The organism is Phycisphaerales bacterium AB-hyl4, from assembly GCA_041821185.1.
GTDB lineage: Bacteria > Planctomycetota > Phycisphaerae > Phycisphaerales > Phycisphaeraceae > Natronomicrosphaera > Natronomicrosphaera hydrolytica.
In genome coordinates this window covers 173,015-403,700 of record JBGUBD010000003.1, presented here as the reverse complement: position 1 = coordinate 403,700, position 230,686 = coordinate 173,015, and the positions used below count along the sequence as shown (strand labels likewise).

The 230,686-nt window shown below is 62.8% G+C and carries 187 protein-coding genes and 2 tRNA genes (2 of these 189 cut by a window edge); 93 read left to right on the top strand and 96 right to left on the bottom strand.

The features are described from left to right. The 4 genes from ACERK3_06305 to ACERK3_06290 form a co-directional block, all read right to left on the bottom strand. On the bottom strand, window positions 1-888 hold the 5' portion of the coding sequence (locus ACERK3_06305) for a beta-galactosidase trimerization domain-containing protein (protein MFA9477907.1). 165 nt of this gene lie to the left of the window's left edge; only the first 888 of its 1,053 coding nucleotides appear in the window; it begins with the start codon at window positions 886-888; its stop codon lies off the left edge, out of view. Window positions 889-917: 29 nt separating this feature from the next. Then, the gene (locus ACERK3_06300; protein MFA9477906.1) at window positions 918-1,427 is read right to left on the bottom strand and encodes a ferritin-like domain-containing protein; all 510 of its coding nucleotides are present in this window, start codon (window positions 1,425-1,427) and stop codon (window positions 918-920) included. 249 nt (window positions 1,428-1,676) lie between these two features. After that, entirely contained in the window at window positions 1,677-1,856 is a 180-nt protein-coding gene (locus tag ACERK3_06295; protein MFA9477905.1) for a DUF1328 domain-containing protein, read from the bottom strand. A gap of 261 nt (window positions 1,857-2,117) precedes the next feature. Then, window positions 2,118-2,708, bottom strand: a complete 591-nt coding sequence (locus tag ACERK3_06290; protein ID MFA9477904.1) for an exopolysaccharide biosynthesis protein — start codon at window positions 2,706-2,708, stop codon at window positions 2,118-2,120. Between the two features lie 330 nt (window positions 2,709-3,038). Here ACERK3_06290 and ligD point away from each other — a divergent pair, with 330 nt between their 5' ends. Beyond that, window positions 3,039-5,639 (top strand): DNA ligase D, encoded by a 2,601-nt coding sequence (ligD, locus tag ACERK3_06285; protein MFA9477903.1) that lies wholly within the window; start codon window positions 3,039-3,041, stop codon window positions 5,637-5,639. Window positions 5,640-5,662: 23 nt separating this feature from the next. Next, a complete protein-coding gene (locus tag ACERK3_06280) occupies window positions 5,663-6,529 on the top strand; it encodes a Ku protein (protein MFA9477902.1) in 867 nt (288 codons plus the stop codon). Window positions 6,530-6,547: 18 nt separating this feature from the next. Here ACERK3_06280 and ACERK3_06275 read toward each other — a convergent pair whose 3' ends face one another. From ACERK3_06275 to ACERK3_06265, 3 genes are all read right to left on the bottom strand, one after another. Then, window positions 6,548-6,961 (bottom strand): response regulator transcription factor, encoded by a 414-nt coding sequence (locus ACERK3_06275; protein MFA9477901.1) that lies wholly within the window; start codon window positions 6,959-6,961, stop codon window positions 6,548-6,550. Next, window positions 6,958-10,098 (bottom strand): PAS domain S-box protein, encoded by a 3,141-nt coding sequence (locus ACERK3_06270; GenBank protein MFA9477900.1) that lies wholly within the window; start codon window positions 10,096-10,098, stop codon window positions 6,958-6,960. Before ACERK3_06270 ends, ACERK3_06275 begins: the two co-directional genes overlap by 4 nt. Before the next feature lie 155 nt (window positions 10,099-10,253). Next, the gene (locus ACERK3_06265) at window positions 10,254-11,405 is read right to left on the bottom strand and encodes an acyl-CoA dehydrogenase family protein (GenBank protein ID MFA9477899.1); all 1,152 of its coding nucleotides are present in this window, start codon (window positions 11,403-11,405) and stop codon (window positions 10,254-10,256) included. A gap of 357 nt (window positions 11,406-11,762) precedes the next feature. On the opposite strand from ACERK3_06265, the gene ACERK3_06260 reads away from it, so the two are divergent. Then, the gene (locus ACERK3_06260) at window positions 11,763-12,578 is read left to right on the top strand and encodes a YgcG family protein (protein MFA9477898.1); all 816 of its coding nucleotides are present in this window, start codon (window positions 11,763-11,765) and stop codon (window positions 12,576-12,578) included. A gap of 123 nt (window positions 12,579-12,701) precedes the next feature. Here ACERK3_06260 and ACERK3_06255 read toward each other — a convergent pair whose 3' ends face one another. Continuing rightward, the gene (locus ACERK3_06255; GenBank protein MFA9477897.1) at window positions 12,702-13,409 is read right to left on the bottom strand and encodes a helix-turn-helix transcriptional regulator; all 708 of its coding nucleotides are present in this window, start codon (window positions 13,407-13,409) and stop codon (window positions 12,702-12,704) included. 100 nt (window positions 13,410-13,509) lie between these two features. Here ACERK3_06255 and ACERK3_06250 point away from each other — a divergent pair, with 100 nt between their 5' ends. Next, window positions 13,510-14,148: an NADPH-dependent FMN reductase gene (locus tag ACERK3_06250; protein ID MFA9477896.1), complete on the top strand. Its 639-nt coding sequence runs from the start codon at window positions 13,510-13,512 to the stop codon at window positions 14,146-14,148. A gap of 104 nt (window positions 14,149-14,252) precedes the next feature. After that, a complete protein-coding gene (locus tag ACERK3_06245) occupies window positions 14,253-15,104 on the top strand; it encodes an arylamine N-acetyltransferase (protein MFA9477895.1) in 852 nt (283 codons plus the stop codon). Between the two features lie 141 nt (window positions 15,105-15,245). Here ACERK3_06245 and ACERK3_06240 read toward each other — a convergent pair whose 3' ends face one another. The 3 genes from ACERK3_06240 to ACERK3_06230 all read right to left on the bottom strand — a co-directional run bounded on the left by ACERK3_06240 (window position 15,246) and on the right by ACERK3_06230 (window position 19,049). After that, entirely contained in the window at window positions 15,246-17,159 is a 1,914-nt protein-coding gene (locus tag ACERK3_06240; protein ID MFA9477894.1) for an ABC transporter permease, read from the bottom strand. Window positions 17,160-17,382: 223 nt separating this feature from the next. Next, window positions 17,383-18,021: a hypothetical protein gene (locus ACERK3_06235; GenBank protein MFA9477893.1), complete on the bottom strand. Its 639-nt coding sequence runs from the start codon at window positions 18,019-18,021 to the stop codon at window positions 17,383-17,385. Beyond that, window positions 18,018-19,049 (bottom strand): amidohydrolase family protein, encoded by a 1,032-nt coding sequence (locus ACERK3_06230; GenBank protein MFA9477892.1) that lies wholly within the window; start codon window positions 19,047-19,049, stop codon window positions 18,018-18,020. The genes ACERK3_06235 and ACERK3_06230 overlap by 4 nt, the downstream gene beginning before the upstream one ends. 459 nt (window positions 19,050-19,508) lie before the next feature. Here ACERK3_06230 and cimA point away from each other — a divergent pair, with 459 nt between their 5' ends. Then, on the top strand, window positions 19,509-21,167 hold the full coding sequence (gene cimA, locus ACERK3_06225) for a citramalate synthase (GenBank protein MFA9477891.1): 1,659 nt from the start codon (window positions 19,509-19,511) through the stop codon (window positions 21,165-21,167). 42 nt (window positions 21,168-21,209) lie between these two features. On the opposite strand, the gene ACERK3_06220 is transcribed toward cimA, so the two are convergent. From ACERK3_06220 to mdh, 4 genes are all read right to left on the bottom strand, one after another. Further along, entirely contained in the window at window positions 21,210-21,500 is a 291-nt protein-coding gene (locus ACERK3_06220; protein ID MFA9477890.1) for a Dabb family protein, read from the bottom strand. Window positions 21,501-21,556: 56 nt separating this feature from the next. Then, window positions 21,557-23,035 (bottom strand): D-glycero-beta-D-manno-heptose 1-phosphate adenylyltransferase, encoded by a 1,479-nt coding sequence (rfaE2, locus tag ACERK3_06215; protein MFA9477889.1) that lies wholly within the window; start codon window positions 23,033-23,035, stop codon window positions 21,557-21,559. A 20-nt stretch (window positions 23,036-23,055) separates the two neighbouring features. Continuing rightward, window positions 23,056-24,183, bottom strand: a complete 1,128-nt coding sequence (gene lpxK, locus ACERK3_06210) for a tetraacyldisaccharide 4'-kinase (protein ID MFA9477888.1) — start codon at window positions 24,181-24,183, stop codon at window positions 23,056-23,058. A 111-nt stretch (window positions 24,184-24,294) separates the two neighbouring features. Beyond that, window positions 24,295-25,248 (bottom strand): malate dehydrogenase, encoded by a 954-nt coding sequence (mdh, locus tag ACERK3_06205; protein ID MFA9477887.1) that lies wholly within the window; start codon window positions 25,246-25,248, stop codon window positions 24,295-24,297. A gap of 177 nt (window positions 25,249-25,425) precedes the next feature. Here mdh and ACERK3_06200 point away from each other — a divergent pair, with 177 nt between their 5' ends. The 8 genes from ACERK3_06200 (at window position 25,426) to ACERK3_06165 (ending at window position 30,355) form a co-directional block, all read left to right on the top strand. Then, complete coding sequence (locus ACERK3_06200) at window positions 25,426-25,725, top strand: DUF4190 domain-containing protein (protein MFA9477886.1); 300 nt, start codon at window positions 25,426-25,428, stop codon at window positions 25,723-25,725. Between the two features lie 29 nt (window positions 25,726-25,754). Further along, window positions 25,755-26,141 carry a bleomycin resistance family protein gene (locus ACERK3_06195; protein ID MFA9477885.1) on the top strand — a complete coding sequence of 129 codons (387 nt, stop codon included), beginning with the start codon at window positions 25,755-25,757 and terminating at the stop codon, window positions 26,139-26,141. Window positions 26,142-26,157: 16 nt separating this feature from the next. Beyond that, window positions 26,158-26,634 carry a 6,7-dimethyl-8-ribityllumazine synthase gene (gene ribH / locus ACERK3_06190; protein ID MFA9477884.1) on the top strand — a complete coding sequence of 159 codons (477 nt, stop codon included), beginning with the start codon at window positions 26,158-26,160 and terminating at the stop codon, window positions 26,632-26,634. A gap of 43 nt (window positions 26,635-26,677) precedes the next feature. Further along, window positions 26,678-27,160: a transcription antitermination factor NusB gene (gene nusB / locus ACERK3_06185; GenBank protein ID MFA9477883.1), complete on the top strand. Its 483-nt coding sequence runs from the start codon at window positions 26,678-26,680 to the stop codon at window positions 27,158-27,160. Between the two features lie 187 nt (window positions 27,161-27,347). After that, window positions 27,348-28,286, top strand: coding sequence for a signal recognition particle-docking protein FtsY (gene ftsY, locus ACERK3_06180; protein ID MFA9477882.1), 939 nt, complete (start codon window positions 27,348-27,350; stop codon window positions 28,284-28,286). A 149-nt stretch (window positions 28,287-28,435) separates the two neighbouring features. Then, complete coding sequence (locus ACERK3_06175) at window positions 28,436-29,272, top strand: Cof-type HAD-IIB family hydrolase (protein ID MFA9477881.1); 837 nt, start codon at window positions 28,436-28,438, stop codon at window positions 29,270-29,272. A gap of 152 nt (window positions 29,273-29,424) precedes the next feature. Continuing rightward, window positions 29,425-30,078 carry a bifunctional 4-hydroxy-2-oxoglutarate aldolase/2-dehydro-3-deoxy-phosphogluconate aldolase gene (locus tag ACERK3_06170; protein ID MFA9477880.1) on the top strand — a complete coding sequence of 218 codons (654 nt, stop codon included), beginning with the start codon at window positions 29,425-29,427 and terminating at the stop codon, window positions 30,076-30,078. Between the two features lie 94 nt (window positions 30,079-30,172). Further along, the gene (locus ACERK3_06165; GenBank protein ID MFA9477879.1) at window positions 30,173-30,355 is read left to right on the top strand and encodes an entericidin A/B family lipoprotein; all 183 of its coding nucleotides are present in this window, start codon (window positions 30,173-30,175) and stop codon (window positions 30,353-30,355) included. A 17-nt stretch (window positions 30,356-30,372) separates the two neighbouring features. Here the strand turns inward: ACERK3_06165 and ACERK3_06160 are convergent, their stop codons facing one another. The 19 genes from ACERK3_06160 to ACERK3_06070 all read right to left on the bottom strand — a co-directional run bounded on the left by ACERK3_06160 (window position 30,373) and on the right by ACERK3_06070 (window position 52,930). Beyond that, window positions 30,373-30,723, bottom strand: a complete 351-nt coding sequence (locus ACERK3_06160; GenBank protein ID MFA9477878.1) for an FmdB family zinc ribbon protein — start codon at window positions 30,721-30,723, stop codon at window positions 30,373-30,375. 135 nt (window positions 30,724-30,858) lie between these two features. Beyond that, on the bottom strand, window positions 30,859-31,449 hold the full coding sequence (locus ACERK3_06155; GenBank protein MFA9477877.1) for a nucleotide exchange factor GrpE: 591 nt from the start codon (window positions 31,447-31,449) through the stop codon (window positions 30,859-30,861). A 35-nt stretch (window positions 31,450-31,484) separates the two neighbouring features. Continuing rightward, a complete protein-coding gene (dnaJ, locus tag ACERK3_06150; GenBank protein ID MFA9477876.1) occupies window positions 31,485-32,639 on the bottom strand; it encodes a molecular chaperone DnaJ in 1,155 nt (384 codons plus the stop codon). A gap of 149 nt (window positions 32,640-32,788) precedes the next feature. Next, window positions 32,789-34,402, bottom strand: a complete 1,614-nt coding sequence (groL, locus tag ACERK3_06145) for a chaperonin GroEL (protein ID MFA9477875.1) — start codon at window positions 34,400-34,402, stop codon at window positions 32,789-32,791. Window positions 34,403-34,559: 157 nt separating this feature from the next. After that, window positions 34,560-34,874: a co-chaperone GroES gene (gene groES, locus ACERK3_06140; protein MFA9477874.1), complete on the bottom strand. Its 315-nt coding sequence runs from the start codon at window positions 34,872-34,874 to the stop codon at window positions 34,560-34,562. An 89-nt stretch (window positions 34,875-34,963) separates the two neighbouring features. Beyond that, window positions 34,964-36,667 (bottom strand): chaperonin GroEL, encoded by a 1,704-nt coding sequence (gene groL, locus ACERK3_06135; GenBank protein ID MFA9477873.1) that lies wholly within the window; start codon window positions 36,665-36,667, stop codon window positions 34,964-34,966. Window positions 36,668-36,983: 316 nt separating this feature from the next. Beyond that, entirely contained in the window at window positions 36,984-37,331 is a 348-nt protein-coding gene (locus ACERK3_06130) for an STAS domain-containing protein (protein ID MFA9477872.1), read from the bottom strand. A gap of 199 nt (window positions 37,332-37,530) precedes the next feature. Then, complete coding sequence (locus ACERK3_06125) at window positions 37,531-39,027, bottom strand: rhamnulokinase family protein (protein ID MFA9477871.1); 1,497 nt, start codon at window positions 39,025-39,027, stop codon at window positions 37,531-37,533. Window positions 39,028-39,082: 55 nt separating this feature from the next. After that, window positions 39,083-39,760, bottom strand: coding sequence for a CDP-diacylglycerol--glycerol-3-phosphate 3-phosphatidyltransferase (pgsA, locus tag ACERK3_06120; GenBank protein MFA9477870.1), 678 nt, complete (start codon window positions 39,758-39,760; stop codon window positions 39,083-39,085). Window positions 39,761-39,777: 17 nt separating this feature from the next. Next, entirely contained in the window at window positions 39,778-41,046 is a 1,269-nt protein-coding gene (locus ACERK3_06115; protein MFA9477869.1) for an NAD(P)/FAD-dependent oxidoreductase, read from the bottom strand. 526 nt (window positions 41,047-41,572) lie between these two features. Continuing rightward, the gene (locus tag ACERK3_06110) at window positions 41,573-42,094 is read right to left on the bottom strand and encodes a hypothetical protein (protein MFA9477868.1); all 522 of its coding nucleotides are present in this window, start codon (window positions 42,092-42,094) and stop codon (window positions 41,573-41,575) included. A gap of 112 nt (window positions 42,095-42,206) precedes the next feature. Beyond that, the gene (locus tag ACERK3_06105) at window positions 42,207-42,542 is read right to left on the bottom strand and encodes a hypothetical protein (GenBank protein ID MFA9477867.1); all 336 of its coding nucleotides are present in this window, start codon (window positions 42,540-42,542) and stop codon (window positions 42,207-42,209) included. A 63-nt stretch (window positions 42,543-42,605) separates the two neighbouring features. Next, a complete protein-coding gene (locus ACERK3_06100; protein ID MFA9477866.1) occupies window positions 42,606-42,869 on the bottom strand; it encodes a hypothetical protein in 264 nt (87 codons plus the stop codon). Between the two features lie 73 nt (window positions 42,870-42,942). Further along, window positions 42,943-44,529 carry a S1 RNA-binding domain-containing protein gene (locus ACERK3_06095; protein ID MFA9477865.1) on the bottom strand — a complete coding sequence of 529 codons (1,587 nt, stop codon included), beginning with the start codon at window positions 44,527-44,529 and terminating at the stop codon, window positions 42,943-42,945. A gap of 108 nt (window positions 44,530-44,637) precedes the next feature. Continuing rightward, window positions 44,638-45,372, bottom strand: a complete 735-nt coding sequence (locus ACERK3_06090; GenBank protein ID MFA9477864.1) for a hypothetical protein — start codon at window positions 45,370-45,372, stop codon at window positions 44,638-44,640. Window positions 45,373-45,493: 121 nt separating this feature from the next. Further along, window positions 45,494-46,132 (bottom strand): DNA-3-methyladenine glycosylase, encoded by a 639-nt coding sequence (locus ACERK3_06085; GenBank protein ID MFA9477863.1) that lies wholly within the window; start codon window positions 46,130-46,132, stop codon window positions 45,494-45,496. Window positions 46,133-46,182: 50 nt separating this feature from the next. Further along, window positions 46,183-46,632 (bottom strand): ribose 5-phosphate isomerase B, encoded by a 450-nt coding sequence (gene rpiB / locus ACERK3_06080; GenBank protein MFA9477862.1) that lies wholly within the window; start codon window positions 46,630-46,632, stop codon window positions 46,183-46,185. Between the two features lie 36 nt (window positions 46,633-46,668). Continuing rightward, window positions 46,669-49,962 (bottom strand): UvrD-helicase domain-containing protein, encoded by a 3,294-nt coding sequence (locus ACERK3_06075; protein MFA9477861.1) that lies wholly within the window; start codon window positions 49,960-49,962, stop codon window positions 46,669-46,671. A gap of 28 nt (window positions 49,963-49,990) precedes the next feature. After that, window positions 49,991-52,930 (bottom strand): PD-(D/E)XK nuclease family protein, encoded by a 2,940-nt coding sequence (locus ACERK3_06070; GenBank protein ID MFA9477860.1) that lies wholly within the window; start codon window positions 52,928-52,930, stop codon window positions 49,991-49,993. 186 nt (window positions 52,931-53,116) lie between these two features. On the opposite strand from ACERK3_06070, the gene ACERK3_06065 reads away from it, so the two are divergent. Next, on the top strand, window positions 53,117-53,542 hold the full coding sequence (locus tag ACERK3_06065) for a rhodanese-like domain-containing protein (protein MFA9477859.1): 426 nt from the start codon (window positions 53,117-53,119) through the stop codon (window positions 53,540-53,542). A gap of 26 nt (window positions 53,543-53,568) precedes the next feature. On the opposite strand, the gene ACERK3_06060 is transcribed toward ACERK3_06065, so the two are convergent. Next, a complete protein-coding gene (locus ACERK3_06060; protein ID MFA9477858.1) occupies window positions 53,569-57,990 on the bottom strand; it encodes a PQQ-binding-like beta-propeller repeat protein in 4,422 nt (1,473 codons plus the stop codon). Window positions 57,991-58,294: 304 nt separating this feature from the next. Here ACERK3_06060 and ACERK3_06055 point away from each other — a divergent pair, with 304 nt between their 5' ends. The 3 genes from ACERK3_06055 to glyA all read left to right on the top strand — a co-directional run bounded on the left by ACERK3_06055 (window position 58,295) and on the right by glyA (window position 61,829). After that, window positions 58,295-59,215 (top strand): carbohydrate kinase, encoded by a 921-nt coding sequence (locus ACERK3_06055; protein MFA9477857.1) that lies wholly within the window; start codon window positions 58,295-58,297, stop codon window positions 59,213-59,215. A gap of 149 nt (window positions 59,216-59,364) precedes the next feature. Then, window positions 59,365-60,438, top strand: a complete 1,074-nt coding sequence (locus tag ACERK3_06050) for an aspartate-semialdehyde dehydrogenase (protein ID MFA9477856.1) — start codon at window positions 59,365-59,367, stop codon at window positions 60,436-60,438. Between the two features lie 110 nt (window positions 60,439-60,548). Further along, the gene (gene glyA, locus ACERK3_06045; protein ID MFA9477855.1) at window positions 60,549-61,829 is read left to right on the top strand and encodes a serine hydroxymethyltransferase; all 1,281 of its coding nucleotides are present in this window, start codon (window positions 60,549-60,551) and stop codon (window positions 61,827-61,829) included. 115 nt (window positions 61,830-61,944) lie between these two features. On the opposite strand, the gene rsmG is transcribed toward glyA, so the two are convergent. From rsmG to ACERK3_06030, 3 genes are all read right to left on the bottom strand, one after another. Continuing rightward, window positions 61,945-62,667 carry a 16S rRNA (guanine(527)-N(7))-methyltransferase RsmG gene (rsmG, locus tag ACERK3_06040; protein ID MFA9477854.1) on the bottom strand — a complete coding sequence of 241 codons (723 nt, stop codon included), beginning with the start codon at window positions 62,665-62,667 and terminating at the stop codon, window positions 61,945-61,947. Window positions 62,668-62,742: 75 nt separating this feature from the next. Then, window positions 62,743-63,486, bottom strand: coding sequence for a site-2 protease family protein (locus tag ACERK3_06035; GenBank protein ID MFA9477853.1), 744 nt, complete (start codon window positions 63,484-63,486; stop codon window positions 62,743-62,745). Window positions 63,487-63,691: 205 nt separating this feature from the next. Then, window positions 63,692-64,411 (bottom strand): hypothetical protein, encoded by a 720-nt coding sequence (locus ACERK3_06030; protein ID MFA9477852.1) that lies wholly within the window; start codon window positions 64,409-64,411, stop codon window positions 63,692-63,694. A 402-nt stretch (window positions 64,412-64,813) separates the two neighbouring features. Between ACERK3_06030 and ACERK3_06025 the strand changes: the two genes are divergently transcribed. The 6 genes from ACERK3_06025 to ACERK3_06000 all read left to right on the top strand — a co-directional run bounded on the left by ACERK3_06025 (window position 64,814) and on the right by ACERK3_06000 (window position 73,824). Next, window positions 64,814-65,740 (top strand): helix-turn-helix domain-containing protein, encoded by a 927-nt coding sequence (locus ACERK3_06025; GenBank protein ID MFA9477851.1) that lies wholly within the window; start codon window positions 64,814-64,816, stop codon window positions 65,738-65,740. 184 nt (window positions 65,741-65,924) lie between these two features. Next, on the top strand, window positions 65,925-67,112 hold the full coding sequence (bamD, locus tag ACERK3_06020) for an outer membrane protein assembly factor BamD (GenBank protein ID MFA9477850.1): 1,188 nt from the start codon (window positions 65,925-65,927) through the stop codon (window positions 67,110-67,112). Continuing rightward, complete coding sequence (locus ACERK3_06015; GenBank protein ID MFA9477849.1) at window positions 67,109-67,606, top strand: LptE family protein; 498 nt, start codon at window positions 67,109-67,111, stop codon at window positions 67,604-67,606. The genes bamD and ACERK3_06015 overlap by 4 nt, the downstream gene beginning before the upstream one ends. A 281-nt stretch (window positions 67,607-67,887) precedes the next feature. Continuing rightward, window positions 67,888-69,987: an ATP-dependent zinc metalloprotease FtsH gene (gene ftsH, locus ACERK3_06010; GenBank protein MFA9477848.1), complete on the top strand. Its 2,100-nt coding sequence runs from the start codon at window positions 67,888-67,890 to the stop codon at window positions 69,985-69,987. Window positions 69,988-70,441: 454 nt separating this feature from the next. Continuing rightward, window positions 70,442-72,673, top strand: a complete 2,232-nt coding sequence (locus tag ACERK3_06005) for a Gfo/Idh/MocA family oxidoreductase (GenBank protein ID MFA9477847.1) — start codon at window positions 70,442-70,444, stop codon at window positions 72,671-72,673. Further along, window positions 72,670-73,824 carry a Gfo/Idh/MocA family protein gene (locus ACERK3_06000; GenBank protein MFA9477846.1) on the top strand — a complete coding sequence of 385 codons (1,155 nt, stop codon included), beginning with the start codon at window positions 72,670-72,672 and terminating at the stop codon, window positions 73,822-73,824. The genes ACERK3_06005 and ACERK3_06000 overlap by 4 nt, the downstream gene beginning before the upstream one ends. 10 nt (window positions 73,825-73,834) lie before the next feature. On the opposite strand, the gene tmk is transcribed toward ACERK3_06000, so the two are convergent. The 4 genes from tmk to hisI all read right to left on the bottom strand — a co-directional run bounded on the left by tmk (window position 73,835) and on the right by hisI (window position 77,340). Continuing rightward, a complete protein-coding gene (gene tmk, locus ACERK3_05995) occupies window positions 73,835-74,497 on the bottom strand; it encodes a dTMP kinase (GenBank protein ID MFA9477845.1) in 663 nt (220 codons plus the stop codon). A gap of 76 nt (window positions 74,498-74,573) precedes the next feature. Further along, on the bottom strand, window positions 74,574-75,368 hold the full coding sequence (locus ACERK3_05990) for a 3-ketoacyl-ACP reductase (protein MFA9477844.1): 795 nt from the start codon (window positions 75,366-75,368) through the stop codon (window positions 74,574-74,576). A gap of 108 nt (window positions 75,369-75,476) precedes the next feature. Then, entirely contained in the window at window positions 75,477-76,877 is a 1,401-nt protein-coding gene (locus tag ACERK3_05985; GenBank protein MFA9477843.1) for a glycosyl hydrolase, read from the bottom strand. Between the two features lie 58 nt (window positions 76,878-76,935). Next, window positions 76,936-77,340 carry a phosphoribosyl-AMP cyclohydrolase gene (hisI, locus tag ACERK3_05980; protein MFA9477842.1) on the bottom strand — a complete coding sequence of 135 codons (405 nt, stop codon included), beginning with the start codon at window positions 77,338-77,340 and terminating at the stop codon, window positions 76,936-76,938. Between the two features lie 236 nt (window positions 77,341-77,576). Here hisI and ACERK3_05975 point away from each other — a divergent pair, with 236 nt between their 5' ends. The 15 genes from ACERK3_05975 (at window position 77,577) to ACERK3_05905 (ending at window position 95,787) form a co-directional block, all read left to right on the top strand. Continuing rightward, a complete protein-coding gene (locus tag ACERK3_05975; protein ID MFA9477841.1) occupies window positions 77,577-78,008 on the top strand; it encodes a DUF1844 domain-containing protein in 432 nt (143 codons plus the stop codon). Between the two features lie 113 nt (window positions 78,009-78,121). Further along, complete coding sequence (locus tag ACERK3_05970; protein MFA9477840.1) at window positions 78,122-78,916, top strand: hypothetical protein; 795 nt, start codon at window positions 78,122-78,124, stop codon at window positions 78,914-78,916. A gap of 121 nt (window positions 78,917-79,037) precedes the next feature. Continuing rightward, window positions 79,038-79,355, top strand: coding sequence for a hypothetical protein (locus ACERK3_05965; GenBank protein MFA9477839.1), 318 nt, complete (start codon window positions 79,038-79,040; stop codon window positions 79,353-79,355). Between the two features lie 54 nt (window positions 79,356-79,409). Further along, window positions 79,410-81,407, top strand: a complete 1,998-nt coding sequence (gene sdhA / locus ACERK3_05960) for a succinate dehydrogenase flavoprotein subunit (GenBank protein MFA9477838.1) — start codon at window positions 79,410-79,412, stop codon at window positions 81,405-81,407. Window positions 81,408-81,473: 66 nt separating this feature from the next. Next, the gene (gene sdhB, locus ACERK3_05955) at window positions 81,474-82,265 is read left to right on the top strand and encodes a succinate dehydrogenase iron-sulfur subunit (protein MFA9477837.1); all 792 of its coding nucleotides are present in this window, start codon (window positions 81,474-81,476) and stop codon (window positions 82,263-82,265) included. 148 nt (window positions 82,266-82,413) lie between these two features. Next, on the top strand, window positions 82,414-83,517 hold the full coding sequence (locus ACERK3_05950; protein MFA9477836.1) for a M24 family metallopeptidase: 1,104 nt from the start codon (window positions 82,414-82,416) through the stop codon (window positions 83,515-83,517). A gap of 122 nt (window positions 83,518-83,639) precedes the next feature. Next, window positions 83,640-84,125, top strand: a complete 486-nt coding sequence (gene accB / locus ACERK3_05945) for an acetyl-CoA carboxylase biotin carboxyl carrier protein (GenBank protein ID MFA9477835.1) — start codon at window positions 83,640-83,642, stop codon at window positions 84,123-84,125. A gap of 130 nt (window positions 84,126-84,255) precedes the next feature. Then, a complete protein-coding gene (gene accC, locus ACERK3_05940; protein ID MFA9477834.1) occupies window positions 84,256-85,599 on the top strand; it encodes an acetyl-CoA carboxylase biotin carboxylase subunit in 1,344 nt (447 codons plus the stop codon). A 109-nt stretch (window positions 85,600-85,708) separates the two neighbouring features. After that, entirely contained in the window at window positions 85,709-86,479 is a 771-nt protein-coding gene (bioD, locus tag ACERK3_05935; protein MFA9477833.1) for a dethiobiotin synthase, read from the top strand. A gap of 258 nt (window positions 86,480-86,737) precedes the next feature. After that, window positions 86,738-88,156, top strand: a complete 1,419-nt coding sequence (gene tig, locus ACERK3_05930) for a trigger factor (protein ID MFA9477832.1) — start codon at window positions 86,738-86,740, stop codon at window positions 88,154-88,156. Between the two features lie 59 nt (window positions 88,157-88,215). Beyond that, window positions 88,216-88,668 carry a hypothetical protein gene (locus ACERK3_05925; protein MFA9477831.1) on the top strand — a complete coding sequence of 151 codons (453 nt, stop codon included), beginning with the start codon at window positions 88,216-88,218 and terminating at the stop codon, window positions 88,666-88,668. A gap of 248 nt (window positions 88,669-88,916) precedes the next feature. Continuing rightward, window positions 88,917-90,266: an ATP-dependent Clp protease ATP-binding subunit ClpX gene (gene clpX, locus ACERK3_05920; GenBank protein MFA9477830.1), complete on the top strand. Its 1,350-nt coding sequence runs from the start codon at window positions 88,917-88,919 to the stop codon at window positions 90,264-90,266. A gap of 302 nt (window positions 90,267-90,568) precedes the next feature. Next, window positions 90,569-92,809, top strand: a complete 2,241-nt coding sequence (locus ACERK3_05915; protein ID MFA9477829.1) for a S41 family peptidase — start codon at window positions 90,569-90,571, stop codon at window positions 92,807-92,809. Window positions 92,810-92,871: 62 nt separating this feature from the next. Then, window positions 92,872-93,972, top strand: coding sequence for a chorismate synthase (aroC, locus tag ACERK3_05910; GenBank protein ID MFA9477828.1), 1,101 nt, complete (start codon window positions 92,872-92,874; stop codon window positions 93,970-93,972). 246 nt (window positions 93,973-94,218) lie between these two features. Beyond that, window positions 94,219-95,787, top strand: a complete 1,569-nt coding sequence (locus ACERK3_05905) for a galactokinase (protein MFA9477827.1) — start codon at window positions 94,219-94,221, stop codon at window positions 95,785-95,787. Window positions 95,788-95,886: 99 nt separating this feature from the next. On the opposite strand, the gene ACERK3_05900 is transcribed toward ACERK3_05905, so the two are convergent. Continuing rightward, entirely contained in the window at window positions 95,887-97,101 is a 1,215-nt protein-coding gene (locus ACERK3_05900) for a Gfo/Idh/MocA family protein (protein ID MFA9477826.1), read from the bottom strand. A 14-nt stretch (window positions 97,102-97,115) separates the two neighbouring features. Beyond that, complete coding sequence (locus ACERK3_05895) at window positions 97,116-98,660, bottom strand: alkaline phosphatase (protein MFA9477825.1); 1,545 nt, start codon at window positions 98,658-98,660, stop codon at window positions 97,116-97,118. Window positions 98,661-99,302: 642 nt separating this feature from the next. Here ACERK3_05895 and ACERK3_05890 point away from each other — a divergent pair. The 6 genes from ACERK3_05890 (at window position 99,303) to ACERK3_05865 (ending at window position 108,229) form a co-directional block, all read left to right on the top strand. Next, window positions 99,303-100,613, top strand: coding sequence for a PEP-CTERM sorting domain-containing protein (locus ACERK3_05890; GenBank protein ID MFA9477824.1), 1,311 nt, complete (start codon window positions 99,303-99,305; stop codon window positions 100,611-100,613). A gap of 129 nt (window positions 100,614-100,742) precedes the next feature. Beyond that, complete coding sequence (locus ACERK3_05885; GenBank protein MFA9477823.1) at window positions 100,743-103,109, top strand: extracellular solute-binding protein; 2,367 nt, start codon at window positions 100,743-100,745, stop codon at window positions 103,107-103,109. A 32-nt stretch (window positions 103,110-103,141) separates the two neighbouring features. Then, complete coding sequence (locus tag ACERK3_05880; protein ID MFA9477822.1) at window positions 103,142-104,104, top strand: carbohydrate ABC transporter permease; 963 nt, start codon at window positions 103,142-103,144, stop codon at window positions 104,102-104,104. 460 nt (window positions 104,105-104,564) lie between these two features. Further along, entirely contained in the window at window positions 104,565-105,350 is a 786-nt protein-coding gene (locus ACERK3_05875) for a prepilin-type N-terminal cleavage/methylation domain-containing protein (GenBank protein MFA9477821.1), read from the top strand. A 97-nt stretch (window positions 105,351-105,447) separates the two neighbouring features. Continuing rightward, the gene (locus ACERK3_05870; protein ID MFA9477820.1) at window positions 105,448-106,977 is read left to right on the top strand and encodes a bifunctional UDP-sugar hydrolase/5'-nucleotidase; all 1,530 of its coding nucleotides are present in this window, start codon (window positions 105,448-105,450) and stop codon (window positions 106,975-106,977) included. A gap of 88 nt (window positions 106,978-107,065) precedes the next feature. Then, entirely contained in the window at window positions 107,066-108,229 is a 1,164-nt protein-coding gene (locus ACERK3_05865; GenBank protein MFA9477819.1) for an ROK family protein, read from the top strand. Between the two features lie 36 nt (window positions 108,230-108,265). Here the strand turns inward: ACERK3_05865 and ACERK3_05860 are convergent, their stop codons facing one another. Together ACERK3_05860 and ACERK3_05855 are read right to left on the bottom strand one after the other, a co-directional pair. Then, window positions 108,266-109,057 carry a glutamine amidotransferase gene (locus tag ACERK3_05860; GenBank protein MFA9477818.1) on the bottom strand — a complete coding sequence of 264 codons (792 nt, stop codon included), beginning with the start codon at window positions 109,055-109,057 and terminating at the stop codon, window positions 108,266-108,268. A gap of 5 nt (window positions 109,058-109,062) precedes the next feature. After that, window positions 109,063-111,222 (bottom strand): alpha-N-acetylglucosaminidase, encoded by a 2,160-nt coding sequence (locus tag ACERK3_05855; protein MFA9477817.1) that lies wholly within the window; start codon window positions 111,220-111,222, stop codon window positions 109,063-109,065. A gap of 86 nt (window positions 111,223-111,308) precedes the next feature. On the opposite strand from ACERK3_05855, the gene ACERK3_05850 reads away from it, so the two are divergent. Beyond that, a complete protein-coding gene (locus ACERK3_05850; GenBank protein ID MFA9477816.1) occupies window positions 111,309-112,181 on the top strand; it encodes an AraC family transcriptional regulator in 873 nt (290 codons plus the stop codon). Here the strand turns inward: ACERK3_05850 and ACERK3_05845 are convergent. Beyond that, window positions 112,072-112,989 carry a helix-turn-helix domain-containing protein gene (locus ACERK3_05845; protein MFA9477815.1) on the bottom strand — a complete coding sequence of 306 codons (918 nt, stop codon included), beginning with the start codon at window positions 112,987-112,989 and terminating at the stop codon, window positions 112,072-112,074. The two genes, ACERK3_05850 and ACERK3_05845, sit on opposite strands and share 110 nt — an antisense overlap. Window positions 112,990-113,146: 157 nt before the next feature. Between ACERK3_05845 and ACERK3_05840 the strand changes: the two genes are divergently transcribed. Next, on the top strand, window positions 113,147-113,998 hold the full coding sequence (locus tag ACERK3_05840) for a phytanoyl-CoA dioxygenase family protein (protein ID MFA9477814.1): 852 nt from the start codon (window positions 113,147-113,149) through the stop codon (window positions 113,996-113,998). 42 nt (window positions 113,999-114,040) lie between these two features. Here ACERK3_05840 and ACERK3_05835 read toward each other — a convergent pair whose 3' ends face one another. Together ACERK3_05835 and ACERK3_05830 are read right to left on the bottom strand one after the other, a co-directional pair. After that, on the bottom strand, window positions 114,041-114,520 hold the full coding sequence (locus ACERK3_05835) for a hypothetical protein (GenBank protein ID MFA9477813.1): 480 nt from the start codon (window positions 114,518-114,520) through the stop codon (window positions 114,041-114,043). 87 nt (window positions 114,521-114,607) lie between these two features. Continuing rightward, window positions 114,608-115,690: a tRNA dihydrouridine synthase gene (locus ACERK3_05830; GenBank protein ID MFA9477812.1), complete on the bottom strand. Its 1,083-nt coding sequence runs from the start codon at window positions 115,688-115,690 to the stop codon at window positions 114,608-114,610. Between the two features lie 105 nt (window positions 115,691-115,795). Here ACERK3_05830 and ACERK3_05825 point away from each other — a divergent pair, with 105 nt between their 5' ends. From ACERK3_05825 to ACERK3_05815, 3 genes are all read left to right on the top strand, one after another. Then, window positions 115,796-116,284: a hypothetical protein gene (locus ACERK3_05825; GenBank protein MFA9477811.1), complete on the top strand. Its 489-nt coding sequence runs from the start codon at window positions 115,796-115,798 to the stop codon at window positions 116,282-116,284. 43 nt (window positions 116,285-116,327) lie between these two features. Then, window positions 116,328-117,917: a glucose-6-phosphate isomerase gene (locus tag ACERK3_05820; GenBank protein ID MFA9477810.1), complete on the top strand. Its 1,590-nt coding sequence runs from the start codon at window positions 116,328-116,330 to the stop codon at window positions 117,915-117,917. Window positions 117,918-118,145: 228 nt separating this feature from the next. Beyond that, window positions 118,146-121,046 (top strand): M16 family metallopeptidase, encoded by a 2,901-nt coding sequence (locus tag ACERK3_05815; GenBank protein MFA9477809.1) that lies wholly within the window; start codon window positions 118,146-118,148, stop codon window positions 121,044-121,046. Window positions 121,047-121,093: 47 nt separating this feature from the next. Here ACERK3_05815 and ACERK3_05810 read toward each other — a convergent pair whose 3' ends face one another. Both ACERK3_05810 and ACERK3_05805 read right to left on the bottom strand, forming a co-directional pair. Next, window positions 121,094-121,939 (bottom strand): sugar phosphate isomerase/epimerase family protein, encoded by an 846-nt coding sequence (locus ACERK3_05810; GenBank protein MFA9477808.1) that lies wholly within the window; start codon window positions 121,937-121,939, stop codon window positions 121,094-121,096. A gap of 76 nt (window positions 121,940-122,015) precedes the next feature. Then, the gene (locus ACERK3_05805) at window positions 122,016-123,212 is read right to left on the bottom strand and encodes a Gfo/Idh/MocA family protein (GenBank protein MFA9477807.1); all 1,197 of its coding nucleotides are present in this window, start codon (window positions 123,210-123,212) and stop codon (window positions 122,016-122,018) included. 54 nt (window positions 123,213-123,266) lie between these two features. Here ACERK3_05805 and ACERK3_05800 point away from each other — a divergent pair, with 54 nt between their 5' ends. Next, window positions 123,267-124,058 (top strand): riboflavin synthase, encoded by a 792-nt coding sequence (locus ACERK3_05800; protein ID MFA9477806.1) that lies wholly within the window; start codon window positions 123,267-123,269, stop codon window positions 124,056-124,058. On the opposite strand, the gene ACERK3_05795 is transcribed toward ACERK3_05800, so the two are convergent. The 3 genes from ACERK3_05795 to gluQRS all read right to left on the bottom strand — a co-directional run bounded on the left by ACERK3_05795 (window position 124,015) and on the right by gluQRS (window position 126,965). Further along, a complete protein-coding gene (locus ACERK3_05795; protein ID MFA9477805.1) occupies window positions 124,015-125,331 on the bottom strand; it encodes a PP2C family protein-serine/threonine phosphatase in 1,317 nt (438 codons plus the stop codon). The genes ACERK3_05800 and ACERK3_05795 overlap by 44 nt on opposite strands. Before the next feature lie 75 nt (window positions 125,332-125,406). After that, window positions 125,407-125,961: a DUF192 domain-containing protein gene (locus ACERK3_05790; protein MFA9477804.1), complete on the bottom strand. Its 555-nt coding sequence runs from the start codon at window positions 125,959-125,961 to the stop codon at window positions 125,407-125,409. Window positions 125,962-125,984: 23 nt separating this feature from the next. Beyond that, complete coding sequence (gene gluQRS / locus ACERK3_05785) at window positions 125,985-126,965, bottom strand: tRNA glutamyl-Q(34) synthetase GluQRS (protein ID MFA9477803.1); 981 nt, start codon at window positions 126,963-126,965, stop codon at window positions 125,985-125,987. A gap of 84 nt (window positions 126,966-127,049) precedes the next feature. On the opposite strand from gluQRS, the gene purN reads away from it, so the two are divergent. The 4 genes from purN to ACERK3_05765 all read left to right on the top strand — a co-directional run bounded on the left by purN (window position 127,050) and on the right by ACERK3_05765 (window position 132,329). Then, entirely contained in the window at window positions 127,050-127,691 is a 642-nt protein-coding gene (gene purN, locus ACERK3_05780; GenBank protein MFA9477802.1) for a phosphoribosylglycinamide formyltransferase, read from the top strand. Window positions 127,692-127,743: 52 nt separating this feature from the next. Then, window positions 127,744-128,286, top strand: coding sequence for a DUF421 domain-containing protein (locus tag ACERK3_05775; protein ID MFA9477801.1), 543 nt, complete (start codon window positions 127,744-127,746; stop codon window positions 128,284-128,286). Window positions 128,287-128,566: 280 nt separating this feature from the next. After that, the gene (gene shc / locus ACERK3_05770) at window positions 128,567-130,576 is read left to right on the top strand and encodes a squalene--hopene cyclase (GenBank protein ID MFA9477800.1); all 2,010 of its coding nucleotides are present in this window, start codon (window positions 128,567-128,569) and stop codon (window positions 130,574-130,576) included. Between the two features lie 76 nt (window positions 130,577-130,652). Continuing rightward, complete coding sequence (locus tag ACERK3_05765) at window positions 130,653-132,329, top strand: ABC1 kinase family protein (protein MFA9477799.1); 1,677 nt, start codon at window positions 130,653-130,655, stop codon at window positions 132,327-132,329. A gap of 25 nt (window positions 132,330-132,354) precedes the next feature. Here the strand turns inward: ACERK3_05765 and ACERK3_05760 are convergent, their stop codons facing one another. Further along, on the bottom strand, window positions 132,355-132,651 hold the full coding sequence (locus ACERK3_05760) for a hypothetical protein (GenBank protein MFA9477798.1): 297 nt from the start codon (window positions 132,649-132,651) through the stop codon (window positions 132,355-132,357). Between the two features lie 134 nt (window positions 132,652-132,785). On the opposite strand from ACERK3_05760, the gene ACERK3_05755 reads away from it, so the two are divergent. Both ACERK3_05755 and ACERK3_05750 read left to right on the top strand, forming a co-directional pair. After that, the gene (locus ACERK3_05755; GenBank protein ID MFA9477797.1) at window positions 132,786-133,811 is read left to right on the top strand and encodes an isocitrate/isopropylmalate dehydrogenase family protein; all 1,026 of its coding nucleotides are present in this window, start codon (window positions 132,786-132,788) and stop codon (window positions 133,809-133,811) included. Between the two features lie 15 nt (window positions 133,812-133,826). Continuing rightward, complete coding sequence (locus ACERK3_05750) at window positions 133,827-134,726, top strand: alpha/beta hydrolase (protein MFA9477796.1); 900 nt, start codon at window positions 133,827-133,829, stop codon at window positions 134,724-134,726. Window positions 134,727-134,903: 177 nt separating this feature from the next. Here the strand turns inward: ACERK3_05750 and ACERK3_05745 are convergent, their stop codons facing one another. Both ACERK3_05745 and sppA read right to left on the bottom strand, forming a co-directional pair. Further along, window positions 134,904-135,455, bottom strand: coding sequence for a hypothetical protein (locus ACERK3_05745; protein MFA9477795.1), 552 nt, complete (start codon window positions 135,453-135,455; stop codon window positions 134,904-134,906). A gap of 204 nt (window positions 135,456-135,659) precedes the next feature. Continuing rightward, a complete protein-coding gene (sppA, locus tag ACERK3_05740) occupies window positions 135,660-136,811 on the bottom strand; it encodes a signal peptide peptidase SppA (protein MFA9477794.1) in 1,152 nt (383 codons plus the stop codon). Between the two features lie 183 nt (window positions 136,812-136,994). On the opposite strand from sppA, the gene ACERK3_05735 reads away from it, so the two are divergent. After that, on the top strand, window positions 136,995-138,500 hold the full coding sequence (locus ACERK3_05735) for a M48 family metallopeptidase (GenBank protein ID MFA9477793.1): 1,506 nt from the start codon (window positions 136,995-136,997) through the stop codon (window positions 138,498-138,500). Window positions 138,501-138,609: 109 nt separating this feature from the next. Further along, a complete protein-coding gene (gene dapF, locus ACERK3_05730) occupies window positions 138,610-139,473 on the top strand; it encodes a diaminopimelate epimerase (GenBank protein MFA9477792.1) in 864 nt (287 codons plus the stop codon). A gap of 19 nt (window positions 139,474-139,492) precedes the next feature. Here dapF and ACERK3_05725 read toward each other — a convergent pair whose 3' ends face one another. Then, window positions 139,493-140,548, bottom strand: coding sequence for a hypothetical protein (locus tag ACERK3_05725; GenBank protein MFA9477791.1), 1,056 nt, complete (start codon window positions 140,546-140,548; stop codon window positions 139,493-139,495). A 219-nt stretch (window positions 140,549-140,767) separates the two neighbouring features. Between ACERK3_05725 and ACERK3_05720 the strand changes: the two genes are divergently transcribed. Then, window positions 140,768-141,649, top strand: coding sequence for a CehA/McbA family metallohydrolase (locus ACERK3_05720; GenBank protein ID MFA9477790.1), 882 nt, complete (start codon window positions 140,768-140,770; stop codon window positions 141,647-141,649). A gap of 91 nt (window positions 141,650-141,740) precedes the next feature. Then, entirely contained in the window at window positions 141,741-142,682 is a 942-nt protein-coding gene (locus tag ACERK3_05715; protein MFA9477789.1) for an aldo/keto reductase, read from the top strand. 10 nt (window positions 142,683-142,692) lie between these two features. On the opposite strand, the gene ACERK3_05710 is transcribed toward ACERK3_05715, so the two are convergent. Further along, complete coding sequence (locus ACERK3_05710; GenBank protein MFA9477788.1) at window positions 142,693-143,844, bottom strand: aminopeptidase; 1,152 nt, start codon at window positions 143,842-143,844, stop codon at window positions 142,693-142,695. Window positions 143,845-144,018: 174 nt separating this feature from the next. Here ACERK3_05710 and ACERK3_05705 point away from each other — a divergent pair, with 174 nt between their 5' ends. Continuing rightward, window positions 144,019-145,149 carry a phosphotransferase family protein gene (locus ACERK3_05705; GenBank protein ID MFA9477787.1) on the top strand — a complete coding sequence of 377 codons (1,131 nt, stop codon included), beginning with the start codon at window positions 144,019-144,021 and terminating at the stop codon, window positions 145,147-145,149. Window positions 145,150-145,233: 84 nt separating this feature from the next. Here ACERK3_05705 and fliM read toward each other — a convergent pair whose 3' ends face one another. Beyond that, complete coding sequence (gene fliM, locus ACERK3_05700) at window positions 145,234-146,262, bottom strand: flagellar motor switch protein FliM (protein MFA9477786.1); 1,029 nt, start codon at window positions 146,260-146,262, stop codon at window positions 145,234-145,236. A gap of 156 nt (window positions 146,263-146,418) precedes the next feature. Between fliM and ACERK3_05695 the strand changes: the two genes are divergently transcribed. Then, window positions 146,419-148,368, top strand: coding sequence for a cytochrome c biogenesis protein CcdA (locus tag ACERK3_05695; GenBank protein MFA9477785.1), 1,950 nt, complete (start codon window positions 146,419-146,421; stop codon window positions 148,366-148,368). Between the two features lie 57 nt (window positions 148,369-148,425). Here ACERK3_05695 and ACERK3_05690 read toward each other — a convergent pair whose 3' ends face one another. Further along, on the bottom strand, window positions 148,426-149,394 hold the full coding sequence (locus ACERK3_05690; protein MFA9477784.1) for a sensor histidine kinase: 969 nt from the start codon (window positions 149,392-149,394) through the stop codon (window positions 148,426-148,428). A 159-nt stretch (window positions 149,395-149,553) separates the two neighbouring features. Here ACERK3_05690 and ACERK3_05685 point away from each other — a divergent pair, with 159 nt between their 5' ends. The 4 genes from ACERK3_05685 to ACERK3_05670 all read left to right on the top strand — a co-directional run bounded on the left by ACERK3_05685 (window position 149,554) and on the right by ACERK3_05670 (window position 153,310). Then, a complete protein-coding gene (locus ACERK3_05685; GenBank protein MFA9477783.1) occupies window positions 149,554-151,197 on the top strand; it encodes a PAS domain S-box protein in 1,644 nt (547 codons plus the stop codon). Between the two features lie 101 nt (window positions 151,198-151,298). Then, the gene (locus ACERK3_05680; protein MFA9477782.1) at window positions 151,299-152,246 is read left to right on the top strand and encodes a ring-cleaving dioxygenase; all 948 of its coding nucleotides are present in this window, start codon (window positions 151,299-151,301) and stop codon (window positions 152,244-152,246) included. A gap of 63 nt (window positions 152,247-152,309) precedes the next feature. Beyond that, the gene (locus ACERK3_05675) at window positions 152,310-152,966 is read left to right on the top strand and encodes an alpha/beta hydrolase (protein ID MFA9477781.1); all 657 of its coding nucleotides are present in this window, start codon (window positions 152,310-152,312) and stop codon (window positions 152,964-152,966) included. Then, window positions 152,963-153,310 (top strand): hypothetical protein, encoded by a 348-nt coding sequence (locus ACERK3_05670; protein ID MFA9477780.1) that lies wholly within the window; start codon window positions 152,963-152,965, stop codon window positions 153,308-153,310. The genes ACERK3_05675 and ACERK3_05670 overlap by 4 nt, the downstream gene beginning before the upstream one ends. A gap of 211 nt (window positions 153,311-153,521) precedes the next feature. Here the strand turns inward: ACERK3_05670 and ACERK3_05665 are convergent, their stop codons facing one another. After that, window positions 153,522-154,100 (bottom strand): hypothetical protein, encoded by a 579-nt coding sequence (locus ACERK3_05665; GenBank protein ID MFA9477779.1) that lies wholly within the window; start codon window positions 154,098-154,100, stop codon window positions 153,522-153,524. Here ACERK3_05665 and ACERK3_05660 point away from each other — a divergent pair. From ACERK3_05660 to ACERK3_05635, 6 genes are all read left to right on the top strand, one after another. Continuing rightward, complete coding sequence (locus ACERK3_05660; GenBank protein ID MFA9477778.1) at window positions 154,077-154,271, top strand: hypothetical protein; 195 nt, start codon at window positions 154,077-154,079, stop codon at window positions 154,269-154,271. The two genes, ACERK3_05665 and ACERK3_05660, sit on opposite strands and share 24 nt — an antisense overlap. Window positions 154,272-154,526: 255 nt before the next feature. Continuing rightward, window positions 154,527-155,057 (top strand): glycine cleavage system protein R, encoded by a 531-nt coding sequence (locus tag ACERK3_05655; GenBank protein MFA9477777.1) that lies wholly within the window; start codon window positions 154,527-154,529, stop codon window positions 155,055-155,057. A 105-nt stretch (window positions 155,058-155,162) separates the two neighbouring features. Then, window positions 155,163-157,403: a DUF2868 domain-containing protein gene (locus tag ACERK3_05650; GenBank protein ID MFA9477776.1), complete on the top strand. Its 2,241-nt coding sequence runs from the start codon at window positions 155,163-155,165 to the stop codon at window positions 157,401-157,403. After that, window positions 157,400-158,845 carry a GTPase/DUF3482 domain-containing protein gene (locus tag ACERK3_05645; protein MFA9477775.1) on the top strand — a complete coding sequence of 482 codons (1,446 nt, stop codon included), beginning with the start codon at window positions 157,400-157,402 and terminating at the stop codon, window positions 158,843-158,845. Before ACERK3_05650 ends, ACERK3_05645 begins: the two co-directional genes overlap by 4 nt. A 131-nt stretch (window positions 158,846-158,976) precedes the next feature. After that, entirely contained in the window at window positions 158,977-159,918 is a 942-nt protein-coding gene (locus ACERK3_05640) for a hypothetical protein (GenBank protein MFA9477774.1), read from the top strand. An 88-nt stretch (window positions 159,919-160,006) separates the two neighbouring features. Further along, window positions 160,007-160,079 (top strand) — tRNA-Ala (locus tag ACERK3_05635). 129 nt (window positions 160,080-160,208) lie between these two features. Here ACERK3_05635 and ACERK3_05630 read toward each other — a convergent pair. The 6 genes from ACERK3_05630 to ACERK3_05605 form a co-directional block, all read right to left on the bottom strand. After that, window positions 160,209-161,336, bottom strand: coding sequence for a M20/M25/M40 family metallo-hydrolase (locus tag ACERK3_05630; GenBank protein ID MFA9477773.1), 1,128 nt, complete (start codon window positions 161,334-161,336; stop codon window positions 160,209-160,211). Window positions 161,337-161,353: 17 nt separating this feature from the next. Next, window positions 161,354-162,496, bottom strand: a complete 1,143-nt coding sequence (locus ACERK3_05625) for a Gfo/Idh/MocA family protein (protein ID MFA9477772.1) — start codon at window positions 162,494-162,496, stop codon at window positions 161,354-161,356. Between the two features lie 105 nt (window positions 162,497-162,601). Then, on the bottom strand, window positions 162,602-164,953 hold the full coding sequence (locus ACERK3_05620; protein MFA9477771.1) for a glycoside hydrolase domain-containing protein: 2,352 nt from the start codon (window positions 164,951-164,953) through the stop codon (window positions 162,602-162,604). Next, window positions 164,953-167,190, bottom strand: a complete 2,238-nt coding sequence (locus tag ACERK3_05615; protein MFA9477770.1) for a hypothetical protein — start codon at window positions 167,188-167,190, stop codon at window positions 164,953-164,955. Before ACERK3_05615 ends, ACERK3_05620 begins: the two co-directional genes overlap by 1 nt. Window positions 167,191-167,344: 154 nt before the next feature. After that, entirely contained in the window at window positions 167,345-168,154 is an 810-nt protein-coding gene (locus ACERK3_05610; protein MFA9477769.1) for a DUF1559 domain-containing protein, read from the bottom strand. Between the two features lie 39 nt (window positions 168,155-168,193). Then, window positions 168,194-169,345, bottom strand: a complete 1,152-nt coding sequence (locus ACERK3_05605) for a LacI family DNA-binding transcriptional regulator (GenBank protein MFA9477768.1) — start codon at window positions 169,343-169,345, stop codon at window positions 168,194-168,196. A 325-nt stretch (window positions 169,346-169,670) separates the two neighbouring features. Between ACERK3_05605 and ACERK3_05600 the strand changes: the two genes are divergently transcribed. From ACERK3_05600 to ACERK3_05590, 3 genes are all read left to right on the top strand, one after another. Beyond that, complete coding sequence (locus tag ACERK3_05600; protein ID MFA9477767.1) at window positions 169,671-170,783, top strand: Gfo/Idh/MocA family protein; 1,113 nt, start codon at window positions 169,671-169,673, stop codon at window positions 170,781-170,783. 35 nt (window positions 170,784-170,818) lie between these two features. Beyond that, window positions 170,819-172,186 (top strand): neutral/alkaline non-lysosomal ceramidase N-terminal domain-containing protein, encoded by a 1,368-nt coding sequence (locus tag ACERK3_05595; protein MFA9477766.1) that lies wholly within the window; start codon window positions 170,819-170,821, stop codon window positions 172,184-172,186. Between the two features lie 68 nt (window positions 172,187-172,254). Next, window positions 172,255-172,881, top strand: coding sequence for a hypothetical protein (locus ACERK3_05590; protein MFA9477765.1), 627 nt, complete (start codon window positions 172,255-172,257; stop codon window positions 172,879-172,881). 123 nt (window positions 172,882-173,004) lie between these two features. Here ACERK3_05590 and ACERK3_05585 read toward each other — a convergent pair whose 3' ends face one another. Then, window positions 173,005-173,892, bottom strand: coding sequence for a LamG-like jellyroll fold domain-containing protein (locus tag ACERK3_05585; protein MFA9477764.1), 888 nt, complete (start codon window positions 173,890-173,892; stop codon window positions 173,005-173,007). 227 nt (window positions 173,893-174,119) lie between these two features. Between ACERK3_05585 and ACERK3_05580 the strand changes: the two genes are divergently transcribed. After that, window positions 174,120-175,265 (top strand): GNAT family N-acetyltransferase, encoded by a 1,146-nt coding sequence (locus ACERK3_05580; protein ID MFA9477763.1) that lies wholly within the window; start codon window positions 174,120-174,122, stop codon window positions 175,263-175,265. Between the two features lie 53 nt (window positions 175,266-175,318). Here ACERK3_05580 and ACERK3_05575 read toward each other — a convergent pair whose 3' ends face one another. The 9 genes from ACERK3_05575 to ACERK3_05535 form a co-directional block, all read right to left on the bottom strand. Continuing rightward, the gene (locus ACERK3_05575; GenBank protein ID MFA9477762.1) at window positions 175,319-176,911 is read right to left on the bottom strand and encodes a SulP family inorganic anion transporter; all 1,593 of its coding nucleotides are present in this window, start codon (window positions 176,909-176,911) and stop codon (window positions 175,319-175,321) included. A gap of 796 nt (window positions 176,912-177,707) precedes the next feature. Beyond that, a complete protein-coding gene (locus tag ACERK3_05570; GenBank protein ID MFA9477761.1) occupies window positions 177,708-179,201 on the bottom strand; it encodes a glycosyltransferase family 39 protein in 1,494 nt (497 codons plus the stop codon). Next, window positions 179,182-180,717, bottom strand: a complete 1,536-nt coding sequence (locus ACERK3_05565) for a lipopolysaccharide biosynthesis protein (GenBank protein MFA9477760.1) — start codon at window positions 180,715-180,717, stop codon at window positions 179,182-179,184. The genes ACERK3_05570 and ACERK3_05565 overlap by 20 nt, the downstream gene beginning before the upstream one ends. After that, window positions 180,714-181,952, bottom strand: a complete 1,239-nt coding sequence (locus ACERK3_05560; protein MFA9477759.1) for a glycosyltransferase family 4 protein — start codon at window positions 181,950-181,952, stop codon at window positions 180,714-180,716. The genes ACERK3_05565 and ACERK3_05560 overlap by 4 nt, the downstream gene beginning before the upstream one ends. Next, window positions 181,949-183,247 (bottom strand): phenylacetate--CoA ligase family protein, encoded by a 1,299-nt coding sequence (locus tag ACERK3_05555; protein ID MFA9477758.1) that lies wholly within the window; start codon window positions 183,245-183,247, stop codon window positions 181,949-181,951. The genes ACERK3_05560 and ACERK3_05555 overlap by 4 nt, the downstream gene beginning before the upstream one ends. After that, window positions 183,244-184,593, bottom strand: coding sequence for a polysaccharide pyruvyl transferase family protein (locus ACERK3_05550; GenBank protein MFA9477757.1), 1,350 nt, complete (start codon window positions 184,591-184,593; stop codon window positions 183,244-183,246). Before ACERK3_05550 ends, ACERK3_05555 begins: the two co-directional genes overlap by 4 nt. A gap of 185 nt (window positions 184,594-184,778) precedes the next feature. Beyond that, complete coding sequence (locus tag ACERK3_05545) at window positions 184,779-186,011, bottom strand: hypothetical protein (protein MFA9477756.1); 1,233 nt, start codon at window positions 186,009-186,011, stop codon at window positions 184,779-184,781. 517 nt (window positions 186,012-186,528) lie between these two features. Continuing rightward, window positions 186,529-188,130 carry a response regulator gene (locus ACERK3_05540; protein ID MFA9477755.1) on the bottom strand — a complete coding sequence of 534 codons (1,602 nt, stop codon included), beginning with the start codon at window positions 188,128-188,130 and terminating at the stop codon, window positions 186,529-186,531. Window positions 188,131-188,319: 189 nt separating this feature from the next. Continuing rightward, window positions 188,320-188,583 carry a hypothetical protein gene (locus ACERK3_05535; GenBank protein MFA9477754.1) on the bottom strand — a complete coding sequence of 88 codons (264 nt, stop codon included), beginning with the start codon at window positions 188,581-188,583 and terminating at the stop codon, window positions 188,320-188,322. Between the two features lie 349 nt (window positions 188,584-188,932). On the opposite strand from ACERK3_05535, the gene ACERK3_05530 reads away from it, so the two are divergent. From ACERK3_05530 to ACERK3_05515, 4 genes are all read left to right on the top strand, one after another. Next, window positions 188,933-192,388 (top strand): SIR2 family protein, encoded by a 3,456-nt coding sequence (locus tag ACERK3_05530; GenBank protein ID MFA9477753.1) that lies wholly within the window; start codon window positions 188,933-188,935, stop codon window positions 192,386-192,388. 86 nt (window positions 192,389-192,474) lie between these two features. Next, entirely contained in the window at window positions 192,475-193,572 is a 1,098-nt protein-coding gene (locus ACERK3_05525; GenBank protein MFA9477752.1) for a hypothetical protein, read from the top strand. 252 nt (window positions 193,573-193,824) lie between these two features. Next, a complete protein-coding gene (locus ACERK3_05520; GenBank protein MFA9477751.1) occupies window positions 193,825-195,072 on the top strand; it encodes a hypothetical protein in 1,248 nt (415 codons plus the stop codon). Then, a complete protein-coding gene (locus ACERK3_05515; GenBank protein MFA9477750.1) occupies window positions 195,069-196,823 on the top strand; it encodes a recombinase family protein in 1,755 nt (584 codons plus the stop codon). The genes ACERK3_05520 and ACERK3_05515 overlap by 4 nt, the downstream gene beginning before the upstream one ends. Before the next feature lie 218 nt (window positions 196,824-197,041). Here ACERK3_05515 and ACERK3_05510 read toward each other — a convergent pair whose 3' ends face one another. The 3 genes from ACERK3_05510 to ACERK3_05500 all read right to left on the bottom strand — a co-directional run bounded on the left by ACERK3_05510 (window position 197,042) and on the right by ACERK3_05500 (window position 198,292). Then, window positions 197,042-197,419 carry a hypothetical protein gene (locus tag ACERK3_05510; protein MFA9477749.1) on the bottom strand — a complete coding sequence of 126 codons (378 nt, stop codon included), beginning with the start codon at window positions 197,417-197,419 and terminating at the stop codon, window positions 197,042-197,044. 253 nt (window positions 197,420-197,672) lie between these two features. Continuing rightward, window positions 197,673-198,020 carry a hypothetical protein gene (locus ACERK3_05505; protein MFA9477748.1) on the bottom strand — a complete coding sequence of 116 codons (348 nt, stop codon included), beginning with the start codon at window positions 198,018-198,020 and terminating at the stop codon, window positions 197,673-197,675. Beyond that, entirely contained in the window at window positions 198,020-198,292 is a 273-nt protein-coding gene (locus ACERK3_05500) for a hypothetical protein (GenBank protein MFA9477747.1), read from the bottom strand. The genes ACERK3_05505 and ACERK3_05500 overlap by 1 nt, the downstream gene beginning before the upstream one ends. A gap of 303 nt (window positions 198,293-198,595) precedes the next feature. On the opposite strand from ACERK3_05500, the gene ACERK3_05495 reads away from it, so the two are divergent. The 3 genes from ACERK3_05495 (at window position 198,596) to ACERK3_05485 (ending at window position 201,094) form a co-directional block, all read left to right on the top strand. Continuing rightward, window positions 198,596-199,549 carry a hypothetical protein gene (locus ACERK3_05495; GenBank protein MFA9477746.1) on the top strand — a complete coding sequence of 318 codons (954 nt, stop codon included), beginning with the start codon at window positions 198,596-198,598 and terminating at the stop codon, window positions 199,547-199,549. A 191-nt stretch (window positions 199,550-199,740) separates the two neighbouring features. After that, window positions 199,741-200,898, top strand: a complete 1,158-nt coding sequence (locus ACERK3_05490; protein MFA9477745.1) for a plasmid replication initiation factor — start codon at window positions 199,741-199,743, stop codon at window positions 200,896-200,898. Beyond that, on the top strand, window positions 200,879-201,094 hold the full coding sequence (locus ACERK3_05485; GenBank protein MFA9477744.1) for a hypothetical protein: 216 nt from the start codon (window positions 200,879-200,881) through the stop codon (window positions 201,092-201,094). Before ACERK3_05490 ends, ACERK3_05485 begins: the two co-directional genes overlap by 20 nt. Window positions 201,095-201,195: 101 nt before the next feature. Here the strand turns inward: ACERK3_05485 and ACERK3_05480 are convergent, their stop codons facing one another. From ACERK3_05480 to ACERK3_05470, 3 genes are all read right to left on the bottom strand, one after another. Next, a complete protein-coding gene (locus ACERK3_05480; protein ID MFA9477743.1) occupies window positions 201,196-204,489 on the bottom strand; it encodes an NACHT domain-containing NTPase in 3,294 nt (1,097 codons plus the stop codon). A gap of 24 nt (window positions 204,490-204,513) precedes the next feature. After that, on the bottom strand, window positions 204,514-205,704 hold the full coding sequence (locus ACERK3_05475; protein ID MFA9477742.1) for a tyrosine-type recombinase/integrase: 1,191 nt from the start codon (window positions 205,702-205,704) through the stop codon (window positions 204,514-204,516). A 146-nt stretch (window positions 205,705-205,850) separates the two neighbouring features. Next, window positions 205,851-205,924: transfer RNA gene (locus ACERK3_05470), tRNA-Met, on the bottom strand. A gap of 498 nt (window positions 205,925-206,422) precedes the next feature. Here ACERK3_05470 and ACERK3_05465 point away from each other — a divergent pair. Further along, complete coding sequence (locus tag ACERK3_05465; GenBank protein ID MFA9477741.1) at window positions 206,423-207,139, top strand: prepilin-type N-terminal cleavage/methylation domain-containing protein; 717 nt, start codon at window positions 206,423-206,425, stop codon at window positions 207,137-207,139. A 59-nt stretch (window positions 207,140-207,198) separates the two neighbouring features. On the opposite strand, the gene ACERK3_05460 is transcribed toward ACERK3_05465, so the two are convergent. After that, the gene (locus ACERK3_05460; protein MFA9477740.1) at window positions 207,199-207,771 is read right to left on the bottom strand and encodes an NADH-quinone oxidoreductase subunit B; all 573 of its coding nucleotides are present in this window, start codon (window positions 207,769-207,771) and stop codon (window positions 207,199-207,201) included. Between the two features lie 178 nt (window positions 207,772-207,949). On the opposite strand from ACERK3_05460, the gene ACERK3_05455 reads away from it, so the two are divergent. Together ACERK3_05455 and ACERK3_05450 are read left to right on the top strand one after the other, a co-directional pair. Beyond that, window positions 207,950-208,318: a YbaB/EbfC family nucleoid-associated protein gene (locus ACERK3_05455; GenBank protein MFA9477739.1), complete on the top strand. Its 369-nt coding sequence runs from the start codon at window positions 207,950-207,952 to the stop codon at window positions 208,316-208,318. 159 nt (window positions 208,319-208,477) lie between these two features. Then, complete coding sequence (locus ACERK3_05450; protein ID MFA9477738.1) at window positions 208,478-208,915, top strand: VOC family protein; 438 nt, start codon at window positions 208,478-208,480, stop codon at window positions 208,913-208,915. A 76-nt stretch (window positions 208,916-208,991) separates the two neighbouring features. On the opposite strand, the gene ACERK3_05445 is transcribed toward ACERK3_05450, so the two are convergent. Together ACERK3_05445 and lptD are read right to left on the bottom strand one after the other, a co-directional pair. Next, the gene (locus tag ACERK3_05445; GenBank protein MFA9477737.1) at window positions 208,992-211,019 is read right to left on the bottom strand and encodes a hypothetical protein; all 2,028 of its coding nucleotides are present in this window, start codon (window positions 211,017-211,019) and stop codon (window positions 208,992-208,994) included. 133 nt (window positions 211,020-211,152) lie between these two features. Beyond that, entirely contained in the window at window positions 211,153-214,206 is a 3,054-nt protein-coding gene (gene lptD / locus ACERK3_05440) for an LPS assembly protein LptD (GenBank protein ID MFA9477736.1), read from the bottom strand. A gap of 225 nt (window positions 214,207-214,431) precedes the next feature. Here lptD and ACERK3_05435 point away from each other — a divergent pair, with 225 nt between their 5' ends. Continuing rightward, on the top strand, window positions 214,432-215,775 hold the full coding sequence (locus ACERK3_05435) for a Coenzyme F420 hydrogenase/dehydrogenase, beta subunit C-terminal domain (GenBank protein MFA9477735.1): 1,344 nt from the start codon (window positions 214,432-214,434) through the stop codon (window positions 215,773-215,775). 24 nt (window positions 215,776-215,799) lie between these two features. Here the strand turns inward: ACERK3_05435 and mutY are convergent, their stop codons facing one another. Beyond that, entirely contained in the window at window positions 215,800-216,915 is a 1,116-nt protein-coding gene (gene mutY / locus ACERK3_05430; GenBank protein MFA9477734.1) for an A/G-specific adenine glycosylase, read from the bottom strand. A 149-nt stretch (window positions 216,916-217,064) separates the two neighbouring features. Here mutY and ACERK3_05425 point away from each other — a divergent pair, with 149 nt between their 5' ends. After that, a complete protein-coding gene (locus ACERK3_05425) occupies window positions 217,065-217,439 on the top strand; it encodes a hypothetical protein (GenBank protein MFA9477733.1) in 375 nt (124 codons plus the stop codon). A 41-nt stretch (window positions 217,440-217,480) separates the two neighbouring features. On the opposite strand, the gene ACERK3_05420 is transcribed toward ACERK3_05425, so the two are convergent. Continuing rightward, on the bottom strand, window positions 217,481-219,055 hold the full coding sequence (locus ACERK3_05420; GenBank protein MFA9477732.1) for a glycosyltransferase family 39 protein: 1,575 nt from the start codon (window positions 219,053-219,055) through the stop codon (window positions 217,481-217,483). An 85-nt stretch (window positions 219,056-219,140) separates the two neighbouring features. Here ACERK3_05420 and ACERK3_05415 point away from each other — a divergent pair, with 85 nt between their 5' ends. Then, window positions 219,141-220,202 (top strand): alpha/beta hydrolase family protein, encoded by a 1,062-nt coding sequence (locus ACERK3_05415; protein MFA9477731.1) that lies wholly within the window; start codon window positions 219,141-219,143, stop codon window positions 220,200-220,202. A 30-nt stretch (window positions 220,203-220,232) separates the two neighbouring features. Here ACERK3_05415 and ACERK3_05410 read toward each other — a convergent pair whose 3' ends face one another. The 4 genes from ACERK3_05410 to ACERK3_05395 are packed head-to-tail and all read right to left on the bottom strand — an operon-like array spanning window position 220,233 to window position 224,433. After that, window positions 220,233-221,318 (bottom strand): ABC transporter ATP-binding protein, encoded by a 1,086-nt coding sequence (locus tag ACERK3_05410; GenBank protein MFA9477730.1) that lies wholly within the window; start codon window positions 221,316-221,318, stop codon window positions 220,233-220,235. Window positions 221,319-221,377: 59 nt separating this feature from the next. After that, window positions 221,378-222,178, bottom strand: coding sequence for a peptidoglycan editing factor PgeF (pgeF, locus tag ACERK3_05405; GenBank protein ID MFA9477729.1), 801 nt, complete (start codon window positions 222,176-222,178; stop codon window positions 221,378-221,380). A 58-nt stretch (window positions 222,179-222,236) separates the two neighbouring features. After that, complete coding sequence (locus ACERK3_05400; protein ID MFA9477728.1) at window positions 222,237-223,799, bottom strand: anti-sigma factor; 1,563 nt, start codon at window positions 223,797-223,799, stop codon at window positions 222,237-222,239. Next, window positions 223,792-224,433, bottom strand: coding sequence for an RNA polymerase sigma factor (locus tag ACERK3_05395; GenBank protein MFA9477727.1), 642 nt, complete (start codon window positions 224,431-224,433; stop codon window positions 223,792-223,794). Before ACERK3_05395 ends, ACERK3_05400 begins: the two co-directional genes overlap by 8 nt. A 224-nt stretch (window positions 224,434-224,657) precedes the next feature. Here ACERK3_05395 and purB point away from each other — a divergent pair, with 224 nt between their 5' ends. The 3 genes from purB (at window position 224,658) to ACERK3_05380 (ending at window position 228,744) form a co-directional block, all read left to right on the top strand. After that, window positions 224,658-226,109 carry an adenylosuccinate lyase gene (gene purB / locus ACERK3_05390; protein MFA9477726.1) on the top strand — a complete coding sequence of 484 codons (1,452 nt, stop codon included), beginning with the start codon at window positions 224,658-224,660 and terminating at the stop codon, window positions 226,107-226,109. Between the two features lie 64 nt (window positions 226,110-226,173). Next, a complete protein-coding gene (locus tag ACERK3_05385; GenBank protein MFA9477725.1) occupies window positions 226,174-226,959 on the top strand; it encodes a YggS family pyridoxal phosphate-dependent enzyme in 786 nt (261 codons plus the stop codon). Between the two features lie 240 nt (window positions 226,960-227,199). After that, complete coding sequence (locus tag ACERK3_05380; protein ID MFA9477724.1) at window positions 227,200-228,744, top strand: glycoside hydrolase family 130 protein; 1,545 nt, start codon at window positions 227,200-227,202, stop codon at window positions 228,742-228,744. A 37-nt stretch (window positions 228,745-228,781) separates the two neighbouring features. On the opposite strand, the gene ACERK3_05375 is transcribed toward ACERK3_05380, so the two are convergent. From ACERK3_05375 to mnmA, 3 genes are all read right to left on the bottom strand, one after another. Continuing rightward, window positions 228,782-230,017, bottom strand: coding sequence for a lysylphosphatidylglycerol synthase transmembrane domain-containing protein (locus tag ACERK3_05375; GenBank protein MFA9477723.1), 1,236 nt, complete (start codon window positions 230,015-230,017; stop codon window positions 228,782-228,784). Between the two features lie 73 nt (window positions 230,018-230,090). Further along, on the bottom strand, window positions 230,091-230,516 hold the full coding sequence (locus ACERK3_05370) for a universal stress protein (protein ID MFA9477722.1): 426 nt from the start codon (window positions 230,514-230,516) through the stop codon (window positions 230,091-230,093). Between the two features lie 87 nt (window positions 230,517-230,603). Further along, window positions 230,604-230,686, bottom strand: partial view of a tRNA 2-thiouridine(34) synthase MnmA gene (gene mnmA, locus ACERK3_05365; GenBank protein MFA9477721.1) — the end only. Its footprint extends 1,105 nt past the window's final position; only the last 83 of its 1,188 coding nucleotides appear in the window; its start codon lies off the right edge, out of view — the gene reads right to left on this strand; the stop codon is at window positions 230,604-230,606.

Here is a 230,686-nt window from a genome sequence, read left to right as displayed (position 1 = left end):
GATCGAACGCTCACCGCTGACGCGTCGCCGTACGAGAACGCCGCGATCTGCCTGATGCTCGGGCTCAACGCCCGCGCCGCGAAGCAGATCGTCGAGCACGTCCATCGCAGGGTCCTCCCATTGCCCCTTGGCTGAAAGCGACAGGTTCAACCCAAGTGTGTGCACCTCGCCAAGGCCGACACGATGACGCACGGCCGCGACCGCGTCGTTCGGCCACCACGCGATGGGCTCGCCATCTGTGACCGTCAGGTTCACCCGCCACACCGCCGCGTCAACCGTCTTGCCGCCGGCGAAGCGAACGCTCAGCGGCCGATCGTTCAGTGCAATGCGCTCCGCCTCCCGGCAGCCGAGTAGCTTCGCCAAATCGTGCATCGGCCGATCCGGTGCGACCCATGTCTTCTCGTCCCGACAGGCGAAGGGGTATTCGACGATCAACCGGCCGCCCGCCTGGACGTACTGGCTCAGCCGATCGGCTGTGGCTTTGTCCACGATCTCCATTGCGGGAATATGCACGACGGCTTGCTCTTTCAGGTCATCGTCAGGCGTGACGAAGTCTGTCGTATGGCCCAACGCCTGATAAAGAAAATGACTCATCCGCAAGGCCCGCTTGTACGGATACGCATCGGAGGATCGCGCTAATGGGAGGTGGCGTTCTTTCAGGGCGAGCATTTCAATACGGCCGACCAGGTCGCTTGGCCGACTATACATCAGCGCGACTTTTGCCTTGGGACGATGCGTGCCTGCAAGCTTGTGGCCGTGTTGTTTGAGCACACCGGCGATGTGGTCGCCAAAGGATCGAGGGCCGCTGCGGTCGGCGATCGCGTCGAAATCAGCGATAGAAATGAAAGCCCCGCCGTGGCGAAGCGCCGCGACGGGGACAAGGGGCAAGTACATCAGCTTGGTGCGATGAAGGCGAGTCAGGCCACATTGGCCTGGGGGTTGATCTCGCCCTCGGCCAGGCTTGTCAGCTTCTCGTCAGTCGTTCGTTCTTCATCCAGGGTTTGTTGCAGGACGTCGGCGATATCCCTACGGCCAAGCTGCTGGGCGAGCGTTCGCATCGTTCCGTAGGCCGCGATCTCATAGTGCTCGACCCGTTGAGCGGCGGCGATGAGTGCGGCGTCGCGCACCTTCGCGTCACCGTCGGCGGAGATCATGTCGTCGCCCTCGGCAATAAGACCCTTGATGGCGTGGCAGGTTTCGCGTTCCGGCTCTTGGTCGACCATTCGGAACACCTGTTCGAGCCGACTGATGTGGCCTTCAGTCTGGCGCTGGTGCTCCTGAAAACTCTGCTTCAGCACCGGGTTGGAGGCCGCTTCGGCCATATTATCCAACGCCGAAACCAGCCGTGTTTCCGCGTCGTACACATCCTTCAACTCATGCAGCATCAGGTCGTCCAGCGTATTGAACGTTTCACTCAATAAACCCATGATTCAATCTCCATCTAAGCGGTTGTCGTTCGGCGATGGCGTAAACATATCCACCGCCTTGTGCGCCTCCTCAGCGTGCGTTCAATTGTTTAAATGTTGGAGGACCGCCTTGCTTCGTCAGAAGCACACACCCCCCGTGTAGCCGAGTAGCAAGCTGTCTCGCTCCGTCTGTGAGCTTCGGTAGCTTGCGGAACGCCAGGCAATTGCTGCGTCGGCTTGCACTCGGTCATCCCAGACTTGCTTGGGTGATCAGACCCCTCGTGTGCCACCACGCTGCACCAGGCCGGCAATCAGCGACACAATCAAGAGGATGACAAAGATCGCGAATAACACCTGCGCGATCGTCGCCGCCGCTCCGGCGAACCCTCCGAAGCCGAAGACCGCTGCGATTATCGCGACGATGAAAAATACCAGTGCCCAATAAAGCATGACTCAAATTCCTTCCTCTGTTTTCTATCTCATGTTGGGCAGCAAACAGAAAATACTGCCCATATACATTGTGCCTTCATACATCACATTGGTGGGTGGTGGTTTGCCGTGGTCGGCCGTTCGCGACACCACCGTTCGCGTGTTCAATGAAGATTACGAGCGGGCAGGATGCGCCGTTTCATGCGCTTTTCGAAATCAGATCAAATAGGAATTAGCACCATAAGGCCGACCGGCAACAACCGTGTTTCAAGGTCCTGACTATCAGAACAAAACGGTGCTCGTAACAAACGCGGTCGCCACGCAAAACCCGGCGGCCAGCAGCGCAAGGAGCCCATCGTTGGCCAGCATCGACAGCCCGAAGGCGGTGATGGCCGCCCCCACGCCGGTGATCGCGAAGGGGACCGCCTCCAGCAGCGGGGCGGTGAGTGCAAGCAGCAGGCAGACCAGGGCGATGACGTACACTGCCGCCCCCTCCGCGAGCCAACGCAGACGCGGTTTGACCAGTCGGTCGACAAATCTCGCTACCGGCCGAAGCACCTTCAATGCCTTTTCATAACGCGACTGAGTAACGGATCGGCGGAGCAAAAACTGTGGTAACCAGAACTCCGAGCGACCCAGCAGAAACTGCCCCGTGATCAGCAGCACCATAATGCCCACCACCGTGGGCGCCCCGGGAATCCCGCTCACCGGCGACAACGCGATCAGCCCCGGAACCAGCAGTACCGGGCCAAAGGAGCGTCGCCCCACCGCATCGAGCACCTGCTCGACGCTGATGGTCTGTTCATCATCGTCCGCATCAGCTAGCTGCGCGAGCAGTTGCTCAAGGCTTTCGGCATCGCTGTGGTTGCTCATCCCGAGTCCTCGTCGGGCAAGGCGGGTTCAGTGTCACAAATCAGCGTTCTGCCGCAAGCCCCGATCCCGCGAGGCTGAGCGGACCCTGAGAAAGCGATCGCTGCCCACTCAACGTGGACGACGATTGCGAGGCGACGGCGGCTTTCTGCGCTGCCAGCAAAACCACCTCGTGCGTCACCTACGTAATTTTCTACGGCCACGACCAACGCCACGGTTTCATCGGCCGATGAATGCCACCGACGACCGCGGTGGAACCGACATCGGATGTGTTCGCGTCTGCGGGACTCAAGTACGTCGGCGTCGTGGTTTGCGGGGCATTGGTATTTCGCCATGACCAGACTGTCGACCTACCGCAGCAAGCGCAGAGCATCCATCACCTCTGAACCGGGCGTGGCGCCGGAACAACACGCGCGGGCCGACCTGTCATGGGGCCCCGACGGACGACGGTGGGTCGTTCAACATCACGACGCGTCACGCCTGCATTATGACCTGCGGCTGGAGCACGACGGCGTGCTGTTGAGTTGGGCCGTGCCAAAGGGCCCGCCGATGCACCCGGGGCGGAAGGCCTTGGCGGTGCACGTTGAAGATCATCCGCTCGATTACGCCGACTTTGAGGGCACGATTCCCGAAGGTCAATACGGCGGCGGCACGGTGCTGGTCTGGGACCGCGGTGGCTATGAACCGATTGGTGCGGATGACCTGGCCGAAATGTATCAGCGCGGCCGACTGAAGTTCCGGCTGCGTGGTGAAAAGCTGCGCGGCAGATTTACGTTGGTCAAAATGGCGGGGCCGCGCAGCGATGGTGGCAGGAACTGGCTTCTGGTCAAGGACCGCGACGAGCACATCCGGGCGGATGACGAACCGGACATCACCGAAGCCGAGCCCTTGAGCGTCAAGACCGGCCGATCGCTTGAACAGATCGCATCGGGCGAAGTTGCAGAGACCGCCGGTGTGACCGCGATCGAGCAAGACCCGCCGAAGCAAGCCGTGCGTGCGAAGATGCCAGAGAGCATTCCCCCCCAACTTGCAACGCTTGTTGACACCGCGCCAGTCGGCGAACAGTGGATCCATGAAATCAAGTTCGATGGCTACCGAGCGCTGATCTACCTTGCCGCCGGGCAGATGCGCCTGCTGACGCGCAATGGCAAGGACTGGACCGATCGGTTTCGCGCGATTGGCCAAGCGTTGGCGCATCTGCCTGCGCGCAACGCGATATTCGACGGGGAACTGGTGGCGTTTGAGCCCAGTGGCCGGACCAGCTTTCAGCAGTTGCAAAATGCGCTGCGCCATCGCTCGCACGTCACGTTCGTGGCCTTCGACTTGCTTTATCTGGACGGTTACGACTTGCGGGCGTGTCCGCAGATCGAGCGTAAGCAGCGGCTGCGCGAACTTATCGATGAGGGGGTTGGGTTGGACGATCCGACCATCCGTTACGTAGATCATCAGCCTGGCAGCGGTCGCGTATTTTTCAAGCATGCCTGTCATGCGGAACTCGAAGGCATTATCAGTAAGCGAGCGGATGCGCCCTACACCTCCGGCCGATCGCGTACATGGACAAAGACCAAATGCAGCAAGCGGCAGGAGTTTGTCGTCGTCGGCTGGACAAAGCCGAGCGGCTCGCGTCGTGGTTTCGGGTCGCTTTTACTGGCGTACCACGACGCCGATCACCTGTTGCAGTACTGCGGCCGAGTGGGCACGGGGTTCAACGCACAGTCGCTGAAGTCGATTCGCGAGCGACTCGATGGTCTCGCCCGAAAGAGCCCCGCCGTAGCGGACGCGCCCACGCGCGAGAGGCGTGAAGCTCGTTGGGTGACGCCGCAGCTTGTGGCCGAAGTTGCGTTCGCCGGCTGGACCGACGATGGGATGCTTCGCCATGCCGCGTTTCAAGGGTTGCGTGACGACAAGCCGGCCGATGCCGTCGTGCGTGAGGTGGAAAAGCCCGAGCCGGAGGTGACCGCGATGGCTGGTCAGAATGATAAAGCGGCGGGGAACAACCGGTCGGTGACATCGCCGGGCAGGGGCCCACAGCCGGTGGAAGTGGCCGGGGTTTCGTTGAGCAACGCGGACCGTGTGCTCTACCCCGAGCAGGGCGCGACCAAGGCCGACCTCGCCGCCCACTACGAGCGTGTCGCCGATCGCTTGCTGGCGTACATTGCGGATCGGCCATTGTCGGTGGTTCGGTGTCCGCGCGGGCGTGGCGCGCATTGCTTTTATCAGAAGCACATCAGCGAAGGGTTGCCCGCCGAGATTCAAAGCATTGACGTGGCCGAAGCGGGTGAGAAGAGCGAGCAATATCTTGCGGTGAGCAATCTGGCCGGCGTGATCGCATTGGTGCAGATCGGCGTGCTTGAGATCCACCCCTGGTCTAGCCGACGCGATCGGCTCGATCGGCCGGATCGTCTGATCTTCGATCTCGACCCCGGGCCCGAGGTCACGTGGGAGCAGGTGATCGACGCCGCCATGCTGGTGCGCGATTCACTTGAACAGATCGGTCTGCAAAGCTTCGTCCAAGCCACCGGAGGCAAGGGGCTGCATGTGATCGCACCCATCCGCCGCACGCTCGACTGGAGCAGCGTCAAGCAGTTGACCCATGCGATCGCGACGGCGATTGCTTCGGCACATCCGAAACGGTACGTGGCTGTAATGACGAAAGCGAAACGCAAGGGCCGTGTCTTTATCGACTACCTCCGCAACAGCCGAGGCGCGACGGCCGCGGCCCCCTATTCCACGCGAGCCCGCCACGGGGCGCCGGTGGTCACGCCGCTGCGATGGGACGAACTGGCCACGCTCGACGCGCCGGATCACTACACGCTGGCCAACCTGCCGCGGCGGCTGGCGCAACTCAAGCATGATCCCTGGGCCGAGCTGGACGACCTGCAACAGACGGTCAGCCGCAAGGTGCTGAACATGCTGGACATTGCTGCCGACTGACGCCGTTTATCAAGGAGTTTTGCATGCCTCGTTCCATCTGGTCCGGTTCCATCAGCTTCGGGATGGTGAACATCCCGGTCAAAGTGCTCACCGCTGTCCGTGACCACAGCATTCATCTGCACATGCTAAGCAAGGATGGATCGTGTCGACTCCGGCGCAAGCTCTACTGTCCGGACACCGGCGAAGAGTATGACTTCAAGGACACGGCCCGCGGTTACGAGGTGGCCCCTTCGCAGTACGTCATACTCAAGGACGAGGAACTCGATCAACTCAAGCCTGAAGGCGGCCGTACGATCGACATTTCGGATTTCGTCAACCTCGAAACGATTGATCCGATCTACTTCAATCGCAGTTATTACTTGACGCCGGCCGAGGGTGGGGGAAAGGCGTACAAGCTGCTGGTGGATGCGATGTCGAAGGCGGGCTCGCTCGCGATTGCGCAGATGGTGATGCGTCAGAAGCAGTACCTTGTGGCGATTCAGGTGGCCGACGAAGCGTTGATCATGCACACGATGCACTATGCTGACGAGGTGCAGGGAATGGACGAAATTGCCGACGACCTGCCGCGCGACATCAAGCCGACGAAGAAGGAAGTCGAAGCGGCCCAGCAGTTGATCGACACCATGACCGGCGAGTTTGACCCCGCGCAGTACCAGGACGATTACCAGCAACAGGTTCGCGAGTTGATTGAAAGCAAGGCGGAAGGTGAAGGCGTCAAAGAAGTCGCGGAAGATGCGGATGAAGAAATCCCGCCGACCTTTGATCTCATGGAAGCGCTGAAGCAGTCGGTGAAAGAAAAGAGCGGCAAAAAGAAGACCAGCAAGAAGCCCAGTAAAAAATCGAACAAGAAGTCCAAAAAGGCCAGCACACGTTCACGCAAATCTGCATGACCTGAATCACGCAGCGGGTCACATGGCACGGCGGATGGTCGCGACAAGCTGGTCGGCCGGGCCGCCTTTGCTCAGGTAATACTTCGCGCCGGCTCTACGGATCGCTTCCGCCATTTCCGCATCCTCATGCATCGACAACCCGATCACACTGATATGGGGCAGCTTCGATACGATTTGCCTGGTTGCTTCAATGCCGTTCAAACGTGGCATGCTGATGTCCATGATCACCACGTCGGGCGTGTGCTGCAGGGCTTGTTCGACCGCCTCTTGCCCGTCGTTGGCTTCGGCGACCACCTTGATGTCCGGTTCGTCTTCAAGCAGGCTCATCAATCCTTGGCGCATAATCTTGTGATCGTCTGCGAGCAGCACGCGTATAATCGCGGTACGGCCGGACAGGTACGATGAATCGACAGCGAAGCGTGCAGCGGTCATGGTGTTTCGACTTCCGTTGGTTGCAATGGCAGCAGTAGTGTGATTGTAGTCCCTTTCTCGGGCTGGCTGTCCACGGTCATTTTTCCATCCAGCAGTTCCACGCGTTCGCGGACGTTGAAAAGGCCGAAGCCGCTATCGTCATGATGCGATTCGAAGACGACATCCTGGTCGAAGCCTCGGCCGCGATCGGCCACCCGGATCTGAAGATACTTCTCGTCGGCACGATCCAGGTAAACCTCCGCCTGATGAACGCCGCTGTGCTTGGCCGCGTTAAACAACAGTTCCCGCACGGACTGGAATACCATAACCCGTAATTGCTCATCTGCAGGGCTGATCGACTCATTTATTTTCAGTTCGACATGCAGTTCATAATTGTCCCTCATCCAGCGTGCCAGCCACTTGATGGCATCGGCCAGTGTTCCCTCGTAGAGGATCCGCGGGCTTAATTCGGCGGTCAGGCTACGCGATGTTTCAATGGACTGCGCCAATAGATCTTCAACATGGCGAAGTGAATCGCGCAGCTTCGGCTCTTCAATCCGGCCGACGAGCATGCTGAGTTGCATCCGGCCCGCTGCCAGCAGTTGCTGAAGATTGTCGTGGAGTATTTCCGCCAACCGACGTCGTTCGCGCTGTTCGACCCGGCTTAATTCCGCGGCCATGGCGCGCAACTGCGACACGCGCCGCTCGACTTCCGCGGTCCGTTCGGCGACACGCTGCTCAAGGGTCTGATTAAGCCGCTGTAATTGCTGCTCAGCCTGCTTACGCTGGGTAATGTCAACCATGGCCGCCAGCGCGCCGCGAACCTGGCCATGCTCATCGTACAGCGGCGTGGCGTTGCCCAGAAGATGGCGAACCGTGCCATCATCAAAATGGACCTCGATTTCGTCTTCCGACACCGGCTCGCCACGCGCGGCGCGTTGCACAGGCAGTTGCTCGCCCGGCAACTCGACGCCACCTTTGCATACCCGGAAGTGTGCCGGCCGCTGCGGCGCGTCCGCCGTCTTGGAGAGGTTCGCATCGGGTGGCAGGCGCAGAAACTCATGGGCATAGCGGCTGCCGGTGATCCGCTTCCCCTCCGGATCATGGGCCACGAACACCACGGCCGGCACGGCGTCCATCAGCGCCTTGAACTCCTCGGCCCGCGCACGCTGCTGGCGTTCACTTTCGCGCAGCGCGTCTTCCGCTTTCTTACGCTCGGTCAGGTCCACGCCCTGCGTGAATATGCCCGTGATCGTGCCGTCCGCGTCACGTAATGGCTGATATACGAAATCCAGCCATCGCTGCTCTATCTCGCCAGATTCGCGTTGCAGAACGACACGCATATCCTGCCCAACGTAGGTTTCCCCTGTCTTATAAACGTGATCGAGAAGCTCGAAAAAGCCCTGTCCCGCGAGGTCGGGAAAGACGTCCCGCACCGCCCGCCCGATCAGTTCGCGCTTGCCAACGAGTTGCTGGTACCACTCGTTGGCCCGTTCGAAGACATGGTCCGGTCCATGCACAATGCACATGAACGAGGGCGCGTACTGAAAGATCTCCGCCAGTCGCTCCTGCTCGAGCTGAACCTCGCGAAACAGTCGCTCACCCTCTTGCTCGGCTCGCTTCTGCTGCGTAATGTCGGTGAAAAGCAGCGCGACCTTTCGTTCCTGTGGATCGCCAACACGAAAGGCATACACATTGAACCACCGGCCCATCGCTTCCGACCCCTGCGTAAAACGGGTCGCTTGCCCGGTGACAGCGACGCGGCCGTAAATCTCGATCCAATGCTCTTCCAGATTCGGGATGATCTCGCGCGCCGTTTTGCCCACGCCGTTGATAATCCCCGTGTGTTTCTCAAAGGCGGGATTGGCTTCCACAAAGCGATAATCGATCGGCTTATGCTGGTCATCAAAAAGCAATTCGAGGACGCAAAACGCTTCGTCAATCGATTCGAACAACTGGCGGTAGCGCTGCTCACTTTCTTTCAGCGCCCGCTGGGCTTGGCGCTGTCGGCTGATGTCGCGAAACACCAGCACGGTCCCGACAAGATGACCGTGGCTATCGCGGATCGGCGCACCGCTGTCGTCAATGGGGACCTCTCGCCCGTCTTTGCTCAGCAGGATGGTGTGGTTCGCCAGCCCGACGACTCGCCCTTCGCGGAGCACGCGCGTCACCGGGCTTTCAACTTCTTTTCGGTGCGTCTCGTTGACGATGCGGAACACCTGCCTGCTGTCGAGGCCGACCGCTTCTTTTAGCGACCATCCGGTGAGTTGTTCCGCGACGTTGTTCATCAAGGTGATGTGGCCATGTTCATCGGTGGCGATGATTGCGTCGCCGATGCTCATCACGGTGGCCTCGAACCAGCGTCGCTGCTGGCGGAGCGCCTCCTCGTGGTGGTCGCGCTGCCGCAGGGCCTGCTCGCGGGCGGTCACATCCTGGAGCAGCACGATCGCCCCGGCCCGCCCCGGTGCGACCTCCACCGCCATGGCCGAGAGTTCCAGAAACTGGGGTAGGCCCTTGATCAGCGAGCGATCGAATGTACGTCCGGTGATCAACGCGGAAGCGCGGACCGCTTCCTCGAGGTACTGCTGAACCTGCTCGCGCTCGGGGGAGGCAAACAGCCGCGCCAGCGGTTGGCCGAGCGAATGACGTTCCGACGCACCGAGCAACTGCTGGGCATGGCGGTTCCAGCCGTAAATGCCCCCTTGGTGATCCACCGTCACGACGCCGATCGGGGCCTGGTCCAGCAGGCGACTGAAGTGGTTGGCGATCTGCGGAGGCGCGATCGCCTTGCTGAGGCTCTGATTCATCACGGCGGCGGTCTGGGCGAATCGCTGGCGCCGTTGACGTCGCTCGGCCGCCTCGACCACCAGCTCGGCGACCGTGCCCGGCTGCTCGCCGTTCACACAGCGGACATCTTCACCCAGGAAAGGCGTGAACTGCAGCGCTTTTTGCAGGGCATTGATGGTCGAGCTTTCCGCCAGAATCACCACCGACAGGCTCCGGTCGAGCCGGTGCAGCCGCTGGGTCCACTGAAGCGGATTCTCAACCGGGGCGCCTACCACCACCGTCGCGATCTGCGCCGGGTCCGATTCGACCAGATCCCGCAGTGTGTGCGGATCCTCCAGCGTTGACACGTGCAGGGCCGTTTGTTGCTGCACGTGCTGCTCAATGTTCAGGGGAACCTGTAGCAAGACGATTCTGGACATATACGAGCAATCGGGAAGCAGGGCATCTGGCTACGACGTTACGCCGAAGGCGAGCCGCAGTTGAATATCATAGAACTTACCTGCGATCGTACGACCCGGTCGCAGAATTAATCGCTCAGCAGTGGCAGGTCGAGCAGGCTCCGTCCGACCCAGGTCCAGAGCAGATCCGTGGTGGGAGCCATCACATGCGCGGCCCGGGCGTCGCGAAGCAACTGACCCAGGCGGCTGTGTTCGCGGTAGGCGGTGCCCCCGCAGAGAGTCATGGCCTCGTTCGCCACATGCACGGCGCTTTGGCCGACTTCCGCTTTGGCCGACAGCATTGCCGGCAGCGCCTGCTCTTCGCCGGCATCACCGGCGGCGGCGGCATGGTAGGCCAGCCGACGGGTCCGCTCGACTTCACCCCATAGCTGCCCCAGCCGGTGCTGGAGCACGGGCTGGTCGGCTACGGTTCGCCCACTGTGGCTGTACTGGCGTTTGCGCATGTGCTGGCGAGCCTCCTCCAGGGCCGCCGAGGCGATGCCCAGGTATGTGCCCGTCATCGCCATCAGGAAGTAGGGAGCAATGACGTTAAAGACGTACCAGAGCTGCTCACCTTCCTCGCCGAGCAGATTCTCAGCAGGCAGCGATACATCGTTCAGGTCCATGGTGGTCGAGGCGTTGCCGCGCATCCCCAGCCCGTCCCAAGGCTGGCCCCAGACGACGCCGTCCGCGTCAGAAGGAACAACCACGCACGAGAACATGCCCGGCGGGGCATCTGCTTCAGCCGCGACCGCCGACAGGACGTAGGAGTCGCAGTGCCCGGCACCGGTGACAAACGCCTTGCGGCCGTGAACACGGTAGCCCTGTTCATGATGCTCAATCTGGGTTTCGGCAAGCCAGAGGTGTGAGCCCGTGCCTGGTTCGCTCAGCGCCAGGGTGGTCAGATGCTCACCACGGCAGATGGGCTCAAGGAGCTGGCTGTGCTGCTGGTCGGTGTGCTTGGCGGTGATGGCCGCTGTGCCGACGCAGTGCATCCCGAAACACAGCCCGGTGGAGGGGCAGGCTCGCCCGAGGATTTCGCAAACCTGGAGAAGGCCGAGCATCCCGTAGCCAAGCCCACCCGCCGAGACCGGGGCCACCAGCCCACCCAGCCCCGCAGCCTGAATCGCTCGCAGTCCCGGTTCCGGCCAAGCAGCCTCCTGATCGACCCGAGACGCGTCCGGCTCCACCACATCCCGAACGATAGATTGCGTCTGCTCGAGAATATCGATTTGTGCCACGCTCAACTGATTCATTTTAATCAGACCTGCCCGAGGATAGTAGGTAGGTTATCCGTCTCCGTGTCTTGCGAAAAAGGATACGCAAAGCATTATAGCTGCACAACATAGTGAGGTTGTCTCCTTTACGCCCGTAGCGGATCGCCGCCCCGTGCGTGGCTCGAAGGCTCGGCCCTCACTATGGTTGTACGACGCCAGGCAATATCTGGACGTACTGGCTACGGACCGCTATGAGCGCAACGGCGTGGCCTGGCTTGGGTGGGCCGCAGATCTGCGGCCTGTGGCGGTTGATTCTCAGTGAACGTGTATGGCAAATCCTGCTGGGCTTGGCCTGCAACGGATCGGGGGTATGCTGTGGCCATGCGCGACACACCATTCCATGCCGGGCTCGTGATGGTCTTTTTTCTGTCGTGCCTGCTGCCAGGCTTCGCATGGGGCCAGCAGGTGGGGCTGCAACTGGATCGGCCGAGCGAGCGCGAGTTCGTGGTCGATCATGCCGACCTGCTCTCGGCGGATGACGTGCAACGCATCCAGCAGGTCGCTGACACGCTGTTGACCGAGACGGCCATTCCGCTGTTCGTCGTCACCATCAACCGCAAGGCCGACCACGGCGGCGGCAACCTTCGCATCGGCGGCTTCGCCCACCTGCTCTACGACCAGTGGGGCATCGGCCACGAAGAGATCGACGGCCAGCCGTGGAATAAGGGCATCCTGCTGCTCGTCTCGCACGGCGACCGCTCAGCCCGCATCGAACTCGGCGGCGGGTTCGGCCGACAGTTCGACCAAGAGGCGCAACAGATCATGGACCAGCAGATCGTGCCATACTTCCAACGTGATGACTACCCCGGCGGCATCCTCGCCGGTGTCGAGGCGTTGGACCGCATGGCCCGCGGTGAAGGCGTGTCACAACTTGCCACACTCCAGGCTCAGGCCCAGTGGTGGCACGGCTTGGTCGTGATCGGTGTGATCGGCCTGTTCGTGTTTACCGCCGTTTCGCTGCACCGCTCGGGCCGACACGGCTGGGCGGCGGTGATGTGGATCGCCCTCGGCGGCATCCTGTTCATGCTGCTGCGCAATGCGGCACGAAACAGCGGCCGCGGCCGAGGTGGCGGCTTCGGCGGGGGTGGCTTTGGCGGCGGAAGTTCCGGCGGCGGCGGGGCGACGGGCCGATGGTAGGGCGTCGCGCTACGGTCCAACTACCGTCCGGTGCAGGTGACCAGCAATCTTGCAGCGAAGCAGGCAGTGTTGTGTGGCGATATCCAACGCACACCACCGCGACAAGCCCAGGCAGCACAGTCGTCACCGTTTGCCTTTCCCGGCCGAAAGACGCTTGTGATCAGTTGCTGACTCGCGAGGGTGTTCGCGGGTGATGCGGTACACGCATCGTCGGCCACCTTGAACAATATGCTCAGTTCTTGTGACCTGCACATCGCTGCCAAGAACCTCATCGAACAGTTCCAGTTCGTTACGGCACAGGCTGGTGCAGTTCTTCGCCACCGCACAGATCGGGCAATGTTTTTCGATCAACTCATAGTCGCCATCGTCCCGACGTTGAACCTCGGCCATGTATCCTTCGCGTGTGCGAATGGCAGCAAGCGCTCGTAACCGAGCGGGCAGGGTGTTCTTGTTCTTCATCTGCGCCAGATATGCCTGCTTCTGTTGTTGCTTTCGCACATCGAGAATTCTGTCCAACCCCTGGTTGCCGAACGCACGCTGCATGGAATCGACCAGATTCAGGGTCAGTTCCGCGTAGCCGGCCGGGAACAAGTCGTTCGCGGCTTCCGTCAACGTCCAGACCTGGGCAGGACGCCCCATCGGGCGAGGCTCTTCAGTGAAACGCACCAACCCCTGCTCGTGCAAGTCCTTCAGGTGCAGCCGTACAGCCATCGCGGTCAGCTCCAGCCGTTCGGAAAGGGTCGCCACATCCAATGCCCCTTCTTGCTTGAGCAAGCGTACAAGCGCCTGGCGGGTGCGGGTTTTCGCAGAATTGTCTCGGTTTGCAGCCATGATTACAAAGTAAATATTTTTCTTGACAAAGTCAATGGGCGCCGAGACACTTACATTCGATAGGTTTTACTTTCGGATGTTAAGAAAGGCAGCGGCCATCATGGCATCAAGCAAAACAGTAGGCAGGCAAGTCACGGTCGTTGCCATCGTCGGCAGTCTCCGACGTGGCAGCCACACCCGCATGGCCTTGGAGGTCGCTTTGCAGGGAGCTGCGGAAGCCGGCGCGCGAACCCAGTTGATCGATCTGAGGCAGTACCAACTCGCATTCGCCGACGGAGAGGCAGAGGAAGGCCAACAGCCAGAAGGTCTGCGTCGGCTACGCCGTGACGTCAGTCAGGCTGATGGCATCATCCTTGGCACGCCCGAATACCACGGCAGCTTTAGCGGCGTGCTCAAAAATACACTGGACCTGATGGGTTTCGATGAGCTGGAGAACAAAATGATCGGCCTCGTGGGTGTATCCGGCGGCGCGATGGGGGCGACGCAGGCACTGGCTGACCTTCGGCACGTGGCCCGTGCGTTGCACGCCTGGGTGGTCCCTCAGCAGGGGGCGGTGCCGCAGGCTTATCAAGCGTTTGATGAATCGGGCAGGCCGCTCGATCCTGCGATGGAGCAGCGACTCAAATCGGTGGGGCAGCAGGTGGTTCGATATGCCTCGCTGCATGTCGGCGAACGCCTTCAAGAGAGCGATCATGAAACGGCGTACGTGAGCGACCAGCCCCCCGCAATGCAGTCGTAGTAAAGTGCATGGGCAGGCGGTGGCGGTCGCATCAGGCAATCGTTCGTGAAGCGGCAGCGATAACGTCACAGCGACTCAAGTACACGATACAGGAGAACGAGCCGTTGGATCTCAACGCCTACATGGAACGGATCGGCCTCGAAGCGTCGATCGAGCCTACGCGTGAACTGCTGGTCGCCATGCACCGGGCGCATGTGATGTCGATCCCTTTCGAGAATATTGACGTCCTGGTGGGACGCACGCCCTCATTACATCTGAATGACATTTTCGGAAAACTCGTGCAACGCCGTCGTGGCGGCTACTGCTACGAACACAATCTGCTGTTGGCGGCGGCGCTCGAACGGGTCGGCTTTCAAGTCGAACGACTGCTTGCACGCGTGTACAAGTCCTCGGATGAAATCGCACCGCGGACGCACATGCTGTTACGCGTGACCCTCCCCGAATCGGATGATGAGCAGGTGTGGCTTGCCGATGCCGGGCTTGGCGTGCTGCGCCCTCTCGATCCACTCCCGTGGCGCGACGGAGCGGTTTCGCAACAGCACGGGTGGCGTTACAGGCTCGAGGTCGAAGCGAATGGGGTGTGGCGACTTCACCTGCATGAAGCGGAAGGCTGGCGTGAGCTCTATCGGTTCGCCTTGGAGACGCAGCACCCGGCCGACTACGAAATGTCCAACTATTACACAGCCACCCATCCAGGTTCGCCGTTTGTGAGTCGGCTGCTCGTCGCAAATGTGAGCCCGCAGCGGCGAATGCTGTTGCGCGACATGCAATTGACCGAATTCACCGATGCGGATCACAAGAAGACTTGGAGCATTCGCCCTGAGGGCTTGAACGTGTGCCTGGCGGAGTACTTCGGAATGACACTGTCCGACGTGGAACTGGATGCGCTTCGCAAGCAACTTGAAATGAAACAGTTGGCGACTGATCAAAAGTCTGAGGGAATACAGTCCGGATGAGTTGTGGCGATTACTTGAGCGTAACGAGACGCTGCGGGCTATGCCTGCCTCACAGCGGCACGCTGTCGATGATGCGACAGGCTCCCATACCCCGTGTCGAGCGCGAGCATCACGAAGTCGTCGCAGCCTCGGCCGACCGATTCAGCCCGTTCCGCTGAGCTTCCGGACCGTGTGATCGAACCCGCGCACCATCCCCATCAGCATCGCGTACACGATGCCGCTGTAGCCCACCGCCGCGATGCCTGCCGCCGCCGCCAGCCCCATGCGCGACATCCCCTCATTGCCCGCGAACCCCGCCACGTGTTCGTACGGGTTGATCACCATCATCACATTCGTCGCCGGGCTGAACGCATTGAGCACCGGCCCGACAAACGCCACGCTCGCCGCCGCCTGCACGCCGCACAAACCCAGCACCAGCGCGAGCACGCCCACAATCCCCACCGTCGGCACCACGGCCCCGAGCACGCCGCGTGCCTTGATCGACCAGCTCATCCCCGCCATCACGCACAACGCCACGAACGGCACGAGCATTGCCAGCAGCAGCAGCGGCGCCTCCGGCAACACCATTGGCGCCTGCGTCGTCACCCGTCCGCCGCCGGCCGTCACCCCCGAGTACGTCCACGTCGCCTGCTCCCAACCCATCGCCGGGCCCGCCAGCGAATACACCGCCACCATCGCCAGCGTCAGCACCGGCAAGGCAATCAGCAGCGACAGAAAACTCACCACCCCCCGCAACTTTCCCCAGATATAAAACCGCGGCGTGATCGGCGTCGTCAACATCAGATCCAGCGTGCCATCTTCCCGCTCCTTACTCACCGCGCCCGCGCTCATGTAGATCGCCACCATCGTCACCACCGCCACCTCCAGCAGCAGCAGCGTCAACAACGCCGCGTGGAACAGCTCATGCGCCGGCATCGGCCGACCGCCCGGCCCCGGCACGATCGGCAGCGCCTCAAAGTGATACGCTGCCAGCAGCCCCGCCCCCGCGCCCAACGCCAGCACCGCGAAACCCCACCGCGCCGCGATCCCCGACATCACCTTCCCGCGCGTGTTTGCCTCCCGCCACGCCACCGGGTTCTGCCATACGTCGCGCCCCGGCCGCCGCCGCTCGCCACCGCCTTCCGCCACCGGCAAACGCAGCTTCCGCTTCAGCCATCGCAACCACCTCGGCTCGCCCAGCCCCAGGCTCGGCAACTGCCGCAGCACCAGCGATGACACCACCATCAACACCGCGCTGCCCAGCAGACTCAGCACCGCAAACGCCGCGAACGGCCGACCGAGGTAAAACCGCAACAACCACGGCAGATCACCCGTCACCTCCGGCCCCGGCGCGCGGTAGTTCGCACTGTTCAGCGACGCTTCCAGCACGAGCAGCGGATGCAACGGCGTCAACCACGTGGTGCTGTCCGCCGCCGCCGCGACCCGCCGCAGCAGTACCACGTCCAGCGCATACGCCCCAATCAGGTACGCGCCGACCGCCACCACGAACATGAACACCGCCTTCCGCCCGCCCGCCCGCAGCACGGAGATCGTCACCGCCACCGCGCCCACGCTGATCGCGGTGAGCGCCGCCACGGCGAACGCGACAAACACCGACGCGATCGGCACACCGCCGAACACCAGCAGCACCGCGAACAACGGCAGCCCGCTCAGCAGCAACGCCAATATGAAAAACAGCCGACCCAGTAGCGACCCGAGCACGATCTGCAGGTTGCTCATCGGCGTTGTCAGCAGAATGTCGAAGGTCTGGCCTTGCTGCTCGCGTCCGATCGCCCCGGCCATGAACAGCGGCGCAAGCAGACACACAAGAATCACCTGCCCATACGCCACGATGCCGAACACCCACGTGCCCGACTTCGCCAGGTCCGTCAGGCTCACCTGCGGCTGCATGCCCCCGCCCGAAAGCAACCCCACCAGCACCAGCGCAATCAACGCCCCGAGGTACCCCATCCGCACCCACAGATGCTGTGCCCGACGCGACCCGCCCTGCACGATGCGCGCAATCATCGGATTGCCCGGCCCCAACGTCCAAACCCACCGGTAGATCGCATGCATCGCCAGATCATACCCGCCCACTACCGCCGCGGCATCACCGTTTGAACGCAGATGGACACAGCATGGCCGCCGATGTGAGTCGCCGACCCGTCACAACCGCGTCGCCACGCGCGCCGAATTTTATAAGGATTCCCCATCCAACTCGGGCTCTGTACGTGAAGCTGAAGCCCACGGCTTGAAGCCGTGGGTCTCCATCGCACCCGAGATTCACGTCCGCTCCGTATTACTCACCGAGCACAAGTCGCGGTCGGCCGAGGCGTTCGTGAATCAACGCATGAATCTGATCAAGCAGGCCAGACGTCGCCTCGGGATCGTGCGCGACAGTCATATCGCCCGACAGTCGGCTGGGGCCGATGCGGTCGTCAAAGCCGTCCGCCGCATCAGCGAGATGAGCCTTCGCGTCCAGCAGCCGAACACGCAACGTATCGCGTCCGAGTCGATCGCGGGGAAAGACAAACCCCGCAGCACTGTAGATGGCGACGGGCGATGCCTCGCCTTCGCCGAAGATGATGTAGTGCATCGTCGCATTCGTAGCGGAAGATTCCAACGGCGTCGCGCCGGCACGCGGCACCCAGTGCAGCCGAACGACCATCGCCTTCGTTGGCTGCTCGGCCGGGCCGCGCAGCAAAATCATCGTGGCGCTGGATTCATCATCCTGACGATACATGCCGCTGTCGAAACGCGCGTCGATACGCTCGCTGCGGTCGGCGACACTTCGCATCTGCACATTGCTGCGGGTCTGACTCGCGTTGCAGCCGACCATCAACATCGGCAGCGTCAACAGCATCAAGGCGAGCAGGGCTACATCAAGCCGCCGACGGGTGAGCGCCGAGGCAACGGTGGACGGACGACAAAAGATCACTTGCTTGCATCCTCCGCGACCGGCTGCTGGGCAGGCTCGGCCTTGCTGTCGCCCGCGTCGTCGGCCGGCGCGGTGTCGGGTGTCAGATCGGCGGCAGGATCGACGTCGGCCGCTCGCGCCTCGGCCTTGTCCAGCAGGGCCTGGCTTTGCTTGTCCGTCTCGATCTGACGATCTTCCGCCATCGGCGCCAGCGTCAGCCCCAGGCTCGTCAGCGCGTCCCGCTCCACGATCGACCGCAGCTGCTCGCGCGGGATGCTCGGCAGATGCGTCCCCTGCGTAAACGTGTTCACCGAATACATCGTGACGATCGCCTTCTCCGGCTGGCAGAACGGAAAATGGCTGCCAAAGAAAAGCTGATTCATCACACCCTGCTGATGCGCCAGCAGCAACGCGTTGTACAGCGGCCAGGGCTGGAGGATCAACTCGCCCACTTCCGCGAAAACAGTCGGATGCTTGCCCACGAGCGTCAATCCCTGGTCGACCCAGGGGTAGCCCAGCGAGCCGAGCAGGATCTTGAGGTTCGGGAAGCTGCGGGCGACTTCGTCGAGCAGGGCGGGCTGGCCGAACTCCATCCTCGCGTCGCGGGCCATCGCTGTGCTCGTGTCGAACATGACCGGCACGTTGCGTGCTTCGCAGGCTTCGTACAGCGGCATCGCCCGCGAGTCGGCAGGGTGGAAGCCCTGCGCCGCCGGCTTGAGCACCACGCCGCGCAGCCCCATGTCGATCGCCGTTTCCAGTTCGTACACCGGGCGCGGCTCCATCGGGTCGATCCCCGCGAAGCCGACGAGTCGATCGGGTGCTCGCTGAACGTATTCGGCGATGCGCTGGTTGGGGATCTCCGCCCCGATGAGCTTGCTCTTGAAGCCGAGCACAAAAGCGGCGGTGACCGGTGCGATCGCCAGTTCGTGAGCGTCCGCCGAGGCGGCAGGGCGATCCCACGGCTCACTACGGCGCTGGCGCAGGCGATCTGCCGCCGAGCCGAGCTGGTCCAGCGAGTCCCAGATGCGTGTATGGACGTCTATAATCATGGCTGTCAGGTCCGATTTTCGACCTCAGCGTAACGGGTCGGTTCGCCGACGCTCCCCCGCAGGGCCGGCGCAGTGTAAGCGTACCAGTTTAACCGGAAAAGACTCTCGCGTCGCATCGCTGCTGACCCGCGAGCCCTGCCCCCTTGTAGCCCACGGATTGAATCCGTGGGCTTCCGCCCTCATCCATCGAGCCCAAGTTCTGCACAACACCCCCTTGTGTCAAACCTGCAAAAATTGTCTTGCACCATGCCATATCGTCGATACAATGAGTGACTTATGAACCCCTGCCTCACCCAGACCGGCCTGATTCGAATTGCCATTATTGCTTCCTGCAAGCCATAGGCCGGGCCATCGTCTATCCGAAACACCACGACGAGCCCTGCCTGGCAGGGCTTTTTTTATGCACACACGACCGACACAATCCATACAACCCACATTAGCAAACCCGGAACGCCTGCCATGACTCACGCCAACAACGCCCGCCAGCCCGCACGCAACGATCGGCCACGCGTGGAAATCTACGACACCACCCTCCGCGACGGCACGCAAGGCCTCGGCGTCGCGCTCAGCCTCGTCGACAAGCTCAAGATCACACGCATGCTCGACGACATCGGCGTCGACTACATCGAAGGCGGCTATCCGCTGAGCAACCCCAAAGACGTCGCCTACTTCGAAGAGGCACAGAAGCTCAAGCTCAAGCACGCAAAGGTCTGCGCCTTCGGCATGACCCGCCGCAAGGGCATCTCGCCCGGCGACGACCCGGGCATGAAGGCCCTCGTCGAAGCGGCCACGCCGGTGATCACCATCGTCGGCAAAACGTGGGACCTCCACGTGGACGAAGTGCTCCGCGTCAGCCGGGATGAAAACCTCGCCATGATCCGCGAGTCGCTGGACTACTGCCGTAAGCACAACCCCGACGGCGACACGGTCCTCTACGACGCCGAGCACTTTTTCGACGGCTACAAGGCCAACCCCGCCTACGCGCTCGACACGCTCCGCGCCGCACTCGACGGCGGCGCCCAGCGCCTCGTGCTCTGTGACACCAACGGCGGCGCGCTGCCGGCGTGGATCACCCAGGCAGTACGCGAAATCCGCGACGCCCTCGGACAGGACACGCCCCTTGGCATCCACGTGCACAACGACGGCGGCCTCGCGGTCGCCAACACCCTCGCCGCGGTCGAAGTCGGCTGCGATCATGTGCAGGGCACGATCAACGGCATCGGCGAACGCTGCGGCAACGTCGACCTGCTCAGCGTCATCGCCAACCTCGAACTGAAGCTCGGCTACCAATGCATCGCCGAGGGAGCCGTCCAGCGGCTGACCGAAACCTCACGCGTCGTCTACGAACTGGCCAACCTCAACCTCGTGCACGGCCAGCCTTTCGTCGGCTCGGCGGCGTTCGCGCATAAGGGCGGCATGCACGTCCACGCCGTGCAACGCATCGCCCACAGCTACGAGCACATCGACCCCGCCAGCGTCGGCAACGAACGGCAGATCCTCGTCAGCGAACTCGCCGGCGCGAGCAACATCGCCGCGACCATCGGCGACAAGTTCGACCTTGCAGACAAACGCGACATCCAACGCAAGGTGCTCGAACGCGTCCAGGACCTCGAACATCAGGGCTATCAATTCGAAGCCGCCCGCGCCAGCTTCGAACTGCTCGTCCGCGAGGTGCTCGGCCAACGCCCCGACCTCTGGCAACTCGACCACTACCGCTGCGTCATCCTCAAACGCAACGGCGAAGTCACCAGCACGGAAGCCACCGTGAAACTCGAAATCGACGGCGAAACCGAACACCGCGTCGCGGAAGGCGACGGCCCGGTCAACGCCCTCGACGGCGCATTGCGCAAATGCCTCCGCCCACACCACCCACGCATCGACGACCTGCACCTGACCGACTACAAGGTCCGCGTGGTCAACCCCACTGCGGAGTCGGCGGCGAAGGTACGCGTCATGGCTGAGTTCACCATCCGTGGCGACGGCCCGACGGAAACATTCACCACCATCGGCGTCAACGAAAACATCGTCGACGCAAGCTGGCAGGCCCTTGCCGACGCGTTCGCATACCACCTGATCGAAATCCGAGAGGATGCGCAAGTTGCAGGCAGCGCAACATAAGTCGCACTGCCCTGGACGCTTGTTTGACGATTGCGTAAAGCCCTACGAATCGAAATCAAGCGCACGCAATTCCGCGTCCGCCTTCAACGGGCCCGCGACCGCGACGTGCTCCGGATGATCCGCGTACACCTTCAGCGCATCGCGCGACGTGAGCGTGACCAGCAGTCCGTGCGTAAACCCGCCGCTGCGGTCGGTGAAGTTTTCACCCACCGCGAGCTTTTCAATGCCGGGCACTTTCCCCTTCAGCGATCGCAAGCCGTCGAGGTGTTCCCGCTTGCGGGCCTCGCTTACGTCATCGTTGAATTTGATCCACACCATATGCTCAACAGCCATCACGATGCTCCTTCTCACGAGCCGACCCGGCCGCATCATCGGCCGGCCGCTCGTGGTTATCCTTTGACCTTCTCAATAATGTTCGTCGTGCTGCGCCCTTCAACCAGCGGCACGAGCACGACCTCGCCCCCATAGCTTTCGACCACTTCATGCCCGACCACCTGCTCGCGCGTGTAGTCCGCGCCCTTGACCAGCGCGTCTGGCCGAATCGTCTCGATCAGATCCATCGGCGTATCGTCATCAAACACGACGACATAGTCGACGCTTTCCAGCTCGCTGAGCACGAGCACGCGATCGTCGAGCTGATTCACCGGCCGCTGCGGGCCTTTCAGTCGGCGGATCGAGTCGTCACTGTTCACACCCACGATCAACAGGTCGCCGTGCCGGGCAGCATGGCGAAGGTACTGCACATGCCCCGCATGGAGAATATCGAAGCAGCCGTTGGTGAATGCAATGCGCTTACCCTGCTTGCGATGGGCCGCCAGCTCCGGCAGCAGATGTTCCAGTCGGCGAAGCTTGCCCGAAGCATGATCATTTTGAAGCAGGCTCAACAGCACTTCTTCAAGGGTGATCGGCACAACACCGAACTTCTCCACCTCCAGCCCGGCCGCGGTGTTCGCAAGCGCCACCGACTGCCGCCAATCCGCACCGTTCGCCCGCGCCGCGGCGAGCATCGCAAGCACCATGTCGCCCGCGCCTGTCACGTCGTACACCTGCCGCGCCACCGTCGGCACGAGCTGCGGCTGATCATCCGCCTCCAGCAGCAACGCCCCCGCCTTGTCCAGCGTCAGCACGATCGTATCCAACGCGCACTGCTGCTTGAGCGATCGCGCCATGGCGGTGAGCGCTTCGAGGTCATTGCCCACATCCTGTCGATGCGTCGCGCGCTCGGCCTCCGTGCGGTTGGGCGTGATGCATGTCGCACCGCGATATTTGCTGTAATCGTCGATCGCCGCCGGGTCCACCAGCACCGGCACGCCGCGCCGCTTCGCCCGCTCGATCAACCCCTGGCAGGCGGCTCGGCTGAGCACGCCCTTGTTGTAGTCTTCCAGGCAAAGCATGTCCGCGCCGACGAGCAGTTGGTCCGCCATGTCGAGCAGCTGCTTGATCGCCTCCTCGCTCATCGGCGACTTGTCTTCCGTATCCACGCGAAACATCTTCTGCGGATGCCGATGCTGCGCCAGCCCGACGAAGTTGTGTTTAACAGTGGTGGGGCGGTTGCTGTCGATCACCAGACCCTGCGTATCGCAGCCCGCCTCTTCAAGTGCCTCCCGCATCTCCAGGCCCGCCGCATCGTCGCCGACCACACTCAGCGTAGCCACGTCGCATTGCAGCGCCCGCAGGTCGAGGCAGACATTCGCCGCGCCGCCCGCCTTCGCCTCTTCGCGCACGATCGCCAGCACCGGCACCGGCGCGTCCGGCGAAAGCCGCTCGGCATTGCCATACGCATACCGGTCGAGCATGAAGTCGCCCGCCACCACGATGCGCTTCGGCTTCCACCGATCCAGCAGACTGATCAGTTCACGTGTCGCCAAAGTAGGCCTCATCATTCATATTAACCGCGATGCGAAACGGCTTGCGGCTCGAACATCTCCGTCAGCAGTGTATCGACCGCCGCGTCCCCGTCGAGAAACTGCATCGCCAGCACCGGCCGAAGCACCGGCATCGGCAGCCCATGCCCCGCCACCAGCGATCGCCACTTCACCCAGTCTTTCTCCGTCGTCACCACCGCCTCGGCTCCGCGAAGCTCCGCCTCCCGCAGCATGTCGGTCAACTCGTCATGCCGGTATGCATGATGATCGCCCAACGCCATCACCCCCGGATACGCCTCGCGCGATGTCGCCGACGTCGCCAGCGAACTCGCATGCTCCGCCAGTCGGCCAGCGAAACTCGCCGGGTTGCCGATGCCGCACACGCCCAGCACTTTCAACGACTGCAACCGTTCCACCGGCCACGGCACGTCGTCCGCATCCCGCAGAGACGTCCACCGATGCGCCGCGTGCGCCACCGCCGGCTTCCCCGTCAGCCGACGGATTCGCTCGTCCAGCACCGCCCGTTCGCCGTCGTCCACCTGGTCGGCTCGCGTGACGATGACCCCGTCGGCCCGTCGCAGGTTCTGCACCGGCTCGCGCAGCAAGCCGCGCGGCAGCAGATACCCATAGCCGAACGGGTTCGTCGCATCGACCAGCACCACGTCCCGATCACGCCCCGCACGTCGATGTTGAAAGCCATCGTCGAGCACGAAACAGTCTACTGCCGGGTCACGCACGATCGCCGACTTCGCTCCGCGCACCCGATCCGGGTCCGCGATCACCAGCGTCGTCGGCTTGTTGTCGCCATTGGCGGTCGCGATCGCGCCCAGCGTGTCCTGCAACTCCATCGTTTCATCATCGCCATACCCGCGCATCAGCACCGCCGGCCGATGCCCACTCGCGAGCAGGCGACGGACGAATTCAATCACCATCGGCGTCTTGCCCGTGCCGCCCGCGGTGATGTTGCCCACGCTCACCGTCGGTCGACCCAGCGGCGTCACACGCTTGAGCCCACGATTGAACGCCACGTTGCGCAACTGAACCGCAGCGCCGTACCCCGCCGCCGCCGCCGTCAGCCCCGGCCGCGCCAGTCGCCCGGCAACGCTGCGGTCCCGGCCGCTGAGAATGGCATGCAGACGTGGCGTATCCATCCATCATCCCAGTTAGACCAGTTAGCCGCGAAGCGCAGCGGAGCGTGCTTCGTGAATCAGAAAGTCCACGAAACGCGCTCCGCATACGCTTCGCGGCTAACGTTTTCCTCGTTACGCCAGTTCCGGGAACGTGTCGCGGACGACCTTGACCAGTTCCTTCACATGGCTGATCGACTCGTCCATCAGCTTCTTTTCGTCGCCGTCGAGGTCGATCTCGATGATCTTCTCAACGCCATCTTTGCCCAGCAGGGCGGGCACGCCGACGAAGTAGCCGCCCACGCCATACTCCTTGTCGCAATACGCGGCGGAGGGGATGATGCGCTTCTTGTCTTTGACGATGGCTTCGACCATCTGGATGACGCCGGAGGCGGGGGCGTAGTAGGCGCTGGTGCCCATGAGCTTGACGATTTCGCCGCCGCCGACCTTCGCGCGTTCGACGCAGGCGTTGATTTTCTCGTCGCTCATCAGTTGCTGCACCGGGATGCCGTGCACGCTGGTGTAGCGTGGCAGGGGGACCATGTCGTCGCCGTGGCCGCCAAGCAGCAGGGCTTGAATGTCTTCGACCGACACGCCGAGTTCCATGGCGATGAACGTGCGGTAGCGGGCGACGTCGAGCGCCCCCGCCTGGCCGACGATCTGGTTGGTCGGGAAGCCCGTGCTCTTCCACGCGGTGTAGACCATCGCGTCCAGCGGGTTGCTCACGACGATGACGATCGCCTTGGGCGCGTGCTGCTTGATGTTCTCGCTGACGCTGTTGACGATCTTCACGTTGGTCGCGATCAGGTCGTCTCGGCTCATGCCCGGCTTGCGTGGGATGCCAGCCGTCACGACCACCACGTCGCTGTCCGCGATGTCGGCGTAGTCGCTCGTCCCGGTGATGTTGCAGTCGAACCGCTCGATGGGCGAGCACTCAAGCAGGTCGAGCATCTTGCCCTTGACCACGTCTTCCTGCTGCGGGATGTCGAGCACGACGATATCGCCCAGCTCTTTGCTCGCGGCCCACAGTGCACAGCTCGCACCGACATTACCCCCGCCGATCACCGAAATCTTTGCTCGTCTTGGCATGATCCACCTTCTTGGTTTGGGACTCGAATATCACCCCCGCCGGCTTGAAACCCATCATAGGAAAAAGCGACAGCACTGCACAAAAACCGCAAGCCCACGGATTGAATCCGTGGGCTTCACCCCCATTGTGGTACATTGCCGCATGTCATCCGCCCATTCCCCGAGAGCCCACCAGCCATGAGCCAATTGCCCCCGCCCCCGCCACCTGTTGCTGCCGAAACCTCCGGCAAGGCCGTTGCCGCTCTGGTCTGCTCCATCGTCGGCTTCTTCACCTGCCCGATCATCCTGCATGTCCTGGGCATCATCCTCGGCAACATGGCATTGGGCGAAATCCGCCTTTCACACGGCCGACTCACCGGCGAAGGCGTCGCCCGCGCCGGCGTCATCATCGGCTGGATCGGCCTCGCCCTCGTCCTGCTGACGTTCTGCCTCATGATGACCGCCGCTTTCGCCTCGGTCTTGCTCGGCGGCCGGTAAATCAGCCCATCTTGGAAACGGAACGCCCCATGGTCGACTTTCAGTTCGTCACCCCAATCCTCCGCGTCCAAGACCTGTCCGCCAGCGTTGACTACTACGTCGACAAGCTCGGCTTCGAGAAAAAATGGACGTGGGGCGACCCCGCCACCTTCGGCTGTGTCGCACGCGGCGAGATCGAAATCTTCCTCTGCCAAGGCAGTCAGGGCCAGCCCGGCATGTGGATGTCGATCTTCGTCGATGATGTCGATACCCTGCACGCGCAGTACCAGGCCAGCGGCGCCATGATCCGTCAGGCCCCCATCAACTGCCCATGGGGCACGCGCGAGATGAACGTGGAAGACATCGACGGCCACCGTCTGCGCATGAGCGGCGAATCCACCGGCGAACCCGACGGCGTCCCATTGCGCGAAGATTGACGTTAGAATCCCCGCCGTGAGTGAAACCCAACCGAACAACCTGGAAGGCGAGCTGCTCGTCGGCGATGCAAAAATCGCCATCGTCACCGCCCGCTTCAACGAGTTTATCACCAAGGCCCTGCTCGACTCGGCGGTAAACCACTGGACCCGCCTCGGCGGATCGGCCGACCGGCTGACGACCGCATGGGTGCCCGGCAGCTTTGAGTTGCCCGTCGCCGCGAAGAAGCTGGCCGAGTCCGGTGAATACCAGGCCGTCATCTGCCTCGGCTGCGTGATCCGCGGCGAGACAGACCACTATGATCACGTCGTCGAGCAGACCGCCAAGGGCATCCGCGAAGTGGGCACGCAGACCGGCGTGCCTTGCATCTTCGGCGTGATCACCTGCGAAACGCTCGAACAGGCCATCCACCGCGCCGGCGCCAAACTGGGCAACCAGGGCGGCAAGGCCATGATGGCTGCGATCGAAATGGCCAACCTGCTCAAGAAAATCTAAACCCCCACAAAGCCCAGGCATAGCCATGCCTGGGCGTTAAACCATGAACAAACCCCGCGACATCCGACGACTTGCCATGCAGGTGCTCTACCAGATGGACGTCACCCGCGAGCACGACCGCGCCGCCCTCGCCGCGAGCATTGACGACGAGTACGACGCCGAACCCGTGCGAAACCACGGCCTGGACCTCGCGATTCAAGCCTGGGACAGCCACCGCGACGCCGACGCCGCCGTCAGCAGCCTCACCCCCGACTGGCCCACGCATCGTCAGCCCCCGGTCGACCGCGCGATCCTCCGCCTGGCTTACCATGAAATCGTGTCGGGCCACGCCCCCTACAAGGTCGCCATCAACGAAGCCGTCGAGCTGGCCAAGCACTACGCCAGCGAGTCCAGTCCGCCTTTCATCAACGGCGTCCTCGACAAGCTCGCCAAGCAGCTCGATAGCGAAGGCCGACTGCCCACGGTCAAACAACCCGACCCGCCCGAATCGCCCGACGCCTGGCTGAGCGACGCCGAGGACCGGTGAGGTCGTACCCAGAATCGCTAATTTCTAATTGCTGATTGCTAATTTGGGAACCCTCGCCGATGCTGTCCGCAATTAGCGATCAGCAATCAGCAATTAGAAATTCCGCCCGATCCGGCTTCCCCAACTAGAAACTCGAAACCAGGAACCAGAAACCACCCCACCCCTCAGTCCGCTACAATCCCCCACCATGGGCCTATTCAAAGCCACATTCGACAAACTCAAGGAAGGGTTGGCCAAGACACGCGCCAGCTCCACCGCGACGTTCCGCACCATCCTCTCCGGCAAGCCGTTGAGCAAAGAGCTCCTGCACGAGCTGGAGCGGGCCATGATCCAGGCGGACATCGGCATCCGCACCGCCATCGAAATCCGCAAGGACCTCGAAGCCGCCTGGGAGCGTGGCGAGATCATGCAGGGCGACGAAGCCCTCACCTTCCTCAAAGAGCAGATCCAGGCGTACTACCCGGAGATCGACCGCCGCATCCAGTTCGCCCAGTCGAGCAACGGCCAGAAGGTGCCCACCGTCATCCTCGTGGCCGGCATCAACGGCGCGGGCAAGACCACCAGCATCGCCAAGATCGCTAACAGCCTGCGCAGCGAGGGCAAGAGCGTCATGCTCGCGGCCTGCGACACGTTCCGCGCCGCCGCGGTCGAGCAACTCGAAATCTGGTCGCAACGGCTCGGCGTGGATGTCATCAAGGGCAAGCAGGGCGGCGACCCCGCAGCCGTCGCCTTCGATGCCGCCGAGGCCGCGCTCGCCCGCGGCGTCGATGTGCTGCTCGTCGACACCGCCGGCCGACTGCACACGCAAGAGCACCTGATGCGCCAGCTCACCAAAATCCGCAACGTACTCGGCAAGAAGATCGAGGGCGCACCGCACGAAGTCATCCTCGTCATCGACGCCACCACGGGGCAGAACGGCATCAACCAGGCCAAGATCTTCACCGAAGCCACCGACGTCACCGGCCTCTTCCTCGCCAAGCTCGACGGCACTGCCCGCGGCGGCATCGTCATCGCCATCCGCGAACAACTGAACATCCCCGTCAAATTCGTCGGCGTCGGCGAAACCCCCGACGATGTCGAAGCCTTCGAGCCCGACAAATTCGTCGAAGCCATGTTCACCGCCTGACCCACCATTCGCCCCCTTAGCCGCGAAGCGCCAGCGGAGCGCGCCCTCGCGTACCACGCCACGCCCGCACTTTTCAAGCTAAGCCTCGCAATCCCGTCGACCGATGATATAACTGACGCGGTGCCAAAGTCGTTTGCGAGGGCCCGACCATCGACCGTACAGCAACCGTCAACCCGCCCACAGCGATCCGCCTGATCGCCCTCGACCTCGACGGCACGCTGCTGCGCTCCGACAAACGCCTGAGCGTCCGGTGCGTGCGTGCCATTGCCGAGGCCACCGCGAAGGGGGTGCACGTCGTACTCGCTTCCGCCAGGCCGCCACGTACGGTGCGCGAGCTCTACCATCGCCTCAAGCTCGAAACCCTCCAGATCAACTACAACGGCGCGCTCGTACACGACGCGCTCCGCAAGCGAAATGTTCGGCATACGCCGATGTGCCACAAGCTCGCGACGAGCATCGTCCGCTACGCTCGCAAGCTCGATCCGCAGGTCGTCGTCAGCATCGAAATCCTCGACAAGTGGTACACCGACCGCGTCGACGACGAACTGAAAACCGAAACCGCCCGCCAGCAGGGCCCCGACTTCGTCGGCCCGCTCGAAGCCTTCCTCCACGTGCCCGTCACCAAACTCATGCTCCTCGCGCCGCCCGAGCGCCTCATGCCCGTCGGCGAAGCGATCCGCAAGAAGTTCGGCTCGCAGACCAGCCTGCTCATCAGCGACCGCCATCTGCTTCAGGTTGTGCACCCGGAGGTGGATAAGGCCGCGGCTGTGCGATGGGTGGCCGAGCAATATGGCATCGACGCGAGCGAAGTCATGGCCATCGGCGACGCTCCCAACGATCTGGGCATGCTTCGCGACGCAGGCCTCGGTGTCGCCGTCGGCAACGCCTGGCCCACCGTGCGCGAAGCGGCCGACGTCATCGTCAGCGAAAACGACAAAGACGGCGTCGCCGAGGCCATCCGCCGATTCGTCCTCGACAAATCGTGACAAGGTGAGACCACAAGCCGAGGACTGAAGATCGAGGACTCGATCAGGGCTTGGCTTCGTCAACCTGTAGTTATCCGTTTGCCATCCATCTCCGCCTGCACTACAAAGCATCTCGACCCGAATCACCCACGACACGAAAGGCGTGACACGCGATGAGCGAGCAGCAGCGGCAGGCGACGGTTCAGCGGATGGAGCAGGCAGGGCTGGTGGCGATCATTCGCGCGTCCAGCAATCAGGGACTGGTCGACACCTGCCGGGCATTGGTCGAAGGCGGCGTGACCGTGGCGGAGATCACCATGACCACGCCAGGCGCGTTGGAAGCGATCCGCACTGCCCGCCAGGAACTGGGCGACAGCTGTCTGATCGGCGTCGGCAGCGTGCTCGACAGTACCACGGTCGACCAGGCCGTCGAAGCGGGCGCGGAGTTTGTCGTCTCGCCCGTCTTCAAGCCTGAGGTCGTTCAGGCGTCGCACAAGCATGGCAAGCCCGTGCTCGCCGGGGCATTGACGCCGACGGAGATCCTCGCCGCGTTCGAGGCCGGCTCTGACCTGGTGAAGGTCTTCCCCGCCAACCACTTCGGCCCGCAGTATTTCAAAGACGTGCTTGCCCCCATGCCGCACCTGAAGCTCACGCCCACCGGCGGCGTAAACCTCAACACCGTAAACGACTGGTTCGCCGCCGGCGCACGATGCCTCGGCGTCGGCTCGGCGTTGGTGAAAAAAGACCTGATCGCCGCGCAGGACTGGGTCGGCCTGACCGACCTTGCCAGCCAGTTTGTCGACGCCGTCAAGGCCAGCCGACAGTGAACCGGATCGGCCGCAAGCAAGTATGATGACAGGTCACAGCCGATCGGCCGCGCTTCGTATTGTGCACGGCTCGTTCGCTTTGTGGAGTCATGCCATGATGCAAAAGCAGGGTTGCGATTGGACGCGGTGGTTCGCCGGGTGTTCAGCGGTCGCGGTGTTGGTCGCGATGACGACGCTGCCGCTCACGGGTTGTAACACCGTCGAAGGCTTCGGCAAAGACCTTGAAACCGCTGGTAAAGCAATCAGTGATCGCTCCGAGCGGGCGCGGTCCGAGTGACCTGCAACGCGGGCGTGTCACGCCTTGCTGCCGCTGTCCGCCTTGGCGGGACTGCTCTTAGCCGATGACTTCGCGCTGCTGTCGCTGCCTGATTTGCTTTCGCTCTTGTTCGACTTGCCGCTGTCGGCCGTGTCGCTTTTCTTGCCCGCTTCCTTGTCTGCCTTGGCGGCATCCTTGTAGCTCTTTGAGCGGTAGTCGGTTTCGTAGAAGCCCGAGCCTTTGAAGATGATGCCCGCGCCGGTGCCGATCAGCCGACGCACTTTCATCTTGCCGCATTCGGGGCATTTACGCACCGGTTTGGCGGTGATGGACTGGAACAACTCAAACTCATGCTCGCAAGCTTCGCAGCGGTAATCATACGTAGGCATAGTTAGAACTCCATTGGAAGATTAGCTGATGTGGCCAAGTGCACGACCGACATCCCGACGCACACGGACGATCAGCGATGTGCGGACCTTGTCTCTACATCACCAAATCGCCACATCACCAAATCACCAGATACATCACTCCGCCACGCCGACCTGGGCGGGACGGATGGTCTTTTCCTTGAGCGTATAGCCGGGCTGATATTGAGCAGTCACGTGGTCGGTCTCCACGCCTTCCACGGCTTGACGCATGAGCGCTTCGTGCCGATTGGGGTCGAAGGGCTCGCCTTTGCTCACGTCCATCCGTTCGACACCGAAGCGGTTGAGCGCCCGCATCAGCTCATCGCGCACCATGGTCATGCCAGCCATCAGGTCCTTGGCAGACGTTTTCTCCGGGTCGACTTCCAGCGCACGATCGAAGTGATCGAGCACTGTCACCAGCCCGCGGGCAAAGTCGAACAGTTGTTGTTCGCGGGCCGAGGCGATGTTCTGTTCGCTACGGCGGACGAAGTTCTGATAGTCGGCCGCGATGCGCTTCAGCCGATCTTCCAACTCATCACGCTCGCGCTCAATCGAACTGATCGCTTCCTTCAACTCGTTCTCGACAAGCTCCGCATCGGGCGTTTGCGAGTCTTCCGACTCGGCCGCCTCTTCAGGCGACGTGTCGCCGGGCGACGGCTGCGCTGCATCAGGCTGTTTGTCGTTGTCTTTTTTCTTGCGATTCATCATCGCTTGCCTTCCTTCTCGGCCGATCGTGGTCGAGGTCAACTGAGGTACGTCTTGATCTTGTCCCAGAAACTGCTGGATTCGGGCATGACGGCGCGGTCTTCCGTCTCGGCATACGCACGCAGCAACTCGCTCTGCTTTTCGCTCAGCTTTTTCGGCACTTCAATCAGCAGCACGACGACAAGCTCGCCGCGTTGACTGTTGCGCAGGTTCGGCAGGCCGTGGCCGCGAAGTCGAACAAGCTCGCCGTGCTGCGTGCCAGGCTTGATGGTGATTTCCTGCTCGCCTTCAAGTGTGGGCACGTTCACCTTCGCACCCAGCGCGGCTTGTGTAAAGCTGATGGGCATCTTGAGGATGAGATGGTCATCCTCGCGCGTGAACAGTTCGTGCTGGGCAACGCGGATCACCACGTGCAGATCGCCGCGCAAGCCCGGCGTGGCCGAGGCCGCACCGCCGGGGTCGGAGCCGGGTTCGCCTTCGCCGGGCACGCGAATGGCCTGGCCGTCGTGAATGCCCGGGGGAATCTTGACCGACAGCTTGCGATCGCGCGGCTGCCTGCCCGACCCCTTGCAGTCGGTGCACTTGTCGCGGACGACCTGCCCGGCGCCGTTGCAGGCGGGGCAGGTGGTGACCATGCGGAACATGCCGCCGAAGCCGGATTGGGCGACCTGCCCCGACCCGGCACACGTGACGCAGGTGACCGGCTTCGAGCCGGGCTTCACGCCCGAGCCTTCGCAGGTTTCGCATGCATCCTGGCGGGTGAATTCGACTTCGCGTTCAACGCCGGCATGAACTTCTTCGAGCGAGATTTCGACAAGCGTTTCCAGGTCATACCCGCGTCGAGCCCGATTGCGTCGCGCACCGCCGCGACCGCCCATGCCGCCGGCCGCGCCGCCGAAGATATCTTCGAACATCGAGAAGATGTCGCCGGCGTCCATGTGGCTGAAGTCGTGGGCGCTCGTGCCGCGCAGCCCGGCATGGCCGTAGCGGTCGTAGCGCTGACGCTTGTCCGCGTCGGCGAGAATTTCATACGCCTCGGCCGCTTCCTTGAACTTCGCCTCGGCCTCCGCATCGCCGGGGTTGCGGTCAGGGTGATACTTCATCGCGAGCTTGCGATACGCGCGCTTGATCTGGTCCGCGCTGGCGCTTCGCTCGATGCCGAGGATTTCGTAATAGTCTCGCGTCGTCGCCATGAAGTCGGGTCTCAAATTTCGGGGATCGGTGTCGCGTTTCAGGTTCGAGGCCAGAAACGCGAATCGCGAGCCCCGACCTCTTCGTGAAAGAAGCCCACGGATTGTCACCCGCGGGCTTCGAGGATGTTACCAGTGTCGGAACCCGTGGGTTACGAAACCGCGCCTTCAATGAGTTCTTCGTCGTCGTCGAACTCGGTGATGAGCACGTTGGTCGTAAGCATCAGGCCCGCGACGGACGCACCGTTCTGTAGTGCGGTGCGAGCGACAAGCGCCGGGTCGATGATGCCGAGCTTGACCAGGTCGCCGTATTCACCGGTCGCGGCGTTGTAGCCGTGGTTGCCCTTCTTGTTCTTGACTTCTTCGACGACGATGTAGCCATCGGCACCGCTATTGTCCACGATCTGGCGAAGCGGGGCTTCGAGCGCTGCTGCGACGATGTCGTAGCCGAGCTTTTCATCGCCCCGAGCCTTGCCGCGGGCCTTGTCGACCGCCTCGATCGCACGGATGAACGCCACGCCGCCGCCGGGCACGTAGCCTTCCTGCGCTGCGGCCTTGGTTGCGTGCAGGGCGTCGTCGACGCGATCCTTGCGTTCTTTCATGGCCGTCTCGGTCGCCGCGCCGACGTGCACGATCGCCACGCCGCCGGTGAGCTTGGCCAGGCGTTCCTGAAGCTTCTCGCGATCGTAGTCGCTGGTGGTCTTTTCAATCTGGGCACGGATCTGGTCAATCCGCTGATTGATTTCTTTCTTCTTGCCCGCGCCTTCGATGATCGTGGTCGAGTCCTTGTCGATCACAACCTTCTTGGCGGTGCCCAGCGCGTCAAGCTCGAGTGTTTCGAGGTTTTCGCCGAGGTCTTCACTGACGAACGTGCCGCCGGTGAGGGTGGCGATATCGCCGAGCATGGCCTTGCGTCGATCGCCGAAGCCCGGCGCCTTGACCGCGGCCACCTTGAGTACACCGCGCAGCCGGTTGACGACCAATGCCGCCAACGCTTCGTTCTCAACATCTTCCGCGATGATGAGCAACGGCTTCTGCGCCATCGCGACCTTATTCAGCAGCGGCAGGAGGTCGGGCAGGTTGCTGATCTTCTTCTCGTGGATGAGAATCAGCGCGTCTTCGAGCACCGCTTCCTGCGAGCCGGGGTCGGTCATGAAGTAGGGAGAGAGGTATCCCTTGTCGAACTGCATGCCTTCGACGTAATCGAGCGTCGTCTCGGCGGCCTGGCCTTCTTCGACCTCGACCACACCCTCGGCGCCGACCTTGTCGATGGCGCTGGCGATCAGCTCGCCGATCTCAACGTCGCTGTTAGCCGAGATGGTGGCGACCTTCTTCAGGTCTTCTTTGCCCTTGCACTTGGTGGCAAGCTGCTGGATCGCTTCGCCCGCGGCCTCGGCGGCGGCGGTGATACCACGCTGGATGGCCATCGCGTTGCCACCGGCGGTGACGTGCTTGAGGCCTTCAATGAAGATCGCCTCGGCGAGCACGGTCGCGGTGGTCGTGCCGTCGCCGGCCTTGTCGTTGGTCTTCTTTGCGACTTCGACGACCATCTTCGCGCCCATGTTCTGGAACGGCTCGTGGAGTTCGATCTCCTTGGCGACCGTCACGCCGTCCTTGGTCACGGTCGGCCCGCCGAACGACTTCTGCAACACCACGTTTCGGCCGGTCGGCCCCATGGTCACTTTCACAGCGCTGGCAAGCTGCTCCAACCCCTTGCGGAGTTGGACCGCTGCCTCGCTGCCGAACATCATCTGCTTATTTGCCATCGTTGTGGCTCCGTTTTGTACTTGTGTGCGATTCAGGAAAGCCGCGAATCGACGCGGTCTGCTGCCATGGCAAGGTGACAAGGTGGAGCGGTGACACGGTGATTGGGATTAGCCCCATTCACCTTGTCACCAAGTCACCGAGTCACCATGTCATGTTTCACTTCTCCACCACGCCGAGCAGTTCGCTCTCGCGGAGGACCATGACGGTTTCGCCGTCGAGTTCGATTTCCGTGCCGCCGTACTTACCGTAGAGGACGACGTCGCCCTTCTTGACGGAGACGGGCGTGCGCTTGCCTTCGTCGCTGAGCTTGCCGGGGCCGACGGCGACGACCGTGCCGGTCATCGGCTTTTCCTTGGCAGACTCGGGCAGGTAGATTCCGCCTGCGGTGCGGTCTTCGGCTTCCTGAGGCTTGACCACGACGCGATCGTCGAGGGGCTTGAGGTTCGTCTTGGTCTTGGTTGCGGTTGCCATTGTTGCTCTCCAGCGAATCGTTGTTTGTGTTAATGAAGGAATTACGGGTAAAGGCAGTGAACCTTAAGCTGCACTGCCTTGCGTTTGTTTTACATCATGCCGGGCATGCCCATGCCGCCCATTCCGCCCATGCCACCCATGCCGGGCATGCCGCCGCCCATGCCGCCCATACCACCCATCGGGTCGCCGCCACCGCCGCCGGCTTCTTCTTCGTTGTCAGGCGACTCGGTGATGATGCAGTCACAGGTCAGCAGCAGCGTCGCAACGCTCACGGCGTTCTGCAACGCGGTGCGGTCGACCTTCGCAGGCGTGATGATGCCACGCTCGACGAGGTCGGCGTATTCGAGCTTGAGCGCGTCGAAACCATTGCTGCCCTTGGCGACCTTCACCTTGGCGACGACGACGCTGCCGTGTTCGCCAGCGTTGTCAGCGATGGTGTGCAACGGCACTTCCACCGCACGCCGTACCGCTTCCACGCCAGCCTTCTCCGCGTCGCCGGTGGTCTTGACCTTGTCCAGTGCCGACTGGGCACGGAGGAAGCTCACGCCGCCGCCGGGTACGATGCCCTCTTCCAGCGCGGCTCGCGTTGCGTGCAGCGCGTCTTCCACGCGGGCCTTCTTCTCCTTCAACTCGGCTTCGCTTCCCGCGCCGACGTTGATCTGCGCCACGCCGCCGGCCAGCTTCGCCAGCCGTTCCTGCAACTTCTCGCGGTCGTAGTCGCTGGTGGTGTCTTCAATCTCACGGCGGATCTGCTCGATGCGAGCCTGAATCGCCTTGCTCTCGCCCGCGCCTTCAACGATCGTCGTGTTCTCGCTGTCGACGGTGACCTTCTTCGCCAGGCCGAGCTGGGCGAGTTCGACCTTGTCCAGTTCGACGCCGAGGTCCTTCATGATCGGGTCCGCGCCGGTGAGGATGGCGATGTCCTGAAGCATGGCCTTGCGGCGGTCGCCGTAGCCCGGGGCCTTGACCGCACAGACGTTGAGCACGCCGCGCAGCTTGTTGACCACCAGGGTCGCGAGCGCTTCGCCCTCAACGTCCTCAGCGATAATCAGCAACGGCTTCTTCGCTTCCTGCACCTTCTCCAGCAGCGGGACGAGCTTCTGGATCGAGCTGATCTTGTCTTCGTAGACCAGCACGAGGCAGCGTTCCAGATCGACGGTCATCTCGTCCTGGTCAGTGATGAAGTTCGGCGAGAGGTAGCCGCGATCGAACTGCATGCCCTCGACAACGTCGACGTAGGTGTCCAGGCCCTTGCCCTCTTCGACGGTGATGACGCCGTCCTTGCCCACGCGTTCGAAGGCGTCAGCCATGATCTTGCCGATCGCCAGGTCGTTGTTCGCACTGATGGCGGCGACGTTGGCGATGTCCTTCTTGGCATCGATGGGCTTGGCCTGCTTGCTGATGTTTTCCACGAGGGCTTCAACACCCTTTTTCATGCCGCGGACCAGCGCGTTGGCGTCGACGCCAGCGGTGATCTGCTTCAGGCCTTCGCGGAACAGGGCCTCGGCGAGCACGGTCGAGGTGGTCGTGCCGTCGCCGGCTTTGTCGGAAGTCTGGCTGGCAGCTTCCTTGACGAGCTGGGCGCCCATGTTCTCGTACTTGTCTGCCAGCTCGATCTCCTCCGCGACGGTCACGCCGTCCTTGGTGACGGTCGGCCCGCCCCAGCTCTTGTCGAGTACGGCACTGCGACCACGGGGGCCGAGCGTGCTCTTGACTGCGGAAGCGAGCTTTTCGACGCCTTGCATCAAGCGTGTGCGAGCCTCGGTTTCAAATGCCAGTTGTTTCACCGCCATGTCTGTCTGTCTCCAATTGCTATGGGGTGCATCGGGTTGGTCTTGTATCCTTGTGGCCGTTGCGGGTGACAACACCTGCAGCGACCGCCTCGGAACAATTATGCAACCGGGGTGCCGAACTTTGCGACAAGCGTGCTTTTGCGTAAAGCGATGAACAGAAAGGCATTAACGTTGCCCATGGAGCGGTGGGCGTGGATTTGGCGTCCGGGCTTGCTGTCAAGCTGGCAGGCGGGGGGTGATGGGGCTGACAGATCCGTCGGAAAGCTGGCGTGGGGACCGGATGGCTCGGACGCTACGGATTCAGCCGCAGGAAAGGCTAGAAACTCGCGGTCGCCTCTTTAACATCCTCGAAAATCGGAAACACCGTATCGAGGCGGGTGACCTTGAAAACGAAGGCGACGTTGTCCTGACAGTTCGCCAGGGCGATTCGGCCGCGAACGTGTTCCAGGTCCTGAAGGAACGAAACCATCGAGCCAAGGCAGGATGACGCCAGGAATGTCACTTCCGCAAGATCGAAGACGAAATAGTTTCCGTGGTGGCAGCGCACTCGCTCCTCGCATTCAGCGATCAGCTCCTGCATCTGCGTATGCGTCACCTCCGGGAGGCGAATCGTCACCGTCACCACGGCACCGGACTGGTCGAGTTCAATTCCGTCACACAGCATGGTCAATCTCCCTCGCCGAGCCGCGCGAATCAGACGGCGGCCGTCGGCTGAGGTGTTATCGACCCATGTTTTGGTGAGCTTCGCTGTTTGGCCATGCTGTTGGCAATGGAAATGCTTCCGCAGCTTGCCCGACCGCCACAACCGGCACAGTTGGTCGAGTCGATGCGTAAGTTGGCCGACTTTTATTAACCATTGGCGATCACTTGCCGAGCAGATCGGCGAAGCGGTGGGCCTGGCGGTTGAAACTGTCTGCGTTGCCGGGCTCGACGGTGAGCAATTCGGACGCGTTGCGGACGATGGTGCGCAAGTGAGCGAGGTCGCGGACATCGCCGTGGCCGATCGCCTGGGTGAGCGCGTTGCCGACGGCCGTGCCTTCATAGGGGCCGACGACGACGCGGCGGTCGATCGCGTCGGCGGTCATCTGGTTGAGCAGCGCGTTCTTGCCGCCGCCGCCGACGATATGCAGCACGTCCATCCGTTGGCCGAGCAGGTCTTCGAGCTTCGCCAGCGTGTGGCGGTAGGTCATCGCAAGGCTTTCGAGGCAGCAGCGCACGTATTGGCCGGGCGTTTCAGGCCTGGGCTGGCCGGTGGCGTCGGCGAAGGCGTCGATCTTGGCGCACATGTCCCCCGGTGTGGCGAACGGCGCGTGCCCGGGGTCAATGAGCGTGCGGAACGGGTCGGCAGCGTCGGCCTGCTGGGTGAGGGCGGGGTAGTCGTATTCCTCGCCGCGCCGGGCGTAGTCGGCGCGAACCTGCTGCACCAGCCAGAGGCCTGCGATGTTTTTCAACAGGCGGATCTTGTTTCCAACGCCACGCTCGTTGGTGAAGCCGGCCTCGCGCGAGGCGTCGGTGACAATCGGCTCATCGACCTCCGCGCCCATGAGCGACCACGTCCCGCTGGAGAGGTAAGCCCAGTTGGGTGTGGCGCTGACGTCGACGGGCACGGCCGCGACGGCGCTGGCCGTGTCGTGCGAGCCGGGCACGATGACGTCGATCGGCTCGACGTTCGCAGCCTCGGCGAGCTCGGCGCGCAGCTTGCCGATACATGAGCCGGCGGGCACGATGCGGCCGAGCATGTGCGTCGGCAGGTCGAGCCGCTGCAACAGATCGGTCGACCATTTCCCGGTGTGCGGGTCGACCATCTGTGTCGTCGAGGCGATGGTCGCTTCGTTGACCTGCTGGCCGCTGAAAAAGTAGTGCAGCAGGTCGGGCATGTTCAGCAGCCGGGTGGCGTGTTCGAGCGTGGCAGGCTCGGCGTCGCGCTGGGCGATGAGCTGAAACAGCGTGTTGAACGGGAGAAACTGGATGCCGGTGGCGTCGTAGATCGTTTTTTCGCCGAGCTTGTCGATGGCCTGCTGGAAGGCGAGCGGGTGGCGTTCGTCGCGGTAGGCATAAGGCAGGCCGAGCAGTTGCCCGCTTTTTCCGATGAGGCCGAAGTCGACGCCCCACGTGTCCACCCCGAGGCTGACGAGCGTGACGTTCTGCTCACGCGCCAGCTCGCCGGCGCGTGTGAGGCCCTGCATGAGGTCCGCCCAGAGTTGCAGCAGGTTCCAGTGATAGCCGGAGGGCAGACGTTGCGGCGTGTTGGCGAAGCGGTGTGCCTCGGTCAGCGAGATGTGCTCGCCGTCGAGCACCGCCAACATCGCTCGGCCGGACTCGGCACCGAGGTCGAACGCTACGTAACCTGTCTTGCTCATCGAATCTCACCTTATTGTTGCGTAGGGAGAGCGTCTGGGCGGTTGCGCTCCGCGGCTAATTGGAATTGGATGACCTGGTCATCACGCGCACGGCCTGCACGAAATAGGGGATGCCGCTGACCAGCGTGACGATCACCGTCAGGTAAACGAGGATGTCGCGCACCCAGCCCATCCAGCCGTGGCCCGCCAACTTGGGATCGAAAAAGACAATCAGCAGCACGACCGGCACGGTGACGGATTGCAACACCATCTTCAGCTTGCCGGACATGTTCGCCCCGAACTGGATGCCCTTGCCCTCGAGCTCGCCGCGCACACCGGTGACGAGCAACTCGCGTGCGAGAATGATCGCCACCATCCACGGGTAGACCCCGCTGACCATGACGAAGATCGCGCGATCGTCCACGGCGTCGGGCATGACGAATCGCGGGCCCGCGAGGTAGATGAACGCGCCGATGACGAGCACCTTGTCGCAGAACGGGTCCATGATTCGGCCGAACGTCGACTCGACCTGCCATTTACGCGCGAGGTAGCCGTCGAGGTAATCGGTCAGTGCCGCGACGATGAACACGACCATCGCAATCAGCAGAATCCAGTCCGGCGTGGAACTGGCATAGCGATACTGATTGAGGATGACGAAGAACAGCGCCGCGAGCACGAGGCGGAACAGCGTGAGTTGGTTGGGCAAGTGGCGTTGCATCGGCAGTCCTGCGTGCGGATCAGCGAACGTTGGCATCGTACCGAATTCGCCGGTTAGCCGCGAAGCGCCGCCGCTTCGCCGGCGAGTCGGCCGGTGCACCAGGCCCATTGGAAGTTGTAGCCGCCGATGCGGCCGTCGACGTTGAGGATCTCGCCGCAGAGGTGCAGCCCGTCGCAGCGTTTGCTCGCCATGGTTTTGAGGTCGACTTCGTCCAGCGGCACGCCGCCGGCGGTGACCTCGGCGAACAGGTAGCCGCGGTCGCGCTGCACCGGCAGCGGCAGGGCGGTCAGCGCGTGCACCAGGCGTCGGCGGTCTTCGCGCTTGAGGTGGCCGAGCGGCGTGCCGGGGTCGATGCCCGCACCGTGTCGCACGACCGCTTGCGCAAACCGCTCGGGCAGCCAGCAGCGCGGCACGCTGGTCACGGTCGCCTTCGGTCGGCGTTGTGCTTCTTCCTGCACGATGGCTTCGACGTCGACGAACTCAAGGTCGCCGGTGAGGTTGGCGGTGAGTTGCACGTTCGCGTCCGCGTTGTGCGCTGCGACCCAGTGTCGGCTGATGTCCATCGCCGCCGGGCCGGAGATGCCGAAGTGGGTGACGAGCATCGCGCCCGCCTGCTTGTGCATGGCCTTGCCGCTGGCCGCGGCGAGTGTGAGCGTGACGTCCGCGGCAATGCCGGACAACTCGGTCAGCCAGTAGCCCTTGGGCAGCATGAGTGGCACGAGCGCCGGCCAGGTGGGTGTGACCGTGTGGCCCAGCCGTTTGACCAGTTCATAGCCGAACCCGTCGCTGCCGGTCTTGGGCAGACTCTTGCCGCCGGTGGCGAGGATGACGCGCCTGGCGTGCAAGGCTTGCTCGTCGGAGCGGATGATGAAGCCGGGCGATTGCGGAGCACGGTCGATGGCGGTGACACGCCAACCGGTCCGCAGCTCGACCTTCGCGTCGGCCATGGCTTTGAGCAGTGCGTCGAGCACGGTGCGGGCCTGGTCGGTGGTGGGGAAGAGCTTGCCGGTGTCTTCGCGTTTGAGCCGGACGTTGAGCTGCTCGAAGAAGGCGACCGTCTGCTTGACGGTGAACGTCTTGAGAATGCGCTGCACCTGCTTCGCCGACGCGCCGAAGTAGTCGCGCGGGTAGACGACGTCATGGGTAACGTTGCATCGGCCGCCGCCAGCGACGAGGATTTTCGCGCCGAGCTTTGTTGCGCCGTCGAGCGCGACGATGCGCGTGCCTTTCGGTGATGATCGGCCGGCGAAGATCGCCGCCATCATCCCTGCCGCGCCGACGCCGACGATGGCGATGTCGTATTGGTCGTGGTGTGTGGTCACAGTCCGGTAGTGTAGGGCAGGGCTCGCCCTGCCGCGATGGGGGTGAAGCAATCAACGGTGCATCGTGCTCCGCGACCCACCCAAGGTCTGCCCCTGTTACACGCGTCCGAGAAAACCCCGCTTCCCACGCTGCCATCCGCATCACCGCGCCCGATGCCCCCCTTGCGCGTCGGCGCAAGCGTCTAAAACCCACTCATAAGCCACGAAAACCTACTCATAAGCTTCTAAGGCCTACTCATAAGCTTCTAAAATCTACTCATAAGCCTCTTACGCCTACGCGCAAGCGACGAAAGCCTGCTCATAAGCCTCTAAAACCTACTCATAAGCTTCTTGTGAGTACGCGCAAGGGACGAAAACCTGCTCGCAAGGCCCTTGCGCCTACGCGCAAGCGTCTAACGCGCCGGGTGTCGGGTGCCACTGGTGGCTTGTCCACCAGTGCGTTCGGGCGTTGGACGTTCATCGGCACTGGTGGCAAGCCACCAGTGGCACCCGGCACATATTTCGCAGGCAGGTCAGTGCGCCCCGTTTACATGCCGATCACCAGCCAGTACACGGTGATGCCGACGAGGTTGGAGAAGCCGTGAAGCGCGGTAATGAGGATGATGGCGGCTAGCGTGGTTTCGCGCGCGAAGCGGGCGTATCCGTAGGCGTAGATGAAGCCGGTGATGAAGGCAGGAAAGATGGCGATGGCGATAGGGTGGAGGGCGACCATGATGACTGCGGACACAACCATGAAGCTCCAGGGGCGGGTGATGTTGAAGCGATCACCGCGGAGCTTGCGCATCAGAGCGTACGGGAGCGTGCACTCGATAACCGTTTCAACAAATGGGCTGATGAAGACGCCGTAAACGAAAAAAAGGAACGGGTCCATGTCGGCGAAAGGGTCGGCGATATTAGGCGGGGCGAAGATTCGGTGGGCGATAATACTGCCGAGGACGACGAGCGGCCAGCGGACGGTGAAAAGGATGAGGAGGAAGAGGTGCCAAGGCAGCGCATCGAAACGGTCGAGCAGAGAGAGACGCTGCGGGGCCGGGTGAGTAGTGATCATGACCGTGGAGGTGATTGTATCTTGCCACGCTATTCAATTGAAATCGTTTCTGTGAGAGACCGGCTGGACGCTACGCCGCGTCCTTGAGCATCACCCGGCACCTGGTATCCAGCTACACAAACATGCTCACAATACCGAATGCCAGGCCTGCTACGAGCGATAAGTTGGTTAACAGCGGGCTGGTATCTTTCAATTGGTCGACTTCGCTGAAGTAATATCCGAAATGACAACTGAGCCCCAAAAGCAAATAAAAAAGTAAAGCAAATGATGTTGCTGGTTGACTATCGAGCATCGTGATGTGCGGTGCGGCATGGCCGAACATCGGCACCGTTCCAAAGACAGCCCAGTTCACCAACGGGAGGCCAATCAACAGCGCGGGCAGGACAACGCCACACCCATACTTGGATTTCCCCACCGGCGAGATCAGATATCGCTCTGAAATCTGCAACGTCGGTTCCCCTACCGTTATGTAAAGCCACCAGCGGCACCCGGCACGCCCTGCCCTACGGCGCTAATGCGCAGGTCGTTCGATCGTGTTTTTCCATATCCAGAAAGCAACCGGCGCAACTGGGAAAAGGAAGATGAACACGGCCGCCCAGATGGGCTTGTCATACGGCCCGGGGAAACGATGCGTCGGCGATGCCATCAGATCAAGGAACTGCACAAGCCAGAACGCCAGCCAGATCAAAGAAACGGCGGTAAGGCTCATACCGACGGTCGCCCCGGGCATGCCCAGCACGACCATCAGGAGCAATATCGCCAGCACGAGCGACAACGCAAGGCTTAGTCGCCGAACCGTGTTGAATGACTCTGAAGCCATCGCCTGCACCCGGAAAGTCGTTCACACCTCACAGCTTCAAATCGCCCAACCCCATGCCCATGCCGCCGCCGGAGCCCATGCCGCCCTTGAGGTCTTTGCGCGACTGCTTCTTTGCGGGCTTCTGGCTGTGCTTGGCGATCTCGGCGGCGCTCGCGCCCTCCGGCTCGGGCTTGTCGACCTGCTTGAGCGACAAGCGAATCTTGCGGTCGTCTTCGCTGATGTCGAGCACGCGGAATTGTTTTACGTCGCCGACCTTGAGCACGTCTTCGACCTTGCCGACGCGACGGTCGCTGAGTTCGGAGATGTGGACGAGGCCTTCGATGCCGGTTTCCAGCTCGACGAATGCGCCGAAGTCGGTCGTGCCGAGCACCTTGCCTTCGACGAGGCTGTTGGCGGCGAATTTACGCTCCGCGCCGACCCACGGGTCGCCGGTGGCTTGCTTGAGGCTGAGCGACATGCGCTTCTTGGCCGGGTCGACGCTGAGCACAGCGAGGCGGACGTTGTCGCCGGCTTTGACGACTTCCTCGGGATTGTGAATGCGCTTCCAGCTCATCTCCGATATCGGCAGCAGGGCTTCGATGCCCGGCTCGACCTCGACAAACGCGCCGAAGCTGGCGGTGCGGACGACCTTGCCTTCGACCTGGCCGCCGGTCTGGTAGCGGGTCTCGATGCCCTCCCACGGGTCGGGCTGCACCTGCTTGAGGCCGAGGCTGATGCGTTCTTTTTCCGCGTCGATCTTGAGGACTTTCACCGTCACGGCCTGGCCCGGCTGAACGACTTCGCTGGGCTTGTTGACGTGGGTGTAGCTGAGGTCGGAGACGTGGATGAGGCCGTCGACGCCGCCGATGTCGACGAACGCGCCGAAGTCGACGATGTTGGAAACCTTGCCTTCGATGGTCTGTCCGACTTCGAGCGTGGCGAGGGTCTTTTTCTTCTCGACTTCCTGTCGCTGCTGGAGCAGGTGTCGTCGGCTGAGCAGGACTTTTTTCGACTTGCGGTCGATTTCCTGCACGCTGGCTTCGAGCTTCTGGCCGACGAAGGCTTCGAGGTCGTCGACGTGGTGGAGGTCGATCTGGCTGGCGGGCATGAAGGCGCGGATGCCGCCGACCATTTCCAGTTCGAGGCCGCCTTTGTTGGTGGCGGTGACGCGGCCGTCAACGTGAGCGCCGCGCTGGAGCTGTTCCCATGTGGCGTGGCTGATGGCGCCTTCGCGGGAGAGGTAGATGAGGCCTTGCGCTTCGTCGGTGCGTTCGACGACGAAGTCCATGATCGAGCCGATGCGAGGCGGCCGATCGAACTGGACGAGTGGGACGATGCCCTGCATCTTGCCGGCGTCGCCCGCGAGGCCGACGAACACGTCTTCGCCACGAATGGCGACGATGCGGCCGCGTCGGATCTCGTGGTGAATCTCGGCAGGCTGACCGCCAGACGGGGCGGCGTCGCCGGCTGCTGCGGCGGGTTGATCGCCGGCGTCGCTGGGCGCGTCGGCGTTGTCCGCCTCGGCGAGCAGGTCGTCCATGCTCTGGTTGCCCAGGGCGGCGTCAATTTCGCGCTGCAATTCGTCGTCGAGTTGCGGCGTATTCTTTTCCGGTTGAGACGGATTCGATTCACTCATGACTTCGAGCACCAAACACGGTGTTCACGGCGATCCACAGGCCCCTAGGCACTATCCGCGCAAGCTTACCCGGCCGAGTACCGCGACGCCAGCACCGAAGGTGAAATCTCACGATTCGTCCCCCACCGGCGGGCGGCCACGCGGCAGGGCGGCGGGCGGCGGCTGGTCGGCCTGGAAGCGTTGCCAGGCGGCCTCGACCTCGTCTTCCGACATCGCCGGCCACGTCTCCGGCAGCGGCCGATCGAGCAGCGGCAGCACACGCTCACGCTCAGCCAGCGCGAATCGTAGGCCCGCCTCGTCCGCCGGGCTCGTCAACGCCACAGCCGCCATGCCATACTCCGCCGCGGCGGGCAGCGCCCGGTGACGCACGGCCTGGTCCGTGAGACTGTAGGGCACGCCCAGCAGCCGGACGGCCGTGTTGCCCGCCAGCCACTCGACACCGCGCGGATCGTCGCTGGCCAGGCCCAGGTGCGTCACGACGTTGCTCGTTCGCAGGTCGAACATCGTCTGGAGCAGGCCGCCGCTTTTCAGTTCGGTGACGTCGTCGACATGGAGCATCAGCGCGTCGAGGCGGTCGCGGCCGAGGGCTTGCATGCGGCTTTCAATGCTGCCGGGGAAGCGGCGGGCGAAGCTCGGCTCGGGCATGATGAGCATGACCGGCAGGTCCGCCAACTGCGGCGCGGCGGCAGCGAGCAGGGCATCGTCATCGTCCGGTGTGATCACGACAAGCGAGCGATGCGCGAGCACATAGTCGGCGTGGTCGGCGAGCATGCCAATACGCCAGGCACATGGGCCGACGACAAGGTCCGTCGGAGCGAGAGTGTGGGTGGGCCAGGGGGGCATTGGGGTTGGTTTCTAGTTTCTAGTTTCTAGTTTCGAGTTGGGGAACATCAGTCCGTCGACGTTCCAGGAGGCAGTTGCCGGGCCGAGCGTCAACTCGAAACTCGGAACTAAAAACTCGAAACTATGCTTTGCTGATGTTCGGGTTCCCTTTGACATAAAAACGCAGCGGCTTGTCCGCCCATTCGCCGGCGTAGGCGACGCCGACGCGGGTGGTGGTGACGATGCTGGAATCAGGATAGCGGCGATGGCGGACGCGTTCGAGGTGCAGGCGTGAATCTTTGGTGAGGTCGACGCCGTCGAGGTCGCGGGTGATGGCCAGGGCCTGGCATAGCTTGCCGGGGCCGGAGCAGAGGTCGGTGTCGCGGCGGGCGCGCGAGCGGGGAGTGGCGCGGCGGGCGTGCATGGCGTCGAGGCCTTCGGTGGGTTCGAGGGCACGGATGAGCACGGCGACGGGGTGGTCGGGCTTGCCTGCGACGACGTTGAAGCAGTGGTGCATGCCGTAGGTGAAGTAGACGTAGGCGTGGCCGGCGTCGCCCCACATGGACTCGTTGCGTGGCGTGCGTCGGCCGCGGGCGGTGTGAGCGGCAAGGTCGGGGATGCCGAGGTAGGCTTCGGTTTCGACGATCAAGCCAGCGAGTCGCGTGCCGTCGTCAAGGGTGCGGACGAGGCGTTGGCCGAGCAATGATTTGGCTAAGGCGACCGGCTCGCGGCGGAAGAAGGTGCGGGGGAGCTTGGGGATGTCGGAAGTGGCATCTGGCATGTGGGATGTTCAGCCGTTCGCGATTCAACATGCCACACGTCACATTGACCTCACCCTGCCGCTTCCATGGCTTTGATCTTTTCGAGTCGGCGGGCGTGGCGGTCTTCGCCGGTGAACTTGGCGTTGATGAAGGCGGTAACGAGGTCGACCGCGAGCGCTTCGCCGATGACGCGAGCGCCGAGGCAGATGACGTTCATGTCGTCATGTTCGACGCCCTGATGAGCGGAGTAGACGTCGTGGCAGACGCCGGCCCGGACGCCGGTGAGCTTGTTGGCGGCGACGCACGCGCCGATGCCCGAGCCGCAGAGGAGAATGCCGCGGTCGGCCTGGCCGTGTTGAATGGCCTGGCCGAGGTAGCGGGCGAAGTCGGGGTAATCGTCGGCCGCATCGTACTGATGTGCGCCGAGGTCGAGCACGGCGTGGCTCTGTTGCTTGATGAGGTCCATGATCGGTTGCTTGAGAGCGAACCCGCCGTGATCGCATGCTATTGCGATTTTCATTCTGCGTCCTCCTGTGGGCCGGGCATTATATGGTAGTTACGATTGCCCACAAAGGACGACTTCCCCTGACTCGACAAAAGCGAGCCGGGCGGACACATCCGCCACATTCAGCCGAAGCAATTTTGCAATCGCCCGGCGGTACGCCTCGACCTGCGGGCGATACACCTCCACACGCTCAGTCAACGCTTCGCCCGCGACGCGATCGGTCTTGAAATCGACCAGCAGGGCCTTCGTCGCCCGGCCGTCGGCATCACGCCAGACCACCACGCGGTCGAACTGGCCGCGCATCAGTCGGCCGTCTTCGACCATCGCAAACCGCTTCTCCCGCCACGGCGGATCGGTCGCCCCTTGCCGACTCAGCAACTCGCGCACGCTCGGCCGAGCCAACATCGCGCGAAATGCCTCCACCTGCTCGCTTAGCCAAGCCTCGCTCACGTCCGGCGTGACCTGTTGCGCCGTCGCCCGCAGCGTTGTCTCGTCCGGCATCGGCTCTTCGTCGACATAGCCGACGCGCTCGAACCAGGCGTGCATCAGCGTGCCGCGTAGCCGAGCCTGCCCCGCGTCTAGGTTGAGCAAGTCGCTGCCGCGCACGCGGCCGCCGTGCTCCAGCGATGATGGGCTCACCGTTACCCAACCTCGTCGTGAGGCTGCGGACGCTTTGGCCAATGCCCGCAAGCCGTCGCCTTCCAAGTCTGTTGATGAGCCTGAGGCGGGTTGCTCATCTGCGGGGTCCGCACGGGGCGTCGTTTCAACATCGCCCAGCCGCTGCGCCCACTTTGCATCGCCGCGTTCGTACAACACCTGTCCGCCGTTGTAATCATCGTCGGCCTCGGCGAGCGTATCACGCAGCATCGCAGCAAAGCTGAGCCCGATGCTTCTGGGTGATCCATCCTTCTTCGGCTCAAGCGGGCGGACCACCATGTGCAGCGCATGTCTCGCTCGCGTCATCGCGACGTACAGCTTGCACAAATCTTCCCGCCGTTGCTGCGCCCGCTGCTGTTCGTATGGCCCGACGAGCTGCGGCACCTGGTCGCGCAGCGCCTGGTTCGGATTGCGATATACCGCTTCGATCTCGTCCGTCGGCGTCGGCCGATCGACGAGCACTTCCCATCGGCTCGACAGCGAACGCTCCAACTCGGCAAGCACGACCGCGTCAAACTCAAGCCCCTTCGATTTGTTGATCGTCATCACGCGGATCGGCGCGGGCGTGGGCTCTTCGACGTTGGTCGCTTCGACATACGCGACGAACTGCGTCGGCCGCAGCGTTGCCAACGGCTCGTACTGCTCGGCCATGTCGACCAGTTGCATCAGCCGGGTGAGGCTTCGCTCGTTGCACGACGGGGCGAGCTGGCGGACCCATCGCGCGAGCGTGGCGGCGTAGCCGTCGTTCAGCAGCGATCGGCGGATGAGCATGGCGGTCTCTTCACACGCCGCGGCGCCGATCGACTTCAGCCCGACCACCGACCCCATGGGCGAGTTGACCACGTGAAACGCCGACGCCGAGTGGCCGGGGTGGTCCGCCAGCGTGAGCGTCGACAGCACGGCGTTCACCGCGGGGCAATCGGTCAACGGGTTGCCGCCTTCGCCGCTGACCGGCAGCGCGAGTTTGCGAAGCGCGTAGATCAGGCGATGCACCGCCTTGTTTGTGCTCACGAGCACCGCCACACTGCGGCCGGGCGCGGCGTCGTGTATCGCCTTGACCTGCTCGGCGATGAAAGTTTCGTGCGGCGCTTCGGCGGGCGGGCCGAGCGTGTCTTCGTCGTCAGGCGCGATGTCTTCGTCGACGTCGGCGGTGGAAAGGGCGGGGGTGGAGGTGATGAGTTGCACGTAGCCTGGCAGATTATGGTGATGGTCGGCGGGGCGGTGCTCGTCGTAGCCGAGGGTCCAGCGTTCGACGGCGGGCAGGTCGTCTTTGATCGCGGCGCAGTCGGCGAGATTGTTGAAAACGTGGTTGACCGTATCGAGCACGATGGGCGATGAACGCCAACTGACGCTAAGCGGCATGCTCGCGCCGGGGAAGTCGGCGTCGACAAGGTCGAACAGCTCCGCACAGCCGCCGCGCCAGCCGTAGATCGCCTGCTTGACATCGCCGACGCAGAAGAAGCTTCGGCCGGAGAGGTTCGGGTCGGGGCCGTTGTCGCGGATCTCGTGGGCGAACGGCGCGAGCACACGCCACTGGTCGAGGCTGGTGTCCTGAAACTCGTCGAGCAGCAAATGCGACACGCGTGCGTCGAGGCGGAAGTAGATTTCCATCAGCAGCTCGTCGCCGAGCAGCGGCAACTCACGCGCGAGCTTGTGCGTGAGATCGCTGAAAAGCACGACCTGCTGTCGGGCGCGCAAGCGGACGTAGTGCACATCGAAGTGGTGCAGCAGGTCGAACGTGGCCAGCGTCTGGTCGCGAAGCTGCTTGACCTGATTCGCCTTCGCGTGCTCGACCAGCGGCAGGTACGCCCCGGCCAGTGGCGGCGGCAACGGCTTCTTGTAGTAGTCCGCCTTTCCCGCGGCGACCACCTTCGAAAGCCCGGTATTAAGAAACACGTCCCACTGCTGAGCGAGCGCGGCGTCGCGACTCTTGCCATGCGCTGTCGCGAAACGCTTGTCGTCGGGCAGGTGCTCGGCAGCGTTCGCCAGGTCTTCGATCGCGGCGATGAGGTCGGTTCGTTCGAGCAGGCCGGGCGGAACGATGAGCTTGGCCCACGTCTCGCGATGCGGTGCCTGACGGTAAAGATCGTAGAGATTGGTGACGATGCCGTCGATGGCTTGCATCACCGGGCGGGCGGTGGTGTCGTGATGCAATCGGCGCAGCAGGTCGAGCAGGGCGTGCAGGTCGTCGTGGTCGGCGAGCATCGCTTCGATCGCTTCCAGACGCAGCTGTCGCGCGACCGGATGCGACTCGTCCATCAACTGCGGTTCGAGCGGCAGGTTCAACTCGAAGCGGAACGTGCTCGCGATGCGGTTGAAGAAGCTGTCGATGGTGGAGATGGCAAGCCGATTCAGCCGACGCACGAGCGTGGCGAGCAAGCTGCGGCAGTCGGCCTGGGTCAACTCGACGCCGAGGTCGCGCGCCAGGGCATCGCGTGCCTTGTCGTCGTCGGCGGCTTCGGCAAGTCGGCCGAGCACGCGCGCGAGAATTTCGCCCGCCGCCTTGCGGGTGAACGTCGTGGCGAGAATCGACTCCGGCTCTGCACCCGCGGCCAGCAGACGAAGGTAGCGCAGCGTGAGCTGATACGTCTTGCCCGCGCCGGCCGAGGCACGGATGAGCCGATGCGGGTCGAGCATGACATTGAGCGCGGGGCGGTGCTCGGCCGAGTTGTGTAACGTGTCGGTCATGCGTTCATCAATACAGGCAGTGCACTTTTTATGGCGCATTGCCTTGAGGGGTGCTCTGGTGAATGAGCGTGGCGCGGTCGATCGCGGCGTCGGCACATACGCCCGCGAATTCGTCGGCGAACGTCGGCGGTGATTCGGGGGGCCAGAAACGACGATCGCGCAACGCACGCACCACATGGTCGCGTGTCTCACGCGCGTCGGCTAGCGCCTGATCGTCCCACTCGGCGGTTTCCAGCTTCACGTCGGCAAGCTTTTTGGGCAGGTTGAAATAGCCCACGGCCACACTGCCCGCGATATCAACCGACGCGGCGAGGTCGAGGTAAAGCGGTAGTTGCAGATCGACCCACACCTTTTCGCCATCGACCGACTTGCGATGCGTCTGATCGGGGCGCTTGGCGGTGTCGGAAGTCTTGTAATCGATGATGCGATAGCCAAGGTCGGGGTGATGGTCGATGCGGTCGATGCGGCCGAGCAGGGTGAACGGCGTGTCATCGACTGAAAGTGTACGACTCAGCTCGGTCTCTGTTGCTTTGGGCACGATCCGCCAACCCTCGCTCGCGAGGCGGGCCTGTTGCTCGGCGAAGGCGGCAAGGCGTTCGCGTAGCTGTTCGACCTGCACGCGTACAGCCGGGCGTTGGTCGCGGCCGAACGTTCGGCGGACGCGGTCGTCGAGTTGCTCGTTGAGGTAGTCGATCAACGTCGGCGCGTGTTCGCAATCGGTCACGTCGCTTCGTCCGAATGCGGCGAGCACCTGATGGGCCAGTGTGCCGAACGCTGCGCCGTCGAGTTCGACCACACGATCATCGACGCCAGTGAGTTTGGCGATGTGTCGCAGGTAAAAGCGATACGGACAGCTAAGGTACGCGCGAAAGGCGGTGACGTGCAGCTTGTCGATCACCGGCACGTCCAACGGCGGGAATGGAATGAGAAACTGATCGCGTTCACCCGGGGAAAGCAGCATCGGCGAAGCAGCGCGGTCGGCCGAGCCATCGTCTTCATAAAACGCACGCACACGCTGCACCAGCGTCGCCTCGTCCGCATTGAGCAGCAGGCGACTTGGCGCGAGCGGCTCGCCTTCCATCGAACGTCGACATGCCAGCAGTGTGACGCTCGGCCGACTGTGCACGATCGCGTGCAGGCGGTAGAGATCGCGCGCGAGTCGGCGATCGCTGTCGGGCAGGCCGAGCGATCGCCGCATTGAGTCAGGCAAAAACGCATCGCCCGCGTGCGAAGCGGGCACGGCCCCTTCGTTCATTGATGTGAGCACGAGCATGGGCGCATCGTCGAGGGGCAGTTCGAGGTAGCCCATGAGTTCGACCGCCGCTGTGCCGCCGGGCTCGGGCAACCGCTGTGATGCGACGCGGCTGAGCGTGAGCGCGATCGCTTCGGATGCGGTGAGCGTGGGGATGAGTTTCGAGTTTGGAGTTTCGAGTTTCGAGTTGGAAGTGTCGGTGAAACTCGCCACATTATCCAAGTCTGCTTGTTCGCGCAGCGCCTGGGCGAGTGTTTCGAGGCAGCGGATGAGGGCTTCGTGGTGGCGATCGTGGCGTTGGAGGTTGAACGAGCCATACACCTTGCGTAACGCGTCGGCGATCGGCTCGCTCCATGCGGGCAGGGGGCGTTTCTCACGCGGGTGTACGGGAAGCAGTGCGTTGATCGCCTGCCAGACGGCGCGTAGCCGATCCTGCTTTTCAGCGCTGCCCAGCCAGTGGCCGTCGACGCGGCCCTGCAAATGCTCGGCGGCGTAGCGGTCGAGGAGGGTGAGCCAGTGATGAGTTTCAAGTTTCGGGTTTCGAGTTTCGAGTTGTTCACCTTCGGCGATGTCTTGCGAACTCGAAACTCGGAACTCGGAACTCGAAACTAGTTCGATCACTTGCCGTTCCACGTCCGGATGGCGCAGCAGCTCGGCGAGGTCATCGAAGCGACGTTGGCTGGCGAATCGGCCGAGCACGGCGAGGTAGGCGGCGGGGCGGGTCTGGTTCAGCGGTTTGCCGGCCGCGAAACGCGTGGGCACGTCGGCCAACTCGAGTGCCCGCCGAACGACGCCCGCCTGCTTTTCATCTCCGAGGCCGACTGTGATCTCATCGAGCTTGTATCGCCCGTCCGCGTGCTCGGCCAGCAGACGCACCACCTCGCGAGCCTGGTCGGTGGGGCGGTCGACGAAATGCAGCATTTCGTTGCGCAACGGCACGGGCTGCCGCTGCCAGTAGCTGCTGATCAGTACGCCTTGATGGTCAAACCCCGCGGCATGGTGGTCGGGGGCGTGCACGAGCGCGATGATGTTCGCATCAACCTGGTCGAGCATGTCCGTCGTGGGCTTGCCGAGGTCGGCCATGCCCAGCAGAATCAACTCGCCATCAAACGCACACCCCCCGCTGGCGATCGCGTCAAGCCGACTGGCATGACGGTCGGCGAGGCCCAACGCGTCAAGCGTGTCGAGATATGCCTGCTCCAACGCCGCCAGCGCCTGCCATCGCAGGTCGGCCTGTTCCGTCCGCTCGACTGCCTGACGTTCCAACTCGGCAGGCACGTCCGTGACGCGCAGCCCGCCGGTCGCCAACTGCTCGGCTAGCTGTTCCAGTTGCGTCGCCAACGACCACCACTGCGGCCAGTCGCTCGGCTCGGGCGGATGGGGCACGATCACACGCACCAGTTCGCGATCCGCTTCCCGCAACGCGGACACACGCGCGAGCGTGGCGTGCAGGCCATGCGCGATCGGTGTCGTCGGCGTATAAAAAAGCTCCGGCAACTCGCCCGGCGTTTTCACTTCGGGCAACACGAGTGCCTCACCCGCCGCACGCACGAGCAACTCATTCAGTCGACGCCCGGCCTCGGCGCTGGGCAATGCCAGCGTCAGCGACGAAAGGTCCCACATCCCGTCCGCCCCGGCAAAGCGTTCGCCAAGCCACGCCACCGCCGCAGGCAGCGCCGGCGTTTGCCAGTCGAGAAAATGGCGTTCGATCGGCATACCTGTCACCACTCCCAGCGGCCGGGTCGGCCTGCCACAGGTATAACCGATCCGCCCGCACCGGGCCAAGCATGCTCCGGCCACTCGCTGCCACCATGCTGTCAGCGGGCGGATCGCGTATGCTTGAGGGGTGTGGCCTTACTGATGTTGATCCACGATTCGGATGCAAAAAGCATGACTGGATATATGACTGATAAGTCGGCAACGGGACTGGTGCTGCTGATCGGGCTTTTGATGTTCGTCGGCTGTACGACGCGGACGACCAGCGACCGCGATCTGGTGCTGATCGAATACAACCGCGTGGTCGAGCTGCGAGAAGCGGCGGAAGAAAGTCGGCGTGGCAATCGACTGTTGATTGTCGATGTGCGTCGGCCGGAGCAGTTCGCCCAGGGGCATATTCCCGATGCGGTGAACATTCCGCTGGCGGAGCTTTCGCGCAACGATCCACGGCTGACGCGGGCGGATCACATCGTGGTGTACGGCCGTGACTGGGCCGACTCTCGCGGACCCGCAGGCGCAAAGCAACTCATTCAGGACGGCCACGGACAGGTGTACGACTTCCGCGGCGGGCTGGAATTGTGGCAGGAGCGCGGCGGCGAAGTCGTGCAGTGACGTGCTGCGTGTCGCGGTATCGGTTTTCACTCGTCTCGGTTCGATGATGCGTCGCTCGCACCGGGGATGATCAGCGTGCGGTCGTGCAGATCGAACACGAGGTGGTTGTCGAGCAACATGGCAGGGCCGGATTCGAGCCGAGCGGGCAGGGGCCCGAGCGGGCGGTCGTCGATCAGCCTGCCGGTCGTGCGTTCGAGGATGAACAGGCGATAGCGGGTGTCAACGTCGACGTCGTGATCGTTCAGGCCATGCGGCTCGCGGTCGATGTCGATGGCGTCGCCATCGCCGGGCCGGATGCGGATCATCAGGCGGTTGTCGAAGTTGCGGGCCATTTCACCATTGTCAGGCATCTCACGATGCAGAATGATGGCATGATCCCGGCTGTTGAGTTGGTGCACGAACTGCTTGCGTGACAGGCTCACCGCGTCACGCCACGCCACGCGGCCCTGTTCGGTGATCGCGAGCATGCTCGTCGGCGTCGACAGATGCCAGTTCGGCTCAACCGCGTCCGCGTGAATGCGTGACGCGCCTACGCCATCGGCCAAGCTGAGGCGATTGAGCAACTGCCCACTCGCGGCCTCGATGGTCAGCGCCATGCCGGCGTTGTCCAGCAGCAGCAGCAGGTGTTCGTCGGACCAGCCGCGATCGGTCAGCGGCGTTGAGCGTTCGCCGAGCGTCAGCCGCCAGGCGGCGTCGCCCGTGCCGAGTTGATACGCGGCGACCTGGTTGCTCGTGGCGACGGCGACGAGGTTGTCTGCCGTAAAGCCAACCCACTGCGGCGGGTCGTTGTCTTCCACTGCGGGGAAGTGCGGCTCGCCCGTGAGCATGTCCAGCACGATCAGCGTGCCGACCACCGCGTCCGTGCCCATGCCGGAAACGCCGGCGAGCACGACCGAGTCATGATTCGCATCAACAGCGGTCAGTTCGTCGATCGGCACGAGACGGGCCCATTGCACCTGCCCGGTCGCGCGGTCGAGGCCGACCACGCGCCCCTGCCCGTCGGCGAGCACAAGCGTCTGAGTGCCGACCAGCGGGGTCATGCCTTCGCCGTTATTGCCCAGATGGCGTCCGACTTCGACGCGGCCGCCCGGCCCCTGGCGGATCGGGCCGACTTCGATCATTTCAATGAACTCGCGCTGCTCGCGCGGGCGAGCGGCGTCGCGTTCGCGCGGATCGCCGGCTTCGCTGAGCATCTGGTCAACTTCGACCGGCTGCCACAACGTGTCCCCCGATTTGCTGTCCAGCGCCACCACTTTTCGCGAGTCTTCCAGCCACAGCAGCACCTGCTCCGTCGTCACGCTCAAGGCGGTCATCGGCTCATCGGATACGTCGCGCTCCCACGCCGACTCCAGCGTCGGCCCCACGTGCAGGCGAAGCACGCCACTATCCAACGTCAAGAGGCGGTCGGTCGCGTGTTCGTCCGCTCCGCTGCTCGCAGGCACTAGCGGCTTGCCCGCCAGCACGCGCGGCTGCTGCAACGGCAGCGCGAGCTTCGGCCGATCACCCGCCATGCCTTCCAACGACGAAAGCTCGCTGATCCATTGCGTGAGCGACGTCGGCTCACCGTCGCGCATCGGCTCAAGGTCCGGCTGAAGCTGACGCACCCGCTCCAGCCACGCCGCCGCCTGGCGCGGTCGATCGCGCTGCACAAACAGCTCGGCCAGTTCGCCGACAATCTCCGGCAGCAGTTGCGGCGCTTCCTCCATCGCATGGTCAAACGCGCGACGGAACTGCTGCGCCGCCATACCGAACGCATCGTCGGCCGCATACAGTCGCCCCGCCTCGCGCAGCGCCCGCGGCGCGGAACGGGCCAGCGGATACTGCCGTGCCAGCCGGGCCAGCGCCTCGGCCGACTCATCGCGGGCCAGCATGCGGTCCAGCTGACGCTCGGCTTGTGCATCAAACGTCGCATACACGTCGCGGCCTTCACGTTCCACCAACGCGACCAATCGACGCCTCGCCTCCAGCCCCGCCTGTCGCGCGACCTGCGGCTGCTCGTACAACTGGCTCGACAGTGTCTCGTCCAGCAGCACGGCTTGCAGGTGCTCCGCCGCCTGACGCGGCTGCTCTTTCGCCACATGATGCTCCGCCACCGCGAGGTGGTAGGCCACATCCTGCTTCGGGCCGGCGGTGGTCGTGGCCATGCGGTCAAACAGGTCGCCGCGCAGCGATAGTTCGCTGTCGCCGGTCAGTCTGACCAGGTCCAGCAGCTTGTCGAAGACGTCGGCCTGCTGTCGGCGGTGCTCGCTCGGCCGTTGACGCAGCGCCGGCCGCTGCAGCGCGTCCAATGCCGCATCTACGCCTTCAAGCACCACGCTCGACTGATTCGCCCGCAGCGCCAGGTGGGCCAACGCCAACCCCGCGCCCGCGTCCTCCGGCCGATCGCGCACCTGCTGACGCAGATGGTTCGCCGCCCGCCGCCAGTCGAGGTAGCTGCGCACCGACTCGTGCGCGGCGATCACAAGTTGGCCGTCGAACACGAGCACGTTGCCCGGCTCGTCGGTTTCAATGCGACGGGCCACTTCGCCATCCTCGCGGCGGAGCATGAGTATCTGATCGTTGGTCGGAATGAGGACATGGCGTTCGCTGATCGCCGCCCGGCCGGTGATCTCGGCTTGCCGGTCGCCTTCCAGCCGATGTCGCCACTTCGCTTCCAGCGTTTCGCCGTCGAACAGCACGACATCCCGACCAATCGCGAGCACGTCGCCGGCGATCGGCAACAGGTGATTCGCCCGAGCCCACGTCGGATCGCTTAGTTCCTGTCGGACCTCGCCTGTGTCGGGGTCGAAGACAAAGATCTTTCGACCTTCCATCGCGGGGCTGGGCACGATGAGGCCGCCCGCCATGCGGATGGGCTTGCCGAGCACTCGGTCGGATGTGCCGATTTCGCCGCGGAGCACGCCGCGTTCGATCATGCTGCGGTCGGGGGTGAACACGCGGGCCCATCGCAGCGTGCCGTGCCGGGTGTCGATGGCTGCGACGGTGCCGATATTGTCGCTGACGTAGATCGTGCTGCCGTAGGCCGACATCTCCGGCCGCGGGCCGGTGGCGTAGCGGCTGGTGGTTGCAGCGCTGGAAAGGTGGCGTCGCCAGCGCAGCGAGCCGTCACGCTGGTTGATCGCGACGAGGAACGTGTCCTGAAAGCCGGACGCCTGGCTGCGGCGGACCAGCGAAAACAGCGTGTCTTCGCCAGCGATGAGCGTGCCCTGGAAGTTGGAGCGTTCGAAGACTTCGTCAAGCTCGGCCGGCTCGATGAGCCAGCGTTTTTCGCCGGTGTCACGGTCCAGTGCAACCAGCGCGGTCGGCGAGGTATCACCCTGCCAGCGCGCGGGCCAAAACGAGCTGTGACCCATCACTGCGAAGGCGTATTGGCCGTGCAACACGACCGGCTGCGATTCCGCGCCGCCGCTGGCCATACGGCCGAACTGCGGGAAGCCGGCCTCCTGCATCTGGTCCGGCTCCCACTTGAACTCCCACGTCGTCCAGCCGGAGTTGCGGTCCAGCGCCCGGACCTGTCTGCCTTCGTTGATGTAAAGGTGGTTTTCGCCGGCGGTGGGCATGACAGGCGGGTGGTGATCTTCACCACGACCGCCGCCGCGCCCGCTTCGCCGACCGGGTTGCACGCCCGGCGGACGTCGATCGCCGCGGGCCTCCGAGGGGCTGGCCGTGAAGTCGACTTCCGTCTCCCACAGCGGTCGGCGAAGCAGCTCGGGCAGATCGCCCACGTCGACCATCACATGGTCGGGCTGCTCCAGTCGAAGCGGGGGGTGCAGTCGGTGAGCGAGCGCGTCGAGTTGGCTGACCGCGTCGTCTTCGCCGTCTTCGATCAGGATGTCGCGGTGTCGGTGCAGCCTATCGCGGTCCCGACCGAGCAGGCCCGCCACCGCCTGGAGGTAGTCGTAACGCTCGCGATGGTCGCCCAGGTCCGGATGATGTTCGAGCGTGTCCAGTACGCTCGCGGCGCTTCGGCCGTCCGCTCGTTCGAGGTACCAGCCCGACAGCAGCAGGCCCGCCTCAAGGCCCGGCCGAGTCATCGTGTACCGCCGCGCGACCCGCTCCATCGCCTCACCGTCGGGCCAGGGTTCTAACGCTTCGTCCAGCCGACGCTGCGCCCGGCCGCTGTATCGGCTGCGGTAGGCCTCGCGCAAACTGCGGTCATTCAGCAGCGCACGATGCACCTGAAGCAGGGCGTCCTCGTAGACGTCCTCGCCAGCTTCATCAATGCGCATCAGCTTGTGGGGGTATTCGTCGATGACGCGTTGCAGCCGCTCCGCAGCGTCCGCGAGGCGATCCTGCCGACGGAAGCTGCGTGCTTCGTCGAACAACTCCTGCGCTGCCGGCGAGTCTTCGATATAGACCGTCGGCCTATTCGCCTGACCTGCCGCCAGACCTCCTCCCCAGCCCCAGATTAACACCAGGACCAGGCACGTCCGGCTCAGTGTGCCCATGCTCATCTCCCGCCTATTCTAGGCCCGAATCCCGCCGCCGACACCCCTTTTTCCGCAAGCGGCCTTCATGCGACAACGCGGGGTTCCATTTAGCCGCGGGCCTTGGCCAGCGCGTTCGGCCCTGCGGGCCGAAGAAGGCGGTGCGAGCACCGCCGCTAAATGTCGCAAGTGCCGAAGCCGCGTGGTCGTATCAACTGTTCTGCAAACTCATGGAGCAACCCCACGAATCCGCCGGCTATTCCCGGCCATGTCCCAACGCAACCCGTTCGCACCGCTGGCTCGAAGTTTGCTAACCTGATTCACCATGACCCGCGAACGATTCACCATCGTCGGCATCGGCGAAGCCCTGTTCGACCTCTTCCCCGAGAGCCAACGCCTCGGCGGCGCTCCGCTGAACGTGGCCTTGCACGCCCATCAGCTGGCCCAGGTCCGTCAGGGCCGAGGCGTGCCCGTCAGTCGCGTCGGCCAGGATGAGCTTGGCCAACTGCTGATCGACCAGGTCAAAGAACGCGGCGTCACGACCGAGTTCATCCAGACCGACCCGGACAAGCCCACCGGCACGGTTTACGTCGATTTCGACGCCGACGGGCAGCCCACCTTTGATATCGTCCAGAACGTCGCGTGGGACGTACTATCCTTCGATTTCGACCTTGAAGACCTGGCTCGCACGTGTGCCGCGGTGGCCTTCGGCACCCTCGCCCAGCGGGACGCGCAGGCCCGCAACAGCATTTACCGCTTTCTCGACACCGCCCGGCAGGCGGTACGGCTGTTTGACGTCAACCTGCGACAGAACTTTTACGACGCGCGAATGCTCCGCCGCAGCTGCGAGCTGGCGACCGTGCTCAAGCTCAACGAGCATGAGCTGCCCGCCATTGCCCGCGAGATATACCTCGACGCGGCGGACGATGCGGACGCGATGGCGGCGGCGCTCATGAAGCAGTTCAAGTTTGACATGATCGTGCTCACCCGCGGCAAGCAGGGCACACGGCTGTACACGCCGCAGGGCACGGTCGATGGCGAGCCGGCGGAATACCCCGTGGCCGACGACGCCGACCCGGTGGGGGCCGGCGATTCCGTAGCCGCAGCGGTGCTGGTGGGGCGCGTGTTGCGGATGAACCCGCAGAAGATCGCGAACCTGGCGAACCATGTGGGCGCCTATGTCGCGGGTCAGCCCGGTGCGACGCCGACGCTGCCGGACGAGATATTGGCGATGGTCAAGGCGTAGCGTTTCAAGGTGTATACGAGGGTGGGGGGTATCCACGCCGACCAAGGCAGTGCAGCTTAAGCTGCACTGCCTGCCCCACCGACCCACCCAGCGCTGCTATACTGTTCCTTTTGCCCCCAGTTTCTCCAAGCATTCTGGAAACCGATACGATGACCTCCGCTCCCCATGCTGCTGACCAATCACGCTCCGCTGGCCGAACCAGCGCTCCGAACGTCGCCATCGTCGGCGTCACCGGCGCGGTAGGCCAGGAGTTCCTCCGCGTTCTCGAACAACGCAATTTCCCGATCGGCGAGTTGAAAATGCTTGCCTCGGCACGCAGCGCGGGCAAGAGCGTCGCCTTCCGCGACAAGACGTACACCATCGAGGAACTGACCGAAAAGAGCTTCAAGGGCGTCGACCTCGCGCTGTTCAGTGCCGGCGGTTCGATCAGCAAGAAGTACGCAGACGCCGCGGTCGCGGCCGGGGCGGTCGTGGTCGACAACTCGTCTGCGTTCCGCATGACGGAGGGCGTGCCGCTGGTTGTGCCGGAGGTCAACCCCGAAGCGATCGAGCAGGCGGGCATCAAGCTCGGCGAGAAGCCGGGCATCATCGCCAACCCCAACTGCTCGACGATCATCATGCTCGTGCCCGTCACGCCGCTGCACAAGGCGGCGAAGGCGAAGCGCATCATTGTGAGCACGTACCAGGCGGCGAGCGGCGCGGGCGCTGCCGCGATGGCGGAGCTTGAGCAGCAGAGCCGGGAAGTGCTCGAAGGCAAGCCCCCGACGATGGAGATCTTCCCGTTCCAGTATGCGTTCAACCTCTTCAGTCACAACTCCGACATGCAGCCGAACGGCTACAACCAGGAGGAGATGAAGATGGTGCACGAGACGCACAAGATCTGGAACGACGCGAAGGTGGGCGTGAATGCGACGTGCATTCGCGTGCCGGTGATGCGGGCACATGCCGAGAGCATCACGATTGAATTTGAGAACCCGATTGACGAAGCGACCGCTCGCGAAGTGCTGCGACAGTCGCCGGGCGTGTCGCTGATGGATGACCGTGAGAGCAATCGCTTTCCGACGCCGCTGGACGCGTCGGATCGGGATAACGTTTACGTCGGCCGAATCCGCACGGACCTGAGTGTGACGGACGGGCGCGGGTTGTCGCTGTTCGTATGTGGCGACCAGATTCGCAAGGGTGCGGCGCTGAATGCGGTGCAGATCGCGGAGCTGTTGCTTTGATGACGTTTCTGGCCGAGCGTCGACGATTGAGGTGGCCCGCCTTGTTATCTGCACTGCGACGACTACGATAGATGCTTCGATATGATTTGAATGTGAGGAGCCGATTACACATGCCTACCGATACTGAAACCCTTAATGTTGGCCCGAGCCCCGCGATTACCGACCAGGACCCCGATGTCTGGAAGGTGATTCGTGCCGAGCAGGAGCGCCAGGAATCCACGCTCGAACTGATTGCTTCAGAGAACCACACCAGCGCTGCCGTGATGGCCGCGATGGGCACGGTGCTGACCAACAAGTACGCCGAGGGCTACCCCGGCGCCCGCTACTACGGCGGATGCAAGTTTCACGACCAGATCGAAGACCTCGCCCGCGATCGTGCGAAGGAACTGTTCGGCTGCAAGTTCGTCAACGTGCAGCCGCACTCGGGCGCGAACGCCAACGTTGCCGCGTTTATGGCGTTGATGAGTCCGGGCGATACCGTGCTCAGCCTGCCGATCTCATCGGGCGGCCACCTCAGCCACGGGCTCAAGGTGAACTTCTCCGGCCACTTCTACAACGTGGTCGACTACCGCCTCGATCCCAAGACCGAAACCATCGACTACGACAACGTCCGCGAGCAGGCGATCAAGCATAAGCCGAAGGTCATCATCTGTGGCTACTCGGCTTACCCGCGCACGATCGACTTTGCGAAGTTCCGCGAGATCGCCGACGAAGTGGGCGCGTATCTCATGGCGGACATCGCCCACATCGCCGGCCTTGTCGCGGCGGGTGTGCATCCGTCGCCGTTCCCGCACGCCCACGTCGCCACCACGACCACACACAAGACCCTCCGCGGGCCGCGCGGCGGCATGGTGATGACCAACGACGAAGACCTTGCCAAGAAGATCGACCGTCGCGTATTCCCCGGTAGCCAGGGCGGGCCGTTGATGCACGTCATCGCGGCGAAGGCGGTCGCGTTCGGCGAAGCGCTCAAGCCCGGCTTCAAGGACTATGCCAAGCAGGTCATCGCCAACGCGGACGCGCTGGCCGAGGCACTCACCGAGGCCGGCTATCGGCTGGTGTCCGGCGGCACGGATAACCACCTGCTGCTGGTCGACCTGCAACCGCGGTCGAAAGACCTCACCGGCGCGGACGCCGAGAAGTGGCTGGAAGCGGCGGGCATCATCACGAATAAGAATGGCATTCCGAACGACCCGCGTCCGCCGAAGGTGACCAGCGGGTTGCGCCTCGGCACGCCGGCGGTGACGACGCGCGGCCTGAAGCGCGAGCACATGCAGCAGATCGCCGGCTGGATCGACCGCGTGCTCGTCTCCAATGGTGATGAGCAGATCACCAACGAAGTGCGCGGTGAAATTGTTGATCTGTGCAAGCAGTTCGCCATGCCACACTGAGCACGAGGTCGAAAGCGACGAAGGTGCAATCGAGTAATACTTGAAACTTAAAGCCCAGGGATGGCCATCCCTGGGCTTTGTTTTTGCGCGCGTAGGTCAAGGCGTATGAATGCGATTACAAGGGTTCATGCTTCGGCACGCCCGGTCGACGGGGGTACATGCCGGGTGTGGCGCGATCCTTGATGATGCTGGCGATCACCAGATCCTGCTTGAAATTGGGGGGGTAGGCTTCAAACACTTCCATGTCGCCTGCACCGAGGATGCCCAGGGCGTCGCCCGCGGCGGCGAGTTCCTGTTCGAGCTTCGGGCCTTTCATGGCGAGCACGCGGCCGCCGACTTTGACCAGCGGCAATGAATATTCGAGCACCTCGGTCATCGGGCCCACCGCGCGGCTGACGGCGATGTCGTATTGCTGACGATGCGCCGGGTCCTGTCCGAGCAGCTCGGCCCGCTGTTGGATGGCGCGGGTGTTGGTGAGGCCGAGCGCTTCGATGCATTCGTTGAGGAAGCGGACCTTCTTGCCGGTGGCTTCGAGGAGGGTGACGCGGAGGTCCGGGCGGGCGATGGCGAGCGGGATGCCGGGCAGGCCGCCGCCGGTGCCGATGTCGATGATGGTGGCGTCCTCGGCAACAGGCTCGAAGCCGGGCACGAGGGAGAGGCTGTCGATGATGAGCCGCCGCCAGGCCGCGTCGGGCTCGCGGACAGCGGTGAGGTTGATCCGCTGCGTCGTGTCGAGCAGGCGGTCGAGGTAGCGGGCGAGGGTGTCGAGTTGGCTCGGGTCGAGGGTGACGCCGAGCTGGCTCAGTTCATCGGTGACGAAGGCGGGGATGGCAGGCATGTTGGCGGGCTTTGCGGGAGGGTGTGAGGCTTCTCGATGGTGCGTTACGCGAACGCGATGATGAGGCGGGCGCGGTCACATGCGCATCGCGTCCTGTGCGGCGAGGGTCTTGGCCATGCGGATGCCATTGAGAGCCTCCATGCCGATGAACACAGCGAGGATGGTCAGCCAAATGCTTTCCCTGATGAAGAAGGCGTAGGATCCGCCGACAATCGCAAGGACGAAGCCGATGCTTGCGGCAATGTGCAGACTTCTTGCCCGACCGAGGCCGAACCAGAGGATGGCCTGAAGGGTCTGCCCGCCGTCAAGGGGATAAATCGGGAGCATGTTGAACACCAGCAGGAGGAAGTTCATCCATGTGACGATGGCCACGAAGCGTTCGAAAATGGTGAATTCGCGGAGGAGTTGTTGGGTAGCGGCAGCGTCGAACCAGGGGAATTCAAGCGGGTTGCCGACGAACGTGCCGAACAGCACCAGCGTTACCGGGACGAGCGCGACGTTTACCAGCGGGCCGGCGACAATGGTCCAGAGCATGGCGTCGGGGCGTTCGGGTGGGCGGACGAAGGCGATACCGCCCAGCGGCCAAAGGACGATGCGGTTGGCCTGCCCGCCGACGGACCGGCAGGCGAGGGCGTGGCCGAACTCGTGGAGGGTGACGATGGCGAACAGCGCCAGAAAGATGGCAACAGTGAGCACAGGGTCACCGAGAACGTTTAAGAACAGGACGACGGCAAGTAAGGCCCACCACGTCCAGTGGATGAACACATCAATGCCGAAGGCGCGGAACAGTCGTAGTGAGCCAGAGGTATCGGAAGTCATGGGGGGAGAGTATAGGCGAGTTGCGCGGTGACGTGGGAAGTTGAGGGGGTGGGGCGGGTGGCTTCTCTGGGGGAGTGAGCGGAGCGACTGAGGTCGCTCCGCCTTTTTGGGGCGGGTAAGAGCTAAAAGCAACCGGCCCGGCAGACGTCTGTTGGACGCTTGCCGGGCCGGTTGTGTTTGAGACGCTTTGGATGTCGGGTCAGATTCAGACGGCTTCGATCATGCGACGCCTGCGGAGGCGCTGACCGACGCCGAGCATGCCGAACAGGGCGAGGCCGCCCCATGCCGCGGCGGGCAAGGGGACGATGTTGGTGGTGACGAAGGCGTCACTCCAGTCGCTCTCGCCGTCCTGAATCGAGGTCACGTGGATGCCCAGCGAGAGATCGCCGAGGAAGTTGGCCTGCACATCGGCGAAGGTCTTGCCATCGGCGAGCTTGAGGTCAAAATAGGCCCATTCCCAAAAGTTGATGCCGTTGCTGGGGCCCGGGTTGTCTGCAGCCATGCCGAAGCTGACGTCGAAGCCGACGCTATTGCCGCCGGGCAGGTTGCTCAGGTTGCCGCCGGTGTCGGGGTTGCCGAAGTTGACACCCGAGGCGGCGTCATAGTGGCTGGCGGCGTTGAAGTCGCCGATCTCTGGAAGGAAGATGTTCTGGAGATCCTGAATGAAGATACGGGTGACGACCGCGTTGGTCAGGCCGGCGGTGACGTCGTTGTTATCGAGACGGAACCGGACGCGATCGCCCTGGTCCGACACGCTCAGCAGGAAGTTGTTCTCGGCGTTGATCGCGGCGTCGGCGTTGTCCGTGATGCGGCTGAAACTGAGCAGCAGTTCCGTCGCGGCGTCCGTTTCGTTCGCGTTAAACCCGATCATGCCTGCTGCAGCCACGGCGGCTACACCAAAACGGATAGCACTGGTCTTCATCATAACTTTCATCTCCATGTTTCTTTTCTGACCCCCCTAAGGGTCGTAGGTTGGTGCGAGCGGGATTGCGTACTTCAGTTTTCCGCGATTCCCATTGCGTAAGAATACCTCGGGTATTCCCCGGTGCAATAGGCATATCACATTCCTTATCAAAAATTATTACAGCATCTTGCGGTCTGGACGGGAGCACCCCGGGGGCGACATCGTACATCCGGCGGTTGCACCACAGTTTACATCGCGTTGCATCGTCGGCTGATGCTTTGAATGGCGACCTTCTGCCCTTATCCGCCCAATGCTTGCAGAAGGTTGCAGTTACCTGCCTTAACGCGCTGACTGTGTTTTGGCGGGGTGTGAGCGAGGTGAGATTGATAAACTGGCGGCGCTTCGACCTGACAGGAGCAGGGTATGGCGGCGTCGACATTGAGTCGTGGCGGGCGTGGCAGTGAGGCAGGCGAAGCGTCTGCGTCGCGGGGGGAGGCGGCGCTGCGCGATTTGTGTGGCAGGCTGTTTTACGAGCCGAGTCGGTTGGCGCAGACGTTGACGCATGCGATCACCGAACCGTTTCATATCGCCGGCCACGTTCACACGGACGTATTGCAACTAGACCTGCTGGTGGGTTGTGCGGGCGAGGCCTGGCTGGACGATTGTGCGGTGGGGCCGTTGGAGGGGTTGACGGCGTTGGTGGCGTATCCGGGGCAGCGGCATGGTTATCGGCTGGAGCCGGGGCCGCATGGGGGCGGCCGGGTGTATCACTTGAAGCTGACGCTGGAGCCGAGCGAGGCGGTGGTGCGCGAGCGACTGTTCGCCGGGCCGGTGACGGGGCTGGGCTCGAACGCGCCGCTGGTGGCGGCGTTCCGGGCGGTGACTCGGCTGGGGCTGGTGGCGCCGACGGGATCGTCGCCGTTGTTGCTGGTGCGGTTGGCGGAGTTGCTCTGTCTTTGGCCGAGCGATGCGACGGAGGCGGGGGCGTATGGCACGCCGTTGGACAGCGCGGATCAGCAGCAGCTTGACGATCGTTTGAGCGGGGCGTTTGAGTTGGTGGAGCAGCGGCTGAGCGATCCGCCGACGCTGGACGAGTTGGCGTCGGTGGCGCATCTTTCGCCACGGCATTTCGCCAGGCGGTTCCGGCAGCTGTGCGGGTGCACGCCACACGCGTATGTGACGGCGAGGCGGTTTGCGCTGGCGCGGCAGCTGCTGACGCAGGACCAGTTGAAGATCAGTCATGTCGCGGACGCGCTGGGCTTCGGCTCGGTGGCGACATTTTCGCGGTGGTTCACACAACACGCAGGCGTCAATCCGAGCCAGTATCGGCAGGACCCGACAGTGATGTAGATGGAATTTCTAATTGCTGATTTCTAATCGCTGATCGTATCGGCGTGGCTCCCCACAATCAGCAATCAGCGATTAGCATTTAGCGATTCCCACCGATCCGGGGGTTCCGCGCTTTGCCCATTATTGCGGCGAGCTTTATGATCTGAGGCTTGTTTGACTTCGCCTGGGCAGGATGCCGTGACGCATGAATATGACACAGACGCAACGCACGCAATGGCAGCAGGGTCGGCTTTTTGCTTGGGTCGGCTTATGGCTGGCGGCGGTGATGCTGGCTTCACCGACGGGGTGGGGACAGGATCGCTTCGAGTTGGGGGAAGAGGCCTGGGAACTGGAAGAGGCGGCGGACGCGGGCACGCCGGAGGGCCAGTTGCAGGCGGCGCGGCGGGCGTTGGCGGACGATCGGCCGGGCGAGGCCGAGCGGCTGGCGACCCAGTGGATTGATGCGCATCCGAATCATCCGCTGATGGTCGACGCGCGGATGGTGCGCGGCGACGCCCGCGTGGCGATGGGGCGGGAGTACCGGGCGCTGTTTGACTACGAGTATGTGATTCGCGTGTTCCCGGAGTCGCCTCAGTTTCACCGGGCGCTGGAGCGAGAGTTTGCGATCGCCAACCAGTTCACGCGCGGGCGTCGGCGGCATTTTCTGGGGATGCGCATCCTCACGGCGTACAGCGAAGGCGAGGAGCTGCTGATCCGCATCCAGGAGCGGACGCCCGGCAGCGCGTTGGGCGAGCGGGCGAGCCTGACGTTGGCGGACTATTACTACCGCGCGGGTGATAAGGGAGATGCGGCAGAGGCGTACGATCTGTTTCTGTTGAACTATCCGCAGAGCAACCGCCGGGAGCATGCGATGCGTCGGTTGATCATGGCGAACCTGGCGCGGGTGGCGGGGCCAGCGTTTGATCCGACGGGGCTGATCGAGGCGGGCGAACGGTTGCGGGTGTATCGGGAGGAATTCCCCAGTGGGGCCGAGCAACTCGGAGCGGATGCGCTGGAGATTCGCATCGAAGCGTCGCTGGCGAACAAGGATTTGCGGTCGGCCAGGTGGCATGAGCAGCGCGGCGAGCGGGTGAGCGCGGCGTATCTGTATCAGCGGGTGATGGCGGACTATCCACAGACGACCGCGGCGGTGGACGCTCAGCGGCGGCTTCAAGCATTGGACCTGCCTGTGAATCCGGGCCTGGCGGGGCGCGGGCGGCAGGCGGATGAGTCGGCGTCGGATCGGCCGGGCACGCAGGCCCCCCCGGACGCCCCGGAAACCCTTGAAGCCCCGGACATCGAAGCACCGGACACGACGCCGGAAGCGGCGGAGCCTCAGGTTCCGGAAGCTCCGGACGGGCTGGACGTGCCGGAGCAGGAGGGATTGCGATGATGCTGCGATGGGCGATGGCGGTGTGTTTGTGTGGTTTGCTCGTGGGCTGCGGCTACTCGCCGGAGGGCGTGTACGACGACCGGTATCGAACGGTGGCGGTGCCGATTTTCGAGAACCGCACGTTCTGGGAGCGGATGCAGTTTGATCTGACCGAAGCGGTGGTAAAGGAACTGGAGCAGCGTACGCCTTACACGGTGGCGCCTTCGGGCGTGGCGGACACGATTTTGCAGGGCTCGATCACGCGGGTGGAGCAGCGTCGGCTGTCGCGTCGGCAGGAAGGCGGCGTGCCGGATGAGATGGAGCTGACGATCACGGTCGATTTCGAGTGGATCGACCTGAGGTCGGGTGAGACGATCCGCGAGCGCCGGGGCTTCGAGGCGGTCGGGCGGTACGCTCCGACACGGCCTGCGGGCGAGCGATTTGAGTCGGGGCAACATGCTGCGGTGCAGCAGCTTGCCCGGGATATTGTCTCGACGATGCGTGCGGATTGGTAGTTCGGGAAAACCTACGGGCGACTCGCGTCGTACGGTAGGGTTGGAGCCGACTTCGCCGCGGGTGTTTTACCATCGACTAATCGGCCGCGGCACGGAGACAGCGTCGGCGCGGTGTGCTGGCAGATTTGTGCCACGGTGGGCCAATGCACACGCGCGACGCCGATTCTGCCGATGAAGCTACGGCCGTTCGGCAATGTGCCTAGAATGAGTATCGACCGGGATGGTCGCCCCCGCTCGGAGCGCTTCGGCTTTGCTCCGGGCAATGATTTAAGGACTGCTGGATGCCAGAACAGAAGGATCCAAACAACCAGGATCGCGATCAGAACGCTAACGGGCGGAACAAGCCGCGCCAGGGCGGGCCGGGCGGCTCGGGGCGTGGGCCCAACCAGCCGGGCAACGGTAATTTCATGTCTCGCGGCATTCTTGGATGGGTGCTGCTTGGCGGTTTGGCGATCGCGCTGCTGCTGTTGATGAGCAATCAGCAGAACCAGGCACAGCGGCTGACGCACAACGAGTTTTACAACCTTGCGGAGCGCCATCGCGATGAGGGTGGCGGCATTTTCAAGGAAGCGGTGGAGGTGCGCGACGACCGGATCGTGGCCGAGTTGACCGAGGCGGCGGCGGGGGAGTTGGATAGTCCGCCGAACAATCGGGTTTACACGACGATCAGCACGGACACGAAGGCGATGTTCGTGATGAACCTGCGCGAGCTGGGCGTGGACGTGGAGGAATCGCCGGGGGGCAATGCGCTGTGGTCTTTGATGATCATGTGGGGCCCGGTGCTGCTGATCATTCTGCTGATCTACTTTTTCGTGTTTCGATCGCTTCGCGGCGCGGGCGGTGGGCCTGGCGGGATGCTGGGCAACTTCTCGCGGTCGAAGCATAAGGTGATGAACAAGGAGCACTCGACGATCCGCCTGAATGATGTGGCGGGCATCGAGGAAGCCAAGGATGAAGTCAACGAGATCATCGAGTTTCTCAAGAACCCGAAGAAGTTTCAGCGGCTGGGCGGACGCGTGCCGCGCGGTGTGCTGCTGATCGGCTCGCCGGGCTGTGGCAAGACGCTGCTGGCCAAGGCGGTCGCGGGTGAGGCGGAAGTGCCGTTCTTCTCGATCTCGGGTTCGGACTTCGTGGAGATGTTTGTCGGCGTGGGCGCTTCGCGCGTGCGCGACCTGTTCAAGCAGGCGAAGGAGAGTTCGCCTTGCATTATCTTCCTTGACGAGATCGACGCGGTCGGCCGAAAGCGCGGCAGCGGCTTTTCCAGCGGCGGCCATGACGAGCGCGAGCAGACGCTGAACGCGATCCTCGTCGAGATGGACGGCTTCGACAGTTCGGATCAGATTATCGTCATGGCGGCGACGAACCGGGCAGACGTGCTGGACCCGGCGCTCACGCGGCCTGGCCGATTCGACCGTCAGATTCATGTGTCGCTGCCGGACATCAAGGGGCGGATGGAGATCCTCAAGGTTCACTCCAAGAAGATCAAGGTCAGCCCGGATGTGAACCTCGAACGGTTGGCGCGGGGGACGCCGATGTTCTCGGGTGCGGATCTGGCGGCGATCATCAACGAAGCGGCGATCATCGCGACGATGCAGGGTAAGGAATTCGTCGAGCAGGACGATCTTGAGGAAGCGCGTGACAAGGTCAAGTGGGGCCGGGCGCGCAAGAGCCACAAGATTGAAGAAGACGAGAAGAAGGTGATCGCGTACCACGAGGCGGGGCATGCGATCGTGATGTTTTACGACGACGACAGCGAGCCGTTGCACAAGGTGACGATCATTCCGCGTGGGCAGGCGTTGGGCACGACGTTCATGCTGCCGGAGAAGGATAAGCACATCATCTCGCGCAAGCAGTTGATTGCGCAGATGCGTGTGTGCTTCGGCGGTCGAATTGCGGAAGAAATGTGTACCGGCGATCAGTACAACGGCACGGCGGGCGACATCCGCCAGGCGTCGGCGATCGCGCGGGCGATGGTGACCGAGTACGGCATGAGCGAAAAGATGGGCTTCCTGCTCTACGGTGCTGACGAGAACCCCAGCGGTTATCCGGTTTCCGAGCGGAGCTACAGCGATGACACGGCCAGGATGATCGACGAGGAAGTCAAGAGCCTGATCGACGTGACGTACAGCGAAACCAAGCAGTTGCTCAAAGAGCATTATGACCAGCTTGATGCGCTGGCGAAGGCGCTTTTGAAGTACGAGACGCTGACGTACGACGAGGTGAGCAAGATCATGCGTGGCGAAACGCTGGACAAGGCGACCGTGAGCGACTTGCTGGAAGCAGAGCGTGAGAAGGCCAAGCCCGCCGAGGGTGGGACGATCCGCCCGGACAACGCGGGACTGGACAACGACACGCCGGGCGCGTGGCCGTCGCCGGCGTGAGTATGACGATGTGATGATGAAGAATTGTGACGCCCTGAGCAGGCCTGCGAGTTTTCACTCGTGGGCCTGTTTTTCATGGGTTGTTCGGGGCGACTGTCCTCGATTTGGCAGGGCGGGCAATCGTGATGGAACTTGGGCATGATACGGATGACCCATCAAACTCGGGCTCTGTTCTGTGTAGGAGGCTGACGCCCACGGATTCAATCCGTGGGCTTCGAGCGCACCCGTGATTCATGTCCGATCCGTATGAATTGCGAAAAAAGTTCAGGCCGTGGCACGCCGCGAGGTTGTCGGTAGAGATTTGTCAGGAATTGGTGTGATTTGATCGACTTGCAAGATTAATCGTGTTTCGGCTGCGGTACGGGGGTAGAATCTGCGGAAGCATCTCGTAGGGTGTTTCGCTGGTGATCGTGAGTGGGTGTTGCCGATTCGGGAGTGAGTAAGGATGAAGACCGTGACAACTGAGGCATCGGCCGACGCAGGCAAGGGGGCTCGGTGGGAGCCGTTTCCAGAGATCGACTTGAGGCAGTTGAGGGCGCTCACGGACGACACGGGCATTTTTCAGCACGCGCAATACGCCGTGCCGGATCCGCATCACGGCTACTGCATTGATGATAATGCCCGCGCCTTGATCGCCGGCCTGCTGCACGCCCAGCTTCGCGGGTATGACGAGCAGGTCGTCCCGATTCAGCGATATCTTTCATTCCTGGTCTACGCGTTCAACCCGGAGACGGGCAAGTTTCGCAATTTCATGGGGTACGATCGGCGGTGGCTTGAGCCGGTGGGCTCGCAGGACAGTCAGGGGCGGACGATCTGGGCGCTGGGGCTCGCGGCGCAGACGGCGCCGCTGGACACGTTGCGGGACCTGGCAAGCGACCTGTTTCGCCGGGCGCTTGGCAAGGTGGAAGAGCTTGCATTTCTGCGATCGAAGGCGTTCGCGGTGCTCGGGCTGGATGCGTACCTGCAACATGAAGCGAACGATCACGCGCAGCTGGTGCGCGATCGGTTTGCCAATGAGTTGTACGAAGCGTGGCGTGAGCATGCGGACGATGACTGGCCGTGGTGGGAAGACACGGTGACGTATGACAACGCGAAGCTGTCGCATGCGTTGCTGGTGGCCGGTCAGTCGATGGGGCGACCGGAGATGGTCGAGGCGGGGCTGAAGTCGCTGCGCTGGTTGCTGGATGTGCAGCGAGCGGCGGATGGGCATTTGAGCATCATCGGCAATCAGGGGTGGTTGAAGCGGGGGGCGGAGCGTGCGCCGTTCGATCAGCAGCCGTTGGAGGCGTATGCGCTGGTGGATGGTTGCCTGACCGCGGCGCAGGCGACGGGCGAACAGGATTGGGCGGACGAAGCATGGCGATGCTTTGAGTGGTTTCGCGGGCGTAATGACCTGAGTGTGTCGCTTTATCACGACCCGACCGGCGGATGTCAGGATGGGTTGGAGGCAGGCGGGCCGAACGCGAATCAGGGGGCGGAGTCGTCGCTGGCGTATCTGCTGAGCGTGCTGGAATTGCATCGGTTTCGCGAGCAACGGCGAGGGCGGATCGCGGTGGCAGGGCCGAAGACGCTGGGGTATGCGATCGTGGGGGTGAGCAAATTTGCTCGCTTCTGTCTGGACAACTACGGCGAGCTGGACGGCCTGAAGCCGGTGGCGGTGTGGAACCGGACAACGTCGAAGGCGAAGCAGCTTGCCGACGAACGCGGGCTCAAAGCGTACGACACGTTGGAGCAGATGTTTGATGATCCGAGCGTGCACGTGGTGCATATCGCGACGATTCCGTCGCTGCACGCGGAGCAGGCGATCGCAGCGCTACGGCGAGGCAAGCATGTGTTATGCGAGAAGCCGCTGGCGACGAATCTTGTCGATGCGCAGCAGATGATCCAGGCAGCGGCGGAGCGCGACCGCCAGCTTGGGGTGAACTTCATGATGCGCTACGGGCCGCTGGCGTTGCCGGTGCGCGAGCTGCTGAAGTCGGGTGTGCTCGGTTCGCCGATTCGGGGGGCGTTTACGAATCGGGCCGGCGACGCGGGGCTGCCGAAGGAGCACTGGTTCTGGGACGAGCAACAGAGCGGGGGCATCTTTATCGAGCATGGGGTGCACTTTTTCGACCTTGTCGGATGGTGGCTTGGGGATAGTGATGCGCAGGTGCAGCATGCGACGCGGTTGCGTCGGCCGAACGCGGACGTGATCGACCAGGTGACTTGCGAGGCGCGCTACGGCCAACAAACCACGGTGAGCTATTACCACGGCTTCCTTCAACCCACACCGCTGGACGAGCAGGACTTCCGCCTCGTCTGCGAGCGGGGGCAGCTGACCTTGCGCGGTTGGGTGGCCCATACGCTGGAGGTTGAGGCGCTGTTGGATGAATCGGGGCTGGAGCAGTTGAAGCAACTGCTGCCTGGCGCGGCGGTCACGCCGATCGAACGGCTGACGGGCGACGCCAGAGAGGGTAAGGCCCGGTGGCATGACTGGTCGGCGACGGGGGTGTATCGCGTGAACTGGCAGCCTGAAGGGGCGGATGGGCAACATCTATATGGCCAAGCCCTTCGTACTTTGATGAATGATCTGATCGATGCAATTCGTCAGCCGGGGCATCGGCCGCGCGTCAATGCGGCGGATGGTCGGGCCGCATTGGAAATGGCGGTGAACGCGGACCGCCATGCGAAAGGGATGGGATCATGATCGACGAGCAGGCGGCTGGGGGGAAGGCAATCGGCTACGGTTTGATCGGCGCGGGCAGTTTCGGGCAGTTCGCCTGCACCAAGTATCAAGAGCTTGACGCGGTTCGCCCGATTGCGTTGGCGGATGAGAACCGTGAGGCCGCAGACCGCGCCGCAGCATCGCTGGGAATCGAGGCGAGCGAGAGCGTCGACGCGCTGCTCGCTCGCGATGACATTGATCTGGTGCACATCGCGACGCCGCCTTTCACACATCGGGAACTGGTGACGCGGGCGCTGGAAGCGGGCAAGCATGTGCTGTGTGAGAAGCCGCTGGCGACGAGCCTGGCCGACGCGGAGATGATGATCGACCTGGCCGAGTCGAAAGGGCGCATTCTTTCGGTGAATCTCATCATGCGGTACGACCCGCTATGCGAGACGATGAAGCGGATCATCGAGTCGAAACTGCTTGGCGAGCCGGTGCACGGCTTTTTTGAGAATTACGCCAAGGATGAACCGTTGCCGCCGGAGCATTGGTTCTGGAAGCAGAACCTCAGCGGCGGGATTTTCATCGAGCATGGCGTGCACTTTTTCGACCTGTTCCAGTGGTGGCTTGGCGAGCCGGAGATCGTCGCGGCGCAGCAGATCAAACGGGGCGGTGCGGATTTGATCGAACAGGTGCAGGCGACGGCCCGCTATGGCGAAGGCGTGCTGGTGAACTTTTATCACGGCTTCACGCAGGCCACGCGTATGGATCGGCAGGAGATGCGGCTGGTGTTCGAGCGCGGGGCGATCAGCCTCGACGAATGGGTGCCGACGAGCATGACCATCGACTGCATCGCGACGCGCGACCAGGTCGACGCGATGGCCGCGATGCTGCCCGACTGTCAGATCGAAAACGTCGCCAGCTACACCGGCGAAGATCGAAAAGTCACCTCGCGACACAAGTCTTATGAAGTGGACGGCCACTACCGCCTCTACGGCACCACCGGCATGACCAAGGACGAGCTGTACGGCCACGTTTTACAGCAACTGCTGCTCGACCAGATCCAGGCGATCAACGACTCATCCCATCAGCGACGCGTCAGCGAGCGCAACGGCTACGGCTCGCTGCACGCGGCCGTCACGGCGGAACAGCTTTCCCGACACGCCGTGCCGATGTCGTCGGAGCGGTGATGTGGCGGTGCTACCACGCCGCGGCGCGTTCGCGCAGACCGGTGGTCAGGCGGTCGAAGACGATGTCAGGCTCGGCACGGGCGTCGATGACAAGATGATGCGACGGGTCGGCCTGGGCCTGGTCGAGATACCCCTGGCGAACTTTGCGGTGGTAGTCGGAGCCTTTCTGTTCCATGCGATCGAGCAGGGGGGATAGTCGACTGGCGGCAGTCTTCTCGTCAACGTCGAAGATGACGACGAGGTCGGGCCAGTGTTCGCCGAGCGCGACGTGGCCGACCTGGCGGATGGCGTCGATGGCCATGCCGCCTGCCGTGCCCTGATAGGCGAGGGTGGAGCTGATGAAGCGGTCGGCGAGGACGAGTTCGCCGCGCTGCCGGGCGGGGGCGATGCGCTCGCGGACGAGTTGGGCACGGCTGGCCATGAACAGGAGCATTTCGCAGTGCAGGTCCATCTGGCCGTGCTGATCGTCGCGGTATTCGAGCAGTAGTTTGCGGATGTGTTCGCCGACGGCCGTGCCGCCGGGCTCGCGGACGTGGCAGACTTGGATGCCTGCGGCCTCGACGTAATCGGTGAATCGGCGGAACTGGGTGGATTTACCGCTGCCGTCGGGGCCGTCGAAGACGACGAATCGGCCGCGCAGAGCGGGCAACCATGATGCGTTGGGGTCGGTCATGGGGGGAGAGTTTAACGTAACGTCAGCGATCGGGCAGTGCACCTTAAGGTGCACTGCCTTGGTCGGTCGGGATCGGTCAGAGGCGTTTCATGTGGAAGCCGCCGTCGACGTTGATGACTTCGCCGGTGGAGAAGGGCAGCAGGCCGGTGGCGATGGCGACCACGGCTTTGGCAATGTCGTCCGGCTTGCCCCAGCGGCGAATGGGGGTGATGCCGTCTTCGAGGATGAGCTTGTCGTACTTGGCTTTGACGCCGGAGGTCATGTCCGTGGCGATGATGCCGGGTCGGACTTCGTAGACGTTGATGCCGTGCGGGGCGAGGCGGTCGGCGAAGAGGCTGGTCATCATGCCGATGCCGGCCTTGGCGATGCAGTACTCGCCGCGGTTGATGCTTGCGGTGTAGGCGCTGATCGAGCCGATGTTGACGATGGCGGGGGGAGCTTCCGGGGGCTGGTCGGCTTCGCCTTGCTCGATCATGCGGTTGGCGACGAGTTGGGTGAGGAAGAACGGGCCTTTGAGGTTGACATCGAGCACCCAGTCCCAGCTTTCCTCGGCCATGTCCATGAGGTCGGCGCGCACCTTCGGCCCGACGCCGGCGTTGTTGACCAGCAGGTCGATGCGGCCGAAGCGGGCGATTGCTTCGTCGACGAGGCGTTTGCGGTCGTCGGATTGGCCGATGTCAGCCTGGACGATGAGCGCGTCGCCGCCGGCGGCTTTGACCGCGTCGGCGGCCTGCTGCGCGGCGTCGGCGTTCGAGTTGTAGTTGATGACGACGTTGTGGCCGGCGGCGCCGAGCGCCTCGGCGATGCCGCGGCCGATGCCCCGACTGCCGCCGGTGACGATCGCGGTGCGGTGGGTGGGGGTGTCATTCATGGGTGATCTCATTTCATCACAAGCCGGACTGGAGCGCTGCGCAAGTCCGGATGGGTTGAGTGGGTGGTGCAGTCCGGATGATCCGGACCTGAAGGTCCGGCGTGGGGGTCAGGCTTTGTCGAAGAAGACGGGGTAGGGGGCGTCGTTGGCCATGCGCTTGATGAGGTTGGCCAGTTCGAGCAGGTGATAGTCGCCCCACATGCTCGACTCGTCGCAGGCGACCTTGCGGCCGCGCGGGACGTTGTCCCAGCCGTTGGGCCAGTGGTAGATCGAGTGCAGCAGCATGCCCTGGTGGTTTTTCTTCGTCGACAGGTACGGCTCGTCGAAGAGCGTGCGGGCGACGCTCAGGCCGGCTTGCAGGTATCGCTTGCCCTTTGCCTTGCCGAGGTATTGGCCGAAGCGGATGAGGCCCTGCGCGGCGATGGCGCTGGCGGTCGCGTCGACGGGTTCGTGGTCGTTGTAGGGGTCGGCGGGGGCGTTGCGCCAGTCGCCGAGCTTGTGCAGGTTCGGTGCGCCGTCGTCCCAGTAGGTGATGCCGTCGGTGGTGGAGACGTCGTCGATGTAGTGATCGCAGACGTCGCGGGCGGCTTGTTCGTAGAGGGCGATGACGTCACCCTTCGCCAAGCCGGAGGCGGCTTTGATGTCGGCGGGCTTGAGGGTTTTGAGGAATTCGAGCTGTTCCGGGTAGCCACACACGGCCCACGAGAGGCCGCGGGTCCATGTGCTGAACGGCGAGTAGCCCTGTTGGGTAGAGCGGGCGCGGAATCGGCCGTCGTTGCGGTTGAACAGGCCTTCGTGGGCGGTGCGGCCGCGGACGTCGTAGGTGTGTTCGGAGTCGCCGTGGAAGACGATGTATTTGCTGGTGGTCAGTGCGTGTTGAATCGATCGGCCGAGCAGGTTGTGGCGGGTGTCCTGTTCGCCCATGAGTGCGTGGCCGAGTTGATGGGCGGCGCCGAGGATGCGGATGGTTCGCATCGTGTCGATGAACAGCGACTGCGGTCCGTTGAAGGAGTAGATGAAGCCGCCGCCGTCTTTAGGGCTGCCGGTGCGGGCGTCGATGGTTTCGGTCCATCGCGCGGCCTGGACAGCGCCGCTGGCTTTGATGGCCATTTCGTAGAAGTGGTTTTCCCACTCGTTGTGTTCGAATCGGCCTTCGTGCATGAGTCGGCGGAGGTTGCCGTAGGTTGAAAGGTTGTTGAACCCATGATCGTGCACGCCGATGTGCGTGACGTGAGGGGCCATGTCCTTGAGGGTGTGCTGTCGGCCGAGCTCGAGCAGCTCGCAGTCGTCGGTGGCGTCGAAGGTGAGGATGGCGCAGCCGTACTGGAAGCCCTGGGTCCACTCGGTCCAGCCGCGGGTGGTGTATTTGCCGTTGACGGTGAAGACGGGCGTGCCCTTGGAGGTGTCCCACGCGCGTTCGAGCAGGCGGACCTTGTCGGCAGCGATGCCGAAGACGCGGTCGATGGCGGGGCGGAGGTCGGCGGGCTTGAGCTGGGTGTCGATCTTCATGGGTGTCTCAGGTAACGCCCAGGCATGGCCATGCCTGGGCTTTGTCTTCGAAAGAGGGTTATTTGTGATAGACGGTGTTGGGGTCGAAGGTTTTTTCTTCGACGGTTTTGAGGTTGCCGTCGGCGTCGGCGCTGCGGTAGAAGCAGGTGTGATAGCCGACGTGGCAGGCGGGGCCGTGGGATTTACACTTAAGGACGACGACGTCCTGATCGCAGTCGACGCGTGCGTCGATGACTTCCTGAATGTGGCCGGACGATTCGCCCTTGACCCACATTTTGTTTCGCGAGCGTGAGAAGAAGGTTGCTTTGCGTGTTTGCAGGGTTTGCTTGAGTGCGGCGTCGTTCATCCAGCCCATCATGAGGATTTCGCCGGTGTCGATGTTCTGGACGATGGCGGGGACGAGGCCTTGCTCGTTGAACTTGATGTCGAGTGTGGTCGAGGTTTCGCGGGCGGTATCGCTCATGGCGTTGATCTCCATTTTGCTTGGCGCGGCGCGATTCGGCAGGGTTGGATTGTACCGGCAGTGGGCGAGCGTTCGCTTTGCCGAATGGGTCGCGCGGGTTGTCTGAAGTGGACAAACATATCGAGATTCGCGGGTTACCGCATCGCGTTCGCGTCGCGTGGGCAGAATTCCTATACTCATGGCTGCACCATTTGGACACACGCTGGAAGTACCGCAAACAGGTAAGGATTGCTCACATGGCCGAGGAAAAGGACGCTCCGAAGCTGCACATCGACGCCGACTGGAAAGCCCAGGCCCAGGCGGAGAAGCAGAAGCTTGCTGAGAAATCGAAAGCAAAGCAGCAGCAGCCTGAAGCGGGCGGGGCCGAAGCTGGTGGCGGTGCGCCGGGCGGAATGCCGCCTGCGAATTTCGAAACGCTGATGAGCACGATGGCGACGCAGGCGCTGTTTGCAATGGGTGCGATTGCCGACCCGCGCACCGGGCAGCGTTTTCAGAATCTGGACCTGGCCCGTCATCACATCGACATGCTCGGCGTGCTCGAAGAGAAGACCAAGGGCAACCTGAGCGAGGAAGAGTCCACCACGCTGGCGGGCACGGTTTACGAACTGCGTACGCGTTACGTGCAACTCGCTTCCGCGGCACGCACGGCCGGCGGCGAGGGTGAGTGACCGGCCCTTCGCCCGGCTGACCCCTACGAGGCGAGGTCGGCGTGATGTGGCGAAACAACTGACTCGGACTTGCGTCAATCGTCAGACAGCAGACGCGAAAGGAAACGCTTACCGTGGCTGAGTCCTCCTCAAGCTCCAACGAACTGGGCTTCATGGCCCGGCATCATTTTCTGCTCCGCAGACTCCACTCGCTCTCGGGCATCATCCCCGTGGGCGTGTTCGTCATCTTCCACCTGTTCACCAATGCGCAGCTCGCGACCGACACGTATCAGCATGAGGTTGACTGGCTGTACCGCACGGTGCCGGTGCTGCTGCTGGTGGAAATCTCGCTTTGGATCGCGATTGCGTTCCACGCCGGCCTGGGGCTGGTCTATACGTTCGTCGGCAGCAAGAACAACGTGAGCCATTACCGCTACGGCGGCAACTGGCGGTACTTCTTCCAGCGCGTGACGGGCATCATTGCCCTTGTGTTCATCTTCCTGCACGTCGCGACGATGCGATGGCATTGGGACATCTTCGGCTGGTACACGCCGTTCATGGTCGACTACACGCTGCCGGACGGCCAGCGCGTGCCGATGGCGACAGCCAGCGTCGCGGTTGCGCTGCAATCCATCCCGGTGGTGATCTTCTACCTCGTCGGCTCGTTGAGCGTGGTTTATCACTGGTCGAACGGCCTGTGGACCGCGGCGATCACATGGGGTATTACGCTCAGCGTCGCGGCGCAGCGGCGGTGGGGTGTGGTGTGTGCGGCGATGGGCATTACGCTGACGGTGTTCACGTTTGCAGCGCTGTATGGCGCGATGACGTATGAGCTGAACGAACAAGAGCGGATGGCGTATGAACTGTACCTGGCGGAAGGCCCGCCGGAGATTGATGAAGGTGAATATCCGTTGCCCCTTGATCCGTGATTGATTTTGAGAACCGGGTCGGCTCAGCAGGGTGGCGGCAGTGGTTGGGATTGATTGCGGCGAGGGATGTCACCGCCAGTTGGCGGGCCGCGAAGCAATAGAGGCGGGGACGGAACCCGATATGAAGCATCAGATCACGATTGTGATACTCGGCACGCTGCTGCTACTGGCAGCGGTGGTGCTGCCGTTCGCGGGGCTGGAGCGTTTCGCGGGCGACCACTGGCCGATGATCGCGGCGATGGCGCTGGCGGCGGTGGGGGCGGGTGGTCATGTGTACGTCTGGCGGCCGAGCGTGCTGGAGGATTATGCGAAGCTGGCTTCGCTGGCATTTTTTGTGCTCATGCTGCTGGGTGTGCTGGGGCTATTATCTGAGATGGATGCGAGCGCGGCCGGCCTTCAGGCGAGTGTGCCGATGCCGGGCTGGCTGGGTGGATATTGATATTGATCGCGTCAAGCAGGGCGCGCCCTGCCATGCAACTTTGAAGGCTGAATCATGGCTACAAAGCAACCGAGAGTGATCGTGGTCGGCGGCGGGCTGGCAGGGCTCGCCGCGTCCGTGCGGATTGCCGAGGCAGGCACGCCGGTCGACCTTTTCTCCATGGTGCCCGTGCGCCGCTCGCACAGCGTCTGCGCCCAGGGCGGCATCAACGCCACGAACGAGGTCGCCCGGCAACAGGGCTACTCCGAGTGGATGCACATGGACGAGACGCTCTATGGCGGCGACTTCCTCAACCATCAGCCGCCCGTCTATGACATGACCCACTGGGCGCCGCGGATCATCGACCTGCTCGACCGGGCCGGCGTGCCGTTTAACCGTACGTCGGAAGGTCGACGCGACCTGCGAAAGTTCGGCGGATCGTTGTTCAAGCGAACGCACTTCTCCGGCGCGACGACCGGCCAGCAACTGCTTTACGCGTTGGATGAACAGACACGTCGGCATGAAGCCGAGGGTCACGTCACGAAGTATGAGTTCTGGGAATTTCTCTGGCCCGTGCTTGACGACGACGGCGTCTGCCGCGGCATCATCGCGCAGGACATGCGGACGATGGAGATTCGCTCGTTCCGCGCGGATGCGGTGATCATGGCCACCGGTGGTTGCGGCGCGATCTTCGGCAAGAGCACGATGAGCGTCATCTGCACCGGCGCCGCGGCTGCGCGTTGCTATCGCGCCGGCGCGTGGCTGGGCAATCCGGAGATGATTCAGGTCCACCCGACCGCGATCCCCGGCGAAGATAAATGTCGCCTCATGTCCGAGTCCGCCCGCGGCGAAGGCGGCCGGGTGTGGGTGCCTCGTAAGCAGGGCGATGACCGCAAGCCTACCGACATCCCCGACGCCGAGCGTTGGTATTTCCTTGAGGAACGCTATCCGGCGTATGGCAACCTCGTACCGCGCGACATTGCGACACGCGAGATCTTCAACGTCTGCCAGGAAGGCTACGGCGTCGGCGGCGGCAACATGGTCTACCTCGACGTTTCGCACCTGCCCGACGAAACGAAGCATAAGCTCGACGGCATCCTCGAAATCTACGAAAAATTCGTCGGCGACAACCCGCGCAAAGTCCCGATGAAGATCTTCCCCGCTGTCCACTATTCCATGGGCGGCATGTACACCATCTACGCCACCGAAGAAAAGAAGCCCGTGGAAGGCGACGAAGGCCAGGCCATCGGCATGAAGTTCGGCGACCCGACCAACATGCAGACCAACATACCCGGCCTGTACGCGTTCGGTGAAGTCAATTACCAGTACCACGGCGCGACCCGCCTTGGCGCGAACGCGCTGCTGTCGTGCATCTTCGACGGCCTGTACTGCGGCCTGGGCACGCACAACCGTGTGACGAACATGGACAAGCCCGCAGCCGAGCTGCCCGACTCGCTTTACAACAAGTACATCGAGCAGGAGCAGGCCAAGGTCAAACATCTCAGCGAAGCGCAAGGCAAGCACAACCCGTACGAGCTTCACGAGCGCATGGGCAGCGAGATGACGGCCGCGTGTACCGTGGTCAAGACGGAAGAGCGGATGACCAAGGCGTACGGCGTGCTGCGTGAGATCAAGGAGCAGTACGAGGACATCCGCCTCTCCGACACGACAAGCTGGACGAACGCGAACCTCGGCTTCGCCCGGGCGCTGGGCGACATGATCCGCTACGCCGAGGCGACTTTGCTCGGCTCGATCGAGCGGAAGGAATCGCGCGGCAGCCACTATCGGCCGGACTATCCCGAACGGGATGATGCGAAATTTCACAAGACGTGCATCGCGAAGTATGACTCGGCCGGCGACAAGCCGATCATTGAGTGGGAGGACGTGCCCTGCCCGCTCGTGCCGCCGCGAGCCCGGACGTATGGCAAGGTCGAGGTGTCGGCTGAGAGTGCTGCCAGCAAGCAGGCCGATCTCGACAACAAGCCCGGCGGCGAAGGTTATAGCCAACGTCCAAGCGAGACGTCGCCGGTGTACGGCACGGAGACCAACGGCAAAGATGCGAGCGCATCCTGAAGCCAGCCCCGATTCAGCAGGCTAGAATCAAGACCACGATTCGCAACCTCAACCCCGTGAATACCCATGACCGCAGCCACAACCCCTACGCCCAGCAGCAAGCAGAAGACCTTCCGCGTTCGCATCAAGCGACAGGAAAGTCAAGGCACCGATCCGCATTGGCACACGTTTGACGTGCCCTATCGGCCGAACCTGAACATCATCTCGGTGTTGCAGGAGATCGCCGCTCGACCCGTGACCGCGGCGGGCGAGCAGGTGCGGCCGCCGGTGTGGGAAGCCAACTGCCTGGAAGAAGTCTGCGGCGCGTGCACGATGATCATCAACGGCCACGTCCGCCAGAGTTGCTCGACGCTGCTCGACGACGTGCTCGGCGATGACAACACGCTCACGCTTGAGCCGATGACCAAGTTCCCGGTCGTGCGCGATCTCGCGGTCGATCGGCAGCGCATGTTCAACGCGCTCAAGAAGATCAAGGCATGGGTGCCCATCGACGGCACGCACTCACTCGGGGCCGGCCCGATGGAGTCGCCCGAGCAGCAGGAGATGCGTTACGCCCTGTCGCGGTGCATGACGTGTGGCTGCTGCCTGGAAGCCTGCCCGCAGTACACGAAGGACAACGACTTTATTGGTCCGGCGGCCATCGGGCAGACGCTGCTGTTCAACCTGCACGAAACCGGCAAGAAGGCCGCGGGCGACCGACTGAATGTCATGATGGAGCCCGGCGGCATCACCGACTGCGGCAACGCGCAAAACTGCGTAAAGGTCTGCCCGAAGGAAGTGCCGCTGACCGAAGCAATCGCCCATGTCGGTCGGCAGACGACGGTGCACGCGGTGAAGAAGTTCTTTACGGGCAAGTGAGCCGTGGGTGATGGAAATATTGTGCTGAACATCGGGCGAAGCCCACAGCGTCACGCTGTGGGCTTCTTCATTTGGTGGATGAGAGTTTAATCAAAAGGCGTTTGCCCTTATCCTTTTCGGCATGCCCAGGAAACGATCCACGAAAAAGATGACTGCACCGGTGCATTTGCGTGACCGCGTCGCTGCGCTTCGCAAGCGATTGCGCGAAGGCGATGCCGACGCGTTGCTCGTCACCAACCCGCGCGACATTCGCTACCTCACCGGATTCGTCGGCGACGACTCGTGGGCGCTGATCCCACAGCGCGGCGGACAGGTGTACATCCTCAGCGATTTTCGCTTTGACGAGCAGATCCAGCGCGAAGCGCCGCACGCCAAGGCGATCATGCGGAAAAAGTCGCTGACAGATGAGCTTGCCAAGCTGTTGGATGACAGGAAGGTGGAACAAGTCGGGTTGCAGCCGAACTACGTGACGCTTGCGCATCGCAAGGCAATTGTGAAGAAGCTTGGCGCGAAGCGCGTTGTTGAGTTTGACGACGGGTTGCTCAAGCAGCGGGCGGTGAAGACGGCCGATGAAATCAAAATCATCCGCAAGGCGATCCGCATTCAGCAGGACGCGTTCAACGATCTGCTTGAGTCGGGCATGCTGGAAACGGATCGAGAGCAGGCGATCGCGGCGTACCTTGAGTATCGGATGCGGGCCGAGTACGGGGCGGATGGTTGCAGCTTTCCGACGATTGTTGCGGCGGATGCAAACGCGGCGCTGCCGCATGCCGTGCCGGGGAAGAAGCGGCCGCGACAGGGGAGCATTGTGCTCATCGACTGGGGCGCCCGTTACGATGGCTATTGTTCGGACCTGACGCGTGTGGTGGCGTTGGGGAAGATGAAGCCGAAGCTGCGTGAGATTTACCAGGTGGTGCTCGACGCGCAGCTTGCGGCGATTGATGCGATCGAGCCGGGCAGGGCGCTGAAGGATATCGACGCCGTGGCGCGGAAGGTGATCAGCGACGCGGGGTATGGCGAGCAGTTTGGCCATTCGCTTGGCCATGGCATTGGGTTGGACATTCACGAGCAGCCGACGCTTTCGCCGCGGAGCGAGGGCGTGCTGGAGGCGGGGCAGGTGGTGACGGTTGAGCCGGGCATTTACCTGCCTGGCGTGGGGGGGGTGCGGATTGAGGACGATGTGCTGGTGACGGGGCGTGGGGCGAAGGTGCTCAGCGATTTGCCCAAGCGTCTGGAATCGGCAATCATATAGTTTCTTGCTGCCACGTCGGCAGGGGGTGATGGGGGTGATGGTTTTGAGGCCGATCGCCTGCAGGGGCTGGTTGGCCGTCGACGTGGTGGATGGCACGTGACCAATATCGGATATGAAGCATTATGATCGACCTGAAGACGCTGAAACAGCTCGTCAAGTTGATGACGGACAACGACCTGACCGAGCTGGACATCGAAGGTGACCAGGACAAGGTTCGTTTACGTCGTCGTGGTGAAACGCCGGAGGTGCATTACGTTTCGCCAGCTGCCGCGGCACCTGGGCCGGCTGCGCCCGCACCTGTCGCGCCGGCGGCACCTGTCACGGCGGAGCCCGCACAGCCGGCCGCGACGGAAGGCACGGCCAGTGGCGGCGTGGCAATCAAGAGCCCGATGGTGGGCACGTTTTATTCAGCCGCCAGCCCGGACGCCAAGCCTTACGCGTCGGTGGGTGACAAGGTCAGCCCCGACACGGTGGTGTGCCTGATCGAAGCGATGAAGGTATTCAACGAGATCAAGGCTGAGGCCAGCGGCACGATCACACGCGTGCTCGTGGAGAACGGCCAGGCGGTCGAGTTTGACCAACCGTTGTTCGAAATCAAACCGGACTGAAACCAGCGCCCCGAGCGGATTGAAGCCGCAGATGAACGCGGATGAACGCAGAATAAGAGTCGCCGTTTTTCTGACCTGCGTTTACTGACGTTCATCCGCGGTTACTTTTTTGCTCCGTGATAGAAAAGCCATGTTTTCACGCATCCTCATAGCCAACCGTGGTGAGATCGCCGTGCGGATCATTCGTGCCGCGCGGGAGATGGGCATCGAGACGGTGGCGGTGTATTCTGCCGCCGACCGCGACTCGCGCCACGTCAAACTCGCCGACCGCGCGATCTGCATCGGGCCCGCGAAGGCCAGCGAAAGTTACCTGAACATCTCGCGCATCATCGCCGCCGCCGAGGTTGCCAACGTTGACGCGATTCACCCCGGCTACGGCTTCCTGGCGGAGAACGCGCACTTCGCCGAGGTCTGCCGTTCGTGCAACATCGAGTTCATCGGCCCCAGTGTCGAGTCGATGCAGACGCTCGGCGACAAGGTGCAGTGCAAGCAGCTCGCGATCAGAAGTAAGGTGCCCACGTCGCCCGGCTCGAAGGGGCGGATCGACGACGAGGACGAAGCGGTGAAGGTCGCTCACGAGATCGGCTTCCCGGTCATCATCAAGGCGTCGGCCGGCGGCGGCGGGCGGGGGATGCGCGTTGCTCATAACGACATGTCGCTACGGTCGGGGCTGAAGGCAGCAATGACCGAAGCAGAGGCCGCGTTCGGTGACGGCGGGGTCTATGTCGAAAAGTTTATCGAGAAGGCCCGCCACGTTGAGGTGCAGATCATCGGCGACCAGCACGGCAATGTCGTGCACCTTTGGGAACGCGACTGCACGATGCAACGGCGTAAGCAGAAGCTCATTGAGGAAGCGCCCTGCCCCGTGCTGAAGGAAGACGAACGCGAGCGTCTGTGCAAAGCGGCTACTCGATTGTGCAAGGCAGCGAATTACTACTCGGCCGGGACGGTCGAGTTTCTCATGGACGACAAGAAGAACTTCTACCTGATGGAAGTCAACACGCGCGTGCAGGTGGAACACCCGGTGACGGAGATGATCACCGGCGTGGACATCGTGCGGACGCAGATTCGCGTGGCGGCAGGTGAAAAGCTGCCATTCACGCAGAAGCAGATCAAGCGCAACGGCCACGCGATTGAAGTGCGCATCAACGCTGAAGACCCGGACAACGGCTTCCGCCCGAGCCCGGGTGTGCTCGAACGCTATGAGCCGCCGGGCGGCCTGGGTGTGCGATTGGACTCGCATTGTTACACCGGCTATCGCGTGCCGCCGAACTATGATTCGATGATCGCGAAGCTGATCGCGCACAAGCCCACGCGTGACGAGGCGATTGCAACGTTGAAGCGGGCGCTGGCTGAGTTTGAAATCTCGCCGATCAAGACAACCATTTCGCTGCACGCTGACTTGATGCGCAATGGCAGCTTTTTGAAGTCGGACATCGACATCAATTTTGTCGAACGGTTGCTTGAGCAGTGAGCGAGGTTGTGATTTAGCGGCGGATCGCGCTCCGCTTTGCTTCGCGGCTAACGGGGGCGTGGGGGGGCGTTATTGTTAGTTTGTGTGTATTCATGGGTGGGATGGCCGCATGATCGATCGCCTGCCGCGACTTACGACGCCGGGGTTGTTTGTCACCGGGACCGACACGGGGGTTGGCAAGACGGTGGTGACGTGTGCGATCGCTGCGGCGCTGCGCGAACAGCGGCCGGGGTGGCGTGTCGGGGTGTGCAAGCCGTTCAGCAGCGGGTGTCGGCGTGAGCGGGAAGGGCTTGTGCATGAAGATGCCGAAGCGCTCGCGCACTTCGCCGATTGTCGGCTGCCTTTGGACGTGATTAACCCCATCCGGTTTGCGCCGCCGTTGGCCCCTGCGGTGGCGGCGGAGCAAAAAGGCAAGAAGGTGGATTGGGCCTTGCTCGCGCGGGCGTTGCATACGTTGGACGATGCGAGTGACGCGCTGCTGGTCGAAGGCGTGGGCGGTCTGCTCGTGCCGTTGGACCCGGACAACCCGAAGTGTACGGTGCTGGAATTGATTTCAGCGCTGGGCCTGCCAACGGTGGTGGTGACGCGAGCGGGGCTGGGCACGTTGAATCACACGGCGATGACGGTTCGACTGCTGCGCGAAGCGGGTTGTGTGGTTGCTGGCCTGGTCATCAACGGCTATGACCCGGACGCGGTCGACGACGATCCGGCGATCACGACGAACCGCCGATGGCTGACGAAGATGACCGGCGCGCCGGTGCTGGCGGTGCTGCCGAAGGTGCGTGACGGTGAGGCGAACCCCTCGCGGGCACGGCTTGACGGGGGGCTGATCGAGGCGGCGGGCATGGCGGACTGGGTGGCGTTGATGAGCGGTCAATGACGTGCGATGAGTGGCGATTTGACCCGGGTGTTGAGGCTGCGGGGCGAAGAGCGCGGTGCGAGCACCGCGGCTAAATGTTTCAGGCGAATTGACGTACGTCGTCAAAGCGGGGATAATGTCGGGCTTCCTGTTGAGGTACCGGCGTTGCCGCGGGAGCGATGCCAGGCGTGGGTCAACAGGAAAGCCAACTTACACCTCCCACGCCCGCACCCTACACAACCAATCATCGACACGCTGATAAAGCAGGAGCCTTGCGCCATGGCCGACCAGGACCCGAAAAACGACCCCACCACCACCGAAGCCACCGAAGCCACCGAAGAACGTCCAGAGCAATCGGTCACGGTGGAGAACATCGGCCCGGCTCGCAAGAAGCTGGTGATCGAAGTGCCCGAAACGCGAATCAAGGAAAAGATCGAGAGCGCGTATGGCGACCTTGGTGATGAAGCGGTGCTGCCGGGCTTTCGTCGCGGGCGTGCGCCGCGTCGGCTGATCGAGCGCCGGTTCGGCGATTCGATTCGCGATGACGTGAAGGGGCAACTGCTCAGCGAAAGCTATACGCAGGCGTTGGAGGATGAAAAGATCGACGTGCTCGGCGAGCCGGAGATCAAAGACATTGAAGAGTTGAAGCTGCCCGAGTCGGGGCCGTTCAAGTTCGAGGTTGAAGTCGAGATCACGCCGGAGGTCAAGCTGCCGGCGTTGGACAAGCTCGAAGTGAAGAAGCGGTCGGCCGAGGTGACGGACGAAGACATCGACAAGGAAATCAACCGCTTCCGCGAGCGTTTCGGCGACATGAAGCCGATCGAAGGCGGCGAAGTGCAGTCGGACGACTTCCTCGCGTGCGAGGTGAAGGTGCTTGCGGGTGAGAACGCGGGCGACGATGCCGAAGTGATCGAGCATCAGGCGGAGGCGTATGTGCTGGTCGCCGGCGAGTCGCGCGAGTTCAAGGGCCACGTCGCGGGCATCGTGGTGGACGATCTGGGCAAACGACTGGCGGGCAAGAAGGTTGGCGATACCGATGAGATTTCGATGACCGGTCCGAAGGGTCACGAGAACGAGAAGATCAAGGATCAGCCGATCACGATCAAGCTGGTGATCAACCGGATTGAGCGTGTTGAGCCGGCGCCGGTGGAGAAGCTTGTCGAGCAGATGGGCGTCGAGTCGGAAGACGACATGAAGACGCGCATCCGCGAGATGCTTGAGGGCCGTCGCAAGCAGCAGCAGACGGACGACATGCACAAGCAGGTGGTTGATCAGCTTGTGGAGCAGGTTGAGATGGAACTGCCTGAGGACCTGACCAGCCGACAGACGGAGCGGGTGCTTAGCCGACGTCGGATGGAGTTGCTCTATCAGGGCAAGAGCGAGCAGGAAGCGGACCAGGAGATCGCCGAGCAGCGATCCGGTTCGGAAGATGAAGCGAAGCGTCAGCTCAAGCAGTTTTTCATCATCGACAAGGCGGCGAAGGACCTGGAGATCGAGGTCGCGGAGAACGAGGTCAACGGCCGAGTGGCGATGATGGCGATGCAGCAGGGCCGACGCCCCGAGAAGCTGCGGCAGGATATGGTTCAGCGTGGCGAGCTGGAGCAGATCTACATGCAGATCCGCGAGCAGAAGACGCTGGACAAGGTCATCGAGCAGGCGAAGGTCGTCGAAAGCGACGAGAAGGTCGAGTCGGCCTAACGTAGTGTGACGCCTCAGTGCTGTGTCGCGCGGATTTGTGATGCCGGTGGAGCGCCGTGATGAGCCAAGCTGTTGCGATCATCATGCTGCCGATGCCCCTGCTGGGGCAGGCGGACGGTGGCGGGCCCACGGGGCGGATCTTCTGGTCCGTGCTGACGCTGGCGGTGGCGGTGATCGTGCTCGTGTCGATCGCGCTGGTCATCCGGCGGTTTATGCTCAGCCGGGATGAGCCGACGCGAATGCCAGGGTTTACCCTGTCGGACATGCGTCGGTTGCATGCGGCTGGCGAGCTGTCGGACGAGGAATTTGAGCGCGTCCGCTCGGCGATGATCGGCCAGGCCCGCGGTGAAGGCAGCGGGCAGGTTGCCGCACCGCCGGGGCAAAAACCTCAAAGCGGGGCAATCCCACCACCCCCGCCTGCTGAGTCGGATTCGCGGGCGGAGGGGGAGACGGGAGAAAGCCCCCCGTTGCCGCCGGATTCCACCTCGCCGGATTCCGATAAGCCTGCCTGACGCAAACCCACTGAAAAAAGCAGGATGTAACCCGATTCGGGACTGACTTCAAGGGGGTTATTGCGTTATGATGGGCCTTGCGCCTCGCCGATGTCGGCAGGCAGAAAAACCCGCCAGCCGATCCCATCAAGGCAAGTGCCCAGATGGACGATCAAAGGGCTAACAGGCGGTGCGTAACCGTATTTATCTATTCGGCGACCTCCCCATGAGCCTCGTCGTGTCATCATTCAGGTATTTTGAGATTCCCCATGGCCAATAGTAAGAGTGGCGGACGATCAGGCGGCGGCAACGATAAGCAGACCCCTCAGGACACCGGCCCGAAGGCCAGCGGTTCGGAGGGGGGCGGCGGTTTCAAGGGCCGACGCATCACCACCTGCTCGTTCTGCGGCAAGACCTCGCGCGAAGTGGGCCCGATGGTCGAAGGCCCCAGCGATGTCTACATCTGTGCGAACTGCACCGATCTTTGCCAGAATATTTTTCGCCAGGAACGTCGACGTGTGAACGCCGGGCGGCCGGTGTTCGGGTCGATCCCCACGCCGCGGCAGCTCAAGGAGTTCCTCGACGCGTACGTGATCGGGCAGTTGAACGCGAAACGGTCGCTGTCGGTCGCGGTGCACAATCACTACAAGCGACTCAGCGCGACCGAAAAGGACAGCACCGTCGAGCTGGACAAATCCAATGTTCTGCTCATCGGCCCCACCGGCTCGGGTAAGACGTTGCTCGCCCGCACGCTCGCCCGCACGCTGAACGTGCCGTTCGCCATCGGCGACGCCACGACGCTCACCGAGGCCGGCTACGTGGGTGAAGACGTTGAGAACCTGCTGCTGAAGCTGCTCCAGGCCGCCGACTACGACCTCGAGCAGGCCCAGCGCGGCATCATCTACATCGACGAAATCGACAAGATCGGCAAGACCAGCCAGAACGTCAGCATCACCCGCGACGTGTCCGGCGAAGGTGTGCAGCAGGCGCTGTTGAAGATGCTTGAAGGCACGGTCGCGAACGTGCCCCCGCAGGGCGGCCGAAAGCATCCGGAGCAGCAGTACATCCAGGTGGACACGAGCAACATCCTGTTTATCTGTGCGGGTACGTTCGTGGGGCTTGAGGACATCGTCCGCAAGCGCCTCGGCCGAAAGGCGATCGGCTTCGCCCACGAGCAGGACGAAGACCCGGCGCAGCGGAACGCGTCGGTGATCTCGCAGGTCACGCCGGAGGACCTGACCGAGTACGGCATGATCCCCGAGCTGATCGGCCGACTGCCCGTGGCGACCGCTCTCGAGCCGTTGACGGTCGACTCGCTGGTGCAGATCCTCACCGAGCCGAAGAACGCGATCGTTCGGCAGTTTCAGCACTTTTTCTCGATGGAAGGCGCGGAGTTGGAATTTACCGACGCCGCTCTTCGCAAGCTTGCGAAGCAGGCCATCGGCCGCGAAACGGGCGCTCGTGCGCTCCGCAGCGTGATGGAAGAGCTGATGCTGGAGCTGATGTACGACCTGCCGGACCTGGACAACGCCGGCGCCCGATACGTCATCGACGCCGAGGCGGTGGACAAGGGCAAGTCGCTGGCCGAGCTGCGTGAGAAGAAGAAAGAGTCGGCGTAAACCCGATTCCAGCCTTGAAACCGCCTTGCCGCCATCGTTTGCCACGCCGCGAAGCGGCGGAGGTGGCCTGTGTGCTGCAATACAGCCGAGCCTGGGACCGTTAATCTTCAGGTCGTCCCCGGGTGGGGCTTCAATCGCGAGGCTTTCGTGCCTATAGTGGTATGCGTGCCGCTGTGGGTGGAGGCCCGGCGGTGGTGGATGGGGAGACGCTCACGCGCGTCGGCAGCCTTGCAGTGCAGGCTGGCCGGCAGAGGAGGGCCTGTCCCCGCTTTCTTTTTGTTGATCCACGGGATATGGCAACCATGATGCAACACACCTGGCGGACCCAAGGCACCCGGCTGGCGATGACCTTTGCGCTATGCCTCGTCACGGCGGTGGTGGCCCCCGGGCCGGTGCTGGCCAACGGTGCGAATACGGACGTGAGCAAGCTGTCCGATCTGGCCGAGGCGGGTCAGTTCAGCACGCTGCTCGATCGGTTGCAGACCGACTTTGCGGGGCTTGAGCACAACCAGCTCCAGAGCCTTATCGCCGATCTCGAACGCCACCGCGAGCATGAAGGTGTTCGCGTCAGCGAACGGCGGGAGGCGTTTGAAGACGCTTTCGCCCGCGCGAAAGACGCCTTCGCCGAGGGTGCAACAGAAGACGCCCTGATCGCCGCGATCGAAGCGCACGGCCTGGCAGACGACGCAGACGACTATCTCGCCCGCGATGAGGTGCGGGAGATCGTCGAGCATGCCGAACGGATGGCGCGTGCCGCGGAAGAGGAAGGCGACTGGGTCGAGGCGATGAGCGTCTATCGCCTGCTTGACCTGCTCTACGATGACCGGGCCACGTACCGCGATCCGCTCCGAATGGCCCGCAAGCATGTGCGCGTGCTTCAGGTGTATGCCCCGGACAAGCTGCGGGCTCAACATGAAGCTCGCTTGGAACGACGACGCGCTTCCCGCGAAGAGGCGGATCAGGACGGCGATGCGGATGAATTGCTTGAAGACGAAGCGGATCAGCTTCCGGACCTTGAGTCGGAATCGTGGGAAGATCGGCTGAAGGAAGTGGACGCGTCGATCCTGCAAACCACGCTACACCAGGCTTCCCGCCGTCACGTCAACAGTGAGGGCTACGTTCCGCTGATGATCGGTGCGGTGGATGCGCTGCTCGTGCTGATTAACACGGACGATCTGGCTGACACGTTCGCCGCGTTGAACGATGAGCAGAAGCGGGACCAGTTTCGTCGGGATCTCGAACGGCTTAGCGCCAGTCTGAAAGAGCCGAATAAGAAACTGAACTTCCTTGATGTCGACAGCATGATCGACCGGATCATGGTGATGAACGACCGGTCGTTGGAACTGCCCCGCTCGGTGCTGATTTATGAGATGACTGAGGGCGCGACTCAAACGCTGGACGAGTTTTCGTCGGTCGTTTGGCCGGAGGAGACTGAGCGTTTCAGCCGAAGCCTGCATGGCCGGTTTTACGGGGTTGGTATTCAGCTTTCGCGTCGCGACGGTCGGCTGGTGGTGGTCAGCCCGCTGGCGAACACCCCTGCGCAGCGGGCCGGCGTGAAGGCGGGCGATGTGATTGCCCAGGTGGATGGACGGGACGCGTCGCGATGGGATCTGGACCGAGCGGTGCGTGAGATCAGCGGCCCGGAGAATACGGAAGTGAAGCTCAGCCTCGAACGCGCAGGCGAGGCGGATCTGATCGAGCTGTCGATTCGACGAGCGGAGATCATCATCGAGTCGATCCGCGGTTGGCAGCATCAGGCCGACGGGTCTTGGGATTATCTCATCGATCCCGATAGCCGTATCGGTTACCTGCGACTGTCGCAGTTCATCCCGCAGACCGCGGACGATATGGACGCCGCGATCGCACAGATGGAGGCGGAAGGCCCGTTGAACGGATTGATTCTGGACATGCGTTTCAATCCCGGCGGGCTGCTGAACTCGGCGATCGACATTGCCGACCGCTTCGTGTCCAACGGCACGATTGTTTCGACAGTGAACGCGGACGGCCGACGCACGAGCGAAAGCCGAGCGAGGCGGCATGTGACCAGCATCAGCGACAGCATACCCGTGGTGGTGCTGATCAATCAGGGTTCGGCGAGCGCATCGGAGATTGTCGCCGGCGTGTTGCAGGACTACGGCCGGGCGACCATCGTCGGCACGCGCAGCTTCGGGAAAGGCTCGGTGCAGGACCCGTTCCGGCTGAATCGCGGCGAGGCCGTGCTCAAACTCACCACCCAGTATTACCAGTTGCCCAAGGGGCGAATCATCGACCGCCAGCCCGACGCGAAGACTTGGGGCATCGAGCCGGACCTGATCGTGTCGATGACCGATAGCCAGGTCAGCGAGTCGCTGGAGTTTCGACAGAAGGTCGACGTGCTGCGTGATGAAGAAGTCGAGGTGGCTAACGGGGAAGAGATACCGGCGGTGGCGTCGGAGATCCTCGCACGCGGGCTCGACCCGCAACTCGAAGCGGCGCTGCTCGTGCTCAAGACCCGACTGGTGAGCAAGGATATCGCGATCGCGCAGAAGGCCCAGCGGAATTGACCGAGAAGTAGGGCGGTCACTGCCCGAGCCGTATTTTGCGCGGCACGCTACAATACCGGTCTATGCCCGGTAACACCTTCGGCCAAATGTTCCGCATCACGACCGCTGGCGAAAGCCACGGCCCTGGTAATGTCGTCATCGTCGATGGCGTGCCGCCGGGGTTACCGTTATCGGTAGACGATCTGAAGCCCGACCTTGCCCGCAGGCGGCCGGGGCAGAGCAAGATCGTCACGCAACGCAACGAGGCCGACGAGCCGGAGATTCTCGCCGGCGTGTTCGAAGGCAAGACGACGGGCACGTCGATCGCCATTCTCATTCGCAACGCCGACCAGCGATCACGCGATTACGCTGACATCAAAGACAAGTACCGCCCCGGTCATGCGGACTATACATTCGATGCGAAGTATGGCTTTCGCGACTACCGAGGCGGCGGCCGCAGCAGCGCCCGCGAGACGACCGCTCGCGTGGCGGCGGGCGCGATCGCCAAGAAGTTGCTCGGCACCGTCGGCGTCAAAATCGTCGGCTATGTCAAACAGGTCGGCGAGCTGGTCGCGGACGTGCCCGAGCCCGCAGCGATCACGTTGGAGCAGGTGGAGTCGAACATTGTCCGCTGTCCCGATGCGAATGTGGCGGAGCGGATGATCGAGCTGATCGAGCGGTTGCGCAGCGAGCGTGACTCGATCGGCGGCGTGGCGGAACTGGTCGCCACGGGCGTGCCGGCCGGCTGGGGTGAGCCGGTCTTCGACAAGCTCAAAGCTGATCTGGGCAAGGCGATGTTCAGTCTGCCGGCGGTGCTCGGCGTTGAGTACGGCGCGGGCTTTGACGTTGCAACGCTGCGCGGCAGCGAGAACAACGACATCTTCGTGCCCGGTAACGGTGAGGTTCAAAGCCCAAATATTAAAACGAAGACGAACCGCCACGGCGGGATGCTCGGCGGGATCAGTTCCGGCATGCCGATCGTGCTGCGCTGTGCGATCAAGCCCACGAGCAGCCTGCCGCAGGATCAGCCGACGGTGACCCGGCAGGGTGAAGTGACGACCATTGCGACCAAGGGGCGACACGACCCCTGCCTGCTGCCGCGTTTCGTGCCGATGGGCGAAGCGATGGTGGCGATGGTGTTGGCCGACCACATGCTGCGGCAGCGTGCGATGTTGCCGGTGTGAGTGAGTTGGTGCGAGTTGTGTTGTGGCCGATGGGCGAGCAGGCAATCGCATTTGATGCCGTAAGGCTGTCGCCATGTAGGGCAGGGCTTGCCCTGCCATGGTTTCGTCCAAGCAGCGGCAGGGCAAGCCCTGCCCTACGAATTCAGTGCGTGAAGTGCTGATGTCTCGACAGAGGTGTTGAGGCCATGTCGCAGACGGGAGAGCAGGGTGAGCCGTCAATCGCGAAAAATCGCAGCATCAAGTGAAGTGGCCGCATTCCCCGAAGCGCCGGGGGGCACGTCGTCATCGGTGTTGACGATGCAGCCGACGCGTCGGCTGCTTGATGCCGCGGCGCAGGCGAACTTGTTCGAGTCCGGCCGACCTGTGCACGTCGCGCGAGCGCCGGGTCGCCTGGATGTGATGGGGGGCATTGCCGACTACAGCGGAGCGGTGGTGTGCGAACTGCCGTTGGCGGTGGCAGCGGCGACGGCGGTGCAGTTGCGCTATGACGACCAGGTGGTTTGCCGCAGCGCGCAGGCGCAGCGCGAAGTGCGGCTACCGGTAGAGCGATTGCTCGACCCTGATCCGTTGGCGGTTCGTCGAGCGTGCGACGACGCCGACGGATGGGCGCGCTACCCGCTTGGCTGTGTGTGGTGGCTGCTCCAGCAACAGGCCCGGACCCAAGACCGGGCGATCGGGCAGTTGCGGCATGGCGTCACACTTGCGATCGACAGCGATGTACCTTTGGGCGGCGGGGTTGCGAGCAGCGCTGCCATCGAGGTGGCGAGCATGACCGCGATGCTGTCGGTGCTCGGCGCGACGTTGACGCCGATGGACCTTGCAGCAGGGTGTCAGGCGGTGGAGAACCATGTGGTTGGTGCGCCGTGCGGCATCATGGATCAGGCGACCGCTGTGCTCGGCCAGGCCGACGCGTTGTTCGTACTGCTTTGTCAGCCGGACGAATCGGGACGTCCGGCGCGGGTGATCGACACGGCGTTGCCCGTGCCGACGGGCTATACCTTTGTCGGCGTGCACAGCGGCGTGACGCATGACGTCAAGGGCGATTCGTATGTCGACACGCGCGTCGCCGCGTTCATCGCACAGAAGCTGCTCAGTCAACTCGATCCGGATGAAGACCATACACGCGGTTACCTGGCCAACGTTGATCCGGAGCGCTTCATCAGCACATGGCGGGCGGAGTTGCCCGAAACGATGCTCGGCGAGGTGTTCCTTAAGCGACACGGGGCAACGAACGACACAGTCACAGCGGTGTCGCCGGAGAAAATGTATCACGTGCGAGCGGCGGCAACGCATCATGTGCTGGAGGCGGAGCGAGGGCGGCAGTTCATCGACCTGGTGCGGCGATGCGGCGGCGAGCAGCCGACCTATGATCAGGCTGTAACGTCGAGACACGTGAACGCGGCATCGCCTGGCATCGTTGGACTGTTGAAGCAATGGCTAAGTGGTGCAACGTCGGCAGCAACATCGTCGGCGAGTGAGCAGCCATGTGATACCGAGACGTTGATGACCCGGGCAGGTGAACTGATGTATGCCAGTCACGCGAGCTATGGTGAATACGCTCGGCTTGGGCATTCGATGACCGATCGTCTTGTAGAGATGGCGCGGGCGATCGGCCCGGCTGGCGGCGTATACGGCGCGAGAATTACCGGCGCTGGCGATGGGGGCACGGCGGTGATGCTCGTGCGCGAGACGGATGACGTGCTCGCGAAGATCGACGAACTGCGACAGCAGTACACACGCGAAACGAATCAACCCACATCGCTGTTTCGCGGCAGCGGACCGGGAGCCGTGGCGACAGGGACGGCGCGGGTGTGACCGTGCGTACGCCATGTTTAGCCCTCGCGGCCACGCGGAGGCGTTTCCGGGGCCGCCGTAGGCGGCGGGGCTAAACGCTACATTTGAGCTGACTCCGCTCTATCGCTGTGCATGGCGCGGGCTGGTCGCAGCGGGGGGATGTGCGAGTTGTTCGTGCACGCGCTTTCGACCCATCGCCATCTGTTTCCAATGCGGATGAAGGTCGATCAAGGTGCGTTCGTGCATGGCTTGATCGATTGACAAGCAGGTGATGGCGGAGGTCACGGCGTCTTCCATGTCGGTCGCGGGTGGGGTTTGCTCGAGCATACAGTTGGCGAGTTCTTCGCCGAGCACGACATCGCTTACGGCGTGGCCGCCGTTCGTTCCCGTACCATGCTGCTCAACGGTGTGGCCGAGGCCGTGGCGACGCAGTTCGATCGAACCCGTGAGCACGTTGGCCCGCAGACTGCCCTTCGTGCCGCAGATGTAGGTGCGTCGCTCAGCAAGGTCGCTGTGGATGTTGGTGTGGAACGTAGCACGGACGTTATTCTCGAACTCGATGATGGCGACCTGATGGTCAACGATATCATGGTTGCCGCTGAATGGATTGGCAGGGTTATGTAGCGGTCGGCTGAGATAGACCGACGCCTGCTCGTCATTCGTGCCCATGTGCTCGAGGAAAGGCTCGTTTTCCGGACGAAAGACCGTGTTGCCGCCAAACGATGCGACGCGGCGTGCACGGCTTTGCACGATCCAGTTGAGCACATCAATATCGTGACAGCATTTCTCCAACATGTGACCACCACTGTCCATGGTCGAGCGACGCCAGTCGGCCATGATGAAGCCACCATGATCGAGTGGCAACGTTTCGTTGGCTTCAATACTGACGATCTCACCGATTGCACCATTGCGGATAAGATCCACAACACGGCGGTAGTGGGGCGAATAACGCAGGGTGAAGCCGATGACAAACATTGCACTCGTCCGCTGCTGGGCGGTGTAGATATTCAGACAATCGTCGATCGTCGTGGCTATCGGCTTTTCAGCGAACACATGGCAGCCTGTTCCAAGTGCAGCCAGAATGTGGTCGTGATGCTGAATGTTCCACGAGCCGACGAACACCCATTGCACGTTCGGGTCCTGAACGAGTTGATGGTAGTCGTCGTAGACGGTGAGTTCGTCGGCGAACGCTTCGCGAAGCGCCTCGACGCTGTCCGGCCGTGGATCACAGCCGGCGACGACGCGCAACTCGGGATGACCTTGGAGGGTGTGGCGAAGCACGGTGCGAATCCGGGCACCACATCCGATTACACCGATACCTATATGACGGGGCACTGCGATTTCTCCGGTTACGTCGATAGTTCACTGAAGATTTTGGTTCGCCGTGGCGCGAACGACAGAGATTGACGCCACGGTTCGTTCGGCGAACGACTGGGGTTCTGGTAATCGATTTCAAACAGGTCCATGATCTGTCGAAAGTCATCCGTGTTCGGCCGAAGGCCGGCGAAACGCTCGGAGCCGGGTCCGTAGGCCGAGCAGATCACATGGTCCGCGGTGTGGGTGTGCCCGGTGAAGTGAATGCCGGTGTGATTGCCCACGATCTGTCCAAGCACGCCGCCTGGGTGTGTCATTTGTTGATTGATCGCTTCCGGACGCTCACCGGTCGCGATCGTGTTCGCGAGGCTTTGTGCATGCTCGGTGGACACGTCCATATCGATATACGTTTTGACAACGTCCGCAACGAGATCGGCGTCGGGATCGCCTTCGCCTGCCTCATCGTGGATGCGCTGCACAATGGTGTTGAATGAGCCGGTCACATTGGCGAGTCGAGCGAAGTGCTCGTTGCTGTCGATGTAGCCCGAGCCCCAACCGTTCAGGGCGGGGTTCGCCGTGCCATGGTCTGAAGTGATGATGACGAGTGTGTCGTCGCGCTGGCGGGCAAAGTTCAGTGCGACACCGATCGCATCGTCGAAAGCGAGCTGATCCCAGAACATTGCGCCGGCGTCGTTCCCGTGGGCCGCATGATCAACGCGTCCGCCCTCGATCTGAACAAGGAAGCCGTCGGCATGTGCGTTGAGAATCTGGATGGCCTTGGCTGTCATTTCCGCGAGCGTGGGGATATTGGCGATGTCTTCAGCGGATTGCGCCTGGTCGAGTGTGTAGGGGAGGAAGTTGTCGGCGAAAAGGCCGAGTACACGTTTCGGCCGTTCGTCGCTGAGGAGTTGGTCGCGGTGACTCCAGAAGCTGTAGCCGCTTTGTTTGTAATTGTTCAGCAGATCGCGTTTGTCTTCGCGCTGTTTGGGATCGAACTGTGCGAGGCCGCCGCCGAGGAGCACGTCGACCACGTCACGGTACTGCGGAGCGATCTCGTCCTCATGCGTGCGTCGGGTTTCGATGGCGGCGAAGCCGGCGGGCGTGGCGTGGGTAACCCGCGTCGTTGTAACGAGGCCAACTTTTCGACCGCTCTGCTTCACGAGTTCTACGATAGGTGTGAGTTTCGTGCCATCGGGCAGCATGTTGACTGCTCCGTTGGCCACGTGTGAACCAGAGCCCCATGCGGAGGCCGCCGCGGCAGAGTCGGTGACCAGCGAGTTGAGGGAGAACGTCTGTTCGAGGCCATGCACAGCCTCGATATCCGTCATGAGCGCGGTCCAATGGGATTGCTGATCGCTGCCGCGAACGATTCGGGCAAAGCTGTCAGTGAGGGTGGGCACGCTCATACTCATGCCATCGCTGACCATGAAGATGATGTTGCGCGGTCGTCGACGTCGGCGCGAGCTCGCGGCATGCACCGTGTTGTGATTGATTCCGATGGTCGCGCTACCGCAAAACGCTGCTGTTGTGGCAGTAGCGAGCTTCAATGCTTCGCGACGAGATAGCTGGGAGGCCGCCATATCCAGAACCTTTCACCGCTTAAAGATCGGTCAGCTTGTTCGTGGCGGCAACAACCCTGAAACGCGTCGACCACCTGGTGCACAACGTCCTGCCGAACACTCCATATATTAACGAATCGTTAATTAAGTTCAATAGAAATCCCGAATCAACCCCAGCGGGCTGCGTCGGATCGAAAATGCTTGAATCGCCCACAGTTTACTGACGACCAGTCAGAAATTAATCCCGCCGAACCCCTAATTTTATGTGGCCATAAGAGATTTTATATAAGTAATTTACGAAGCACCCTTGTCTCCGGAGGAAAAATTTCACTTTGGTAAAGTCTTGAGTTACATCCCCGCCATGCTATATTGCCAATTGAAGGCGATCTATCATTTATTTCATGTTCTGTTAGTAAATGACTGTTTTTCTCGCCGGCCTGCTTGGTTGCTTTTGGATTCGACGTAAGGCGAAGGTTCTGAAGGTGTGAAGTACAAGTCTGACGTCTCTCTTCGCTGCTTAACAAATCATGTCCAGGCGTCGCGTCGTCGTCTGAAACTCGGAGTTGAGTGAGGGCCTGTGGTTTCTAACGAAGAGGAAAGGATTGGAACATGCCAAGCGTAAGGCAAAGCGGAACCGATGAACGTCGTGTCGAGGGGGTGTCCGTGAGGCGATCCTCATGGTTGGCCGTACTGGGCGGACTGGTGCTGGCAGGCGGAGGCGTCCCAGCCGTCGCACAGAACATTGAAGAGCAAGCAACGCTTGCTGCAGAGGACCCGGCGGGGCCGGACTGGTTCGGTTTCAGCACGGGGCTGTGGGGTGACTCGGCCATCGTTGGCGCGTTTCGTTACCCCAACGTCGCTGGTAACCCCGATGCCGTGGCGGGGGCGGCGTATGTCTTCGGCCGTGATGCAAATGGCGTATGGTCGCAGGCCGGGGAATTGACCGCTTCTGATATGACCGGTGGCAACGAGTTCGGTGGGTCGGTGGATATATATGGCAACACCGCCATCGTCGGGGCTCTGCGAGCCGACGGTGCGGCTGGCGGGCAGTCCGGCCAGGCGTACATCTTTCAAAACAACGGCGGGATATGGAGTGAAACGCAGATCCTCGCCCCTGCGAACGTGGCTCAGGGCGACCAGTTCGGCAGTTCCGTTGCAATCCAAGGTGACCGTGCGGTGATTGGCGCTCGTTTGACCAACGCCGGCGACGAGACGAATTCCGGTGCTGCGTATGTTTACGAATATGATGAAGTGAGCAGCCAGTGGGTTGAGCAGGCCATGCTCGCTCCGGCCGAGCATGCCGCCAACTCGTGGCTGGGCATGAAGAGTGCGCTGGATGGCGACGTCGCCCTGGTAGGCACAAACCGGTGGGGCGGGTCGGGTAGCAACGGTAAGGTTTTCGCCTTCCATTACGAGGATGGTGATTGGACGGAAGCGGGCGAACTTGCTCCGAATAACCCGCAAGCCAACGAATCGTTCGGCCACGACATGGCGATCAGCGGCGACACGGCCGTCGTCGGAGCGTTCCGTCATGGCACGGAGGATGACGGCGACTTTGAGCGCGGTTCGGTCTACGTGTTTGATCGCGACGGGAACGAGTGGTCAGAAACCGCACAACTGTTCGCCTCTGACTGGGAGGTGGGAGGCCACTTCGCATACTCCGTTGATATCCACGGCGACATCATCAGCGTCGGCGCGAAACGCACGGACGCCGCCGGCACGAATTCGGGTGCGATTTATCTGTTCCAGCGCGACTCGGCAGGAGACTGGAATGAACTTGCCAAGGTCGTGCCTGACGACCTGGTCGCAAATGATCGGTTGGGGACCGCGATTTCTGTGCATGGCGACACGGTGTTGACGGGCGCTTTCCGTGCCGAGAAGGCTTACGTGCACCTTGTTCCCGAGCCGACTTCGCTCGCGCTGCTCTCATTGGGCGCGTTTGGCGTCATGATGCGACGGCGGACGACGGCGTAGTGGGTAGAATTGTTTCTTGCGTTGGCTGGCCTGACCGCCGGCCAACGCCTTCACGCGGCCGGAGCCGGGCAGACGTTGCGTTGCGTGCCATGGCGTAGCTGGCGAGTGGTCGGGCGATGGTGTTTGTTCATGCGAATTTTGCAGGCATGTCGATACGGGCTCGGTGTTTTAGCGGTTTTGATCACCGTGTGGGCGTTCGTCCACGTGGGCGTACGCACTGCACGGGACTGGGGGCTGACCGAACCGGCGGGCACGGTTGTGCTCACCGTGCTTCACTACAGCGGTTCGGAAGAAGCTGAGGTGTTGCGTCGACTGCTGGACCGTTTTGAGGCGGAGCATCCGCACATTCGCATCCGGCCAATCAGTGCGCCGGACTATTACACGAAACTCCAGACGATGTTCGCCGGCGATGCTCCGCCGGACGTGTTCTACCTGAACTACAACTACCTTCCGCAATTCGCTGAGCACGAGTTGCTGCTGCCGATTGATGATTTTGTCGAGCGTGAACGCAATCGGCCGGGTGGGGAATGGGTCGATGATTTCTATCCGCAGTTGCTCGATGCGTTTCGCTATGACGGCCATCAGATCGGTACGGGGCCGTTGTTTGGCCTGCCAAAGGACTTTTCGACGACGGTGATGTATGTCAACCTCGATTTGTTCGAGCGTGCCGGCCTGCCTGTGCCGTACGACGGATGGACGTGGGACGAATACGAACAGGCGATGCAGCAGATCGCAGAACTGTCCACGCCTGGCGATCGGATCTACGGCGGCGTGCTCGTCACAGCGGGCTTGCTGCGAAACATCGTGTGGAGCTATGGCGGCGAATTTTTCGGTACGGACGACGAAGGTCGCATCGACTTCCACGACCTGCGGCTGCATGAGCCTGGGGTTCAAAGTGCGTTGGAGATGGTTCGCCGAACGCGATTCGAGCAGCGGAGCGTGTTCAATGCGACGGGGGTGGCGCAGGATGGCGGGGAGTTGTTTTACTCCGGTCGCGTAGGAGCAATCGGCCCGCTCGGCCGATGGATGACGCCGCGATATCGTGCGATTAGTAGTTTCGATTGGGACGTCGTGCCGATGCCCCATGAGACATCGGAGGCGTCCATTATTTTCACCGTGGCGTGGGTGGCCGCGGCGCAGACGGAACATCCTGAAGAAGCGTTTGAGTTCATTCGTTATCTCAGCGGCCCGGAAGGGCAGGCGTTGAACGCGGAGTTGGGGTTGGCGATTCCGGCGTTGCAATCGCTGGCGGAGAGCGATGCGTTTCTGGATGACGGGCAGCAGCCGAGCAATACGGCTGCGTTTCTGGACGCGCTGTCGCACGGTCGGCTGATGCAGAATCCGCCGCAGCGTCAGTTCGAGCAAATTCTCGAAAGCCGAATGAGTGAATCGCTTCAACTCGGACGGACAACGCCCGCACAGGCAGCGGCAGCGGTGGCGGAGCGGTGGGATCGCGAACTCGCATCGCCCTTGCGTCAGCGCGATCACCCGTTGATGCCTTGGACCACGCTGGGTTGGGTGTTTGGCGTCGCGGGCGTGGTTGGGGCGGTGCTGGTCGTGGGTTATCTGTATCGCACGCGGCCGACCTCGATCGCGTGGCGTGAAGAGCGGGCGGGCTACATGTTCGTCATGCCCTGGATCGCAGGATTCGTACTGCTGACTGTGGGGCCGGTGCTCGTTGCAGCGATGTTGTCGTTCACGCAGTGGAGCGCGCTTGCGCCGCTGGAGACGGCGCGCTTTGTGGGGCTGGACAATTTTCGACACATGGTTGGGTTTGATGGCACGTTTGTCACGTCGGTGTGGGTGACGCTGTACTTCACGTTTCTGGTCGTTCCCGTAGGCCAGGTGCTTGCGCTGGCGGTGGCGTTGTTGATGCACCAGAACGTACCGGGGATAGCGGTGTTTCGAACGATTTATTTCGTGCCGTCGGTTGTGACAGGTGTGGCGTTGGCGACGCTGTGGTTGTGGATATTCAATACGGAATATGGGCTGCTTAACAACCTGCTATCACCCGCGCTGGGAGTGGTCGGCTTGCGACCGCCGGACTGGTTCGGGGTGGACGCGGAGGTGTGGGCCGTGCCCGCGTTCGTGCTGATGAGCCTCTGGGGGGTCGGCGGTGCGATGATTATCTACCTTGCGGGACTGAAGAGCATTCCGATGTCGCTGTATGAGGCGGCGCGGGTGGATGGCGCGTCGCCGATTCGGCAGTTCTTTGCGGTGACGCTGCCGATGCTTTCGCCGCTGATCTTTTTCAACCTGGTGATGGGGTTGATCGGCTCGTTCCAGGTGTTTACGCATGCGTACGTGATGACCGGCGGCGGGCCTGGGGATGCGACACGTTTTTACGTGCTCAACCTATATCAGCAAGCGTTTGAACTGCACAACATGGGGTATGCCAGTGCACTGGCGTGGGTGCTGTTTATTTTCCTTGGGGGGTTGACGATGGCGTTGTTTTACTGGTCTCGGCGGTGGGTCTATTACGAAAGCATGCGTTAGCCGACGTGGCCGCGTTGTAACGTGAAAAGACAATGAACAGCACGACACAGACACCTCCGCATCCGCCTGGACAGACGGGGCCGACCGCCGCGCCGCCGAGCGCCGTGGTCGGTCTGGGGCCTGCGCCGCCGTCGCGTCCATCGCCTGAACGAAATCGATGGAAATTGTCGAGTAAAGGGCGGCACCGGCTGCTGGTTTACAGCCTGCTGGTGATGGGCAGTCTGCTGATGCTCGCACCGTTCTTCTGGATGGTCAGCAACAGTCTGAAGACTGAAGCGGAGGCGATGCAGGCGCCGCCTGCACTGCTTCCTGAGCAGCCGCGTTGGGAGAACTACCCCAGCGCGATGCGGAAGATGAATTTCGCCAACGCGGCGGCGAACACGATCGTCGTGACGTTCTGCTGCATTGTCGGGCAGGTGATTTCGTCGAGCCTGGTAGGGTTCGGCTTTGCGCGGTTTCGTTTTCGCGGCAGGGGGCCGCTATTTGCGGTCATGATGGCAACGATGCTTCTGCCGCCGCAGGTGACCATGATTCCGCTGTTCCTGCTGTTTCGAATGGCGGGGTTGATTGACACGTTGCTGCCGTTGATTATCCCGGCGATGCTGGGGCAACCGTTTTTCATTTTCATGTTCCGTCAGTTCTTTGCGCAGATTCCCGAGGGCCTGCTCGAAGCGGCGCGGATCGATGGTGCGTCGCATTGGACGATCTATTGGCGGATCATGCTGCCGCTGTCGCAGCCGGTGATCGCCATCGTGGCGATTTACACGTTCATGCAGACATGGAACGACTTCCTCAGCCCATTGATCTACCTCAACTCGCCTGAGAAGGAGACGCTTGCGCTCGCGCTGAATAGCTTCAACAGCGAATACGGCGTGCGCAATGCGAACGAATTGATGGCGGCGAGTTTTCTGACCATGCTGCCATGTTTGGCAATTTTCTTCGCAGCGCAGCGCTATTTCGTTCAGAGCGTTACCGGGACGGGATTGAAGGAATGACGGAAAGATTTGTTGTCAAGAATACGTTAATACGGCCACACACGAACTCGCCGCGAGTTTAAATCCATCATTATCAGGTTCCGAAACGACGATATCATCGACAGTAAACCATTAACCAACAAGTCTATACGTCGTTACCGCGGGTTCGCGGCCATGAGTAAGAGGTCGCCCTCCAAATAATTCACGTCCAGTGAAAAATTAGTCGTTTTTCTCTTGATCCAATCTGCGGCGTGCGGTAATTTGAAAGGAAGTTGTAGCGTGCTCTGTTTCAGGTGCGAGTTCGAATGCCTGGATCTTCAACAAAATCCGCCGAACAGCCTTTCGACGCATGGTGTCACCAACGGCAAGATCAATGAACAAGTGCCTACATCAGGATGGATATGGCCGGGGAAGGCGTCATCTTTCTGACTACGTTCGCCTATTGTGGCGGATCGGACCTCTGGCGAAATGGAATATCACAATGACACGAGAAACGAATGCAACGATCGCTCGAACAAGCCATGCGGGCTTCACGCTCATCGAGCTTTTAGTCGTCATTAGCATTATTGCTCTTCTTATATCAATTTTGCTGCCGGCATTGGGGGCGGCTCGCGGTACGGCTCGTGCGGTTCAGTGCATGAGTACCGTTCGACAAATTGGCATCGCGAACGCGATCTACGCGACCGACCATGATGGTTACCAGATTCCCGTACGCTCACCCAATAACACGAATCCAAACTGGCGATCCGGGGTCGGTTACACTTATTACACGTACTTTAACATTCCCTCGGTACGCGAATCGCTTGGAATGTCCTCTCCGCCGAGCGGCTGGGAAAGCGAAGTTGGTGCGTGGCAGCGTAACTGGACATTGCATTGCCCTGATGCCCACGCTGCGATTCAGTTGAACAACGCGATCAACTTCATGTACGCCATGAATAGCGATTCGCTCCCCGGTGTGGGATGGAACGGGTGGCGTATTCACCACGAAGGTGAAATCAGGAGTCCTTCACGTCGTTTGCAATTGACTGAGGCGAACGAGTTTTTCACAGTCTATAGCGCCGTTCATGTCAACCCGGTTGATGGGTGGGACGTCTACGGTGACCAGACGCGTTCCCAGGCGGGGGGGGCGCTGTACCAGCGATACCCGCACCAGCGTGGCGCAAACATTCTGTTCTTCGACGGTCATGCAGAACGGCAGTCCGGCGAAGAGATATGGGGCGACGGCGACAATTACGCTCTTTACGATGTGCGCGGATTGCAGGATTGATGCGGTGATATTCTGACGATGGTAATCATTTGATCAAGGTGAGACATCCATGGTATTGACACAGCGATTCACAACGGCGGGCCTTATGCTTTGCTTGATGCTTCTCGGGACTGGACCGGTTGTGGCGGACCAGGATCACGATGATTCGGAACAGGTGGTGCTCACCATCCTCCACGTCTGCGATCTGCATGGGCGAATCTATTTCCCGGACGAACCGCAGGGACTAGCAAAGCTTGGCACGCTCGTACACGAGGTGCGGGAACAGATGCCGTACACGTTGCTGACCGATGGCGGTGATGTGATCAACGGCTCGCCGGAGCAGTACATGTTCGGCGGACTGCCTATTGCGGACGCGATGAATGCGCTGGAGTTCGATATCACCGTATTAGGCAATCATGAATTCGACTTCGGGCAGGAAACGCTGAAACGGTTTATAGACCAACTTGAATTCCCCATGCTCGGCACGAACTTCGTCGACGAAGAAACCGGCGAAGCGTGGTACGACATGGAAGACGTGGTCTGGTTTGAGCGGGGCGGTGTGAAGATCGCGGCGTTTGGGCTCAATACGCATTTCACTGCGGTCTATCAGTATCCACGCACGCTTGAGGGCATTGAGATTCTCGAACATGTCGAGACGGCTCGGAAGATGGTGGAGAAGCTGCGCGACGAGGCGGACGTGGTACTGCTGGTCAGTCACATGGGGCATCGGTTTGATCAGGAGATCGCGGAGGCGGTGTCCGGGATCGATGCGATTCTGGGAGGGCATACGCATCGGACGATTCAGGAGCCCTGGTATGTGAATGACACGTTGATTCTGCATCCCGGGCCGCATGCGTTTCATCTTGGCCGAGTGGACATGCTGGTGAAGCCGGGTGAGGGTGTCGTGTCGATCAACGGTCGAGACGAGCAGTGGTGGGGCCATGGCGGTGTGGACAAGCCGACGGGCTGGGAGGATTACAGCTTTCCCGACCATCAGTTGATTGCCGTAACGGAAGACACCGCGGACGACCCGGCGGTTGTGGCGGCGTATGAGACTTACGTTGAACGGGCCCGGCCGACGCTGGACGAAGCGTTGACGACGGCGACATCGCCAATCACTGGCGAAGGTGCGCCGGATCGGGAGACGCCGCTTGGCAACCTGCTGGCGGACGCGGTACGGGCGTGGGCGGATGCGGATGTGGGGCTGTTCCATTCGACGCAGTTCCGGGCGGCGGGGCTGGAGGCTGGGCCGGTGCTGACGCGCGATCTGTATCGGATCATGGGTGCTTATACCCGGCAGCATATGATCGTCGTACGAACGCCTGGGCGAAACCTGCGGACGATGGTGGAGCAGGCATTCGATGGCGAGTCGTTTCCGCTGCATCTGTCGGGCATGGAGGTGCATGATGACGACATACGCGTGGGAGGCACGGCGTTGGACGATGGGCAGATGTATACCGTTGTCGCGGCGGCACACGTGATCCAGGATTACGTCCTGGACAAGGAAGGTGTCGAAATTGTCGATGATGATCCAGAGAATCCGGTGGTACGTGATGCGGCGATCGAGTTTCTTCGCGGCCACGCACCGTTGACGGGCGAGCTGCAGCCGCGCGTGCAGATGGAAGCGTACCTTTCGTCGGCCGACTGATGGGTCGGAGGGGGATGGATCACCCCTTTGCACGAGGTTGCAGACGGGTTGATGGTGTTATGATGAAGGTATGTCAACAGGAGATCCCATGGCGACGTTGCCCGGCCCGCTTGAAAGCCGATTGTTGCGTTTATTGTATTGCGACGGTCCGCTGAGCCGATGGGAGCTGCACGAGCAGGTCGGCGTTCGGCCGAGCACGGTGAGCGCGACGGTGTCGGCGTTGATCGACCGCGGGATGCTGAAGCAGAACGAGTCGAAGCCGGCGTACGGCCGAGGTCGGCCGCCTGTGCCGGTCGAGATCAACGATTCTGGATGGGGCGTGCTCGGGCTGGCGATCGAGCCCGGAAGGGTGAGTGTGGGGTATCTGACGCCCTACGGCCGAGTGCTCGGGCGAACGCTGTCGCGCAAGGTCAGTCGATCGGAAGCGGTGGTGACCGACGCGAAGGATCTTCTTGAACGTGCCATGACCGACCAGGTCAGCGCGGTGGGCGTGAGCCTGCCTGGGCTGATGGATCCGGTGCAACATAAGCTGGTGCTCAGTGCGGCGGCGCCGGGGCAGTTGATGGTCGACCTGGACCCGATCTACCAGGCGGCGAACGGGTGTCCGGTGATTCTGGAAAATGACATGCACGCGATCGCGGCGCAGCGGTTGCTCACCGGTTCGTCATCGGCAGAGGAAGACTCGCTGCTGGTGAGCGTGCGCGATGGCGCGATCGGCGCAGCGATGCTTGTGGATGGCAAGCCGAACCGCGGCTGTGTGACGGGTGGCAATGAACTGGGCCATATGCGCTTCGACGTGAAGACCGACCGCTGCCACTGTCGGCGGGAGGGTTGCCTGGCGTGCATTTTCAGCACGCGCTTCATGCGATCGCGCGATGAAAAAGACGCGGCGGCCGACAGCACGCTTACCGATCGGCTTGCGACATTTGACGGGCATGACCCGACTGTGGCCATGATTCTCGATTACCTCGCGATGGCGTTGGGGAATGCGATCAACCTGATTCGGCCGAGCCGTGTGATTCTGATCGGTGAGATGTTGCAGCCGCGCTTGGCGCAGAGTTACCTGGCGCAGCGCGTGCGCAGGGAGATGCTGCCGGGCCTGGTTGGTCGTGTGCATCTGGATATTTCGTCCAGCCCGGCACCGAGCCCGGTGGAGGCGGCAGGGTGGCTGGCGTTGGCAGCGACGTATTACGAGGAATGGCGGCAGAATATCTACCTGCCGCCCGAAGCACAGCCGGCGAAGCGGACGTAGAGCGTTGATGGTGGGTTGCATTTGTATCCATGCCTTTCACCCGGTTTCGCCGAGCGTCCAGGCGAGGGCGTTTTCCCAGAAGCGCGGATACTGCTCCCAGAACACGAAGTTGCAGCCCCAGTGCGGCGCTGGGTCGGAGGTGTAGGCGAGCACGCGGCCGCGATCGACCTTGCCGACGGCGAGCATGATGTCGCCGGTTTCGCGCCAGCGGGCGATGATGTCGCAACCTTCGCGCGGCTGGACGCGGTTGTAGCCGAGGATCGGCGGCAGCGTTGCGAGGTCGATGCCCTTGAGGATCGGGTGGTCGGGTTGCTCGGCGACGGCGGTGAAGCCTTCCGTGCTTTCGACGAGGTCTTCGTGTTCGAGGCAGGTGACGGGCAGAACTTCGTGCAGTCGTGTACGGCCCCAGCCGCCTTTGCCCATTTCACCGTTGAAGCTCAGCCAACCGCCGAGGAACATCATGCCCTTGCCGCGGCGGATGGCTTCGGTGGTGAGGCGAACGCGATCGGGAAAGGTGAGCACCTGCTTGCCGAAGCGTTCACGCTGGAAGAAGGAAGGATCAAGCTGGAAGTTCTTGGCTTCAACGTCGGAAAAGATGATCACGTCATGCGATTCAAGTACATCTTCGTATCCGCCGGGTGGAAGGCGGTAGAAGTCCCATGTGGGGACACTGGCGACGTCGTGCTGGTCGGCGTTAGCGAGGGCGTCTTTGAGCCACTGGCCGTAGTTGATCAGATCCGTGCCTTTCCACGCGTAGTTGAAAGGTGTCTCCGCATAGATCGGGCCCATCTGGATGGCCCAGTCGCCGATGTAGTAGACCTTTGCCAACGGTGTTACTCCTTTGTGCCCGCGAAGGCGCTGTGGGCTGGTTGTAGAAACGTCTGATGAATTTCGCGCACGACAGCCAGCGGATCGCCGACCGGATCGGCAGGAGGGGTGTGGTTTTGCTGCAGCCAGGCGTTGTCCCACTCGGCGAGTTGCTCGGCGAGCCGGGCGAGGTCGAGTGGCTGGTTGGCGTCACACGCGCGGCGGGCGGCGTCGATGTATCGCTTCCATCGCTCGGCATAGAACGGCTGAAACAGCCCGGCCCATGGCTTGCACGCGTAGTCGGTGAGGATCGGCCCGCCCCATGTCGTCACCTGCTGCCGGGCGTTGTGCGCCAGTGCGTCGCGCTCGGCGGATGTGTCGCCCCATTGCTGAGCCGAGGCGATCCATCGGCCAAGCAGCAGCGTCGGCTGCGTGGCGGCCAGTCGCTCGGCCGCGGCGATCAACGCGAGCACCGCTTCGCCTTGCTGCTGTACACCGGCGGCGTCGCTTGCCGACAGTCGGTCGCGCAGTCGGGCCACCTGCTCGTCGCCGACGCGCATCAAGGCGCGCAGCGTGATGCGAACCAGGTCGTGCCGATAAAGTGCTTCGTCGCCCACCGCCGGCGCGGCAGCGAGCAGATGCGACACGGCGGCGATCAGATCGGCCGGGTCGTACCAATCATCAAGCGGTCGCGCACCGACCAGGTCCGGCCGAGTGCAGAGGGCGGGGTAAGGCGTGGTCTCCAGCGATCGCGGCGCGGCGTAAACCGTCTTGCGAAGCAGTTGCCACGCGGCGACGGCGTCGGAGTGTGGCTGGCCGTAGCGGCGATGAGCCCAGTTGGTCAGCCACTGCGAGAGATCGGTTGGCTCGGCCTCCCACGTGCCGTCCATGAAAAGGTCGGCGATGACGGCGTTTTCCTCGATCGCTTCCCAGACGATGCCCATGCCGGCAAGCTCGCCGCGGACGGGGTCTTGCTTTGCATCGTGGAAGCGTTGAACGAGGCTGTCCATGCGGCCGTAGGCGATGCTGCCGCCCCGGCCGCCGAAGTTGTCCACCGCGCACCAGAGCCATCGCTTGCCGTGAAACGCGTCGAACGTTCGCCACAACTCGGTGACGTCGCAGTACAGGTCCAGCAGCAGCAGGTGATCGCGCGGGATGCCGGCGAGAAAGCCTTGCACCTGTTCCGGGCCCCAGTGTTCTTTCATGTAAGAGAACGGCCAGGTCTGGAGCACCCACTGAGCATCCGCGTCCACCTCGGTCATGCTTTGCAACATGCCCCGAGCAAGCTCGCTCAATGCAGTGGGGTCGGAAGTGGTTGGGGCGGTTTCGATGAACGGGTCAGCAGCGTAAAGGTGATCCGTGCCGAACTGATTGACGAGGTTGGCAAGGAATGTTCGCTGAATGTCGTGAAACATGGGGTCGGCGGCGTCAAGAAACCAAGTGCCCTCGAAGCCGGCCCAGGGTTGCAATTGTGTGATGTTCGCATCGGCGCGGATGTGGCGGAGCGCTTCGGGGACGTGGCCGGCAAAGGCGGGGAGCACGGGGGTCATGCCATAGTCGCGCATGCGCGTGAGGATCTTCGTTGCCAGTTTCGCTTGCCGATCGATCCACCGCCTGGGCAAGGGGCCAGCGTGCGTGTCGATGCAGCCCATCCGGTGAAACGGCAGATAGCCGGGCCCGGTCCAGTAGCGAGCCAGGTCTGTTTCGCTCACGCCGAACGCTCGCCACGTTTCCTGCCAGACGCTTTCCTGCCCCACGGCCATCAGCGGCGCGTTGATACCCTGCAACGCCATCCAATCGATCTCACGCTCCCATCGCGGCCAGTCCCACCACGCGGTCGAGTAGGCAAACGTGACCTGGTTGAGATAATGGCGGTAGGGCAGCGCCGTTTCGCCTCGCCGCACGCCCGGCCGAGGCGTGCGCGGCGGCAGGGTCAGCCGATCGCCTTCCCATGTCAGGCAGGCGTCGGCCGATTCACGCAGATAATCGAAGAGCCCGCGGGCCTGGTCCACACCCGTTCGGCCGCGGATGACGATATCGTTTGCCGCCGGCTCCCATTCGAACGCATGGGCACCGACCTCGGTCGACGATTCGAATCGCACGTTCGCGGCATAATCACCCAGCAGGCGCCGCGTCAGGGCGAGCAGCGACAGGGGGGCATCGGCGGTCGGGTTGGGTTGGCTCATGGCAGAGAAGACGCTTGCGAGCAGTCGCGGGTTCAATGAAAGTGGTGTCTATTGTGATGCGAACCGTAGCCGACGGGAATAGCAGTTTGTCACGAACAGTGCGCAATTTGAGTCATGAGGATGATGCGGTTGACCCGATGCCGGCCGTGGGCGCATCGCCCGTGCGACAGGTGTTGCTGTGTCGTGAGATGACACGCACGGAGGCGGGCGAACAGACGGTGGCGTCGAGCCTGCCGGGGCATCTTTTGCAATTAACGCTCGTCGGCTCGGCGGTGCACGACGTTGCAGGCAGGCGATACACGCTGGGGCCGGGCGATCTGATCTGGTTTCACGAGGATGAATCGGTACATGTCGAGGTGGTGTCGGCGCCGTGGACGTTTTTGACGTTGAACGTCATCGCGCCTTCACTCGCGCCGCCAGCGTTCGAGCGGCGCGTGCGGCGGACATCGCGGTCGCTACGTGAGCAGTTCCGCGCGGTGCACACGGCTTGGCAGGATCGCTCGCTCGGCGAAGCGCAGCGATCACTGCGCGTGCACGGCCGCGTGCTGTCATTGCTCGCCGAGCTTGCCGAACCTGCCGAACTGGTGACGGCAGAGGCGGATGACGCCGCGTGGTGGTGGGAAATCGAAACGCGCTGTCGGAAGGACCTTTCGCAGCCGATGAGTCTGTCGGTGATGCAGGCGATGACGCGGCGCAGCCGAGCGACCATCACCCGCGCCTGTCGTCGTGCGACTGGCCTGCCGCCGATGCGACGGATTCGGCAGATCCGCATGAGCATGGCGCGCGGCCTGCTGCGGCATTCGACGTTGCAGGTCACACAGATTGCCGATCGGCTGGGGTATCCGCGGATCAACGAGTTTTCACGGGACTACCGCAAGCACTTTGGCTGCTCGCCGCGTCACGAGCGGGAGCGGGCTGAGCAAAACGCTGCCGAAACCCGCGCGGCGGCATCGCCTTGAGTCGACGAAACACGCGGTTGAAGTTCGCAAGATTGCCAAACCCCACCTCGAAGCAGATGCGCGACACCGGCCAGTCGGTTTCGATCAGCAGGCGACAGGCCTGGCCGACGCGCAGTTCGTGTACGTACTCGACAAACCCGCGGCCGGTCACGCGTCGGAAGAATCGACTGAACGCGGCCGGCGTCATGCCCACCCGCGCCGCGACGTCCGCCTGTTGCAGCGGCTGGTCGACGTGATTGAGGATGTGTTCGAGCATGCGCTGGGCGCGGGCGTCGTGCGATCGCGAATGTTGAAGATAGCCATCGCTTACAAGTTGGCGGGCTTTGTCATCGTCCGCCAGTCGTTGCAGGATGGCGAGCAACTCAAGCAACTGGTCCGTGGCTGGCAGATCGACCAGCGCCTCGATGCGCGGACGCAACGCAGCCACCCGCTCAGGGTCGAACACCACGCCCGACCGCGCCGCTTGAAGCAGCGACGACACCGCGCGAAATTCCGGGCAGTGATCAATGAAACTGACCACCCAGTCGTCATCGAACGTGATGACCACCGCTTCATGCACCGCATCCGGTCCGGCCGGCGCGGAGGACGCCCAGGTGTGCGGCAGGTGCGGGCCAAGCAGGACCAGTTCGCCCGGCTGATACTCTTCAATCGCATCGCCGACGAATCGCCGACCGTGGCTTTCGCCGATCCACGTCAGCTCATATTCGCGGTGGTGATGCCAGTCGAAATCGAAGCGGCTATCGACCCGGCGAAAACAGTAGAGCGTCTGCTCGGGCGACCGCGGCAGAAGCGTAAGCGTCGGCTGCATGACGGAAATTGTACATGATTAATCCACGAATACATAAAAATGATCAAAATCGTATGAGTATCGGGGCAATTGTGGCGTGGCGGCGGATCGTGCATCAACAGAAGATGACTCGCGTTGTCAGGAAACCAACCCGCCGCCAGCACCAGGAGCACTTACCATGGCCAGTTCATCGCAACCAACCGCCCCAGCCGGCCTCGATCTGATCGACCAGCCTTACAGCGTCACGCCGGAGCAGCTCAAGCAGTTCCGCGAAGACGGCTTCATCAAGCTCAAGGACGTGTTCGACCAAGCCGTGCTCAACCACTACGGCGACGTAATCACCCGACTCACGCTCGATCACAACCCCAACAAAGACACGCCGCTGGAGAAACGCAGCACCTACGGCAAGGCGTTCATCCAGGTCGGCCACCTCTGGCATAAAGATGCGGACGCGAAGGCGTTCACCTTCAGTCAGCGCATCGCCCGCATCGCAGCCGAACTGCTGGGCACGCGCGGCGTTCGGCTGTACCACGACCAGTCGCTCTACAAAGAGCCCGGGGGTGGATTCACGCCATGGCATGTCGATCAACAGTATTGGCCGATGGCGTCCGCCCGCAGCGTCACCGCGTGGATTCCGCTTCAGCCGGTGCCCACCGAGATGGGTCCGCTGTGTTTCGGCAAGGGCAGCCACCTGAAAAACATCGGCCGAGACCTCGCCATCAGCGACGAAAGCGAACAGCGCATCCGCGACGCCATCCGTCAGGAAGGGCTCATCGAGGTTTATGAGCCTTATGACCTCGGCGAGGTGAGTTTTCACTATGGCTGGACATTGCACCGCGCCGGGCCGAACACAACGGAACAGCCGCGCAAGGTGCACACCGTGATCTACATGGACCAGGACATGCTGCTCGCCGAGCCGAAGAACGACAACCAGCGGGGTAACTGGCAGGCGCTTACCTCCGACGTCAAAGTCGGCGAGGTGATGGCTGGCAAGAACCATCCCGTGATCTGGAGCCTTGATGACGCGTGAGTTCCAGAGGCGAGCCCGGGTGACCAGTGAGTGCCCGGCTGGTCAGTGAGTGATAATGCCCTGCCAGGCGCGTGTGCGTTCGACGGACCAGCCGACGAAGGGCGTGCGTGTGAGGTAGACGGTGACGGTCTGTCGACCTTCCGTTCCGCGCGGCCGAATGACGTCGACCTCGGCGCTCGTGCCGCGGATACGGATCTGATCGACCTCAATAACCGAAGCCGGCGAACCTTCGAGGTCGGTCAGCGCGTAGACGCCTTCGCCCAGGTCCGACGCCACCGCCGCGGTGAACAGCGGCTCCGTGCCTTCGGGCAGGATGATGCCGATCGGCGACTCGAGCGGCCGATCGCGCAGCACGACCCGGATCGCCTGCACCTGAATGTCGCGCACGTTCGAGCTGTTGGGGTCATGGCTGGCGACATCGCCCGCCTGTGCCGGGATGTTGACATAGGTCTGGGCGCAGCCGGTGAGGACGAGCGTTGTCGTCAGTCCCAGCAGTACGCATAGCCACGCGGATCGCATCATGGCTGGATTTCCTGTTGCAGGTTCAAGTCGGGTCCGAACAAGCCGCGATTGTAGCGAGGATCGCGGTTTCCCGCCGGGCCTGGCGGTTCACGTCGCGCCGAGCGGTTCGTTGCAGCTTGCATGCTCCGCCTCGTCCGGCCGAGCGAGGGCGACATCGACACCCGGTCCGTCGCCGGCGTAATGGCGCGCGAGCACCGCCTCCCAGTCGGCGAGGCTTTTGACGGTGATGAACGCCTGCCGTACCGCCTCGCCGTCGGGGTGATGCCGTGAGAACTTGATGCCGAACTTGCGCATCATCATGCCCGCCTTCTTTTCGCCGTGCAGCGATAGTGACAGCTCGAAATGTTCCCGCAGCACGCCGCGCTGCTGGGCGAGCGTGGGCGAGCGTCGGCCGCCTTCAGCGTCGCCGCGCTGCAGGGCCCGGGCCTGCTCGAAGATCCACGGGTTGCCGATGCACCCGCGGGCGACGCTCACCAGGTCGACGCCCGTTTCATCGATCATGCGGAAGATATCCGCTGCCGACCAGATGTCGCCCGACCCGCCGATGAGCAGGGGGGCGTCGCCGCCCTCGGGCTTGTATCGCTGCACCAAATCGCGAAGAAAGGCCCACCGCGATGGGCCGAGGTATTTCTGCTCGACCGTTCGGCCGTGCACGATCGCGCCGGCGTAGCCCAGCTCGATCACCGCTTCGAAAATGCGGTGAAAATGTCGCTCGGCCTCGACGCTGTCATCGCTGCCGCGCCGCAGCTTCACCGTGCATGGCCGATCGTCGCCCACCGCCTGCCGCACGGCGTCGAGAATGGCGATCGCCTCGTCGGGCACTTGCATCAGGTGTCCGCCGCGCGCCTTTTTCTTGATCTTCTTCACCGGGCAGGCGAGGTTGATGTCGATTACGTCGTAGCCGAGCTGGACGAGGATCTTCGCCCCCATCGCGATCTCGGTCGGGTGTGAGCCCATGAGCTGGCCGGCGATCGGGTGGTCGGCGTTGTTCAGTTGCGCTGCCGCGAGCCCCTTGCCGCCGGCGATGAGAAACTGATCGAGCATCGCCTCGGTGACGCAATAGGGGCAGCCGTGCCGCCGGGCGACCAGCCGCATCGCCGCGTCGGAATAGCCCGCCAGGCCCGCCTGGAAAAAGGGTGCGTCGAGTTGTACGTTGCCGATTGTGGGCATAAGGGGTCATTATACCGCCCCACGAGGGCCTGCGCGTTTGCTTCACAACGCCAAGCTCGCCATGATGGAGGCTTTGATTCGCACGATTGGCCACGGAAAAGCCGCATGTTTTTAAAACGGATTGTCGCACAAGCCCACCCTCGGCCCGTTCTCAGCGCCGCGCTGCTGGCGGTCGGCCTGCTGCTGGCAGGTTGCAGCACCAGTACCTTCGTCGACGACGAGCGAGCGCAGAACCTCGCGACGCTGGCGTACCCGGATCAGGCCGAGCACGCCGACGACCTGGATATCCTCGTGCAGCGGCGGGGCGGCCGAATCCAGATCATCAACCGCAGCCCCGAGGTGCTCGAAGACATGCAGCTCTGGGTCAACCGCCAATATGTCCGCGAGATCAGCCGCATCGACATCGGCGTGGACAACAGCTTCAGCCTCCGACATTTCATCAACCGCTACCAGGAAGCGTTCCCGACCGCCGGCCTGCTGTCGCCCGACCGCACCGAGCCGGTCACCTCGGCCGAGCTTTACGACCCCGAAACCAGCCAGCGTTACCGATTGACCGTCATGCCCCCGCGCCGCGATCAACTCGGCCAACGCTGATGACCGCAACACAACATGCCTCACGACTCGCAGGAGCACACCCTTGGATCACGACCCCGCTGAACTTTGGCGCCGCTACCAGAAACATCAGACACGCTCCCGAAGCGTTGGCATCAATCTCGATGTTTCCCGCATGAACTTCAGCCCGCGGTACTGGTCGAAGATGGAGCCCGCCATCCAGCAGGCCTACGAAGCCATGCAGCAGCTCGAGGCCGGCGCGATCGCCAACCCCGACGAAAAACGCATGGTCGGCCACTACTGGCTACGCACCCCCGAACTCGCGCCGGACAAGAAAATCGCCACGCAAATTCGCGAGACCAATGACCGCCTCGTCCGCTTCGCCCGCGAGGTGCACGACAAGGTCATCACCCCGCCACGCTCCGCCCGCTTCACCGACGTGATGCTTGTCGGCATTGGCGGCTCGGCCCTGGGCCCGCAACTCGTCGCCGATGCCCTGGGCACGAAGCGCGATAAGATGCGCGTCCACTTCCTCGACAACACCGACCCGGACGGCATCCGCCGACTGCTCGAATCCATCCAGACCCGGCTGAAGTCCACCTTGGTGCTCGTCGTTTCCAAGTCAGGCTCGACCCCTGAAACCCGTAACGGCATGCTCGAAGTCCGCGCTGCTTTCGAAGGGCAGGACCTCCAGTTCGCGCCGCAGGCGGTCGCCATCACCGGCGAGGATTCGAAGCTCGACAAGCAGGCGAAGAAGGAAAAGTGGCTCGAACGTTTTCCCATGTGGGACTGGGTCGGCGGCCGCACGAGCGTGACCTCCGCAGTGGGCCTGCTGCCCGCCGCGTTGCAGGGCCTCGACGTCAAAGGCCTGCTCGACGGCGCTGCCGAGATGGACCGCCTCACCCGCGGCACCAACACGAAGCGCAACCCCGCGGCTCGCATGGCCCTGATGTGGTATCACGCGACCAACGGCAAGGGGGCCAAGGACCTGGTCATCCTCCCCTATAAAGACCGCCTCCTGCTGCTGTCGCGCTACCTTCAGCAGCTCATCATGGAAAGCCTGGGCAAGGAGACTGACCTCGACGGCAACACTGTCCACCAGGGGCTCAGTGTCTACGGCAACAAGGGGTCCACTGACCAGCACGCCTTCGTCCAGCAACTCCGTGAAGGCCTGAACAACTTCTTCGCCACCTTCGTCATCGTTCAGCAGGACGTCCCACGCCCCGGCACGCAGCCGATGCTTGAAGTCGATCCTGACATCAGCAGCGGCGACTACCTGCTGGGCTTCTGGCAGGGGACACGGCAGGCGCTCTATGAAAACGGCCGAGAGTCGATGACGCTCGCACTGGACAAGCTCGACGCGAAGTCGCTCGGGGCGCTGATCGCGCTGTATGAGCGAGCAGTCGGGTTCTATGCGTCACTGGTGAACATCAACGCCTACCACCAGCCCGGCGTCGAAGCGGGCAAGAAGGCCGCCGCCTCCGTGCTGGAGCTTCAGAAGAAGATGATCGCCTATCTGAAAAAGCATCCGGACGACACGTTCTCCCCGGAAGATCTGGCTGCCGGTTTAAAGCAGCCGGAGCACGTCGAGACGCTGTTCCACCTGCTCGAACACCTCGCCGCCAACAAACGCCACGTCGCCCGCCATCGCAATCGGTTCGCCTATCTGTCCTGAGGCCGAGGATTGTTTCGAATTGCTGATTTCTAATCGCTGATTGCTGATTTGTGGCCCACGCCGATGCAATCAGCGATTAGAAATCAGCAATTAGAAATTCCACGCTCGCGGGCTCGCTCAGGGCTCGGCTTAGGTGCTCCTGGCATGATTTGGCGGCGAACACTTAACCTCTGGCAGGGGTACAGGTAGAGTATTCATACGATTTGATCGTCTGAGAAAGGACGCCCCATGCTCACCAATGCCCGCCGAGCCCTTCGCTCGCTTTTCACCGTCGGCCTGGCCGTCGGCCTGGCCGGACCCGCCCTCGCCGACGAGAACGACTCACCGGAGCCCACCGTATTGCAACAGCGCGACGACCGACTCATCGTTGAACTGCCCAACCGCATGATCGCCATTGCCCAGGAGATCCCCACCGCCCCGGTGGTGTCGGCCCAGATCTGGGTCAAAACCGGCTCGATCTACGAGCAGGAGTTCGTCGGCGCCGGCATCAGCCATTACCTCGAACACATGCTCTCCGGCGGAACGACCAGCACGCGCAGCGAAGCCGAGTCCAATGCCATCCTCGGCCGCATGGGCGCCCGCACCAACGCCGCCACCGGCCTGGACAACGTCCGCTACTTCATCAACACCACCAGCGAACACACCGCCGAGGCCGTCGACCTGCTCAGCGACTGGATCCGCAACGGCGCGGTCGAGCAGAGCGAGGTCGATCGCGAGCATGACGTCATTCTGCAAGAGTTTTCCATGGGCGAAGGCGACCCCGGCCGCATCCTCTGGCGGCTCACGCAGCAGGCCCGCTACACCGCGCACCCGGCCCGCCACCCGACGATCGGCTACATCGACGAGTTCAAGCAGATCGACCGCGATGAGCTTTACGAGTTTTATCAGCGGATGTACCCGCCGAACAACCTTGTCATGGTCGTCGCGGGGGACATCGACAAGGACGCTGTGATCCAGCAGATCGCCGAGTTCTGGAGCGACGCCGAGCCGCGCGAGCTGCCGGAGTTGAGCTTCCCCGTCGAGCCGGAGCTGGAAGAGCCACGCGAGTTGACTGGCCGGGCCGACATCAGCCGACCGCGCATCCGTCTCGCCTGGCCGGGCACTCGGCTGGGCGGCGATTACGATTACGCGCTCGACGTGCTCGGCACGATCCTCGGCCAGGGTGAAACCAGCCGACTCGTACGCAAGGTGCGCGACGACGAGCGCATGGTCAACAGCATCAGCGCCTACAACCTCAGCTTCGATTGGGGCGAAGGGTTTTTCGGTATCGACGCGGAGATTGCCGACTTCGACCTTGACGGCCGAATCATCGACATCGAAACGGGCGAGCCGATGTCGCCCGATGAGCTTCCGGCGAATGCGCACGAGGAATCACGCGCAGGCTTCGTTCAGTATGTCGTGCTCGGCGAGGTGCAGCGCATCACGGAAGATGGCGTCACCGACGCCGAGCTTGCCCGCGCCAAGCGGCGAATCATGGCACAGGTGGCCAGTGCAAACCAGACGGCTGAAGGCGTGGCGTCGCGCCTCGCTCGCGATGTGATCGGCACGGGTGATCCGGACTACCTTCAGCGGTACGCCGACGCGATCCAAGAGCTGACGCCGGAAGACATTCAGCAGGCAGCGATGCTTTATCTTTCGCCCGATCGCCTCGTCACCGTTCGTCTATTGCCTTATGACGACGAGCACGGCCCGACGCCGCTCGCCCGCCCAAGCGACGAACAGGACCTCGACGCGTTCGAGCAGGAGTCGATTGACCTCGACAACGCCCGCACCGTCGAGCGGATGCGCGAAGCGCTTGCCGATCGTGAACATGAAGCGACGCCGGTGGAGGTCGAACCGCTGGTGCAACATGAACTGGACAACGGCATTCGCCTGCTGGTGCAGCGGTCGACGGTCGTGCCGGCCGTGTCGATGCAGGTGTTCTGGAAGGGCGGTCTGCTTGGTGAAACGCCCGGCCGAGAGGGCGTCGCCAATGCGATGGCGCAAATGCTCATGCGTGGCACGCAGCAGCGCGGTGCACAGGCGCTTGCCAATGCGATTGAAAGCCTCGGCGCTTCGATGACCACACAGACGGGCAACAACACGACCTACGCGCAGGCGTCATCGCTCAGCGAAGACTGGTCAACGGTGATGAACCTGTTGGCCGAAGTGCTGCTCAAGCCGGCGTTCGATGAGGATGAATGGGACCGCCTCCGTCCGCGATTGCTGGCGAGCATCGCTCGTGAGGCCGACTCGTGGTACGGCGAGCTGAACAAGCACTTCCGCCAGGCGTACTACGGTAACCACCCATGGTCGCAAAGCCCGCTCGGTCGGCGGGACGTTGTGGAGCAGTTGACCGTGGACGATCTGCGCGAGTTCCACGCATCGCAGCTCGGCGGTAGTGAGATGGTCGTGTCTGTGGTGGGCGATGTCGACCCCGAAGAAGTGCGGGAGAAGGTGGAAGAGCTATTCGGCTCGCTGCCTGCCGAAGCGCCGCAGCCGTTCGAAGCCGCGCCCGCGACGACGCCCAGCGAAGCGCTTATGCAGGTGGAGACGCGCAAGCGTGTCGCGGCGGTGAAGATCGGCATGGGGCCCGCCGTCGATCGCGCGAGCGAGGACTACGCCGCGATGCTCGTGCTCTCACGGTTGATGAGCCAGTTCCCCGGCGGATGGCTAAACCAGACGCTGCGTGGCGACGGGCCGGGCTTGGCGTACGCACAGTGGGCCAGGCTCGTCACCGGCATCGAGCCGGGCTACTTTGAGATCACCTTCAACAGTTCGCCTGATCTCGTGCCCGAAGCGCTGCGCCGATCGTTGGCTGTCATCGAACGAGCCAAGCATGGTGAGATCGGCGACGACGAACTCGCCCGCGCTCGAGCCGGCGTCCTCACCGGCGAGTTCTTCGGTAAACAGAGCAACTCAGACAGGGCCATGAGCGCCGCGCTCGACGAGCTCTATGGCGTGCACGACCCGGAAGGCGAACGCTTCCGCGCCGCGATCGAAGCGATCGACGCCGAGGAGATCCATCGTGTGGCGCAGAAATATCTGATCAACCCCGTCACGCTGCTGCTGACACATGAGCGCATCGACGAAGACGCGCTAAATGGCGCTCCAGTGGAGTCCGTGGAGTCAGATGTATCGGATGAGTGATCGTCATGAAGCCCACACCGTCACGGCGTGGGCTTCGGGCGTTTCAGTCAGGTGCATTCGTGGTATGCGCGCACGATACGGTCGACGTACTGTGTTTGATCGCTTGCCCAGTGTTCTTCGGAGAAGACTTCAACCTCGTTGAAGCCGGCGAAGCCTGCGTCTTCCACCCAGCCGCGGATGGTGCGGATGTCGATGCAGCCTTCGCCCATCAGCCCGCGGTCGGTCAGCAGGTGTCGGGTATTGACCCGCCAGTCGCAGACGTGAAAGCCGAAGAGCGTACCTTGTTGGCCGGCGAGTTCGATCTCGGCCTTGAGGTCCGGATCCCACCAGACGTGGTACACATCCACTGCGATGCCCAGGTGCGGATGCTGCAACTGCTCGCAGACCTGCCGGGCCTCGGCCATGCGGTTGATGCAGCTCTTGTCCGCCGCGTACATCGGATGCAACGGCTCGATGGCCAGCTTCACCCCACGCGCCTCGGCGTGCGGCAACACAGCCTCGATGCCTTCCGCCACCTGCTGCCGTGCGTCTTCCAGCGGCATGCCCGGCACGGCCCCGACCACCAGCACGACCATCTCCGCGCCGATCGTCGCCGCTTCGTCGATGCACTTGCGATTGTCATCCAACGCCGCCTGTCGTTTGGCAGGCTCGGCCGCGGGGAAAAAGCCGCCACGCACCAGCGCGGGCACTTGCATGCCCGCATCGCGAAGCCTCGACGCGGCTTCATCCGGCGCGACGCCGCCCTCGCTCGGCGTGATGACGTTCCGCCAGACGCTGATGCCGCGAACGCCTGCTTTCGTGTAGCCGTCGATGCACTGGCGCAGCGACCATGGCTTGTTGGTGAACGTGTGGATCGCACAGCGCGACAGATCGGTCAAATCACTTGCGGGCATGGTGTGGGCTCCATGAATGTAAAGCCCACGGATGGCCATCCGTGGGCTTTGTGCATGCTGGTGTCGCTTCGTTGCCTTACACGCCTGCGGGCGCGTTGGCACCTTTCAGCGCTGGCACGTCCACCCACGTCTTGTCCTGCCAGCTCTTCATGCCAAGCTCGGCAAGCTGCACGCCGCGAGCGCCTTCGCGAAGCGTCCAGCGGAACGGCTCGTCCAGCGCGACGTGCCGCATGAACAGCTCCCACTGAATCTTGAACGCGTTGTCGTACTCGGCGGTGTTGGGCACTTGCTGCCAGTTCTCGAAGAACTTGATCGGCTGCTGAATGTCAGGGTTCCACACCGGCTTGGGCGTCTCCGCCATGTGCTGCACCCAGCACTCGCGCAAACCCGCCACGGCCGAGCCGTGCGTGCCGTCGACCTGGATGGTCAGCAGGTCGTCGCGACGTACACGGGTGACCCATGAACTGTTGAACTGGGCGATCACGCCGTTCTCCAACTGGAAGATCGCGTAGGCGGAGTCGTCGGCGGTGGCCTTGTAGGTCGTGCCGTCTTCGCGAACGCGTTCGGGAATGTCCGTGCTGCCGAGGGCGACCAGCGATTTCACCGGCGCGAAGACGTTGGAGAGCACATATTCCCAGTGGCAGAACATGTCGATCATCATGCCGCCGCCGTCTTCCTCGCGGTAGTTCCAAGAGGGGCGTTGCGCGGGCTGGTCTTCGACTTCGCCGGTGAAAACCCAGTAGCCGAACTCGCCTCGGACGGAAAGAATCTTGCCGAAGAAACCTTGCTGCTGGAGGGCTTTGAGCTTCCGCAAGCCGGGGAGCCAGAGCTTGTCCTGCACGACGCCGTTCTTGATGCCGGCGTCTTCGCAAAGCTGCGCGAGGCGAAGCGCTTCGTCGGTCGTCACGGCGGTCGGCTTTTCGCAATAGATCGACTTGCCGGCTTCGACCGCCATTTCAATAAAGCGCGCCCGCTGCAGCGTGCCCGAAGCGTCGAAGAAAATCGGGTACTGCTCGTCCTTCACCGCACCGGCGACGTCGGTCGAATACTTCAACGGCTTGCCGATCGCGTCCGGGCCGTGCTTTTCCGCCAGCGCCTTGAGCTTGTTGGCATTGCGGCCGGTGAGGATCGGGTCGGGCATGAGCGTCAGCTCGTCCGAGACCTTGACGCCGCCTTGCTTGATGATGGCCAGGATCGAGCGGATCAGGTGCTGGTTCGTGCCCATGCGCCCGGTCACGCCGTTGAGGATGATGCCAAGCTTGCGGATTTCCATTTGAACACCTCGTGGGTCGGTGGTGGGGATTGTCAACGACAAGCAAGGTAAGCGATGAAGGAGATTTTGTCGTTAGTCGAAGCGGACAAAGACCTTTGCGGATCAGGACACCGCGAACCTCTGCCGATCGCTCGATTCGTTGCTACACTGGCTCGCATGTTCACCGGCATCGTACAAAGCAAGGTTTCCGTCGTGCATTTCGACCGCAACGACTTCGGCGGTCGGCTGGTCGTGTCCCGCGCCGAGTGGACGCCAATCGGCGGGTACGAGCCTACGTTGGGCGATTCGATCTGTCTTGCGGGGGTCTGTCTCACCGTGGTGGAAGCGACCGCGGCGGCGCTGTCGTTCGACGTGATCGCCGAGACGCTGCGCTGCACCACCCTGGGCGAACTGAAGCCAGGCGACGCGATCAATCTCGAGCCGGCGCTGCTGCCGAGTCAGCCGTTGGGCGGGCATTTTCTGCAAGGCCACGTCGACGGCGTCGGCACGGTGCGCAATGTGCATAAGGCAGACGACGAATGGCGCATCACCATCGAACCGCCAACCGTGATGATGGACTACGTCGCGCCGAAGGGATCGATCGCTATCGACGGCGTCAGCCTCACCGTTGCAAGCGTGTCGACGTCAACCTTTGATGTGGCGTTGATTCCGACCACGCTCGAGTTGACCACGCTCGCGCAACTCGAGTCGGGCATGCGCGTGAATCTGGAAAGCGACATGCTTGCGCGGACCGTGATCCACACGCTCAAACGATGGCAGGGCAGTCATGTTCAATCTGAAGATGGTAAGCGTGGCGAACCGGTTACGTGGTCGCTGTTGCGTGAGGCCGGCTTCGTGACTGGCTGACGCTGTTGCTCACCGCGCATTCGCCTTCGGCCGCGGCCAACTCGTGCACGTGCAGCGACATCAATGTCAGGTCATCTCGCTGGTTCAGCGAGCCGGCTTGCCTGTCCAGCTTACGAGCGAGCAAGTCCATCGCTTCATCGATCGTGCCGTGTCGCATCTGCTCGAATTCGCGGGTGTACTGCATGTTCGCCGCCGACTTCGCGGGCCCCTCGGTTTTCACCAGCTCTTCGCCGGGGAATGCCATTTCGAAACCGTCGCTGTAAAGCAGCAGCCGATCGCCTGGATCAAGCTGCACAGTGACCTGCTCGAACGGCTCGTCTTCGAACACGCCAAGCAGCGGGCCTTCGGGGTCGATGGTTTCCGTCCCGCCGGCGGCGCGAAGGAGTAATGGGTATGGGTGGCCGCCACGGGCGATGGTCGCTGTATGCGTTCGGTTGTCGATCACGCCGTAGCAGGCGGTGGTGAAGCGGATCTGGCCACGGTTGTGCTGGAGCAGATCGCGGTTGAGCTGCGTCATAGTTTCGCTTGGCTCGACCAGCCGATAGCCTGCGGGCAGATTCGGGTCGATGACCTTGGTGTGCAGCGACCGTTTGATGAACATCGTCAGCAGTGCCGCCGGCACGCCGTGACCCACCGCGTCGGCGACGAAAAAGCCCATGTGATGTTCGTCGAGGCGCATCACGTCGTAGATGTCGCCGCTGACGTAGCTCGCCGGCCGCCAGAGCACGCGAAATTCCATGCCCGCCACATCGGGCAACTTACTCGGCATAAACTCGCGTTGAAGCTGGGCCGCGAGGCGTAGCTCCTCATCCAGCTTGTCAATCTCGCCACTGAGACCGCCCTGGGTCTGGCGCAGCAGCCGAACCTCGGCTTGTAGTTCGTGCAGTACAGGCGACTGGCTCCACAACGATCGCAGCATCACGCCGGCGATAGTCGGGTCTGTGCCAACGGGGCAGACGACGACGCCCGTGTCGTGGATCGTGCCGGTCGGCCGTGTGTCTCCCTCGCGGGTCAGCAGCATCGGGGTGCGACGGTCTTGAATTTCACAGACCAGTTCATACACCTCGCTGTCCCGGGCCTGCCCCAGCATGCACCAGACCACGGCCGCATCATTCAGCAGCGCGGGCTCGGCGAGCACGTGTGTCAGTTTCTGCACGCAGACCCGCGGCCGATCCGCCGCCGGCCAGGTCTCCAGTGCAATTTGCGTATTCAACGCCGCTTCGTCGAGCGGCGCGTCGTCGTCGTTGATCACCAGCAGGGGGTGTAAGCTCATGATGTCGACCTGCATTGGCACGCCAACGCCTGCCCGATCGCGAGCACGTACAGCGGCCTTATCTGCATCATCGACTCATTCGGCGCGAGCCTTAAGCTCTTCTACAGGCAACTCGATCCGCTGGCCCCGCCGCAGACCCAGTTCCTCGATCATCCCCCCACGCAGCTCCACCGCAAACTGGGCAGGCTCGCCGCTGTGATACGGCGTCAACAGCCAGTCCGCTCGGCCGTACGGCTCCACCTGCATCGCATGCGTCCGCACAATTCGGCCCAGACCGTCCAGATAGACCAAGTCAATCGGCACCAGGCAGTCCCGCATCACAAACGTCAACCGCCTCGGCTCGGGAAACACGAACAACATCCCGCCGTCCTCGGCGATGTATTCCCGATCCGACAGTCCACGATGCCGCGACGCGTCATCCAACGCCAGTTCCAACTCAAACACCTGCCCGGCAATTTCCACCGTCTGCGTCGGCAGCCCGGTTTGAGGCGCAAGCTCATCACTGCCCGCCGACGAGCAGCCGACAAGCGCAATCACGGCCAGCAGCATCAGCAGGGCGGCGAAAGGGCGGCGCCGGCCGTGCAGTCCGTCGGCCGTGTATAGACATGCTTCTCGCGTGCAGCGTTTCATTGATGAGTCCCTTGGCCGATCGATCACACAGCTCCATCTCTAAGCCATGCATCATCCGCTTTTGTAAACGTCACCGCCTCGCGCGGCAGACGCTCCATTTTAAAGCGTTCCGCAAACGTACGCGCCGACATCGGCTCATACTCGCCTTCGCCAACACCCGACCACTTCGCAATCAGGCCCACCACCCGGTCGGCCGACACGCCCAGCTCGCGGTACGTCGCCACCCGCGTGTCGCCGTGCCGCTTGGCCAACCGCCGCCCGTCCTCGCCAATGACCAACGGCACATGCCACCAGCAGGGCGGTGGCCCCAGTTCCAGCATCCGCCAGAGCAAGATCTGCCTCGCCGTGGCGTCAAGCAGATCATCGCCGCGCACCACATCGGTCACACCCTGCCGCGCGTCGTCAACCACCACCGCCAATTGATACGCAGGCAGTCCCTGCTTGCTCGCCACAACGAAATCGCCCACCTGCTGCTGAACGTTCACCCGCCATTCGCCGTGCACCTGGTCGACAAACGCCACCTCTTCGTCCGGCACGCGCAACCGCCAGGCGGTTGTCTGCGCCGCGTCTCCAAACTCAAAACTCGAAACACCAGACTCGGAACTTCCCGATGTTCGGCATGTCCCCGGATATCGCAACTCGTGATCATCCGCATGCGGCGCTGACTGGGCCTGCTCGATCTCCCGTCGCGTGCACTGGCAGGGGTACAACAGCCCCTTGTCGTTGAGCGATTCCATCGCCGCGCCGTACACGTCCACTTCCTGCCGCTGCCACACCGGGCCCTCGTCCCAGTCCAATCCGAGCCATTGCAGCACATCGATCGCCTGCTCATCCGCCGCGGTTTTCACCCTCGGCCCATCGAGGTCCTCGATCCGCAGCACCACCCGCCAGCCGCGCTGCCGCGCGATCGCCCAGTTGATGAGAAACGTCCGCGCGTTACCCAGGTGCAGCGCCCCCGTCGGCGACGGCGCTAATCGTGTTGTCCGCCTTTCAGCCATGCCCATCACGCAGTATCGTACTCACTCAAGCCCAACAGCAGCGAAGCGGCCTGCCCGGATCGCTCCACCCGCCGCCAACGAGCCCGCCATATGAACCCGACCATCCGCCACGACACCATCCGCCTTGCCGTGCTCATCTCCGGCGGCGGCACGACCATGCAGAACCTCGCCGACCTCATCAACGTCGGCCAGCTCAACGCCCGTATTTCGGTCGTCATCAGCTCAAACGACAAAGCCAAAGGCCTCGAACGCGCCAACAACCTCAAGCTGCCATCCTTCGTCGTCCCACGCAAAGGCTACGACAGTCCCGAAGAGTTCTCGGACCATGTGTTCAGTCTCATCCGCGACGCCAAAGCCGACCTCGTCTGCCTCGCAGGCTTCCTCAGCCTCCTCCACATCCCCGACGACTACCAGCATCGCGTCATCAACATCCACCCGGCGTTGCTCCCGGCCTTCGGCGGCCAGGGCATGTATGGACAACACGTCCACCAGGCCGTGCTCGACACCGGCTGCAAAGTCACGGGTTGCACCGTCCACTTCGCCGACAACGAATATGACCGCGGGCCCATCCTCATCCAACGCACCTGCCCGGTGGAGGATGACGATACCCCAGAAACCCTCGCCGGCCGCGTCGCCGAGCAGGAAAAGCTCGCCTACCCCGAAGCGATCCGCCTCATCGCAGAGGGCCGCGTCACCATCGAAGGCCGACGCACGCGTATCGCACCGGCATAACCCCAAGGCAGCGAGGCTTCAGCCTCGCCGCGCGCACACCTAAAATCGCCGCATGACCGATCATAACCTGCTGATGACCGCTGGTAGCTGGGTATTTGTTGACTGGGGCAACGTCATCCGCGTGGTCGCGATCGGCGTCCCGGCCTACGCGGCGCTGATCCTGCTGTTGCGCGTCTCTGGAAATCGAACGCTCTCAAAGATGAACGCTTTTGACCTGGTGATCACCGTCGCGTTCGGCTCGACACTGGCAAGCCTGCTGCTGTCCCCAACCGCGACGCTCGCCCAAGGTGTCACCGCGTTCAGCTTCCTCATCGCCGCCCAGTTCGTCATCACCTGGCTTTCATGCCGCTGGCAGCCGTTGCAGCGGCTGATCAAGGCGTCGCCGACGATGCTGTACACGCAAGGCGAGTTTCGGGAGGTGGCCATGCAACGCGAGCGTGTGACCCGCGTCGAGATCGAAGCCGCCGCGAGACAAGCCGGCCACGCCCATCTGGACACCGTCGGAGCGGTCATTCTGGAGACCGACGGCAGCATTTCCGTGCTCCCCACATCGAACCGGGCCGACGGAGACTCACTGACCAGCGGCCTGAAGTGAGCCGGGACGACAGGACCTAAAGTCCGATAATATATGTTATGTATAACTCAACCTTCTCCGGCCTGGCTTGGGCCTGATTCTCATAAAAGTCGCTGAAGTCGTCTCGGGATCGCTATTGAGCAGGCTTAAAACCCGATATAGCGGTTGCGTCGTACATCAGTTGCCTCACGTCACCGGTTCCGCATAGGCTGTGCGGGTTGTCAACGCCGGGCCGAGAGATGACGACTCGGCCCGGTGGTTTACGAGGTAGTTTTACGGACATTGGTGGGAGCCGGAAAGCATGATCAAGGACGACATCACAACCAACGGACAATATGCCACCGCCGAGGCTTCAGGCGATCGCGGTGGTCTGACCGCCGTCAGCTCGCTTACCGAGTCGGCCCAAGCCACGCTTACCCGAGCCGTGGACTGGATGTTCGCTCAGCAGCACGACGACGGCCACTGGTGCGCCGAGCTCGAAGGCGACTCCATCCTCCAGAGCGAATACATCCTCTACAAGTGGATCCTCGGCCACGAGGACGACGATCGTATTCCGAAGATCGCCGCCTACCTCCGCCGACAGCAGCAAGCAGACGGCACATGGGCCCAATACCCCAGGCCCGGCGGCCCCAGCCCGATGGACATCTCCGCCACCGTCAAGGGCTATTTTGTGCTCAAACTCATGGGCGATGACCCCGACGCCGAGCACATGCGCAAGGCTCGCGAGGCCATTCTCGCCGCCGGCGGCGCGGAGCGGGTCAACAGCTTCACCAAGTTCTACCTCGCGTGTCTCGGTCAGATTGAGTGGTCGGCTCAGCCGAGCATCCCGCCGGAGATCGTGTTCCTGCCGAAGTGGTTTTACTTCCACATCGACAAACTCGCCTCGTGGACACGGACGATGATCCTGCCGCTGTCCATCGTGACGACCTATCGGCCGACGCGACGCTTAGAGTCCGATAAATCTATCAACGAGCTTTACGTCAACCCGAAAAACCGCCGACGCACGGTCATCACGCAGGACCGCCCGCACCCGTTCTGGTCGCGGTTTTTCCTCGGCGTTGACCGCGGGCTCAAGGTGGTGCATAAGCTCGGGCTGACGCCTTGGCGTAAACGGGCGATCAAGTGGATCGAAGACTGGCTGCAACGCCATCTGATGAAGTCCGACGGCATCGGCGCGATCTTCCCGCCGATGGTCTACATCCAGGTCGCCTTCCGCTGCCTCGGCTACCCGGACGATCACCCGATCCTCGTCAAGGCTCGCAAGGATCTTGACGATTTCATGATTCACGACACCGAGACGGACGAGATCCGCATTCAGCCATGCTTCTCGCCGGTGTGGGACACGGGCATCGCGTCGTTTGCATTGACCGAAGCGGGCCTCGACCGCGACCACCCCGGCATGGCCCGGGCAGCGAAGTGGCTGGTGAGCAAGGAATGCCGCTTCGAAGGCGACTGGAAAGCCAACGTCACGCAGGACGTCGAGCCGGCCGGCTGGTTCTTCGAGTACAACAACTACTTCTATCCCGACGTCGACGACACGGCCATGGTTTCCATGGCGCTGAAGCGCATCGGCACGGAGGACGGCATCGAAGCGGGCAAGCGCGGCGTGGCGTGGAACCTCGTCATGCAGAACGACGACGGCGGCTGGGCAGCGTTCGATCGCGGCGCACAGAATCGGCCGATCCTCGACCAGGTTCCGTTCGCCGACCACAACGCCATGCAGGACCCTTCCTGCCCGGACATCACCGGCAGGGTGTTCGAATCGCTCGGCTGGCACGGCTACACCGCCAAGGATGCAATCGTGCAGCGCGGCATCGAACACATTCGCGCCCATCAGCAATACGACGGCTGCTGGTTCGGACGATGGGGCGTCAACTACATCTACGGCACGTTCGAAGTGCTCTGCGGCCTGCACAGCATCCACACCGACATGAGCCAGGACTGGATTCAAAAGGGCGGACAGTGGCTGCGCGATCACCAGAACGAAGACGGCTCGTTCGGCGAATCGCCCGACACGTACGAAGACCCGTCCTTGCGCGGGCAAGGCCCCCCCACCGCCAGCCAGACCGCATGGGGCGTCATGGGCATGATGGCGGTCTACGGCCACGAAGATGAGGCCGTGCAACGCGGCATCCGCTGGCTCTGCGAAACGCAGATCGAAGAAGGCACGTGGGACGAACCGTGGTTCACCGGCACGGGTTTCCCGCGTGTGTTCTACCTGCGGTACCACTATTACCGCCACTACTTCCCGCTGATGGCGATCGGCCGCTGGCTGCGACTGCGTGGCGAGTTGCCCGAGTTGACCGCATGAACCGGGCAGCTGCCTTCGGGCGGCGCGTCATCAATTCAGCGATCCGGCCACGGTCCCATCCCGTACAATGGGCGTGATGTTCTTATCCCTATTAAAGTCGGAACAGGTCGGCCGATACAAAGACATTGCCTGGGTGCTGTTCAAGCACGGCGGGCGTGAGCTGGCCGACCGCTTCGGCTTCGGCGAAGTCGTCGATGACGAATGGACCGACGGCGACCAGAAAGCCAACGCCGAAGAGTTGGCCGACGACCTTGAAAAGCTCGGCCCGACGTTCGTGAAGTTCGGGCAGGTGCTCTCCAGCCGGGCGGACCTGCTGCCGATGACCTACCTCAAGGCGCTGTCACGGCTACAGGACGAGGTCGAGCCGTTCGCCTATGACGAGGTTGAGCGGATCATGGTCGAGGAGTTCGGCGCGACGCCGAGCGAGCTCTACGCGACGTTTGATGTCAAACCCATGGCGGCGGCATCGTTGGGCCAAGCCCATCGCGCGACGCTCGCCGACGGGCAGCGTGTGGTGGTGAAGGTGCTGCGGCCGGGCATTCGCGAGCGTGTGCAGGCCGACCTTGATGCACTGCACCAGATTGCTCGCTGGATTGACGAGCACAGCGAGTTCGGGCGGCGGTATCATTTTCTCGCAACCATCCGCCAGTTTCGCCGAAGCCTGATGCGCGAGCTTGACTACACGCGTGAGGCAGACAACCTGCGCACGCTCAGTCGTAACCTCGAAAGCTTTGAGCGCATCGTCGTGCCCGCGCCGATTGACGAGCTATGCTCCGATCGCGTGCTGACGATGCAGCACATGGACGGCAGCAAGATCACTGACATCACGCCCGAGCAGCGCACGCATGTCGACGGCATGAAGCTGATCGATGAGCTGTTTCATGCGTACCTCAAACAAGTGTTGCTGGATGGTTTTTTTCATGCTGACCCGCACCCGGGCAACGTGCTGCTGACGCGTGAGGGGCGCGTGGCGATTATCGATCTTGGAATGGTCGGACATCTGGATGAGTCATTGCAGGAGAATCTGCTGAACCTGCTGATGGCGATCAGTGAAGGGCGCAGCGACGACGCGGCCGACCTTGCAATGAGCGTCGGCGACAGCTCCGAAGTGTTCGACCCGAAGGCGTTCCGTGCGGGCATGCGCGAAGTGCTCAGCGAGCATCGCGAACAAAGCGTTGGTGAAATGGAGACCGGCCACCTGTTGATGGACGTCTGCCGTGTTGCAGGCGGCACGGGTCTGCGCATCCCCGCGCCGATTCTGCTACTTGGCAAGGCGCTGATGAACCTGGACCAGATCGGCCGGACGCTCGCGCCGGATTTCGACCCGAACGAAGCGCTCCGCCGACATACCGTGTCGATCGTGCGAACGCGGACGATGCGCGGCCTTCGGCCGGGTCAGTTGTTTACCAACCTGATGGAGATGAAACACTTCACCGCCGGCCTGCCGCGCCGCGTCGATCGGCTGCTCGACACCCTTGCCGACAACGACCTGCGCTTCAAGATTGATGCGATCGATGAAGACCAGTTGATCGCGGGGATTCAGAAGATCGCCAACCGTGTCACTGCCGGGCTTGTGCTCGCGGCGCTGATCGTCGGCGCTGCGATGATGATGAGCGTCGAAACCGATTTCACGATCTTCGGCTACCCGGGCCTGGCTGTGCTGTGCTTCTTCGGCGCCGCGATCGGCGGTGTGATTCTGCTGATCGACGTGCTCTGGATGGACACCGGCCGAAATAAACGAGGCAGACGATGATACGACGACCAGTGACCGTGGCCAGTTAAAGCTGAGCGATCTCCATCGCGCGGCGAAGCGTCGCTCGCGTGATCGCCATCATGACCTCCGGTGGAAAGTCTCGTTCCGGATTTTCCAGATATTCCTGTGGCAGCAGGTTGCGTACCAACTCGCCAAGCTCCTGCTCGATCGCTTTGCGGCGATGCTCGGCCATGTCGCCATCATCGCCTTGCGGGATCGGGTCCGTCAGATCGTACGCCAGCATCAGCGTCGTGATCTGCCATTCGTAGTAGCCTTGTAGCGGGTTGGCTTCGTCGCCCTGCGGTGATGATTGGTCGGTCATGTATTGAATCCTCGTGAGGCATTTCGCCGAATGTGTGGGCGCGTGGGCTGAGTCAGATTTCCCCGCGACTCATTTTCACAAATTGCCCAGCATAGCAAAGCTGCGTTCCTGCGCCGCGGCTCTATACTGGGGGCATGAATAAGACGCATACAGCCGTACTGATTCCCGGCGACGGCATCGGCCCGGAAGTGACCGAAGCCGTGCTGAAGGTGCTCAAAGCCGTCGAGGCGCCGGTTGAGTTTCACCCCCACCTGGCTGGGCTGACCGCGATGGAAAAGCATGGCGACGTGCTGCCGGAGTCGACACTCGATGCGATCCGCGAAGACAAGCTTGCGCTGAAGGGCCCTTGCACGACGCCGGTGGGCAAGGGGTTCACTTCGGTGAACGTGCAGCTTCGGCAGAAGTTGGACCTTTACGCGGCGGTTCGCCCCGTGCGTTCGCTGCCCGGCGTGCCGACGCGATTCGAAAACGTCGACCTCGTCATCTTTCGTGAGAACACCGAGGGGCTTTACGCGGGGGTGGAGAACGACATCGTGCCCGGCGTGGTGACGTCGATGAAGATCGTCACGGAAAAGGCGAGCACGCGCATCGCTCGCCGAGCGTTTGAGTATGTGCAGAAGCGCGGCCGACGAAGAGTGACCGCCTTCCACAAAGCCAACATCATGAAAAAGAGTGACGGCCTGTTTCTCCGCTGTGCGCAGGACGTGCACGACGCGGAGTTTCCGGATGTCGAATATGACACGTTCATCATCGACGCCGGCTGCATGCGGCTGGTGCAGGACCCGACCAACTTTGATGTGCTGCTGATGGAAAACTTCTACGGCGACATCGTCAGCGACCTCGCCGCGGGGCTCGTCGGTGGTCTTGGTGTCGTGCCGGGCGCGAACATCGGCGAAGACACTGCCATCTTCGAAGCGGTGCACGGCTCAGCGCCGGACATCGCGGGCAAGGGCATCGCCAACCCGCTCGCCCTGCTCATGTCGGCCGTGATGATGCTGAATCATGTGCACGCCACCCAAGACGACGAGGCGTGCAAGACAGCCGCCAGCCGCATCAAGCAGGCGTACAACCAGGCGCTTGCCGATGGCGAAAAAACCGGCGACATCGGCGGCAAACTCGGCACGATGGGCTTCGCCGACGCGGTCATCGCCCGGCTGTAGTTGAAAGGGCACGCCATGCCTCGACAAGTCGACTGGCAACTCGCCGGCTCGGATGATCAGCCGATCTACGGCACGGCTCACCTGCCCGACAATGACGCGGTCGGCGTGCTGCTGATCGCGCATGGGTTCAAGGGTTACAAAGACTACGGCCTGTTTCCATACCTCGCTCGCGCGGCCGCGGAGCAGGGGCTGATTGCGCATCGCTTTAATTTCAGCCACAGCGGGATGACGCGCAACGTCGACACGTTTGAACGGCCGGAGCTGTTCGAGCGCGACACGTTCAGCCGACAGGTTGAGGACTTATGGACCGTTGCGGCCGCGGCCGATGCGGGCGAGATCGCCGGTGCGTCCGCCGATCGGACGCTGCCGCAGGTGTGGTTCGGCCACAGCCGCGGCGGTGTGACCGCGCTGTGCGCCAGCGGCCAGCTTGCTGCGCAAGGCGGCGCGGAGTTGGCGCTTGCCGTGCCGATGCCGGTGGGTGTGGTGTCGGCGGCGGCTCCGGATCGTGCGAATCATCTGCAGCCGGAGCAGGATGCAATGTTGCGCCGGGCGGGCAAGGTCGCGTCACCCTCCGGCCGAACGGGACAGCTGCTGATGGTGGGGCGTGACTGGCTGACGGATATTGAAACGCAGGGCGAGGCCCTCGACCCGCAGGCGATGGCGGGCCAGGGCAATTGGCCGGTGTTGATCGTGCACGGCAGCGCGGACGAAATCGTCCCGGTCGAGTCGGCGCAATCGCTTACTTCGGCCGCGGGCGAGCGTGGGCAGTTGGAGATCATTCAAGACGCCTCGCACACCTTCAACAGCCCCAACCCCCTGCCGCTCGACGAAACGCCGCCTGCCGCGGCTAAGCGACTTGTCGCGTTGACCTGCGAGTTTGCAGTCCGCTGCTGCAAACGCTCGGCGAGGCCTTAACAGATCATGCCGTTCGTTGGCTTCGGTCTTAGCTTGCGCGCAAATAAAAACGCCACTGGCATGCGATGAAGCTCGGCGGAGCGTTGCGTGCAAGGCTTGTCGCCAAACACATACGCGTCCGAGGTTCCCGCATGCCAGTGGCGTTTCATTACACCACAGGGTTTGCGTCTGGCCGACTTACGGCCGACAGATCGAGGGCGTGTCGCCACGGTCGCAGCGATCACCAAATCGGCTCATCAGCCGATAGCCGGCTTCAGAGTTGATCGAGACCCACTCCGTTCGCTCGGGGGAGCGGACGAGTTGGCCCATTTCGATCACTTCGTAATAGCGCATTTCGTCTTCGGGACTCGACTCGGTCATATCCCGTTGCAAGGCTTGGCGCGCTTCATCGGTATAGCGTTCGTAGTAGGCCACGAAAACGCCGTCGCTGGCCAGGTCTTCGACCGATCGGCCCTGGAGTCGCGAGGGGCAGTCGCCGCAGGAGTACATGTGAATTCGCACACCGTTGTACTCACCCTCGTTGTCTGAGGGGGCCTGGATCGGCGGGTGCTCATTGTTCTTGCCGACGAACAGTTCGCCGGTGTTCAGGTCGACAAAGTAAATATCGATCGGCCCGGGTCGGGTCGGCGTGTTGTTCCAGATGATGAACGCCAAGGCGAAGCAGAGCACGAGCACCGCCACGATGGTCACGACAGCAGAGTTGTTGTTAAGCCATTCTCGAACGTTCATAATTCGTGATCCTTTTGATCGGTATGAGGCCGTGAATACACCCGGCGACGAATGAGGCCAGAACACGCTGACTGGCACGCGCCAAAGCTGCCCTATGAGGGCGTATAGGCTGGCATCATCTTACTCGATACACACGAGTTACACAAAATCCGCCAACATTTTTCGCCCCGGAGCCGACGGCCACGCTCGGCGGTCGCCGGCCGTTTACCGTTGCGAGCTCTGGTACATCGCCCGCGGCGCGGCCATCTCCATCACCCAAGCCCGCAGTTGCTCGGGCGAAAGGTCGCGAAGCTGCCGAACCTGCTGCATGGCGTCCAGTTCGGTCGAGCCGCTGGCGGCCAGCAGGCTCATCAGACCGAACCCCCTCGGCTGGCGAATAATCGTCACCCGCGGCTCCACACCCTCCGGCAGGTCCGCTTGCTCGCGGGCCAGCGCCAGCGCGTCTTCCATGTAGCCGATCTGGTCGACCAGTTTAAGGTCGTACGCCTGCTGTGCGGAAAACACCTCGCCGGTGGCGAGCTCGCGAATCGCGGCCTCGTCCAGCACATGTGACCGGCCTTCGTGAACCACGTGCACAAACCGCTCCCATGCCGGCTCGAGCCGAGTAACGCGAAGGATTTCCCGCTCCTCGTCCGTCCACGGGCGGATGGGTAGCAACTGGTCTTTGTTGGTTGAAAACTCCGAGGTGACGATTTCGGGCGTCACGCCGATCTTGTCCAGCAGTTCGTTGACGGTGAAGCCCATCACGATCACGCCGATGCTGCCGGTAATCGTGGTCGGCTCGGCGACAATCGCGTCCGCCGGCGCTGCGATGTAATAGCCTCCGCTCGCCGCCACGGACCCGAAGCTGGCGACCACCGGCACGTTGGTTTTCTCTTTGAATCGTGTGATTTCATGCCAAACCCGGTCCGACGCCGCCACTGTTCCGCCGGGGCAGTCGATGCGCAGCACCACGGCCGCGGGCGGGTCATCCTCCAGCAGACGCAGCGCCCGACGGACGAACGCGTGCGTGCTGTCCGTGACCATCTCTTCAATCGGCAGCACGACAATGCGGTGCGAGCGGTCGCCGTCTTCGTAAGCCGACTCCCTTGGCCCGCCGCCCGTATAGGCCGCGACGATGATGCCCAGGTAAATATTCACACCAATCGACAGCAGCAGCACCGTCGTCAGCAACGACGCCCCAAGCTTGCCCCACATACCACGCTGTTGCGGCGCGGCAGGCATCATCGCCACCGGTGCATAGCCCTGCGGCGGCGGCGGGGGTGGCTGGTTCGCGCCACGCGGGTCAACCGGCCCGCGGCCGACCGGGCCGCTGCCTGATTCTTCCGATGGCTGATTCGACGGGTTCTCTGACATCAAAAACTCCTGCAAGGTTTACCGCACAGCACGCCTACGATACCACACCAACGCCTTCAACCCACCTGGCCCCTGCCGCCCTCGGCCGACAAGTTCATCGCGCCAACGACACCATCGGCACAACCGGCGTAAACTCCCTGTAAAATCCAACACTTACCCTCAGCGAACCATTCCCACTTACGTATGCAGATCCTACTGATCGTCCTGATCCTCGCCTTGTTCCTCCACGACGCCTTCCCCGTGATGGCCGTCGATGCGCCGCGTCTGGCCGGCCTGGCGCTGCTGACGGTGGTTACGCTGCCCAAGCTCGCCCTGTTCGTCGGCTACTGGCTGCTTTGCCGACACATGCTCGGCAAGCTCGGCAAGCCGGGGGCGCAGCGGGCAATGGTCCGCCTCGACCGCTGGGGCAGCCTCTACCGCCTCGCGGCCGTCGGGCTGTACGGGCTTGATCTGTACTTGGGCCTGCTGATCGCCGTGCGCGGGCTCATCGGTGACCTGATCCTGCTCGACGAGTTGGTCGTGCTGTTGCCGACGCTGGCGCTGCTCATCGCCGCGTGGTGGGCGTACTACCCCATCGAACGGCGAATCCGCGAGTCGTCGCTGATCGGCCGACTCGACGCGGGCATGCCCATCTATCCCGTCTGGACGCGGAGCCAGTTCGTGCTCGCACAGGTTCGGCATCACATGGCCCTGGTGCTCGTGCCGCTGCTGCTGATCCTCACCTGGACGCAGACCGTCGAACGCTTCACCCCCCCCGACTGGCAACTGGTTGGCCGTGACCCCACGCCCCTGCTGGTCTTCTTTGGTGCGGGGTGCATCTTCCTGCTTGCTCCGCTGATCATCCGCCATGTCTGGGACACCGTGCCCCTGCCGGCGGGCGAGCTCCGCGATCGCCTGCAAGCCATGTGCAGGCAACATCGCGTGGGCGTACGCGAGCTGCTGCTCTGGCGAACGTTCGGCGGCATGATCAACGCAGCCGTGATGGGCGTTTTCGCCCCTGTTCGCTACATCCTGCTCACCGATGCATTGCTCGAAATGGTCCGCCGGGAGCAGGTCGAGGCGGTGATGGCGCACGAACTTGCCCACGTGCGTCGGCATCACATGTTCTGGCTGATCGCCATTGCACTGGGCATGCTGGGCCTCTTTCAGCTCGGCTTCGGCCTGATGTTCTTCACTCTCGCCGAAACGCTCCCCACGGGCGACGAAACAACCGGCCCGCAACTGGTCATGGCCGGCTGGACGTTCGGCCTGCTCGACATCCTGCGCACCGAAGAGGGCGTCGTCGGCGCAACCCTGCTCGCGACTGGCCTGTGCTGGTACCTCGGCTTCGGCTGGGTTTCGCGCCGCATCGAACGTCAGGCCGACACGTTCGCCGTGCAACATCTCGCCGGCAATCGGGCCGAGCCAGCCCGCGACGCCGACGGCCGTGTCATTGTCGACCACGAGTCCGCCGAGACAATGGTCGGCGCGCTTCAGCAGGTCGCGCTGCTCAACCATGTCCCCATCCACAAGAAAAGCTGGCGGCACGGCTCGATCGGCTGGCGACAGGACTATCTCCGCAGCATCGTCGGCCAACCCGTCGACCGCCTGAGCATTGACCGCCAGATGTTCTGGATCAACCTCACCGCCGCCACCGCCCTGCTCGTAGTCATCACCCTCTACATCCTCGCCACCGCCCTGCTCCCGTAACCAACCCATAAAGCCCACGGATGTAGCGCAGCGAATCCGTGGGGTCACCGCGCCGACCTTCCGTTATAATCCCTCCCCAACCGCACTCGCACCCACGCAGAGCACCCCCATGCGCTTCATCAAGATGCACGGCCTTGGCAATGACTACGTCTACGTCAACGGCTACGAACACACCATCGCCGATCCCGCCGACCTCGCGCCGCGCATCGCCGACCGACACTTCGGCGTCGGCGGCGACGGCCTCATCCTTGCCCTGCCGCCCGAGCCCGGCGTTGAGGCCGACGTTCGCATGCGTATGTTCAACGCCGACGGCTCCGAAGCCGAGATGTGCGGCAACGGCGTCCGCTGTGTCTGCAAGCTCGCCCACGACTACGGCATCACCGCCGCCAACCCCATGCGCGTTCAGACCGGCAACGGCGTGCTCAGCCTCGAATACACCACAAACGCGGACGGCAAGGTCGATCAGGTTACTGTCGACATGGGCGCCCCCATCCTCGAACCCGCCCACGTCCCCGTCGCCCCCGACAAGCTCACGCCGACCGATCAGCCACAAACCTTCCGCCTCTCCATCGCGCAGAGCAACGAGTTGCTCACCACCACCTTCGTCTCCATGGGCAACCCCCATGCGATGATCTACGTGCCCGATGTTCATGCCATCGACCTGACCCGCCTCGGCCCGCTGCTCGAACGACACCCGGCCTTTCCAAACCGCATGAACATCCACTTCGTCCAGCTCCACGCCCGCAACGAAGTCACCATGCGAACATGGGAACGCGGCAGCGGCATCACACTCGCCTGCGGTACGGGCGCGAGTGCTGTCTGCGTCGCAGGTGTGCTCACCGATCGCAACGACCGCACCATCACCGCCCACCTGCCCGGCGGCGATCTCACGCTCGAATGGCGCGAAAGCAACAATCACGTATACATGACCGGCCCCGCCACCGAAGTGTTCATCGGTGACTGGCCCGACTGACAGAATCGCAACTCAAACCTTACCGCCCCAGGTTCCCCTTCTCCGGCGAGACGCGCATCATCGTCGGCAACAGATAATTCGCGCCCCGATAGCGCTGCACCTGTCCCGAGACGACGAACAACACCTGCTCGCCACGCTGCTGCACGATTCGCTCCATCGACTCCATCAACCGGCAAGGCTGCAGTATCATCGGCGACTCCGGCGACTCACGCCCATCCGCCTCAAACGTAAACAACACATGCCCTCCGTCCCGCGCGCGCGTCACGCGACCGCGACGCTGCACCAGCATGCTGCCCTCATCCCGCAACGTCTCGCCTGCCGCCTCGCCTGACCCCGGCGCACTGCCCGCCACCACGGCCGCACGATCGCGTGGCCGATCCGTCGTCGCCTGCTCACGAGGCGTTGACGGCGCTGCCTGTCGTTGCTCCAGCAACGCTCGCAACATCGGGTCCTCATCCTCATCCACCGCCTCGGCCTGCTCCGCCGACTCGTCACCCTCATCCGTCGACTGCGCCTCCGCACTCACACGCGGCCGTGCCTGTGTCAGCAACAGGTAGTTCACGCCACGATATGCGTGTATACGGCCGGACACTTCGAACCACGCGTCGCCCCCCTGCTCCTGCATGTACGTTTCGATCATCTCCAGCCGACCCGACGGCAGCACCAGCATCGGTGGCAAGGCGTCCGCCTCCGCTTCTTCATCCTCCCGCACCGTCGGCTGAAAGATCCACAAGCTCCCGTCGTCCGGCCGAAGCACTCGACCTGGTTGGTTCACCAGAAAATCACCCTCGCGACGCGCACGCGGCACCGCCTCCCCCGGCGGCAGCCCGACCACCGCCGGGTCCACATCCACACGCGGCCCTGTCCCGCCTATCGTTGGCCCGCGAAACGGCTCCACCGCAGGCGACTCTCGGTCGCGCAGCAGGTCCAGCCCGTCGCGCGGCATGTTGCTCACACCCGACTCGTTCGCCCCGATCGTCGACTCGTCCGCAGGCGCGTCGGCCTCGTCCGCCAGCAGGCCCGCACCACTCAACGCCACGCAAAGCGGCAATGTCAGCAAAACTTTCAAATCCATCAATGCACTCCCGTGCTTCAGATTCAGACCCGGTCAAACCACATCAATCACCTGATCCTATCATCGGTCCATCGCCAAAGCGCGATCGCCTTTTCTCACGGCTCGGCTGTCGCCGGCAACCGCCGCGATTCGAACTTCCCCACCGTTTGTGTAACAATCGCCTCAAAATCGCGCGATTGATCACCCCATTCCCCTCTGCCCTTGAGGTACACCTTTTCGATGAGCGAATACCACAGCCCATACACGCCTTCCGACCACTGGCTACGCGGCAACGTGCACGCCCACACCACCTGCGGCCGATTCATGGACATCAGCGAGAGCGGCCGCATGTACGCCCGCCTCGGCTATGACTTCCTCGCCGTCACCGACCACAACAAGACCTGCACCCCCGCCCAGGCAGGCGGCTGGCAGCAGGCGGCCGGCCTCGTCGTCGTGCCCGGCGAGGAAAACGGCGGCACGGATCACATGATCGAACTCGGCGTCCACGACGTCACCCCCACGCCCGGCGACGACTACACCCAGCGCGCCGCCGCCCTTCGCGACGCCGGCGGCTTCGTCATCGCCTGCCATCCGCAGGAATACCCACACGGCGACGACAACGTCCGCAAGGCCGCCGACGTGCTCCATGCCATCGAAATCTACAACGGCCTGCGCGAACTGCGCGGCACGGACGAAACGCGCAACGTCGCCCTCTGGGACGAACTGCTGACCCAAGGCAAACGCCTCTTCGCCGTCGCCACCGACGACTTCCACTGCCAGTACACCTCGCCCGGTCACGGCTGGGTCAACGTGCAGACACCAGCCGACCACGCGGGCGAAGTCACATGGGAGACGATCGTCGAGCAACTCAAGCAGGGCGCGTTCTATGCCAGCACCGGCCCCGGCTTCGATAAGATTCACCTCAGCAACGGCCAACTCCACGTCAAAGTCGACGCGCGGACCAAACACATCCGCGTCATCGGCCCCGGCAGCGAAACGCTTACGCAGACCGACGACGGCGAGTTGACATGGTCAACGCCCAAAGGCCTGCCCTTTTTCCGCGTCGAAGCGCATCGCGGCATCAAGCGTGCATGGAGTCAGCCGTTCTTTGCTGAGAAATGATGCGATTCGACACCGCGCTTGTCACAGCGGCTGGCCCGCCCTACGAATGAAGAGTCACTGAACAGCTAACTCGTCAACCGGAGCATGCAACATGAAGTATCGCACCCTCGGCTCAACCAACCTCCGTGTCTCCGTCGTCGGCGTCGGTACGTGGCAGTACGGCGGCGAGTGGGGCATGACCTTCACGCAGCCCGATGTGGACGCCATCTTCGACGCCGCACGCGAAGCCGGCATCAACCTCATCGACACCGCTGAATGCTACGGCGACCACCTCTCCGAATCGCTCACCGGCAACGCCATCGCTCGCGACCGCGACAAGTGGGTGCTCGCGACCAAGTTCGGCCACAAGTTCCACGAGCCGTTCAAACGCTCCGAACCCCGCTCGCCTGACGACGTCCGCCAACAGCTTGAAGCATCGCTGAAAGCCATGAAAACCGACTATGTCGATCTCTACCAGTATCACTCGTGGGGCGACGACAAGTTCTTCGACGACGATGTGCTCGCCGTACTGAACGACGCGAAAGCTGCGGGCAAGATTCGTCACATCGGCAACAGCATCGGCTCGAACCGCAACGCGAAGCAGGTCGAAGCCTCGCAGCGAATGGGCATCGAACTCATCCAAGTCGTCTACAACCGTCTCGATCGTGCCCCCGAGGAGGCGGGCGTGTTCGACCTCTGCCGCGAACAGAACCTCGGCGTGCTCGCACGCGTGCCGTTGGCGTCCGGCTACCTGTCGGGCAAGTACACCACCGCAAGTGAGTTTCCGGAAAACGATGTGCGCAGCCGATGGCATAAGCCCGAGGATCGCGCGGCGAAGCTCACAGAGGTGCAGCGCATCGCTGAGGAAGAGTTGCCCGCCGGCGTACCCATGGCGCAGTGGGCGCTCGCGTGGTGTCTGAAGCACCCGGCCGTGACGTGTGTCATTCCCGGCTGTAAAAACCCCGAGCAGGTGCACGGCAACGCCGCCGCTGCCGACCTCGACCTCGTCAGCGACGACCACCCGCAGGCCGCGACCGCCGGGCGGGCGGATTAGGATTCAGAGGTTACGCCTCGTTGCCCGGCCACTCGGGGAAGACGAACTTGCCGTCTTTGTGAATGACCTCGCCATCGACGGTGATCGTGCCGCCGCCGGCGGGGGTTCGTAAATCGCATACCATGTCCCAGTGCAGGCCGGAGCTGTTGCTGTTGCCGGTTTCCGGATAGCCCGCGCCGACGGCGGCGTGGAACGTGCCGCCGATCTTTTCGTCGAACAGGGTGTTCTTGGAATATTCGGTGATTGAATAGTTCGTGCCGATGGCGATTTCGCCGAGGTAGCGAGCGCCTTCGTCCTGGTCGAGCATCTGCTGGAGGAAGTCGAGGCCCTTCTCGGCTTTGGCGTCGACGACCTTGCCCTTTTCGAAGGTGAGTTCAACGCCGTGCACCTCGCGGCCGCCGTGCACTGCGGGGAACGAATAGCGGACGATGCCGTTGACCCCGCCGTCGGCTGCCTTGAGGTTCGGGCCGGTGAACACTTCGCCGTCGGGGAAGTTTTCGTGGCCGCAGCAGTTGATCCATGTCATGCCTTCGACGTTGACGGTGAGGTCCGTGCCGTTGTCGGCTTTGAAGTGCAGCTCTTTCTTTCCGGTGAGGTAGTCGACTACCTTCTGCTGCCGGGCTTCGATTTTCCGCCACGCCGCCACGGGATCGTCGGCGTCCAGCAGGCCGGCCTTGAAGACGAAATCTTCATATTGTCGCAAGCTCATCTCCGCGTCCTGAGCCGAGGCGAGCGTGGGGTAGAGCGTGCCGCACCACTTGAGTTCGCCTTTGGCGGCACGGTTCATGAATGTTTCCATGATCGGCTTGCGAGCGGCGGAGGCGAGACGTTGCCGCTGCGGATCGACGCGCGACATGCTCTTGGTGTTTGTCTCCGCCCAGAGGCCGATGCTCACGTCGACGGTTTCGATTTCATGCTTTGCCAGTGGGCTGACATATTGAAGCTGCTCATCGCTGGCGTGTTCGTAGAAGATGTCGGTGAGGCTTTCGGGTGCGAGTTTCAGGTGCACGTTACCGCCTGCTTTGATGATGGCTTCGTAGAGCGCTTCGATCAACGGCGTGGCGATCGGCTCGCCGCTGAGTCGAACGAGTTGGCCCGGCTTGACGCCGGTGGAATATTCCACAATCACACGGGCAAGCTGGTCGAGGCGGGGGTCGCGCATAGGGGCTTCTTTCGGAAAGTCGCTTCTCGTCAGTGTTTGAAAACGGGCGTACACGGCCGCCCGCCGGGGCCCCATGGTACGCGCCGTGGCAAATCGGGCAAAAGGGCTTGCCTCCGGGCCGTTCGAGCCTTACCGTGATAAAGAGACTGGGGTCCGTCGCCAAGGACGACACGGATGAATGCCGACTCCTCGCTGGATGGCACCGTGGCAGGGCAGACGGGCTCGGTGGATGTAGAAGCCAGTGGCCTGGGTTACGCAGCAGGCCGCATCACATCCGCCGGGCCAATCGCGAACGGCAACGGCGACGTTGCCACGCCCCTGCCGAGCAATGAAAGTCTGGCCCATCAGCCGGCCGCGCTGCCGCATTCCGATCACGATCAAAGCAAACAAAGTCTGTTGGGCACGAGCCTCGCGCCCGTGCTGCTGCACGTCTGCCAGGGCCGACTTACCGACTTGCACTGGTTCCGCACCGACTGGCAACGCGGCGGAGCGGTCACCGGCTACGCCACTTACGCTGACGACGACGGCCAGCCACACGACGTGGTGGTCAAGATGCCCGTTCCGCCATGTGAACGACACTGGTTAGCCCATCTGGGCGAGGTCGGCGAAGTTGCGCCGCGCGTCTTCGCACACGGCGAGATGCTCGGCGGATACGACCTGGCCTGGGTGGTGATGGAGCGTCTGACCCACGGACCGCTGGGGCCGCAGTGGAACGGCCGAGAGTTTGATCTGCTCGCCGAGGCTGCCGGGCGGTTTTACGCCGCATCCCGCAATGTGCCGTTGGCAGGCGACCCGATGCTGCGCGATTGGGACGCGGTCTACGAACGGGCGCGCAAGGCGGTGCGTGATTCGCATGTGCCCCAGGCTCAGCGCTGGCGGACCGTGCTTAAAAAAGCTCACCGCAAGCTCAACGGCTGGCTGAAACAGTGGCACGATCGCCCCATCGAAGACTGGTGTCACGGCGACCTGCACCTGGGCAACGCCATGACCCGCGACCCCGCGCCCGACGGCCCCGCCCTGCTGTTCGACTTTGCCCATACACGCGTCGGCCACTGGGTCGAAGACGCGGTTTACTTCGAGCACCTGTTCTGGGCGAGGCGCGACCGGCTCAACGGTCGCAAGGTCTGCCGACTGATCGCCCAGCAGCGAAAGCAACACGGCCTGCCCGTCGGCAGCGACTGGCCCGCCCTCGCGCAGATCAAGCGAAACCTGCTGGCCATCAGCGCACCAGCCCAACTCGTCCACCACGGCGATCCGCTCCATCTCCATGCGGCGTTGGACGTGCTTGAAGCGTCAGCCGCATGATGCTGATCCCACGTCAGCACACAATGCATAAAGCCCACGGTGTAACACCGCGACGCCTCATTGAGGTCGGGGCTTAAAGAAAAGCTACACGCGATCTTTGGGGTTGATCGGCCTTCGAACCTTGAAGGCCCGGTTGCCTTTGAACTGGCCGAGGTTGCCGATGAACTTGCGGCGGTCGCCTACCGTCAGTGTCAACGGCGCGGACGCGGGCTTGTCGGTGAGGACCACGTCGCCGACCTGAAGGTTCATCAGGTCGCGCAGCTTGATGGTCGTGTCCGCCAGCACGCCGGTGACCGGCAGGCGGGCGGCGTCGAGTCGGCGGGCGACCCGCTGCCGCAGGGCCGTGTCGCCGCGGTTGCGCTTGTAGGCCGCCCACGTCTGGCTGGACAGCTTCTCCATCACCGGCTCGATGACGTTGTACGGAATGCAGAGGTTCATCGTGCCCGCTCGGCCGCCCATCTTCAGCTCGAAGCCCACCAGCACCACCACCTCGTTCGGCGGCACGATCTGCACCAGGACCGGGTTGCTCTCCGTGTCATCCAGCTCGAAGTTCACGGGCATGACGTTTTCCCACGCCTCGGCCAACGCCCGCTTGGCGCGATCGATGATCTTGCTCACCAGCCGCAGTTCGATCGCCGTCAGCGGTCGCTGCGGGATGAACAGGTCCGCGTTCGAGCCGCCCAGCAGCCGATCGACCACCGGGTAGATGATCAACGGCGAGATCTCAAGGCACATGTTGCCTTCCAAGGGCTCACATGTCAGCAGGTTGAAACAGGTGGGGTTGGGAAGCGAGTGTGTGAACTCGGAAAAGGTCATCTGCTCGATGCTGGAGACTTTCACCTCCATGATCGTCCGCAGAAAGCCCGACAGCGCGACGCTGAAGTTTCGGCTGAACCCTTCGTGCAGGTTGTGCAGCGCCCGCATCTGGTCTTTCGAGACGCGCTCGGGGCGTTTGAAGTCGTAGGCGCGGACCTCGACGTCTTCCTGGCCCGGCCGACGGTTGCGGGAAAAGACCTGCCCCGCCCCGGCGCCTGCGCCATCGCCCTCCATCTCGCCGCTGTCGACAGCGGCGAGTAAGGCGTCTACTTCATTCTGATCCAGCACTTCAGACATCGGCTGAAATTTTCCTCCAGGGTCGCTCGTTCGTATTATCGGGCAACCTGCGTCCATGACTCCAAAACGCCTGTGAAACGCGTTCACAGCAATGCGAGGCCACTTTCGGGCGATTTCGCCGCACAAGAACCACGCCGACACCGTACAGCGAGACATATGCCAACGATGCACCGAACCGCCCTGCTGCTGCTGAGCCTGCTTTTTTTGACGTTTGCCGTCGACGGCCACGCCTTCGCGCAGGGGCTGAGCAATTCCAGCTCCCGTGTCGATGTTCGCGTCGCCCCCGAGCGTGACGCCGTCGTCGCTGGCAGCGATCTGCCCGTGGCGGTGACGTTCGACCATGACGAGCATTGGCACATCCACACGCACGCGCCGGTCGTGCCCACCGAGCTTGGCAGCGCGGATATGTACATCGCCACCGCCATCGAGGTCGATGTGCCCGAGGGCAGCCCGCTCACGCCGCATCCGCAGTTCATTCAGTGGCCCGACCCGGTGACGATCGAGGTCGCCTTCGGCGTCAGGCCGGTCGATTACGACGTCTACGAAGGTGAAGCCGTGGCGTTCCTGCCGGTGACCGTCGCCAGCGACGCCGAGCCGGGCGAGTACAGCTTTGACGTGCTCGCGACCTACCAGGCCTGCGACGACAACTCCTGCCTGATGCCCGTCCGTGGCGAGCGACATACCGTCACCGTCCGTGTCGTCTCTGCGGAAGAGGCTGCGACGCTAGGCTCGGGAGAAGCCGCCGACGGCGAGGCTGCCGCCGCGGTGTTCGCCGGCTTCGACGTCGGCGTCTGGGAGCGCATCCGCAGCGGCGACGTGCCCGTCGAGGTGGTCGCCTTCGACCTGTTCGGCCTCGCGTTCGCGCTGGACATCAACACCGTCACCGGCCTGCTGCTGATCGTGCTCATGGCCGGCGTCGGCGGCTTCCTGCTCAACCTTACACCCTGCGTGCTGCCCGTGATCCCGATCAAGATCATGGGCCTGTCGCAGATGGCCGGCTCGCGCGGCCGCTGCCTCGCGCTCGGCGCGACCATGGCCGCGGGCATCATCAGCTTCTGGCTGGCCATCGGCATCGCCGTCGCCAGCGTCTCCGGCTTCCTCGCGACCAACCAGCTCTTCCAGTATCCGCTTTTCACCATCGGCGTCGGTGCGTTTATCGCGATCATGGCCATCGGCATGTGCGGCCTGTTCACGGTCCGCCTGCCGCGCTTCGTTTACATGATCGAGCCGCGGCACGACTCGTTCCACGGCTCGTACGTCTTCGGCATCATGGCGGCGGTGCTCTCCACCCCTTGCACCGCGCCATTCATGGGAGCCGCCGCGGCGGGCGCGGTCACTCAACGGCCTGACATGGCGTTGATCGTCTTCCTCGCCATCGGCGCGGGCATGGCGATGCCCTACCTCGTGCTCGCGGCGTTTCCAAAACTGGTGGAGAAGATGCCCCGCACCGGGCCAGCCAGCGAACTGATCAAGCAGGTGATGGGCATGCTCATGCTCGCCGCCGCGGCATATTTCATCGGCACGGGCATCACCGGCCTGTTCGTTGTCGAGGGCGAACCGCCGAGCAACGCCTACTGGTGGGTCGTTGGCGGGCTGGGCGTCGCGGCGGGCGCGTGGTTGGCGTGGCGGACGTTTCGCATCACGCCATCGCTCGGCAGGCGCGTCGCGTTCGCCGGGCTGGGCCTGGCGTTCATCCTCGCGGGCAGTCATATTGCATGGCACTTCACACGCCCCGGCCCGATCGAGTGGGTCTACTACACCCCCGATCGCTTCGAGCAGGCGCTTGAGCGTGGCGATGTGGTCATGATGGAATTCACCGCCAACTGGTGCTTGAACTGCAAGGCGCTCGAAGAGGCCGTGCTCTACACCGACCGCGTGACCGAAGCGCTCCGTCAGCCCGGCGTGGTGGCGATGAAGGTCGACCTGACCGGCAATAATGAGTCAGGCAACGCAAAGCTCGCGTCGGTCAATCGCATCACCATCCCGCTGTTGATCGTCTTTTCACCCGACGGCAGCGAAGTTTTCAAGGGCGATTTTTATACCGTCGACCAGGTGCTCGGCGCAATTGAAGAGGCAAAGGCAGCCTCGGCCGTTGCGCAGCGCTGAACCACATCGCGCCACGTTAAACTTCTAAACTTCGCCCGTCGCGACGAGGCAAGGTTGTCAGCTTGCCGACGCCTCATCCAGCGCCGCCGGTAATGCGATGGTGAAGTCCGTGCCCTGGCCGACGGCGGCATGCACATCAATGTGGCCGCCATGCTCTTCAATGATGCGACGTGTCGTTGGCAGGCCCAGCCCCGTGCCGCCGCGCTTGGTGGAGAAGTAAGGCTGAAACACCTTGGCCGCGACGTCTTCGCTCATGCCGGGGCCGGTGTCGGTGATGTGGATGTGTATCTCATCGTGATCCAGCGGCCGTCGGCGTTCGGTGCGGACGATCAACTCACTCGCCCCGCCATGCGGCTTGCCCTTCTCGCGTGCTTCGGCCATGGCCTGCAGCCCATTGATCAGCAGGTTGAGCAATGCCTGCTTCAGTAAGGAGGGGTCCGCCATCGCGATCGCAGGCTGAGCCATCAACTGCGTGCGCAGGTTTACCTGGCCGGCACGAGCTTGGGGCTCGAAAAAGTCGGTCAGCTCGTCAATGAGCGCGTTCAGATCAGTTGCTTCGAGGTCCAACTCCACGCGGCCGGCAAAGCGGAGGAAGTCTTCGAGAATCTCGCGCAGTCGCTGCGTCTCTCGCCCCAGCGCGCCGAAGCGGCGCTGCACCCGCCCGAATTTTTCTTCCGACGACGCCCCGGTCGGCACCTGCTCGGCGATGTCGTTGAGGTCTTCCTGAAGCAGTTGGATATTGAGCCCGATGGTCGACAGCGGGTTTTTGATCTCGTGAGCCAACCCGCCGGTGAGCGTGCCCAGTTCGGCGAGTCGCTCGGCGGCGCGGGCGCGCTGCTCCAGCCGACGGACCCGCCTGGCGGTGCGTCGACTCCAGACGATCGCCAGCGGCAGCGCCAGCAGCGCCCCGAGCCCAAGTCCGATCATCAATGCCGCCAGCGGTTCCATGGGCGATGAGAATAGCCGCCTCGGCCGCGTCCAGCCAACGCCCGCCCGCGCCGCCGCCGCTGATCCTGGCAACCGCATACACACAAACCCAGCCGATTTGGCCCATTCATCCGACCTGTCAGACCGATCGCTGTGGCGTACCGGCAAGCGTTCGTTTGATTGTGCGATTAGAATCGAGATGGAACCTGACCAATATCGGTTCTACCATCGGCTATACGTACAAACGGACAAAACCCCATGCCCCGCCCTGATTTCGGCGACAACCCGGCTGAAGCCTTTCGGCAGAGCGAACAACGCCTCCGCCTGATCCTCGATAGCGCCCTCGATTTCGCTATTTTCACCACCGACCTCGACGGCCAAATCACCAGTTGGAACAACGGGGCCGAGCGACTGCTTGGCTATTCGGAAGAGGAAGCGATCGGACTGTCGGCCGACGTCATTTTTACGAGAGAAGATGTCAAAAATCGGATATCCGACCGCGAGCGGAAAAGTGCCCTCACCACCGGCCGCGGCGAAGACGAACGTTGGCACGCGCGGAAAGATGGTTCGTGCTTCTGGTCCAACGGTCTGATGATGCCCTTGAAAAACGATGCGGGCGAGGCGATCGGCTTCCTCAAAATTCTCCGCGATCAAACCCAGGCCAAGCAGTCTCAGGAACAACTGGAAACCCACGCACGGCAGCAGCGTGCCGTGGCGGAACTGGGGCAGCAAGCCCTGCAAACCATCCCTCTGTTCAAGCTCATTCAAGAGGCAGCCAAACTGATCAGTCGCACGCTTGAAACGCCGCTGGTCGACGTGCTGCGATGGAAAGAAGAGGAAAACGTCTTTCAACTGGTGGTAGGCGTCGGCTGGCCGGAACAACTGATCGGGCACGCGACCGTCGAGGGCGGTAAAGATACGCTCGCAGGCTACACGTTGGCCACCCGCGGCCCTGTGATCGTGGAAAACCTGCCGGAAGAGAATCGCTTTAAAGATTCCACACTACTCAGCGAGCAAGGTGCTGTCAGCGGCGTAAGCGTGATCGTGGCGGGCGAATACTCGCACACCTTCGGCGTCCTGAGCGCTCACGCCACAAGCCGCCGGGAATTCACCCGCGACGATGTCAATTTCCTCCAGGCGATCGCCAACATCCTCGGCGGTGCCATACAACGCCAGGCCGTGGAGGACCAACTCAATGATCTCAACGAAACACTGGAGCAGCGCGTCGTTCGGCGGACGCAGCAGATCCGTGCCCTGGCGTTCCAACTCACACGAGCCGAGGAACAGGAACGCCGACGCCTCGCCCAAGTGCTCCACGACCACCTCCAACAACTGCTCGTCGCCTCGCGATTTCAACTCGCCAGTGCGCAGAATCTGACCGACGATCCACAACTGACGCAGACCCTCAGGCGTGCCAACGACTTGCTTGGCCAGGCCGTCGATGCCTCGCGTTCGTTGACCGTTGAACTCAGCCCGCCCGTGCTGCACGACGAAGGATTGGTCGCCGCCCTTCGTTGGCTTGGCCAATGGATGCATCAGATGCATGGCCTGACGGTTGAAGTCGACACCGACGGTATCGCCGAACCCACGGAAGAAAGTGTTCGCATATTCATCTTTCAGGCCGTACGTGAACTGCTTCTGAATGCCGTCAAACACGCTGACGTGAAGGAGGCTCACGTTCGCATGACTCAGCCCAATCCTGATCAGTTGCACACCATTGTTGAAGATCAGGGCAAGGGCTTCGACCCGGATTCCCTTAAGGAGCCATCGGCTGGCCGCGCGGGGTACGGGCTGCTGAGCATTCGCGAGCGTCTGCATTTGATCGGCGGCCGAATGCATCTTGACACAAAGCCCGACCGCGGAACAAAGATCATTCTCGACGTCCCTCTGCGACCGACGTAGACGCCGGCGCATCCAACCACGATGGCTCCTGTTAGCTGTGATCAAATTAGCGGCTGCGTCGACATAGCAAGAGCGTTTCGCGAAATGCAACGGAGGGAATTATGCAGTTAGCCGGCATCCATCACCTCACCGCCATCACGGCCGACGCCCCGGGCAACCTCGCGTTTTATACGCAGACGCTCGGCATGCGGCTGGTCAAGAAAACAGTCAACCAGGACGACGTTTCCGCCTACCACCTGTTCTATGCCGACGGCAAAGGCAGTCCCGGTACGGATCTGACATTCTTCGACTGGCCCGCCGCGCCCGAACGGCGCGGTACGCGAAGCATCGTCCGCACCGGCCTGCGTGTCGCCGACGAAGCCAGCCTGACATGGTGGGCCAAGCGACTCACCGACCACGGCATCGCCGTCAGCGACATTGTCAAGCGCGACAACCGGTCCACACTCGACTTTGAAGACCCCGAGGGGCAACGCATCAGTCTCGTCGTTGATGACGGTGTCGGCGAAGCCCACCCCTGGCAGGACAGCCCCGTGGCCGTCGAACATCAGGTGCGCGGGCTTGGCCCGATTGTCATCAGCGTGCCCGACCTTGAGCCGACCAGCCGTGTGCTCACCGGCCTGATGGAGATGCGGCAGGCACGCCAATACACACACGCCGAAGCGACCGGCCCGACCACCTACGTCTACGAGATGGGTGACGCCGGCCCCGCGGCCGAGTTGCACGTTCGCGTCGAGCCCGACCTGCCACGCGCTCGCTACGGTGCAGGCGGCGTTCATCATGTTGCCTTCCGCACGCCGACATTCGACGATTATGAAAAGTGGGCCGAGCGCCTCGCGTCCTCCGGCATCAACGCCAGCGGCCCGGTCGACCGCTTCTATTTCCGCAGCCTTTACTTCCGCGAGCCTGGCGGCATCCTTTTCGAGATCGCCACGGACGGGCCAGGCTTCGCCGTCGACGAGTCCGCCGACACGCTCGGCCAGTCGCTCGCGCTGCCCCCGTTCCTCGAACCACAACGCCAACAAATCGAGGCCAATCTCAAGCCGCTCTGACCCAGCGCACCGCGCCTCACCAGCACAACCCGAAACCAGTAACCAGCAACCAGAAACCAAACGATGCACCCCCACGCCGACCAGCCCATGCTCACCGCCGGCCCGTCGCCGGAAAATGCCGACGCCACACTCGTTCTCGTCCACGGCCGCGGCGCTGATGCGCAGAGCATCCTCGCTTTGCATCGCACGCTCGATCTATCCAACCTCGCCGGCCTCGCGCCGCAGGCCGCCAATCACACCTGGTACCCCAACCCCTTCCTGGCGGAGATCGAAACCAACCAGCCTTACCTCGACTCGGCGTTGAAACGCCTGGCCGAAATCGTCGACGATCTGCTTAGCCGTGGCGTCCCCAGCCATCGCATCGCCCTGCTCGGCTTCTCGCAAGGCGCTTGCCTGACCAGTGAGTTCATCGCAAGGCACCCACGTCGCTACGGCGCGGTCATGGCGTTGACCGGCGGACTCATCGGCCCGCCCGGAACATCGCGCGATTACGCCGGCTCACTCGAAAGCACGCCCGTGTTCCTCGGCTGCAACGATCCTGACGCGCACATTCCTTTCGAACGTGTCCGCGAAACGGAGGCCGTGCTTTCGCGCATGGGCGCGGTTGTCGAAGTCCGCCGGTATCCGGGCCTGCCGCATACGGTCAACGATGACGAGTTGCGCGTCTGCCGTGCGATGTTGGAAAAGGTGCTCGCAGGCGATGAGGAAGCGACATCATGAAAGTCACTCGCGTCTACGCCGACGACCAAGGCGAATCGCATTTCGAGGAGACCGATATTCCACTGAACGACGCGGGCGAGATCGGCCGACTCTCCGAACCGATGCCCGCCAAGGCGATCATCTTTCGTGAGAACGAGCCCGGCTATGACTACGACTGGCACAACGCGCCGCGCCGACAGTACATCGTGCTGCTCGATGGCGTGATCGAAATTGAAGTCTCAACCGGCGAACGTCGTACGTTCCGTGGCGGCGACATACTGCTCGTCGAGGACACGGTCGGCAAAGGTCATCGCACACGTCACGTCGAGCCGAACAAGCGTCGGTCGCTGTTCATCGCGATCTAAACGCGCCTCCATACCAATGCGTGCGACGGGCAGGATCAGTGAGCTACGGCAACCCCGGGTTTTCCTGATGCACGTCAGCTTATCCACCAAAACCGGGATTTTTTCAAGATTTGGAAAGACAGCCTAGCTTCCCACTCGTAATTCTTAGTGCATGCAGACGGAAAATCGGCCGATCCGGAAATGACCCGCTTTGAACCACGCTCTGAATGAATCAGAGCATTTTATGACCCTCCTCAACGAGGGAGAGAAGAGAGGACGCACCATGCGACCAGGATTTTTGAAGACAGCGACCGCAGGCCTTGCTATTGGATGCCTCACGATGGGCGCCGCCGCACAGTTTGGCGAGCAGCAAGAGCAAACCGAACAGGACCAGCAGCAAGCTGGTGAACAGCACCAGGAGCAGCAGCAGCTCGGCCAGGACGGTGAACGCGCCGGTGGTGAGTTGCGTATCGGCACGGTCGATCTGATGGCTGTTCTCGAAGCTCACAAGGACAAGAAAGACCGAGACGATCGGGAAGCCCGCGAGGGTCAACTCGGCGAAGGTCAGGACCAGCAGGCCCGTGACGGTCAACTCGGCCAAGACCAGGACCGGGACCAGCAGGCTCGCGACGGTCAGCAGGAAGATGGCGACCTTCAGCAGCCCGCACAGGCGGGACAGGATCCATTCCGCCAGGATGGCGAACGTGAAGACTCCGGCATTGATCAGGAAACGCTCGATGAGATCCGTGAAATGGCCCGCGAGGTCGCCGGTGAAGAAGGCGTTGACATGATCGTACTGGAAGTGCTCCATGACGAGGACGGCAGCTTCGAAACCATTGACCTCACCGACCGCGTTGTTCAGCGAATTGAACAGGGCGACGACCAGGAAGAAGACGCGCTGATGGGCGGCTTCGGCCAGGATGAGGACACGGAAGAAGACGCGGACGCCGAGCAGGACAACGGTGAAGGCGCTGTGTGGTAAATCCAACCACACGATCACACCGTGATCGTTTAAAAACACAAAAGCCCCGCCGATTCGCTCGGCGGGGCTTTTTTTATTGGCCCATTTCGACGCACACCTGCGTTGGCTTAAGCATCATTCCATCGTATGCAGACCGCTCCACCGAAACGCGGGGCGTCCATGTGTCAGTGGCATCAAGCGAACTGGCGGGCCCTCACTAACCCCGATTCCGGGTAGAATGGTGAGGCTGAACCCTGTATTGCCGAGGAAATGCTGATGTATGACTCTTTCGTACTGACAGTTGTAGGCCCGGATCGCCGGGGCCTGGTTGAATCGCTTTCGGAAACCATTGCCGCCGAGCATGGCAACTGGGTGGAGAGCCGAATGGCGACGGTTGGCGGCCAGTTCGCTGGGCTCGTCTGGCTGACCGTGCCGACGGAGCACGCCGCCTCGCTGGAAAAGGCGTTGCAGGGGCTTGCGAACGATCGGCTGCATATCGTCGTTCAGCGGGCCGAGCGTTCGACGCCGCAGCCCGCTCGCACGCTCAGGCTGGAATTCGTAGGCCACGACCGCCCGGGCATCGTCCGCGACCTCGCCCGCGAGCTTAGCCGACGAAACATCAACGTCGAAGAACTCACCAGCGATTCATACAGCGCTCCGATGACCGGCGAGCTGCTGTTCAAAGCCAACGTGGAGCTTGGCGTTCCCGACGACGCGAACATGAACGAACTGTATCAGGCACTCGAAGAACTTCGCGAGCACCTCCACCTCGACCTGACCTATGACGAGCCACAGTCGGCCACCTGATCGTTCGCGGATGGTCACATATGCAAGTCGCCGCCTTTGACGCGTGAGCCGGCGGCACGTCGCTTGATCGTGTCCCCGGTCGATGTTGCGTATAGGATTGTGGCTATGTCGGCCGAAGCGCATCACGACAAGGCGACACAGTTGCGGTTCAACGACCGGATGCTGGCGGAAGCGGTGCAGGCGTATGAGGCCTCGGCTGGCCCGTTGCTCGGCGCGCCCTCCGCGGAAGCGGCGGCACGCGAGGCGGGCGGCGGGCTGGAGCAACGTGTCGTAAAACGTGCGGCTGCGCTGCCGGTGGCGAAGCCGTTGCGCAATGCGCTGGCACGGATGCGACAGGTTGGCGGGTGGGCGGTGACGGTGGCGATCGTCGTGTGGGCGCTGCTGGGGGCCGGGGCGGCGCGAGGGGCGTTGGAGATCGGCCCCGCCGGTCAGGCCGGGGAAGCGGTGAATGTGTTTGGTGTACTGGCAGTGCTGCTGGGGTTGCAGACGTTGCTGTTGCTGGTGTGGGTGTTGGCGATGCTGGTCTGGCCTGGCGGCGCGGGGCAGGGCTCGCTGGGGGCGAAAGTGGTTGCGGCGGGTCAGTGGGTGACGGGGCGATTGCATCAAGGCGATGAAGCGATGGCGGCGATCGACGCGACGGGCACAGCCGTGACGCGCAGTCGCCTGGGTGTGTGGCTGTTCGGCGGGATCAGCCACGCGATGTGGCTTTCGTTCAACGTGGGCTGTCTGTTGATGTTGGCCGGCATGCTGAGCGTGCGAGCGTACGTGTTCGCGTGGGAGACGACAATCCTCACGCCCGAGGCGTACGTCTGGATGACGGGTGTACTCGGCGCGGCTCCGACATGGTTGGGCTTAACCGTGCCCACGGCCGAGCAGGTACTCGCAACGCAGGCCAGCGACGCCGCGACGCTCGACCGCGATGCGCTCGTCGCAGCACGCGACGCATGGGCGGGCCTGCTGCTTGGTGCGGTGCTTGCGTACGGGCTCGCTCCGCGGCTGCTGCTGCTGCTCATGTGCGGCCTGTTCGCGTGGCGTGCACAGCGACGCTATCGCCTGGATATGGATGAGCCTTATTATCAGCGACTGCGCGATCGGCTGATGCCAAGCGTGCAGGCGTTGGGTGTGATTGACCCGGCCGAAGCGGATAGCGAGCCAGCGACGGCAGCGGACGCATTGCCCGCGCATGAGCCGACGACGCGCGCGGTCGGGCCGCCGGCGATTGTTGCGGTGGAGGTGCGGTCAAATGAGGGGCCCTGGCCACCGACGGTAGACGGCGTGGCGTGGCGGGACCTCGGCTTTGTCGATGATCGCACGACGCGGCAGCAGGTGATTGATGAGCTGACGCAAAGCGATACCGAGCCGACGGCGCTGGTGATCGTGTGCGAACTCGCCGCGACACCCGACCGGGGCACGCAACGCTACCTGCAAGCGCTGCGACAAGCGGTCACACGCTCGCCCGTGCTGCTGTTGACCGGTGGGCAGGCGGTGCGTGACCGCGGCGGCGCGGAGATGGTCGAACGCCGACTCATGCAATGGCGCGAGCTGGCCCGGCAGATCGGTATGGACGATCAGCACGTGCTCGACCTCGACCTCGATCATGCGACAGACACGAGCCTGCATCGGCTTGCCGCCCTGCTGCCGGATGTTGAAGCGACCGCCTCGCCGCACGCGCCCGCCGCTCGGCAACTCGAGGCGGCATTCGACGTGATTGTGACGCATTGCAACCAATGGTCCGCGCCGCCGGATGCGTCGGCTCGTATGAAGTTGCATCACGACATCGCCGCGACATATCGCAAAAACAGCGACCCGCGCACGTGGCGTAAACTGCTCGACCTGCCGAGCGACCTGCGTGAGCAATCGCCCGCTGACTGGCAGACGAAGGTGCGCGACAGCGCTGAGCGGGCGGTATCGCTATTGCCGCCAAGCCTGCGATTGCGCCCACGTTGGCTCGCAGCGGGTGCGGCGTCGGGGGCGTTAGGCTGCGTGGCGGCGGCGACGTTGCTTTCACCGTTCGTGATTGCGGCCTTGCCGAGTTGGTCGTTGATCGGCGCGGCGATCGCAGGCGCAATGCAGCCGCGAGCTTCCGACAAAAGCCGCCACGCCACCGACGCCGATAATATGCTGCAAAGTGAGGATTTCACCGAAGCCGTCGATGCCGCGGCCATGTTCGCCATGCTGCTTGAGTTGCAAGGCCGAGGCGAAGCGACCATCTCGCGCGTGCTTGATCGTGTGCTTGCCGATGTAGACGACGCGCGTCGCCTTGCCTCGGCTGACGACGTGCGAAGCTGGCTTGAGACGCTGCGTCATCGCTTTGACATGGCCCTCGCCGCGGAGGTACGGCCATGAGCCCCAACTTCCCTGCCGCCGCGCCACTCAAAGTTGCCGTCGTCGGCCACACCAACACGGGCAAAACCTCGCTTCTGCGCACGCTCACCCGCGACACCACGTTCGGCGAGGTCTCCGACAGCCCCGCCACCACGCGTGACGTTCGCGGGGCGGCCCTCACCGTCGAAGGCCAACCGATCGCCGAGCTTTATGACACGCCAGGACTGGAAGACCCGATCGCACTGCTCGAACGCCTCGAACAACTGCGCGGCGGCGAGCGCGCGATCGGCCACGATCTCGTGCAACGCTTCCTCGCCCACGACGATGCCCGTCGTGTGTTCGCGCAGGAAGCCAAAGCCATCCGCCAGGTCATGGCCAGCGACGTCGCGCTCTACGTGATCGACGCCCGCGAGTCTGTGCTGGGCAAGTACCGCGACGAGGTGGCCATCCTCACCTACTGCGCCCGGCCGATCGTGCCGGTGCTCAATTTCATCGCCTCGCCAACCGCCCGCGCCACCGAGTGGCGTGATGAGCTTGCCAGGCTCAACCTGCACGCCGTGGCCGAGTTCGACACGCTTGAGCTTGGTGAGATGAGTGAGCAGCGTCTCTTTGAGAAGATGCGTACCTTGCTCGACAGTCATCGCGAGCAGATCGACGCGATCATCGCCGACCGTCATCGGATGCGCGATGCACTGATCGCCAATGCTGCGAACACGATCGCCGAGTTGCTCATCGACGCGGCCGCGTATGTTGTCCGCACGCCTGTTGATGATGAAGCGAAACTCGCCGCGGCGATCGACACGCTTCAGCAACGCATCCGCGAGCGCGAGCAGCGCACCGTCGATCAGTTGCTCGAAGACTTCCGCTTTCGAAGCGACGACTACCTGCCCACGGATCTGCCGTTCAAGGATGGGCAATGGCAGTTTGACTTGTTCAACCCGGAAACGCAGCGGCGCTTCGGCGTACGCACCGGCGGCGGCGCTGCGACCGGCGCGGCTGTGGGCCTCATCGCCGACATCGCCTCCGCCGGCCTCACGCTCGGCACGGGCACGGTGCTCGGGGCTGCCATCGGCGGCATCGTCGGCTCAGGCGCCGCCGAGGGCCGACGCCTGCTCAACCGCATCCGTGGCTACCGCGAACTCTGCTGCGACGACGCCACGCTCATCACCCTCACCCTGCGCCAACTTAACCTCGTCCGCACCCTGCTCCGTCGCGGCCACGCCAGTCTCACGCCCGTTCGACTCGATACATACGACGCTCGTCCCGGCAAGCCCGCCGCTCCGCCACGACTGCCCAGCCCACTTCGCCGAGCCCGTGCTCAGCCGAATTGGTCCCATATCGGCAGTTCAAAGCATGCCAGGCCTGGCGGCACGGACCGCCGCCGCGCTGCCGTGAGTGAATTGAGTCAACTGCTCAGTGAGAAGCTGCGCATTCCCGCTGATCGTCCGATCAACCTTTTATGAATCTTGCTCGCAACAGAATTTCATTGACAGGCAAGCTGCCATCGCTACGATCAAATCAATTGGTCCAGCCCCAAGCAATTGGGGACTTTGGATGATCGGGGCAATATGTGTCAAATTTCCAGGGGGTGTCAATGTCGACGCGGCCGTATTTCTGTCCGCTGGATGACGTGATGGATCGCAAGCAGTCCGCTTTCACGCTCGTCGAGGTTCTTGTGCTGATTGCAGCGGTTGCTTTGCTGCTGGCGATGATTCTGCCCACGCTTGCAAACCTTCGACAGAACATGCACAGCACCGCCTGTGCCGCCAATCTTCGGCAGGTCACTCTCGCCGGCCTCACCTTCCTCGGCGATCACAACAACCACGTCCAGCCCGCCTCCGCTCATCACTGGGCACAGGCCTACGACACCAGCCAGCGCCGCTGGAGCTACGACCGCGACGGCCAACTCAACGACTGGGCCAGCGCCCTCCTGCCCTACCTCGGCGAAATCGCCGGCGAAACCTTCCGCTCCAGCCCGAGTCAGGCTCGCCCCGATTTCTACTGCCCACGCGATGCCACCCTTCAGCAAGCCAACCCGGGCCACGCCTTGCTGCATGGCGAATCGTTCGGCCGACCGCTCAGCCGCGTTTCCTTCGGTGTCAACTACGACCTCGCAGGCCTGCTTCGCAACCCCGACAACCCCGACGCTGGCGGCGCGTTCGAGTACCCGCCCCTCTCCACCACGATCCGCGTCCACGGCAACGAGCACCAGACGCCCCTGGAAACCAACCTCGTCGGCGTCAGCCGCCCCGCCCTGACCATGCTCTACGCCGAGGCCGGCACAGCCAAAAGCCAGTCCGCCGACGCTCTCCCCCCTCTACGACGCAATAATGCCCTCTATTACACCACCGCCACTGGCGGCACCCCCGCCCGCGGCAGCCTCGCCGACGTCGACAACCATCCCAGTCGCATCGGCGATCGCATCCCCCTCGACCGCCATCGCCAGTCGATCAATATCGCTTTCGTCGACGGCCGAGTCGAAACGGTCGCCCGCACCGACTTCGACCGCGTCCGTATCAGCCCGCACGATCCCTGAGCCCACGCCAGCCTGATTTGCCACCGGTTTGCCCACAACGATCGATATGCTTATACTTACCCGCCGATCCCCTGATAAAGGGTCTCGCGGGGCTGTAGCTCAGTTGGGAGAGCGCTTGCATGGCATGCAAGAGGTCGAGAGTTCGAATCTCTTCAGCTCCATTTTCATAAAACCGTAAACCACTTAAACAAGTGTTTTACGGTTTTTATTTGCGCAGAACCCCACTCCCGGACCGCAACCGACACCCCACGGGCACACCCCACCATGTTCAGGGGCGAGTGGGAACATCATCACATCGCTTCGCATTGGCAGTTCAGCAGGCGGTCGACCAGACGGGTGAGCTTCTGCCAGCCCTGCGCCAACGATGCCACTTCGATGTATTCCTCGCGGCTGTGATAGCCCGCCCCGCGCACGATGCCGGTGCACAGCGACGGAACGCCCTGGTGGATAAACCAGTTGGCGTTGGTGCTCAGGGGGCGCTCCGTCAGCGGCAAGTCAAGTTCGCGGTGTGTTTCCTGCAAGGCGGCCAGCAGTGCATGCGTCTCAGGCAGCGCGCCTGCGGGACGGAAGCCGACCGGCTCGACCCGAACACTGTAAGCCGACGCAGGGGCGGCCGTGTGAAGCGATCGCAGCACCGCCTCCTTCGCCTCCGCCAACAGTGCCGGGTCGATGCTGCGTAAGTCCAGCGACACCTCCGCCGTCGCAGCGAGCGTGGTAATGCGGTCGCCCCCGCGCAGGATGCCGACGTTGTAGCTCAGCCGATTCCGTGACCACGGTGCAACCTTTTCAAGGTCGGCGATCCATCGGCAAGCAGCGTGGATCGCGGTGGGATCGCCGAAGTCGTTCCAGCTATGGCCGCCTCGACAGCCGATCGTCACCTGCATGCGATCGCTGCCGACGCACACCCGGCTGACCTCCTCCAGGCCGAGGTCCAACACAAGTGCCGCCGTCGGCCGATCGCGCCAGACTTGCGACAAATGCTTGACGCCCCGCAGATCGCCTTGGCCCTCTTCGCCAACGGAGAAGCTCAGAAGGACAGGTCTCGGCAGCGCGACCAGGCCGCTCCCCACTTGCGCTGCCCAGCACATCAACAAGGCACACGCCGCGGTGTTGTCCATGATGCCCGGGGCGCACCAGCGAGTCGCGGTCTTGGTCAGCGGCGGCCGTTCGTCGTCAAAGACCGTGTCCGTGTGCGCGTCGATCAGCAACGGCCGACCTTCCTCAGGCCCGAGTCTGACGGTCACGTTGTGGACCTCATCGATCTCAACGTTGCCAACGCCTTGCTCGCGTAGCCAGCGAGCGATCCAGGCCGCCCGGACCGCTTCCCCGCCCGTCGGCGCGCCGACCTGCACGATTGCTGCGAGCAGTTCACGCGCCTGGGCGATCACGTCGGCAGCGGTGGAAGGAAGGTCGGTCATCTCGCTTCCGTATCAAGTCAGTCCGTCGCGGGCGGTTCGGCCAGCGCTACGGTCGGCACCTGTTCGAACTCGTCGGGCGACAGCGCAGCGCCATGGTCCGTAAAGTCAACCGTCACCGTCTGCCCTGTTTCCGAGCTCTGGTACGCTGCGTCGGTGAGTCGCTGTACGAACGACGCTTGCCGCAACGGCTTGGGCGAACCGTCGTTCCGCTGGATGGCCAGCGCGAAGGCATCCAGCGTTCCCTGGTGCGGCATGAAGCCATCCTCTTCGCCCGACCAGATCACGTCCGAGGTCACGCCCTGGTTGCCGGGGTCGCGGCGATAGAAAACGACCTGCTTCTCATTACCCGGCGTCATCTCAAGAACCAACGTGCCGTTCTCGCCGATGATCTCCCACGCCTTGCTTGGCGGCGTCGCGAGCAGCTCGGCCCGCTCGAACGAGATCACCACTTCGTCCGCACAACGGACGAACATCAGCAGGTGTGTTTCCGCGTCCGAGCTTGGGTCGGCATAGTCGGCAAACGGTCCGCCGATCGGCCACATCTGCGCCATCACGGTCTGTGGCGTCACGCTCCAGTTCAGCACCGACAGCATGTAGTGCAGGTCGTAGCAGCCCCAGTTCGCCATGATCCCGCCGCCATTGAGATCCCGCCGAAGTCGCCACACCGGTGGTTGAGCCGGCGGTGGTTTCATAGGCGATGTCACGCCACGCACCCGAACCAGCCGCAGCTTGCCCAGCGCACCGCTGGCGACATGCCGCGCGGCGGCTCGCGCCGAAGGCGTAAACTCATAGCGGTTCTGGCAGCACATGACGACCTGCCCGTTCTGCGCCGCCATGATCTGCTGTACCTCGTCATCGTTCAGCGCGGCCGGCTTCTCGATCAGCACATGCTTGCCCGCTTGAAGGGCCGCCAACGCCAACCGCCTTCGCAGGTTCGCCGGCAGCGCCAGGACGACACCATCGACATCAGGGTCGGCAAAGAGCTTCTGCGCATCGCCGTAGACCTTCGCAACGCCATGCTTATCAGCCAGTGCCTGCGCCGATGCTTCGTTTACGTCGGCAACGGCGACCGCGTCGGCGTAAGCAGACTGTACAGAGGAACGAACGTGGAATGAACCGATGACGCCGCAGCCGACGACGCCGATACGAGACTTATTCATGAGAATCACTCCGGGTAATACGGGGGGCGCTTACCCGGTTAAGGATAACCGATTGCAGGTAGAGGGTGGCTCCCCACATGTCGACCATGGCCGACAACGGCAGCGTTACCAACGCACCTCAAGCATGCGGAAATCGCGTGGCAGCAGGTCGATTTCGAAATTTTGCAGATCCTGGCCGAACTGCTCTTTCGAGAAAACGTCATGAACTGTGGGCTCGCCTGTCGACTGCGTCGGCGGATCGATGCTCACTTGCGCGCGTTGCATTTCGCCGCTCCAGTTAAAGAGGATCAGCAGCGCGTGCTCATCGTCGTAATGCATGATGAACCGAACGTCCGACTGCTCGACATGAACCAGCGCATCGTCTTCCCAGTAATAGCTGACCTGCATCTCGTCCAGCGGGTAGGTGGCCCGTTTCGTGAGGATGTGGCTGATCAGGTCGCCGTGATAGGTCAACGGCCTGTACGCATCGAGGTGCGAGTCATGAATGAGCATCAGGCCCACCATGTCGCGTGCGGAAGCGACGGCGGGTGAGGTGATGGGCATACTGCGAAGCTGCGCGCGGGTCAGTTGTGGCAGGAAGTCGCCGGTGAAGCCGAAGGGCTTGCCCATATGTTGCACCTGCATCACGGCCTCATCGAGAAACTCGCTGTAAAACTCCCGGCCGAGGATGCTGCGTTCGTGGTCGGGGATGGTGTACTTCTCGCCTTCCCAGAAGATCTCGGCGAAAGAGATCGCGGGAATGATCAGTTGATGCGAGGAATGCCACATCACCAGCGGTGCCGTGCCGTTGCCTTCCACGAAGGCGAAATAAAGCCGTTTTGCGGCATCGCGCATGCCAAACACGTTGCCCTGCCCCATCCATTCGCCGTCATAGTTGACGTAGCCGCAGCCGTGGTCGGGGTTGGCACAGTAGTAAAGCTGCTGGTCGAGGTAGATGGCCGCCTTGCCCGTTTGCTCCACGAGTTCCTTGAGCTTCCACGTGTAGTAGTCAGCGAAGGAGGAAGTCTCGTTGTAACAGAAGCGTTCGGGGTAAGTGCTCGGCCGCCACTCCTGACCGTACCACTCGCCCTCGGCGGTGTGGCGGTCAAGCGCAAGAACTTCTTCCACGCTTCGGCCGCCGGGATCGCCTGCCTCATGCCGTCGCAACGCTTCCTCGTGACGTTGCTGGGCGTCGCTGACCGATCCCTCGAACGTGCGCACCTGGTTCCACTGGTCTTTCCAGAAAAGCACCTCGCGATGGATCATGCCCGGATGATCCACCACACCATACGGCGTCTTGTAAAAGCGGTGCGGCCCGAAGTATTCGAGCGACGACGTCGTCAACAGCTCACGGCCCTGCGCCCGCACGGCCTCCACGTCCTCGCGTGCCTTCTCCGGATAGGTTTCATGGAACGGATAGTAATACCCATCACCCCAACGCCATCGCATCTCGACCGGCCCATCGAAGTCCGGCAACATCCAGCCCACGCGCGAACGGAAGTCGTCCCGCCGCGGACGCATCGGCGTCGCCTGCAACCCGAAGACCAGTTCCAACGGCTCGTCCAACGTAAACGACCGGTCTGCGAACTTCACCCGCAGCAAGCGCGCCCCATCGCGCTCCGGTTCAAGCACCTGGATTTCATCCTCGCCCGAGATCGGCCAGCCGTGCATCCCGTCGGCAAACCACGACAGCCCCGCCGTCTGATCGCCGAACCACAAAATCTCGCGGAACGCATCCAGCTGCCACGTTTCCTCCGGCACCCAACCCGAGTCGGAAATCGGCGGCGCCGCGGCTCCGCGTCGCTGCTCCTCGGGAATCGGCAACACGTGCCGCGAGCCGGTCATGTGAAACAACTGCGCCCGCTCGGCCGAAATCGGCAACTCCAGATGCAGGCTCTCCACCGTCGGCGAACCGTCGGCCGACAGCGCCACCTCCACCTTGCCCATCCCGTCAAACTCGTAACCAACCTTCACCTCGAGCGTGAACGGGCCGGACTGCGAAACCGCCGTCGCCTGCACCAGTCCCTCGTGCACCTTTTCAATCGTGACCTCGGCCTCGCGAAATTCATGTTCCTGTCCGTCCGAGCGCAGCACGAACCGCGGCTCGCCCGCCAGCAGTTCCAGAGCCTGGCTGGTCATCTGCACCGGCAAGACCGAATCGCTGTAGCGATACACCTTGCCCCAGCTTTCGATCGCCTGACCGTCCACGACCATCGGCGTCCACGGCGGCGGAGCGTAGTCCATCCGCACCACCGGTTGGCCGAACCACTCCTGGCTGGCTTCGCGCACTTCGCGCAGCTCCGCTTCCGTCCACTTGCGCTGATAAACCTGCTCAGCCTCGGCCGACGTGGCCTCGTCGGAGGCGTGCAGCGGCAACCCACCGCCCGCCGTCACCGTTACCGCCACCCCCCATGCCAGCATGCTCATCGATCGCCTGCGCATCTGCATCTGCTGTGTCCTTTCGCCGTGATCCATCATCAGCGGCCTTCGACGGCCGGGAATTTCACACTGTGGTAGTAGATGAATAGGTGTCCGTCCCGCACGAACAGCGCGACGCGGCCGTCGTCCTGTCCTTCGAGGTCCAAGGTCAACTCGGCCCGCTCCGGCTCGCCCGGTCCCACCGAGACAACGGTCTCCACGGTCTCGCGAGGCAGGCGGTCATGTGCGCCAAACAGTTGCATGCCGACGATCAGGTCTTGAACGTTCTCACCGCCGACGATCTCGATCTCAAGCTTCGCCGAGCCTTCATCGAACCGAAGGTGCATCGGCCGGACAGCCGGGGCCCCTTCCCGGAAACGGATATTGCCCAGGTTCGGCTCGACCTCGATATGCGACCACGTCGCGCCCGCATTGGGATTTTCAACATTCAGCCCCCACATGTCCGCCGGGCTCGGGGTGGGAAAGTCCAGGTCATCAAACGCCGCGGCAAGCTCGCCTTGCCAGCCTTGCCCGTCCGTCGATGCATACCAGTCCCACACCGCTTGCCATTGCTCGTCGCGCGTCGGCAGCACCTTCAGTTGCGTCTTATGGCCCGCCGGGTCGCCCACCAGTTGGGTCGCCCGCCGCGGGTCCTCACCACTGACGAACGGCGGCGAGAGCGTCATCACCATCGCTTCGCGTTCCCACATTGGCTGATCGCCCGCGTCGTCGCTCACCGACTCGCCAGCCGGTGTCACCAGCGCCAGATACACGCGCTCGTCGTCGTAGCCGATGTAACCCACCAACTCTTCCGTCACCACGCCGTCGCGGCCGATGTTGCTGAAGCCAATAAGCCGGGCCGCGTTCGCCCATTCCGCTTCGTCCACCTGCCCGTCGATCGACGGCGGCTGTCTCAGATACGGCACGGTGACCAGATTCCGCATGATCCGCGGTTCATTAAGAAACAACGTGATGTAGCGATCGCGCAACTCGCTCGCCTCCATCGGCGTGCCCGCTTCGGCCGCCACCGCCGCGAACGTCGTGCCCGGCTGACCATGCAGTTCCAGACGCGACAACGCCCCCGAGACCGCAGCGGTCTCCACTCGGCGGGCCGGAAAACCGTCCACCGTCATCGAAATACGTCCGCCCGACACCGCGACATGCACGTGATGCCACGGCACGCTTCGACGAATCAGTCCGCGCACCCCCGTGCCGCCGCCGCCTTCATACCAGTCGCCGTGGTCCCATGCGTATGTGGGGTAGGCCTGCACCGCCTGACCGTCGCGTTCCAGTTGCAGTTCGCTGCGGTTCGCCGGCTTGCGGAGCACGAACAAATCGTCGCCGATCTGAAACCGGGCGAGGGTCACCTCGTCACCCAGCACCGGATTCCAACTCACAGGATTGAACCAGAACTCCGCATGATGGTGATCCGACAGGCCTGGCGTTTCCCACGCGATCGAGCCGGCCTCAAGCAGCACGGCCTGCTCGCCTTCGATTCGGCCGTCCGCCATCCGCGCCCGCGCCCCCTCGGAAAGCTCTGCGTCCGCCGCCATCTCCAGCACCGACAGGTCCACCGCCGGCTCACGGGCCGCCGCCGGAACCACGCGAACCGTCACATCGTCAATCGAGACATCCATCGTCGTCATCGACGCCCGCTCGACCGCCCACCGCGACAGCGAACTGACGTCGGCAAAGAACGGCGTCGGCGGGGCTTCGCCCCGCTGGCCCGCATCATCACGGTCAAGATTCGTCACCCTTGCCCATGTCGTCTGCGTCTTCGGGTCGGCGGTGAGCACCACCTGGTACCAATCACCCGCCACCGGCCGATCGATGATGCGATGGCTCTGCTTCCGCTCACCACCCGGCTCCTCCGCCGAGCCGAGCAGGATCAAGCCGCTGGGCCCGAAGCGAAACCGCGTCGCAGCGCCGCCCGTACCGCGAAGCACGACGTTGTGCATCCCCACGTCGCCGTCCAGTTCGTTGAGCCGAAGTAAAAACGTGGACTTGACCGCATAGGTCGACTCCTCCGGAAACGACCGCCGCATGACCGGATGCGGATCGCTGCCGCTGTCGTCGTAATAGCGGACGACGCGCTCGTTCGCGCCGCGGCCCGAAGTGGACGAACCCTCGACGACGGTTACCCCACTGTTCTCGCCACTGCCACGCGACGACTGCCACCGCCCTTGGCCGTCGAGTTCCTCGTCGGCCGAGTAGGACTCAAAATCATCACTGAACAGGATGGTGTCATCCGTCACCTCGCCACTGACCGCCGTCGTGACGGCCAGAGTGAAAAGCATGACGATCCAGGTGCACCGGTACGCGTCTGACTGTCTCATTTTCGTGAAGGTCCGCTGGTATTAGAAGAGGTTCAGTTTCGCCTTGATCGGCAGCCGCCAGGCCACGCACGAAGCCGACAATCGCGCCCTGGCCACGATCGCGTGCTGCGCCGCTTCACTTCCTGACGCGCCACCACGAGTCAGAGGTCCAACCGAAAGCCGGATGATCCGTCGTCGCCCACGCCCAGCCTTCCGGGCCCTTGACCGATTCAACATGGCCATCGGTCATGAGGAAGTTCGCGTTATTGCCTTGGTGTCGCGTGTGCGGCACCCAGTTGCCGCCGGCGATGCGCCCGGCACCGTGCGGGAGGTTCACGTTGTCAGGGGCGGGAGAGACGAATGTTGTGACGGTACCGCCAAAAGCGCTGTCAACATGGCTGGCTGTGTTCGATGGTTTAGGAATGTCGTCGGGGCGTATGGACGAGAGGATGTTGTCAGGCCTGTTTGCCCCGCCTGCAAGCCAACCATACACGGTCAGTTCGTTCGCGCCATAGTGGACGTGGGCATGCTTGTCATGGCCGAGGCTGGCACGGCCATGCACAGCGGGATCCAGCCAAGGTGTCGCAGCACCCGCAAAGGAGGGGCAGATATAGAGTTCGAGGTCTGAAACATACCCATCGAACCAGAGCAGGGAGTTCCAGTTGCTGTTGCGCGAATCCCTGGCGCCTTCGGGACGGCCGAGGGCGCTCGTTCTTGCCCGGCCTTGGGGGAAAAAGTCATTGTGCTCCGCCTGGTACGCAGCCACAGCAATACCGATTTGCCGAAGATTGCTACCGCAACTGATGTTCCGCGCTGCTTCCCGTGCCGACGCGAGGGCCGGCAGCAGGATTGCAATAAGCAAAGCGATGATCGAAATAACCACTAGCAACTCAATGAGGGTGAAGCCTCGCGTTTGTCTTTTATGCACCGTGGCCACAAACATCATGCCAACTCCTGTCTAAAAGTGAAATGCACCTGGAACTGTTCAGGATTGAGATGCCCCTGCTGCCGCCGCCGTGGTCGCGCCTTGATACAGGTTGACGCCGATCGTCTTGTTCGCCGCGGTAAGCCGTCCGTCCGACTCGATGATCTCAAGCAGCGTCTGCACCGCCGTCACACCAAGGAACGGCTTGTCATACGCGACCGAGGTCAGCGCCAGCGAGCGTCGGCCGACCTTGTGCCCCAAGTGGTCAAACCCGACGATTGACACGTCGCCCGGCACGTCGCAGCCGAAACCTTCGAGAATCGGTACCGCGAGCTCGGCGTAGAAGTCGCCCATCAGGAAGCCGGTGCAGCCGCGGTCCAACGCACTGCGAAGGTAGGCCGACATCGCCTCCTCGTGTTGGCCTGCCTTGACGCCATGGGTGTAATACGGCTCGTCAACCGGCAGCCCATGCTGTTTCAACGTCTGCTGATACCCACGCAGGCGCTCGGCGGTGGGCCAATGGGCCTCGGAAAACCCGACGAACCCGATGCGCTGATGCCCCAGACCTTGCAGATGCTCAGCGGCGAGCACGCTGCCACGGAAGAAGTCGGCATTGACACTGCTGACGCCCTGCTCCGTCGCGCGATGACCGACAAACACACAGGGAACGTTCGCCGCATCAAGATGCTGGATATAGCCGGGGTCGGAGCCCCGCCCCACACCCATCAGAATCGCGCCATCGATCTGCCGACTGCGAAGGTGGCTCAGCAGAATCGCATCGTCATCAATATGGTCCGCAGCGGCGATGAGGCTCGGGCGGATCTGCCGCGCCGCGAACGCCGTGTTGGCCCCCTCAAGCACGGACACCACCGTTGCGGTAATCGCCCCGGCTCGTCCGCGCATCGGAACGTAGAGCACCACCACATCCAACGTCCGTGTCTGCGCCGAAGATGGTGAGGCGGACGACGAGGCGGACGATCGACTCGCTGACCGCGTCGCGGGCGTCGCCGACGTCGTCTTGCGTCGGCCGCGGGGCCGATACCCTACCTGACGGACAACTTCCTCAATCACGCGTCGCTTCTCTTCGCTGACGTATCCCGTGCCGTTGGTCACCAGCGAGACCGTACTGGGCGCCACGTCCGCCGCCCGCGCCACATCAAGTATGGTCGCCCGCCGCGGCGAGGCTTCCACGCCAGCCACTTCGTCACTCACAAGCACAGTCTGTTTTGATGAAACCGGCATATTTTGAAAGTCCAAGGTGATCGAAAACCTAAAAAGCATTAGAACCCCCCCGCCTTCAACCGTCAAGACTTTTTTCTAGGAAAAAATAACCTGAAAAATCGAAAGATTATGCGAAAAACACGATAAACACTGGGTAACCGGTGAATACTTAGTGGCGGAAATCTAAAAAAACGCTCTCGAAAACTAATTTTTATATTGCTATTTCGACACCTCTCCAGTAATTTCAAGGCTGCTCGCAAGGCAATAAGGTGGGCATGATGTACCAGCCCGCCGCCCGTTCTGGAGAAACCCAATTATGATTCGTCTTGGCATCATCGGATGTGGCGGCATGTCCCGCAGCCATGCAGCCTGCTACCACAATCTCGGACCGGACCGTGTTCGCGTCACCGCCACCGTCGATATCGACCCCGACTGCGCCCGCAGCGCCGCCGAGGCCTTCGGCGAAGGCACCCGCGCCGCCACCGATTACCGCGAAGTGCTCGACGATGTCGACGCCGTGCTGATCGTGCTCCCGCACCACCTGCACCATCCCGTCGGCATGGCCTGCCTCGAAGCGGGCAAACATGTGCTCATGGAAAAACCGCTGGCCAACAGCGAGCAGGAATGCCTCGATCTCGTCACCGCCGCCGACCGGGCTCAGCGCGTGCTGATGGTCGCCTACGTCATGCGCTATCACCCCCTGCTTCTGCGCCTCAAACAGTTGCTCGACGAACAAACCTTCGGGCAATGCTTTCACATGTCCGTCTGGACCGAACAGTTCACGCACTATCCACCCGGCCACTGGACGCGCAGTGCCAGCACGCTCGGCGGCGGTCAGCTGTTCAGCCACGGCTGCCACTACATCGACCTGCTCCTATGGCTCATGGGTACGCCCGTCGAAGGCAGCCACGTCGGCACGAACTTCGGCACGCCCTGGATGGAAAACGAGGGCACGAGCAACGTGTCGCTCAAGTTTGCCAATGGCGCCACCGCCTACCACTTCGGCACGTGGGGGGCCCGCGGCACACGCCTGGGCTACGCCATCCACGCCCACTGCACCGACGGCATGCTCGAGGTCGATTTCCGCCGCGGCCAGATCCTATACCACCGCTTCGCCAGCGAGATGAAAGGCTCCGGCTCCGTCGAGCCGCACATTGAAGAAGGCGAGCTGCGCGAGACGCAGTTCGGCAAGGAAGCCATCATCGCCGAGACCCCCGGCAAGCGGACCGGCAAGCACACCGACAAGGAACTGGCGCACTTCATCGAGTGCATCGAGACCGGTCGGCAGCCGGACACTGACGGCCAAAGCAGCCTCCATGGCCTGCGTGTCATCTGGCGGCTATATGAAGCCGAGCAAAAAGGTGTGATCGCCGACCTGCGCGATCTGGATCACGCCCCTGCCGTGCTGCCCGCCGCGTCGATACGATGACTGCCGATTGCAGGTGACGAACAGGAGTTCACGCAATGGCGCAACTTCGAGCCGGCGCTGCCGAGCTGGACATCACGCCCTGGCTGGGCATCGCTATCGCGGGGTATTTCATCCCCCGCAAAGCGGAGGACATCCACGATCCGCTCCGCGCTAAGGCGCTTGTGCTCGACGACGGCCGAACCCGGCTGGCAATGGTCGTGCTCGATCTGCTGGGCCTCGGCCGAGCGGACGTGCAGGCGATTCGCGCCCAGGTGGCCGAGGCGACCGACATCGCCGCAGACTGTGTCATGGTGACGTGCACGCACACGCACACGGGGCCCGCGGTGCGCCAGCCTGGTGAACCGGAGCGGGAAGATGCGTATGTGCAGTGGATGATCCGCCGCGCCGCGGACGCGGTCCGCATAGCGGAGCTTCGCCTTCAGCCGGCCCGACTCGCGACCGGCCGGGGTGAACTGCACGGCGTCTGCTTCTGCCGACGCTGGCGGATGCGCGACGGCAGCGTTCGCATGAACCCCGAGCCGGGCGATCCCGACATCGTTGAGCCCACCAGCCCGGTCGACCCGACCGTAGGCCTGCTCTACGTCGAAGACTCGGCCGGCCAGCCGCTCGCGGTGCTGGCGCAATACGGCCTGCACTTCGTCGGCACGGACAACGGCCGACACATTTCGGCCGACTACTTCGGCCACTTCGCCGACGCCATACGCCGCATCCTCGGCCCCGCCTGCCAACCGATGCTCATGAACGGCACGTCAGGCCAGGTCAACAACCTCAACCCGCTGAACCCGAACCGCCTGCGCGGACATCAACAGGGCAAGCGCGTCGCCGCAGCGCTGGCAGCCGAGGTCGTCCGCATCATCGCCACGATCACGCCCACCGCGGAAGCCACGCTCGCCTCGGCGACGGAACACATCGCCCTGCCGCGCAAGCGCGTAACGGCCGACGACGTCGAACTGGCAGAAAAGATCATCGCCCAGAGCGAGACCAACCCGATGGAAGGGCGTTTCAGTTATGTCGTCGGCCAGCCGATCCCGGCAAACCTTGTTGTGGAACGCTACGCCAAAGGATGCCGCAAACTTTATGAGCTTGATGGTCAACCGATCGAGGCCGAGGTGCAGGCCTTTCGCATCGGCGACAGCGGATGGGTCGCCCTGCCGGGTGAGATCTTTGTCGAGATCGGGCTCGCCATCAAAGACCAATCCCCGCTGTCGCAGACATTCGTCATCGGGCTGGCGAACGACTACCTCGGCTATATCCCCACGGACCACGCCCTCCAGCACGAAGGCGGCTATGAGACATGGGCCACGCCTCGCAACGCCGTGGGCGTCGGCGCAGAAACTATACTCTGCCGGGCGGCGGATCGCGTTCTGGCACAGGTGACAGCGCCGACTTCCGCCACCGCGTAACGCCCGTTCGCCGTGGTACACTTTCGCGCGTGCCACGATAAAGCCCACTACTGTTGCGACGAGACCCCATGGACGATCTTCGCCGACGCTTCAAGTCCTGCGGCAGCGATGTCGAAATCGCACCCGACGTCTACATCGAACACCCCGAATGCATCGAAGTCGGCGACCGCGTCAAGCTGATGAGAGGTATGCACTGGATCGGTCAGCCGAAGCATTGCCGTATCGGCTCGGACGTCACCTTCTATCCCAACGCATTCATCCAGGGCGACGCGGAGCGGTTCGTCATCGAAGATCACGTGACCTTCTACCCGGGCGTTTATATCTCGCTCGGCAAAGGGGAGGCCAGCTGCGTCGAAATCGGACACCACAGCCACTTCGCCCCCTTCGGCGTGCTCTACGGCTGGGGCGGCCTGCGACTGGGCGCCTACTGCAACATCGCCGCCAACGTCGTGTTTGCCACCGTGGGCCACGATCCGAAGCTGCAGGATAAGCCGATGGCCCTCGTGCCCGGCTGCATCGGGCCGATCACGCTTGAGCAGGACGTGTGGGTCGCTGCGAATTGCACGATCACCGCCGACACGCGCATCGCCCGCGGCTGCATCATCGCCGCCAACTCGGTCGTGACCCGTGACACTGAGCCCGACGGCATCTACATGGGCGCCCCCGCCCGCCGTAAACGCGACCGCTCGACGTAACCGGCCCCCTCGCGATCTCCACCAATAAAACAGCCCTGGTTGAAGCCAAGGCTGCTGTGGAATCAATTGAACTCAATGGCCACCGGGCTACGCCGTGGGCTCGGACCCCGGACCGCTCCATGATCAGTTGCGACGCCGACGCATGAACATCGTCAACCCCAGCCCCAGCAACGCGGCGCTGGCCGGCTCGGGAATGTATGTGTGGGCGACGTCCGAGATGCGGATTTCGTCAAACAGACCGCTGCCGATTGCGTGGCCGTTCGTGCCGTTCGAGTAGATGGCCCGGTCCCCCACGGTGAACGCGCCGGACCTGAAGGTCACGTCGCCGAAATTCCCGAGCGTGCTGCCTGCCAGTTGCTCGCCGTCGCGCCAGATCGCGATTTGAGCAGTATCGCCAAGGTTCTTAAAGGTGATCGCGATGTGATACCACTGATCAACCGTCCAGGCCAGCGAATCCGTTTCCAGCTCCTGCGAAATAGTGCCATTACCGAGCGAAAAATGGAGGGCGCCATCAGCGCCGCGCTGCAACTGAATGCCATTGTGGTGGCCGGCGTCGGCCTTGTTATCGACAAGGTAAGCGACGCCGGTCGACGCCGGCTTATGCCAGAACTCGACCGAAAGCTCACTCGCGGGCCCACCCATGAAGGCCGCATTTGTCATAAACACACTCGAACCAACGCCCGCCGGGCCAGTCCCCGCCCCCGTGCCGCTCTTATTCACGCGCAAGGCCCCGCCACCGAATCGGCCGGGGCTGGCGAACTGATCCACAGCCGGCGGGTTGTCCGTGTCACGCAAAACCGCATTGACGCCGTTGTCCGATTTGTCTGAAAGCCGTTCGGTATTCGTCTCGCCCTCAAAATTCCAGAACAAAACCGTGTTGGCCTCATTGCCGGAGTACCCGGCCATCCACTGGGTATTGACGGTCGAAGCCGAGGCGGGAAAAGCAGTCGCCCCGACGGCGAGTGACGCTGCACAAAGGAAACGAGCGAATTTCACTGATTTTTTCATCATGGACGTCCTCCATTCTTAGTCGACATTGATTTGTCAGCAGGCAGATTTGCAGGCCACACGAGCAGCAATTCTAAATGCCCTACTCCTGAATGTAAATGAATTTTTACTATAAATAATGAAATAAAAACACAAAATCGACGCCACAAGAAGTTAATTTCGATAAATACGCATGTGCCAGCGGTGGTGTCGGCGCGGCCAACGTTTTCGCGTATAAAAGGCGCTTGATTATGCCCGACGCCATCGAACAGCTTCAGCCAAGCGATTACGATCAACTCATCAATCACCTCGATGAGGCGTACGGCCGCGATCCTGCGACCTCGTTCCGCGACAGGTTGCCCGCAATCTCGACCACCCCTGGCGAACACGACACCCATTGCCGATACGTCATCCGACGCGACGGCCGAATCGCCGCATCGGTGGGCGTCTACTCATACGATGTGCACCTGGCCGGAGAGGTGTTGCGCATGGCGGGCATTGGCACGGTCGCCACATCGCCGATGTATCGCCAACAGGGGCTGATGAGTCAGCTCATGTCACACGTGGCGGACTTGCTGCCCCAGCAGGGCTACGACCTGGCATGGCTTGTGGGCCAGCGCCATCGCTATCGCCACTTCGGCTGGGAAGTGGCGGGCTGCGAGTATCACTACGAACTCACCCGGAAAAACGTCACGCCCGGCCTGGCCAGCCATCCCCCAGCTGACATTCAGCTGCAATCACTTGACTCGGCGGGCGGCTTGCCCGCCCCGTTGCTTGTGCTTCGCCGAACGCGACGATGCCGGGTCGAACGGCTCACGTCGCCGCCGGTGGACCGATATCGCACGTTGATCGCGATGGATCGCAATCGGCAGCCAGTCGGTTACCTGCTATTCAGCTCGGACGAGAGTGCGGTCGTTGAAGTTGTCGGACGCGAACCAGAAACCGAATATGACATGCTGCGCCTGGCCCTGGAAGCGTCAGGCCAGGACCGGATCAACATCCGCCTGCCGCCTTTCCTTTCGCCCGTTCATCACATGCTCGCACAAAACGTGGCGTATCCGATATTACGTTCGAGCGGGAACTGGCGAATTTACGATTGGCACAAAACGGTTCATGCATTGCTCAACGTTCGGCATCGCATGCAGCCGCTAATGCAAGGCCAAGTCGTGATCGAAGTGCCCGAAGCCGCGCGGCTGCGTCTTACGGCCGATGACACAGGTGCACGCACGGAACGCACCGACGCCCCTGCCGACTTCACCGCTGACCCGTTGACGATGACACGGCTGCTTTTCGGGCATCTACCTCCGATGCTGACAACAGCGCTCCCCCCTGCCGCGCGCGTGCTTGAGGCGTGGTGTCCGCTTCCGATCCACATGCCCCATATCGAACGCTGCTGACCTGCCGCCTTGAAGCAGGTAGAACTATTGGTCTGGAGCCGCAGCCTTGGCCGTCACTCAAGCCGATCGGTCGACACGTGATATTGCGGGTCTTCCGAGAGATTCACTTCCACCAGATCGCGGGCGCGGTCGAGCAGATCGCGGCACTCGGGGCTGAGGTGGCGAAGGTGCAATCGCTTTCCGACCTTGCCATATCGCTCAGCCAGGCTGTTGATCGCTTCGAGGCCCGACTGGTCGTAAACGCGTGTGTAGTAGAAGTCGATCACCACGTCTTCGGGATCGTTGGCCGGGTCGAACAGATCGCGGAAGCTGTCGGTGGAAGCGAAGAACAGCGGGCCATGGAGCTGATAGATCTTCGCACCATATTCATTGAAGTGCGAGTCGGCAGCCAGGTGCGTCGCGTGCTTCCAGGCGAACACGAGAGCGGCGATGATCACGCCGATGAGCACCGCCAGCGCGAGATTGTGCAGGAAGACGGTGACAACAATCACGGTCACCATTACCAGCAGGTCGCTCATGGGCACCTTGCGGAACATGCGCAGGCTGGCCCACTCGAACGTGCCGATGACGACCATGAACATTACGCCCACCAGCGCCGCCATGGGGATCATCTCGATCAGCGGCGAGAGAAACAAAATGAACGCGAGCAGGAACAGCGCCGCCGCGATGCCCGAGGCGCGCCGTCGTGCACCGGAGTTCACGTTGATCAGGCTCTGGCCGATCATGGCGCAACCGCCCATGCCGGAGAACATGCCGGTGACCGTGTTGGCGATGCCCTGGCCGACGCACTCGCGGTTGCCCTGCCCGCGGGTGTCGGTGATTTCGTCGATGAGGCTCAAGGTCATCAGCGATTCGATCAGGCCCACCGCTGCGAGGATGAGCGAATAGGGAAGGATGATCCAGAGTGTTTCGAAGCTGAAGAGCCTGGCCCAGGTCATGTCGCCGTGGAGGATCGCGAACCATTCCCAAGGCATGCCGGCCTGGATCGAGCCGGCGATGCTGCCGACTGTCAGCGTATCAAAGCCGAGCATCGGCAGGCCGAAGATCGCAAGAAGAGAGACGGTCACAATCGCCGCGAGCGACGGCGGAATTGCTTTCGTCACCTTCGGCAGCAGGACGATGATCGCCATCGTCAACGCCACCAGGCCGAGCATCACCGCCAGCGAGTCACCGGTCAGCCATGCGCCATCGAGACTGACCACATTGCCCGCCTCGTCGCGCACGGGCTCGCGGAAGCTGCTGAGCTGGGCCATGAAAATCACGATCGCCAGGCCGTTGACGAACCCGAGCATGACCGAGTAAGGCACGAGGCGAATGAACTTACCCAGCTTCAGCAGGCCCACGACGATCTGAATGAGGCCCATGAGGATCACGGCCGGGAACAGGTATTCCACCCCATGCACCGCGACCAGCGCAATGATGACCACCGCCAGAGCGCCGGTGGCACCGGAGATCATGCCCGGCCGACCGCCGAAGATCGACGTAATCAGCCCCACCGTGCACGCGGCGTAAAGCCCGTGCAGCGGATGAATGCCCGCGATAATCGCAAACGCCACCGCCTCCGGCACCAGCGCCAAGGCCACCGTCAGCCCCGAGAGGATTTCGTCTTTTAGTCCGCTCGAACGTCGTTTGAAAAAGTCCAGCATCTGCGTTTCGTCTCGCTCTGCAAAGGGCCAACGCCCGATCTCATACCGATCACGCGGCATCACCGGATACCAGTGTCATCGCTTATTAAAAAAAACAGGGATAGCGGGGAAGGGCGACCCCTCGTGCCGACACGGTCGATCCGTGGGCAACGATTACGCCTCATTCAGCGAAGAGAAGAATGGCCTGCGTCTCCCCTCACGCCACGCCCTCACGATGTTCCTGCGGGCAAAAACCCAAGGACCAGCACGTCAGCCGTGCCGGTCTGGAACCGGAGGCGGTGGATTCGGTTGGGAATTCAGGTTGGTTGAGCCAGGTGGGTTTCCAACTGCATGGGAGCCGAGTATAGCGACTGGAGGTAACGGTGCAATCGGGCCCGCATTCAGGCCGTGGTACACAATGAGGTTTGGTGATTTTTCCGGGGGCGCCGCGTGGGTGTGTATGCGAGCCAACTTTGCTAAAACGGTCGTGAAAATTTTGTACCTTCCGATTGTCGCTATCCTCGCTATGCTCGTCCATGTGCACTGCTTCGTCTGTAATACTCCCCGAAAACTACTCGTGCCGATTTTCGGCCCATTCACAGGCTCGGGCTGACCTGTGAATATGCCGATCCTACGTCTCAGTACCCTACCGATGAGGCGAGTGCCGAGGTTGATGCAATCGCTAAAGTAGAAGGGGAGGTAGATTCGAACCACCGACCTCCGGCTTATGAACTCGACGAGCACCAGACTGCTCGACCCCGCAATCAGTAGGAGGAGTGGCATAGAAGTATCACTGACAATGCCAAGTTTCGAAACGTCAGTCGCCTGAGCCATCGGCACGGCGGGTCGGCTCGGGTGAGGCGGCGCGGCTGCGGTAGACGTGTACCGAATGGTACGGCTGAAAGTTGCGATGACTGAAGTGAGCTTTCAGATCCACGCCGGGCGGGTGTTGGCCGGCGCGGGGGTTGCCGACGGGGGAACTGTTGCGCAGCAGCAGCCAGTAGGGTTGGTCGTCGTCGGCGAGGTCGTCGCGGGTGAAGTCGAACGGGATCAGGACGATGTTTTCGTTCGTGCCGAGGTAGTAGCGAAGCTGGTAGTGAGGGATGAAGTCGGCATAAATGGGCTGGTCGGGGTGGCGATGCTGATCGATGTGGGCGATCGCTTCGCGCCAGCGGGCGCGGTAGCCGTAGCCGCCGGTGTAGTAGACGAGGTCGCTGAACAGGCAGGCGGCGATGACGACGAGCGCGGGCGTGGCGGCGAGAAGGTTGCCCACGTGAGGGCGTAAGAGGTTGTAGGCGACGCTGAGGCCGATGGCCGCCAGCATCAGCCAGCCGTACATGGCGGGCGAGGCGTAGCGGGTGTGGACGATCGCGCCGAGCCAGCCGAGGACGACGAGCGCGGCGACGGGCACGATCGCGCTGGCGACCAGGAAGCCGGCGAGGCGGGGGTCGCGTCGCCAGAGCCAGACGGCGGTGCCGGCGGCGCAGACAGCCACCGGCAGGCCTACCAGCCAGACGGTGCCGCCGATGAGCACCGCAGCGGGCTGGCCGGTCGCGCGGAAGTCGCTGATGATGTACCACCACCACACGATGCCGCCACACACGAAAAGCGCCGCGGCGATGAGCAGCCCCCCTGCCAGCCCCGGTCGGCCGGTGCGGTTTCGCCACCTGCGGATCGCCGACTCGACGGCGAACACACCCAGCAGCATCGGCGACGTCATCTGCGTCATGAAGGCAAGCACGAAGAAGACGCCACACGTGACCAGCGTCCGCGGCGAGCGTCGTGTCACGCCGTCGTAGTAGAGAATCAGGCAGACGTTGTAAATCAGAATCTGCTGTGCATAGAACCGGGCGGTCTGTGAAACCCAAAGGTGCCAGGTTGCAACAGCGAGCAAGGCGGTGAACAGCAGCGCGGTACGGCGGTCGACGAGACGCTGGCTCATGTAGCCGAGCACGAGCACGGACAGCACGCCGATGATTGCTGACGGCAGTCGCAACGACCACTCGGTGATGCCCAGCGCCCGCCACTCATGGACGGCTGTGGGCGAGAGTGCGCCGATGTCCACCTGCTGCAACCACAGCCCGAACGTCGTCGGCAGGTAGGCCAGCGGTCGCAGCCAGTAGTCGATGCCCGGCTCGCGTGCGATGTGCAGAACCAGATACAACTCATCAACCCAGAAGCTCGGCTCAGCCAGACGAAACAGCCGCAGCGTCGCAGCGAAGGCGGTCAGCGCCAGCAAGCCGACGATAAACGTGCCGCGTCGCATCGGCGATACGCCGGGAATCAGTGGTTCAGGGTCGTATTGCGTCATGGGGTTGTACCTTTCCGCTTGCCCCTGGCAACGGGGTGGTTGTCGCGCGAGCCACATCGTCGTCAGCCGTCTGCGTTCGCGGCGGTTGCATCCGTCGCCACGTCGACCAACCCAGCGGCGCAAGCAACGCCAGCATCACCGCGCATCGCAGCAGCGATCGCGTCACGTCGTCGGCCAGCCCTGTCGGCTCGTCCGGTATCCAGACCAATAACATCGGCGTCAGCATCGCCAGCGCCACGTATTGCCCGACCACCACCGCCAGCAGCGCCGCCGCCTCTGTGCGCGTCGCCTGCACGGTGTGCAAGGCGCACGCCAGGCCGATCGCCGCATGCACCATGAACCCCAGCGCCACCGCGGCCGCGAGTTCGATCAACCCACCCCCGGCGAGCATCACCGCAACCGCCGCCGCCGTGGACACCACCACGCTGGTCGTGCGAATGGCGATCACCCGTCGTTGCAGCGATAGCGAGACCAGCACGGTCATTGCCAGCGTCGCCACGATCGACGGAAAGCTGACCAGCATGAGCAGTCGGCCGGGCTCGATCGCCTCGATATAAGCTGGCAGCAACCACCGAATCGGCAGGTGCATCAGCAGCGCGCCGAGCCCCACCATCGGCAGTGCCACGCAAGCCAACAGTCGCGTGCCCTCCAGCAACACCGGCCGCATCGCCGCCGCCTGATCGGTGACCATGCCCAGCCGCATGCGCAGGTGCGGATGCATCACCGCCGCCACGACCGCCGGCAGTAACATGGCCCCGGCGGTGAAATAACTCTGAATGGCGTAAACGCCCAGTTGTTCGCTGCTGCGCATCGCCCAGAGCACGACTTTGTCGATGTTCCACAACAGGATCAGCAGCAGGTGGCCGAGCATGATCGGCCAGCCGACGTTCACCAGGCGCATCGCGTACCGCATCCGCCACGCCGGTATGGGAAAGCCCGGGCCCACGATGCCGCATACCGCAAGCACGATCAGGTACGAGCCCGCCAGTGCAAGCAGGAATCCACTTAACCCCCACCACAGCGCACCGACGACACCACCGACGGTCGACAGCGCGGCGAAGCTCGCATGCGCCGCCGCCGCCCAGCCGAACTCCCGCTGCGACGCCAACGCCTCGCAGTAGAACAACATCAACTGCTGCGCCACGATCAGCGCCGCCGCCAACCACCACCAGTGCCGCATCCCTTCGCCCGGCACCCAGCCGCCGACCAGCACCACCGCCGACGCCGCGACAAGCGCGCCGGTTAACGACACTGCCGACGTCACCCGGCGATGCGCTTGAGCCCGCTTGATCGAGCCGGCCCCCTCGGCGTATGGGGCGATCTGCATCATGCCCGTGTTCGCGCCAATGTGCGTAAACCGACTGAAAATCAACGCCAGCCGAATGGCGCTCCAGATGCCGAAGGCGGTCGGGCCCAACAGACGAGCGATGACCATGCCCCGCACGAGAAACATCGCCTCCGCCGCGCCCTGAGAACTGGCCAGGTAAGAGAAGTTCAGCAACAGTCGACGTGTCATGAGCGGACCTGCTCCTGCTCGCGATCGGCCGAACCTGCCGTGCCCGAACCTGCATGCTCGCTGACGGACAATAGCGCGTCATCGCTCGATTCGTAGGCACGCGAGCTTGCGCCCGTCGCGTTGTCGGCCTTGCCCAGGCAACGCTCAAACAGCGCTTCGTACTCCGCCCCCACGCGTTCCCAACTGAACCGCCGCACGCGCTGATACGAACGCTCGCGCAATCGGGCAATCGCCGACTCGTCGTGCATCAACTGCTGAAGCGCGCTGCGAAGCGCGTCACTGTCGCCCGGCTCGACGCTGATGGCGGCATCGCCGACCACCTCACTGTTGCCTGCCGTCTTCGCCGTGATCACCGCACAGCCGCCCCCCATCGCCTCCAGCAACACCACCGGAAAATTTTCACGATGAGACGGGAACACGAAAATCTTCGACGTGCGATACAGCGCCGCCAATTCATCGCTCGGCACCAGTTTGAGAAAACGCACGTTAACCCGCTGCTCACGCGCCAGCCGTTCCAGCGTCGGGCGATACGGCCCGTCGCCGGCGATGTCGATCTGCCACTCGTTCCGCCAGCCGGCCAGCGCGCGTAACATATCCTGCACGCCCTTGCGCTCAAACAGTCGGCTCGCCAGCAGCACACGGTTCCTACGCGGCGCGGCGCTGCGTGCGGGAACGGTCATGCCATTGGGCACGATGCGAACGGGCACATCCAGCCGCTGTCGTAACAGCGAAGCGAGAAATCGCGAAGGCGACGTGATCATCGTCGCGTCGCGCACTACACGCCGCCACAACGGCGCAGCGATGCGATGAGCAAGGTGAAAGCGGTCGGGGTTATAGCCCGGCACGTCCGAGCCGTGCGTGGTAAGCACATAGGGCAACCCCGTGGCAACGCTGACCCGACGGGCGACGATGCCGGTGGGCAAAATGAAGTGACAATGGATCAGGTTGTAACGACTTTCGCGTGCGAGGCGCATCGCCTGCCGATACATCGGTACCAGCGTCGTGGCCAGTTCGAAACTGCCCGCCATATGTCGTCGCCTTCGCAGGCAAGGCACGCGATGCACTTCAACACCGTTGACATTCGCTTTGCGGGCCAGGCCCGGCATGCCGGACGTCACCACGTCCACCCGATGCCCCGCCGCCGTCAGCGCCTCTGCCACGCCGGCACACACGGGCGACCCGCCACCGCCGATCGGTGGATACTCATAACTGAGGCAAAGAATTCGCATGCTCATGCCAGCACTCCTTCGGTATGGGCTTGCGCCAACCGCGACTGTACAACGCGGAACTTCTGCCCCGGCGGTGGATCGAGTGACGTCATCGCCTGCACATTTATCTGAACGTCCGTTCCCACGACTTCGCCCAATACATTTCGCGCCGCCTGCTCCGTTACGCCTGCCGACGAATCTCCATCGCCACCGGGAACATAGCGCACGGTGAACACATCCGTTCGTTCCTGCACGATCTGATACCGGCTCACGCCCGGCACGGCCTCCATCGCCGTGGTCAACTCGAACGGCGAAACAATGCGACCGTCGCCGAGTCGAACGCAATCCACATGTCGGCCATCAACACGCTCGATCGCAGGCAACGTCGCGGCGGCGTCGGTTGCCGTTGCCGACGCCTGCGCCGCGATTGGAATGGCGAGGTCGCCCGTGTCGTAGCGGATGAAAGGCATCGACCGCAGGCCCAGGTTGGTCACCACCAGCCGGCGTGCCGGGCCGGCGTCGGGCCCGGACAGAAACTCGACGATCATCGACTCGTGTGAAATGCGAAAGTGCGGCTGACTCGGCGACTGCCAGGCAACCGTGCCCGTTTCGGTCAGGCCGTAGATCTCATAAACGGGGCAGCCGAACGCTTCGCCGAGTAGGCGGTGCGTGGGCGGGTCAAGTGTTTCGGCCGTGGTGATCAAAACGTTGGGCCGATGCACGACCAAGCCTTTGTTACGAATAACCTCGGCCATCTGCCGCATGGGTGTGACCCAGCCATAAAGCACGTGCGGCCGTATGCTGTTGTGCTGCTCGATGTTGTGATGTGGCGGGTCTTTGTAGCTGACATACCGCCAGCCCATCCACGCCGGCACGCCGGTCTTTTCCCTCGACGTGACGATCAGCAATCGCTGGCCCGGCCGATAGCCGCAGTCCACCAACGCGCGCAGGAACAACGCCTTGCGCATTCGGCGGTACGCCTCATCAAAGTACATCACAAACGGCCGACCGCTTGAACCGCTAGTCTGCTCGCGCACCAGGCGGGCTGGCAAAATACGCTGGCTGAGCAGCGAACGCGGGTCCGCCGACTGGAAGTCCGCCTTCGTCATCACCGGCAGGCGATGCAGGTCGTCAAGACTTTGCAGATCGCTCGGCTCAACGCCCGCTTCATCCAGCCGTTGACGATAATACGGGATGGACAGGTACGCCTCGGTCACCAGCCGACGCAGCCTCTGCCACTGGATGCGCCGAATCTGCTTGAAATCATATTTCAACGCATAGTGCGCACTGATGCATGCCTGGCATTGAGCGAGGTAATTCATCGGATCGTCCTGACAAGCGATTGAAGGAATGTTCGCGTCTGCTCCGCGAGGTCGTCGACACGCCCAGCCAGACCCGGCTCACCATCTGGCTTCGTTTCCGCTCCGTCGCACATCGCGCGCTCAACCGTCTCAACGAGTTGCGCGACAAGTTGGTGTTCGACGAAATCGAGAACATCAATCACACGACCTTCGAGGCCGAGTAGATCGAACAGACCATGGAATTTCGGGTTGTACGCCAGCCCCACCACCGGCGTACCGACGCTCGCGGCAAGCAGCGTCGGATGCATTCGTCCGCCGAGCATGACCGACAGCTTCGCCGTCACCGCCTTGTAAACCGTCGGCGAGTCGAGGCGGATCAGCGACCACGACGATCGCCGCAACTGCTCGCCCACAAGTTCACACAACGCGTCGTCGGCCTCATGCGGACAGTTGTAGCTCGGCAAAAACACCACATGTCCCCCGCAACGCTCGACTACCCGGTCCAACGCCACGGCGAGCAAACCCGCCAACCGCCGATTGTTAGCCCGCTCACGTTCGCCCACGCCACGCCAACGCCACGCCAGTCGATACGGCACGACACGCGCCCGCGGCGGAAACCATCGCCGCGCCGTCACTCCGATCAGCGGCCGACCGTCCAACGGCACACCATGCGCCGCCAACACCGCCGACGCCGACGCCTCCGACGCGGGCTTCAGCAACATCGCCGGGTCCGGCACGACCGACACCGGCCGATCCGTCAACGTGCTCGCCAACGATTGCGCCCGCGAATCCCGCACCGACACTGGGTCAAGCCGACGCAGCGCCGCCCGTCCCGCCGCCCGGCTCACCCATGCCTTCAACGGCCCGACCCCCAGCGACACCCCCGCCACCCGTGCGCAGCCCGACTTCGCCACCATCACCCGCGCCGCCCAGTACGGCATCTTCACGAGGCTGTCGTCATCCTGAAACAGCCCGCCCCCGCCACAGATCACCAGATCGCTCCGCCGCGCCGCACGCCACAGCCCCGGCCAGGCCCGCCAGCCGGTCGGCAACGTCGTCGCACGGAACGACCGTCGAGCCGTCGCGCGATTCGAACACGTCACCGTCAACCGCAACGCGATCGCCGGGTCGGCCGCGCGCAACGTGTCACATACCGCTTTCAATATCGCATGGTCGCCTAGATTCCCCGCCACGTCGCCACACAGCACCAGCACGCGCCGCTTCACCCGCGGCCGATCGGTGATCGCCCGCTCGTCTTTGTCACACACTTCCACGTCGGCATCAACACCGTCGCCATTCAAGTTCTTCTCCGGCGCAACGCCGCTCGACGTTCGCGTGTGGGGTCCGCCAGGTTCGGTCCATGCCATGCAATTCATCGACTCCCGCTTTCCGCTTTTGTGGACGAACCACTTCGACCGTGCATCTCGCCGAAACCGGTCGGCACGCAACCTTGCGTCTTCAACGACGCGCCTTCATCAACATCTACTCAGCATGCTATGCCTATGCGCCCCGCTTCAGCAGGTCCACTGGCAATCGCCGAAGTCTGGCTTTTTCATTCGCCCCCGGCCGTGCCCAACAGCGTGACCAGTTCCGCCGACGACCCCGCCGGCACGACCTGCACCGCCAACTCGCGCACGCGCTCGTCACGCATCTCGCAACGCTGCGCCCGCTCAACGCCCGGCGACACGACGCACAACCGCCGCATGCCAGGCATCGCCAGTTCAACCGCCAACCGCTCCAACCCCTCACACTCAGTCGGCTCATCCACCCCCGTCAGCCCCGACAGTCGACCGTCATCATGAAACAGCATCGGGCTGACTTGCAGCCACCGCCGCACCGTCGCATTGAAACGGTCCCACCGCGCAAACAGATCGCAATGCGTCGGCTGCCGATCGCCCAATGCCGCGCCCCACCGCTTCTTGTAGACCAGCACGCCATCGTTCAACGTCGGCCGACTCAGCCCCATGTGGCAAGACGTCAGGCCGAGTTGTTGCGCACGCTCAAACGCGAAGGCCCAGTTCGCCGTCATCACCCCGCGTTCCAGCAGGGCCGTATCACCTTCAGCCAGACCCACCACCCACACACGCAAGCATCCACTATCAACGCCATACACCACGCCGCCCACCCACTGCCCATCGTCCATCACCCGAATCAGCCCGCCGCGCAGGAAGTGACTGCGCAGCCGCTGCATGCCACGCACATACGCCATCTCACCAAATCGATGCTCAGCGAACGGCACATACATCCGCTCGTAAAAGCGCACGAAGTCGCAAGCGTCATGCGATACATCCCACCCCAACCCTGAACGGCGCAGCACGCGCAGGTTCCGGGCCTGCCCTCGCTTCGCCCGCACCGGCAACGCCCCCTCTGCAGGCAGCGCCGCCCGGCACGCCACCGCCTCGGGCACGCGCAGGTATGCGTCACCCAGCCGCCGTCGGCCGAGCCCGCCATGCAACCGCGCCAACACCAGATCCGACTCGTCCGCCAGCCGATCCAGCCCCTCGCTAAGCCGCAGCCACGTCACCACGCCCGCCGGCGTCGGCTCGACCGGCTCGGCAAACAGCCGCTGCACGAAATGCGTCACCGACGGCTGAGCATCCACCACCGCCACACGCCCCCGCTCCCCCGTCTCCGCCAACGCCCCTTCATAGCAGACCGCCGGCATCCGCCCCCGCGCCAACGCTGAGCCGCACTGCAACACCCGATCCGTCGACGCGATCACCCTCGGCGGAACACGCGCATACATCGCCCCCATCCAGTCGCCGGCCTGCCATGGCACCATCATGCTTCGCATCCGTGCATCACCTCCATGTCGAGCCTAGGCTGCTCCACCTCCTCAAGCCCCCAACGGCAAACCACAAACAAGAAACGCCCCAGCCCCACGCCAGCACTGCCACCACGCTGTCACCCCGATGACGCGTCGCTGCTTTCGGCCGACGTAATATTGAGCGTAGTAAGTGGTGCCGCGCTTCTTGAGACAAGCCATGATGAAGGAACCTCCGGGCAATCGAACGATTCGTTTCTCGGTAAGTCTCTTGGTTGGCGTGCGGGGGTCAGTTTGGGGGACAAAGGCCCCTAACACGCGCGTAAAAAAAGGGGCTCGCGTGGCCGCAAGCCCCTTTAAGCTAAAAAGTAGCGGGGGGTGGATTCGATTCAGCTATACCTGTTTACACGCGGCTTGTGTCGTACAGACATGTGGCGTAGCCGCAGGCAACGTCGAACATGTGGTGGATGGTTGGCCTTGGCTTGGTTGAGGGGCGTCGGCTCACGTGGAGTCACCGCCACGCCACCAGCACCGCCGCCTACGCGGGGCGGCCGTCCCGCATCGCCGCCAGCAGCTCTTCCATCGGGCCGGACTTGTTGAGGTAGGCGTGGGCGCCGGCGTTGCGCATCCGCTGGGCCATGTCCTCCTCGGCATGGAGGGAAAGGCCGATGATGCGGATGTCGGGAAGCTCCTCGGCGATCCGACGGGTGGCTTCAACACCGTCCATCCGGGGCATGGTCACGTCCATCACGATCACGTCCGGACGATGTTCGTGCGCCATTTCCACGGCCTCCACGCCGTCGCCGGCCTCCGCGATCACCTCGAAATCCGGCGCCTCGGTGATCAGCCGCACGAGTCCCTGGCGCACCACGTGGTGATCATCGACGACCAAGACCCGGCATCGACTGCCCGCCTCCGGCGACGCCGCGCCGTTCCCCGCCGGTTTGCACCCCGGGGCCGACGCGTTGGCCGCATCAGGCTCGGCCTTGCTTTCCGGGGCAGGTTGACGCGGTGCCTCCAAGACGGTCCGCGTGCCTTCGCCCGGGGCCGACGCCTCGTGCATGGACCCGCCGAGCCACTGCATCCGCTCTCGAATGTTCGCCAGCCCGAAGCCCGACGGGTCCGATTCCCTTGCGGGTTGCCCGGACTCGTACCCTGCCCCATGATCCTCCACCGTCAGCCGCACCTGCTGCTCCGTCTGCTCCACGCGCACCCAGGCCTCGCCGGCCTGCGCGTGCTTGGCCACGTTCAGCAGCAGCTCCCGCGCCCCCTCGAACAAGGTGACCCGCGTCGCCTCATCGGGCACCTCGATCTGGTCATCGGTTTGAAGGTGGATCTTGAGGTTGTGGTTCTTAAGCATCTGGCGGGCCAGCCACCGCAGGGCCGCCACAAGGCCCACCTCGTAAAGCAGCGGCGGGCTGAGCTGGCCGGTCAGCGAACGCGAGGCCTCGCTCGCCTCGCTGACCAGGTTCTGGACGTGTTGGATCTGCTTCAGGAAACGCGGCCGGTCGGCTTCGTGTGGCAGGCCGTCGACCTGGAGTTGGATCGCCACCAGGAGTTGCTGGAGGTTGTCGTGGAGCAACTGGGCCAGCCGGCGACGCTCGCGGTGCTCGGTCTGCGCCAATTCCATGGCCAGGCGTCGGAGCTGCTCGGCCCGCTGCTCCAGCCGCTGCTGCATGACCTCGCTGAAGGCTTCGACTGCGCTGCCGGTGGTGCCGTCGACCACCGTGGCGATGATCATTGCCTGGCGATAGGTCAACCGCTTGTCCAGCATTTGGCCCAGATGCTCCAGCATCACGCCGTGCAGAATCTCGTAGTCCCGCACCAGTTCCACGATGTCCCACCCGAGGCCGGACCGTTGCTTCCCATGCTCCCGGGCGATGTCGGCCGCATGCGTCATCGCGGGGCGGTCCTGCTCCTTGAGCTGCTGGCCCAGCGACTGGAGCATGTGCAGCAACTCGTTCATTACCGCGCTGCGCTGGCCTGAGTCCGCATGCACCTGCTCCTCAGTGGCCCGCTCGTACCAGCGTTCCATGATCGGTTCGGCGTCCCGCTCAAGGATATGGCCGATGACTCGGAACTCTTCTTCGTAGGGCGGGTGACCTTCGCCTGCCACGGCCGTAGGAGGTTTTTCAGGCATGACTGTTTCTAAACAAGGCTGAGATGCTCATCGGCCGCTTGCCGTGGGCGCAAACCGAGCGTAGCCCCCCGGGGCATCGCTTAATCATTGGTCCGGGGCGAAAGGAAATCAACGTCGGATAAAACATATTGCGAGGCGACCCACCAGCCTGCCGGGGAGAATCCGCAGCCCATGGCGGCTGAAAATCGGTTACTCGCCCTGTAACGGCAGGGTCTGGGCCATCTTGGGCGTCTTGCTGGCCCGGATGTGCTTGGCGTAGGCCTCGAGCACCTGGCCGATGGGCGTGCGGGTGTGCAGCGGGTTGTCAATGCCCTGGGCCTGGGCGGATTCGTACTGCCGTAGCCGTTCCTTGGCGACTTGGTAGGCCGAGGTCTTGAGGCTCCAGCGTTTGAGCTTGCCGCCGATGCGGTCTTGAAGGTAGTAAGTTTTCTCGCGTTTGATCAGACTCGCCATGATTCGAAACCTCCGCCGGAATGGACGGTGAATCGGCGAGTTCCTTTCCATGTTTGCCCGGCGGTGATGTACAAATTGATGTACAACCGGCCTCGAAATGGGCATAAAAAAAGGGACTCGCGTAAACGCAAGTCCCTTTCTTAGCTGGAATAGCGGGGGGTGGATTCGATTCGGCTAATTTGATTCGTGCCAATAATTTTTGCTATAGAGCCGCCGTCTAGCGATTCCCTGCGTTGACAATAACCGCCGCTTCTCCTCGCTCAATGCTGAATTTTATTCTCTGGTACGATTCACCCTTGGATGAGCGAACCGGGAGCTTTACGCCATGCCTGAACTGCCTTTTGCCACAATGTCGCTTGCCGACCTGGTTGAGAACGTCTCAACCAGTCTCCGCCGGCGGTCTGATCAACCTGGTGCGGCCTACACGTTGCTTCTCGGGGCCGGGATGAGCTTTCCATTAGTTCCCACTGCTACCCAGATGGTTCGACGCGACGTCCCGTGGTGGCTGATGCGTAAGGAAATGATTTCGGCTCCCGAAGAGCCGTTCCAAGCAGCCAGTGACGCTGACCCAGCGTTGGATGATTACGCAAAGAAGATGTGGAAGGAAATACATCAGCAGACAAATAGGGCGTTTGAGTTGTCAGAGGGTGATGGACTGCCCAGGCCAAGTGGTGACAACATCGGGAAAGCGTATCAGGCGATGATGCGAGGCGACGTCCGCGCGGGATTGAACATGCCTTCGCTACAGCGCGATTACCTTCGTGACGTCGTTCGACGAATCGGCCGTGAAATGAACATGGGCCACGTTGCGCTTGGTTCGATTCTCCGAGAGCAACACCGTGATGCGCATCGAGATACATTTAGACGGCCGTTCTGCCACACGATTTTTACGACTAATTTCGACCCCCTCCTCCAACGTGGCTTGCAACTCGTCAATCAACTCTACTTCATGACGGATCAGCCAGAACAAGGCATTGTTCCTCCAGACGATGGGTCTGATGGAGCGATCCACCTGATCTATACGCATGGCAGCATTCACCGCTATTTTCTTGCCAACACATCAGCAGAAATGACGCGTCTTGCACGTCAAAACCGGGGCGCGCTGACACAATACTTCGAAAAGCATGGTGTTATTGTCATCGGCTACGGTGGTTGGCCGGATACAACAATGGCGGCGTTGCAGGAGTGCGGCCGATTCGATGGCAACCTTTATTGGTGCGATATGCACGATCCGGACGAGGCCGGCGCAGGTGGTCTTCGTGAAGAGGTCGTCAAACTTCTGAGTCAAGATACGAGCAACCGGTTTTATGTTCCGTTGCCTCGTGGCGGGGCAGATGGGGCACTCCTCAATCTACATCGAGGTCTTGGCCTCGGAAGCTGGCCCTCGGTTCTTTTTAACCCCCTCCAAGGTCTGATCGAAGAAATACAAGGCATCACGTTGCCTGAAGAAAAGAACTCAACCACCAGTCGTACCAGTGGTAAGGTACGCGGTGAGAAGGCCACTGGTGAGTCAATTGAGGATATTGACTCACCGCAGACCACATTAAACCGGACGATTGTTTCCCTCAAGGAAGCGCAGAGTCACTATTTCTCCGATGCAGCGAGTTCGACAGAAGAATCTTCAGACCAAACCGAAATGACCGCGAGCGTCGCAAACCTTATGAATCATGCGCTTCGAGCCGCTCTGAATGGAGAACTGACCAATGCGATTCAGGGCTGGAAGCGCATAATCGACATGCCCGACGCCACCACCGAGCAAAAGGCCAAAGCCCTCTACAATCGCGGTGTTGCATACGGCCAGCGTGGCGAGGACGGCGACGTGCAGCGGGCGATCGACGACTTCTCGGCTGTGATCGACCGGCCCAACGCCCCGACCGGGCAGAAGGCCAAGGCTCTCTTCAACCGCGGCATCGCGTATGGGCAGCGTGGTGAGGACGGCGACTTACAGCGGGAAATCGACGACTACTCGGCGGTGATCGATCTGCCCGACGCACCGGTCGAGCTGAAGGCCCAGGCCCTCAACAACCGCGCCGTTATGTACGGCGAGCGTGGTGAGGACGGCGACGTGCAGCGGGAAATCGACGATTACTCGGCGGTGATCGACCTGCCCGACGCACCGGTCGAGCAGAAGGCGAAGGCCCGCTTCAACCGCGGAGTTATGTACGGCGAGCGTGGTGAGGACGGCGACGTGCAGCGGGAAATCGACGACTACTCGGCGGTGATCGACCTGCCCGACGCACCGGTCGAGTTGAAGGCCCAGGCCCGCTTCAACCGTGGCATTACCTACGGCGAGCGTGGCGAGGACGGCGACGTGCAGCGGGAAATCGACGACCACTCGGCGGTGATCGACCTGCCCGACGCCCCGGTCGAGCAGAAGGCGAAGGCCCTCAACAGCCGCGGTATTACGTACGGCCAGCGTGGCGAGGATGGCGACGTGCAGCGGGAAATCGACGATTACTCGGCGGTGATCGACCTGCCCGACGCCCCGGTCGAGCAGAAGGCCCAAGCCCTCAACAGCCGCGGTATTACGTACGGCCAGCGTGGCGAGGATGGCGACGTGCAGCGGGCGATCGACGACTTCTCGGCGGTGATCGACCTGCCCGACAGCCCGGCCGAGCAGAAGGCCAAGGCCCTCTTCAACCGCGGTGTTGCATACAGGCAGCGTGGTGAGGACGGCGACGTGCAGCGGAAAATCGACGACTACTCGGCGGTGATCGATCTGCCCGACGCCCCGGCCGAGCAGAAGGCCTTGGCCCTCAACAACCGTGGCATTACATACGGCCAGCGCGGCGAGGACGGCGACGTGCAGCGGGCGATTGACGACTTCTCGGCGGTGATCGATCTGCCCGACGCACCGGTCGAGCAGAAGGCTAAGGCCCTCAACAGCCGCGGCTTTACATACGGCCAGCGTGGCGAGGACGGCGACGTACAGCGGAAAATCGACGACTTCTCGGTGGTGATCGACCTGCCCGACGCCCCGGTCGAGCAGAAGGCCAGAGCCTTCAACAATCGCGGCATTGCGTACGGGCAGCGTGGCGGGGACGGCGACTTCCAGCGGGCGATTGCCGACTACTCGGCGGTGATCGACCTGCCCGACGCCCCGGTCGAGCAGAAGGCCAGGGCCCTTAACAGACGCGGCGTTACATACGGCCAGCGCGGCGAGGACGGCGACGTACAGCGGAAAATCGACGACCACTCGGCGGTGATCGATCTGCCCGACGCTCCGGCCGAGCAAAAGGCCAGGGCCCTCAACAACCGCGCCGTTATGTACGGGCAGCGTGGTGAGGACGGCGACTTACAGCGGGCGATCGACGACTACTCGGCGGTGATCAATCTGCCCGACGCCCCGGCCGAGCAGAAGGCCCAAGCCCTCAACAACCGTGGCATTACATACGGCCAGCGTGGCGAGGACGGCGACGTACAGCGGGCGATCGACGACTTCTCGGCGGTGATCAATCTGCCCGACGCCCCGGCCGAGCAGAAGGCCCAAGCCCTCAACAACCGTGGCATTACATACGGCCAGCGTGGCGAGGACGGCGACGTACAGCGGGCGATCGACGACTTCTCGGCGGTGATCGACCTGCCCGACGCCCCGGTCGAACAAAAAGCCAAGGCGTACTTCAATATCGCCTGCGCTAGAGCTATGCACGATCAAGTGGTCGAAACCGTCCGTGCCTTAGAAGCGTGGCGTGCGCTCGATTCGCATACCACTCGCGAAGAACTCGATCATGATTCCGATTTCGACAACATTCGCGGTCATCCCGAGTTTGTAAAATTTCGGGACAGCCTGCCGCCCGAATCGTAGGGCGAGAGCTTTCGCGCGCGATCAAAATGACATTCGACTTATCAGCAGTTCACTATCTTCATCGATGGGCTGTCGGGAAGCCCATCATGGTTGCCGTTGTCGCTCAGCAACTGGCTGCCGGGGCACCGCTTTCCATCGACTGGGTGAACCTGATCCGATCCGGAGCGGCGGGCCGCAAGCTCAACAAAGTGCAGGGCTCGTCTTACTGGCTGCGCCTCTACCGTGATCCGGATCGCATGCGGCGAGTGGTGCGGTCCACGTTCTGGCCCGATGGCATGCCGGAGGTGATGCCGCAGATGGGGCGCTTTCTTGAAATGCGCCAGGCACGCCCAGGGCTCGACAAGCTGGCGATGCTAGATGACGCGCCGCCGGCAGCGATAGCGATCGTGCAGGCGTTCATCAACGAGGCGTTGCAGCGCATGTACTTTGAGCACTTGTCTGATCTGGCAGCCGTGGTTGCTGATGTTGACCCGCTGCCGGAGGTGGACATGGACAAGGCAATGACTTTACCTGAAGTCCAGTTCTGCATGCTGGTCGTCGTACCGGCCATGTTGGAGTATGGCGAATCACCGACGCGGCTTTACGCCAAGGCGCGACGCGGTGATCGGGTCGCACTGGACAAGCTGCTGCGTCTGGACAAGACTGTGCTGGGCGATCCGGCGATCGGCAGGCAGGTGCAGCGATTCGGCATGGAGCGCGACGAACTGGCCGGCACGCTGGTCGCCCAGGCGTATCTCGGCCATCCAGATACCAGCCAGGAACGGGCCAACGTCAAGGCCCGGCTGGCGGCGCACATCGTCGTCATGAGTGAATCGCTGGGCCACAAGCTGCGGCCGGTGGACGTGCGGCGGCTGTTCGATGCGATGGAGAAGGACCGCACCGGCGATCCGCATGCCATCGACGCCGATTTGCCCGATGGGGAGGAAGCCTGGCGTCAGGCGGTGCATCGGGCTAAGCGCTTCTGGGACATACATTTGGACCGTGACAAAGTTGCCCCGGCGGGCCGTCACGCTCATTTGCTGCTTTCGGCCGTAGTCTCCGATTCTTATGAGTCGGAACCGCCATCAGTCCGCATCCCCATGCCCCGGCCCAAGTCGGCCGAGCGTGCCAATGCCCGCAACCAGCGCGGCACCTGGCTGCGGCGATGGTTCGACCGACTGGCAAATCGCCTACGTCGTAGCTGAACGCACCGACTCCGAACAACACGCCGCCGCCGACCGTGTGCGCCGCCTGCTGGCGTCGATGCTGGTGCGCCGTCTGACCCGCAACGGGCTTCCGGGGGGCTCCCCCGGGGACCGGGGGACGGGAGGGGGTGCGATTGTCGACTGTGAAGGTTCCGCGGACCGAGCGGGCGGCGGCGGCTTGGGAGGGGGCCCCGCGGCAGCGGGGAGGCTCCCAACCGACGGCGACCGCTCGGGCCCCGGCAAGGGGGGCAAGTGACTATCAGCCCCCCTTCAAACGTGCGCTTGTCACCTGGTGAGCCTGCAAGGGTGCTGGCGTGTGGCATCGATTCGCTGGTGCTGGCGCTGGATGTGCACTGGCTCGATGAGCGGCTGCTGTACAAGCTGGCCGAGTTGAAGCAGGAAGCGGCGGGCAACGATGCCGAGGTGCCGGGCCGCATCATGCTCGACGATGGTTCGGCTGCCTGGCTGTTCACGGTCAAGCCCCACGGCACGAGCGGGCACGCCTACCTGCTCAACAGCGGATCGATGAGTTGGTCGGTCGGTCATTCGCCGACGCCGACGAGTCGGCCGGGCGTGATGGTCACCATTCGATCCGAAACCCTCTGGACGCATGGGCCGGCGTCGGTGGTACAGCGGGTACATGATCTGATCGACGCGGCCGGGGGCAAGGTGATGGCGTGCAAGGTGAGCCGGGCGGACCTGTGCGTGGACGTGCTGCTGCCAGTCGCTGCCTGGGACCGCGAGTTGCGCGAGTATGTCGTGAGCCGGGCGGAGTATCGCGTGCCTTTTTTCAGCAAGTTGCGCCGCACCGGGTTGCAGATCGGCAAGGGCAAGATCATGGGCCGAATGTACGACAAGCCGCTGGAAATCATCGCCAGGGGCGGGAAGAAAATCTGGATGTATGACGTATGGGGCGTGCAGTCGGTGGCTGACGATCACCGCATCATCCGCGTGGAGTTTGAAGCCAAGCGTGAGGGCATCAAGGCGCTGGGCGTGGACACGTTCGAAGATCTGGAGCAACTAACGCCGAACCTGTGGGCGTACTTCACCGGCCAATGGCTACGCATGGTTGATGATCCGGCCAAGCATCACACGCGGCAGAAACTGCTGCCCTGGTGGCCGGTGGTGCAGGCGGGCTACACCGGTGCGCAACATGCCATGCCGCTGATTCGGGCCAAGGCCGTCAAGGCAGATCGGGAGCAGTTGTGCAAGCAGTTGCTGGGCTATCTCACTTCGCTCGTGGCGGCCGACCGGCAAGGCGATTTGATCGAGCCGGGCGAGATGCTCGATTTGGAGACGCATTTGGCGATGGTGAAGGACACCGTGAAAGAGTACGGCTGGAATGATGCGGAATTCACCGAGCGGGTGAAGTTGCGGCAGGCGCGGTATCAACGGGAAGGCGAAAAGTTCGCGGCGGCTGAGTGCGCGCGGGCTCAAGCTGGTGTATCTTTGTTCAAACGCAGCCAGCGACGCACGCACACCGGGAGCAATTCAGCATGACGCAGGCCATCGGCTATATCCGTCGTTCATCAGACCGCCAGGAAGAATCTCTGCAACAGCAGCAGGCGCAGCTCGAAGCGTTCGCCGCGAGCAAGGGCTGGCAGCTCGTGGCCGTTTACAGCGATGACGCGATCAGCGGCAGTGATCTGCGCCGGCCGGGCCTGGAGCAATTGCTGGCCGACGCCGCGCATCGGCAGGACGTCGACGTGGTGCTGACCTGGGACCGCAACCGGCTGGCCCGGCCGAAAGATCCGCTCGACGGCATGCTGTTGGAACGCCGGCTAACGGAAGCGGGCAAGCGCGTCATGTACGCGGCGACGGGGCAGGAGTCGCAGGGCGGCTTTGCGGCCGGCTTGATGAGCTACGTCGAACATCACCAGAACGGCGATTACCTGCGCAAGCTCTCGCGCGACACCATCCGGGGCATCGCTCACCGCGTGCAGCGTGGCTTCTGGCCGGGCGGGCCGATCCCCTTTGGTTATGACCGGCTCATCCTGGGCGACGATGGCACGCCGCGCCGCATCGTCCGTGACCTGGACGCCGGGACGCAGGCCGTGCTTGATCCGACCACCGGCGATGTTCGCGAGCAACTGCCCAAGGGCCGGCGGTATCAGAAGCAGGATCACGAGCAATGCACGCTGGTGCCGTCGATGCCCGAGCGGGTGCGAGCGTTGCAAAAGATGTTCAGCGACTACGCGGCCGGCAAGCCGACGCGGGAGCTGCGCGACGCGATCAATGCGGCCGGCTTCCGCACCTCGCGCGGCAGTCGGTTTACGGTGCAGACCATCCTGCCGATTCTCGAAAATCCGGCTTACCTTGGCCGGTGCGTCTACAACCGCCGCACCTTGAGCAAGTGGCACCGCTACCAGAATGGCAACAGCGTCGAGCGTCATGACGAGGGCGTGGAGAAGCGGCCGGAGTCGGACTGGCTGACGGTGGAAGGTGCCTGGCCGGCCTTGGTCGACGCGGACACCTTCGAGCAGGTGAAGCACCGCCGCACCTCATCGCGCGAGCAGCACCGCCACACGACCGGCCGGGCGGTGAAAGCCGGCTACCTGCTGACCGGCCTGGCATTCTGCGGCATCTGCGGCGGCAGGCTGACCGGACAGACCACCATCAGCGGCAAGGGCTACCGCACGCGGTACTACGTCTGCGCCACACACCACGCCGGCCACCATGACCGCTGCCCCAAGCGGCACAAGATTCCCGCCGACAAGGTGGAGGGGCATATCCTCGGCCTGATCCGCGAGGACGTCGGCCGCATCCGCCACGATCACAAGCTGCACGAATACATCGCCGACGAGCTGCGCCGCGTTAGTGGCGGCAACGAGGACGCCCGCGAGCAACTGAAACGCCGCCAGGACGATCTCGGCCGGCAAATCGACAAGGTCCGCGAGCATCTGCTGGCGATGGACGCCGAATCAGCCAAGGTGATGGGGCTGTACGAAAAGGCGGCGGAGCTGACCGAGCAGCAGAAACAGGTCGAGCAAGCCCTGGCGAAGCTGGGCGACGAGTTGCCCACGCTGCCGGAGGTCGCCGAGCTGCAGGCCCGGGCCGTCGCCGCGTTCGATGAGCTGGAAAAGGTGCTGGAAAGCGGCACGCTGGAGGAAAAGCGGGAATTGATCGCCGCTTACGTGCAAAAGATAAAGGCTGAACCAGACCATCATCAGGTCCAGATCAGCCTTTACCCTGCCCTCTTTAGTCGAAAAATAGCGGGGGGTGGATTCGAACCACCGACCTCCGGGTTATGAGCGTGAATCGCTCACTTCCCGAACCTCTTACCTGTCCGGCATCTACGGCAACACCAGCGGGATACGTCCGCCGGTCTGTACCCTATGTATCACATGTTAGGTATGTTTTTCAAGTTCTAGGGGATACCTTGGGGTACATTTTTTCCCGCGAAAAAACGGCATTTACGACATACCTCCGGGCATTTGCCCCGACGAAGCTTGGGGCGGTATGTCGCGCATCACCGAGCGTCGAACACGTCGCAGCGTGGGCAGCGCCAGCGCGAGCCGGCGGGCCGGGCCGGGTGGATCTGATTCTCAAACTCGGCGCTGCCGTGAAATGCGTGGTAGTGCTCGCATTCCGATTCGAACGCGGCTTTGGGACTGGTCGCGTAGGCGAACTGGAAATGGGTGTGCCTGGGGCTGTCGTGCAAACGGCGCAACAGACGGGCCTTGAGGTCCGTATCGCCCCGGCCGACATAGCAGACAACGAAGCGTTTACCTCGATCGGTTGATTGGAAGTGCCCGAGGGCGTAGTTGCCGGGGCGTTTGTATGTGACCTTGCGGTGAACGGTGGCGAGGTCGTAAGGATAGCCTCCGTAGAGCTTCAATGAGGGCATGGGCGATGTCTCCAAAATTACCAGCAGTGGAGACAGCCGGCATGCCTGCCGTCAGAGTACTGCCTCCGTTAAAGGGAGGCTTTGTCGCAGTGGTGCGCACGGGAATCGCGGAAGGACGCGAGGAGACATGAAAAGCCCGAAGGGACAGGGGCAAACGGGCAACTGTGGCGAGTGCGAATAATGCGATGTGCCGGACAGACGGTGCGCACATCCGAACAGAGTGGCCGGTTGCCTCAGGCGAAGCGGGGCGGGGTTAGGGGTGCGGCGTAATGGCGAGAATGGTGATCTGTTTCTTATCCGGCCCGTAGCACCAGAACAAGCGATACGCGCCGGGCGTGCGATTCTGCACGTAGGCTTCGAAGACCTTCCCGCCTTTCTCGTAGGGATGCTCAAGCGAATGATATTCGTGCGTCTTCAAGCCGGGATGACGTGGGTTAGCGAGCAGATGCGTCACACACTTATGCACCTGCTTGAACAGTCCCTCGGCCTTGGTCGACTTCTTGCGCTTCGACTTGCGCCGCGCAGCGACCGCAGCTTCGGCGGCTTCTTTCAGCTCCGCGTACTTCGCCGCCGCCTCCTCGGTCCAGACCGCTTCGTGCATCAGCCTTCATCCTCGATCTGGTCCGCGAGCTTCGCATCGCCGGCCAGATCCGGCCCCTTGGCAAAGCGGCGCTGCTTGGCCTGCTCAATGCCACGGCTGACGGCTTCCTTGGCTTCACGGTTCTCATAAAGCCAAGCCTCGCGCTCGGGAATGATGCGGGCGAGCGTGACGCGCACCTCCGTATCGTCGACTTCCTCAATAATGACGGTGCGATTGGCGAAGCGGTCGCCCAGCGTGATCCGGCCCTTGCTGTCGGTGGTCTTGGTTTGCATGGTGGTACTCCTTGACTACCCCATTGTAGCCCGTGTGGTTGCAAGTGGTCTAGTGGGTATATCCCACTTTATCGGCAATCTCACAGTGGGCCTTGCCCGGCGGATGGGCATCTTTGCGTAGCAAAGTGCCCGCAGCCGGGCATGACCCGGTCGAGCCCTGCCTTCCGGGGGTAGCCGGGGGGCCAGGGGGCGGCAATGAGCGCCCCTGGTCGGCCGAGCCTAATGACGTGCGCCCGCTCAGCCGATCTAATCGAGGCCGAAACACCTCGGCGTTGTTCTTCATTCGGGATTTCGGGGCTGACAATGAGCAGACGGGTTCAAAAGCGCATCGAAGCTGCCGTGGCAGGCGGACGGACGCTGGTGCGCCTCTACGCATTTCTGACGGCCGCCTCTGCGGATGTGATCTACGACATCGTCAAAACGCAACGGGCACGTAAAACCCATCCGAAGCTGCCCCCACCGCCACCAGTTGAGGAATGGTTACCGCTGTACGATCAACCGATTCGGGTGTTCAACAGTATCGGCGCGTTCAGCGGATGGCATCGATCCAGTGGTTTTACGCCTGCGCGTGTGATTGTGTGGGGGAAACAATTGGACGAACTGCCACGGTCGGAACGAGAAAAAACCTTTGAAGCGATTAAAGTATTGCCGAGCGAAGCAAAACCCAAGCCACCCGAGAAGGGACAGGGATTTGTCGAAACGCTCTACGATCAGATCAGGCAATTTGCGTTTGATGATTATCAGGAGGATTCGGTTGATGTGGGCGAAGCGCTCAAGCTTCCTGAGATTCAGTTTTTCTTTCGTATTTGGATCGTGTCGTGGGTGGAGTACCAGCAATCGCCACATGACCTTATGAAACTAGCCCGCAAAGGCGACCTAGACGCGCTGACCAAGCTATTGCGCTTGGACAAAGCCGTCGTCGCCGATCCTGCCATTGCAAATGAGATTCACCGCGCGGCACGGCATGGTCAAACAGCGCGTTTTCGCAAACTCGCCGATTCGATCGGCAGCGGCCCACCCGGGCCCATGGCCCCGAAACAGGTAAAGCTAAGGTTGGTCGCCTTGATTTCGCAGTTCTCAAAGATGATGGGCGAACCTTTGAATGAGCCGCAAATTCGCGCGATCTTCGATTCTGTCGCTCTCAAGCACGGCAAGAAATCCGGCAAGCAGCGCGACAGCGATCTACCCCTGACCTCGAACGCACTGCAAACCGCAATCCGTCGCCATAACGAGAAGTGGCTCAACAAAGGTCAATGACAAAACTCGCGTGACTTTTGTCAGCGTAACCCGCCAATCGCGGCCGTAATTTCGCGGCCATGGAAAACAAACACCCTAAACACGGACCGGACAATCAACCACAACCACCTGACCCCGCCTCTGGCGGCGCTGCGTCGAATGCGGAGGGGCCCGCGCCAGCGGGAGGGCCCTTCGACGCAGCGTTTCAGAGTATGGCGAGTTCTGTAACACGCCATACTCCAATTACAGGACCTGACGACTGGACACTGCTGAACTGTGGCCTCGACTCACTCGACCTGGGCGTTTACGTCGCGTGGGGCGAGCGCTGGCCGCAGCTCCTGGCTGACCTGGAACAGCGGCGCAGCGAAGCCGAGCACACCAGCGGCATCCGTTGGCGTGACATGATCGACGGGCCGGTGCTCATCCTGCCATCTGGCAAGCCGCCGATGTATCGCTTCCACCTGCAGTCGGCCGACTTTCACCTATACATCGGCAAGCGGCAAACGCCTTTCAAGCAAACGCCGAACCTCTATGTTTCGTTCACTGCTCATGCGCTGTGGCGACTCGGGCCGGCCCAGGCCGTCGAGCAGTTCGTCGCCTTCGTCGCCGAGCTGGGCGGGGAAATCCTCGGTATGCGTGTCAGTCGGTCCGACCTCTGCGCTGATTTCCTGATCCCCGGCGGCGTAAGCCTCGACTTCATCCGGTCGCATCGTGTCAGCCTGAGTGAAAAAACCCGCGACCACTGCGACGGTGACGTGCTCGAATCCTTCTATGTCGGCCAGAAGGGCGCGCCGACGCAACTGCGCATCTACGACAAAGCAAGGGAAGTGCTCGCCGGCGGTACGAAGATGTGGTTTCTCGATCTCTGGGGCCTGGACGCCTGCCGTGATGTGTGGCGAGTGGAGTACCAGCTTCGGCGAACACCGTTAAAAGCGTTCGCGATTCACTGCCCCGCCGACCTGTCGGCGAAGCTGGCCGGGCTGTGGTCCTACCTCACCGAGCAATGGGCGTCGCTGCGCTTGCCGGTCGGCACGAACACCAGCCGTCGGCCGGTGCATCCGTGGTGGCAGGCGGTCCAGTTGTGCGCCGAGCGCTTCGGCGAGCCGTGCCAACTCCAACGCGTGCGATCGGACGATCAACTCGCCCAGGTGGATTGGTACGTCACGCATATCGGCGGCTGCCTCGTCGGCCTGGGCGTGCGCCTCGGCGTCGACGAGCTCGACCACCTGCTGCTCGTGCTCTCGGGCCTGCTCGGCCAGTACTGGCAAGAAGGTGAGTTCGAACAGCGCTACCTCCGCAAGGCAATTCAGCATGGCATCCCCATCAAGCCGGAGCAGGAGGGCGAAGCCGATGACGCGCAGCAGCAATGAGGTGTCAGTCGTGGCGTTGCCGCCGTACCTGTCGCCAAACGAGTTGGCCGAGCGGTGGCGGTGTTCGCGGTCGAGTGTGGATCGGATCGCCCAGCGGGCCGGGCTGAGCCGGACGTTTCTGGGCGAAGGGAAGAATGGAATTGTGCGCTACATGCGAAAGGAGGTCGAAGCCTATGAAGCAAGCCGGCGGGTGTAGCCTTGCCTAAAACAACGCCACACCCGCCAACCTCAACACAACATGCTACCCCGCATGTTTGGCCGCCCCGGAGATGCAAGTCCGCCGGGGCGGCCGCCTGATTACCAAAGTGAGCCAGCTTGAATCTTGCTTCTTAATGATGCCGGAACTGTTTTAAAACCAGCTGAATTTCCTAGTCTAATTTCTTTCAGTTTCGGCAGCCTTTCCAAGGGGGTTAAATCATCGATTAGCGGGCATCCTAGAATTGCTATGCGTTCCAGCTTCCTTAAGCTGCTAACTGGACCTAAATCGGCAACCTGACTAGCATATCCCAACATCAACTGCGTTAGCCCTTCAGCCTTCTCAATACCTGCCAATGTATCTAGATTCTCCGGAAATCGAATCGAAAGCGCGCGAATACGGCTAATTGCATCGGTAAATCTTATATCGTCATGAAACTTACACGCAGTGAGATCCGTAGCCTGGACTGACTGTGCGTTGCGTAGCATCTCCATTACGACGGATATGTGTGAATAATGAACATGAATACCTTCTAGTGAGGCTAGGCTTCTAAACACGCTTCCGGGAATGTCGCTACCATCCGAAAGTGACAGCCTTTTCAATTGGGTCAAGGAGGAGAGATAGTGTGCCTCGCCGGGAAATGTATAGAGAAGGCTTAGTTCTTTCAAATTATGCAATAAACCCAGCGGCTCAAGATCAATCGCCGGCCCAGTGCCATTGAGACCGAGCACCTGTAGCGACGGTAGCGACGTCAGCCCCTCGATATCTTTAAGAGCCCGAAAGTGGCTGAGGGCAAGTGACGTCAAATGGCTTAGGCCTCGTAAGTCTTCCAAGTTTTCGATGCGGCTATTGCGTGATAGGCGCAACGATTCTAGGCGTGGGAGATCGCGTAGCGGAGAGAGGGTAGGTGCTGACCAGCAATTTAAAACGCGTAATCTTCGAAGTGAGTTAAAATACTGGAACCCGGAAAAATCGGCCACATCATCACAGACAAACGAGTGACGCCCAGATAGGATGCTGGATACTACCTCCTTCGCATAAGATTCGCGGTCAAAACTATCCCAGGCGCGAAGTAGTTCCCGAATAACTGTTGCTCGTCGTTCGTTTGTATATTGTGTGAGGGCAGCAAACGCACTCTCTGTTCCGATTTCTGCCAGAGATCGAACACTCGCTGCAGCTGGCCTTGCATTCTCTTTCCAACACGTTTTCAGGTATGGCACGGCAAGGTCTCCGGCGGATGCCAGTGCACGAGCTTCCGTCATGTTGGCAGGCGGCACTAAAGCGCCTAGTCGATTTTGAACTGACTTCTGAATCTCTTCTGAAATCGATACGCAGGTATCGAGGCATGCAACTGCTAAGAGGTGGAGTTGATGGCGCTGGCCTAGCTCACGGTCACCTCGCTGCACGATGCCCCCAAGTAATGAGGACCGAAATGTATCATTTCCAAGCCCAGCAGCCATCATGATGACTTGGGCCCACGAATCGAGATGAGCATGCTTGACAAGCACTCCCCAGTCGCCTTCATGCGCAGCACGGTGAGCAGCAAGGAATTCTTGGAATGTTCGGTGGGTGAAATCTATTTTGCCCGAAGCGGGCTGACGTAGCAGCCCAGTCCGGTCCAAAAGATATTGCAATACAGTTTCACCCGTTGCAATAGAGGGGAGGCTTGGCATGTGCGTAATCTGCTGTGCGAGCCGAGCCTTCGCCTCTTCATTCGAAATCTCGGCCCACCCATTTTCTAATAGCCAGTAACTCAGATCTTCAAGAAGCGCTCGTTTCTGGCGAAGCGTCAATTTGGGATAACCTGGTATAGCAATGTGTCGTTCGATATCACGACGTTCAAGCAACATAGTGCAGCAGGCTTCATACAGTTCAATTCTGTCGTTTGGTAGCTGTTGATTCCGATCACGGTGCAATGCACATAACATGGCACACAAGAGAGGTGTAGACGCAAGCTGCCGGAGGGGGCGATTAAACTTCAAAACGTTATGAAGATTGCTAGCAAGAAACTCAAGTTGCTGTTGTCCCTGCGTGCCCTCAAGCTCTTGTCGCACAGCATCGTGCCAATGCTCAATAAAATTGGCAATATCAGCCGAGCCCATCGGCTGCAAATCTGCTTCAGCAAAATCTAAGTCCTTTAGCCATTGAGGATCGATAGCTTCAGGGCGAGCAGTTACAACGACCTTCGTGTCAGGGTATGAGCCGACAAGATCCTCGAGCCACTTCCTTACATCAGTGCGGCGCGATTGCGAAATCTCATCTACCCCATCAATGAGTAAGACCGCGTCACCTCTTTGGAAAACCTGATGTACCCACCCATGAGGCATTGCGCCTGCGATAGAAGGGGCAATTAACTTTGGAAAGTCTTCAGGGGCAGGAAGCAGATGGTCGCTGAATGCTCTGAGTCGAACGAAGAACGGAGTCTTCGCTCGCCATTTGGCGAGCCCCTCCGGAAGTTCCTGGCCAGCAACTTTCACAGCGAGCCACTGCAGAAACGTGGTTTTTCCAGATCCGGCTATTCCCTTGATGATTAACCGATTGTGTTCCCGTAGAACCTCATCGGCAGGGACAGTTTGATCTTGAGTCGAGTTTGACGAGATTACGGCATTCCCATCTTCCTCAGGTTCTTCGATTTCTTCGTTCTCGGTACGCTCGTCAGGAAGTACGGATAGCGTGATATAAGCAACGCTAAGACGGTGGCGTCTGCTAGTGGTGGAGAGGTCTGCCCCAAACAACTCTAAATAGTCCAAAGTACGAACGACGGACCGCCGATACTCTACATCAAAAGTAGCTGCTCGGAGATCCGCGTTTTCATCACGAGCAAGATCGCGAAGGCGACGCACCTCATCGAGTATTTGGTCGGCGGTGTTGATAAGTGAAGATTGCCTTTTGAGAACTTCGGCGAAAGTGCGTTCGGAAAAGGCCGGCAACTGTGAAGCTATATCAATAGTAAGAGTGCTAAGTTCTCGTAGCGCACGTTCGTATAGATGGGTTTCAATCGATCCAAAATGTAGCCCCCCCGGCTTTTGAGCGAGGAGAATATTATAAAGGTGGTCCGGGTCAAGGTCAGTGGATGCCAACAGTGTGCTTGAAATATCGGTATTGGAAATAGTGTCTGCTATTCCGTGCGCAACCGCCTTTTTGGATGGCTCATCCAGCGAAGCTCCCTCACGCTCGAACAGTTCATACACCTGCTCGGCCACTCGTTCTCCAATATCAGATAATTGTCGGTGTCCTCTCCTTTGAGCAAGCAGATCGTCGGTTTTCGCTTTCAACATGTCGATGAGCCCGCCGCCTGCCGCGTTCACGATTGTGTGGTCGCGAACCCAAGCCGCGAGTAGAGCTTTGGCGACAGCCGCGCCGATCGTAACGGTAACGTAACTTGACAGACTCATAGACAGGATCCATTGAGGAAAAAACTAAATCACAAGCAGTTGATCGCACGCTGTTGGGGAGCCAAAATCAATTTCAGAGGAGATAAGTTCCGGGACTAACGCAGCATAATGCCGTCGACAAATCTCCGGCGAGTTGCCCAGAAGCGTTGCAATCTTGTAGAGGCTCACGCCGTTCTGCGCGAGTTGGCTGCCGAACGTGTGGCGAAAGTCGAGACACGTCCAAGGTAAACCAGCATCCTTGTTCGCGTCGCGCAGGTCGGCGGAGAAGTTGTCCGGGTCCCACCATGTGCCGTATGGGCTGGGGAAGTACCAGCCGTGATCTGAGGCCGGCGGCGTGTAGCGGTCGAGGTGTTCGCGCAGGGCGCGGCTGATGGGCACGGCGCGGTTCCGCTTGGTCTTGGGCTGCCAACTGCGGCTGCCGATGGTCTTGGCGCGAATGCGAATCAATCCGTGGCCCCCTGATGTGCCCCTGCGGAAATCCATGTCCTCCATTGTAAGCCATAGAAGCTCCTCCCGCCGCAAACCGGCGTAAATGAGTGTCGCGACCATGGCCTGCAACTGCGGCTTGAAGCGCAGGGCGTGCAGCTGCTCGTCGATCTGTGGGAGGGTGAGGAAGCGGATCTCGGGGGCACGCTCCTTGTAGCGGGGTACGGCGGCGGCGGGGTTTTTGTCCTGGGGCAGGCGGATGCGGCCGGTCTCGGTGGCCCAGTTGAACATGCGGCAGGTGATCTCGCGGTAACGGTTGGCGGTCTTGGGGGCGATGCCGGTGCGGCGGACCTTCGCGTCAATGAACTCGGACAGGTCGGCTGTGGTGATCGCTTCGACGAAGGCGGCCTCGACCACAGGCGGGCGGACGCGGCGGTCCTGGCCGGGCTTGGGCTTTCGCTTGCGGGCTTTGGCCGAGGGAGTGCGGCTGGTGATCTTGAGCGCGTCGCAAACGGGGCCGAACATCTCGCGCAGGTAGTAGACGTCGGCCTGGGCGCTCTTGGGCGTCTTGTGGGTGCGGACGTGCTCGGCGTAGGCCTGGAGCAGGTCGGCGATGGGCGTTTTGGTCGGCAGCGGGTTGTCGTCGCCCTGGGCGAGCCGGTTCTCGATTTCGCGCAGCTTGGCCCTGGCGACCTGGTAGCTGTCGGTCTTGAGGCTGACGCGCCGCTGCTTTTTGCCGACGTAATATTGAGCGTAGTAGGTGGTGCCGCGCTTCTTGAGACAAGCCATGATGTAGGAACCTCCGGGCAATCGAACGATTCGATCTCGGCAGGTCCCTTGTCTGGCGTGCGGGGGTCAGTTTGGGGGACAAAGCCCCCTAACACGCGCGTAAAAAAAGGGACCTGCGTTGCCGCAAGTCCCTTTTAGCTAAGAAGTAGCGGGGGGTGGATTCGAACCACCGACCTCCGGGTTATGAGCCCGACGAGCTACCAGACTGCTCTACCCCGCAATCAAGTTGGAGCGCTAGCATAGAACCATTTCGCACGTTGTCAAGTTCATGATGACATAGCGTTAGTACGGCACCGCCGACTTCTCATCTTTAGTGCCCCCCGAAAACTGGGCTCGCGGTGAAGGTGGATTCGATTCCGAACAGGAGTCGAATCTGACGGCTCGGATGCGACGGCGATTCTCGACTGATTTCAAGGCGAAGGTGGCCTTGGAAGCGGTGCGGTGGGTAGAAGACAGTGGCGGAACTGGCGGGCGAGCATGCTCGACCGCGTTTGAGCCCGACGGTCGCGCTGTGCATGAGGCAATCCGGAACACATGATGTCGGCCACTTCCCCGCAGGTGGACTTTTGCGATGCGAATGGGCGGCGAAGTCGGCTCCAAATCACAGGACCTGAAACCGCAAAAGGCCATCGCTACTCGGTTGACACGCGAGACAGCTGATTCTATTCTCCATACAACTTATTTTGACCACCCAAACTAACCCAAGCGAGCCCTCAAATTGAAACCCGGCTTCACGCTCATCGAACTGCTCGTGGTGATTTCTATCATCGCTATCCTCATCGGCATTCTGCTACCGGCACTCGGCGCGGCACGCCAGGCCGCCCGGCGCACCGCCTGCCTGAGCAACATGCGTCAACTCCAGATCGCTCAGTGGATCTACGCTTCCGAGCACGACGGCTGGTTGATCGAAGGCAACCTCGAACATGGCGGGCACGATCACCCGCCCGATCAGGCCACAGCGTGGATTGAGGCGCTCCAGTCCTACGGCTCGGAGATCGCGGCTCGCTCACCGGTCGACGACAGCCCCTATTGGAACCAGACTCCGCCGGGCGCGGACGATCCGGACCAGCGGCGGCTGACCAGCTATGGCATCAACAACTACCTCGACCGCAAGGAGCATCCCGCCGACGCGCCCCGCATCGATCGCATCGACCAGGTGCCGCAGCCTTCGTCTGTCGTTCAATTCGTCATGATGGCCTTCACTGGCGAGTTCGCCGGCTCAGACCACTTTCACGTTGAAGATTGGGGGCAAGGTGACACGGCCCCTCAAACTGCAGCGGAGCAGGTTCAGATCAACGCGCACGGCGGGCCGGTCGCGAGTTGGAGCAGTCGAGCACCGTGGGGCTACCTCGACGGCTCTGCTCGTGTGCGAGCTTTTGAGGATGTGTACCAAAGCCCGACTCGCAACAGCTTTGATCCGCGCGTGGCCAGGTAGCAACGGTATAGAGAGAAGGTGCGCCGAAGCCACGCGAGGCGGTCGACGTCGCACTGCATTCAGCTTTGCCCCACCGTCAGCGGCATCGGCTGCGGGCGGACGCGGTGCGTCGGCGGGATGGCGATCTGCAGCGGCATCCGCTTGCCGTCGGGGCCCTTGGGCGGGATGCGGTCTTCGTCGATGATGCGCTGGATGGCCATGACGCCTTCGATCAGCTGCTCCGGCCGCGGCGGGCAGCCAGGCACGTAGACGTCAACGGGGATGAACTGGTCGACGCCCTGCACGACGGCGTACGTGTCGAACACGCCGCCGGTGCTGGCGCAGGCGCCCATCGAGATGCACCACTTTGGTTCGGTCATCTGCTGGTAGATGCGTTGGAGCACGGGCAGCATTTTCACCGCGACCCGGCCGGCGACAATCATCAGGTCGGCCTGGCGGGGGCTGAAGCGCATGACCTCCGCGCCGAAGCGGGAGAGGTCGTAGCGCGAGGCGGCGGTGGCCATCAGTTCAATACCACAGCAGGCTGTGGCGAAGGGCATCGGCCAGATGGCGCTGCGGCGCGACCAGTTGATGACCTTCTGAAGCTGAGTCGTCAACACGCCGTCGATCGGCAGTGCGGTTTCAAGTCCCATGATCCAGGCATCCTCGTGGCTGACGGTCGTAAGGGTCGTGGCGGGCACGTTGGCCCGCTCTGAGGCTGAATCTTAGGCGAAAAACGGCCGGAGGTAAAAGCCGGGTCTCAGAGACCGGGTAAGATCGGCTATCATCGGTTGTGGAACCGACTTTGAGCCATGAACGACCGGAGATGCCATGTTTGATCAGATGAAGAATCTCAAGAACCTCGCGGGGATGCTCGGCAACGCGGGTGAGATGAAAGAGCGGTTCGAAAAGCTCCAGGCCGAGCTTGCCGAAAAGCGGATTGACGCCGACGCCGGCGCGGGGGCCGTACGCGTAACCGTCAACGGGAAGTTCGAACTGGTGAATATCGAAATCGACCGTGCAATGCTCACCGCGCTGGTGGGCGACGCCGCCGAGGCTGACAAGGAAATGGTCGAAGAGTTAATCCTCTCCGCGACCAACGCCGCCATTCACAAAGCACACGAAGTGGCCCGGCAGGAATTTTCGCGAGCCGCCGGCGGACTGAACCTGCCCGGACTCGAAGGCATGATGGGCGGATGACTCTGCTTTCTGGGCAGTGGTCAACTTTGATCGGGTGCCACGGCTTTTAAGCCGCACTGAGTTGCGCAGAGCACGGCCTGACGGCAGTGCCACCCAAAGTGTACCACTGCCGCTTTCTACACCTTGGTGCCCGGGGCCAACCTTGGTTACCATCGAGCGATGGCTATCCAACGGATGGATCACGTCGGCATCGTGGTTGACGACCTCGCAGCCGCGATTGAGTTCTTTGTCGATCTCGGACTCGTGCTGCAGGGCGAGGGGCCAGTCGAAGGTCGCTGGGTGGATCGCGTTGTGGGGCTTGAGGGCATACGCGCGGCCATTGCGATGATGCAAACGCCGGATGGCAACGGGCGACTCGAGTTGGTGAAGTTCCACTCACCGTCAACCCAAGGCGACAATCGACCTGCACAGGCAAACACGCCGGGCATCCGCCACGTTGCATTCGCCGTCGAGGATATCGACAGCGTCGTTGCCGGCCTGCGGGCTCGCGGCACTGAACTCGTCGGCGAGTTGGAGTGCTTTGAGAACAGCTACCGGCTTTGCTATGTCCGCGGCCCGGAGGGAATCATCCTCGAGCTAGCGGAGCGAGTCGACTAAATGGCGGCCAAATCCTTGCGTTATCACGCGGGGCATTAGCCATGGCATGGCGGGGCAACTCGAAACTTGAAACAGGTTAAATCTGTCCCGGCCGACGTTGCGGTTCGCGGGCGGGGGCGTCATCGTCGCGAGCTTCACGCTCGGAGGGCACGAAGTTGACGCGAGCACGCACTGCTTCGTTGGACAGCGACGCCATCGCATCGCCGTCGCCGCTGAGCATCATCTGACTCACCCACGACTTCACACGCGGCGAGGCGACCATCTCGCGGTACTGCCCTTCCGTCACAGGCTGGTAGCGATCCACACGGTAGATCACCATGCTCAGCCGACTGTCGACCTCGGCGACGCCGAGCCGGTCCGCCTCGTCCGCTTCAGACACTGCCATGCGTCCGCCTTCGCTGACGCGCTCGGCGATGTCGAACATGCCGCTAATCAATGCCTCGCTTCGGCCCACGCCGGGGACGTCGGGCACGGACAGCCGACCCTGCCGGTCCGGCGCGCGGCGCGGTGTCGGGCGGATCGTTTCGAGCATCAGACCTTCGGCCTCGGCAAGTGATTCGAGCCCCTGCTCGCGGGCGTCGGACAACCACTGCTCCATGGCGGGCAGCAGATGTTGCTCGTAGGCCTTGCGCAGGTGGGCATCCTGCCGAACGCGGTCCGCCACCGTTTCAAGCGACTCGGGAGCGTGCGAAGGCTGTGCTTCGGTCAGGCGGAAGAGGAACCGCGATCCGTCGCCACGTTCCAGCGGCTGACTGGGCAACATGGCTTGCAAGCCCATGCCCACGAGCGGATCGTCGTCGGCCGGCTCAAGCTCCCATGCACTGTGAACGTAACGCCGGAAGCTGATGTCATCGCGACCGGCCAGCGTTGCGCGGCCGATGCCGGGCAAAGCCTCAAGTTCGTGAACGGGTACCCACTCGTCCGCGAAGTCGTCGTATCGTTCGGGCCGAACGTTGAACTGCTGTTCGATCTGGTCCGCCATCTCACGCAGCGACGGCGGCTGGTAGTCATCGGGCACGACACGGTAACCGGCGTGTTGCTGAAGCTGGCGGGCGTGCTGAACGAGCATCGCCTGGGCAGCGCGGACGATGCGGTTGGCGAGCTGATCAGCTTGCTGATCGCGGAGCGTCTGCTGGATGCGTGATCGCACTTGCTCGTAAGGCTGGATCTCCGGCTCGCCGGCTTCGATGTCTTCCGCGTCGTTGCGGAATTCGTCTTCGTTCTCTTCGTAGTAGCTGAGCATGTCGACCTCGTCGATTTCGACCTGCTCGCGAACGCGATCGATCGGGATGGCGAGATACTCAAGCTTGACGCGCGGCGGGATGCGGTAGCCGAAGCCGTAGGGCTCACCCTGGCCCGGTGGGACATCGCGGTACTGCTCGAAAAGCGACTGCATTTCTTCGTCGGTCGGCTCGTCGGTCTCGTCGAGGTATCGGCGGGCGTCGACGATGGCGACCTCACCCGACACGGTCGTCTGTAGATCGCGGAGCATGTGGCGGATGAGCGGCTCGCTGAGGCGATGATGCCCGAACGCGTCGGCGAGCATCTGCTCGACCTGCATCATGAGCTGCCAGTCGCCGAGTTCCTGCGCCTGCATGGCGAAGGCCATAGCCTGAAGGCGTTCGAGCGGGTTGACGTGGGTTCGGCCGAGGATGAGGTCGCGGTACTGCTCCAGCGTGAGCCAGGAGCGCAGCGACTGCTGGACGAAGCCGGTGGACGTGCCCATGCGGGCGCTGGCCTGGCGTAGCTCGTCCTCGTACAGGCCGAACGTTTCGAGCAGGTTCTGGACCTCCGCGTCGCTGGCGGTGAGGCCGAGGCGGCGGGCGTCGTGCTTCATGAGCAGCCACTTGAGCGGATCGTTCTCCGCCAGGTCGCGGGCGAGCATGCCGACGACGGGGTGGACGCGTTCAAGCACATCGAGTTCGACGGCGGCGGACTGGCGGTCACCTTCGGTGAGGCGCTGGCCTTCCACCCGGCCGACGGGCTGGTCCTCGGGGCCGCGCATGAAGATAGACAGCGTCGGCTCGATGAGGAAGGCGATCATGAGGAACGCCGCGCCGAAGGCGAGGATGAACTTATTGTATTTACGGAAAAACTTGAGCAAGGCACGTCTCCGTCAGATGGAATGCGTCGAGCCGTGAAGTATACCTTTTTTGGACTTGGGTTTCTGGTTTCTCGTTTCGGGTCTCTCGTTCCGGACAACCAGAAACCCGAAACGAGAAACCAGCAACCCTCAGCTACCATCCCCCCTGCCCGACGCCGAAGGGGTTGCGGGCGGCGAAGCCCTCGGGGGTGAAGGAGATGCCGAAGACTTGCTCGTTGTCGATCTGGTCGAACGACGCGATGAAGCGGAGGCGGGCGCGGGGGAGTCGTCGTTCGAGCCAGAAGTCGATATTGCGGGATTCGTTTTCGCGGAGGTCGAAGCGTTGGGTGGCGCTGATGGTGTACTTGCGGGTGAGTTCGTAGGTGAAGCCGTAGCCGAGCCACTGGCTGTTGATCGGGCGGATGTTGCGGTAGTGGAGGAAGCTTCTGAGTCTGGGAGTGTGCTGGAGCGACGCGCCGAGCCGCCACTGTGAGACCTGCTCGTCATGGAAGTCGAAGGTAAGGTCGCCGATCGTGCCGAGTACGTCGCTGACCTGCCAGCGGGCTTCGGTGTAGAAGTGGTTGCCGCCGCGAGCGAACTCGGGCCGGTAGTCGTAGAAGCGGGCGAGCGGCTGGCGGTCGCGGTTGCCGTCGCTGGAGCGGAAGACAAGGTCGGTCTGGAGGGTAAACCAGTCGACGGACCGCCATCGGCCGGGCCCACCACGCTGGGTCTGGAGGGTCTGCCGCAGGCCGAGGCGGATGCCGGGGCCGTCGGCGATATCTTCGACGTCGGCCTCGTAAGGCGGCAGGTCGCCGGCGTCGACGGTGGTGGCCGCGTAAAACACGTTGATGCTGGGCTCGATGAGGTGCCGCAGGCGGTTGAGGTTGAGCACGCGGTTGTCGACGCGGTCGTAGCTGCGCTGAAACTGCGTGCTGAAGCGCGTGCCCAACGAACCCCAGAGGCGATACTGGTCGTCTTCGCCGGCGTAGGCCTCGAAGTCATCGTCGTAGGCGGTGACACGGCCGACGACGTAGGGGGTGATGCTCAGCGGGCCCAGTTCCATGGGCACATTGATTTCGTGGCGAGAGTCGACGCGGAGGCGCCAGTCCTGGTCGAAGCCGACGGCATCCGCGGCGTCGGTGAAGCGAACGTCAGGGGGCGTGCCGAACAGGTCGAGAGCCTGCTGCTCGCGGAAGCCGCGGTCGGCGGGCGTGTCACGGCCGAAGTTGGCCTTGATGCGCGAGAAGCGGTTTTCGGTGTACCAGGTGGCGCGGTCGGCGAAGAGACTCGTGCCCGTGCGGTAATAGCCGACTTCGGGTTGGCGTTCGAGTTGGAAGCCGGGGGCTTGGAGCGTGGTGAGTTGCTCGGTGAAGTCGGTGAGTTGCGTGCTGGCTTGAAGGTCGAACGCCCAGTCGGGCTCCTGCTTGAGCAGGTAGATGGCGGTCTGATAGGGCCTGGCGGTATGGGCTTCGTCGGGGAAATAGCTTTCGAGGAAGGTTTCGTCGGAGACGTAGGCAGCTTCGAGATCGGCGTGCCAGTTGTCGGGCAGGGTCTGGCGGTGTTCGAAGCGGACGTAGCCGCGGGTTTCATTGTCCTGCTCGATGCGTACGCGTCGGCCGAAGCGGTCTTCGGAGGAGTCGGTCGGCAGCAGGTAGCCGCGGAGTTGGCCGCGTGCGCCTTCGATGTTGTAGTCGAGTTCCGCACCGATGCCGGGGCCGCCCGTGCCGCGGTAGTCGAGGTTGGCGGTGAGGTCGATGCCGTCGGGCGATTCCTGGCCGAGCAGTGCGAACACGTCCCAGGCCGTTTCGACTTCAAGGCCGCGCCGTCGCGACTGGCCGACGCTGACCGAGCGGATGGGCAAGGCGCGGACCTCGCCGGCGAGGTAGGGCCAGTAGAAAACCGGTACGTCGGCGACTCGCAGCGTGGAGTGGCTGGCGGAGAAGTACTGCCGCATGACGCCGGCTTCGTCGCGGTCCATATCGAGCGTGACGCGGTTGGCACCGATGCCGAAATGTGGCTGAGCGAATTCGCTTGTCGTCAACACCGCGCCGCGAGCTTCGAAGCTGGTGCGCGAAGTCTGCCGAACGCTGTCAGCCCGGACGTAAAGGGGAATCTGCCGCTGCACGTCCCAGGTGTAAAGCACGGCGTCGAGCACGACGGCCTGGTCGCGCTGAAGGTCGTAAAAGATGCGCGGCGCTCGCAGGGTGTAGTCGCCGTCGCTGATGACGACGTTGTCTTCCAGGTAAATGCCCTGCACGGCCCCGGCGTTGAAGGCGGTGTCGCCCATCGCGTCGTCGGCAGCTTCGGGGGCGAGGAAGATCACGGCCCGCTCGGCCTGGAGCACGACGCTGCGGCCGTCGGCGGCGTCTTCGTAGATCAGGCGAACATCGCCGATGAGCATCAACGCGCTCTCGTCCGGCTCACGCTCAAACACCACCCGCTCGGTACGGAAACGCACCGTGCCCGTGGTCGGCAACACCGTGTCCGCCCGCGGCTGTTCAGGCTCGTCTACTTCAAGCGTCGCAAGATCGTCCGGCAGGTCGGGCAAGTCGTCGGCCTGTCCCGGCTCACGCGGTGCACCTGGCTCCGGAGCGGGCTCGACGGTGGGTTGCTCCGGCGGCGGGTCCGTGAGTGAACCGCCCTGCCGAGCCGGTTGTTGAGCGGCGAGCAGCGGCGGCGTGGCCGGGGCGAGACTGCCCGCGGCGCGGCGTTGCGTGGCATCCAGATCGTAACGGGCGATGCGCGACTGCCCGGCGTTGACGAACGGGTCATCGCCCGATGGCTGAGCATCGCGCTTGAGGTCGACCTCGAGCTTAATGCGGGCGGCGGTGGAGCCGGTGACCAGCAGGCGGTCGGCCTCCGCTGCGACAGGGGCACGCCCTTCGCCCACCAGCGGGCGGGCATCGTCGAGATACACAGCCATGTGGCGGACGGTCTGCTCGCCGCGTGTTTCGGTGACGATGCGGACCAGGGCACGGTCGGCGTGAAAGCCGTAGGCCCCCATCTGGAAGGCGGTTTCACCTTCCAGCAGCACGTACTCGGCCTGATCCTGCTGCCAGGTGGTGGCCCTGCGGGCGGCGAGGTGGGCGTCGGCGTCGAGCACGACGGTGTCGGCCCAGGCCGGCGCAGCCAACCACGCCAACAGGCAGGCACACAACTGTACCAGCCCCACACGATTCAAATGACATTGACGGATCACTGCTGGCATAGCCCACCCATCGACGCGGCGAATGAGAAAGCGCGACTATACGGGGCCGATGTGGGGGGAGCAAACGGCAATGCGATGACAGGTTGTTTCGGCGGCGGTGCCGCATACCCTTCTGCGCAAGGCAAGGCTGCGAGGGAGAGGAAGCGGCGTCCGTCCATGGTGGCTACAAACAACAGCATTGAGCACGTCGTCGAAGACGGGCTCTGTCATCGATGTGGCGCGTGCATGCCCATCTGCCCCGTCGATCAATGCATCACGCTGAGCGACGATCAGTACCCGCAGGTCAACGCCGAGACGTGCATCGAATGTGGCTTGTGCGAGCGAGTCTGCTCGGGCGACAAGCTGCCGATGGACATGCTCAAGGGCAAGCTCAACCAGTCGATGACCGACAACGACAACCCTCTGGGCGGTTTTCATGACGCTCACCTGGTGCACGCCGTTGATACACACACGCGTCAGCGGGGGGCGAGCGGCGGGCTGGTGACGCAACTGCTCGTTCGGCTGCTGGAGACCGGCGAGATTGACGGTGCGATTGTGGCGGGGATGGACCCGCGCGAGCCGTGGAAGGCCGTGCCGATGATCGCGCGGACGCCGGAGGCCATGCGGCAAGTGGCGGGGTCGAAGTATACGGTAGTGCCGATGGTGCGGGCGATGCAGCAGGTGATCAAGCAGGGCAATGTGAAGGGCCAGACCGCGAAAGCGGAGCGATTCGCGATGGTGGGCGTGGCGTGTCATGTGCACAGTCTGCGGATGATGATGGCCAAGCTGCCGTCACTGCGGCGGAAGATTCGCTTTGTGATCGGGCCGTTGTGTAAAAGTTCTTTCGATCCGGAAGCGACCACGGACCTGCTGCGAGCGAACGGGATTGATCGCGATCAGGTGTCGCGGTTCGAGTTTCGTGGCGGAACGTGGCCGGGCGTAATGCGGGCGAAGCTGAAAGATGGCAGCTACCAACCGCTGCATCAGAGCAACTTTCGCGACGGGGCGTACAACTACCTAATGAGCCTCTATACGCAGCCGCGCTGCCATTTGTGTTACGACTTCGGCAACGAGTTGGCCGACCTGACGGTGGGCGACCCGTGGGGCCGTGACAACACGACCGGGCATTACGTGCACGAAGGCGGCCATACGCTCGCGCTGCCGCGGACGGCGACGGGGCGATGGCTGATCGAGTTCATGCAGCATGACCCGGCGTTCGCCGTCGGCCCGGCCGACCCGGCCGACGTGCAGTTTCATCAGCGGGCAGCGGCGGCGAAACGCAATATCGTGCAGCTTCGCATCGACGCTCGGCTGAAGCGCGGACAGCCCGTGCCGAAGTACGATCGCGAGATGCCGCGCCAGAACTGGCGTCAGCGAATGGCCGGCCGAGCGTTCGCGGCAACGTTGTGGCTGGGGCAAAGCCGACGGCTGCGATACTGGGTATTGCGACTGTTGCTCTCGCGGCCGGCGACGCCGTTGATCTGGCTGCGGCAGGTGCGCAAGTTCGGCTTGCGCGGCTGCGTGCGGGTCAATCGCATGACGCGGCGTGACTCGGCGAACGTGCAAGGCAGCCCGACCGTCGGCACATGATCGCCACGGACGCCCACCACGGCCTCAGGCCGTGGGCTTCTCGCCGACCAGCATTGTCACTGCCTTCCGCTGCGGGTTGGAAAGCGGCAGGTCGTCGAGCGCGTCGAGCTTCCGCCACACACCGCGATTCGGCAGCAGTCGGCCGGCGGCGACCTGGACCCGAACGAGCGAAAACGCAATCGTGCGATGCGTCGTCTGATGGGTGAATTCGTGCTGGTCGCCAGCCGACTGACAAGTGAGACCATATGTCTCGCGGACCCATGGCAGCAGACTGTCGGGCGCGTCGCTGTCGGGCGATTCATGTGTCGGCATCTGCCACATGTTCGACCACAGCCCGGTGGCTGGCCGCTGCTCGAAGAGATACTTGCCTCGCCGTTCGATCGCGACGATGACATGCCGTACTGCTTTGGGCGCATGACGTATCGATCGGCGAGGCAACTCGGCTTGCCGACCTGCCAGTTGAGCCAGACATAACGTCTGCAACGGGCACACAAGACAAGCGGGCTGCCGCGGCGTGCACACCAGTGCGCCGAGTTCCATCATCGCCTGGTTGAAGTCGCCCACCGCTTTGCGCGGAAGCACCTGCTCGGCCAGTTGCCACAACCGATCGCGCGTGGCGGGCTGGTCGGTTGGCTCATCAATGGCGAACAGCCTCGCGAGCACGCGGGCGACGTTGCCGTCGAGGATCGGCGCGCGCCGGCCGAAGGCGATTGATGCGATCGCCCCGCCGGTGTATCGGCCGATGCCGGGCAAGGCGAGCAACTCGTCGAGCGTGTCGGGCACACGGCCCGCATGATGGTCGACAATGACGCGGGCCGCCGCGTGCAGGTGGCGTGCACGACGGTAGTAGCCGAGCCCCTGCCACAGGCGGAGCACCTGCTGTTCGTCGGCGGCGGCGAGGTCGTGCACAGTGGGGAACTGCTCGACGAAGCGATCGAAGTATGGGATGACGGTGGCGACCTGCGTCTGCTGGAGCATCGCCTCGCTGACGAGGACGTGGTAGGGGTTGGCAGTTCGGATTTCGGATTTGGAATTTGGGATTTGAGACTGGGGAGTGGGGCGCCAGGGGAGTTGGCGGTGGTGTCGACCGTACCAGGCGAGCAGACGGCGGCGAAGCTGGGGCAGGCTGGGGTCGGGCATGGGCGGTTTTGCAGTCAAAGGCGGTGAATTGCCGATCATAGCAGACACAGTCGGTGATTTGCCGCGTGGCACGAACCGGCTAAGCTTTGTGGATGGCCAACGAATCAAACAAGCCGCGCAAGGATGCGCCTCAAGAGGATAAACCAGGGATGGTCGCACAACGCCAGAGCCTGCCGCCGGTCCGCCAGTCGGTGACGCACAAATTTCAGATCATGGGTCACGAGGGCTACCTCACCATCGGCCTGTTTGACGATGGTCAGCCGGGCGAGATCTTCATCAAAATGGCCAAGGAAGGCTCGACCCTCTCCGGCCTGGTGCAAGGCTACTGCCGGGCGTTCTCGCTCGCGCTTCAGTACGGCCTGCCGCTGCACGAAGCCGTCTCACGCTTCAAAGGCATGCGCTTCGAACCTATGGGCGCGACCTCCAATCCCGACATCCCTGAAGCGATGAGCATCATCGACTACGTCGCCCGCTATCTCGAAGTGAACTTCCTCGACGAGCCCGGCAGCGCACGGCAGCGCTGAGGTCAACCGAGGTCGACCGCTTCACCACACTATCGCCACAGCTATGGTTCGTCCGACGACCGCCGCACATGATGACGCAGCGGCGGGAAGTGACTGCGCGTGTGCCGGACCTTGCGATGAGGCTCGTAGTATTGCTCGAGATGCGCTTGCAACGCGTCACCGTACTGCTCGTCGTTGTAGCGTTCGAGCACGACGTGGCGCGGGCGGTATTGGCGGATCATCTCAACCACCTGCTGTTGCGTGATCTGCCCCGCCTCCCACCGCTTGCTCGTCTGCACGGCTAACTCCGGCGGCAGCGGTCGGCCGGACAGGTACGCATACGTCGGCCGATCGGTGAACACATACCCCGGCACAGGGTTGCCCACCATCGGCTCGGCCGCCAACTCCGCCGCCACCCCGTCGTACAACGCGAAGCGATAGTCGTATGTCTCCTCGTGCAACTGCCGATGCAACGGCGTCGCCAACGGCATCGCCAGCCCCACCACCACCGCGGCCGCGACCGCGACCCGCCGTTGACGCAGCGCGTCCCACTCCAGCCACGCCTGCACGCCGTAGCCCGCCAGCCACGCCAGCGGGATCGTCAACAGCAGAATGTGGTGATACCACAGCGGCCGATGCACGCTCAACAGCACCACCGCCAGCACAAACCACGCCGCCGGTAGCAACACATCCGCCACCCCCCGCCGCCACGCCCACCACACCGCCGCCACTGCCAACGGCAAATAAATCGCATGTCGCACGACCATACCCGTCAGCCGGTACAGGTCATGCAGTTGATCGCCCCACGTCCGCCCCTGCGCCGCAACGTGTGTTCCCACAAGCTGGTCCCCCGCGACCGCACCGAGCATCAGCGCACTCACGCCGAACACTCCCACCACCGCCGCTGCCCAGACTGCCACGCGCCGTACACCGGCCTTCCACACATCCCATCCCGAAGCCCACGGATTCAATCCGTGGGCTTCCCCCGCGCCCCCCCCGCGCCCCATCGGCATCATCAGCGCCAACACCATCGGCAGCACCACGATTGCCGTAAACAGCTTCGCCTGCATCGACAGCGCCAGCGCCGCCCCCGACGCTGTGAGCAATACCACCGCCGTCCCTTCGCTTCGCGCTTGTCGACTTCGCAATAGCAGGTAGATCGCCAGCATCGCCAGCGCCAGTGCCGGCAGGCCGATCATCACTGACACACTCAGCCGCAGATACATACGGCTAATCACGAGCAACACCACCCCAACCAGCGCTGCCACCACCGACACACGCAGCCGCAGCGTCTGATACACCGCCCAGACCAGCAACGTCGCGAAGCTCAGTGTCACCAGCCGCGCCGTGACCAGCGATGGCCCCGCCCACTCGTACGCCTGCGCCAGCAGCAGCGTCACCAGCGGCGGCTGATCCGACCACACCTGCTCGTACAGCGCGTAGCCGTGCGCGTGCATCATCGCCTTGATCAGGTTCACCCCCTCGTCCGGATCGAACTCCGCCAACTCGCCGATCGGCGTAAAAAACCACGCCACAGCGAAGAACACCCCGGCCGGCAACAGACCCGTTCGCTCGATCGACTGCCACAGCCGTCGGCCGCGAAACCTCGGCTCCATCTCCCACTCCTGTTCGCCCACGAACAACTCTAGGCGACTGTCCGCATGCCCCTGTACCGGGGCAGACGTTGCATCTGCGATCGGGCCAGCTACCATCAAATGCACCATGACCAGCACAATCCCACCTCGTCGAATCGCTTCCAAAACCAAACTCGCCCTCTCGCCATCACGCGTTCATCAACGCCTCATGGCAGAAACATCCCCGGCGCTCGCATACGACGGCGGACATGTCCGCCAATGGCAGCAACGCCTCCGCCGCAAGCTCCGCCAACGGCTGGGCTACGACAAGATGCCCCGCGAAAAGTGCCCCCTCAACGTGCGCAGCCTCTGGAAGAAAGAACACGAGCTGGGCACGATCGAAAAGATCGTCTTCACCAGCGAGCCCGACGCGGACGTGCCCGCCTACCTCTGCCTGCCACACGGCCACGAGCCGCCGCATCCGGTATTCATCTGCCTTCAGGGGCACTCCACCGGCATGCACAACAGCATCGCCGTTGCCATCGACGATGAAGATAAGACCATTGAAATCGCAGGCGATCGCGACTTCGGCCTGGGCTGCCTCCGTCGAGGCATCGCCGCCCTGTGCATCGAACAGCGGTCGTTCGGCGAACGTAAAGAGTTGGAACAGGAAATGGTCGCGAAGCATGGCTGTCACGACGCCGTCATGCACGCGATGATGCTCGGCCGCACCCTCGCCGCCGAGCGGGTCTACGACGTGGAGCGCGGCATCGACCTGCTCGCCGACCGCGACGACATGGACATGTCCCGCCTTGGCGTGATGGGCAACAGCGGTGGCGGAACCATCACCACGTTCGCCGCCGCGCTGCTGCCGCGCGTAAAGCTGGCCATGCCCTCCTGCTCGTTCTGTACCTTCCGCGACTCGATCATGTCGATCTACCACTGCAGCGACAATTACATTCCCGGCCTGCTGCAGGATGCGGAGATGGCCGACGTGCTCGGTCTGTTCGCGCCTAAGCCGCTGGTGATTGTCAACGGCAAGACGGACGAGATCTTCCCGATCACGCCCGCCCGACGCGCGTTCGCCGACCTCAAAGCCATCTATCGCGCCGCCGACGCCGAGGCCAATGTCCGCCACGTCGTCGGCCCGGAAGGTCACCGCTTCTACGCCGACCTCGCGTGGAAGGCGATGCTCCCCTACCTCCGCTGAAAACGCTGACCTACACGCCGATATTCAAATTCAATCGCGAAGAATCACCACGTCCGCCGGATCAATCCGCACACGCAGTTTTTCGTCCGGCAGGTCGATCAGCCGGGGGTTCAACTCGTACGCCTTAAGTTGTAGCTGATCGTTGACCATCAGATCATATTGCGCGACTTCACCCAGGTAAGTCGCGTGAAGGCGATCGACCGCGAAAGTGTTTTTTTCGACGCCATCGCCGTTCGCCTCGCCGTTGACACGTTCGAGGTGCATCGCTTCCGGCCGAATCGAGCAGGTAACATTGCCCGTCTCCGGCATGTCTTCGGGAAACACTTCGGAAACAAGCTTGCCCAGCGGTGTTTCGAGCACAGCCACACCATTTTCCATCCCCCGCAACTCGCCTGGTACGAAATTGGTCGCGCCCAGAAAGTCCGCCACGAATCGGCTGCTCGGACGATGATACACATCGCGCGGCGAACCGAGCTGCATCACCCGTCCATCGCGCATCACCGCGATGCGGTCTGCCATCGACAGCGCCTCTTTCTGGTCATGCGTCACATACACACCCGTGATACCCACCCGCTTGCAGATCTCGCGGATCTGGCTGCGCATCTCCGTCCGCAGCTTCGCGTCCAGGTTCGACAACGGCTCATCCAGCAGCAGCACCGTCGGCTCGACCACCAACGCCCGCGCAAGCGCCACACGCTGCTGCTGCCCGCCCGACAGCGCGTTGGGCTTGCGGTCCGCCAGCTTGCGCATCTGCACCATGTCCAGCGCCTTGTCGATGCGCTGCTGACGCTCGGCCCCCTTGATCTTGCGCACGTCCAGCCCGAAGCCGACGTTCTGCGCCACGCTCAAATGCGGCCAGAGCGCATAGCCTTGAAACACCATGCCGGTGTTGCGCTTGTTCGGCGGCAAATGCGTTACCTCACGCTCGCCGAAGTGAATCGAGCCGGCGGTCGGGTCGATGAAGCCGGCAAGCATGCGCAGCAACGTCGTCTTGCCGCAGCCCGACGGCCCGAGCAGGAAGAACAGGTCGCCGGCGCGGATATTCAAATCGACGCCATCGACAGCGACGGTCTTGCCGAAATGCTTACGCAACTCGCGGGTGATGATCGGAGTCATGTCGGCCAATAGGGTAGCACAAGCCTTGCCGACAAGGCGCTCGCGAAGCCGCGATCGACTCACGGCCGCATGATGATCGCAGCCATCCGACCCGTCGGTGGGCCGTCGCGACGATGGCTGAAAAAAGTCTCCGCGTCGGCGTAGGTGCAACAGTCGGTAACATCGATGTTGTCGCGAATCACGCCGACGCGATCCAGTTGCAGAAGTACCGCTTCGAGCATGTCAACATGTGGCCGATGCCCATTGTCGCGCACCACCGCCGGGCCAAGGTCTACATCGTCAAACTCGGCCGCCACTTCAGGCCCGACTTCAAAATGATCAACGCTGATATGCGGGCCGATCGCGACGATCACCCGCTCCGCCGACACGTTGCATTGCTCGACCATGGTCCGCACCGCCTCGGGCACGACGCCCGCGACCACGCCACGCCAGCCCGCGTGCACCGCCGCGATCACCTTGCCATCGTCTGACGCCATCAGCAGCGGCACGCAGTCGGCCGTGCGAATTGTCAGCAGTTGCCGCGGTCGCGTGCTCACAAGCCCGTCGGCCTCAGGCGCGGCCCGAGGGTGGACGATGTCCGCATCGGGCACCCACACCCCGCAGCCGTGCACCTGCCGAACCTCGACGCGCGGGATGCGCTGGCACCCCACCGCGTCGCGCAGCAGACGGAAATTCGCCGCGACCATCGCATTGCTGTCGCCGCCTTCGCCCTTGGCCAGCGTGCCAAGGTTCAACGAAGCGAATCGCCCCTTGCTCACCCCGCCGACACGCGTGCTGAATGCGTGCGGCAACCCCATCGCCGCCAGCTTCGGCGAACGATAAAACACCACGCCATTATCATGGGAAACCCGTTCGAGCATGTCCGCATGGTAGCGACTGACGCGCCGCCATGACGCCCCCAATCAGCCGCCCACGCCATCACTCGTCAGGCGCATCGTCAGGCAACTCTTCAAGCAACGCGTCAGGCAACGCGTCGACGGCCTCGTCCGCCACATCGCCATCCAACGGCAAGATCACAACATCAATGTCCATCCAAGTCCGCACCTGCGACGCCTGTTGCATCGGCGGCCGAAGCGTCGACCATTCCGCCAGTTCATCCAAGGCGAGCGACGTCGGCGGCAAATGCATAATTCCCTCGCCACCACCAAACACCAATTCCGCCCGCTGCTGCCCATCCTCACGGTTCAGATAAGCGAGCAGCTCCGGCAACTGTCGCCCTTCAAGATGCATTCGGCCGACCTGCTCGCCCACCTGCACACGCGTCGGAGATGTCATCGCAACATGCTCATCCCCCACCGCGTCCGCTTCCTGCGCTTGCGTTCGCATGGTAGCTGGCCCATCGTCGCGCGATGCATCCAGGCCGCGTGTGTATGCGGTAGTCGTCCCTGTATGCATCGCTACCGCCGACCCCTGCTCCGCCGCCCACTGAGACAACTCCGCGTGCGTGCGAGCAACGTCGGCACTGACAACCTTCACCTGTATGCGCTGCGACTCGGCCGCATCGTCCGCCAATGTCACTTCCGCATCGCCGACTTCAACCGCCTCGGCCACATCTACCGCATCCGCATCCCATCCGATCGAAAGCTCGTACAACTCCCTCGGCAGCGCACTCGCTCGATGGCCGAGCGTCAGCGGCGGCGGCTCCGACACCGAAGGCATCGCCGTGACATCGAATGCATCCACGTCCCGCGTCACCATCGCCTCACCCGTCCCCTCAAGCGGGCGATCCAGCCGCAGGCCATCGTTCAGCCGTAAGCGCGACGCAAGCGTGCCATCCTGCTCCCAAGGCCGCACCAGTTCATCCGCCTCAAGCGTCATCGACTCTGGCTGCGGCCGCAGTTCCGCCGCCGCCTCCCGCTCCATCGCCAACGCTTCCGCCCTCATCGCAGTTGGAGCACGCTCGGCCAATGTCGTCGGCGCATCCAGCAGCGACTCATCCCGATCCGCCATCGTCAAATCGCCCGGCGATGCCATTGGCCGGTCGCTTAAATCAGCACGCTCACCGGACTCCACAGCGGCGGGCACATCGCGGCCGTCGGCCACATCCCTGGCCGACTCTTGCGTCTGCCCGAGTTGCACCAACCGCTGGGCCGTCTCGATCGCGTCCGTCCCCGTCAGCGTGTAGAGAATCAACCCACCGCTGAGCAGCATGATCGCCGCGATACCTGAGTAAGCGAGCCCCTTGTAAACTCGATGCCGACGCGGCGGCCGTTTGGCCGACTCGATCGGGATCGGCTCGTCCGATGGCGAGCCGAGCAGCATCTGCCGCTCAAGCTGCTGCATCACATCGTCCACCATCCCCGTCGGCGGCGGCTCGCTTGGCAAGTCGCGCATCGCCGCGCGGTCGCGCTTCAGCCCCGCCACCAGTCGGCGAAGCTCCGCATCGTCCGCCAGCTTCGCCTCAAAGCGCGCGCGGGCGTCGTCGCTCAGGTCGCCTTCGATGTAGGCGAGCAGGGTTTCGGGGTCGTATCGGTCAGCCATCTTGCACCTCTGGCCGAGCCTGCGAACGTGTGTCGGCCGAATCACCTTCCATCGCCTGCAACTGTTGCCGCAACGCCAGCCGAGCCCGGAACAGCCGACTCTTCACCGTGCCCACCGGCGCTTCGACCACGTCAGCGATCTGCTGGTAATCCAGCCCTTCAATATCCCGCAGCACAAGCACCGCCCGGAAATCCGCTTCCAGCTTCGCCAGCGCCTGCTGAAGCTGCGCCAGCTGCTCTTGCTTTTCGACGCCCGCCGCGGGCGAAGGTTCCCGCTCATCTCGCAAAGTATCTCGAAGGGCGTCGGCCTGGTCGCCATGGGCGTGGCCATTGCGCTGCCCGTCGAGGCTGAGCATGAGTCGACGTTTGCGCTGCCGCAGGCGGGTGGTCGCTTGGTTCATCGCAATGCGGATCATCCACGTCGAAAGTTGGCTCTTGCCACGAAAGCCCTCGATGTGCTGGACGATCTTGAGCATCGCCTCCTGCGTCACCTCCGCCGCATCATCACGATTCGAGAGCATCCGCAGACAGACGTTAAACAGTCGACCCTGATAAGCGGACAGCAACTCCCCCATCGCCGACGTGTCGCCGGCGCGGATGCGCGTGAGCCATTGCTGGTCGGTGGGTTGCGCCATGGTCTACAAAAAGAATCGCCAACTCAAAGCCGAGGGCTGAGCAACGCGAAGCCCCGGATCGCAGCCGCCACAGGTATTATCCATCAATTCCCGGCAGGTGTCGTCGCCGGCGCGTCGATCCTTACACCGCCAGACGCCACCCGCTCGACTTCTTCCAATACGGGCTGCCGACACCTGCTAATATGACCGTCTTTCCCCCACGGGTCAATGAGTCGAGGACAATCATGGACAACGATTTACGCTATCAATCGCCCCTGGCGACCCGCAACGCCTCCGCCGAGATGCTGGCCGTCTGGTCCCCGCGCACCAAGTTCCAGACGTGGCGTAAGCTCTGGTTGGCTCTCGCCGAGGCCGAACAGGAACTGGGCCTGGACATCACCGACGCACAGCTCGCCGAGCTCCGCGCCGCCGTTCAGGACCCCATCGACTACGACAAAGCAGCCTACTACGAGAAAAAGCTCCGCCACGACGTGATGGCCCACGTGCACGCGCTTGGCGAGGTCGCTCCCAAGGCCCGCCCCATCATCCACCTCGGCGCGACCAGCCAGTTCGTCAACTGCAACACCGAGTTGCTCCAGGTCCGCGATGCCCTGCACATCGTCGCCCGCAAGCTCGCCACTGCCATCGACCGCCTCACCCGCTTCGCCGAGCAGCACAAGACCCTGCCCACCCTCGCCTTCACCCATTACCAGCCGGCCCAGCCGACCACCGTCGGCAAGCGGGCCGCGTTGTGGGCTTACGACATGAGCCTCGCCCTGGAGGAAGTCGAACACCGTATCACCTCGCTTCGCTTCCGCGGCGTCAAGGGCACCACCGGCACGCAGGCCAGCTTCCTCGCCCTCTTCGGCGGCGACACCCCCGAATCGCACGCCAAGGTTGAGCAGCTCGACCGCCTCGTCACCGAAAAGATGGGCTTCGACCCCGACCGCCGATTCGTCGTCACCGGCCAGACCTACCCACGCGTCATCGACGGCATGGTCGCCGGCAGCCTCGCCGCCGTCGCCGCCGCCGCGCAAAAGTTCGCCACCGATGTCCGCCTGCTCGCCAACCGCAAGGAAATCGAAGAGCCGTTCGAAAAAGACCAGATCGGCAGCTCGGCCATGGCGTACAAGCGAAACCCCATGCGCTGCGAGCGCATCACCGGCCTCGCCCGCTTCGTCATCGGCATGACCCAGACCCCTTACGTCACCGCCGCCGAGCAGTGGATGGAGCGCACGCTTGACGACTCCTCCGCCCGCCGACTCACGTTGCCCGAGCCGTTCCTCGCCCTCGACGGCGTGCTCGACCTGCTCGTCAACGTCACCGCCGGCCTCGTCGTCTACGAAAAGACCGTCGAAGCAAACCTCGCCGCCGAGCTGCCCTTTATGGCCACGGAAAACCTGCTCATGGCGGCCGTGCAGAAGGGCGCCGATCGGCAGGAGGTGCACGAAGTGATCCGTCGCCACAGCCTGGCCGCCGCCCATCGCGTCAAGGCCGAGGGCGCGGCGAACGATCTGCTCGATCGCATCAAGGACGAGCCAGCCTTCGCGGGCATCGACCTTAAAGCCGTGCTCGAACCAAGCCAGTTCGTCGGCCGGGCCCCGCAGCAGGTCGAACAGTTCGTGGAAGAGGTGGTTGAGCCGATCCGCCAGCGTTACGCCGACGCAATTGAGTACGAGCCGGCGTTGAAGGTGTAGATAATGTCGTCTCTTGCCACGCCTCCCCAAACCGCCTACTTTGGAGCTTATGGCAGCTGAACCCATGGTTGGATCTACCCCCGGAACATCGCCCCTCCGTGACGCGTACCGCAAGGTCTGCGACCGCATCGCCGCCGCCGCCGAGCGTAGCGGCCGCAAGGCGAAAGACGTGCTCATGGTCGCCGTGACGAAAAACGCTACGCCCGACCAGATCCGCGGCCTCGTCGAGATGGGCCACATCGACCTCGGCGAAAGCCGGGTCCAGCAGCTCGGCCAGCGCGTCGCCCAGCTCAACGAGTTCCTCGCCCGCCACAAAACGCTCGGCGGGGCCGTCGTCGCCAAGCCCAACACCCCCGCCATGCCCGAGGAGGTCCGCTGGCACATGATCGGCCACCTCCAGCGAAACAAGGTCAAGCAGGTGGTCCCCCTCGTCAAGCTCGTGCACGGCGTCGACAGCCTCCGCCTCGCAGAGGAACTGCACAACTACGCCGCCCGCACCGAGCAGGTCGTCGACGTACTCGTCCAGGTCAACGCCTCCGGCGAAGCGAGCAAGCATGGCATCTCGCCCCCTGCCGTGCCGCACATCGTCGACCAGATCGAGACGATGCTCCACCTGCGCTGCCGCGGCCTGATGACCATGGCCCCACACACCGACAACCCCGAAGACGCCCGCGGCCCCTTCGCCCGCACTGCCGAGCTGTTCAACGAAATCCGCGGTGAAAAGGTCGGCCGAGACGGATTCAACATCCTCTCCATGGGCATGACCAACGACTTTGAAATCGCCATCGAAGAAGGCGCCAACATCGTCCGCATCGGCCGAGCATTGTTCGGCGAAACGGAATCCGAATAAGGCAATGTCACGATTTCTCGTTTCCGGTTTCTGGTGACGCGTCAAAGGCGGTCTTGAAAAACCAGAAACGAGAAACCCGAGACCATAAACCGCCTCCACCCTCTAAATCCTGAAAAATAAGAATAATACGCATTGCCCGCTCCGGGTTTCGCCGATATGCTTGCCGCTGTCAGGCTGTGGTTAACTTGTGATTGCCGCCGCCGCACGCTCCCCGAAAAAATCAAGCGCGAGCCGCCAGCCATGCAGACGGCGACGAAGTTGAAAGTCTCTCGACTTCCCGAAAAATTTATTTCCGATGACCGCCGCGTCATCACGCGTTACTTCGATGTCGGAGGTGAAAAGCGCGTCCGCGCCGTCATCAAGCGCGTCCTCCGCCTTGATGAAGCCGAGGTCGAAAGCCTGCTCAAACGCGTGCTGGATCACTTCAACGCCCGCCACCGCAAAGTTGAAGCAACCTTCCAGCAGCACTTCGACGTGGTCCGCGCCCACGTACCCGAGCCCGACAGCCTCTCGCGGACACGAAAGCTGCTGATCGGCAGCTACTTCACGATGGAATATTCCGTCGAGTCGGCAGCCCTGTTCAACCCCTCCATGGTCCTGCATCCGGATCAGTCCAACCTCGCGCCCGGCGAATGTCGCCTGCTTATGAGCCTCCGCGCCACAGGCGAAGGGCACATCTCCTCCATCGTCTTCCGCACCGGCGTCATCGACGACCACAGCCACATCAACTTCAACGAGCCCAGCCGATTCGCCGCCCGACTCACCGTTCGCCAGGACCGCGCCTACGAGAAAAAGCTCTTCCGCCTCAAACTCATCGAGATGGCGGCCTACAACGACACGGCCCGTCAGGTCCTTGAACGCCTCGGCGACACGTTCAACTACGACCAACTCGACCACGCCGTCGACGACGTCCGCCAGAATCACAGCAACCCCAGCGCCTTTAACGAAACCGCCGAGAACATGCTCTGGCTCGCGCGAAGCAACTACCACCTCTCCGTCCCCGAAGGTACGGACCCCTCCGAGGTCGTCATCTTCCCCAGTTCCGACAACGAGTCGAAGGGCATTGAGGACGTTCGCCTCACCCGCTTCGTCGACGACGACGGTACGGTGACCTACTTCGGCACGTACACCGCCTACAACGGCTTTCGCATCCTCCCGCAGATGCTCCAGACCCACGACTTCCAGGACATCGACATCCACACCCTCAACGGCCAGTACGTGCAGAACAAGGGCATGGCCCTGTTCCCGCGCAAGATCAACGGCCGATACCACATGATCTCCCGACTCGACGGTGAGAACATGTTCCTCATGCGGTCCGACAACGTCTACTTCTGGAACGAAGCCGAAAAACTCCAAACCCCCCGATACCCCTGGGAATTCGTCCAGATTGGCAACTGCGGCGCACCCATCGAAACCGAAGCCGGCTGGCTGATGCTCACCCACGGCGTCGGGCCCATGCGTCAATACTGCATCGGCGTCTCACTGCTCGACCTCGACGACCCGGCCAAAGTCATCGGCCACCTCGAAGACCCCCTGCTCGTGCCCGACGAAAGCGAACGTGACGGCTACGTGCCCAATGTCGTCTACTCATGCGGCGCCGTCATCCACCAGGACATGCTCATCATCCCTTACGCCATGAGCGACCGCGCCACCAGCTTCGCCACCGTCAACGTCAACGAACTGGTCCAGGCCCTGCTGAGCAACGGCAAGCTCGAAGCTGAAGACAAAGTCAACGCCAAGACAAAAGCCAAGGGCAAGGCCAAGGGCCCCCTGCTACCCCAATAATCGACCCCGAGCAACCGCGCCACCGTCACAACCGAGGCTATCGCGCCGCCAGCGTCTGCTCGCTCGGCGTTTCATCATCCGCCATCGCCTCGTCTTGCGGAAACAGATGCATGCCGCCACGCAATACGTACACGGACCCCAACAGCCCGTACACCAGCAGGTACAGCCGACCCAACAGCAACATGCCAACGATCTGATTCACCGTCGCGCCCGCGCCCGCCTCACCGCCCGCGGCCGGCAGCCCCAGCAGCAGCGCAAACGCAACGCCTTCCATCACACCCAGCCCCTGGTACGTGATCGGCAGCGAGCCGACGAAATACACGATCGGCAGCACCACCAGCAACACCCCCAACGACAGATCGATCCCCAGCGCCCAACCCGCCAACGCCGTCGCTAGCATCTGTGCCAAGTGAGCCGGCAACGACACCATCACCGCGCCCAGCACCGCCCCAGGCTGCGACCGATACGCAAGCGCCGCCTGGTCGATCCGCGTCAGCACGCTCCCCTCTCCCAGCCGACGCTGTAGCCAGTCGATGCCCACCCATCGGCGGAACCGCTGCGAAAAGTAACCCATCGCGAACACCACCAGCGCCAGCATCACCAGCCAGACCACCAGCGTCAACGATCGCACCATCGGATCGTCCAGCAGCAGCAAGCCCACCAGCCCGGCCAGCAAAATGATCGACAGCAACCCCGCCACCCGGTCGAACACCACGCTCATCACCGCAGCACCCCGTCGGCCAGATCCCTTCGCAGCGTAGTACGCCTTGACCAGGTCGCCGCCCGTCATACCCGGCATGCAGAAATTGAAAAACTGCCCCACCAGCGTCAGCCGAAACGCCTTCGTCATCCCCGGGTCCAGCCCCTGCGAGCGCAGCAGCATCAGCCAGCGAGCCGTTTGCAAGAACGGCAACGTCCCGACCAGCAACACCCCCGCCACCACCAGCGACCACCGCGCACCCGCCAGCGTGCTGACAACCCCCCGCTCATACTGCACGTCCGCGGGCCCGCCACCGACCCGCTCGGCATCCAGCGACATCGTCTCGCCCGCCCCAAGTTCGCTCGGCAGCTGAACCACCACCCGGTCACCCGCACGCCCCGGCTCACCGTCGATCAGTCGAACCCGCTCCGCCGCCGCCAGCGTGCTGCCATCGGGCAGAGTCGTCCCCACAGGCAGCACCAGTTGGTCCGACCACGTCAACGACCACGCGATAAACGCCAGCCCCGCCAGGGCGAGTGCCAATCGAAGCAGGTTGCTCAGCTGCCGCTGCATGCCCGCAATGGTAGCGGCACACCGCGTCAAGGGTAGTTGCGGGGTTGAAGATGCTGCGGAGCCTGACGGCTGGTCAGACCGAGCCGTCCCAGTTGGCCGGGCACAGCAGCACGGGCAGGTTGGTCTGCCGGATGAGGTTGCTCGGCACGTCGCCGGCGATCAGGCGTTTGAGTACGCCCTTGCCGGTCAGCCCGAGCACGATGAGCGTGCATTGCCGGGCCTTGGCGGTGTTGAGGATGGCCTTGGACGTGTCGTCGGAAAAGAGCATGACGCCATCGGTTTTAACCCCCGCGTCGCGCAGCCCCTCGGTCATGAGGTGCAGCGTCTGTTCGCCGCGCTGGGTCGCGTCGGACTCGTGCTCATCCTCGTCCTGGAGCTGGGCCACATGCGCCACCACCGCCTCGGCATCCAGCCGGGCAGCCAGGTCCGCCAACGGCCCGACGAGCTTCTCGCTCGCCCAGGGCGAAGACACTGCAATCAACATCCGCGTTCGACTCATCCACACGCTCCCAAGGCTCGGAATCCCGAGTTGGTACCACACCCGGGCCTTGGGGTCAAAATCGCGATACGCCCCGAACCGCCGCAATCATCGCGTGGCCGAGTCAATCCACCCCCCGCCCATCACCGCGTCGCCGTCGTAGCAGACCACGGCCTGCCCGGGTGTCACCG

Coding starts and splice junctions, on each gene's coding strand:
- ACERK3_06300 (MFA9477906.1), bottom strand. CDS start 1,427: ATGGGTTTATTGAGTGAAACGTTCAATACGCTGGACGACCTGATGCTG.
- ACERK3_06295 (MFA9477905.1), bottom strand. CDS start 1,856: ATGCTTTATTGGGCACTGGTATTTTTCATCGTCGCGATAATCGCAGCG.
- ACERK3_06290 (MFA9477904.1), bottom strand. CDS start 2,708: ATGAGCAACCACAGCGATGCCGAAAGCCTTGAGCAACTGCTCGCGCAG.
- ligD (MFA9477903.1), top strand. CDS start 3,039: ATGACCAGACTGTCGACCTACCGCAGCAAGCGCAGAGCATCCATCACC.
- ACERK3_06280 (MFA9477902.1), top strand. CDS start 5,663: ATGCCTCGTTCCATCTGGTCCGGTTCCATCAGCTTCGGGATGGTGAAC.
- ACERK3_06275 (MFA9477901.1), bottom strand. CDS start 6,961: ATGACCGCTGCACGCTTCGCTGTCGATTCATCGTACCTGTCCGGCCGT.
- ACERK3_06260 (MFA9477898.1), top strand. CDS start 11,763: ATGCGCGACACACCATTCCATGCCGGGCTCGTGATGGTCTTTTTTCTG.
- ACERK3_06255 (MFA9477897.1), bottom strand. CDS start 13,409: ATGGCTGCAAACCGAGACAATTCTGCGAAAACCCGCACCCGCCAGGCG.
- ACERK3_06250 (MFA9477896.1), top strand. CDS start 13,510: ATGGCATCAAGCAAAACAGTAGGCAGGCAAGTCACGGTCGTTGCCATC.
- ACERK3_06240 (MFA9477894.1), bottom strand. CDS start 17,159: ATGCATGCGATCTACCGGTGGGTTTGGACGTTGGGGCCGGGCAATCCG.
- ACERK3_06230 (MFA9477892.1), bottom strand. CDS start 19,049: ATGATTATAGACGTCCATACACGCATCTGGGACTCGCTGGACCAGCTC.
- cimA (MFA9477891.1), top strand. CDS start 19,509: ATGACTCACGCCAACAACGCCCGCCAGCCCGCACGCAACGATCGGCCA.
- ACERK3_06220 (MFA9477890.1), bottom strand. CDS start 21,500: ATGGCTGTTGAGCATATGGTGTGGATCAAATTCAACGATGACGTAAGC.
- lpxK (MFA9477888.1), bottom strand. CDS start 24,183: ATGGATACGCCACGTCTGCATGCCATTCTCAGCGGCCGGGACCGCAGC.
- mdh (MFA9477887.1), bottom strand. CDS start 25,248: ATGCCAAGACGAGCAAAGATTTCGGTGATCGGCGGGGGTAATGTCGGT.
- ACERK3_06200 (MFA9477886.1), top strand. CDS start 25,426: ATGAGCCAATTGCCCCCGCCCCCGCCACCTGTTGCTGCCGAAACCTCC.
- ACERK3_06195 (MFA9477885.1), top strand. CDS start 25,755: ATGGTCGACTTTCAGTTCGTCACCCCAATCCTCCGCGTCCAAGACCTG.
- nusB (MFA9477883.1), top strand. CDS start 26,678: ATGAACAAACCCCGCGACATCCGACGACTTGCCATGCAGGTGCTCTAC.
- ftsY (MFA9477882.1), top strand. CDS start 27,348: ATGGGCCTATTCAAAGCCACATTCGACAAACTCAAGGAAGGGTTGGCC.
- ACERK3_06170 (MFA9477880.1), top strand. CDS start 29,425: ATGAGCGAGCAGCAGCGGCAGGCGACGGTTCAGCGGATGGAGCAGGCA.
- ACERK3_06165 (MFA9477879.1), top strand. CDS start 30,173: ATGATGCAAAAGCAGGGTTGCGATTGGACGCGGTGGTTCGCCGGGTGT.
- ACERK3_06160 (MFA9477878.1), bottom strand. CDS start 30,723: ATGCCTACGTATGATTACCGCTGCGAAGCTTGCGAGCATGAGTTTGAG.
- ACERK3_06155 (MFA9477877.1), bottom strand. CDS start 31,449: ATGATGAATCGCAAGAAAAAAGACAACGACAAACAGCCTGATGCAGCG.
- dnaJ (MFA9477876.1), bottom strand. CDS start 32,639: ATGGCGACGACGCGAGACTATTACGAAATCCTCGGCATCGAGCGAAGC.
- groL (MFA9477875.1), bottom strand. CDS start 34,402: ATGGCAAATAAGCAGATGATGTTCGGCAGCGAGGCAGCGGTCCAACTC.
- groES (MFA9477874.1), bottom strand. CDS start 34,874: ATGGCAACCGCAACCAAGACCAAGACGAACCTCAAGCCCCTCGACGAT.
- groL (MFA9477873.1), bottom strand. CDS start 36,667: ATGGCGGTGAAACAACTGGCATTTGAAACCGAGGCTCGCACACGCTTG.
- ACERK3_06130 (MFA9477872.1), bottom strand. CDS start 37,331: ATGCTGTGTGACGGAATTGAACTCGACCAGTCCGGTGCCGTGGTGACG.
- ACERK3_06125 (MFA9477871.1), bottom strand. CDS start 39,027: ATGAGCAAGACAGGTTACGTAGCGTTCGACCTCGGTGCCGAGTCCGGC.
- pgsA (MFA9477870.1), bottom strand. CDS start 39,760: ATGCCAACGTTCGCTGATCCGCACGCAGGACTGCCGATGCAACGCCAC.
- ACERK3_06110 (MFA9477868.1), bottom strand. CDS start 42,094: ATGATCACTACTCACCCGGCCCCGCAGCGTCTCTCTCTGCTCGACCGT.
- ACERK3_06095 (MFA9477865.1), bottom strand. CDS start 44,529: ATGAGTGAATCGAATCCGTCTCAACCGGAAAAGAATACGCCGCAACTC.
- ACERK3_06090 (MFA9477864.1), bottom strand. CDS start 45,372: ATGCCCCCCTGGCCCACCCACACTCTCGCTCCGACGGACCTTGTCGTC.
- ACERK3_06085 (MFA9477863.1), bottom strand. CDS start 46,132: ATGCCAGATGCCACTTCCGACATCCCCAAGCTCCCCCGCACCTTCTTC.
- rpiB (MFA9477862.1), bottom strand. CDS start 46,632: ATGAAAATCGCAATAGCATGCGATCACGGCGGGTTCGCTCTCAAGCAA.
- ACERK3_06075 (MFA9477861.1), bottom strand. CDS start 49,962: ATGACCGACACGTTACACAACTCGGCCGAGCACCGCCCCGCGCTCAAT.
- ACERK3_06070 (MFA9477860.1), bottom strand. CDS start 52,930: ATGCCGATCGAACGCCATTTTCTCGACTGGCAAACGCCGGCGCTGCCT.
- ACERK3_06065 (MFA9477859.1), top strand. CDS start 53,117: ATGACTGATAAGTCGGCAACGGGACTGGTGCTGCTGATCGGGCTTTTG.
- ACERK3_06060 (MFA9477858.1), bottom strand. CDS start 57,990: ATGGGCACACTGAGCCGGACGTGCCTGGTCCTGGTGTTAATCTGGGGC.
- ACERK3_06055 (MFA9477857.1), top strand. CDS start 58,295: ATGACCCGCGAACGATTCACCATCGTCGGCATCGGCGAAGCCCTGTTC.
- ACERK3_06050 (MFA9477856.1), top strand. CDS start 59,365: ATGACCTCCGCTCCCCATGCTGCTGACCAATCACGCTCCGCTGGCCGA.
- glyA (MFA9477855.1), top strand. CDS start 60,549: ATGCCTACCGATACTGAAACCCTTAATGTTGGCCCGAGCCCCGCGATT.
- rsmG (MFA9477854.1), bottom strand. CDS start 62,667: ATGCCTGCCATCCCCGCCTTCGTCACCGATGAACTGAGCCAGCTCGGC.
- ACERK3_06035 (MFA9477853.1), bottom strand. CDS start 63,486: ATGACTTCCGATACCTCTGGCTCACTACGACTGTTCCGCGCCTTCGGC.
- ACERK3_06030 (MFA9477852.1), bottom strand. CDS start 64,411: ATGATGAAGACCAGTGCTATCCGTTTTGGTGTAGCCGCCGTGGCTGCA.
- ACERK3_06025 (MFA9477851.1), top strand. CDS start 64,814: ATGGCGGCGTCGACATTGAGTCGTGGCGGGCGTGGCAGTGAGGCAGGC.
- bamD (MFA9477850.1), top strand. CDS start 65,925: ATGAATATGACACAGACGCAACGCACGCAATGGCAGCAGGGTCGGCTT.
- ACERK3_06015 (MFA9477849.1), top strand. CDS start 67,109: ATGATGCTGCGATGGGCGATGGCGGTGTGTTTGTGTGGTTTGCTCGTG.
- ftsH (MFA9477848.1), top strand. CDS start 67,888: ATGCCAGAACAGAAGGATCCAAACAACCAGGATCGCGATCAGAACGCT.
- ACERK3_06000 (MFA9477846.1), top strand. CDS start 72,670: ATGATCGACGAGCAGGCGGCTGGGGGGAAGGCAATCGGCTACGGTTTG.
- tmk (MFA9477845.1), bottom strand. CDS start 74,497: ATGACCGACCCCAACGCATCATGGTTGCCCGCTCTGCGCGGCCGATTC.
- ACERK3_05990 (MFA9477844.1), bottom strand. CDS start 75,368: ATGAATGACACCCCCACCCACCGCACCGCGATCGTCACCGGCGGCAGT.
- ACERK3_05985 (MFA9477843.1), bottom strand. CDS start 76,877: ATGAAGATCGACACCCAGCTCAAGCCCGCCGACCTCCGCCCCGCCATC.
- hisI (MFA9477842.1), bottom strand. CDS start 77,340: ATGAGCGATACCGCCCGCGAAACCTCGACCACACTCGACATCAAGTTC.
- ACERK3_05975 (MFA9477841.1), top strand. CDS start 77,577: ATGGCCGAGGAAAAGGACGCTCCGAAGCTGCACATCGACGCCGACTGG.
- ACERK3_05965 (MFA9477839.1), top strand. CDS start 79,038: ATGAAGCATCAGATCACGATTGTGATACTCGGCACGCTGCTGCTACTG.
- sdhA (MFA9477838.1), top strand. CDS start 79,410: ATGGCTACAAAGCAACCGAGAGTGATCGTGGTCGGCGGCGGGCTGGCA.
- sdhB (MFA9477837.1), top strand. CDS start 81,474: ATGACCGCAGCCACAACCCCTACGCCCAGCAGCAAGCAGAAGACCTTC.
- ACERK3_05950 (MFA9477836.1), top strand. CDS start 82,414: ATGACTGCACCGGTGCATTTGCGTGACCGCGTCGCTGCGCTTCGCAAG.
- accB (MFA9477835.1), top strand. CDS start 83,640: ATGATCGACCTGAAGACGCTGAAACAGCTCGTCAAGTTGATGACGGAC.
- accC (MFA9477834.1), top strand. CDS start 84,256: ATGTTTTCACGCATCCTCATAGCCAACCGTGGTGAGATCGCCGTGCGG.
- bioD (MFA9477833.1), top strand. CDS start 85,709: ATGATCGATCGCCTGCCGCGACTTACGACGCCGGGGTTGTTTGTCACC.
- tig (MFA9477832.1), top strand. CDS start 86,738: ATGGCCGACCAGGACCCGAAAAACGACCCCACCACCACCGAAGCCACC.
- ACERK3_05925 (MFA9477831.1), top strand. CDS start 88,216: ATGAGCCAAGCTGTTGCGATCATCATGCTGCCGATGCCCCTGCTGGGG.
- clpX (MFA9477830.1), top strand. CDS start 88,917: ATGGCCAATAGTAAGAGTGGCGGACGATCAGGCGGCGGCAACGATAAG.
- ACERK3_05915 (MFA9477829.1), top strand. CDS start 90,569: ATGATGCAACACACCTGGCGGACCCAAGGCACCCGGCTGGCGATGACC.
- aroC (MFA9477828.1), top strand. CDS start 92,872: ATGCCCGGTAACACCTTCGGCCAAATGTTCCGCATCACGACCGCTGGC.
- ACERK3_05895 (MFA9477825.1), bottom strand. CDS start 98,660: ATGGCGGCCTCCCAGCTATCTCGTCGCGAAGCATTGAAGCTCGCTACT.
- ACERK3_05885 (MFA9477823.1), top strand. CDS start 100,743: ATGCGAATTTTGCAGGCATGTCGATACGGGCTCGGTGTTTTAGCGGTT.
- ACERK3_05880 (MFA9477822.1), top strand. CDS start 103,142: ATGAACAGCACGACACAGACACCTCCGCATCCGCCTGGACAGACGGGG.
- ACERK3_05875 (MFA9477821.1), top strand. CDS start 104,565: ATGACACGAGAAACGAATGCAACGATCGCTCGAACAAGCCATGCGGGC.
- ACERK3_05870 (MFA9477820.1), top strand. CDS start 105,448: ATGCTTCTCGGGACTGGACCGGTTGTGGCGGACCAGGATCACGATGAT.
- ACERK3_05865 (MFA9477819.1), top strand. CDS start 107,066: ATGGCGACGTTGCCCGGCCCGCTTGAAAGCCGATTGTTGCGTTTATTG.
- ACERK3_05855 (MFA9477817.1), bottom strand. CDS start 111,222: ATGAGCCAACCCAACCCGACCGCCGATGCCCCCCTGTCGCTGCTCGCC.
- ACERK3_05845 (MFA9477815.1), bottom strand. CDS start 112,989: ATGCAGCCGACGCTTACGCTTCTGCCGCGGTCGCCCGAGCAGACGCTC.
- ACERK3_05840 (MFA9477814.1), top strand. CDS start 113,147: ATGGCCAGTTCATCGCAACCAACCGCCCCAGCCGGCCTCGATCTGATC.
- ACERK3_05835 (MFA9477813.1), bottom strand. CDS start 114,520: ATGATGCGATCCGCGTGGCTATGCGTACTGCTGGGACTGACGACAACG.
- ACERK3_05830 (MFA9477812.1), bottom strand. CDS start 115,690: ATGCCCACAATCGGCAACGTACAACTCGACGCACCCTTTTTCCAGGCG.
- ACERK3_05825 (MFA9477811.1), top strand. CDS start 115,796: ATGTTTTTAAAACGGATTGTCGCACAAGCCCACCCTCGGCCCGTTCTC.
- ACERK3_05815 (MFA9477809.1), top strand. CDS start 118,146: ATGCTCACCAATGCCCGCCGAGCCCTTCGCTCGCTTTTCACCGTCGGC.
- ACERK3_05810 (MFA9477808.1), bottom strand. CDS start 121,939: ATGCCCGCAAGTGATTTGACCGATCTGTCGCGCTGTGCGATCCACACG.
- ACERK3_05805 (MFA9477807.1), bottom strand. CDS start 123,212: ATGGAAATCCGCAAGCTTGGCATCATCCTCAACGGCGTGACCGGGCGC.
- ACERK3_05800 (MFA9477806.1), top strand. CDS start 123,267: ATGAAGGAGATTTTGTCGTTAGTCGAAGCGGACAAAGACCTTTGCGGA.
- ACERK3_05795 (MFA9477805.1), bottom strand. CDS start 125,331: ATGAGCTTACACCCCCTGCTGGTGATCAACGACGACGACGCGCCGCTC.
- ACERK3_05790 (MFA9477804.1), bottom strand. CDS start 125,961: ATGAAACGCTGCACGCGAGAAGCATGTCTATACACGGCCGACGGACTG.
- gluQRS (MFA9477803.1), bottom strand. CDS start 126,965: ATGGGCATGGCTGAAAGGCGGACAACACGATTAGCGCCGTCGCCGACG.
- purN (MFA9477802.1), top strand. CDS start 127,050: ATGAACCCGACCATCCGCCACGACACCATCCGCCTTGCCGTGCTCATC.
- ACERK3_05775 (MFA9477801.1), top strand. CDS start 127,744: ATGACCGATCATAACCTGCTGATGACCGCTGGTAGCTGGGTATTTGTT.
- shc (MFA9477800.1), top strand. CDS start 128,567: ATGATCAAGGACGACATCACAACCAACGGACAATATGCCACCGCCGAG.
- ACERK3_05765 (MFA9477799.1), top strand. CDS start 130,653: ATGTTCTTATCCCTATTAAAGTCGGAACAGGTCGGCCGATACAAAGAC.
- ACERK3_05760 (MFA9477798.1), bottom strand. CDS start 132,651: ATGACCGACCAATCATCACCGCAGGGCGACGAAGCCAACCCGCTACAA.
- ACERK3_05755 (MFA9477797.1), top strand. CDS start 132,786: ATGAATAAGACGCATACAGCCGTACTGATTCCCGGCGACGGCATCGGC.
- ACERK3_05750 (MFA9477796.1), top strand. CDS start 133,827: ATGCCTCGACAAGTCGACTGGCAACTCGCCGGCTCGGATGATCAGCCG.
- ACERK3_05745 (MFA9477795.1), bottom strand. CDS start 135,455: ATGAACGTTCGAGAATGGCTTAACAACAACTCTGCTGTCGTGACCATC.
- sppA (MFA9477794.1), bottom strand. CDS start 136,811: ATGTCAGAGAACCCGTCGAATCAGCCATCGGAAGAATCAGGCAGCGGC.
- ACERK3_05735 (MFA9477793.1), top strand. CDS start 136,995: ATGCAGATCCTACTGATCGTCCTGATCCTCGCCTTGTTCCTCCACGAC.
- dapF (MFA9477792.1), top strand. CDS start 138,610: ATGCGCTTCATCAAGATGCACGGCCTTGGCAATGACTACGTCTACGTC.
- ACERK3_05725 (MFA9477791.1), bottom strand. CDS start 140,548: ATGGATTTGAAAGTTTTGCTGACATTGCCGCTTTGCGTGGCGTTGAGT.
- ACERK3_05720 (MFA9477790.1), top strand. CDS start 140,768: ATGAGCGAATACCACAGCCCATACACGCCTTCCGACCACTGGCTACGC.
- ACERK3_05715 (MFA9477789.1), top strand. CDS start 141,741: ATGAAGTATCGCACCCTCGGCTCAACCAACCTCCGTGTCTCCGTCGTC.
- ACERK3_05710 (MFA9477788.1), bottom strand. CDS start 143,844: ATGCGCGACCCCCGCCTCGACCAGCTTGCCCGTGTGATTGTGGAATAT.
- ACERK3_05705 (MFA9477787.1), top strand. CDS start 144,019: ATGAATGCCGACTCCTCGCTGGATGGCACCGTGGCAGGGCAGACGGGC.
- fliM (MFA9477786.1), bottom strand. CDS start 146,262: ATGTCTGAAGTGCTGGATCAGAATGAAGTAGACGCCTTACTCGCCGCT.
- ACERK3_05695 (MFA9477785.1), top strand. CDS start 146,419: ATGCCAACGATGCACCGAACCGCCCTGCTGCTGCTGAGCCTGCTTTTT.
- ACERK3_05690 (MFA9477784.1), bottom strand. CDS start 149,394: ATGCGGTTGCCAGGATCAGCGGCGGCGGCGCGGGCGGGCGTTGGCTGG.
- ACERK3_05685 (MFA9477783.1), top strand. CDS start 149,554: ATGCCCCGCCCTGATTTCGGCGACAACCCGGCTGAAGCCTTTCGGCAG.
- ACERK3_05680 (MFA9477782.1), top strand. CDS start 151,299: ATGCAGTTAGCCGGCATCCATCACCTCACCGCCATCACGGCCGACGCC.
- ACERK3_05675 (MFA9477781.1), top strand. CDS start 152,310: ATGCACCCCCACGCCGACCAGCCCATGCTCACCGCCGGCCCGTCGCCG.
- ACERK3_05670 (MFA9477780.1), top strand. CDS start 152,963: ATGAAAGTCACTCGCGTCTACGCCGACGACCAAGGCGAATCGCATTTC.
- ACERK3_05660 (MFA9477778.1), top strand. CDS start 154,077: ATGATCGTACTGGAAGTGCTCCATGACGAGGACGGCAGCTTCGAAACC.
- ACERK3_05665 (MFA9477779.1), bottom strand. CDS start 154,100: ATGGAGCACTTCCAGTACGATCATGTCAACGCCTTCTTCACCGGCGAC.
- ACERK3_05655 (MFA9477777.1), top strand. CDS start 154,527: ATGTATGACTCTTTCGTACTGACAGTTGTAGGCCCGGATCGCCGGGGC.
- ACERK3_05650 (MFA9477776.1), top strand. CDS start 155,163: ATGTCGGCCGAAGCGCATCACGACAAGGCGACACAGTTGCGGTTCAAC.
- ACERK3_05645 (MFA9477775.1), top strand. CDS start 157,400: ATGAGCCCCAACTTCCCTGCCGCCGCGCCACTCAAAGTTGCCGTCGTC.
- ACERK3_05640 (MFA9477774.1), top strand. CDS start 158,977: ATGTCGACGCGGCCGTATTTCTGTCCGCTGGATGACGTGATGGATCGC.
- ACERK3_05630 (MFA9477773.1), bottom strand. CDS start 161,336: ATGACCGACCTTCCTTCCACCGCTGCCGACGTGATCGCCCAGGCGCGT.
- ACERK3_05625 (MFA9477772.1), bottom strand. CDS start 162,496: ATGAATAAGTCTCGTATCGGCGTCGTCGGCTGCGGCGTCATCGGTTCA.
- ACERK3_05620 (MFA9477771.1), bottom strand. CDS start 164,953: ATGATGGATCACGGCGAAAGGACACAGCAGATGCAGATGCGCAGGCGA.
- ACERK3_05615 (MFA9477770.1), bottom strand. CDS start 167,190: ATGCTTTTCACTCTGGCCGTCACGACGGCGGTCAGTGGCGAGGTGACG.
- ACERK3_05610 (MFA9477769.1), bottom strand. CDS start 168,154: ATGATGTTTGTGGCCACGGTGCATAAAAGACAAACGCGAGGCTTCACC.
- ACERK3_05600 (MFA9477767.1), top strand. CDS start 169,671: ATGATTCGTCTTGGCATCATCGGATGTGGCGGCATGTCCCGCAGCCAT.
- ACERK3_05595 (MFA9477766.1), top strand. CDS start 170,819: ATGGCGCAACTTCGAGCCGGCGCTGCCGAGCTGGACATCACGCCCTGG.
- ACERK3_05590 (MFA9477765.1), top strand. CDS start 172,255: ATGGACGATCTTCGCCGACGCTTCAAGTCCTGCGGCAGCGATGTCGAA.
- ACERK3_05585 (MFA9477764.1), bottom strand. CDS start 173,892: ATGATGAAAAAATCAGTGAAATTCGCTCGTTTCCTTTGTGCAGCGTCA.
- ACERK3_05580 (MFA9477763.1), top strand. CDS start 174,120: ATGCCCGACGCCATCGAACAGCTTCAGCCAAGCGATTACGATCAACTC.
- ACERK3_05575 (MFA9477762.1), bottom strand. CDS start 176,911: ATGCTGGACTTTTTCAAACGACGTTCGAGCGGACTAAAAGACGAAATC.
- ACERK3_05570 (MFA9477761.1), bottom strand. CDS start 179,201: ATGACGCAATACGACCCTGAACCACTGATTCCCGGCGTATCGCCGATG.
- ACERK3_05565 (MFA9477760.1), bottom strand. CDS start 180,717: ATGACACGTCGACTGTTGCTGAACTTCTCTTACCTGGCCAGTTCTCAG.
- ACERK3_05560 (MFA9477759.1), bottom strand. CDS start 181,952: ATGAGCATGCGAATTCTTTGCCTCAGTTATGAGTATCCACCGATCGGC.
- ACERK3_05555 (MFA9477758.1), bottom strand. CDS start 183,247: ATGAATTACCTCGCTCAATGCCAGGCATGCATCAGTGCGCACTATGCG.
- ACERK3_05550 (MFA9477757.1), bottom strand. CDS start 184,593: ATGGCATGGACCGAACCTGGCGGACCCCACACGCGAACGTCGAGCGGC.
- ACERK3_05545 (MFA9477756.1), bottom strand. CDS start 186,011: ATGATGGTGCCATGGCAGGCCGGCGACTGGATGGGGGCGATGTATGCG.
- ACERK3_05540 (MFA9477755.1), bottom strand. CDS start 188,130: ATGCCTGAAAAACCTCCTACGGCCGTGGCAGGCGAAGGTCACCCGCCC.
- ACERK3_05535 (MFA9477754.1), bottom strand. CDS start 188,583: ATGGCGAGTCTGATCAAACGCGAGAAAACTTACTACCTTCAAGACCGC.
- ACERK3_05530 (MFA9477753.1), top strand. CDS start 188,933: ATGTCGCTTGCCGACCTGGTTGAGAACGTCTCAACCAGTCTCCGCCGG.
- ACERK3_05525 (MFA9477752.1), top strand. CDS start 192,475: ATGGTTGCCGTTGTCGCTCAGCAACTGGCTGCCGGGGCACCGCTTTCC.
- ACERK3_05515 (MFA9477750.1), top strand. CDS start 195,069: ATGACGCAGGCCATCGGCTATATCCGTCGTTCATCAGACCGCCAGGAA.
- ACERK3_05510 (MFA9477749.1), bottom strand. CDS start 197,419: ATGCCCTCATTGAAGCTCTACGGAGGCTATCCTTACGACCTCGCCACC.
- ACERK3_05505 (MFA9477748.1), bottom strand. CDS start 198,020: ATGCACGAAGCGGTCTGGACCGAGGAGGCGGCGGCGAAGTACGCGGAG.
- ACERK3_05500 (MFA9477747.1), bottom strand. CDS start 198,292: ATGCAAACCAAGACCACCGACAGCAAGGGCCGGATCACGCTGGGCGAC.
- ACERK3_05495 (MFA9477746.1), top strand. CDS start 198,596: ATGAGCAGACGGGTTCAAAAGCGCATCGAAGCTGCCGTGGCAGGCGGA.
- ACERK3_05490 (MFA9477745.1), top strand. CDS start 199,741: ATGGCGAGTTCTGTAACACGCCATACTCCAATTACAGGACCTGACGAC.
- ACERK3_05485 (MFA9477744.1), top strand. CDS start 200,879: ATGACGCGCAGCAGCAATGAGGTGTCAGTCGTGGCGTTGCCGCCGTAC.
- ACERK3_05480 (MFA9477743.1), bottom strand. CDS start 204,489: ATGAGTCTGTCAAGTTACGTTACCGTTACGATCGGCGCGGCTGTCGCC.
- ACERK3_05475 (MFA9477742.1), bottom strand. CDS start 205,704: ATGGCTTGTCTCAAGAAGCGCGGCACCACCTACTACGCTCAATATTAC.
- ACERK3_05460 (MFA9477740.1), bottom strand. CDS start 207,771: ATGGGACTTGAAACCGCACTGCCGATCGACGGCGTGTTGACGACTCAG.
- ACERK3_05455 (MFA9477739.1), top strand. CDS start 207,950: ATGTTTGATCAGATGAAGAATCTCAAGAACCTCGCGGGGATGCTCGGC.
- ACERK3_05450 (MFA9477738.1), top strand. CDS start 208,478: ATGGCTATCCAACGGATGGATCACGTCGGCATCGTGGTTGACGACCTC.
- lptD (MFA9477736.1), bottom strand. CDS start 214,206: ATGCCAGCAGTGATCCGTCAATGTCATTTGAATCGTGTGGGGCTGGTA.
- ACERK3_05435 (MFA9477735.1), top strand. CDS start 214,432: ATGCCCATCTGCCCCGTCGATCAATGCATCACGCTGAGCGACGATCAG.
- mutY (MFA9477734.1), bottom strand. CDS start 216,915: ATGCCCGACCCCAGCCTGCCCCAGCTTCGCCGCCGTCTGCTCGCCTGG.
- ACERK3_05425 (MFA9477733.1), top strand. CDS start 217,065: ATGGTCGCACAACGCCAGAGCCTGCCGCCGGTCCGCCAGTCGGTGACG.
- ACERK3_05415 (MFA9477731.1), top strand. CDS start 219,141: ATGACCAGCACAATCCCACCTCGTCGAATCGCTTCCAAAACCAAACTC.
- ACERK3_05410 (MFA9477730.1), bottom strand. CDS start 221,318: ATGACTCCGATCATCACCCGCGAGTTGCGTAAGCATTTCGGCAAGACC.
- pgeF (MFA9477729.1), bottom strand. CDS start 222,178: ATGCTCGAACGGGTTTCCCATGATAATGGCGTGGTGTTTTATCGTTCG.
- ACERK3_05400 (MFA9477728.1), bottom strand. CDS start 223,799: ATGGCTGACCGATACGACCCCGAAACCCTGCTCGCCTACATCGAAGGC.
- ACERK3_05395 (MFA9477727.1), bottom strand. CDS start 224,433: ATGGCGCAACCCACCGACCAGCAATGGCTCACGCGCATCCGCGCCGGC.
- purB (MFA9477726.1), top strand. CDS start 224,658: ATGGACAACGATTTACGCTATCAATCGCCCCTGGCGACCCGCAACGCC.
- ACERK3_05385 (MFA9477725.1), top strand. CDS start 226,174: ATGGTTGGATCTACCCCCGGAACATCGCCCCTCCGTGACGCGTACCGC.
- ACERK3_05380 (MFA9477724.1), top strand. CDS start 227,200: ATGCAGACGGCGACGAAGTTGAAAGTCTCTCGACTTCCCGAAAAATTT.
- ACERK3_05375 (MFA9477723.1), bottom strand. CDS start 230,017: ATGCAGCGGCAGCTGAGCAACCTGCTTCGATTGGCACTCGCCCTGGCG.
- ACERK3_05370 (MFA9477722.1), bottom strand. CDS start 230,516: ATGAGTCGAACGCGGATGTTGATTGCAGTGTCTTCGCCCTGGGCGAGC.